Source organism: Rhizobium sp. Root274, assembly GCF_001429245.1.
GTDB lineage: Bacteria > Pseudomonadota > Alphaproteobacteria > Rhizobiales > Rhizobiaceae > Allorhizobium.
Genome location: NZ_LMJE01000001.1, coordinates 1,053,465 through 1,284,150, shown reverse-complemented (window position 1 = coordinate 1,284,150; position 230,686 = coordinate 1,053,465). Strand labels below are relative to the sequence as shown.

Genomic DNA, 230,686 nt, shown 5'->3' with positions numbered 1-230,686 from the left:
GGCGACGAATTCGCCATTGTCGTCATCGGAGAACAGGAGGCGGGCGAAATCGAAGCAATCGGCAATGGTCTGATCAAGACAGTCAGCCGGCCCTATGAAATGCAGCCATTACAGCTTTCCCTGGGAGGCACGATTGGCTTCGCGCAGTTCCCCGCCATGGGAGACAGTACGCGCCAGATCTACGAAAAGGCCGACTTCGCGCTCTACCGCGGCAAGCAGTCTGCCCGAGGGCAAACGGTGATCTTTACATCCGACCAGGACCAGAAGATGCGGGAAGCGCTTTCCCTGGAGCGGGCGCTGCGCGAGGCCAATCTGGAGCAGGAGCTCTACCTGCTGTTCCAGCCTCAATTCGACGTCAAGAAACAGGCGGTCGTCAGCTTCGAGGCTCTGGCCCGCTGGCAAAGCCCGTCCCTTGGACTGGTCCAGCCGGATCGCTTCATCCGAGCTGCGGAGCGGGCTGGGCTCATCCAGAGTGTCACGCAGGTCCTTTTCAGCAAGGCGCTGGACGCGCTCGACCTGTGGCCGGAACACATCACCATTTCCTTCAATCTCTCGGCCCAGGACCTGGCCGACCGTGCCTTTCTCTTTTCGCTCGTGGCTCAGGTAACGAAGCGGGACATCGCGCCGGGACGAGTGGAATTCGAGATCACCGAGACGGCTGTGATGAAGGACATCGCGGCCTCCCGGCTTCTGCTCGAGGATCTTTCCGGCCTCGGCTTCAGGATCGCCCTTGATGATTTCGGCTCCGGCTATTCAAGCTTCGAATACCTGGACCAGCTGCCGCTGAACAAGGTGAAGATCGATAAGACATTCGTGCGCAAGGTGGCACAGAGCGCCACCTCCCGCGAGATCGTCGCCGGCATCATTGTCCTGTGCCGCAATCTGGACCTGAAATGCGTTCTGGAGGGCGTCGAGACGGAGGAAGAGATGCGGATCCTCAGCCCGCTCTCGCCTCAGCTGATCCAGGGCTATCTCTACGGAAAGCCGATGTCACAGCGCGACGTGCTCGGCCTGTTGCTCGCGGCAGAGCATGCGGAGGAAGCCAAGTCCACGGCATAAGATGCGGTCCCTCTGGCTTGCCTTCGCGGTCACCGCACGTTAGGACAGCTGCATCCACTAGGACCCGGTGCAAATCCGGGTGGCTCTTCTGGCCGCCGATCCGCCAGACAACCTCAGCAACGCAATCCTCCCTCAGCCAGGTTCTGCCCGGCTCGTTGTCCTATTCTGTGGTTTTCATGACATCCTTCATCACCTACCGACGCGAGTGGTCCGCCAACCCTCTGCGTGAAATGCTTGCCGGCGCGGTTGCCACCTTCGCGCTGATCCCGGAGGTCATCGCCTTCTCCTTCGTCGCTGGCGTCGACCCGCAGGTCGGCCTCTTCGCCTCCTTCGTGATCGGCATCGTGATTGCATTTACGGGCGGGCGTCCTGCGATGATTTCCGCAGCCGCAGGCTCCGTCGCGCTTGTCGTGGCACCCCTGGTCGCGGCACATGGTCTGCCTTATCTGCTGGCTGCCGGCCTTCTGGCGGGCCTGATCCAGATCGTTTTCGGTCTCCTGCGTCTCGGCGTCCTTATGCGCTTCGTGTCGAAATCCGTGCGCACCGGCTTCGTCAACGCGCTCGCAATCCTCATCTTCGCGGCGCAACTGCCGCATATCCTGCATGGCGGCTGGCTGAACTATGCGATGATCGCGGCCGGCCTCTGCGTCATCTATCTCGTGCCTCGGCTGACGACGGCGATCCCGTCGCCGCTGATCTGCATTCTGGTGCTGACGGTCGGCGCCTCGGTCTTGGATCTGCCAGTCCTGACGGTTGCCGATCTCGGCCACCTGCCAGATTCGCTTCCCACCTTTTCCTGGCTCACCGTCCCGCTCAATCTGGACACGCTCCAGATCATTGCGGGCCCGGCGCTGGCCATTGCCATGGTCGGCCTTCTGGAATCGATGATGACAGCAAGCGTGGTCGATGATCTGACGGACACACCGAGTTCGAAAAACCGGGAAAGCACCGGCCTTGGCCTTGCCAATGTCGTTGCCAGTCTCTTCGGCGGGATCGCGGGTTGCGGCATGATCGGCCAGACGGTCAGCAATGTGAAATATGGCGGCCGCGGCCGCTTATCCACGCTGTTCGCCGGCGCGCTTCTGCTCGTCCTGATGGTTCTGCTGAAGCCGTGGGTGTCCCAGGTTCCGGTCGCCGCACTGGTTGCCATCATGATCATGGTGTCCATCGACACCTTCGACTGGTCGTCGCTCCGGAGCCTCGTCGTGCATCCGAAGATGTCGAGCGTCGTGATGGTCGCGACCGTGATTGTTACCGTGCTGACGGCAAACCTCGCACTGGGTGTCGCCGTCGGCGTGCTGTTGAGCGGTGTCTTCTTCACCTTCAAGGTCGCGCGCCTGCTGAAGGTCGAGACGCTGGCCGACGAGGAGGCGGGACTGCTCCGCTACCAGGTCTCGGGGCAGGTCTTCTTTGCCTCTGCCGATCTCTTCGTCGACGCCTTTGATATCCGTGATGCTGAAGGTCTGCGGGTCATGATCGATCTCACCCAGGCGCATCTGTGGGACATCACGGCCGTCGCTGCCCTCGACCGTGTCGTCCAGCGGTTCCAGGCACACGACATCCCGGTCGAGGTGCTGGGCCTCAATCAGGCAAGCGCAACCTTGATCGATAGCGTCGGGGCGGCAGGAGAAGCGCGCCCGGTCTGACCTTTCCCCCCGGTGGAAAAAAAACAAAGCCGTCGCGTCCCGAGGGAGCGCGGCGGCTTAACATCTTGAAGGCGGTGAACGCTTTTCAGGCCGTCGCGGCAGCTGACCTTTCAGCCAAAGCGGCCTTCACCGCGAGATCCGCCATTGCAAGGATCGCTTCGCGGGTCGCGGCAGCGGCGATGAAGCGACCGTTGTGACAGAAGCTGGCGCCCTTGACGCCGCAAACGGCTTCGAGCTCGCCATTGCTCAAGCCCGCCCAGGTGGCCGGCAAGTCGGCTCGAAGTTCGAAACCTTCGTCCGTTCGGCGGATACCGGTAATGCACCAGTCCTTGTCGCGCGGATGCACCACGAAGAGCAGGTGGTCGGCACCAGCCTTCACTATGGCCGGGCGAAATGGCATGCCAATGGGAAGTTCCAGCACGCGGCCCTCACCGGTTTGCGCGATGGCCTCGGTGACCAGGGACTCCGCCCGGCATTTGGCAGCGCGCTGGGCAATGCCCGCCTCGACAAGGCTGCGGGCGACGGTGAGCGCCGATTGGAACCCCCGCTCCTCCGCCTCGGCGCTCCGGTCGTCAAAGACGGGTTTGAGCGTCTCCAAAAGGCTCGGAAGTGTCAGATCAGCAAGAGGGCCGGCGCTGGCCGGGCTCAGCGCGCCGTTGTCCATCAGGTCGACCGGCAGCACGAACTTCTGGTCGAAGGCCTGATGAATGGGCTCGATATCGGTTTCGGGAATGCCGAGAGCAGCGAGATAGGCCCGTCCGTGATGTTTCCACACCAGGCCGAAGGAGCTGAAGGGCTGACCGTCATCGCGCAACGGCGCGCCGCGCTGGTGGTGATCGAAGATCTGCATGTCGGCGTCATAGCGTCCGCCGACATCATAGATGATCCGGTCTGCTGCGGGCGTGATCCACTCGGGCGCCCGGCTGCGCACGATGCGCGCCTGCGGAAAAAGCCGTGTGAGGACGACGCTGGACAGAAGTTCGTCGGCATGGAAGCCACCATTATGGGTGACGAGGAAGGCTGGGTTCATGCCGGGATACCTTTTGCCAGACGAAACGGATGCCAGCTCTGATAGCGTCCGCCGCAAGCGAACTCAACCCGCTCTAGTTCAGCGTGCGATGCATGCCCGGGCTGTCGAGAGAAAACGCAGGAATATCGACATCGAACGTCTCCCCATCCTCGGTTTCCATGCGGTACGAACCGTACATCATGCCAGAGGGCGTATCGAGCGGGCAGCCCGAGGAATATTCATAGGTTTCGCCAGGATCGAGCCTTGGCTGCTCGCCAACCACGCCTGGGCCGCTCACCTCGTCGACCTGGCCGTTCTGATCGGTGATATGCCAATAGCGGTGAGTCAGCCGCACGGCCGAGCGCGAATGATTGGAGATTACAATCCGATAACCCCAGACATAGCGGCTGTCATCCGGGTCGGACTGTTCCTCGAGATAGTAAGGTTCGACCCGAACCTCGATGTCCCGTGTCAGTGCGCGATACATGCCTGGGCCCTGCGAAATCAGTCTGCGTTCATGACAATATGGAACTTGGCGTTGCGGCGGCAACAACCAAAACGTTATCCCTCATCATTTCATGGGATAACGACGCAACTGTGGGCGTCAAGGGCGATAGACCAGCCGCAGCATGGGCTGCGGCTGAATATTTTTGGATTTCGCTGTGCTTTGCCGCAGAATTATAGAGCTTTCAGGGCCTTGGCGAAGTCTTCCAGCAGGTCAGTAGTATCTTCAATGCCGCAGGACAGACGCACGGTGCCGCCGGAGATCCCGAGTTCTGCACGCGCCTCGTCGGTGAGGTTCTTGTGAGTCGTCGTCGCCGGATGGGTGATCAGGCTCTTGGCATCGCCGAGATTGTTGGAGATCTTGATGATCTCCAGTGCATTCTGCAGCTTGAAGGCTGCTTCCTTGCCGCCCTTCAGTTCGAAGCACACGAGCGTCGAACCACCGGTCATCTGCTTGGCGATGATATCGGCCTGCGGATGGTCTTTGCGGCCCGGGTAGATGACCTTGGCAACAGCCGTCTGCTCGGCGAGGAAGTCAGCGATTGCTGCAGCGTTCGTCGTCTGCTGCTTGACGCGCAGCGGCAGGGTCTCGATGCCCTTCAACAGCGTCCAGGCATTGAACGGCGACATGGCAGGGCCGGTGTGGCGGAAATAGTCGTGCAGGTTTTCGTCAATCCATTCCTTCGATGACAACACCACGCCGCCGAGGCAGCGGCCCTGGCCATCGATATGCTTTGTCGCGGAATAGACGACGACATGGGCGCCGAGGTCCAGCGGCTTCTGGAAGAGCGGGGTCGCAAAGACGTTGTCGACGATCAGCTTGGCGCCAACCTGGTTGGCAAGCTTCGCGACACCGGCAATATCGACCACTTCGAGCGTCGGATTGGTCGGGCTCTCGAGGAACATCACCTTGGTGTTCGGCCGGATGGCGGCTTCCCAATTGGCGAGATCGCGGCCGTCGACCAGCGTGCATTCGACGCCGTAACGCGGCGCGAGCGTCTCGACGACATAGCGGCAGGAGCCGAACAGGGCGCGGGCGGCAACTATGTGATCGCCCGCCTTTACCTGGCACAGAACGGCAGCGGCAACGGCGGCCATGCCGGATGCCATGGCGCGGGCATCCTCGGCACCTTCCAAGAGGCACATGCGCTTTTCGAACATGTCGTTGGTCGGGCTTCCGTAACGGGCGTAGATATAGCCGTCATTCTCGCCCTTGAAGCGGGCTTCGGCCGCTTCCGAGCTGTCATAGACGAAGCCCTGGGTCAGGAAGATCGCTTCCGACGTTTCGCCGAAGGGAGACCGCAGCGTGCCGCCATGGACGAGTTGGGTGGCCGGGCGCCAGTTCTTGCTCATGCACGTGCCTTTCGAACACAAAAAAACCGGTCGCGTGAACGGACCGGTTTCGTAAACCCGGTCTATTTAGCTAGTTGTTTAACGTGGCTGCAAGCCGACCGGCCAAATCACCACGGGATAAGGCTGCCTTACGCCTTCGCGGGCCTTGCGTCAATTGGTGGGCTTTGGTTTTGTCGAGCCCAAACAGGATAGAGACCATGACCAGTAAACCCGGCATTCTGGCGGATCGCGCCATCGGCGCCTTGTTCGGTGAGGGGCAGCTCATCAGCGAAGCCATGCTCGACCACGACCAGATCCAGCCGGCGAGCCTGGACCTGAGGCTGGGCGGCAAGGCGATCCGGGTGCGCGCGAGCTTCATGCCGGGCCGGGGCCATACGGTGGCCGAAAAGCTGGAGCGGCTCACCCTGCACGAGATCGATCTCGAAAACGGCGCGGTGCTGGAAACCGGCTGCGTCTATATCGTGCCGCTGATGGAAAGCCTCGACCTGCCGGCCGAGATCTCCGCCTCGGCCAACCCGAAGAGCTCGACCGGCCGCCTGGACATCTTCACCCGCGTGATGGTCGATTACGCCCAGGAATTCGACAAGGTCCCGGCCGGCTACAAGGGCCAGCTCTACCTCGAAATCTCGCCGCGCACCTTCCCGATCATCGTGCGGCGCGGCTCGCGCCTGTCGCAGATCCGCTTCCGCGTCGGCCACGCGCTGCTGGGCGAAACGGAATTGGTCGATCTGCACAAAGCCGAGACACTGGTCGCAAGTGACATGCCCAACGTCTCCGGCGGCGGCATCGCGCTGTCGATCGACCTCAAGGGCTCCGGCCCGCAGGGCCTGATCGGCTATCGCGGCAAGCACCACACCTCGGTCATCGACGTCGACCTGAAGGGCGCCCACGAGGTTCTGGATTTCTGGGAGCCGCTCTACAGCCGGGGCCGCGACGAATTGATCCTCGATCCGGATGAGTTCTACATCCTGGTCTCGAACGAAGCCGTGCATGTGCCGCCGCTCTACGCTGCCGAGATGACGCCCTATGATCCGCTCGTCGGCGAATTCCGCGTCCATTACGCCGGTTTCTTCGACCCCGGCTTCGGCCATGCCCCGGCCGGCGGCTCCGGCAGCCGTGCGGTTCTGGAAGTCAGAAGTCACGAAGTGCCCTTCATCCTCGAACACGGCCAGGTCATCGGTCGCCTTGTCTATGAGCACATGCAGGAACGCCCGGAGGGCCTGTACGGCACGGGCCTCGGCTCCAACTACCAGGCGCAGGGCCTGAAGCTGTCGAAGCATTTCCGCCTTCCGGAGTGAGGAAGGCGCCGGCAAAGCCAGCCGCCGACGCTTGACACCGGCGGCGAACTGTTGGATTCCTCTCCCCGTCGCGGGTGTAGCTCAATGGTAGAGCAGCAGCTTCCCAAGCTGAATACGAGGGTTCGATTCCCTTCACCCGCTCCAGTCTTTCTCGCTATTTGGCCGCAAACCGCCCAAACCCCGCGAGCAGCTCCCCCAGCCGCTTGGCCGTGGCCTCATCCGTGAGCTTACCCTCCGCATCGAACAGCGTATGCGCTCGTGACACCATCAGCCGCTTCTCCGAAAACACCCGGCAGCCCAGCGTGTGCAAGACGCTTAGCCAGGCATTCTGGCTGAGCAGGGTGCCGAAATTGCCGGGCGAGGCACCAACCAGCGCAAACGCTTTGCCACCGAAGACTTTGGCGATGTCGGAGGAGGGGCGTGACAGCCAGTCGATGGCATTCTTGAAGGGGCCGGGAATGCCGTTGTTGTATTCGGGCGTGAACAGGATCACGCCATCGGCGGCGATGATCTTGTCTTTCAGCGTCGTCACTGCGGCCGGAATGCCCCTGGCCTCTTCAAGGTCTCCGTCATAGAGCGGAATGCCATGGATGGTGGCGGCCTCCAGCGTGTAGCCGTCGCCCTTGATCTCAGCTGTGGCCCTCATAAGCGCCGTGTTGAGCGAGCCCTTGCGCAGGCTTCCCGAAATGCCGAGCAGTGCCACCATGGTCTTTTCCTTGCCTTCATATGTTGTAAGGGAGGGTAGAACAGGGAGATGAGCATGACCAGCGGCCTGCACCACATCACGGCGATCACCCGCAAGATCCAGGCTAATGTCGACTTCTACTGCGGCTTTCTCGGCCTGCGCCTCGTCAAGCGCACCGGCGGCTTCGAGGATGCGGCGCAGCTGCATCTCTTCTACGGGGATGCGGTGGCAAGCCCCGGCTCGCTCGTCTCCTTCCTGGCCTGGGAGGACGGCTCTGCGGGCCGCGTCGGTCATGGTGCGGCAAGCGAGATCGCCTTTGCCATCCGCCCGCAGGCGATCGGTTTCTGGCTCACCCGGGCGCTGCAGTCAGGCATCGGGGCCGAAGGCCCGGCGATGGAGTTCGGCGAGCCGGTGCTGCGGCTGAAGGATCCGGACGGCATCATCGTCAAGTTGGTGGGGACCGAGGCGGTGAAGGGTGGGACGCCCTGGAACTCGCGTGGCATCGAGGCCGACGACGCGATCATCGCTTTGCGCGGGGCGACGCTTCTCTCCGAGCATCCGGCAGAGACGACAGGTTTCCTGGCGCGTCATGGCGGGTTCGTGCCGGCGGAAACGGCCGGCAGCATCACCCGTATGACATCGAAGAGTGGCCAGATCCTCGATATCAGGGATGCGACCGGTTTCTGGCCGGCGGCCCCTGGTACCGGTGCCATCGACCATGTGGCGCTGCGCCTGCCCGATATCGCCGCCGTCGATGCCGAGGTCGCGTCGCTGGCGTCTGAGGGGATCGATGCGGTCAATGTGCATGACCGCAAGTATTTCTATTCGCTTTATGTGCGCGAGCCGGGCGGAGGCCTGATCGAGCTGGCGACCGATGATGGTCCGGGTTTCGCCGTCGATGAACCGCTGGAGACGCTCGGAACGACACTCTTCATCCCCGAGCATTTTCGCCTGCGCCGGGAGGACATCGTGCCCATGCTGCCGCAGTTCGGCCTGCCGGGGGAGCCGCGCATCCTCTATCGCGACCTGCCTTTCGTCCATCGCATCCACGAGGCTGACGCCCCGGATGGTTCAACGCTGATGCTGTTGCACGGCACCGGCGGCAATGAGGCAAGCCTCCTGCCGCTCGGCCGCAAGATCCGGCCGGGGGCGACCTTGATCGGGTTGCGCGGTCGGGCAACGGGGGAGGGCGTCGCACGCTTCTTCCGCCGCTTCGGGCCACTCGATTTCGACCAGGCCGATATAAGGGCAGAAGCGGAGGCATTTGCGGCCTTTGTCGAGCAAGCGGTCGAGACTTATGGCCTGGTGGCAAAAGAGACGGCCTATCTCGGTTATTCAAACGGGGCCAATCTCCTGGCTGCGGCAATGATGCTGCATCCCTGTCTCGTGCGCCGCGCCGTCCTGATCCGCCCGATGCCGGTGCTGGATGTCTGGCCTGAGACGGACCTTCGGGGAAGCGAGATCCTGATCCTGGCTGGAAGCGAAGATCTTCACCATGCTCGGTCAGTGAGCCTTGCGGACGGTCTGCAGGCGCTGGGGGCCAAAGTGACGCTGGAGGATGTCAACGCCGGTCACGAACTCTCTGGCGAGGATACGCTGCGCGCCGCCGCTTTCTTGCGCTGATCCTTTGCCAAGCGGCTGGGGCTGTGGGGTGTCTTGTTCCAGTAGAAGGGGCGCAGACGAAGTTCCACCACGGCCTTCCAGGCGGCCAGAGAGACGGACATCCAGTAAACCGGGATCATCATCCATTTCCACCCCATGCCCTGCTTTTCGCGGTCCGTCATCGGTGTGGCGCCGAGCGCGAAGAAAATCGTATAGCTGCCGACGATATTGACGATGTCGATGCCGAGCATGATCGTTGTGAACAGGCCGGGCTGCGGGGCCGGGATCTTCAAGAGAGACAGGATTGAGAGGGTCACGAAGATCAGCATGCCGGGATGGCTGAGTGCCGCGACCAGCATGCCGCCGACAAGCAGTTGAAAGACGAGAAAGGACAGCCAGCCCATGTCCCGGCCGGTTCGAAGGGGCTGGCGCATCAGCACCAGCCAGGTTTGCAGCCAGCCCTTGTACCAGCGGGTCCGCTGCCCGAGCCAAATTTTAAACGAAATGGGAGCGTCTTCCAGTGTGGGAAAGGTGATGGTCGAGGCGTGATAGCCCATGCGATGAAGCCGCATGCCGAGATCGGCATCCTCCGTCACGTTGAACGGATCCCAGCCGCCGCTGTCGATCAACACCCGCGTGCGAAAATGGTTGGACGTGCCACCGAGCGGCAATGGCATGCGATGAAAGCCGAGCGCCGGCAACAGACGCCGAAACAGGGCGGAATATTCGAGCGCGAAAATGGCGCTGATCCAGCTTTCTCCGGCATTGGCGATCACCAGCGGCGCCTGCAGGCAGGCGAGTTCCGGCGGGCCTAAGCGGAAGGCGTGATAGGCTTCGCGCAATTGCTGCGGATGCGGGCGATCCTCTGCGTCGTAGATGGTGAGGAATTCGCCGCGCGCACCCGCAAGCGCATAGGTGAGCGCCTTGGGTTTCGTCCGCGGGGCGAGTGCCGGCACCTCGACAACCTCGATATGCGGCCCGGGCCTGGCCGCTCGAATGGCGGCCAAGGTCTCTTCATCATCCGCCTCGCAGACGAGCTTAATATCGAGCCGGCTCTTCGGCCAGTCCAGCGTATCAAGGGCTGCCAGCAATTGCGGCACGACAGCCGCTTCGCGGTAGATGGCCACCATCACCGTATAGACCGGAAGGTGACCGGTCTCGGCTTCGAGCAAGGCACGGCGCGGCGGGTTCTTTCGGCCATAGGCTACCACCATCAGCCGGAGGAAGAGCCCACCCAGATGAAAGACGGACAACAGCATGTGAATGATGGCGAGACACAGGAGGGGCGCGAGCATGGCTGCAAGGCTGACGACGCAGAGAAAGAGGCCTGCAAGAAAGCCCTGGTCGCCGGTCACCACCAGCCGGGCGGAATTCGGGCGGGCCGTGTCGAACAGCTGGTGCACCGCCATTCTCGCGCGTCGGTCCTGCCCGACCCGCCATACGGCGCGCCGAAGGGCAGTGGGCGTGGTGATCACCATCTCATCGGCAAGACGGCCGCTTCGCTTGAGACGCGCGCGCAGGTTTTCCATCGACGTGATGGAGGGCAAGATGGCCATGACCGGCGGCCGGTCAGGATAATATAGTCGCAACAGGCGCGGTTCGGTCAGCTGACTGTCGATCGCCCGATGGTCGACGACGAGGTCGGGCGAAATCTCTGCCAGGAACGACAGGCCAAACATGCGCGCCAGGCCTGCAAAATAGGCGTCTTCCTCGACATCGCCGCTGGCCAGCAGCTCTTCCTCGATGGTCGTCCCCGTCTCCAGAGCGCGCTTTATCATGCGTGCGAGAAGAGGTTTGGAAATGCCGAGAGAATGGAGGAGCCTTGCCTCGGCTTCAAGGTTCGATAGGGGACGGTCCAAACCGGCCGATGTGCTTTCGCCCGGCCTGTTTTCATGTGATCCAGAAGCATTGCGCACGGCGACGAGCCGCGGGCCGTATTCCCTCGTCCACACCAAACTGATACACGTCACCGGATTACGACGACGCCCCCACTCACCCGGTTGATGATGATAGAGATGCGCGTAAAAGTTACATCCCTAGATTTCAAGGGGTTGTGCCAAGGGCTGGCGATGCTGTTCCTTGTACCCTTCCTGCCGGTCGGCCCAGCACAGGCACAGGCACAGGCCCAGGCTCAGGCTCAGGCTCAGGCAGCAGACCTGCCCGTGCTCTTCGATGCGCGTGAACGATTGGTGCGTCCGGATGTGAGCGGCATGCTGCGTCTGCGCTTCCTGACAACAACGGATTTTCCGCCCTTCAACTTCACCGACCAGGCCGACCGTCTCTCCGGTTTCCATGTCGATCTCGCCCGCGCCCTTTGCGAAGAGCTGGCGATGCAGGCGCGCTGTCAGATCCAGGCGCTGCCTTACGAACAACTTGCCGATGCGCTCGACGCGGGGCAGGGTGAGGCGGTACTTGCGGGCGTTGCGGTGACGCCTGAATTGCGCAAGCGTTTCCGGTTTACGCGTCCTTACCTGCTTTTGCCTGCGCGCTTTCTCGTCGACCGGAAACAGTATCCCGCCGGCACCGGTGCGCAAGACCTCTTCGGTCGCCCGGTCGGCGTCGTTAAGGACACGGCGCATGCGGCCATGCTGAAGACCTTCTTCCCGGACATCCGCGCTGTTCCGTTCAAGGATCGCGACACGCTGATGGAGGCGCTGAGAGACAAGCGGATCGATGCGGTTTTTGCCGATGCGCTGCAACTGTCCTTCTGGATGCAGAGCCCGGCCGCTGGCAATTGTTGCGCCTTCCTCGACGGCGCCTATCTCTCGGAAAACCATCTGGGCGAAGGCATGACCATCATGGTCGCAGGCAAGGACGACAGCCTTGCTGCAGCGCTGGAAAGTGCCCTGGCCGCCCTGTCGAAAAACGGGCGGCTCGAAGAGATTTACCTGCGATATTTCCCGGCCGGCCTTTATTGAGCTCGGACTTCCGGCAGAGCCCCGTCAGGCGCGGCGATAGCGGGCCGAGGCACTGCGCTCCAAGGCGGCACAAGTGAGCTTGTCGAGTTCGAAGCGGTCGCGCAGCAATTGCAGCAGGCGCAGTTCTTCCGGCTTGACCGACAGATCGACGGCAATGATTTCCACCGCCAGTGCATAGGCCGTTTCCCGCAGAAATTCCGGCAGCGCGTCGCGGATCGTCTCCAGCGCAATATCAAGACCTTCAGGCCCCGAAAGAAGTTTCGCGCAGCGCTGCGAGACCTCGATCAACTGATCCTTCTCGAAATCGTCGAAGACCGGAAGAATGTCGATCAGCTGGCCGATCCGCTTGAGTTCGGTTTCGGCCATGGCATTGTCGACCGCAGACGCCATGACCATGACGAAGATCAGGGCTTCTTGCGGAGAAACGTGGTTGTTCATCTGTCTTTTGTTCCTGTTGGCTGGCGAAAGAGTAGGGAGCATGACGACCCGTTTCAAGCAATGTCGCAGCCTTTCGGCCACTGGACGGGAAAGGCGCGGCTAGGAACGGCCCGGTGCAGTTCGATGGAATGGGGCTGGTGCTAGCGTACGGCATCACCAAAAAGCCCGCGTCTTTCGGCGCGGGCGATTTCGGTGAGGGAGGCAAGAGAAGACGTCGGCTCGGCCTCCGCCCATCCCTGTTTGGCAAGCCAGGCAGAGACGTCCTGCAGGCCGATCCAGCAGCGCGTTCGGATCTCTCCGGTCCACACGGTGCTGGCGGTTTCGCAGGCGAGCGAGCGGTTGCGGATGAAGAGGCGCTGCTGGGTTCGGGCCATCACGCCGCAAGCCCATTCGCTGCCTCCGGCATCCGGACAGCTGCGTTCGAGCGCCGTGGGGGTGACATCGATCAGCCGGACGGTCTGCGCCGCACCGAAGCCGATCAAGCCTGCCTGAAGACTGGTCGGCCGGTGCAGGAGGACCACCGCGGCCTTGGCCCGCTTGGGCGGGTCGGCAAGCGGCGCTCGCGCCTCGACCCGCTCCAGGTTCTCGGCATCGGCAAAAGCCGGTGAGGCGAATTGCTGCGGCTCGATGGCGCGGACCCGACGAGAGGGCTCAAGGGCCGCATCTTGAGACAATGTCCCCGCAGCAGCGGGCGGCGCGGCACTGACATCCGGAAGGTCGAGCTCTGCCGGATCGGGAACGTCGAGGTCCTGCATGTCGTAATCGACGGGATCCTCACGGAAGCTCTGGCCGGCTGTGACGACGAGGAAGCCCCAGACGAGGAGGCCGATCACGCCCGCGATGATGGTGGCGGTCCGTCGCATAGGTTCCAATTCCTACTGGCTGGCCCAGATGATCCGCGCCACCCATTCCACATCGCTCATCTCAAGACTGCGCGGCGGGTGTTCCGGATTGAGCGACTGCAACTCGATCGTCTTGGCGCTCTGGCGGGCAAGGATCTTGGCCATGACCTCGCCTTCGCGGGTCTTGACCACGACGCGATCGCCGCGCCTGACCTGGGCGCCCGGCTCGACGATCAGGATGTCACCGTCCCGATAGAGCGGCTTCATGCTCTCGCCCTGCACTTCGAGCGCATAGACCCCGTTGTTGCGCCCGGGCGCTGCCGGAAACTCGACCAGATCCCAGCCCTGGCCGGCCGGAAATCCACCGTCGTCGAAAAACCCGCCCGCACCCGCCTGGGCCATGCCGAGCAGGGGGATCGAGCTTGCCTGCGGCGGAAAAGATCCCTCCGGCAACTGGCTTGCGCGCAGGCTGTCCGGCGAGACGTAGCGCATGAACTGATCCAAGCTGGCGCCGGTTGCCTCCAGCACCTTGGAGATGGATTCGGTGGAGGGCCAGCGCATGCGGCCGTCGGCGCCGACGCGCTTGGATTTGTTGAACGAAGTGGGGTCGAGCCCAGCACGGCGTGCGAGACCGGAAGGCGTCAGCGCGTGCTGCTCCGCCAGCCTGTCAATCGCGGCCCATATGCTGTCATGCGAAAGCATTTTCGCGCCCCACCGTTAACCGGCAGGTCGGATGGGTCCTGTCCGGCAGTCGGCAGAACCATACTGGAGCGGGGCCGCAGAGTAAAGCGAAAAGGAATAAAATCCTCAACGAGAAAGGTTGATCAGGCCACCATCGCCATGTTGATCTTGCCGAGCTGGATGACCGCCTGGGTCCGGCTGTCGACCTTGAGCTTCAACAGGATCGCCGAGACATGAGCCTTGATCGTTGCCTCCGAGACGCCGAGCTCATAGGCAATCTGCTTGTTGAGCAGGCCTTCGCCCAGCATGCCGAGCACGCGGCTCTGCTGCGGCGTGAGCGTGCGCAGGCGGTTGATCAGGTCGGCGACATCAGGGTCGGTCTCCTGGCCACCGGTATAACTGGCGGGCGTTGCGATATCGCCTTCCAGAACCGACTGGATTCCGGCCCGGATGTCCTCGATGCCGGCCGATTTCGAGATGAAGCCCGAGGCGCCGAGCTCCAGTGCGCGGCGGATGGTGACGGGATCGTCGGTCGCAGATACGATGACCAGCGGCAGGCTGGCGAATTCCGCCCGAAGCGCCATCAGGCCGGAAAAACCGGAAACGCCCGGCATGGCAAGATCGAGCAGCATGAGATCGGCATCGGGATGACTGGCGGCAGCCTTGCGCGCCGCCTCGAAATCGCCCGCCTCAATGATGGTCTGGTTTCCGTCTATGCCCGTGACCGCCTGGCGCAGCGCGCCGCGGAACAGCGGATGATCGTCAGCGATGATGAAGGTCGATGCAGCCATGTCAAAGCCCCCTCCCAAGAGCGATGTCATTTGCGCGTGATCGCGTCTTCTTCTTTTAGCGCCTGCTGCGGCACTAGACAATGGTTGTGCAAAGAATGGCACACGCAGTGCCATAGGCGTCAGGTTCCATCTGGCGAGGGCCTGTCCTCTTCGCCCCGGAATTCTTGCATCAGATTGAAGAAGGCGCGCATGAAGCGTTCCATGATGCCGATTGACCGGTCGATTTCGGCATCGCTCGGCAAGGGCGCGCTGGCGGCCGGGCGTCCACTGGCCAGTTGCTGTTCCAGTGCCTCAACGCGCTTCTCCAGCCGGGCGAGATCGGCATCATAGGCCGCGCGTTCATCGGCGCCCATCCGGCAGGTCAGAGTTCCCTCAGCCTCGGTGCAAAGCGTGACCGCCCCGGTCTGACGGTCGAGCCGGACGAAGCCACTCTCGGATTTTTCCAGAATGTAGCGGTCGGCCACACCGTCCTGAGCCAGGACCGGTGCGGCGAACAGCAATGGAGCGAGACTTGTGACCGTGAGCAGCAGAATTGCGGGTTGGGAAAAACGCATGGTGACCTCCTCTTGATCGGGACCACAGCCTGCGGCGTGGACTTTTGGCGCGGTTTGCGGCAAACCGCAGCCCGACGCCTGATCATCGAGAGAGGAGCCGGACCATGGTGAAAACCATATACAAGATTGTGCCGCAGGAATTGTGGCGACAGGCCCGGCAAGAGGGTGTTTTCCGGGGCGCTCCGATCGACCTGAAGGACGGCTACATCCATTTCTCCACCGGGTCACAGGCCGTTGAGACCGCGCGGTTGCATTTTGCCGGCGAAGCGGACCTGGTGCTGGTGGCGGTAGATGCCACGGTCTTTGGAGATGCCTTGAAATGGGAGCCGTCGCGCGGCGGCGATCTTTTCCCCCATCTGTTTGCCGATCTGCCGCTCGATGCCGTGCTCTGGGAAAAGCCGCTGCCGCTCAGGGCAGACGGCCTCCATGTGTTTCCCGCCGACATGAAGGAGGCTTGACCGATGCCCGATCTTTTCTCGCTCGGCCGTCGCGGCCTCTTCCTCTTCGACGCCGAGACGGCCCATGGCCTGTCGATCGCAGGCCTGAAGACGGGCCTCGTACCTGCCTGCCGGACCGCTGCCGATCCGCGCCTTGCCCAGACCGTTGCCGGCATCCGCTTTCCAAACCCGCTCGGCATGGCCGCCGGATATGACAAGAATGCCGAAGTGCCGGATGCGCTGCTCTCGCTCGGCTTCGGTTTCGCCGAAGTCGGCACGCTGACGCCCAAGGCCCAGTCCGGCAATCCGAAGCCGCGCATCTTCCGGTTGGAGCGCGATCGCGCCGTGATCAATCGCCTCGGCTTCAACAACGAAGGCCACGATGCGGCGCTCGCGCGGCTATCGGCCAGAGGCAACCGCCCCGGAATCGTCGGCGTCAATATCGGTGCCAACAAGGATGCGGCAGACCGCGTGGCCGATTATGTCGCCGGGATCCGCCGCTTCTATTCGGTCGCCGGGTATTTCACCGCCAATATCTCCTCCCCCAACACCCCGGGTCTGCGCGACCTGCAGGCCAAGGAGAGCCTCGATGCGCTCCTCTCGGCCGTGCTGGCCGCCCGCAAAGAGGAGGCGATCCGGGCCGGCAAACGCCTGCCGGTCTTCCTGAAGATCGCGCCGGACCTCACCGAGGAAGGTTTGGACGACATTGCCGAAGTGGCGCTCGCCCATGATCTCGATGGCCTGATCGTTTCCAACACGACGCTGTCACGCGATGACCTCACCGACCGCACCCATGCCGGAGAGGCGGGGGGACTGTCCGGGGCGCCGCTCTTCGACAAGTCGACAGCGGTCTTGGCGCGCATGCGTAAGCGCGTCGGTGCCGCCCTCCCGATCATCGGTGTCGGGGGTGTGTCATCGGCCGAAACAGCACTCGAGAAGATCCGGGCAGGTGCGGATCTTGTCCAGCTCTATTCCTGCATGGTCTATGAAGGCCCGGCGCTTCCCGGCCGTATTATCAAGGGGCTTTCCGCAATCCTCGACCGCGAGGGCGTGTCGAACATCCGCGATTTGCGCGACACGCGGCTCGATCATTGGCTCTCCGCGAAGGTCTGATCGGCCTTCGCCTTGAGCCGTGACAGGAGCAGCAGGCCGCGGAGCGCCAGGAAGACGTTGAGCGCCATCCAGAGCCCGTGATTGCCGAGAAGCGGCACGAGAACGGCGGCGCTCGCGAGGTAGCCGAGAAGCGCGAGGATCATCATGTTGCGCATCTCGGACGACCAGGTGGCGCCGATAAAGACGCCGTCCATCTGGAAGGCAAGCGCGCCGGTGAGCGCGGTCAGCGCCGCATAGGGCAGGTAGGTTTCGGCAAGCGTCCTGACTTCGCCGGCGGTCGTGATGAAGGCGATGATCGCGTCGCCGAAAGCGAGGAAGAAGCCGAGGCTCGCGACAGCCAGACCGAAGGACCACAGCCCGGTGAGGCGCACCGCCCTCAGGAATGCAGGTCGATACCGCGCACCGACGGCCTCGCCGACAATCTGTTCGGCGGCGGTCGCCATGCCGTCGAGGTAGAAGCTCGAGATCATGAAGAAGTTCATCAGCACCGCATTGGCGGCCAGTGTCACCGCGCCGAAGCCGGAGCCGATGCGGGTCATCACGGTGAAAGCCGTGATCAGCGAGAAGGTGCGGATGAGAATGTCACGGTTGAGCCGGAAGAGCGCCATCAGTTTAGCACCGTCGTTCAGCATCGTAAGGCGGGGCATAGCCGCTGCGCCATAACGCCAGAAGATGAAACCGATGCCGGCCAGCATGGCGACGGTTTCGCCGATCACCGTTCCCCAGGCAACCCCGGCAATGCCGTAGCCGAAGGTAAGGCCGAGCAGGATCGACATGACGATGTTGACGCCGTTGAGCAGGATCTGCAGCGCCAGTCCGATGGACCCCAGCCCGCGTCCGAGCACGAAGCCAAGCAGGGTGAAATTGGCAAGCGTGACCGGCGCGGACAGAATGCGGATGCCGATATACGTCGCCGCCGCCGAATGGACCTCTCCGGTGGCGCCCATCAGGGCTGGGCCGCCGCGGACGATCAGAGGCGACGCAATCAGAATCAACAGCCCGAAACCGATCGAGAGCGCGATCGACCGCCAGAAGACAGCGAAAAGCTCGCCCGTTTCACTACGCCCCTGCGCCTGCGCCACAAGTGCCGTCGTTGAGGCGCGCAAGAAGTTTAGGCTGGCGAACAAGAGGTCGAAGAGCGCAGCGGCAATGGCAAGGCCGGCCAAGGCTTCGGCTGAGCCGGAACGTCCGACCACGGCGGTGTCGGTCAGGCCCAAAAGGGGCGTGGTAACGAAGCCGAGCGTCATCGGCACGGCGATCGCAAGAACGGATCGGTTGGTGACGGAGAAGGTCCGGATGGGGGAGGGGGACGAATTCATGCGATGCTCCGGCGGGAACCGGAGCGGAGAATCGCTCAGGCCGACAGCACCATGGCCCAATAAGGCCGGTTACCGGAAGAGGCATCCCAGGCGACGGCGACGCCGAGCCCGTTGAAATTTCCCAGCATGTTGTCGAGGTGGCGCTTCGAATCGATCCAGGCCTGGACGGCGCGCTGCACCGTATCCTGGCCGGCGGCAATGTTCTCGGCGGCCGGCAAGGGTACGCCATGTCCCTTCATGCGCGCGGCAAAGCTGTCGTTGAAACCGATCAGGTGTGACATCTGGCCCGCCCGTGCCATGCGTTTCGCCTGGGCGACGGCGGCGATTTCCGCCTGCGCATTCCGGCTCAGCGAAGAGAGGCCGCGCGATTGCCGCAGCGTGTTGACCATGGGAAGGGCAGCCGTCGTCTCCACCCGGGACTGGCCGTCGTTGGGCGTGAGAACGTCGGTGGTCCGGCAGCCGGCGATGGCGGCGGCAAAGCCGCCTGCGGACAGCAGGAGCAGCCGCCTGCGCGGCAGGGAGGGGAGTGTCATCAGGGATCAGTTCCGGGAGGCGAACAGGCGCAGAATGATGAAGGCCGGGATGACCACCGTCGCGCCGATCAGGAAATACTGCCCGACCCGGCCCAACGCATCGAAACCCGTGTGCCAGAGATCGATGATGAAGTAGCGGACACCGTTGATCAGATCCATCGGTTCAAGCCCGAAGATTGCCATGACGAAGCCGACGATCAGCGAAACGACGATCAGCTTGACCAGCGTCCTGCCGGGTGTGTCGCCGAGAAATCGATTGATACCGTCCGCCATGCCTGTCTCCTGTTGTTGGCGAAGATATGGGCGAACCGCCCTTTCCATGCAAGTCGCCGGCTCTGGTCTTGCCGATAGGACTTGAGTTTTTTCCGCTGATCGGTCAAGACCGCGCGCCTTGGCCGCGTTGGAAAAGGCGTTGAGGACCTTAGCCGATGCATCCCACGCAGTTCTCGTCCGGCGACGTCATCGCCGATCGCCGCGCCGATTATGCCCGCATGCTCGCCGACAATGGCGAACATGAGGCAGCCGTCGAGCTGATGGAGCAGGCGCTGGAACTGGCACCGGATTGGACGGCGGGTCTCGTGCGGCTCGCGGATTATGCGGAAAAGGTCGGCGCCAAGGAGAAGGCCGTTGTCGCCTTGCGCAAGGTGCTGGAGCGGGATGCTGAAGATCTCTTCGGGGCCCGTCTGAAACTGGCGCTGCTCGGCGCTGAGGAAGTCCCCGATGCGCCGCCGAGCGCCTATGTCGAAGCTCTGTTTGATGACTACGCAGACCGTTTCGACAAGGCTCTGGTCGAGCGCCTCGACTATACGGTTCCGGCAAAGCTTGCCGCACTTGTCGCGGAGCATCATCCGGATAGGTTCGAGACGACGGTCGACCTCGGCTGTGGCACGGGCCTCTTCGGTGCCGAGATCCGCGAGCGCACGGACCGGCTTGAGGGTTTCGATCTCTCGGTGAACATGCTGGCCAAGGCCGGTGAGAAGCATCTCTACGATCTTCTTGATAAGGCTGACCTGTCGCTCGAGGCCACGGTATCGGGCCTCTTCGCCGATGGGCTCCGGGCAGCCCGGGCCGACCTCGTTTCAGCGGCAGATGTGCTGATGTATCTGGGTGACCTCGGCAACGCGTTTTCCCTGGCGGCAAGCCTTACAAGATCTGGCGGCCTCTTCGCCTTCTCGGTCGAGGATGCCGGGGAGGGTGACGGCTTTCTCCTCGCTCCGAGCCTGCGTTATGCCCACACCGAGGCCCATGTCCGTGCGGGTCTGGCGGAAGCCGGCTTCGAACTGATCACACTGCGCCGAACCACCATTCGCATGGATGGCGGCAAACCGGTCTCCGGCATCCTGTTTCTTGCGTTGAGAAGGCCCTGAAAAGCAGCTTTGTTGCGATTTCATCGATAGGTCAGCTTTCCTGACCCATCGCTCTTGCGGATCGCCGATTCTCGCGTAGCATTTGTCTCGGGAGGCCACCGGTTTCTGGAGAGATGTGATGGCGCAAATGACGAGCATGCTGGGCATCTGGAATTCCAACCCGACCCGCCACAGCCCGGCGGAAGATCTGCAGGGCCTCGTAGCCGGCAGCCTGATCGCCGCCCTTGGCCTCTATTTCCTCGCCAAGGTCGGGCTCCTGACCGGCGGCATGGCCGGCCTCGCCTTCGTGTTGCATTACTGGAGCGGCTGGAGCTTCGGTCTGCTCTTCTTCCTGCTCAACCTGCCCTTCTACATCCTGTCCTTCCGCCGCGTCGGTCTCGATTTCACCATCAAGACCTTCCTCGCTATCGGGCTCACGTCCTTCCTCGTCGAAATCGAAAGCCGCTTTCTGGTGATCGAAAGCATTGCTCCCGTCTGGGCCGCGGTGCTGGGCGGTTTGTTGCTCGGCTTCGGGCTGCTGGCGCTTTACCGCCATCGCGCCAGCCTCGGCGGTATCGGTATTCTTGCCGTCTACATTCAGGACCGTTTCGGCATCCGCGCCGGCCTCGTGCAGCTTGCCTTCGACCTCTGTGTCATGGTGCTTGCCTTCGCCGTGGTCAGCCCGGGCGTGGTGCTCTATTCTGTCATTGGAGCGGTGGTGTTGAACCTGTTTCTCGCCATCAACCACCGCTCGGATCGGTACATCGCGCTAAGGTAACACTCTTGGTCGCCGCAGATCTCTCGAGACCCGCCTCTCTCCGACGTCGTCTCGCCACCTTTTACGGCGTGACGCTCGGCGTCTCCTGGAGCTGGTGGGGCTGGATGTTTTTCAGCGGTCAGATGGTGGAGCCGGGTTCATCCGCGTCGCATCTTCCGGGACTGGCCGGGCCGCTGGTCGGAGCTGTTGTCTCCACCGCGGTCTTTGAGGGCAGGGCAGGCCTTCGGGATCTGTTTCGCAGAGGTCTGCGCATACCGAGCCGCCCCTGGCTTGCGCTTGGGCTCATCCTATTGCCGCTCGTGCTGCTCGCCGTTACGATCCTCATTGGCCACGCCAAAGGCGAGGGTTGGCCGCCGGTGAACGCGTTTTTCGACTATCCCGGTGTACCGTCGACCACCGGATGGTGGATGTCGATCATTCTAGTCCTACTCCTCAATGGTTTTGGAGAAGAAGTCGGCTGGCGGGGATACGCTTTTGAGCGGCTGCTGGCAGAGCGTTCGGCGCAAAGGGCGACCCTCTGGGTCGCTCTGCTCTGGCTCTTCTGGCATCTCCCCTTGTTCTTCGTTCACCGCAATATGGCGGAGATGATCGGTCCCGCTCTCCTCGGTTGGGCCATAGGGCTCCTGCTCGGCGCTTTCGTTCTATCCTGGCTGTATCTAACCTTTGAGCGCTCCATCCTCGTTTGCGCCCTTTGGCACACCGCCTATAATTTCGCCGTGGCGACCCCAGCCGGCGGCGAGTTGGCGCCTGCAGTCATCTCGACAGTTGTCATGGTCGCAGGTCTCTGGGCCGTATGGGTCCTGCGCGACAGCCAGAAGCGAGAGCCGAGATAGACTGTCGGCTACCTGCCTCTTCTCTTTCCGCTCCCGTCCACTACCTTGGCGCAGTGAACACATCTGATTCCGATCTCTCGCTGCTGCCTGCCCCCTTCCTTCGCTGGTTCGGCGAAAAAGGATGGCGCCCGCGCGCGCATCAGATGGAGCTGCTGGCGCGGGCGAGGGCGGGTGAGAGCCTTCTGCTGATCGCGCCGACAGGTGCGGGCAAGACGCTGGCGGGTTTCCTGCCAGCCTTGACGGACCTCACCGAGCGCGGCGCTAAGAAGCCGGGCGAGGCCTTCACCGGCATCCACACGCTCTACATCTCGCCGCTCAAGGCGCTCGCGGTCGATATCGAGCGCAACCTGATGAAGCCCGTCACAGAGATGGGGCTGCCGATCACCATCGAAAACCGGACCGGCGATACTCCGGCTGGCAAACGCCAGCGGCAGAAGCTGAACCCGCCCGACATCCTGCTGACCACGCCGGAGCAACTGGCGCTGCTTCTGTCCCATTCCGATGCCATCAGGTTCTTCAAGGACCTGCGCTATGTCATCTTCGACGAGCTGCATTCGCTGGTGACCTCGAAGCGCGGGCATCTTCTCTCGCTGGGCCTTGCCCGCCTCAGGCGCCTCGCCCCGGATGTGAAGACCATAGGCCTCTCTGCCACGGTCGCGCAACCGATGGACTTGCGCCGCTGGCTGGTCGGCCAGCGAATGGACGAAGAAGCTGCATCCGGTGTGATTACCGTCGAAGGCGGGGCAAGGCCCAACATCACCATTCTGCAAACCGAGGAGCGCATTCCCTGGTCGGGCCATTCCGCCCGTTATGCCATCCCCGATGTCTACAACGTCCTGAAGGACTTCCAGACCACACTGCTCTTCGTCAACACGCGCTCTCAGGCCGAGATGCTGTTCCAGGAACTTTGGACGGTCAATGACGATAATCTGCCGATCGCGCTCCATCACGGCTCGCTCGACGTCTCGCAGCGACGGAAGGTCGAAGCGGCGATGGCCGAGAACAAATTGCGCGCCGTGGTCGCCACATCGACGCTCGATCTCGGCATCGACTGGGGTGATGTTGATCTTGTCGTCCATGTGGGGGCACCGAAGGGCGCCTCAAGGCTTGCCCAGCGCATCGGTCGTGCCAATCACCGTATGGACGAGCCGTCCCGCGCCATTCTTGTGCCCGCCAACCGCTTCGAGGTCATGGAATGCCAGGCGGCCCTCGACGCTAATTATCTCGGCGCGCAGGACACGCCGCCGGTGGGCGAGGGTTCGCTCGACGTGCTCGCCCAGCATGTGCTCGGCATGGCCTGTGCCGGCCCCTTCGATGAAGACGACCTATACGTCGAGGTGGTGAGCGCGCTGCCTTATTCAGCGCTTCCCCGAGAAACCTTTGCCCGCATCATCGATTTCGTCGCAACCGGCGGCTATGCCCTCCGGACCTATGAGCGCTACGCCCGGATTCGGAAAACGAAGGAGGGCCTCTGGCGTGTCTCCAACCCGCAGGTAGCGCAGCAATATCGTCTCAACCTCGGCACGATCGTCGAAATGCCCATGCTGAACGTGCGGCTGGTGAAGCGCAATCACCTCGGCTCGATCGGCCGGGGCGGCATGACTTTGGGCAAGGTCGAAGAATACTTCTTCGAGCAGTTGACCCAGGGCGATACCTTCCTGTTCTCCGGAAAGGTGCTGCGCTTTGAAGGCATCCGCGACAACGAGTGTCTCGTCTCCAACGCCTTCTCGCAGGATCCGAAGATCCCCGCCTATGCCGGCGGCAAGTTCCCCCTCTCAACCTATCTCGCCGACCAGGTCCGCGCCATGCTCGACGATCCCGCCCGCCGCACCAGCCTGCCGGACCAGGTGCGTGACTGGTTGTCGCTGCAAGAGGAAAAATCCGTGCTGCCGAAGCGCGGCGACCTGCTGATCGAGACCTTCCCGCGCGGCGAGCGCTTCTACATGGTCATCTATGCCTTCGAGGGCAGGCTGGCTCACCAGACGCTGGGCATGCTCCTGACCCGGCGTCTGGAGCGCATGGGGGCAAAGCCGCTGGGCTTCGTCGCCACCGATTATGCGCTGGCCATCTGGGCGCTCGAAGACATGGGCTCGCGCGTTGCCCGTGGTGTCCTCAGTCTCTCCGACCTGTTCGATCAGGATATGCTGGGCGACGATCTCGAAGCCTGGCTCGATGAGAGCTGGATGCTGAAGCGCACCTTCCGCACCTGCGCCGTGATCGCCGGCTTGATCGAAAAGCGCCATCCGGGCAAGGAAAAGTCCGGTCGGCAGGTGACGGTCTCGGCCGATCTTATCTATGACGTGCTGCGCAGCCACGAGCCGGACCACATCCTGATGCAGGCGACGCGACAGGATGCCGCCGCAGGACTTTTGGACATCGCCCGACTTGCCGATATGCTGGAGCGAATCAAGGGCCACATCCTGCACAAGCGGCTGGACCACATCTCGCCGCTTGCCGTGCCGGTTATGCTGGAAATCGGCAAGGAAACGGTGGCGGGTGAGGCGCAGGAACATGTGCTGTCCATGGCGGCCGAGGACCTGATCTCCGAGGCCATGGCCTGATATCGGGGCACCCGAAGGATGAAACGCCGGAAACGGCAGGACTGACGCATGACGAGCATGACTGCACGGCGGCTTTCGCCACCTGACACCACCCTTATCGCGACGGAGATCGCACTCTGCGGCGTTGCCGCTGTGTGCGACCTGACGGGTGCGCTTTACCTGCCGGATCAGGACACCCTCGTCGTCTCCGATCTGCATCTGGAAAAGGGTGCGGCCTTTGCCCGTCGTGGCCAGCTTCTGCCGCCCTACGATACGCTGGCAACCCTGCGAATGCTTGAAGCCGTTGTTGCGCGCTATCAGCCGAAGACAGTGATCAGCCTCGGCGACAATTTCCACGACCGGGTCGGCTCGGCCCTGATGCCTCTGCAGTTCCGCGAAATGATCCTGGCGCTGGCCCATGGCCGCGATCTTATTTGGATCAACGGTAACCACGATCCTGATGGCACGACCGGACTGCCCGGGATTTCGGCCGACGAGATCGCGCTTGCCGGTCTCACCTTTCGTCACGAACCCTCGCTCGCCCACGGCAGGGGCGAGGTGGCCGGTCACCTGCATCCTTCGGCGACCGTTCGGCGCCGGGAAAAATCCGTGCGGCGGCCGTGTTTCGCAACCGATGGCAGTCGTATGGTGATGCCATCCTTCGGGGTAACGACCGGCGGCCTCGACCTGCGCCACAAGGCCTTCACCGGTCTGTTCGCCCGCACCGACCTGATCGCCCACCTGATCGGTCGCGACCGGATCTATTCCGTGCGCTACGGCAATCTGCTGGGCTGAGCCCTTAATCCTTCCGGAAGACCAGACTCGCCAGCCAACCTGTGATCAGCGCGATCAGGACGGCAAACAGGCCGTAGACGAGCGGCTGCTCATGAGCAGCTTCAGTGATCGCTTCTTCCAGACCGGTCTTGATCACGCGAAGCGGCAATTCCTTTTCCGCAATAAACTCGCCTGACTTGAACAGATAGGCATGCACCATGTGCACCCCATCCGGAATGTTGGCAGGCAGGCGCAGCGTCGCCTTGAACAGGCTGGAGGAGACGAAGCGGACGCCGTTCGTGTCGCGCTGGTAGAGGCCCTGGCTCTGCTTCAGGCGACGGAATGCATCGCGAAACTCGGCAAGATTGGCGGCTGTGGTGATGTAGCCGGTCGGTGTGAGTGCCAGATGATCGATGCCGATATTGCGGGAGGTCAGCTCGCGTGCAACCGAAATCTGCTCGACCGGCCGGGTGCTGGCCAAGGAATAGGAGATCGGCATCTGCTCGAAGGTCATAGAGGTCCGGTTGACCCAGATGCCGAACAGCCGCTCTTTCCGGCGCACGGTTGTCCAGTCGCGCGGCCCTTCCAGCGTCACCACCACATCGTATTGACCGATGGCGAGCAGCAACTGGTCGGTATTGGCGAGCGCCCCGAAAATGGTGAGGTCGGCGCCGGAGAAATCCGAGGTGATCGCGATTTCGCTCGTCGAGGTGCCGATGTCGAGGCTTTCTTTGCCCGTGAAATCCAGCGCGAGCGGATCCTGGGCGGCAACCGGCAATGCGGTGAGCAGGGAGATCAGCAGCGCGGATACGAAGGTCGGGAGGCGAATGATCATCTCAGCCCCCGATCACGATCGAATAGATGTCGTCGGGGGGCACGATGAGCTCGATGGCCAGGCGAACGCCGACCGCGAGCACCAGCAGAGCAAGAAGTGCCCGCAATTGTTCGCCGCGCAGCTTTTGCCCCACGCGCACGCCGTATTGCGCCCCGATGACGCTCGCGACCATCAGGACGAAGGCGAGCACGATATCGACCGAATAACTTGTCACCGCCTGCACGATCGTGGTGTAGGCGGTGGTAAAAATGACCTGGAAGAGAGACGTACCTACGACCACGTTGGTCGGGATGCGCAAGAGATAGATCATAGCCGGCACCATGATGAAGCCGCCGCCGATACCCATCGGCGTCAGGATTCCGATCGCAAAGCCCAGCAGCAGGACGGGAATGACGCTGAGATAGACTTTCGACTTCTTGAAACGCATCTTGAACGGGAGACGGTGCACCCAGTTGTGTTCACCGGGGCGCTTTACGGTTGCCGAGGTATTGCCCGCGCTGCGGCGCATCGCCCTGAGGCTTTCCGACAGCATCAAGCTGCCGACTGTGCCGAGGAGGACCACGTAAAGCAGCGAGATGATCAGATCGAGTTGCCCCAGGCGGCGCAGCCAGGAAAAGATCCACACACCGACGGTTGCTCCCGTCAGACCGCCGATCAAAAGCATCGTGCCGAGCTTCATGTCGAGCGAGCCACGTCGGAAATGGGTGATGGCACCGGAGACGGAGGACGCCACGACTTGGTTCGCACCGGTCGCAACCGCAACGACGGGCGGGATGTTGTAGAAGATCAGGAGAGGTGTGATCAGGAAGCCGCCACCGACCCCGAACATGCCCGAGAGGAAGCCGACAGCCGCACCCATGCCGAGGATGATGAAGATATTGACCGACAACTCGGCGATCGGCAGATAGATCGTCACGTCAGGACCTCAAATGCGATTATCCGCGCTTGAGGCGCGGATCTCGTGCGGACCTGTTCGGCCCCTTTTTTGGATCAGTTCAGATGGACCAAGTCCTTGATCGGACTTGATCCCTCGGCATTTCCTTCTTGCGCCCGCATATTCCGCGAGTCAATTCAGCATCCCTGCATAGGCAGGGATTTTAGGCCTTTTGTGACGGCGCGATCACTTGTTGCGGGCAAGCAGTTCCTTCACCAGCTTGTCACTGACCTGACCGTTCGGCTCTTCGCCGATCGAGGTCTGGAAAGCCTTGATCGCAGTCACCGTCTTGGCGCCCATGACACCATCCGGATTGCCTGCATCAAATCCGTTCTTGTTGAGGATCGCCTGGATGTTGCGGATCGCCTTCTTCATGTCGATGCTGGCGGTCTTCAGGCCCTTGCCGGCCCATTCATCCGGCGTATTCGCTGAGTTGGCATCCGGGTCGAGCGGCGTTACCTTCCACAAATCAACCTCGGCGCGGGCGCGCTCCAGCTGATCCGGCTTCATCGCATTGGCCACTTCGTCGCGCTTCTGGGCGGCATCCTTGTCGCCACCCTTGGCGGCGATCGCAAACCACTTGTAGGACTGGGTCAGATCCGGTGCCGCACCATTGCCGCGCGCATAGAGAATGGCGAGGTTGAACTGGCTGTCGGAAACGCCCCGCTCAGCCGCCTTGCCGAACCATTCCACCGCCTTGGCATAATCCTGCGCGCCATCCTTGCCGGAGGCGTAGATGACGGCGAGGTTGTGCATGGCGCTGGCATTGCCGGAGGCTGCTGCCATTTCGTAGTAGCGTTTGGCTTCCTTGATGTCGGGCGCGAGACCGGTGCCCTTCTCCAGGAAGTTTGCCAGACGGTATTGTGCAAGCGCAAAGCCCTTGTCGGCGGAAAGCTTGTACCACTTTGCGGCTTCGGCAAAATTGTTCGCCACGCCACGACCTTCGGTGTAGCGCGCGCCGATTTCGAAGAGCGCCAGCGGATCGCCATTCTTCGCCGCAATCGAAAGCGACGGCGGCGTGATCTCCGCCGGCACGACGATTTCCGCGGCCGGTGCTGCGGGGGTAGGGGCAGTAGCGGCGACGACTGCAGCCGGTTGGCTCGGCGCCGGCGGCTGAGCAGATGCATTTGCCGGGGCAGCACGGTTGTCCAGCGTCTGAGCCGGGCCGGTTTCTGCCGGTGCCATCAGAGCATTGACTGGTGGTGTCGCAGGTGCCGCTGCGGTGATCGTGACGGGTTCGGGTGCCGGGGTCACCGGTGCGACAGCGGGCTCGACAACAGCCGGTGCCGGTGCCTCGGCTGGTGGTTCCGTCAATGCTGCAGTTTCGCTCGCTTCTGGCGCGACGGGTTCGGTGACCGGTGCTGCCTGGCTGACGCTGTCGGAGTTTGTCGCCTCGGCCGGCGTCACAAGCGTGTTTTCTTCGGGGGCAACGTCCTCGATGGCAACAGGCGCATCGCTCTTGGTCAGCGTGTTGACCAGCGGCATGGCCATAGCAGCAAGCAGGATCGCGCCAACGGCCATCAGGATCGGCCGGCGATAGCGTGCGAAGAGCGACGGCTGTCCAGGTTCGGAGGCCATCTTCACCTTTGCATTGGCCTTGCCGGCAGATTTGCCGGCGGTCGCCTTGGCAGCAGGGCTCGCCTTTTGCGTCTTGTTCATTTCCATCGCAGCAGCCTGTGCAGCGCGGCGGGCAGCGGCGATATAGTCGGTGCGGTCACCGGTTTCGGCATCCGAAGCGGATGACTTTGAGGCCTGCTGGCTGGCGCGCACGCGCTCAAGGATCTTGCGCACGTCGGGTGCGCCCGAACCGGGTTCCAGCAGTTCATTGGCTTCGTCAGGCGGCAGGACGTCGACCGGGTCGATGGACGGGGCGGGCTCAATGACCTCGCGGCCTTCCGTCTTCGCGGGCTGGGCCGGCTTCGGAGCCTTCTTGCTCGGCATCAGCTTCTTGCCGAGCCCGGCAAGCAGGCTGGGCTTCGATGCCTTCTTTTCGCGGGCGGCATCGATGACCGGCATGGCCGTCATTGTCTGGGCGAAATCGTCTGCTGCTGCCAGTAGCTCTTCATCCACAGGGTGGCTGGCGGCTGCAGCCGGCATTTCCGGCGGCTTCACGCTTGCCGAGGCTGGCATCGGTTCGGCGGGACGTGACGGCTGTGCCGCGGCAATCGGAGCCTGAGCGAACATCGGTGCCGAATCCTGCCGCTGGGAGGACTCGTGCAATTCGTCCAGCCGGCCGGCAATCTGCACCAGCGTATCGTGAAGGGCTTCGAAGGTGCGGTGGGTCCGCTCCTCGGAATGACGCGAATAGTCTTCGAGCTGCTTCAGGTGCTCGGAAAGAGCGGTGAGTGCCGAGAGGTCGGCTGGCTGCGCCGTGCCGCTCAGGAGATTGCGCTGGCTGAAGTTTGCCATCACCGTTTCAGCTGCCTGGCGAGCTGCCTCGATGATGTATTCGTCGCTGGTCGCAACATAGTCTTCCAGCGCCGAGATGCGGCCCGTCACTTCCGGATCGGTCGAGGGCTGGCTGATCAGGGCCGAGAGATGGGCGATCTGTTCTTCCAGACCGCGCAGGCTGGCGCTTTCGGAGCCCGGCACGCTCGAACTGGTTTCTTCCAGTCGGTCGACCACCGCGTTCAACCGGTCTTCCAGGTTGCGAAGCGCGCTGTCGTCGATCACGGCGGCTGCGTGCGGGGCATCCAGATCTTCGATGCGACGCGCAAGGATCTCCAGTCGGTCGGCCAGGCGATCGTTGACGGCGCCGCTGTCGAGCGCATCGATCTTGCGCGAGATATCGGCGAGATAGCCGGTCAGTTCCGGTGCCGGAACGGACGTCTGGCCCCGCTCCAGCATATAGGATAACTGGTCCAGTCGTTCTTCAAGGCGGACCGCACCCTGTTCGGCGGAGAGCTGCTCGATACGGACGGTCAGCAATTCCAGCCGCTCGGCCAGTTCCTGCGAGACATCTGCTTCGGGTGCGCGGCGCTCGGAAAGCGTCTCGATCTGGCGAGCGAGCCCGACCAGGCGATCTTCTAGTCGGTGGAACGTGGCCGGATCATTCGCTGGTCCGCTGGCCCGACTATTGGCGGCAATGGCACGGGTGATTTCGTCGAGGCGCAGGTCGAGCCCGGCGAACTGCTCCATCACCATGCGCTCGTTCGGATCGACATGCGCGCCGATATGCTCAAGCGCACTGGCGACCGTCATCAGCTTGTCTTCGAGCGCCCTGATGGTGCGGCTGTCGCTCATGCTGCCGAGCTGGGCCTTGATGTCATCAAGACGGTCGGCAAGACGGATGATCTCGTCGCGCATCGCGCCGGTGTCGAGCTCGTCGAGGCGCACCTCGACATCGCTCCAGCGCTGTTCCATGCGCTGCACGGTCTCTTCGCGGGCAAGCCCGTCCATCAGCGAGCGCAGCGCGTCGAAATCCTGGCGCAGGCCGTCGCTGCCCGGTGTGCGGGCGCTGTCCAGCTGCTGAATGCTGTCGGCCAGGCGCGCAAGGTCGGCGCGCAGGTCGTCTTGCGGGCGCTGTTCTTCGGCCATGGCGCGGATCGCGCGCATCTCGCTGCGCAGCCCGGCAATTTCGCGGGAGATCGTTTCGGCCACGTCCTGACGCAAGTCCTGGCGCAGACCGTTAAGCGGCTCGCCCATATCACGCGCTCTTGGAGCGGCAGCGGCGGGAAGGGACACGTTTGTCCGCGCTTCGCTGCGGGTGCTGAAACCCGGACGGGGCTCGGTGAGCGGCGGGGTTCTGACTGGCGCGCGCACGGGCTGATCGCCGCCACGGCTGTAAAGGCTGCCGCCGTCGGTGCCACGAGCACGGCTTTCTTCCAGTGCCTTTTGTCTTTGACGGATCTCGGCGAGCGGATCGACCCGACGCGGCGGCTCTTCGGGCCGGCTGCGCGGCAGCGGGCGAGCGGGCGCTTCTGGCGCTGCAACCCGTGCGCCCGACTGGGTCATCAGGCCTTCGATCCTTGCCTCAAGCCCCTCGATGGTACGGCTCAGCGCATCCAGCGAGGACGAGCTGCCGGGGCGCGGAGAGGGGGATCGAGATCCGTTCATGGTTCTGCTCGCTTCATGATGCGGGAAGGGCGTTATCCCCCCTGATGCGTCCGATGCCGCCGATCCTATGGCTCGTTTCCTGCGTCCTGGCCCCAGTTGCGGCAGGGATGGCGGGAATCGGCTTCGGATCATCGGCTTTCAAACGCAACCTTTCATGAAACATGGTAAACAAGCCGTTAAGTCGGGTTAAGAAATGCGCGAACTCGGTTAAGTTCAGCTCTGCCTGAAATGCCCCGCACAAGCCGGGACGGGCAGCCTGCGCGGGGGAGGGGTGGCCGTCCGCGCCGAGGTGAAAATCGAGCCCGGCATAATTTTGACGTTTACGCGCACGTCAATTATTTGTATAAGCCAGAACAGTCCGATCCGTCGGAACCGAAGTCTTTGGAGGAAGATGACCGATGCCTGTCTACAAGGCCCCCGTAAACGACACGCTTTTCATTCTCAACGACGTCCTTGGTCTCGAGCGGTACAACAACCTGCCGGGCTTTGAAGACGCGACACCCGACATGATCGAGGCGATCGTCGGCGAGGCTGCAAAGCTCGCGGAAGAGCAGCTTTTCCCGCTCAATCTCTCCGGCGACCAGGAGGGCTGCGTTCGCTCAGACGACGGCTCCGTCAAGACGCCGAAAGGCTTCAAGCAGGCTTACGACGCCTATTGTCAAGGCGGCTGGCTCGGCCTCTCCATTCCGGCTGAGTACGGCGGCCAGGGTCTGCCCTACGTGCTGCATTCGGCCGTCGGCGAATACATGTCGTCGGCCAACATGGCGTTGATGATGTATCCGGGCCTGACCCAGGGCGCGATCGCCGCGATCCTCGTCCATGGCTCCGACGAACAGAAGCAGAAATACCTGCCGAAGATGGTCGAGGGCATCTGGACCGGCACCATGAACCTGACCGAGCCTCATTGCGGCACCGACCTCGGCCTGCTGCGCACCAAGGCAGTCCCTAACGGCGACGGCTCCTACAAGATTTCCGGCCAGAAGATCTTCATCTCGGCCGGCGAACACGACATGTCGGATAACATCATTCACCTCGTGCTCGCCCGCATCGAAGGCGCGCCTGAAGGCACCAAGGGCATTTCGCTCTTCATCGTGCCGAAGTACATGGTCGGCGACGACGGCTCGGTTGGCAGCCGCAACACGGTTTCCTGCGGCGCCATCGAGCACAAGATGGGCATCCACGGCAACGCTACCTGCGTGATGAACTATGACGAGGCGACCGGTTACCTGATCGGCGCCGAGAACAAGGGCCTCGCTGCCATGTTCGTCATGATGAACGAAGCCCGCCTCGGCGTTGGCCTGCAGGGTCTGTCGATCTCTGAGATCGCCTATCAGAACGCCGCCAACTATGCGCGCGAGCGTATCCAGGGTCGCTCTCTCTCCGGCGTCAAGGCGCCGGAAAAGAAGGCTGATCCGATCATCGTCCACCCGGACATCCGCCGCGCGCTCCTGACCATCAAGGCATTCAACGAGGCCGGCCGCGCCTTCACGCTCTGGACCGCGCTCAAGTCCGACATCGCGCACCGTTCACACGACGCGGCTGAAAAACAGCTGGCTGACGACGTGCTCGGCCTGATGACGCCGATCCTCAAGGGCGTCCTGACCGACAAGGGCTTCGACCATGCGGTCATGGCCCAGCAGGTCTATGGCGGTCACGGCTATATCGAAGAATGGGGCATGAGCCAGTATGTCCGCGATGCCCGCATAGCGATGATCTACGAAGGTGCCAACGGTATTCAGGCGCTCGACCTCGTCGGCCGCAAGCTTGGCCTCAACGGCGGTCGTGCGGTGATGGCGCTGTTCAAGGAAATTGGTGATTTCTGCGAGGAGAACCGTTCGGACGAGAACCTCTCCGCCTACACCAAGAGCTTGAAGAAGGGCTTGAACGACCTGCAGGCCGCGACCATGTGGTTCATGCAGAACGCCATGGCCAAGCCCGACAACGCCGGTGCCGGCTCGACCGACTACATGCACCTCTTCGGCCTCGTTGTGCTTGGTTACATGTGGGCCAAGATGGCCAAGGCCGCACACGAAAACCTGGCATCCGGTTCTGGTGATGCCGACTACTACAAGAACAAGCTGTTGACCGGCCGTTTCTACATGGAGAAGGTCATGCCGGAGACGGCGCTGCGCAAGGCCCGCATCGAGACTGGCGCGGACAGCCTCATGGAAATGGCCGCCGAGGCGTTTTGATCTTCCCCTTCTCCCCAGCGGGGAGAAGGTGGCCTTATAGGGCCGGATGAGGGGGCGCTTGCGCAATCGGCCCCCTCACCGCCTCGCATTCGCTCGGCACTTCTCCCAGCTGGGGAGAAGAGGGAAAAATTCCGGCGCCCCGTGCGCCCAAGGGAGAGAGACGATGACTGAAGTCTTCATTTACGACCACGTGCGCACGCCCCGCGGGCGCGGCAAGAAGGACGGTTCGCTGCACGAAGTGCCGACCCCGCGTCTGGCCGCCAAGACGCTGGAAGCGCTGCGCGACCGCAACGGCCTTGACACCTCGACCGTCGACGACATCATCTTCGGCTGCGTCGACCCCGTCATGGAGGCCGGCGCCGTCATCCCGAAGGCCGCCGCCTTTGAGGCCGGTTATGACTTCGCCGCCCCCGGCATCCAGATCTCACGCTTCTGCGCCTCTGGCCTCGATGCGATCAACCTCGCGGCCGGCAAGGTCAAGGCAGGCTCCGACGATATCGTCATCGCCGGTGGTGTCGAGAGCATGTCGCGCGTCGGCATGGGCATGTCGGGCGGTGCCTGGTACATGGACCCCTCGGTCAACTTCCCCGGCTATTTCATGCCGCAGGGCGTCTCGGCCGATCTGATTGCCACCAAGTATGGCTTTACCCGTGACGATGTCGACGCCTATGCCGTCGAGAGCCAGAAGCGCTCCGCCGCCTCCTGGGCTGCCGGCAACTTTGCCAAGTCCGTCATCCCGGTGAAGGATGGCAACGGCCTCGTCATTCTCGACCGCGACGAACACATGCGCCCCGGCACCGACATGCAGTCGCTTGCCAGCCTCAACCCCTCCTTCCAGATGCCCGGCGAAATGGGCGGCTTCGAAGCCGTGGCCATCCAGGCCCATCCGGAGATCGAGCGCATCAACTACATCCACCATGCCGGCAACTCCTCCGGTATCGTCGATGGTGCCGCGGCTGTTCTGGTCGGTTCCAAGGCCGGTGGTGAGGCGATGGGTCTGAAGCCCCGCGCCCGCATCCGCGCCTTCACCAATATCGGCTCCGATCCGGCCCTGATGCTCACCGGCCCGGTCGACGTGACCGAAAAGCTCCTGAAGCGCACCGGCATGAAGATCTCCGATTTCGACCTGTTCGAACTGAACGAGGCCTTCGCCGCCGTCGTCTTGCGCTTCATGCAGCATTTCAACGTCGATCATTCGAAGATGAACGTCGCCGGCGGCGCGATCGCCATGGGCCATCCGCTCGGTGCCACCGGCGCGATGATCCTCGGAACGGTGCTGGACGAGCTGGAACGCCGCGATTTGAACACCGCGCTGGTCACGCTCTGCATCGGCGCTGGCATGGGCACGGCGACGGTAATCGAGCGCGTTTGATGAGGTAGCCCCCTCATCCGCCTGCCGGCACCTTCTCCCCGCTGGGGAGAAGAGAAGTCGCCGCAGCGCTGGCCAATCCTCCTCTCCCCTCGGGGAGAGGGTGGCCGAGCGAAGCGGAGGTCGGGTGAGGGGGCGGCTCTTCGCAACATCGAATTTCAGGGAAGAGGAATCCCAACATGACCTACAAGAATTTCACCATCGAGACCGACTCAGACGGCATTGCCCTCGTCACCTGGGACATGCCGGACAAGTCGATGAACGTCTTCACAGTCGAGGTGATGGACGAGATCGAGAAGATCCTCGACGCCGTCGTGACGGATGCCGGCATCGTCGGCGTGGTCTTCACCTCGGGCAAGTGGTCCTTCTCCGGCGGTGCCGATCTCACCATGATCAAGGGCATGTTCTCCATGCTCGAAGAGGAAAAGGCCAAGGACCCGGCCGCAGCCGTTCAGAAGCTGTTTGACGCTGCCGGTCGCATGACATGGCTGTGGCGCAAGATCGAAACCTGCGGCAAGCCGTGGGTTTCCGCCATCAACGGCACCTGCATGGGTGGCGCGACCGAACTGTCGCTTGCCTGCCATGGTCGCGTGGCGTCGAACGCCAAGTCGGTCAAGATCGGCCTGCCGGAAGTCAAGGTCGGCATCTTCCCCGGCGCTGGTGGCACGCAGCGTGTGGCGCGTCTGGCCAACACGCAGGATGCCCTGCAGATGATGACCACCGGTCAGACGCTGTCGGCGGCCCGCGCCAAGGCGATGAACCTCGTGCACCAGGTCGTCGAACCGGGCGAACTGATCAACGCCGCCAAGCAGATGATCAAGGATGGTCTGAAGCCGGTCGCCCCCTGGGACGAGAAGGGCTTCAAGGTTCCCGGTGGCGGCATCTGGACGCCGACGGCAGCCCAGCTTTGGCCGGCTGCTTCGGCTATTCTCCGCCGCGAAACCGCCGGCAACTATCCGGCAGCGCTTGCCATCCTGAAGAGCGTCTATGAAGGCCTGCAGGTTCCCTTCGACACGGGCCTCAGGATCGAGCAGCGTTATTTCACCGAGATCGTCCAGACCACCGAAGCCTATTCGATGATCCGCTCGCTCTTCGTCTCGATGCAGGAACTGAACAAGGGCGCCCGTCGCCCCGCTGGCCAGCCGAAGTCCGAGATCAAGAAGGTTGGCGTTGTCGGCGCCGGTTTTATGGGCGCTTCGATCGCCTATGTCACGGCCGCGGCCGGCATCAATGTCGTGCTGATCGACCGTGACATGGAAGCCGCGGCTAAGGGCAAGACCCATTCGGAAGGTCTCGTTGCCGGCGCTGTCGGTAAGGGCAAGCTCACCAAGGACGAAGGTGATAAGCTGCTCTCGCTGATCACGCCGTCCGACGACTACGGCACGCTCGCTGACGCCGATCTCGTCATCGAAGCCGTCTTCGAAGACCGCGACGTCAAAAAGGCCGTGATCGAGAAGGTCGAGGCCGTGCTACCGGAAGGCGCGATTTTCGCCTCGAACACCTCGACGCTGCCGATCACCGGCTTGGCTAAGAACTCCAAGCGTCCGGTCGATTTCATCGGCATCCACTTCTTCTCGCCGGTCGAGAAAATGATGCTGACCGAAGTCATTCTCGGCAAGGAAACCGGCGACAAGGCGCTCGCCGTGGCCCTCGATTACGTGGCCGCGATCAAGAAGACCCCGATCGTCGTCAACGACACCCGCGGCTTCTTCGTCAACCGCTGCGTCCTGCGCTATATGGCCGAGAGCTACAACATGCTCATCGAAGGCGTACCGCCCGTCATGATCGAAAATGCCGCGAAGTTCGCTGGCATGCCGGTCGGCCCGCTGGCGTTGAACGACGAAGTGGCGATCGACCTTTCCTACAAGATCCTGAAGGCGACCGTCGCCGATCTCGGCGACAAGGCCGTCGATCCGCGCCACATGGAGCTGGTCGCCCGCATGGTCGAGAAGGAAGAACGCTTCGGCCGCAAGAATGGCAAGGGCTTCTACGACTATCCGGCAAAGCCCGCCAAGAAGCACATCTGGCCGGGTCTGAAGGATCTTTATCCGCAGCAGAAGCCGGATGCCGTCAACGTCAAGACGCTCCAGGAACGCTTCCTGGCGACAATCGCACTCGAAGCCGCCCGCACCGTCGAGGAAGGCATCGTCACCGATCCGCGCGAAGCCGATGTCGGCTCGATCCTCGGCTTCGGCTTTGCGCCGTACACCGGTGGTGCGCTGTCTTACATCGACGGCATGGGTGTGAAGACCTTCGTAAGCCTCTGCGAACGCCTCGCGAAGGACTACGGTGCCCACTTCACCCCGACGCCGCTCCTCAAGGACATGGCCGCCAAGGGCGAAACATTCTACGGACGGTTTGACCCTTATGGTGAAGCCGCCAAGGCTGCGTGAGCGTAGTTTAGAGACGGTGCCACTTGCGCGAACTCCATTTCCCCCTTGGCGGGGAGAATGGAATTTCAGCTCTTAGCGCAGCTAAGTACTAGAAATTGCAAGAGAGGGGGCAGAGACGCACGAATGGAGCCCCTCTCTTGTGAAATCTGAGGTTTGGCCCTGATCGGGCCAATTCCTCGATTTCACTTTCTCCCCCGCAAGGGGGAGATGACACCGTCAATTCGTCAGTTCATACGGCTGACGCAGGCCCTGTGCGTCGAGCCAGGCGATGACCGCCTCCGGCTCGTCGGTCTGGATGATCGTCACGCCACGCTCGACGAAGAAGCCCCAGACATCCTCCGGGCGCCCGGTCTTCAAAGCGAGATAATCGCCGCGTCCACCGGCCACCATGCCTTCCGGCCGGTCGGTGATCGGGTAGGTGTTGATCCACAGATGCGTGTTGTTGCGGATCGCCGCAGCCCGTGACAGCGGCGAAAGCAGCGGGCCGCCATCGGGCGTGAGCGGCAGGCTAGCGTCGCGGTGCCAGTGGATCAGTTCGGCAGCCGGTGTGCCAAGCGCCGATTGTGTCCGATCGACAAAGGCGGGCTCGGTTACCGCGTCGTCGGCCAGGATCGGCATGAATGCGATATCGGGACCGATGGCGCGGCGGATGTCGCGGGCAAGCTGCAGCCGCTCCGGGTTCCAGATTGCCATCTTCAGGAGCACGCCATTCGTCATGTCGAGCCGACGCGCAAGGTCGGCGACCTCGACCAGAGCCTCGGGCTCCAGCTTGTTGTCGATGTTGATCATGATCCGGCCGCGCGCATGCAGCATGGCCTCTTCCAGCGTGAAGACATGTTCGTCGGTGACTTCGCGCACACCTTCGACGATCAGGCGACAGGTCCTCAAGTCCGCGAGATCCCGCTCGGCAACCTTGCCCTGGCAGGTTGTCGTGCGATCCAGCGTTTCGTCATGCATGATCACCAGTGCGCCATCGCGGCTGCGGCGAACGTCGAGTTCGACCATTTCGACGCCGATCGCAGAGGCATGGTCGATGGCAGCGAAGGAGTTTTCCGCCCGCATCGGTTTGCCGTTCTGCTTCCAGCCGGCCCGATGCGCCACCACCATCACATGATCGCGGTAGAGGTTGGCATGGGTCAGCCGGTCGTGGATCAAGGCTGCATGCATCGGAGCCGGGATCCGCGCCAGACTCGCGGCGGCTGCAACAAGCGCAAAGAACAGGCTGACGAAAAGCATGGCAAGGCGCATGGCGGGTCTCCCTCGTCCGTGGATCGCGTCCTGCGGCGATAGGTGCTTCGCGTGAAACAGCCATGACGTTTTTCTGAAACCTCTGTGACGGTGCCTGAGGGAACAGGGAACCATGATGGTCCGTTGAATGCTGATATGGGCAGTCGGGCATGAGCGGCAGGAGACAAGCATGACGATATCGCACGCAATTCCGGAAGGTCACCGAACCATCGATGTGGATCTCCCGGTCAATGCCATGCTGCATCTGTGGCTGAAGGCGGTCACACCGGCCGAGCCCGGATCCGTGTCCCTCTACAGCGTCAATGGCAAGTTCGGCGAGGTTCAGGCGGTCAATGCCGAGGAAAACTCCTTCCGCATCTACCATGTCTTCGGCGGCGGCACCGTGACGCTCGCTTACGATACGGCGGTCACCTCTGTCTCAGTGGCCTATTGGTTCACCCCGTCCGACGTCCTGGAAACGGGCATCACCGTCATCCACACAAATCCAGCCAACGAGCCACCCGACTTGCCGAATGGCTATCACTTCCGCCCGCCCTTCGGCTGGATGAATGATCCAAACGGCTTTGGTCGCTTTGGCGGACGCCCGCATCTGTTTTACCAGCATTACTCGCATGGCCGTATCTGGAACAATATGCACTGGGGCCACGCTGTCTCGCCCGACTACCTGCGCTGGCGCCATCTGCCGGTCTTCCTGTTTCCCTCGGAGGAACTGACCGTCCGGCCAGACAAGCGAGGTGGCGCCTTTTCCGGTTCCGCCATCGCTCGACCCGACGGGCCCGGTATCCGTGTCTTCTTTACCGAAAAGATCGCTGACCGGATTCCGGAACAGGAAATCCAGCTGACGGCAACCTCGACCGATCTCTTTAGCGCCGGCGCCGCCGAAGTGCTCCTGCCGCGCAGGCCGGATGGCGAGGGGCTGACCTTCGATTTCCGCGATCCTTATGTCTTTCGTGGTCCCGATGGGCTCTGGAAGATGCTGCTCGGCAGCCAGAGCGCCGAGGGCGGCGTGGTGTTGCTCTACGAGACGGCAGACAACACCGCCGCAGACGGCTGGACCTATCTCGGCAAGCTTTACACCGAGACGCGTTACCAGACCTCGGCACTCGAATGCCCATGCCTTTTGCCAGTCGATGGCGATGCACGGGACCCCGCGACGCGCTGGGCGCTCATCTATGGGCTTATGAATGGCGAGGACAAGGAAACCGGGCGCCGCAACCTGACCATGATCGACATCGGCTGGTTCGATGGCCGGTCGTTCGCCAAGGAGTTCGGTCGCGAACTGGATTTCGGCACGGACAACTATGCCTTCCAGGCTTTTGTCGATGGCGGCACACCGGTCGGTATTGGCTGGCTCGGCAATTGGGCCGACACCGGTCCGACGGTTGATTTCCCCTCGGCCATGAGCCTGCCCCGCACCCTGGTTCTCGACGGCGGCGAACTGCTCACCCCGCCCATTGGTGCGGCGGAAAGCCTGAGAGCCCGGATGATAGACCGCACACGGCTGGTGGCCGGGCAATCGGTGCAATTGCCGCATGGGGCCGCCGAAGTGGTGTTCGAGCTGGGTCAGCCCGGCGCGGAATTCCGCCTGGAATTCGATCATCCGGAGATGCGCCTGGCGCTCGCCCAGCATGCCGAAGGTCTTGAGATTCTGCACGGCTTTCTCGACCGGCCGGAAGAGCCACCGGGGCCGCGTTATATCGCAAGAGCCGCAGGCGTGAGGCGCATCCGCGTCTTCCTCGACTACGGATCGCTCGAAGTCTTCGCCGATGGCGGACGTCTGGCCGGTACGAAACGCATCGCCGGCTTTGAGCCGGTAAGGGCCTTGCGGCTCATCGCCGAACAAGGGGCCGTGACACAGGCGACAGTGTGGTCGCTGCGGCTATAGGAGCATTGGCGCCCCGAGCCCTGTGCGTTTACGCGTGCCCGGCGAGATCGGCTTCGCCCTCTATGATCGAGCTTTGTTTGCCGACCGGAGCGCTCGCGCCGCGAACCCGAACAACGGTAACGGAGCATGGAGCGGAGGCTGCCACTTCACCGGAGACGCTTCCCATCAAGGAGCGCAGCGTCGAATTGGCTCGGGCACCCATGACGACGTGATCGACATTGTTGTCACGGGCGAATGTGAGGATTGCTTGAGCCGGAGAGACGGCCTCCAGCACGTGATAGGTTATATCCGCCTCGTCCGCCCCGAGCGGCGCTGCCCAATGTTTGAGGGCAGCAAGCCGCATAACGTGTTTGCTGTTCCCATCTGCGTCGAGATCGTCATCAAGCGCGATGCGGGCGATTTTCAACACGTTGACGCAGGCGATCCGGGCATGGGGCGTGTTGCGGATAATCCTTTTCGCCGTCTCCCGCAGTGCCTCGGCCAGTTCCTGGCTTGCCGCATTCAGGTCGATGGCGACCATCACGATCGGCGCGGAAGCGAGAATGGCGGCCGCCCCTTTGGGTTTGATCAACTCGATTGGATCGGGGTTCAGCATGCGCTTCACCACCTTGCGCCAGCCATCCCGGCTGGTCTTTTCCGCGCGGGCCGTGAGACGGACATCGTAAAGATTGCCGAGGTCAAGGGCGAGTTGAGCTGCCGACTGGTATCGACGCGCAGGATTGACCTCCAGGCAGCGCAGGATGATCTCCTGGCATGCCTTCGAGACCATCGGGTTGAGCTCGCGCGGCGGGGGCGGATCCCACCACAGCCGCTTCTTCAGACCATTCATACGCTGCGGATCGCCAAAGGGCCGGCGCCCGGTCGAGAAGAAATACATCAACACGCCGAGCGCAAACAGATCTGACCGGAAATCCGAGCGGACGCCCAGGATCTGCTCCGGCGCCATATAGGGCGCGGTGCCATAGGGCAGCCGAAACTCCTCGTCCATCAGATCGGGAAGCTCGAGATGGCGGGCGAGACCATAATCGACAAGCACCGCCTCGCCGGTATCGCGAAAGAGGATGTTGGACGGCTTGATGTCGAGATGGACGACTTTCTGGCGATGAAGGTCGGTAAGTGCTGTCGCGATCTTCGCAGCGGTCTCGACGACCTCTGGCTGTGAACACGGCAGTCGCTCCAGCAGGGGATAGAGCGACTTGCCCGGCAGTCGTTCTACAACGATGTAGGGTTGACGCGAAAAGTCGCCGCGCGCCACAAAGCGGGGCACGTGCGGGCCGCTGATCCGGGGAAGGATCATCAACTCCATTTCAAAGCCGACGATGGTGGCAGGGTCAGTGCCAGAGCCGATGCGCGGTACCTTCATCAGAAGGGGGCCCGCATGGTCCGGATGGGTCACTTCATAGAGCTTCGCCATGCCACCGGTATGGGCGAGCTTGCCGAGCGTGAAGCCGTCGATAACGTCGCCCTCGTCGATCCGTGTGCGTGCCATGCGATCCCCCAATTCCCGAGCCTTGCCCGACCGGCGTCAGCGTCCCCTGTAAAGCCTCAGCGCCAGACCTTCCGGCAATGATGCGGCACGGATGGCGTTTGCCGCGCCGTCTATGTCATAGGCCGTCCAGCGGAAGGAAAGCTCGCAATCCTGCGTGTCGTAAAGCGCCCAGGCTGCTGCCGGATTGCCGTCGCGGGGCTGACCGACTGAACCCATCACGGCAAGCCAGCGTCGCGGGGGACCGACGGGAATGCCGATATTGGACGACGGAACGAAGGTTGTGATCTTGCCGCCCAAGCCCTGGCCGTAAAGTGCCGGCGCATGCACATGGCCGCAGAAGCTGAGCCGCGCACTGCAACCTCTGAAATGGGCCTCGGCGTCGCTGCGGTCATGCACATAGGTAAACCGGCCTGGCGCCGAACCTTCGGCATGCACATAGAGCCGATCCTCCTCGGTGGCGGAGACCGGCAGACGTGCGAGAAATTCTCGATGCGACGGCTCAAGCGTGATGCGCGTCCAGTCGATCGCGATCCCGGCGGAGGCATTCATCGCATAGGAGGGGTCGCTGATCGCCTGGTCATGATTGCCGCGCACGGCAATAGCGCCCTCAGCAACCATGGCCATGCAGGTCTCGACGCACCACTTAGGATCGCCGCCATAGCCGACGATATCGCCGAGGATAACGAAGCGTTCCGCACCTCGAGCCCTTGCATCGGCAAGCACGGTCTCAAAGGCCTGTCGGTTGCCATGGATGTCGGACAAAACAGCGATTTTCATGCCTTCGTCAGCCCTCCCTGCTGCGTCGGGTCACCCCACCATAGTGAGCTTTGCTGCCCTCTGCTATTCTCCGGAAGGCGAAGGTAAGAGGGACGCCAGGTGTGGCGACGCACGGGACCTATGGTTCCTTTTGTCCGCAAAAGCGGCAGCCTATTCCGCCGCCGCCCTGCGTTGCGAGGAGACCTGCGTCATGAAGGCCCGGAGAGCAGCGGGGCGCACCGGCTTGTGCTGCAGCGTGATGGCGTGGCGTTCGGCTTCAGCGCGCACCTCTGCCGATCGATCGGCAGTGATGAGCAGTGCCGGCATGTCCGCCTTGGTCAGCGCGCGCAAACGCAGGATTGCCCCGATCCCGCTGCCATCGCCAAGATGGTAGTCGGCAATGACGAGATCGGGAGAGGGACTCTTCTCCAGCAGCGCATCCATTTCGGCGATCGAGCCTGCGCAACTGACCTCGCAGCCCCAGCCGGAGATCAGCAGCTGCATGCCCTCGAGGATCGTTGGTTCGTTGTCGATGCACAGCACCCGGAAGCCCTGCAGCGAGGGGGTGGCACGGCCCTCGGGCGCCAGTTTCACCACGCCGTCCGAGGCAGGCTTCGCCACGTCCATCGGCATCACCACCTTGAAAGTCGTGCCCTTGCCGGGCTTGGACGCCAGTTCCACTGGATGGTGCAGCACCCGCGCGATGCGGTCGACAATCGAGAGGCCAAGGCCGAGGCCGGACGCGGTGCGCATGCCTTCTTCAAGCCGGGCAAACTCCTTGAAAACGGTCCGGAACTTGGACGAGGGAATACCGATGCCGGAATCGGTCACCTGGATCACCACCTTGTCGCCCTGACGCCGCGCGCCGACCACGATACGACCCGCCGGTGTGTATTTGATCGCGTTCGACACCAGGTTCTGGATCAGCCGGCGCAACAGGGTCGGGTCCGACCTCACGGAGAATTTGGTCGGCATCACCACGAGCTTGAGGTTCTTCTCGCGCGCCATGGGCGCAAAGTCCGTTTCGATTTTCTGCAAAAGACCATTGAGCGGCACGGTGGAAAAACGCGGCTTCATCGCGCCGGTATCGAGCCTGGAGATGTCGAGAACCGCGCCGAGAATGCTTTCGACCGATTCCAGCGCTGAATCGATGTTCTCAACCAGAGCGCTATCTTCCGAATCTCCCAGCCGTTCGACAAGGGAAGACGAATAGAGGCGAGCCGCATTCAGCGGCTGCAGGATGTCGTGGCCGGCGGCGGCAAAGAATCGGGTCTTGCCGATATTGGCTTCATCGGCCGCTGCCCGCGCCTCGGCCAGGGCATGGTTGACCCGGGTAAGCTCTGCGGTGCGCTCACTCACCCGTTGCTCCAGCGTCTCGTTTGCCTGTTTCAGCGCCTGATCGGCCTCGACCCGGGCGGTAATGTCGCTGAACGTCGCGACCAGCCCTTGGTCGGGCATCAGGTTGCAGCGCACTTCGATGATCCTTTGGCCACCGGAAAGCACCATCTGGAACGGATGGTCGAACTGGTGAAATCCATGGATAACGGTCGCGACATCCGATGCCGCCACGTCGCCGCGTTGGGCGAGGATGGCAATCATGTCGGCAAGGGGAAAGCCGACCTGACCAACATGCTCCGGCAGATCCAGGAGAATGCGGAAACGACGGTTCCAGATGGTCAGTCGATCCGATGCGTCGAAGACGGCGATACCCTGTTCCATCTGTGCAAGCGCCGTCTGCAGCATGTCCTGATTATATTGGAGTGCTTCCGATGCCTGATCGAGTAGCCATACCGTGTCGGCAGACGGGTCCTCCGCCTTCTGCAGGATGAGCGACAAAACGAGACGGGCCGAGGACGAGCCGATTGCGCTGCCGAGAAGCTGTTCGGAGAAATGGATGAAGGCCATGTCGGCGGGGCTATCGTCCGCCAGCTTCCGACCCGCCGCCTGTTCGTAAGATCGGAAGGAACGCTCCATTCTCTCATTGCCGAGATAGCGCGCGATTGCGGCCTTCAGATCGCCGACCGCGACGCTGGTCTTCCAACCGCGCGTGGCAAAGTTGGAGCGAGGCTGTCGCTTGATGAAGATCGCCGACTGGATGCGCTCGACCGGGCGCGGATTGCGGCTGAGGGATCCGATGACGAAGGCGAGCGTGTTGACCAGCAGGCTGAAGATCGTCGCATTGACCAGCGGGTCGGCATATTGCGCCTCGAACATCGAGAGACCCGGCAGCAGAAAGCCCAGCATGCTGGACGCGATCCAGGAATGATCGGTGGCACCGAGGCTCGGCAGGAAGAGAAGATAGGCCCAGACGAGAAAACCGGTTGTCAGACCGGCGATTGCCCCTCGCGCATTGGCCCGTCTCCAGATCAAGCCGCCGAACATCGCCGGCGCGATCTGGGCGATGGCGGCGAAGGAGAGAAGGCCGATCTTGGCAAGCCCTGTCGTGTTGTCTGCCGAACGGAAATAGACATAGCCGAGAAAAAGCACGCCGAAGATGGCCGTGCGGCGGATATGCAAAAGCGTCTTGGCAAAATCCTCGCGCTGGCTCGGTCGTCCGAGCAGGCGTTGACGCAGGAAGATCGGCAGCACCATGTCATTGGAAATCATGATGGCAAGCGCGACCGAGGCAACGATGACCATCGCGGTCGCCGCAGAGAAACCGCCGATGAAGGTGATCAGGGTCACCAGCCCATTGCCCGCTTCAAGCGGCAGCGACAGCACGTAAAGATCGGCATCACCTCCGCCCCCGAACGTTAACACCCCGCCGATCGCGGCCGGCAGGACGAAGATGTTGATGGCGATCAGATAGATCGGCATCAGGATGCCGGCGAGCTTCAGCTCGCGCGGCGTGCGGTTCTCGACCACCGTCACATGGAACTGCCGTGGCAGCATGATGATGGCAAAGGCCGAAAGAAGGATCAGCAGGATCCAGCGGCTGGCGGGCGTCTGGTGTGACAGGGCCGCCATGACGGCAGGGCTTTCGGTCGCTTTCTGCCAGAGATCCGCCGGTCCGTCATAGAGCGTGAACACCACGAAAATGCCGAGCGTCCAGAATGCGACCAGCTTGACCACCGACTCCATCGCAATCGCCAGGATCAGGCCGTCCTGATGCTCTGTTGCATCCGTGTGCCGCGTACCGAAGACCACGGCGAAGCAGGCGAGGAGGAAGGCGACGATCAGCGGCAGATCGATGAAATAGAGATTGCCCGTGCCGATTCCATAGGCCGATGGGTCCATGACGGCGGCGACCGAACTGGATACGGCCTTCAGCTGGAGCGCGATATAGGGGATGATCCCGACAAGGTAGATGATCGTGACCAAGAGGCCGACAATAGGGTTCTTGCCGTAACGGGCAGCCACGAAGTCCGCGCCCGAGGTGATCTTTTCGGTCTTGGCGAGATTGATGATGCGCCGAAGGATCGGCATTCCGAGCGTATACATCAGGATGGGCCCGATATAGATCGCCATGAATTCCAGCCCGTGCTCGGCAGCAAGTCCCACGCCGCCAAAATAGGTCCAGGACGTGCAGTAGACGGCAAGGCTCAGCGCATAGACCATCGGCCGGCCACCGGCCGGAACACCGTTGATCTTCGATTTGCGGTCGCCATAGCTCGCCACCGCAAACAGGAACAGCAGATAGCCGAGCGCCGCGACAACGATGATCCAGCCAGGAAGCACGCTTTCCTCCTCATCGCACCCCTGGGGAACTCTAGGGGATGTCTGCGTATTTTGAAATCGCTCGGTGTCTTGATCTTAAGTCGAAGAGAATCCGGCGCGAAGCAAAAATCACCATTTCCGAATGAATTGATTTTCGTTAACGATAACAGGCACTGCCCGGGACGGCGGTGGATAGCATGACAAAGGAGCAGGGGTATGCTGAACGAATTCAAGACATTCATTGCGCGCGGCAACGTCATGGACCTTGCGGTCGGCGTCATCATCGGCGGGGCCTTCGGCCTGATCGTCAATTCGCTCGTTCAGGACATCGTCATGCCGGTGGTCGGCGTGGTCTTCGGTGGCTTCGATTTTTCCAACTACTTCCTGCCCCTGAGCAGCAAGGTTACGGCGACGTCGCTTACCGCCGCCCGCGAACAGGGTGCCGTCTTCGCCTATGGCAACTTCATCACCGTGGTCATTAATTTCCTGATCCTGGCCTGGATTATCTTCCTGATGGTCAAGGGCGTGAACACGATCCGCAAGTCGATGGAAAAGGAAGAGCAGAAGGCAACCGAAGCAGCGCCGCCTCCGGCCGATATCCAGCTGCTGACCGAGATCCGCGACCTTTTGAAAACCCGCTGAAGGCTTTGGCTGCGGTCATCCTTGCATGCCGCCGCAGCCATCCATCAGCCGTATCGATCCCTTCCTCACGGAAAATCATGGGATTTTCTGTGGCGCATCAGCTAGACAGGGCACTCAGAACGAAGGAGAGCCCACCGCATGTCTTTGCTGGAAAGCCTGAGCCCGCGCGCCCTCGCAGCCCCGGAAAGCGGGATTGTCGAAATCATCAATTACGCGCGGGGTCGCGATGGCCTTCTGCCGCTTTGGGCCGGTGAGGGCGATTTGCCGACCCCGGATTTCATCAACCGCGCGGCCAGCGAAGCACTTCTCGGCGGCGAGACCTTCTACACCTGGCAGCGCGGCATTCCGGAAATCCGCCAGGCCCTGTCACGCTATTACCAGCGCCACTTTTCCGTCGATCTTCCAGCCGAGCATTTTTACGCGACCGGCTCAGGCATGCAGGCGATTGCGCTTGCCGTTCAGGCGCTCACCTCGCCCGGCGACGAGATGATCTATCTTTCGCCCTGCTGGCCGAACATCGTTGCCGCCATCGATCTCGCCGGCGGCAAATCGGTCGGCCTGCCGCTGGATTTCGCCGATGGCCGCTGGATGCTCGATCTCGACCGGCTCGAAAAGACGATCACGCCGAAGACCCGGGCTCTCTTCATCAATACTCCGTCGAACCCGACCGGTTGGACTGCTACCCGCGAAGACTTGAAGGCGATCCTGGAGATTGCTAGGCGCCACGGCATCTGGATCCTCGCCGACGAGATCTACGCGCTCTATTATTACGGCGGTGCGACGCGGGCACCTTCTTTCCTTGATGTGATGGAAGAGGGCGACCGAGTGATCTTCGCCAATTCCTTCTCGAAAAACTGGTCGATGACCGGCTGGCGTGTCGGGTGGATCGTGGCTCCGCCGGAACTGGGACAAGTGCTGGAAAATCTCATTCAATATTCGACGTCCGGGGTCGCCCAATTCATGCAGCGCGGCGCTGTGGTCGCGCTCGACGACGGTGACGATTTCGTCCGTGAGAACATCGCCCGCGCGACGAAGTCCCGCGATATCCTCTGCGACACGCTCACTGCCACCAACCGGGTCGAGACTCTGAAGCCGGAAGGTGCGCTCTACGCTTTCCTCAAGATCGACGGCATCACCGACAGCCGCCAGGCAGCCCTCGACATCGTCGACAAGACCGGGGTCGGCCTTGCGCCGGGAACGGCTTTTGGCGAGGGTGGGCTGCCATTTCTGCGTGCCTGCTTCCTGCGCAATCCCGCGCAGATCGAGGACGCGGCGGAGCGACTGGCCGGCTTCATCAGGGCTCTCTAGGCTTTCGCATGGGACGCGGTTGAAATTGCATAAAATGCGAGTGAATCTGTTGACGCGGTCTTCAGCAAAGCTCGTAAAATGCAATGAGTTTCAATCGCTTGACGCCGATTGATAAGCACTCGGAAAGGTCGTTCGTGTTCCTGTCTTCCCAATAAGAAACTGCGGGAAGAAAATCATGGCGATCTTGGTCACGGGCGGAGCCGGTTATATTGGCAGCCACATGGTCTGGGCTTTGCTCGAAGCGGGCGAAGAAGTCGTGGTCGTCGATCGACTCTCGACTGGTTTCCGCTGGGCCGTTGCGCCGCAGGCGCGCTTCTATCTCGGCGACATTGGCAAGCCTTCAGTCCTGAAGCATGTCTTCGCGGAGAACGACATCGAGGCGATCATCCATTTCGCCGGCTCGATCGTCGTGCCGGACTCGATTGCGGATCCTCTCGGCTATTACGAAAACAACACCGGTAATACCCATCGCCTGTTGACCGCTGCCGTGAAGGCTGGGATCGACAAGGTGATCTTTTCCTCGACGGCGGCCGTCTATGGCACACCTGAGAACGCTCAGCCCATCCGCGAAGATGCGCCGCTGCGCCCCGAAACGCCGTATGGCCAGTCGAAGCTGATGAGCGAAATGATGCTCCGGGACACGGCGCGGGCCCATGGCCTGAACTACGTCGCGCTGCGCTATTTCAACGTGGCCGGTGCCGATGTGAAAGGCCGCGCCGGCAATTCGGCTGTCGGCGCCACCCATCTTCTCAAGGTCGCCTGCGAGGCAGCCCTTGGCCGCCGCAAGTCCATGTCGGTCTTCGGCACGGATTACGAGACGCCCGACGGTACCGGTGTACGCGACTACATCCACGTCAACGATCTCGTTGATGCGCATCTGCGGGCGCTTTGCTACCTGCGCAAGGGTGGCGGTCCTTTGGTTGCCAATTGCGGTTATGGCCGTGGCTATTCCGTGCTCGATATCATCGAGGCGGTGCGCCGCGCGACCAACCAGACTTTCGCCGTCGATTACGTCGACCGCCGTCCGGGCGACGCTGGTCTGGTGGTCGCCGATTCAACGCTCGCACGCACTGTCCTCGACTGGCAGCCTCGGCACGACGACCTTGACGTGATCGTCTCAACGGCGCTCGCCTGGGAGCGGCATCTCGAATCGATGGCAGCTCCCGACATCAAGGATCTGCGTCGGCTCGCCATCGGCTTCTGATCCCCGCTCCCCACAGCTTGTGCGCCGAGCAGTCGCTTTTGAAGCCAGCCGCCTGAAACCGCGGCGACTGCTGGCCCTTTCTTGATTTGAATCAAGATCATTGCTGCGCTGCAGTCGTAACACTGCCTGCAGGAACATGGCCGTTTCCGCGGCCATGTCTGCTGGATGGTGCGGAGAGATGACATGGCGAAGCGACAGGGCGGCCTGCTGGCCGCAGTGCTGGTCCTCCTGGTGGCGGGCGGTGCCTATTACGGCTGGAAAACCTATGCGGGTGACGGTCTCCCGGATCATATCGCCAGCGGCAATGGCCGTATCGAGGCTGTCGAAGTCGACATCTCGGCAAAGAGCGGCGGCCGGGTGAAGGAAATCCTGGTCGGCGAAGGGGACTTCGTCACGGCAGGCCAGGTTCTGGCCGAAATGGACACGGATCAATTGCAGGCGGGACTTCGCCAGGCGGAGGCCGAGCGGCGCCGGGCTGAGATCGGCGTCGAAACTGCAAAGAGCCTGGTGGCGCAGCGCGAAGCCGAACGCGCGGCGGCGCTCGCAACCGTCGACCAGCGCAACGCGCAACTCGATGCGGCCACGATCAAGCTCGCACGCGCCGAACGGATGATCGAGAGCAACACCACCAGCCAGCAGACGGTGGATGATGATCGAGCAAACGTTGCAAGCGCGAAGGCGGCACTTGCTGCAGCCAGAGCACAGGTTGCTGCTTCCGATGCCGCGATCGGCGCGGCCAGGGCCCAGATCGTTGATGCCGAAGCGGCGATCGACGTGGCGACGGCCGCGATCGAAAAGGTCAATGCCGATATCGCCGACAGTACACTGCGCGCGCCCCGCGACGGCCGGGTCCAGTACCGCGTGGCGCAGCCGGGTGAGGTTTTGGCCGCCGGTGGCCGCGTCTTGAACATGGTGGACCTTGCCGATGTCTATATGTCCTTCTTTCTCCCCACCCTGCAGGTTGGGCAGATCGCCCTTGGCAGCGAAGCCCGGATCGTTCTCGACGCCGTTCCCAATTACACGATCCCGGCTGAGGTCAGCTTCGTGGCCGATGTTGCCCAGTTCACGCCCAAGACGGTGGAAACCGAGGAGGAGCGCCAGAAGCTGATGTTCAGGGTCAAGGCGGCGATCCCGAAAGAACTTTTGAAAAAATACATCCACCAGGTGAAGACCGGGCTTCCGGGCATGGCCTATGTCAATCTTGATCCCCAGGCTCCCTGGCCCGAAAGCCTGACCAGCACGCTGGTGAAGTGACATGGACGCTTCCGCCCGCGACAATCCATCGCCGGCTTCGGTGGTGCGCATGGAAGGTGTCGGCCTCAGCTATGGCAAGACACGCGCGCTGAAATCGGTGTCACTGGATCTCCCGGCCGGCGTCATGGTCGGCCTGATCGGTCCTGACGGTGTCGGCAAGTCCAGCTTGCTCTCGCTCATCGCCGGAGCGCGCGTCATTCAGGAGGGAGGGGTCGAGGTGCTGGGAGGCGACATGGCCAGTTCCCGCCACCGCCGCCTGAATTGCCCGCGCATCGCCTACATGCCGCAGGGTCTGGGCAAGAACCTTTACCCGACCCTGTCCGTCTACGAGAACATCGAGTTCTTCGGACGCATCTTCGGCCAGGACCGGACGGAACGGGAGCGACGCATCCGCACCCTCCTGCAGGCGACCGGACTTTCGCCTTTCGCGGACCGGCCGGCCGGCAAGCTTTCCGGCGGCATGAAGCAGAAGCTGGGCCTCTGCTGCGCGCTTATTCATGATCCGGACCTGCTGATCCTCGACGAGCCCACGACGGGCGTGGATCCTCTGTCACGGCGTCAGTTCTGGCAGCTCATCGACGAGATCCGCACAAGGCGGCCCGGCATGAGCGTGATCGTCGCCACGGCCTATATGGAAGAGGCAGCGAGCTTCGACTGGCTGGTTGCAATGGATGAAGGCTCGGTACTTGCCTCCGGCTCGCCGACGGACCTGCTCGAGACGACAGCGACCGACAATCTCGACGCTGCCTTTATCGCGCTCCTGCCGGAAGAAAAGCGTCGGCAGCACAGGACGCTGGCGATCCCGGCAAGGATCGACGGAGCGGCAGCGGAAACCGCGATACGGGCCGAAGGGCTCACCATGCGCTTTGGCGATTTTACCGCCGTCGACAGGGTGAGTTTCGACATTCCGAAGGGCGAGATCTTCGGCTTCCTCGGATCGAACGGCTGCGGCAAGACGACGACGATGAAAATGCTGACAGGCCTGCTTGCGGCAAGTGAAGGCAAGGCAGAGGTTTTCGGCCGTGCGGTCGACCCCAAGGATATCGGCATCCGACGACGCGTCGGCTATATGAGCCAAGCCTTCTCGCTTTATGGCGAGCTGACGGTGCGGCAGAACCTCGAACTGCATGGCCGTCTCTTCAGCATGGCGGAAGCCGAGATCGCTCCGCGTATCGAGGAGCTCACCAAGCGTTTCGGCCTGGCGACAGCACTCGATGACCTGCCTGACAGCCTGCCGCTTGGCATGCGCCAGAGATTGTCTCTCGCCGTCGCCCTGATCCACAAGCCGGACATCCTGATTCTCGATGAACCCACTTCCGGCGTCGATCCCATTGCCCGCGATGACTTCTGGCAACTGCTGGCCGACCTGTCTCGGCGCGACAATGTTACGATCTTCGTCTCGACCCATTTCATGAACGAGGCGGAGCTCTGCGACCGGATTTCACTTATGCATGCCGGCCGCGTGCTGGTGACGGATACGCCCAAAGCGATCGTGGCGAGCCGGGCGGCATCGAGCCTGGATGAAGCCTTCATCGGTTATCTGGAAGAGGCGATCGGCGTAAATGCAACTGCGGCCGCTGTTGCAGACGAGCCCGAGGCCCCCGAGCCAGCACCCGCTCCGGTTCCAACCCGACCGCGACAGCGCGGGTTCATCGACCGTCGCCGTCTCCTGGCTTTCAGCCGCCGCGAAGCGCTGGAACTGCGCCGGGACCCGATCCGGGCGACGCTTGCCATGGTGGGAAGCCTCATCCTGATGTTCGTCATCGGCTACGGCATCAACCTCGACGTCGAGAACCTCACTTTTGCCGCCCTCGACCGCGACGACACGGTGTTGAGCCGCGAATACATCGCCGAGATCTCCGGCTCCCGCTATTTCATCGAGCGACCGCCGATTACCGACTATGCCGATCTCGATCGCCGAATGCGCTCCGGCGAGATCAGTCTCGCGATCGAAATTCCCTCGGGCTTCGGACGGAATTTGCAGCGGGGAGGGGAGCCGGTCGAGATCGGCGCCTGGATCGACGGCGCGATGCCGATGCGCGCGGAAACCGTGTCGGGTTACGTGCAGGGCATGCATGCAGGCTGGCTCACCCGCAAGGCGCGGGAGCTCTACGGCGATGCGGCTGCATCGGGTCGCTTCGGTCTGGAACTGCGCTATCGATACAATCCAGGTGTCGAAAGCCTGGTTGCCATGGTGCCCGCGGTCATCCCGCTGCTCCTGATGCTGATCCCCGCCATGCTTTCGGTGCTCAGCGTGGTGCGCGAAAAGGAGCTCGGCTCGATCACCAATTTCTACGTGACACCCGTGACCCGGCTCGAATTTTTGCTCGGCAAGCAGATCCCCTATCTCGCGATCGCCTGCCTCAATTTCCTGATGCTGACGGCCTTCGCCGTTTTCGCCTTCCGGGTGCCGCTGACTGGCAACTTCTGGGCGCTGGCTCTAGGTGCATTCCTGTATGTCTTTGCCTCCACGGCGCTCGGCCTGCTTTTGTCGAGCTTCATGAAGAGCCAGATCGCCGCGATCTTCGGCACCACCTTGCTCACCATCATCCCGGCCGTGCAGTTCTCCGGCATGATGTCGCCGGTCTCGGCACTGCAGGGCGCTGGTGCCTTGATCGGCCAGATCTACCCCGCAAGTCACTTCGTCACGATCTCCCGTGGTGTCTTCTCGAAAGCGCTGGGCTTTGCCGACCTCGGCACGCCGCTTGTCGCGCTCGCGATCGTCGGTCCCGTGCTTCTGACGGCCGGCACCCTTCTCCTCAAGAAGCAGGCGGAGTGAGCGATGCGACTGGCGACAATCTTCCAGCTTGGCATCAAGGAACTGCGGGGCCTTGTCCGCGACCCGGCACTCCTGCTGCTGATCCTCTATGCCTTCACCGTGAACATCTACACCGCCGCAACGGCGGAACCGGAAACGCTGAACAAGGCCGCCATTGCCATTGTCGACGAGGATCGTTCGCCTGCCTCGGAGCGCATCATCGCAGCCTTTTATCCACCCTATTTCCTGCCTCCGAAGCTGATCACCCCGGCTGAGATAGATCCGCGCATGAATTCAGGTCTGGACACCTTCGTGCTGGATATTCCCCCGAGTTTCCAGAGGGATCTGCTGGCGGGGAAAGCTCCACGGATCCAGCTGAACATCGACGCGACGCAGATGACCCAGGCCTTTACCGGCGGCGGTTACATCCAGCAGATCGTCACCACCGAACTGAACGGATTTCTCGATCGTGGCCGCGACGCCACCACGGTGCCGGCCAATCTGGTGCTGCGCTCGCGCTTCAATCCCGAACTCGACAAGAGCTGGTTTGGCTCGATCACTGAGGTCATCTCGGCGGTGACTATGTTGTCGATCATCCTGACGGGGGCTGCCCTTATCCGCGAGCGTGAACACGGCACCATCGAGCATCTTCTGGTCATGCCGGTCAGCCCGTCGGAGATCATGCTGAGCAAGATCTGGTCCATGGGCCTTGTTGTCCTTCTGGCGACGATCTTCTCGCTACTGGTCGTGGTCGAGGGGGCTTTGCAGGTGCCGTTGCATGGGTCGATCCTGCTGTTCATTCTAGGAGCCGCCCTTCAGCTCGTCGCGGCCACCTGCATGGGCATCTTCCTCGCAACCGTCGCCGGCTCCATGCCGCAATTCGGGCTTTTGCTGATGCTGGTGCTCCTGCCGCTGCAGATCCTGTCTGGCGGCATGACGCCAAGGGAAAGCATGCCGGAGGTGATTCAATGGATCATGACGCTGGCGCCCAACACCCATTTCGTCATTCTGGCCCAGGCTGTGCTGTTTCGTGATGCCGGGATCTCGGTGGTCTGGCCGCAGCTCTTGGCCCTTGTTGCCATTTCCAGCGTGTTCTTCGCCCTCTCGCTGCGGCGGTTTCGCGCCTTTTTGCGTTAAGCGTCCAATCGCTCATCCGGAACGCAAAAAGCCGGAGACGCGGCGGCATCTCCGGCTTTCGCAGATGCCGGCACCCCGTAAGGAGTGCCGGCCCATCAAATCGCATCAGGCCTGAAGGTCGAAACGATCGGCGTTCATCACCTTGGTCCAGGCGGCCACGAAGTCCTTCACGAACTTTTCCTGATTGTCGTCCTGAGCATAGACTTCCGCATAGGCGCGAAGGATCGAATTCGAGCCGAACACCAGGTCGACGCGGGTCGCGGTGTACTTGACCGCGCCGGTCTTGCGGTCGCAGATGTCGTAGGAGTTCTTGCCCGTCGGCTTCCAGGTGAAGCCCATATCGGTCAGGTTGACGAAGAAGTCGGTCGTCAGCTGGCCTTCGCGGTCGGTGAAGACGCCGTGCTTGGAGCCGCCGAAATTGGCGCCGAGCACACGCAGACCACCGAGCAGCACGGTCATTTCCGCACCCGTCAGACCCATCAGCTGGGCGCGGTCGAGAAGCATCTCTTCCGGGCTGACGACATAGTCCTTCTTGGCGAAGTTGCGGAAACCATCGGCGAGCGGCTCAAGCGCTGCAAAGCTTGCAGCATCGGTCTGCTCGGCAGTGGCATCACCACGACCGGCAGCGAAGGGCACGTCGACCTTGTAGCCGGCAGCCTTGGCAGCCTTTTCGATGCCGACATTGCCGGCGAGCACGATGACGTCAGCGACGCTCGCGCCGAACTCTGCGGCGATCAGTTCGAGAACCGAGAGCACCTTGCCGAGACGGGCCGGCTCATTGCCTTCCCATTCGCGCTGCGGGGCGAGACGGATACGCGCACCATTGGCACCGCCGCGCATATCGGACTGCCGATAGGTGCGGGCGCTGTCCCAGGCGGTGGCAACCAGTTCGGCGACAGAGAGGCCAGAGGCAGCGATCTTCGCCTTGACGGCACCGACGTCGTAGTTCTTGGGACCGGCCGGGATCGGATCCTGCCAGATCAGATCTTCGGTCGGGGCTTCCGGACCGATATAGCGAACTTTGGGGCCGAGGTCGCGATGGGTCAGCTTGAACCAGGCGCGGGCAAAAGTGTCCTTGAAGTATTCAGGGTCGGCCATGAACTTTTCGCAGATGGCGCGGTAGGCCGGATCGACCTTCATCGCCATGTCGGCATCGGTCATCATTGGCATACGACGGATCGACGGATCCGTCGCATCGACCGGCATATGCTCTTCCTTGATGCCAACCGGCTGGTACTGCTGCGCGCCGGCGGGGCTGTGCGTCAGTTCCCAGTCATAGCCGAACAGCAGCTCAAAATAGCCCATGTCGAAGACGGTCGGGTTGGTCGTCCAGGCGCCTTCGATGCCAGAGGTCACGGCGAGGCTCGCCTTGCCGTTCTGGTTCGGGTTCAGCCAGCCGAGGCCCTGGTTTTCGACTTCGCCGGCTTCCGGCTCGACGCCGAGCGCCTGGGCATTGCCGTTACCATGCGCCTTACCGACGGTATGACCACCGGCAGCGAGCGCTGCGGTTTCTTCGTCGTTCATCGCCATGCGGGCGAAGGTCTCGCGGACCTGTGCGGCGGTCGCCAGCGGATCCGGCTTGCCGTTCACGCCTTCCGGATTGACGTAGATGAGACCCATCTGCACGGCGGCAAGCGGGTTTTCCATCGTATCAGGCTTGGTCACGTCGTCGTAGCGGTTGTCGGACGGGGCAAGCCACTGCTTTTCGGCACCCCAATAGACGTCCTTTTCCGGACCCCAGATGTCGGGACGGCCAAAGGCAAAGCCGAAGGTCTTCAGACCCATGTCTTCATAGGCGACAGTGCCAGCAAAGAGGATGAGGTCGGCCCAGGAGATCTTGTTGCCGTACTTCTTCTTGAGCGGCCACAACAGGCGGCGGGCCTTGTCGAGGCTGGCATTGTCGGGCCAGGAATTGAGCGGAGCAAAGCGGATATTGCCGGTGCCGCCGCCGCCACGGCCATCAGCCAGCCGGTAGGAGCCGGCGGAGTGCCAGGCAAGACGGATCATCAACCCGCCGTAATGGCCCCAGTCGGCCGGCCACCATTCCTGGCTGTCACGGAAGAGGGCCTTCATGTCGGCCTTCAGTGCAGACACGTCGAGGGACTTGACCGCTTCGCGATAGTCGAAGTCCTTGCCCAGCGGATTGGTCTTCGTATCGTGCTGGTGCAGGATATCGAGGTTCAGTGCGTTCGGCCACCAGGCCACGGGCGTTGCGCCGGTTTCCGTGTTCGAACCGTGCATGACCGGACATTTGCCGGCAGCTTTGTTGCTCAGGGTATCCATTATTGCCTCCTAGAAGAACCCGCTTGTGGCTGGCTGCGGCCGCCATTGTTCAATCGAACACGCCAGCGTCACAGCCTGATGAAGTCGCCGGCGAAAGGCGGGGGAGCCATCGCCGACCGCCGGATCGTATCGCCTTCACCCCTAGTGACGGCGCCCATCCGGCAGCTTCTGGAATTGTTCTAGCAAAGCGAGTTCATTAATGTAAGTTAGAAATAATGATGAGTTCCATAGGCTAAGGTTATGATCAATTTTACCCTCCGGCAGCTGCGCTATTTCGATGCTCTGGCTCGTCATGGCCATTTTGGCCGCGCGGCCGAGGCCTGTTCGATTTCCCAGCCGGCGCTCTCAGTACAGATCAAGGAGCTGGAAGACACGCTGGGCGCAGAACTCTTCGAGCGTGCGGCCCGGCAGCTCCGGCTCTCGGCTTTTGGCGAAGAATTCCTGCTTCGGGTGCGCGATATTCTGCGCTCTGTCGATGAACTCGGTGATCTCGCCCGCGCCCATCGCAGCCAGCTCGTCGGACGGCTCCGCATCGGGGTCATCCCCACCGTTGCGCCCTATCTGCTGCCGGCGCTGATCTCTAGTCTGACCAGCGCCAATGCGGATCTCGATATCCATGTCCGCGAAACCGTGACGCCGAAGCTGATCCAGGAGCTGGCGGATGGACGGCTCGATACGGCCATCGTCGCGCTTCCGGTGTCCGAACCGTCGATGGAGGAAATCCCGCTCTTCGAAGAGAGCTTCGTGCTGGTCCGTCCGCTGGAGGATGAGGCAAAGCCGGTGCCGAGCAAGGATAACTTGCGCGAGATGCGCCTGCTTCTGCTTGAAGAGGGACATTGTTTCCGCGAACAGGCGCTCTCCTTCTGCGACATGGGCTCGGTGCGCCCGCGCGAAATCCTCGACGGCAGTTCGCTGACGACCCTGGTTCAGATGGTGGGCGCCGGCATCGGGGTCACGCTCATCCCGGAAATCGCAATGTCGGTTGAGACGCGCTCGGCTGCCGTCTCCATTGCGCGCTTCCAGGAGCCACAGCCGTCTCGCACGATCGGCATGATCTGGCGCAAGACGAGCCCGATTGCGAGACAGCTGACGGACGTCGCCGATGTCGTGCGCGATGCGGCTTCTCAACTGCGAGCGACGGTGGCGGCTTAAGGCTCAAGCCCGGCGCAGCGCGCCGTGTTGCGGATATGGGTTTCCATCTCCAGCTTCACCCTCTGGCCGTCATTGGCCCTGAGCGCCGCAATAATCTTGCGGTGTTCGCCGATCGATTCGCGCATGCGCTCCGGATCGGTGATCGGGATCGGCTGGCGCTGGGTTTCCGTCACCTGATCGCGCACCGTCTGGTAGAGCGCCTTCAGCATCGCGTTCGAACAGGCGGAGACGATCGTCCCGTGAAAATCGAGATCGGCCTCGACATTGGCGAGCAGATCCTGATTGGCCCAGCACTCTTCCATCGTGCGGGTCGCCTGCTCCATCCGGTCGAGCTGCAATTGCGTCAGCCGCCCGGCGGCAAGCCGCGCGATCTCGCCTTCGAGCAGGATACGCGTCTGGAAGACGTCGAAGACGGAATAGCTATCGGAATAGCGCCAGGGTGCCATATGGCCCGGTGTGCCGCTGGCACTTTGGGTAGGCTTGACGACAAAGGTGCCGCGCCCCGCCTCGGTCTTCAGAAGGCCGAGCGTTTCCAGCGTCAGCAGTGCCTCGCGCAATGATGCGCGGCTGATGCCGAACTTTTGCGAAAATTCCCGCTGTGAAGGGATTTTCTCGCCGGCCTTCAACTGGCCGGACTGGATCATGGTCTGGATCTCGCGTGCCACCGACTGTGGAACAAGCGTCTTGTTGAACATGCGATTCCTTTTCCGATCCGTGCCCTCTGGCGCCGGCATTGTATTTTTTCACAAGCCACCTTGCCAAGCGGAAACGAGCATGCTTGTTTGGCCTGACTGGTCTGACCAGTTAGACCAAATGTAGATTGAGTCATGTTCAAAAAACAAGGGGAACTCTCATGACACGTACATCCAGCATCAAGATCACCCTCCTGGCGGGCCTGTTTGGCGTCTTCGCCACGGGAGCGGCCCATTCTGCCGATCTCACCGTCGGCGCCAACATCGGCAACGTGCCCTGGGAATTCGAAGACGCCAGCGGCAAGGTCACCGGTTTCGAGGTCGACCTCGTCAACGAAATCGCCAAGCGCCTCGGCAAGACGGTCGAGTTCGTCAATACGCCGTTTAACGGCCTCTTCCCGGCCGTCCAGTCCGGCCGCATCAACATGGCGATCTCCTCGATCACCATCACCGAAAAGCGCCTCGAATCGGTCACCTTCGCGCAGCCCTATTATGACAGCGACCAGTCGCTGACCGTCACCGCCGCCTCCGGCATCACCGGCCTCAAGGACATGGCCGACAAGGTCGTCGGCGTCGACACCGGCTCGACCGGCGACATGTGGGCCGACGCGCACAAGGGCGACTATAAGCTCGGCGAGATCCGCCGCTTCGAAGGCCTGCAGCCGGCCATGCTCGACCTCGTCGCGGGCCGTGTTGATGGCTACATCTCCGACATCCCGGCGCTTCTTTACTACGTGAAAGACAAGCCGGAACTGAAGGTGGTCGAGCGCATCCCGACCGGCGAGAAATATTCGATCATGTTCAACAAGAACGATCCGCTCGCAACCGAGGTGAATGCCGTCATCACCACGCTGAAGGGCGAGGGCTTCATCGCCAAGCTGCACGAGACCTGGTTCGGCGCCAAGGCTGAAGACACGACCTCGACGGTTGCCGTCCTCGACATGCCCAAGGGCAAGTAACGCTCGAAACGCGACCGGCGGGGCACATCTGTCCCGCCGGCCTGCCACGGGGACCAAGGCGGCATGACACTTCTCAATACCTTCTTCAATCTGCAGGTGATGATCGACAGCCTGCCACAGCTTCTGTGGGGGCTGGTCGTCACGCTGGAGATCGGCATCACCAGCATTCTGGTTGGCCTTGTCGGCGGCCTCTTCCTCGCCGTGACCAGGCTCTATGCGCCGGGCTTCATCAAGCTCGTCATCCGCATCTATATCGACATCTTCCGTTCGATCCCGCTGCTAGTGCTGCTGATCGTCGTCTACTATGCGCTGCCCTTCGTCGGCATTCGCCTCTCGCCGTTCCTCTCAGCCGTCACCGCGCTCTCGCTGGTCTCTGCCGCTTACACCGCCGAAATCTTCCGCGCCGGTATCGAAGCCATCCCGCATGGCCAGTTCGAAGCTTCGGCAGCGCTTGGCCTGTCCAACAAGGACACGATGATCGACGTGATCTTGCCGCAGGCGATCCGCATCGTCATTCCGCCGCTCACCAACAACTGCATCAACGTCATGAAGGATACCGCGCTCGCCTCGGTCGTTGCGATGCCGGATCTGCTCAAGCAGGCCACGCAAGCCCAGGCGCTCGCGGCCAACCCGACGCCGCTGATTGGGGCAGCCCTCATCTACATCGCGCTGCTCTGGCCGATGGTCGCGGTCGTCGCCCGTCTTGAGAAACATTTCAGCCGGGGGAAACGCTGATGGACAAGGCCCCGCTCATCTCTATCCGAGGCCTGAAAAAGGCCTATGGCACCTTCACCGTTCTGCACGGCATCGATCTCGACATCGCCGAAGGCGAGGTGGTCTGCGTCATCGGTCCCTCGGGCTCCGGCAAATCGACGCTGATCCGCTGCATCAATCACCTCGAAGCGTTTGAGCCCGATAGCCGCATCACCGTCGACAGCATCCGGGTCGAACCCGGCCCGGCACTCGCCAAGGTGAGGGCCGAGGTCGGCATGGTCTTCCAGTCCTTCAATCTCTTTCCGCATATGACGGTGTTGAAAAACGTCATGCTGGCGCCGATGCGAGTTCGGGGAACGTCACCTGTCGATGCCGAACGCAAGGCGCGCGAACTGCTTGCCCGCGTCGGCATTGGGGAGCAGGCCGAGAAATTCCCGGGCCAGCTCTCTGGCGGTCAGCAGCAGCGCGTGGCCATCGCCCGGGCTCTCGCCATGGAGCCGCGTGTTCTCCTCTTCGACGAACCGACCTCCTCGCTCGATCCGGAAATGGTCGGGGAGGTGCTGGATGTCATGCGCAAACTCGCCGGTACCGGCGTCACCATGATCGTCGTCACCCACGAAATGGGCTTTGCCCGTCAGGTCGCCGACCGGGTGATCTTCATGGATGGCGGGAGGCTGGTAGAGGCCGGCACCCCGGCTGAAATCTTCGATGCCCCGAGGCATGAACGGACGCGCGGCTTCCTGCGCGCGGTCCTCGAACACTGAACAAGAAGAAAATCCGGAGGACGCCAAGAATGGCCACCGCTTCAACGCTCCATCTCGACTATGTCCGCAGCCAGTTTCCCGGCCTCGACCGCGGCTGGACCTTTTTCGACAATGCTGGCGGATCGCAGATCCTGAAGGGCGCCGTCGAGCGGATCAACACGTTCCTCTACGAGAAGAATGTCCAGATCGGCGGCTCCTACGAGGTGTCCCAGGCCGCAGCGGCTGCCCTTTACGAGGCGCGCACAGCAGCCATGCACCTCGTCAATGCCAGCCGTCCGGAAGAAATCGTCTTCGGCAACTCGACGACCGCGCTTATCCAGAACCTTGCCCGGGCCATGCACAGCCAGCTTTCGGCCGGCGACGAAATCATCATCACCGTGGCGGATCATGAATCGAACATCGGCCCATGGGACCGCCTGCAGGAGCGCGGCGTTGTCTTGAAGATCTGGCCACTCAACAAGGAGACGCTGACGCTCGACCTCGCGGACCTTGCCCCTTTGATGAGTGACCGCACAAAACTCGTCTGCGTCACCCATTGCTCGAACATCCTGGGTTCGATCAACCCGATCCGCGAAATCGCCGATTTCGTCCATGCGCGTGGCGCGAAGATCTGCGTCGATGCTGTCGCCTATGCGCCGCACCGCGCTGTCGATGTGCAGGCCTTCGATGTCGATTATTACGTATTCAGCCTCTACAAGACCTATGGTCCGCATTATGCGCTGATGTATGCCCGTTACGAACTGCTGCTCGAGCTCGACACGCTCTACCACTATTTCTACGGCAAGGACAAAGTCCCGGGCAAACTTGAGCCGGGCAATCCGAACTATGAGCTTGCCTACTCGACCTGCGGGATCGTCGACTACCTGACGACACTCGGCGAGCAGGCCGGCGAAACCGGCAGCACGCGCGCCAAGATCGAGGCCGCTTATGGCGCGATCACTGTGCAGGAAAACGCCCTGACCGAGCGGCTTCTGACCTATCTCCGCTCGCGCAATGACTGCCGCATCATCGGACAGTCCGTCAACCGTGACAGCCAGCGTGTGCCGACCATCGCCTTCCGTTTCGACGGACGCGAGGCAGCCGACCTCTGCAAGGCCATGGATGCCGAGAAGATTGCCATGCGCTTTGGCGATTTCCATTCGCGCCGGCTTGCCGAATATCTCGGCCTGACCGACCATGGCGGCATGCTGCGCGTCTCGATGGTGCATTACAACACGGTCGAGGAAGTGGATCGGTTCACATCAGCCCTCGACCGCATCCTCGCCAGCGAAGCGGGGCTGGCCAAAGCGAGCTGAAGACGTCAACGAGAAGGACAGATGCATGCGCTTCGATACGGTGATCCGCAACGGGACTGTGGTGACGGCAAGTGACACCTTTGTCAGCGACGTCGGCATCAAGGACGGCCGTATCGCAGCGCTGGCGCTTGGCCTGACCGATGCCGACGAGGTCATCGACGCAACCGGTCTATTCGTTCTTCCCGGCGGTATCGACAGCCATGTGCATCTCGACCAGCCCTCCGGCGACGGCATCGTCATGGCGGATGATTTTGCCAGTGGCACACGCTCCGCTGCGATCGGCGGCAACAGCACGGTGCTTGCCTTCTGCATGCAGGAGAAGGGCCAGTCACTGCGCGAGGCACTGAAGGTCTACCACAACAAGGCGGAGGGCAAATGTCATGTCGACGTCTCCTTCCACCTCGTGATCACCGATCCGACGGCCGAGGTGCTCGGCCAGGAACTGCCGGCCCTCGTCGAAGACGGTTATACGTCGCTGAAGGTCTTCATGACCTATGAGGGACTGCGCCTGCGCGACGACGAGATCCTGGCGACGCTCGATACGGCACGGCGCACCGGCGCTCTGGTCATGGTCCACTGCGAGAACGAAGACGCGATCCGCTATCTGATCGGCCGCCATGAGGAAGAGGGCAAGTTCGCCCCGAAATATCACGCGACGACCAGGCCGGTTGCGGCCGAGCGCGAGGCGACCCATCGGGCGCTGTCGCTCGCCGAAATCGTCGATGTGCCGATCGTCATCGTCCATGTCTCCAATCGCGAGGCCATGGAGGAAATCCGCCGTGCCCGAAAGCGCGGCCAGAAGATTGCCGGCGAGACCTGTCCGCAATATCTGATGCTGACGGCCGACGATCTGGATCTTGAAGGCCTGGATGGCGCGAAATTCGTCTGCTCGCCGCCGCCGCGCGATAAGGCAAGCCAGAACGCCTGCTGGGAAGGCATCGAGCAGGGCGTCTTCGACCTTTTCTCCTCCGACCACTGTCCCTTCCGCTTTGACGATCCGGAAGGCAAGCTGAATGAAAAGGGCAAGCGCCACTTCCGCTGGATTCCGAATGGTATCCCGGGTGTCGCGACGCGCCTGCCGATCCTGTTTTCCGAGGGCGTGATGAAGGGCCGTATCGACATCAACCGCTTCGTGGCGATGACGTCGACCAACCACGCCAAGCTCTATGGCATGTATCCGCAAAAGGGCACGATCGCGATCGGCGCCGATGCCGACATCGCACTCTGGGACCCGGACAAGCGGGTCATGCTGACCAATGATCTGCTGCAGCACGGCGCAGATTATACGCCTTACGAAGGGCTGGAGGTGCGCGGCTGGCCGGTGCGCCTGCTGGTGCGAGGCCAGACAATTACCGACGGCCAAGATCTCCTCTCCCCCGTGCCATCTGGCCGCTACCAGGCCCGGCAGCGAAGCAATCTTGTCGAGGCGCATCTGCGGAGCTCAGGGTAAGGACTTTGTCCGCTGATGTGGCCGGAAGCCGTCAAGGGTAAGATCTGGCCTATGGATTAAGCCGTGCAAATAGGCTTCTGTTCGGGCCGCCAGCTCCCGAAAGGCCCGTCTCATGCGCGATAGCACCCGATGTGTTCTGACCCCCGCGGTATCCCAAGAAGGGTTTGATCCGTTGGGTGTCGCCGTCCACCGTGGCTCGACGATCGTCTTCAAGGATGCGGCATCCTATGCGGCACGCGGTGAGCGCGGCCATGAGGGCTACAGCTACGGCCTCTACGGAACGCCGACGACCCGGACGCTCGAAGCCAAGCTGAACGCCCTTGAGCAGGGCGCCTGGACCTTCCTTGCACCGTCTGGTCAGACCGCCAATATCCTTGCGATCCTGCCCTTCCTCTCTGCCGGAGACCATGTCCTGATGGTCGACAGCGTCTATCCGCCAATGCGGGATTTTGCCGAAACGGATCTGCGCCGGCTCGGCGTGGGCGTGGATTACTTCGATCCGCTCGACCCGCAGGACGTCGCCGCAAAGATAAAATCAACCACCCGCATCGTCTGGTGTGAGAGCCCGGGATCAACGACGATGGAGGTAATCGACCTGCCGAAGATCGCAGCGATTGCCCATGCCCATGGCGCGCTGGTTGGCTTGGACAACACCTGGGCGACCCCGCTCAACTACAAGCCGCTTTGCCACGGCGCCGATTTCGTCACCGAAGCGCTGACCAAGTTCGTCTCCGGCCATTCCGACGTGCTGATGGGCTCACTCACGGTGGCCAATGAGCGGCTGATTGCGCCCATCCGATCACAGATGGGCCGCTTCGGCGTCGGCGTCTCGCCCGACGACGCATCCCTGGTCCTGCGTGGCTTCGAGACACTCAGCCTGCGTCTTCGCCATTCGGAGCGGGTGGCTCTGGACTTTGCCCATCGACTGGCTGACCATCCGCTGGTCGATCGCGTGCTGCATCCGGCGCTCAAATCCTCGCCGGGGCATGCGATCTGGCAAAGGGATTTCCTCGGCTCGAGCGGCGTGTTCGGCATTGTCTTCAATCAGGCCGCATCAGCCGGGATTGCCACAGCGCTCGATGCCTTCAGGCTCTTCGCCATCGGAGCATCCTGGGGCGGCACCCGCAGCCTGGTTGCCCCCATGCCGGTCGCAAGGCATCGAAGCGTCACCCCCTGGAAGGGTCCAGACATCGTCCTGCGGCTCAGCATCGGTCTGGAAGAAGAGGCGGAGCTCTGGACCGACATCGAGCAGTTGCTGCAGGCGCTGGAAAAGCATCAGGGATAAGGCCATGATCCGGCGGTTTGACCTGCGCCGTCATCACAACCGCGAGCGATTCTTCGTAACGAATTCATTCTGGGAAAGATGGTGCTGCTAGAGAGATTTGAACTCTCGGCCTCTCCCTTACCAAGGGAGTGCTCTACCCCTGAGCTATAGCAGCATCTGGCGGGCGAAGCGTGGTGTCGCCCGGAACGAGGGGCCTATTGCCATAGACTTTCCGGCAGTGCAAGCCGGAAAGCGAATTGTGCTGAAGTTTTCGAAGGATGTTGCTGGGGGCTTTTGCGCCATCGTGCTTTGCGGTATCAAACCCGGCATGACAGACCCATTGGAAAACAAGGCGAATGATGCGCCATCCAACTCTTCCGGAGTGGAGGAGCCGGGTGTATCCCGCAGTGGAAAACCGAAGCTGAGCGCGGCCGAGGAGCAGCGTCGACTGCGGGTGGCCGTGAAGCTTCGGGAGAATCTTGCGCGCCGCAAGCAGCAGGCACGGGCCCGTCGTGCCGGCGAGGCCGAGGATGGCGAAGGCCTGCCTGCCGCAAATTTGTCCAATCCGGATGCGACTGCGATTGAGGATGGAACCACCGATCGCCAAGCCCCATCGGGCGAATGAACCATGTTCCGCAGGCTCGATTGAACCTGAAATGCTTTTCGTCTAAACAGCCAGCCTCGCCAGACTGGCTGACCCCTTACATCTCATCAGGAAAGGCGGGCCTCTTCGCCCGTATCGCAGGCTCATATGGATCGCATCAGGATAGTCGGTGGCAATGCGTTGAACGGGATCATCCCGATCTCGGGTGCGAAAAACGCAGCGCTCCCCCTGATGATCGCCTCGCTTTTGACGTCAGATACGCTGACGCTCGAAAACGTGCCGCATCTGGCAGACGTCGAAGGCCTCATCCGCATTCTCGGCAATCATGGCGTTGATATCGCGGTCAACGGTCGCCGTGAGCATCAGGACGGCTCCTATTCGCGCACCGTGCATTTCACCTGCCGCACGGTTGCCGATACCACAGCGCCTTACGAACTGGTCTCGAAGATGCGCGCCAGCTTCTGGGTCATCGGCCCGCTGCTTGCCCGCGAAGGTCAATGCCGCGTATCGCTGCCCGGCGGCTGCGCCATCGGCACCCGTCCGGTCGATCTCTTTCTCGAGGGACTGACGGCGCTCGGCGCTGAGCTCGAGATCGATGGCGGCTATGTCAACGCCAAGGCGCTGAAGGGCGGCCTGGTCGGCGCGCGGTACACCTTCCCCAAGGTCTCGGTCGGTGCGACCCATGTGATGATGATGGCCGCTTCCCTGGCAAACGGCACGACGGTGATCGGCAATGCCGCCCGCGAGCCCGAAGTTGTCGATCTCGCGAACTGCCTGATCGCCATGGGTGCCAAGATCTCGGGCGCCGGCACCTCCACCATCACCATCGAGGGCGTGCCAAGCCTTTCGGGTGCCCGCCACCGCGTCTTGCCGGACCGCATTGAGACCGGCACCTATGCCATGGCGGTCGCCATGACGGGCGGTGACGTGACGCTATCCGGCACCGATATCACTCTCCTTGATACCGCGGTCGAGGCGATCCGCCGCGCTGGTGCCGAAGTCTCGGCAGTCGATGGCGGCATCCGTGTGATCGGCCATGGCGATCAGATCCGCCCGGTCGATATCGTCACCGAACCCTTCCCCGGCTTCCCGACCGACCTGCAGGCGCAGTTCATGGGCCTGATGACCCGCGCCAACGGCATTTCGCATGTCACCGAGACGATCTTCGAAAACCGCTTCATGCATGTGCAGGAGCTGGCCCGCCTCGGGGCCAAGATCACGCTCTCCGGCCAGACGGCCCGCATTGAAGGCGTCACCCGCCTGCGCGGCGCCCCTGTGATGGCGACGGACCTGCGCGCCTCTGTGTCGCTGGTCATCGCCGGTCTTGCCGCTGAAGGCGAAACCATGGTCAGCCGCGTCTATCATCTCGACCGCGGTTTCGAGCGTCTGGAAGAAAAGCTCACCCGTTGCGGCGCCATCGTGGAGCGCATCAGCGACTGATCCCCGCCCGCCTTTAACGGTGCGGCACGGCGGCAGCGGGGCGAAAAGTCTTTTTGTCCCGTTGCCACTGGACAAGCGGCAACCTATGTCCAAAACATGAATTCCATCATGCAATGCGATGGAAGTGAAAAAGACAGGGCCGCAAGGCAGGACGGACAGGTGACATGGCAGACGTGAAGCTTCTCGCACTCGACGCGGATGATCTGGCGATCATCTCCGCCCATATGCAGGACGCCGTTTTCAAGGTTGCCGACCTCTCCTTTTCGCCCCGCTCCGGCCTGTTTTCGCTGGTGGCCAACCGCTTCGTCTGGGAAAAGGCCGCACGCGGCGCAAAGAGCTTCGAGCGTTGCCGTGCAGCGCTCAGCTTCAAGCGAGTCCAGGCTGTGCGCTCGATCGGCTTTGACCGCAACAAGACTGAGGAGGTTTTGAGCCTCCTTGCGATCCGCTTCACGGTAAAGGGCGAGGGGCCTGACGGTGTCGTGGAACTGGTGCTGGCAGGCGGCGGCATCATTGCGCTCGACATCGAATGTATTGAAGGGCAACTCGCGGATACCGGCGGCGCCTGGGGAACGATGTCACGACCGGCCCACGAGGCCGACTGAACCAGCCCGGCCCGGGGTCGCGACAGGGCAACTGCAGAGAATGTGAGAAGGAAGACTGGGGACGTGGCAATCTGGCTCAATCAGGCATCGGGAGATTTCGAGGCACGTTTTGCCGCCTTCCTGACGACCAAGCGCGAAGTGTCCGACGACGTCAATGACGCCGTTCGCAAGATCATCGACGATGTGCGCGCCCGCGGCGACGCAGCGCTTGCTGACTATTCGAAACGTTTCGACGGCATTGATTTTGCCGAAGTCTCCATGCGTGTGACGGAGGCGGAGATCGACGCTGCCGTGGCCGCGACTTCATCCGAACTAATGGACGCGCTAAACCTCGCTGCTGAGCGCATCGAGCGCCACCATGCGCGCCAGATGCCGAAGGATGATATCTACGAAGACGCGATTGGCGTCGGCCTTGGCTCGCGCTGGACGGCGATCGACGCCGTCGGTCTCTATGTGCCGGGCGGCACGGCGAGCTATCCGAGTTCGGTGCTGATGAACGCGCTCCCGGCCAAGGTCGCAGGTGTTCCGCGCGTCGTCATGGTCGTTCCGGCAACCGGCGGTGCCATTAATCCGACGGTGCTGGCGGCAGCGAAGATAGCCGGCGTCACCGAGATCTACCGGCTGGGCGGCGCCCAGGCGGTGGCAGCCCTCGCTTATGGCACTGAGACCGTCGCGCCCGTCGCGAAGATTGTCGGCCCGGGAAATGCCTATGTCGCGGCTGCCAAGCGTCAGGTCTTCGGCACTGTGGGCATCGACATGATCGCCGGCCCGTCGGAAGTGCTTGTGATTGCCGACAAGGACAATGATCCAGATTGGCTGGCGGCTGATCTTCTAGCCCAGGCTGAACACGATCCCGGTGCCCAGTCGATTGTGATCACCGACGACGAGACCCTCGGCAAAGCGGTCGAAGCCGCTGTCGAGCGTCAGTTGAAGACCCTGCCGCGTGCTGAAACGGCCTCAGCCAGCTGGCGCGATTACGGCGCCATCATTCTGGTCGACCGGCTGAATGATTCCATCCCGCTTGCCAACCGGATTGCTGCCGAACATCTCGAACTCGCGGTCGACGATCCCGAGCCGCTGATCTCTGGCATCCGCAATGCAGGCGCCATCTTCGTCGGGCGCCATACGCCCGAGGTTATCGGCGATTATGTCGGTGGCTCGAACCACGTGCTTCCAACCGCACGCTCGGCCAGATTCTCCTCGGGACTGGGTGTGCTGGATTATGTCAAGCGCACCTCTATCCTGAGGCTCGGTCCGGACCATTTGCGCGAGCTCGGCCCCGCAGCCATCGCGCTCGCGAAGTCAGAGGGGCTTGAGGCCCATGCCCGCTCCGTCGCCATTCGCCTCAATCTCGGGGACTAGAGAATGGCGGCGGGCGACTTCCGGCTCTCAGATGTCGTGCTGGACGAGACCATCGGGCGCTCGACGCCTGATGTCGAGCACGAACGGGCGGTCGCCATCTTCGATCTGATCGAGGAAAACTCGTTCGAACCCGTCGGCCATGCCGGCGGCCCCTATAAACTGTTCCTGTCCCTGGTCGATCGCAAGCTCGTCTTTTCCATCAAGACGGAGGCGGGCGAGGACGTCGCCGTCCATATCCTGTCGCTCACGCCCCTGCAGAGGATCATCAAGGACTACTTCATGATCTGCGAAAGCTATTATGAAGCGATCCGATCCTCGACCCCCTCGCAGATCGAGGCGATCGACATGGGGCGCCGCGGGATTCACAACGACGGGTCGCAAACCCTGATGGACAGGCTTTCAGGCAAGATCAAGCTCGACTTCGATACCGCCCGCCGTCTCTTCACCCTGGTCTGCGTGCTCTATTGGCGGGGTTAGGCAACGTGCACCAGGGCGGGATCGAAAGCCGCCGGACCTCGCGCATGGGCGCGATCCTCTTCATGTGCGGCCAGAACGTGATCCGAAGCCCTATGGCCGAGGCGATCGCCAGGCAGGCGCTACCGCCCGGCACCTGGGTCGCGTCTGCAGGGGTGAAAAAGGGTGAGCGTGATCCCTTTGTCGACGTCGTGCTGGACGAAATCGGCCTGTCGCTCGGCCGTCGTCTCCCCCAGACATTGGAAGACATGGCGGATGATTACTTCGATCTCGTCATCACCCTGACACCCGAGGCCCATCACGCAGCGCTGGAACTCACCCGCTCCTCTGCCGTCGAAGTGGAATACTGGCCGATGCCGGATCCGACGGTCGAAACCGGCAGCCGGGAGCAGCGGCTTGCCGCCTACCGCGACGTGCGCGATCGCCTGACCCGGCTGATTCAGGAACGGCTGGTACTGACGCCGGAATAGGGGTGTTTTCGCCCCTCTTGAAACAATTTCCGAAAGCCGAATCTACAAGGTTCACAAATGCCGGGCGATTGTGTAGTTTCCGCCCACATTTTGAGGGGCCCTCCGCGCGCCCCGTTTAAAACCCCAGGAAAGACAACCACTCTATGGCTAAAGAAGAAGTCCTCGAATTCCCCGGTGTCGTCACCGAATTGCTGCCCAACGCCACCTTCCGCGTCAAGCTGGAAAACGAACACGAGATCATCGCACACACCGCTGGCCGCATGCGCAAGAACCGCATCCGCGTTCTCGCCGGTGACAAGGTCCTGGTCGAGATGACCCCATACGACCTGACCAAGGGCCGTATCACCTACCGCTTCAAGTAAGCACCGCCGAGCGGCCGCGAGGGGTCATGGAACTGAGACAGAAGCTGATCTTGGCCTCCGGGTCGCCGCGCCGTGTCGATCTGCTCAAGCAGGCTGGCATCGAGCCCGCGCGCCTGATGCCGATGGACCTCGACGAAACGCCGAAGAAATCCGAGCATCCGCGTTCGCTTGCCAGAAGACTTTCCGCCGACAAGGCGAAAGCCGCTTACCAGCAGATCCGGAAGGATCTCGCCTGGAACAACAGCTATGTGCTGGCCGCCGATACGGTCGTTGCCGTCGGTCGTCGCATCCTGCCCAAGGCCGAACTCGTCCAGGAAGCGTCGTCGGCGCTGCATCTCTTGTCCGGCCGCAGCCACTGGGTCTTCACCGGTGTCTGCCTGATCGCCCCTGATGGCACGCTGCGCCAGAAGATCGTCGAAACGAAAGTCCGCTTCAAGCGTCTCTCGGGCTATGACATCGAGTGCTACCTCGCATCAGGTGAATGGCGCGGCAAGGCCGGGGCCTACGGCATCCAGGGCATCGCCGGTAGCTTCGTCCAGAAACTCGTCGGCTCCTACACCAATGTCGTCGGTCTGCCGCTCTTCGAGACGCTGCAGATGCTTCAGGGCGAAGGCTACGACGTCCATACCGGCTGGACGGAGGGCTGACGGATGCATGACGACCAGAACCCGCGGGTGGCCAAGGTGGAGCCGCTGCGTAAAGCGCTGCCTTGCCCTGAGTGCAAACGTCCCTCGACACGGGAAAATTATCCCTTTTGCTCAGACCGCTGCCGCAACCTCGATCTCTCCCGCTGGCTGAACGGCGCTTATGCCATCCCGGTGGCCGACGACGAATCCAAGGCCGACGATGAGGGCTACAACTGAAGGCCCTTGCCGGCTTGGCGACTGCCACGCGATCCTGTTGTTCGGATTGGCTTTTCCGCGATTTTCACATCTTCTTCAAAAAAGTGCCGCAAGCGGCTGGACATGGCCGAACAAGATGTTATAACCCCGCTCGCTCCCGGGGACATACCCCGGCGGTTTCGAAAGAAATCGGCAGGCTTCAAGCTGAAGCCGAGATGCCCGGATAGCTCAGTTGGTAGAGCAGCGGATTGAAAATCCGCGTGTCGGTGGTTCAAATCCGCCTCCGGGCACCATTCTAAGCCCTTATTGCGCCTTGCTTTTTCCATTTTTCCAGCCGTATAAGCGTGTTGCGGTTTGACAGAATTATTTGTCGAGTTTGACAAGTTTGGTTTTCCGTTTGTTCAATTCGACCTCAAAATCAGCAACAGCACTTTGCGTCTGTCGCGAGCGATCGGCCCTTCGTGAATAATGTTTCGCCATCGCTTCGGTAGCGTGCCCGAGAACAAGAGCAATTGTGCCGTTGTCTTTTTCCATCTCGGCAAGGATCGTTCCCACAGTATGACGGAGACCCTTGAGGGTGAGGCCAGGCTGTACAGCGCCGCTTTTTTCTAGCTTCTTTTTCAACTTGTCCCAGTTGGTGCTGAAGCCATTATAGGTCCAAGGCTTCCCGCGGCTGTTTGCGCACAACGTTATCGCATCATGTTTCGGCGCAGTCGCTAACGCTGCTCGTACCGGCTCGAAGAGGGGCAAATAAACAGGTTGGCCCGTTTTGTGACGGCGTGTGTCGATACCGGCCGAGGAAACGGCTGTCCGAGGGAGCTGTAATGCGTCTTGGGGGTCGAGGCCGTAGAACATCATGAGGCTGATTGGTAAAACCATCTGCGGTGGCAGGGAGGCTAAGACTGTTTCACGCTCATGGTCCGTCCAAGGTCGATTCGCATCCGCGAGATTCTTGGGACGTTCTGCGACGCTGACAGCTTCGACGGGGTTCTCTTTTACGTAATCATATTCAAGACCCCAGTTGAAAAGGAGCGACAGAACAGACCGAACGTAGTTGGCGAATCGGAACCCCTTTTTCAGTTCCGCACGATCGCGAATTTTCGCCACGAAGCTTCGCGTAAACTTCTCAAGGGGAGTATCATCGATCGGCTGCAACCAGTCGAACACCCGCTGATAATCGGCTCGGGTACGTTCCGCGCGCTTCTTGAATTTAGGGCTAGCGCGGTATTTTTTTATCAGCATCCCAAGCGTGCCGGGTCTGGTCTCACGCACCTTGTGGAGTTCATTTATTCGATGCACTTCCATATCGAACGCGAGGGAATACGGCTCGAACTTGGTGCAATCGATTTTCTCGCGACTTTGCCGATGGTAGGCACGCCATTCGAAAGGCGGCTTTTTATCCCGGAAGATTTGCCAGCCCTTATACTTGTTTACCCTCTTCTCGCGATCCGCACTCATCCGAGCCGCCCGAGAATGTCCTCATCGTTACCAGGTGCGCCGGATTTCAGGCTGTCCACCCATGCGTCAAGGTCGCGCATATCGTAGAGGTTGGAACCGTCTGGCATCGCCACTGGTTGCACTGAGCAGACGCCAGGGAAGCGCTTCGTCGGAAGCCCGACATATTCGCTGGCCTCTCGTGCCGATAACATGCGGCGGGGCGAAACTTTGATGTTGAGTGTTGCGCTTGCCATCAGTCCGAAACCTCGTTCTGTGTCGCGGGACGCGGGTTCCAACCTTCGATTTGACGGACTTCGTCAGTATCGAGAACCCCGGTATCAATTGCAATCTTGTGGGCATTCCAACGGGTCTCAGGATCACCACGCAGGAAGCCCGAGAGGTCCATTTCAATTTCGTATGCACTGGACGACGGGAAAACCGATCGAGCGAATTCGGCCTCGATCTTTCTCGCCCATGGGGAAAGACAGAACGTTGCGAACCACAGGCCCGCTTGGGCCGCGTTCGTAAAGGTATTGTTCTCGTAGCTCTGCACGATCGGCGGCGGAACCTGGAACAGACGACAAATTTCGATGACGCCGAAACGACGTGTTTCGAGCAATTCGGCATCTTCAGGCGAAATCTGTGCAGCCTTCCACTTCAATCCTTCTTCGAGGATCGGAGTTTTCCCCGCGTTGTTTGCGCCACTGTAGCGATTTGCCCAACTCTCCCCGAGTCGCTTGGCAACCTCCGCTGAAAGTTTCTCGTCTGTTTCCAAAACCCCGCTCGGGCTCGCACCGTTGCGCAAGAAAGCCGCCGCATGCTCGTTAGCTGCGTGAACACTGTTGACCGAATCTGCAGCCCGTGAAAGCCGCGAACGTCCAACCTTGCCGTCATCGGTTCGGTCGCGAAGGTGAATAACCTCCCCCTCAAGATAACGTCGTGTGCCGCGCTGGTCGGAAACGTCATAAGCCAGCCGACCGCTTTGCAGCTCGGAAATAGAAACCATGTTCCAAGGGATGTAGCGAAGGCCGCTCAATTGACCGTTGCTACCGTTTTCGATGACGGCGACACCATTCCCGCTCAACAGAGTTCCGGCAACAAGATGTTCGACAAAATCGGGCCAACTCATCTGATCGTTGGCACCACTACGCACCAGGCGGGCGAGAGGATGTGAAGGAACTTCGGCGCGGTTACCGTTGGTATCACGACGATAGACGATCACTGGCACGTAGGCGAGCGCCGTCGAAATGGCATTCACACAGGCAAGAACGGCAGAGAGATTTTCGGCCGCACGCGGTGACAACGAAGAGAAGCCGCCTCGGATCCCGAACCATTCAGCCAGGTAAGGGTCATCAGACTTAATTGCCTGTGAGGCACCTACACCCGGAGGCAAACCGAGCGAACGTGTCTCACGGCCAAGAATACGCTTAATCAAACCCATGGCGTGCTCCTGCCAAAATCAACATTCTTCGACGGCGCTCGAAATCCGATTCACCACGAGAACGAAGGGCGATTTCTGTATCGGGATATGCCGGCCAAGCACTGACGATTGAAATTTCTTTCAGGTCCACGGTGTGGAGGGTGCGCTTTTCACCCGACCATGTCTCGCCACCTTTGGGGACAACAAACCCGAACGACATGCCGCCGAGGTCACGACGTTCGGCAAGCGCGAGAACGTCACGTCCTGCAGATGTGTCGGGAAGATCGAGGCTAAATGCGAGACCCCGAGAATCTTCCGTCAGGCGCAAGGTGCCAGACTTTGTACGCCCGAGAACCCTACTCGCATCATGATCAAGCAGAGCGAGAACGTCACCAGTCAGGGCGGTGCGAAAAGCGCCGGGGGCAATCACTTCAGTGAACCCACCGATCCGCGCTTCTGTGCCAAACGTTGCGGCGTAACCTTCTAGCCGCCGCCCGTTGGTGCGTAGTTCGGTGAATGTTCGCCGTTCGATGTTGCCCCCGGTCATGATCAGATTTCCGCGTAGGAAAAAGCTTCGGAATGTCTGATGCCCGTATCGGCATCAAGGAAGGCATGAAGGAGTGCACCGCCATTCGAAGCGACGTCGGGATGATACGGGTTCAACAGAAGGTCAACCGCCGACCAGTACCCGATATAGAGCTCGCCCCACTGCCCATACACCAGCGCCGACTTGTTGCCGCCTGTTCCGATGTTGGTCGGAACCTGAGTCGTAACTTCCGCCCGCGTGTTGTGGAACAGTTCGGATACAGGCATGATATGACCATCGCCGTCCTTGAGCTTCCGAACCATCTTCATAACAGTCGGGTTCGTGAGGAATGCCGCCGTGCCGGTGACGTCATCCAGTTCAAGTTCAGAAATCAGGTTAGCCGTAGTGTCCGAGAATGCGGTTTCCGTGGTCACCTTCGACACGTTCGCAGTGTTCAGGATCCCGATCGGCGCGGTTACACCATTGCCGTCGATTGCTGCGGCGTCGAGCTTCTGAGCAAGCAGGAAACCCAAGTCACGACGAAGAATGCTTTCGATAGCAACGCTGCTCTGAATCAGCAGACGGCGCGACATGCGATATTCGCCAGCCACCGTTTTCGGGCTCATCGAAACCCGGCCAAACGTTGCGGCCGACCTGGTGACGTCTTGATTTTCGCCTATCCAATTGGCCGAACCACTGGAAAGCAAATTCGGCAGATCGAGGTCGCCGACAAGACCGCGAAGGACGGTCGCCCCCATGGCTTCAACCTTCAGAGCGGGGCGGAAACGGTCGGCGAGCGGACCAAGGTCGGTCTTGACGGTATAGCCGCCCGACGGGTCGGAAGCGACCATTTGGCCGGCACGCTGTTCGGCCGATCCGAGGAAGATTTCAGACGGCACGGCGAGATGAATGCCAGCACCCGAACGGCTTTCACGGCCCCGCTTCATTTCCTGGTCGATCTCAGCTTCACGACCTTCCAGGCGACCATTCATCGCGCCAAGAATGGCCTTGCCAAGATCGTAGTGACGCACTTCGTCAGAGAACTTCGTGTCACCGCTGAGAGGCCGGCCGACTTCCACACGTTCGAAAGCATCGATCTTCTTCGCACGGTCAATCTGAGCGTCGATCGAACGAAGTTCGGTTTCCGCCGTGTTGAACGCTTCAGAATTGTTGGCTTCGTGTGCGTCGGTCATGGTCTTCAGCGCGGTGTTGCGCTTTTCGATTAGGTCTTTGAGCTTGAGTGTCATGGTAATTGTCCATCTATGGGCCGTTGCCCGGTTACAGAAGAAACGGCAAGAACTTTGTCAGGCGTTGAGATTACGTCGAAACACGGGGAGATAATGGACACCCCGACGCTTCATTTCTTCTTCGGCAAGATCGGCCATGGCGCGTGTCAACTGTGCAAACCAAGCAAGTTGAGCGTGGGACAGTTGGTCCAGCTTGCCGCCCGTGACATGCTCAAGGGCTTCTGATGCTTCGTTCTGGATTGCAGAGGTCATTCGCCGCCTCCTAGTTCTTCAGCAACGCGACGGGCGATCGTTTCGCGAATCTGTTTGATGTCGAAGTGCTGCACGTCTTCGACGGGGTAACCGGCAAACCTGGCCTCTAGGATCTCTTCAGATTTGAAAATGTCCTTGAAAATCCAAACATTTCGATTGCCGGGCATAGCAGTTTCAACGATCGAAATGTACCGCGCATCCGGGTATGAACGCGCCTTCTCGGACACCCAACAGGCAAGTTGACCGGCCATTTTCGCATGAACTTTTCTGTCGAGAAGTTTTCTGAACAGATAAAGCGTTAGCAGATCATGTTCGCTGAACTCTCGCGACCGACCTCTGATCGTTTTCGGAAGACAGGGCATGCGACCGGCAGAGACGTTCTCGTTAAGGCGGTCGGGATCGATCCCAACCACACGGCACGCCTGGTTTGTGTTAAGAATAAGGTTATTCATCGTGGAGCCTCGTTTCGAAGTGAAATTGCCATGCAGTAGAAGAAAACGCAAGAACTTTATGGAGGGGCGATGACCGTGTCAGTGGACGAAATTCGCCAAGCCATGAAAACCCTCGCTAGAGCCATTAAAACCCAACCGTACGGTGAGCAACTTTGGCCCATCTTCGAGAGACTTGAGCGCGAGTTAAAGGCTGCAGAAGACAAAGAAGCACGCTTGAAAACAGCCTTGGAATACGAGCCGAAAAACTGAAGCGCCTTCACAGGAACCTCTCTTTGGTGTCCGTCATCAGCTTCGGCATTTCGCCCTTAACCCGCTCGAACGCACTTTTACTCGCAACGCTGACAATCGTCCCACTAGCAGTCCGAATCCGCTGATCAGCAATTGACGCCATTCGGCCCGAGTCATCGATCAAGACGATTTCGACTTCGTCACGACTTGATTTCTTCGCCATCTCCGAAGCGCTCGGGCTGTTGATCTGGACAGGAACCTTGCCACCGGCCGGAAGCGGAATAACCGCTTCCTGACCGTGCACGACGCCGACCGCCTGCCCGCGCCGACCACCTGTGTTCGGTGTGCCGGATGCGAACCCGAAAATCTTCCCTATGCCACCGAGAATAGCGCTGAAGATGCCTTTTCCGCCACCGCCGCCCATCGCTCCGGCACCAGAACCAAACGAGCCCAAAAGGGCGTTCGTGCCCATATCGAGCAGCTTATCAGCGAGCTTGTTCAAGGCATTCGACAACGCTTCAGCGCCCGACTTCCCTGCCTTCAGATCAGACAGGAAACCCTTGAAAACGTCCTTTTCTAGGTTCGCCCATTCTTCGGCGTTCTTCTGGATATTCTTCTGTTCTTCAGAGAGTCGTTTTGCTTCCGACGAGGCTTCAGCGTAACCGGTCGCCAAAGCCGAAATCTGTTCACGCAACTGCGGTGTGATTTCCATCCCGGCACGTTGCGCGTCAGCAAGTAACTTCTGTTCGGCCTGCGCTTTTTCCATCGCGAAACCGTAATCTTTCACAAGGGGATTGATTGCCGCCTGTGCAGCCGTCGATTCACGAAGCGCGGCAGTCCGTTCCCGGATCCCTGCAACTTCATCCTTGAAGGCATTAGCACCGCGTCCGCCGCCCCCGGTCTTCTTCGGCGTGTAACCATCGGGCAAACCGGTCAGCTCGATCTTGGGGCGTTCTGTCGGTGTCGGTGCGTTGCCGAACGGCTGGAAATCTTCACCGGAATAAAGCTTGCCGCCTTCCGAGAACAGCGGTGACAACGACCCGAGCGGCGGGCCATTCTTGCCCACGGTCAACGCGTTCAGTGACTCTTGGTCAAAAATTCGCGCCTGGGTAATTGCGCCCGCGATGGTCTGAGACAAATTGGCAAAAGCTGCGGCAAAATCGTTCAATGCCGGAATGCCAGAACTACCGATAGCCGCCGCCATTGCATCTTGAATTTCTGTGAAGTCTGCCTGCGTGGCGGTACCGTCGGCGACCTTCGCTCGAAGATTCTGAAACGCCTGATTCAGGTCGTTGATGATTTCTGTTTCTTCACCGGCCGATGCGAGCTGACTTTTCAGATCCGTGAAAGCAACATTGACCGCCTCAATCTCTGCACGGGCCAGCGTCCATTGTTTGTCGGCCAACGTTCTCGACGCCTGCAACAGGTCAGCCGCATTTTTCGCGGTCGCCAGAGCGGCAACATAAGCCTGAAGCGCGGGCACAGCGTCGCCCCACGTCTTCGCGACACTCTCGATAAGTTTCGCCTGTTCCTCAACTACCTTGTTCGCCTCTTCCCCCCCGCTTGTCAGGCTAGAAAAGTATTGAACGGCATAACCACCCGCGCCAATAATGGCGAAGGTCAGCAAAGAAAACGGGTTCAGGACGGACGTCACCGCACCCGCCAAGATCGAACCGAAACCGCGAATTGACGTGCCGGTTTGGTTGAACAATTGCGAAATCTGCGTGCCTTGCTGCAGCATAACCAGAAATGGCGACTGACCACCGGCAAGAGACACCCCGATATCGTTAAACTGGGCGGCTAGATTTGCCGTCGCGAACGACGCATTCCTGACAGCGCCGGTTGCAGCGGTGGCACCCCTGCTCACACCGTTAAATGCCGCTCCCGCCCCTTTGCTGATGTTCTGATTTGCCGCCGCAAAATCATTTTCCATCTTCTGTGCAGACTTCGCGGCGTCCTTCACGAGTTTTGCAAGTTCTCGCTCCATCCGCGCTTGTGTCACGCCGATTTGGACAAGTAGACCGCCGCTATCTGCCGATTCAGCCATTTTTCGTTCTCTCCAAATGCTCGTGGTAGTCCTTCAGCTCGTTCTCCAAGATGTCACGCCACTCTTCTGATCCTTTGAGCAGCGCGATAACGAAAGAAGCACCCGTGAAAACGTCATACCGGCGCAAATCTTCACCCACGAGGGAAGCGCCGGGGCTTTTGTCAAAACCGGCCATCATGGCGCGGAATGACGTTTCCAACGGTGAATAGGTCTGATCGTTGCTCATCAATGCGCCCATACGTCTTGCTGGTCTGCAAAATCCAAAAGTTCGGCTTTAATCGTTTCCGCTAACTCTGGTTTATCGCCGAGAAGGTTCATCGCGACGGCTGCACTAGCGAACCAATTGTATCGCAGGGTGCGGAGCTGTGCGACGGACAAGCTTTCTCCTGCAAACATCGCACAAACGAAGTTTTGAAACTCATTCTCGATCGGGGTGTAGCTGGTATCGGTTTTCATGATCACCTCCGTTGATGTGACACAGTGGTATCACGGTACTAGAAGAAACCGCAACTACTTTTTTCCTCACTTTATCCCCGCATCACTGCATTTTATTCGTTTCGTATCCGAACCGATTTTGTCCCGACGGTGCATCAGTGAAAAAGTGCTTGGGGGGCCGGTCCGCAGCATTCAGGGCTGTAGCGATTCCCCAAGTGGTCAATGACGTTTCAATGACGTTTCAATGACGAGCTCAAGTCGAAATAGATCAACTAAATCAATGACATGACGAGAATGGCGCGTTTTGCCCACATCTCCAGACATAATGAAGCAAACAAACCATTCTTTTTTATTCTCTCTGCATAAGAGTTGGAATAAGTCGTCACACTCGTCATGAATGATAATTAACTGTTTAAATACAAAGGCTTAAGCATGACGATTTGAATTTTAAAGTCGTCATGGGTCGTCATGGGTCGTCATGGATCACTCGAAAATAAACCCGCTACGAGGGCGGGTCATTATAGTTGAATGATGATTGTTCAATCAGACGGGCATTCCGCGAATTGATAGACCGGTTATGACACGCTCATGCATAGTACGTGACCGACCGTAGCCCAACGCCTCAAGCCTGTTCCCGAACTGCAGCAGACCAAGGATGTTTCTGACACCATTCGACTCGGCCCATCCTCGATACACCCCGTAAAGCATCGTTGTGCCGACCGACGCACCCGGCTTCGGCTCGCACCTATCGTCCACGAACTGAGCGACCTGATCCGCTTCGACCTGCCACTTCCTTTTTGCTTCGAGCGAAGAGACAGGCACGGTGAAGCCGTTACGGACGACAACAGCGGCGTATGCCCCAAGGACGTGGTTAAGGATGCCCGGTAGTTCGGCCCGGAGCTTCTGCTTAAGGTTAGGATCCTGTTCGGAAGGTGCAAAGACTCGGTTGAATTTAATCACCAGGGCGCGCCGAAAGAAGGCGTCGGAATAGTCTCGTGTGTGTGGGACGAAGTTAGTTCCAAACCAGCACGTTGCAAAAGGACGCATAACGAAAGGGTCTTTGCCCTTGTGCTCTACCGTCGCCGCTTCACCACTGGTTATGGCCTTCAGTTCGGCGTCCGCGATCGTCTCACCTTGTTTCAATTCGCTGATGATGTTCGCTAGCTTCTGGTCGAGATGGCCTCGCTGAAAACGGTTGTCGAAATTGGACGGCTGGACACCCGCGACATTCTCTTTGCCTAGAAGCGCCTCAAGGGTTGCCAGCAGAACAGATTTACCGTTCGCGCCAGCACCAATCAGCAACGCGAATTTCTCTCGGTTTGCATGGCTCATGAGCGAATAGCCCATCATTTCCAAGACCACTCGAATTTTGTCGTCTCGGTCCTGATCGTCTCGAAAGACATCCATCAAAAACCGCTCGAAGAGGGGTGCACGTGCCGTTGGATCGAAGGCAACAGGGATTTGAGTTGTTCTATACAATTCGCGCCGATGCGGATTCAGCACCCATTGCCCATTTACGAATTCGAGTTCGCCATTTGTGCAATTGACCGTTTCGGAATTGCCAAGATTGAATTCATGATCCGGTCGAAAAATCTCAGTCTTCATCACATCGGTGACGCCACTGATACGAGGTGCGGTGACGGTGAAGCCGTCGGCCGCAAGCGTCGCCTGGACATGCTTCTTTAACTCTCGATCGTCCGCACGCTTCCAGACCCCGTGAGAGAATTTCCAACTGAATTGACCGACATGAATAATGTTCTCGGGGCCAATTTTTGAAATGGCTTTGCGAGCAAATTCCAAATGGTCCGGTTCGCTTTCCTCGGATCCCGCCTGCTTTTTCAGGTCCGCCATTGTCAGGCCGGTGTTTGCCTTGAGCTGTGAAAGCACCGTTGCTTTTTCAACAGCTCCGAGCTTTGCCGCTTCACCACACAGACGCTTGATCGCTTCGACATCGGCGGGCGAAATGTCTCTCGCTTCTGTCATCACCTGATTGAACGTCGTGCCCACAGGGGCGACGGCAGGGTGACGCGAATAGACATTGCGGGTGGACTGCACGGCTTTGCTGATCGTCACCGAACAATAGTCGGCACGTTCCCACTTATCGCGCATCAGACCAGAACGACGAAACAGCCGGTCCATTCGAGCCGGGTTCTTGCCTGTCCAGAAAGCGAGGGCGTTGCAAAGCGCCTGGTCGGCGCTGGAATGATCGAACGGCTTTCCGCTCGTTGACGGATAGACACGCCCCAAGACATCCACACGGGCTTGCCATAGGTCGGTGAACGATGCCGCGTCGCCGAACGCTGCCGCGATGCTACCACGGGCTGACAGCATCAGGGCGATAAGCTCATCATCATCCGTCGGCCCCGACCATGCCGGATCGGCGACGTCAACCAACGGTGTGCTGTCGGTCGGATCGGTCGAGACTGGCACGATCGAAGCAAGCAAAGGCGTCCAATCGAGATCGGGATTCAAGCCATTGTTGTTCGGCCCGAGAGCGATAAAACGCTTATCGGTGTAGACCTCAATTTTAAGACCCGAAGGCAACACGAACTTTTTCCGCCTCGGGCCGAGAGCAAGAATGTCAGCACGGCCCCAAATATGAAAGCCGTTTCCCGACACGCTCAGTTCGGAAAATGCGCCGGGAAACATCGCCAACAAATCTAGAGCTCGTTGATCCCAATTGCCGGCCGTGTCTTTCGCGTCATCGACATCGATGCAAAAAAACGGATCGCCATCGGTGAGAACGAAACCCACGGGAAGGCCGGTCGCCCGAGCTTGGTCGTATGTTAACCAGTTCTTGGGGTCGTGAGGGTCGATCGGAATTCGAGACTTCGGATCGGTCGGAATCTTCGTCGGCTTGCCGCCTGGAACAGGTACGGCTTGCCACGTGATGAACTGTTGAAGACCTATCATTTTCCACCCCAAAGGCTTGCGAAGCAGCGGGGCAATGTGGTATTCAAATACCCGCGATCATGTTTATTCCCCCCGTTTTCCTTTCCCGAGGAAGCGGGGGTTTTTCGTTTTGGCGGTCCATCGCGGTTTGACAACGCACGCCTAACACATTGATTTCCAATCGAGTGTTTGACAGGTTTTCCCGCAGAAGCTATTGAAATCGCCGGTACAAACCCGGATTGAAAATCCGCGTGTCGGTGGTTCAAATCCGCCTCCGGGCACCATTTTCTCCTGAGAAAGATATTCGTTCACGGCGGCCTTTCCCGCTGAATTTACCTGTCCTTCTCCGCTCCGTCTCCACCAAGCCCCTTGGCCGCCTCCATGCCGGGCGTTGAGCGGTCCTCCTTCCGCCTGCGACTAACGGAGAATGTACGACTCTCCGCAGATTGGTTACTCCTAGACAATTGTCTATTCCGCCTTGGGACAAGGATGGGCGGGATCGACCTGGAGGAAGCGTCGTCCGCTTGGGCGACGTCACCGTTGCGCGAGATCTGTTCGTTGGAAACGGAACGGGTCGGGCGTTGGGGCAGAATTCACGGAGGAGGAAATAATGGCAACTACGGAAATGAACGTTGGGGATCGTTCGCGCCCCATGACTGCGGAGGAACGAAAGGTCATCATGGCCTCGTCCGCCGGCACAGTCTTCGAATGGTACGATTTCTATCTCTACGGCTCGCTCGCCGCGATCATCGGCGCGCAGTTCTTCACGGCATTTCCGGAAGCCACGCGCAACGTCTTTGCGCTTCTGGCCTTTGCCGCCGGCTTCATCGTGCGCCCCTTCGGCGCGCTGGTCTTTGGTGCGCTGGGCGATCTGATCGGCCGCAAATATACCTTCCTTATGACGATCTTGATCATGGGCGGTTCGACATTCCTCGTTGGCATGCTTCCGGGCTACAGTTCCTGGGGAGCCGCAGCGCCGATCATCCTGATCGTCCTGCGTATGTTGCAGGGCTTGGCGCTCGGTGGTGAATACGGTGGTGCCGCCGTCTATGTGGCCGAACATGCGCCGGCCAACCAGCGCGGCTATTTTACCGCCTTCATCCAGACGACGGCAACGCTCGGCCTGCTGCTCTCGCTGGTCGTCATCCTGTCGGTCCAGAGCTATGTCAACAGCCACTGGGATCCGACGCCGGTTCTCGACGCAGCCGGTGCGGCGGTCATGAATCCGGATGGAACGGCCAAGATGATCAAGGCTTTCGATCTCTGGGGATGGCGCATCCCGTTCCTCGGCTCGGTCGTCCTGCTGCTGATCTCGCTCTACATCCGCCTGCAGATGAATGAATCGCCCGCCTTCAAGAAGATGAAGGAAGAGGGTGCCGCCTCGAAGGCACCGCTGCGCGAAGCTTTCGGCACCTGGAAGAACGGCAAAATCGCCCTGATCGCGCTCTTCGGCCTCGTCGCCGGCCAGGCCGTCGTCTGGTATTCGGGCCAGTTCTACGCCCTGTTCTTCCTGCAGAACGTCATCAAGGTCGACAGCTTCACCGCCAACGTTCTCGTGGCATGGTCGCTGATCCTCGGCACCGGTGGCTTCCTGTTCTTCGGCTCGCTCTCCGACCGCATTGGTCGCAAGCCGATCATTCTAGCAGGCTGCCTGATTGCGGCTCTCACCTACAACTTCGTCTTCCCGCTGCTGACCAAGACGGCGAACCCGGCCCTTTACGCCGCTCATCAGACCCCGGTCACGGTGACGGCAGCCCCTGGCGACTGCTCGTTCCAGTTCAACCCGACGGGCACAGCCAAGTTCACCTCGTCCTGCGACATCGCCAAGTCGACGCTCGCCAAGACCTCGGTGAACTACGAAACGATCGAAGATCCGGCAGCAACCGCCGCTCAGGTCAAGGTCGGCGACACGGTCATCGCATCCTATGATGCCTCTGCGCTGACCGGCGACGACGTCAAGGCCGTTCCGGCGGCCTTCACCAAGTCGATCAACGATGCGCTGACGGCTGCCGGCTATCCGCTGGTCGCCGACAACAACCCGACGGTCGCCAAGGCGTCGAACTTCTTCGACATCTTCACCGGCCAGAAGATCGGCGTCATCCTGATCTTGACCTATCTCATCATCCTGGTGACCATGGTTTACGGTCCGATTGCCGCCATGCTTGTCGAACTCTACCCGACCCGCATCCGCTATTCCGGCTTGTCGTTGCCCTACCATATCGGCAACGGCTGGTTCGGCGGCCTGCTTCCGGCGACCGCATTCGCGATCTCGGCGCAGACCGGCAACGTCTATGGCGGTCTCTGGTACGCGATCATCATCGCCGGTGCGACCGTCGTCATCGGCGCGCTGCTGGTCCCCGGCAACACGCATAAGAAGGATATCTTCAAGGATTGATCGCCTCGAAGAGAAATGAGTGAGTGGGGACAGGCCGGCTTTGCCGGCCTGTTTCATTTCGGGTTCTGCTCTGCGATCTCCGGACATGCTGCAGACTTGATGCCGGGTGCTAGACGTTCTGACATCCAGACGAACAGTCGGCGCATGCAGGTCTTCAGGGAAGAAAGGGATTCTGATCCCTTTTCAGATAGAGGGCTGTGATTGCGGGAGCCCCGTTCCGACGGCGGGATGAGGCGAGGGACTTGCCTCACCAAATGCATCCTTGTGACGTCTTTCCTGTCAGTGACGTATTTTGCGAGCAATGCTCCAACCCGCGAGCATCACGCCAAGGATCAATCCATTGCTGACGATCCCGAGGCCGATGGCTTCGAAACGGTTGACGGTCGATGCCGCAGCGGTTGTCAGTGGAATGAGGATGGCGATGAAGACCACGCCCATGGCGAGCGGCATCCAGAGGCCCATATTTGCCCTGGTCCGCAATGCGGTCAGCAACAGGAAGAAGATCAACCCGATCCGAAACGGATCCATCAGTTGAGAAAGGACGATGTCCCCCATGGGTGGCCCCTCAGCTATTGTATTCGTTGATCAAGACATACCATTTTCTCGGTCCTGATCCGTGGCAGACTATGGGGTTGGCTGTGATGCGTCTAGACTGGACGGCGGAATAACCTGCCACCGCTTTCAAATACGTAGACGCGACCGCTGTTGTCCTGAAACCCGTTTCCCCGTTCGGTTCAAGCCCGGCCCATCACCTGCACTGTCCGTCCGGCACATCGAGGGTGTAAGATGTCTTGCCCGGTCCATCGGGTAGAACGGGAACGAGGTAAACCTTCAAGTCGCAGTCCTGCGTCCGGATCGTCCATTCTGCGGCACCATCCTTGCGCGTGCCGGTATTGCTGATTGCGCCGATCGGCTGCTGCCGCAGTATGTCCGCCAGTTTCGGATCGCCGAGGATCGTGCCGATCCGCTCAATGCTGTCATAGTAGCCGGATAGCGCTGCCTCGGACGAAGGGCCAAAACCTGTTGCGAAGAGTGCGGCGATCAAGACCAGGCGTTTCATTGGCGTCTCCCGAAATGCGTCAGCAAGGTTCCATGCGTAAGCCCATTTGGCAAGCTGCCTCCTGTCTCTGAAAGACGGCCCGGCTGCGCATTAACCCAGTCCGTAAATATTGGATTCAGCATTTGCACGTAAAGCTTTGTTAGCCATTCCCGGAGTTCCCGGGCGTATCCTCCTGCGCCCGGCCAACCTGCGAGTCACTGTATCATGCGTTTCAAGGCTCTTCCGTCGCTCCTCGCCCTTTCGCTGGTTCTGTCCGGCTGCACGGCGCGGACCAGCCCTGTCGATGCCTTGCGGCTGAAGCCCCAGCCGGCAGCCCAAGTCGCGCAAGCCCCGGCGCCTGTGCCGGCTGTCGCTGTAGACGAGCAGACGGGCGCGATTGCGTCTCCTAGCCCCGAAGCATTGGCCTGGGCCGGTGACACGCCAAGCCAGGCGCATTTCGAAGCGCCGCCCGTGACGGCCGGGATGACGGTTCCCGACCAGCGTCCTGTTGCCATGTTGATGCCGCCGGTTCCGCCGGCTTCCTCCCTGCCGCCCACCCTGGCGCCGGATGAAGAGCAGGCGCCGAGTGCGGGTAGCCGCCATCGGGTCTACAGCCAGCGTTTCCGCGACGCCAAGCCGATGAACTTCGGCAAGTTCAAGCCGAAGCATCACGCCGTGCACGGCGTCGACGTGTCCCGTTGGCAGGGCGATATCGATTGGGTGAAGCTGAGGAGCCAGGGGGCCAACTTCGCCTATATCAAGGCGACGGACGGAGGCGACCACACCGATCCCATGTTCCGCACCAATTGGCGTAAGGCAAAGGAAGCGGGCCTGAAGCGCGGCGCCTATCACTTCTTCTACTGGTGTCGCGTGGCGAGCGAACAGGCTGACTGGTTCATCCGCAACGTCCCGCGCGATCCAGACGCACTCCCGCCGGTGATCGACGTCGAATACAACGGCGAGTCGAGCTGCCGCTTCCGCCTGTCGCCAGAAAAGGCGCGGGAAAAGATGCAGGTCTTCATGGACCGCTTGGAGCGCCATTACGGCAAGCGCCCCGTCATCTATACAGCCCCGGACTTCTACAAGGACAATCTGGACGGCTATTTCCTTGACTATCCCTTCTGGCTGCGCTCGGTCGCCGCCCATCCGTCAAAGACCTATCCGGGCCGCAAATGGGTGTTCTGGCAATACTCCGGTTCAGGCCTGTCCCAGGGGGTGAACGGCAAGATCGACCTGAACGTCTTCCGTGGTTCGGTCGCAGACTGGCAGAATTGGGTGTCCGGCTCGAAGAGTTGGAACAGAGTGGCTGGTCTCCGTTAAGCCACTCTGACGGCTTCGCTTTCCACGGTGCTAAATGCCGACGCCCGGTTCAACCACCGGAGGGTCCGGATTTTCGTCTGGATTGGGGGTTGGCCACTCGTCCGGCAGCAGATCCGGCGCCGGCTCCTCGATCTCCGGTGCCCAGGTCGGTGCGGGCATCGGCGGCTGTTCAGTGGGGGGCGTCTGGCCTGGCGTGATGCCATCGACAATAGACATGACTGGTCTCCTTTCATGCTCTCGCGCAATGCATTTCATCCGCGATGAACAGGACAATCCTTGCGGGTGAGCGAAGGTTCCTTTCCTCTCGCGACCATTGGTTTTGGTCTCATCCGGAACCTTTCCTGCAACCTGCCGTTCGGTGCATTCAACTCGGCACAGAAGGTGGATGCGATGGACGCAATGGAGCAAAGAGGCTCTCGGCACACGGGCAAGGGCGCAGACCGGGAATACCGGGTGTTTCCAAAATCCTGGGGCGCAGAATATACCGCTGCGGGTGAAGTCCGTTTCCGCCTATGGGCGCCGTCGCTGGAAAAGCTGACGCTCCGTCTGGACGGTGAAGATGTCGCCATGTCGCCCGCTGCAGACGGCTGGTTTGAATTCCTGTCAACCAATGTCGCGCCCGGGACGCCTTACGCCTTCGTTCTGCCCGACGGGCTTGTGGTTCCGGATCCGGCAGGTCGGGCCCTGAAATCGGATGTTCACGGCCCCTCACTGATCGTCGACCCCACCGCCTATCGTTGGCGCAACACCGAGTGGAGCGGCCGCCCCTGGAGCGAGGCGGTTATTTACGAGCTGCATGTCGGGACTTTCACCGAAGAAGGCACTTTTGCGGCCGCCGCAGAAAAGCTGGAGGAATTGGCGGCGATTGGCATCACGGTGGTGGAGATGATGCCCATTGCGGCTTTCGGTGGCGAACGCGGTTGGGGCTATGATGGTGTGCTCTTCTATACGCCGCATCCTGCCTATGGTACCCCGGATGACCTGAAGGCTTTCGTCGATCGTGCCCATGATCTGGGCCTCATGGTGATGCTCGACGTCGTCTACAATCACTTCGGCATCGACGGAAATTATCTCTCCGTCTACGCGCCGGAAGTAATGCATACGGAGGGAACGCCTTGGGGCCCGACCATCGATTTTGGCCGCAGGCCCTGCCGAGACTTCGTCATTGAGAACGCGCTTTACTGGCTTGAAGAGTTCAATCTCGACGGCCTGCGTTTTGATGCCGCCGATCAGATCAAGGATGAGACGTCAAAAATCCACATTCTCGAAGAACTCGCCCTTGTCGCGCGCGAGACCTTCATTGGCCGACACGTCCATCTCGTCTTGGAAGACGGGCGTGGCCTGACCCGATTCCATGAGCGCAAGGAAGACAACGCCGTACGCCTCTATGACGGCGTCTGGAACGATGGCTATCACCACCTGGTCCACGCCTGGGCAACGGGTGAGCATGTAGGTCATTTCAAGCCGTTCGCACATGATTTCTGGCGGCGGATCGGCAGGAGCCTCGCAACCGGTTTTGTCCTCCAGGGGGAGACCATCGAAGGGGAAGGCGACAAGATCTTTGGGGAGCCGAGCGGTCATCTGCCGCCTGTGACGTTCGTCAACTTCTTGCAGAACCATGATCAGGTCGGCAACCGCGCTCGCGGTGATCGGCTCTGGACCCAGATCGATGATGATATTCGAAATCGGCTCATGGCCATGCTTCTGCTCTCCCCGCAGATACCGCTGGTGTTCATGGGCGATGAATTCGCCAGCCACTCCCGCTTCTATTTCTTCAGCGACTATCCGAAGGAGCTGCAGCAGAACACCCCGGAGGATCGGCTGAAACAGGCGCGCGATTTTGGCTCCGGTGACGATGTGACCTTGGATGAAGTCACCGATCCCAATGACCCCGAGACCTTCCGGATGTCGAAGATGAACTGGGAGGAGGCGCGGTCTCAGCGGCCACGGGAGGCACGCGATTTTTTTGCCGAGCTGTTGGGAAAACGCCGCGAACATCTGGTGCCGCTGCTGATCGATATCGGTGGGGGTGTCGGTCATGTACTGCAGGCGGAGGACGGGATCCTCGCGATCGACTGGCAGCTGGGAGAAGTTCGCTGGCAGTTTCGTGCCAACTTCACCGATGCCTCCGTCATGGTGCCTCCGGTCAGAGGGAAAACGGTTCATGTGTCTTCCGCCTCCGCCGAAAGCGATATGCGCGACCTTGGAGAACTGGCGGCGCAAAGCCTGATTTTCGTCCAGGGCTGAGGCCTGATCTTTTTTGGGCCTGCTCGGGAACCAAACGCCCTAAGCACCGTTTGGGATGAGATCAGGAGGAGTGCGGCCATGAGTGAGACCTATTGCGACATCATCCCCCATGCTGACGGCTGGGCCTATGTTCTTGAGGGACGGCAGTCCGCCGTCTATCCAAGCTACAGGCTGGCGGCGGAAGCCGCGCGGACCTGCTCGGAGCAGGTAGCCGGCAACAGGCGCAAGTTTGTCCTGCGCCAGCAAGATCTGCGCGGGCGCATGCTTGAAGTTCAGGGACGCTCGGACGTCTGGTCCCCAGCCGGACTTGCGTCATCGATGCAGGTCAGTGGAGCAGGGCAGGCCTAGACCTGCCGCTCCAGAAACTGCCAAGCGCGTGGGATCAGATACCCAAAGTCATTTAGAAGTATATGGGCGGCGGCGCTGGGCGTCGTCGCCTTTGCTCAGGTGCGGCCGCTTAAGGCTCGCCCGGAGACTGCATCTGCACCGTCACCTTCTCCACGCCCGGAACAGCCAGCGCAACTTCGACAGCCCGGTCGATTTCTCCGCGCGATCCGATGTGTCCACCAAGGAAAATTTCGCCCCCTTTCGCCACGACCGTCAATTCGGTGGCGTCGAGCCCGTGCGCAACCGCAATCGCTTCCGCCACTCGCTGCTCAAGTGCTGCGGCTGCAGGAAATTCTTCCGTGATGACCGGATCCTCCTCGTGGAACTGCTGTGGTTTGAAAACCATGTCTTGTCTCCTTTTGTTGCTGGAAGAGGAAACGCCGCAGCTAGCCTTTGGTTCGCCTTGTGTAAGGCGGGCCTATGTCTTCGCCGGAACCTAGCCCGAACATCGGGAACCTGCGGTGCAGCAAGGAGCAGGCCATGAAGCGACTGAGACGCTTCCTGCGCAACCTTTTCCCCACGGCCTCGATCGGGACTTACCTGACGATCATGGTGGCGCTGTCGACCCTGCCGCTGCTGGGCTTTGCCGCCGTCCTCCTGCTCGAGCTTGAGCGGTCGCAATTCCAGGCGCTTAAGGTCAATGCAGGGCGCGATGCCCAGGCCATCGGTAGAAGCATCGAGCGCAAGATTTCCGACATGGAGACCACCCTCACGCTCGTGGCCAATTCCCCTGAATTGCGCGAGGGCAATCTAGAAGCCTTCTACAAACGGGTCGGAGCGAGCCTTGAGGGAAGCTCGATGTATGTCTTGCTGGTCCGACGCGACGGCACGCAGCTTGTCAACACGCGCATGCCGTGGGGCACGCCTCTGCGTCCCATGTCCAACATAGCATCGCTGCAGGAAGCGCTGCGGTCTGGAAAGTCCACCCTGTCGGGCGTGTTCTTTGGCATGACCAGCCAACGCTGGGTCGTGAATATCACGATGCCGGTAAGTGCTGCCAACCCGGCAGGCGTAGCCGCAGTGGTTCTCACCCAGGATGCAGCCAGTCTCGCAAGTCACACCTCCCGGGAAAATTTACCGCCGCGCTGGTCTGCTGCGCTTCTCGACGACAAGGGCAAGGTAATCGTCGCAAGCGGTGTCGAAGACAGGCCGCCGGGACAGGCCTTTCCTGCCTCATGGCTGGAACTGATGTTCGGCGGAAACAACAACACCGTCTTCTACCAGGACGGAGAGCAGTATCTTCTGGGTTATGCCCAGGTAACGGATTGGCCGTGGCGCATTGCGGTATGGGGACCGGTCTCAAGTGCTCAGCAAACCTTTGTGACCGCCTGGAAAAGCCTCCTCCTCGGCAGTCTCGTCATCCTCGCGCTCAGCCTCGCCGTTGCGCTCATCGCTGCACATCAGCTACGCGCCTCGATCCGGACCATCGCCTGCATGGCCGATCGCATCGGACAAGGCGATATCGTTTCGCCCGAACGCACACGGATCCTGGAGGCCAACTATGTGGCGGTGGCCCTGTCGAACGCCTCGTTCGATCGAGCCGAGGCAGAGGAGCGCATTCATTTCATTCTCCAGGAACTGGTTCATCGGACGAAGAACATCCTTTCGCTGGTTCAGGCGATGATGCGGCAACTTGCCCGCGGCGCAGACAGCGTCGAAGACTTTCAGCGAGCAGTGAGCGGCAGATTGGCCGGGCTCGCCCAGTCGATCGAAGCGCTTGCCCGGCAGGAGTGGGGCGGCATTCCGCTGGCAACGCTCGTCGACCTGCAAATGGCGACCGTTGTCGGATCGGACGATCGTGTCGATCGGGGAGGACCTGATCTTCTCGTCAATGCGAGTGCAGTCCAGAACCTCGGTCTCGTCTTCCATGAACTGGCGACCAATTCCGTGAAATACGGTGCATTGTCTGTGCTGGAGGGGCGCATTCGGGTGGAATGGGCAATTGAGGGCGAAGGCAGCGAGGAGCCGAAGCTCCGGCTCACATGGACTGAACTTCATGGTCCGCCGGTCGTGGCTCCAACGCGGCGGGGTTTCGGCTCAACCGTTATCGAGCGCCACGCCGCCAGTTCCTTCTCCGGAGAAGTGACGATGGATTTCATGTCCAGCGGCTTGCGCTGGGTTCTGCTCGCGCCCCTTCATGCCTTCATCGGTGCCAACAAGCCCTGACCCGGAACCTTGCCGTCGTTTCGCCTGTTGTCTTCCCAACAGAATAGGAGAAACGGATATGACGACCGACCGAAACAATGCCCCTGCGACGAGGTCTGAGGGGAAGAAAGCCCAACAGATCGAAAAGGATGCCGCCGGCCAGTTCGTCGGCACCCAGCACGGTGGCAAAAGCGATGGTGTCGCCAGTGCAAAACCGACCGTCATTACCGGTTCCGAGGATGCCACCGCGCATAAATGGAGCCCGGACAAGAAGGATCCGCCGGACGACTGGGACGCCAATTTCGATCTTCGCGACCCAGACAAGTCCTGAGGGACTGAGCCACCCGGGCGCTTGTCACGTCCGGGGTTGCCCCTACGACGCTGCGCCGTCGGCGTTGCCGATGGTGATCCGGCGAAGAGCCTCGGCCCTTTCCTTGGCGGTATCGAGGATTTGGCGGATTTCCTCGCTCTTTTCATTGCCGCGCCCCAAGCCGGCGGAAGGTGTCGCTCCCGGATCTTCCGACCCGTCGCGCAGCAGAACCTCCTGCTCGAGATTCCGTAGCAGATGATTGGAGCCACCCGGTGCCAGCAGTGCCTCAGTCACCAGCGATATCAGGATCTCTCGATGGGCGTTCAAGCGGCCTTCGATCATCTGGCTCTCGATCTGCATGACTTCCTCCATGACGCGCTGTTGCGGCTAGGCAAGGGGAACAATGGAGGGCGGCAAAAGTTTCCCCATTAACCAAACTATCTCCTGAAAGGACAAGGCAATGGTCCAGACAGTCCGCCCTCCTCAGTGGCGCCGCTACCCCGATCCGCGCGACCGGTTGATCATCGCGCTCTTCGCCCAGCTGGAGGCCGAGCGCCAGACGCGTGAAACACTTCGCATGGCCCTGCGCTCAGGGGCGCTGGACCCGGCCGTGCTGGAAGCAATCTCGGAAGATCCAGTCCCTGCAACGAGCGACGATATCGCACAGCTGGAGCGGAGCATCGCACTGCGAGGCGGTCCGGTGAGGACTGAACACAGAGGAGAAGATTGGCGATGAAGATCAGGACATTAATGGTGACCGTGGGGCTGCTGAGCATGTTGGCCGCATGTGGTGACGGCGACGGCACCAGTGGCAGCGTGGGCTCTGGCTCACAGGACACGACGACTTCCGGTACGGTTCCGGCGGGTGAGGTTGATAAGGATCCCACACCTCAAACAGGGACCGGCGGCCCAAGCCAAAGCACCACGGACGGGCAGACCAGCCAGTAAACGATCGGCATAAACATCAAGGACCCGGCATCATGTGATGCCGGGTCCTTTTGTTATGGTGACGGATGAGGTCTCAGTGAGTGGCCTGGAACCGCTGTTCGGTCAGCCTGCCGTAAACTTCCGCATAGCTCTCGGCACTGCGATCCCAGGAATAATCTGCGCGCATGGCCTGCAGCTGCAGCCGTGCCCATTTGCGTTTGTCCTGATAAGCGTCTGCAGCGCGTCGGAGAGCCTGGCGCAGCCCCTCAGGCCGCACAGGATGGAACTGGAACCCGGTCGCCGCTCGTGCCGAAAGGGCGGCATCATTGGCGTCGATAATGGTTTCAGACAACCCGCCTGTGCGAGAAACCACCGGCACACAGCCATAGCGCATCGCGTAGAGCTGGGTGAGGCCGCAGGGCTCAAAGCGCGACGGCTGGATGATCGAATCCGATCCGCCATGGATGAGATGGGCCGTGGGCTCGTTGTAACCGACGCTGACCGCCATCTTGCCGGGGAAGCGCGCGGCGGTTTCCTTCAAGGCGTTCTCGATCGCATGGTCACCCTGACCAAGCACGATCAGCCTGCCGCCACGATAGAAAATCTCGTCGGCGACTTCGGCCAGCATGTCCATGCCCTTCTGCCATGTCACGCGCGTAACCGCGGAGAACAAGGGGCCATCGCCGGGCTGCAGGTTGAACCGCTCCAGCAGCAGGGCCTTGTTGTTCTTCTTGTTGCGAAGCGTCTTCATGTCGAAGCGGAAGGGGAGGTACGGGTCGGTCGACGGGTCCCAGACCTCGTTATCGATGCCGTTGACGATGCCCTGCAGGCGGTCGATCCGGGTGTTCAACACGCCGTCAAGACCCATGCCGAACGTTGGCGATAAGATCTCGCGGGCATAGGTGGGGCTTACCACCGTGATATGATCGGCGGTCATGAGGCCACCCTTGAGGTAGCTGATGTCGCCGAAATATTCCATAGAATCGACCGAATACACCTCGGGTGGGAGGCCGATTAGAGGCAGCAGATCGGACGAATACTGGCCTTGGAAGGCAAGGTTGTGGATCGTCAGCACCACCGGCACCGGCGATCCCATCTGACGCAGATAGACGGAGGTCAGCGCAGACTGCCAGTCATGGGTGTGCACGAGATCCGGACGCCAGCCGGGCAGGGCGCCCGCGGCGATTTCTGCACCGGCAAGTGACAGCACGGCGAACCGCTTCCAGTTGTCGTGGTGGTCGTAGCCGTTCTCATCCACATAGGGACCGCCTGGCCGGTCGTAGAGATTAGGCGCGTCTAGTACGAAGAGGCTGATACCATCGATTTCGAGATGACGCAGGGTCGCCTTTTCTCCCAGTAGATCGTCGAATTCCATGAGCGGCGGATGGAGCCGGGCAAGGGCGAGAATGGAGGGATAGCCAGGGATGAGCGTATGGGTTTCAATCCCGAAAGTCGCCAATGCCTTTGGCAGAGCACCGGTTACATCGGCCAGACCGCCGGTCTTCACGAGCGGATAGATCTCGGAGGTTACCGCAAGCACGTGCAGAGGGACACGGGTCACGGCGCGCCGCCGGTTGGCCACCTCATCCTCTTCACGATGATAGGCTTCCCTGACCCTCTGAATAAACTGTGCCCTGCTGAGGGCGAGTGTGAGATCGACTCCTGCCACTGTCGTTACCCCTTCCGGCTTCTCGCGGACTTGCGTCGCGGTTGAACGGCTTCTTCGGTAATGATCAGGCCTTCCTCCTCGGCCGACACCTGAGCTTGAGCGATACGCCGCTCCGCCTTTTCCGTCGTCTGCGCGGCGGCATCCTGCAGCCTTTCCCAGTCGTTCAGGGCGGTCAGCCAATGTGCCTCGTGCTCGCCGTCCGGGCGGCCGTTCTCTTCCCAAAGCGCGTAGGCGCGGCGGGCTATCCAGTCGTAGTCTCGTTCAGGCATGGCAATTCTCCGTCGTCGCCGCTGGCCTGGCTCCACGGGAATGACCTTCTCGATCGGGCGCGGTCTCGTCGCGCCCACCGCACCGGATTGATCGACCTCGGTACCCCCATACCTCTGGCCGATCCCCGGATTGTCATTCAAGGGGAACTGGCATCAGGAGAACGCAACCGCGGGGAAACGGTTCCCGGCGCAACCACCGATTTGATAGAGGACGGAACTCTTCCGGTAACGCCGCGTTTCCCGGGGCAGGCCCGAGCACAGATGGCGCGCAGGGGAGAGAGTTGGGTGGCACAAAGAGCGTTCTGGAAAGGCTATTTGAAGCTGTCGCTGGTCACCTGCCGAGTGGCCATGACACCGGCCGTCACGGAAAGCAACAAACTGCGCTTCCACAACATGAATCGCAAAACCGGCAACCGCGTCGTCAACCAGTATGTCGATGCGGAAACGGGAAAGCCGGTCGAGGACGAAGATCAGGTCAAGGGTTATGCTCGTGGCGAGGACGATTACGTCCTGTTCGAAGACGAGGAACTCGAAGACGTCGCATTGGAAAGCACCCGCACCATCGATATCGAAAGCTTCGTCCCGCAGAGCTCGATCGGCTGGATCTGGTACGACAGTCCGCATTTCCTCGCGCCCGCAGACAAGGTGAGTGAAGAAGCGTTCGCCGTCATTCGCGAAGCCATGCGCAAGTCTCAGACCGGTGGCATTGCCCGTCTCGTTCTCTATCGGCGGGAGCATTCAGTGCTGCTCGTTCCCCGCGACAACGGCATGGTGGTCTGGACCCTTCGCTATGGCGATGAAGTTCGGGATGCTGATCCCTTTTTCGCAAAGTCCGGTGAGGAAGCTCCGGCGGCTCGCGCCAAGACCATGATGAAAAAGCTGGTCGAAGCGCGTTTGCGCGATTGGTCGCCGAAGCTGGTTCAAGACCCGGTCGAGGAGCGGTTGCACGAGATCATTGCAATGCGCAGCAAGAAATCGAAGCGCAGCAAAGTAAAGGAAGCGCCCGAACCGGAGCGCAAGGATAATGTCATCGACATCATGGAAGCGCTTCGCCGCAGCCTCGCCTCCGAGAAAAAGACCACGTCCCGCAAATGAAAGGCTCTAGCGCTTGCGACGACCCTTGGGGGCAACGGTTGCGATGGGAGCTTCTGCCTTGCGGAAGTCGGCCCACGGATCGCTATCCAGATGCTCAAGCCGGCTCGGCGTGTTCTCTACCGTGAAATAGTTCGGCCCGATGCCTGGTCCCAACTCCTCGAAAGACAGCGGCATGGAGACCGGTGCACCGTCTCGGGCACGTGTCGAATACGGTGCGACCGCCGTATTGCCCCGACCGTTGCGCAGATAGTCGATCAGGATCTTGCCTTGACGTTTCGCCTTGCTGATCGTCGCGACATACTCTTCAGGGCTGTCGGCGGCCATGCCATCGGCAAGCGCCTTCATCGCCGCTTTCACCGCTGGCCACTCCGCCTTCGGCTTCACCGGCGCCACCACATGCAGGCCCTTGCCACCGGATGTCTTGACGAAGCCGGTGAGGCCCATGTCCTCGAACCGCTGCCGAACTTCGAAGGCAGCCTTGATCACCCGCTCCCAACTGACATCCGGGCCGGGGTCAAGGTCGATATTGACCATGTCGGGCCGCTCCAGGTCGCCCCCTCGCGACCCCCACGGATGGATCTCCAGCGCAGCCCCCTGCACGAGAGCCAGAAGCCCGTCGAGATCATGGATGCCGACAAGCGCCTGCTCGTCTTCGTCCTTCGGGTCGCGGATGGTGATGATTTCCTTGCGCATGCCCCGCCAGCCATGTTTCTGGAAGAAGCACGTGCCCGAATGGCCTTCTGGGCATCGCAACAAGGCGAGCGGTCTGTCGACGATGAAGGGCGCAATCCGCGGCCAGACCTGGACATAGTAGTCGGCAAGCCCTTCCTTTGTGACGCCGGCTTCCGGCCAGTAGAGCCTGTCTGGATGGGTCAGAGGAACGCTGCGTTTCGCCGAGACGCCGGCCGGAGCGGGTGCCTTGTTCGTGGGCTTCTCCTCGGTCTTTGCGTCGCTTTCCTGAACGACCTCGCTCGCTTTCTTGTCTTCGCGCAGCCCCCGAAATGACGCATGCCGAAGATGCGCGTCCCCGGTCCAGCCGCGAAATTCGACTTCGGCCACGAGGTCCGGAGCGACGAAAACGGCATCCTTCCGCTCCGGTCCGGTCAGCTTTCCGGCAAAGGGGCTTTTCGCCTGTACCAGGGGCTGAAGCCGCTGGAACAACTGTCTTGCGAGGCTCTGGCTATACCCTGTCCCGACGCGACCGACATGGCGCAACCCGTCCTTGTCGTTCACGCCCATGATCAGGGAACCGATAGCCTTGTCCGAAACGGAGGAGGGGACGTAGCCTCCGATTACCAGTTCCTGACGCGCCGTGCATTTCGACTTGACCCAGTCGCGTCCTCGGCCGGAGCGATAGGGTGCGTCAGCGACTTTGGAGATCACGCCCTCAAGGCTGAGCCGACAGGCATGTTTCAGGACAAGATCACCACTCTCATCGAAATGGGCCGAATACTTGAGCGGCCCATCGACCGCCGAGAGCAGAGGCTCCAGCAGGGACTTGCGATCCGTCAGCGAAACACCGGTGAGATCCTGTCCGTCAAGATGCATCAGATCGAAGATATAGTAGACGAAGCGGTCGCTGCGCCCGTCACTCAGATCGGCCTGTAGCAGAGAGAAATCGCTGCTGCCGTTGCCGGTCTCGACCACGATTTCTCCATCGAGCAGTGCTGTCTGAACGGGCAGGCCTTTCAGTGCTTTATGGATAGCCTCGCCGAAGCGTTCGGTCCAGTCCAGCCCCGTGCGGGTGAGAAGCTTGATCTCGCCATGGTCGATACGGGCTTCCATCCGATAGCCGTCGAGCTTGATCTCATGCAGCCAACGGCCTCCCGTCGGTACGGACTTGACCAGTGTCGCGAGTGCCGGCGGAACGAATTCCGGCAATTGGCCGGGCTTGGCGCCTTTGATCTTCCCAACTGCTTGAGGTTCGACCGAAACCTTCGCGGCAGCAGCTTTGGCGGGTGAGGCTTTGGCAGTCGCATTGCCAGGAGCTTTGGCAGTCGCTTTCGTCTTTGTCTTACGGGAATTCCACACTTTGGCCTTCCCGTCGCCTTTCAGGCTTTCGATCGGGCGCCCGCTTTTCACCGACAGCGGCATTTCCTCGATGATATCAGGGTCATCCTCGGCGCGAGCAAACTCGTCGTCACCTTTGATCAGCAGCCAGTTTTCCCGTGTTTCGCCCTCTCGGCCTGCCATCCGCACCAGATGCCAGTGGCCGTGCAACTTTTCTCCCTCGATCGAGAATTCCAGATGCCCCTTCTTGTAGCCCTTCGCCGGATCATGCAGCGGTTCCCAGCGGCCACGGTCCCAGACGATCACTTCGCCCGATCCATATTGTCCGGGTGGGATGACGCCTTCGAAGTCTCCGTAAGCCAGCGGATGATCCTCGACATGCACCGCGAGCCGTTTCTCGCCGGCAACGAGGCTCGGGCCGCGCGTAACGGCCCAGCTTTTCAGCACCCCATTCATTTCCAGGCGGAAATCGTAATGAAGCCGGCGAGCGGCGTGCTTTTGGATGACGAAGCTGTTGCCTTTGGTTTTCACCGCTGCCGCCTTCGGCTCCGGCGTCGCCTTGAAATCACGCTTGCGCCGATATTCCGACAGCGACATGGTCAGCTCGCCTTCTTCTGCCGCGCTGCGGGCGCGGGTGTCTTGCGGTCTTTTCCGGGTTTTGCCTTCACTTTGGTGTCGCTGGCGGCACCTGCGCTTTTACGCAGTGCGTCCAGAAGACTGGTCACATTCTCCGCCTTGCGTTTCGGCAATTTCTTCGGCTTGCGCCCCGCGATCTTGGCGCGCACCAGTTCAGCCAACGCCTCTTCATAGCGGTCTTCAAAGCCGGCCGGATCGAAGGTGCCCATCTTGGTATCGATGATGTGCCGCGCCAGATCGAGCATTTCAGGATCGATCTTCACCTTCGGAATGTCGCCGAAGCTCTCCGCCGGGTCGCGCACTTCGTAGTCGTAGTTCAGGGTCGTCGCGATAAGGCCCCGCCCCTGCGGTCGGATCAACACGCTTCGAACCCGGCGGAACAGCACGGTCTGCGCCACCGCAGCCACCTTGGCCGCTTCCATGCTGTCGCGGATCAGGTCATAGGCCTCGATGGACTGGGCATCGGCAGGGGCCAGGAAATAGGGGCGTTCGAGGTAAAGCGTATCAATATCCGAACACGGCAGAAATGCGGACATTTCAAGCCGCTTGTCGCTATCGGGCACGGCGTCCCGGATCTCGTCGGCTTCCAGTATCACCGTCTTGCCGTCAGCCTGATCATAGCCTTTGACGAGGTCATCCTTGTCGACTGGCTTGCCGGTGTCCTCGTCGACATATTGCCGCCGCACCCGGTTGCCCGTGTCCCGGTTGATGATGTGAAACGATGTGCGTTCCTGTGCGTCGATCGCGGAATAGAGCGCGACCGCGCATCCCACGTCTCCGATCGACAGATACCCTTTCCAGATCGCCCGTGCGCTCACGTCCAACTCCCGATGTTTCGCATCGAACGAGTGCCGAGACAGCTTTGTTCCACCCTGCTGCTTTACGCAAAAAAGCATGGCCTCAGACGGCCTGAACAAAAATGATCGCTAATATTAGCTACATCGGGACAACGTCGCAGCGTTATTAACCTTCAGGCAAGGAATTAACCATAAACATGAGTGGACACGTCGGAGTGGGACTCACCTCGAGTTTCCTTCGGGCATGACGCCGTCCCGTCGTACCGGTTTTGGTCCGGTTTGAAATGTTCATGGAATTTGTTCGACGAAACACCTGTCCCTGACGCGGATGGCAACGGAGACGTCATGTCTTCGCTCCTTCCAGTCATGTCGAACAGGAAGCTCGCCGAACCGACGGGGAAGCACCGGTCTCGAAAGAGCCGGCGGCGATGCGGTAGGAATGACAAGTCAGGGCATGTCGACGGAACGGGCGGCGGGATCACAGGCGGGAAGCCTGCGCGACCGGCTGCGCTTTGCCGGCCTCGACGAAGCCCAGTGCGACCTGCTGCGCCAGAACCGCCATCTGCTCTCCCCGCAATTGAAGACCGCTCTTCGGGATCTCTTTCAGCGCCTGCAAACATCACCCGATGCGGCGCGCGTCTTCACCAGTGAGCGGCAATACGACCGTCTCCACGATCTTCTGTCGTCCCACTGGGACGTGCTGACCGATGCCCGCTTCGATGCTCTCTATGCCGAGCGGGTCAAGGTGCTCTCCGACAGCGAAAGCCGGATGGGCCTCGATCCGCGCTGGCATATCGCCGGCCATGCCGTGGTGCTGGAGCATCTGGTCACCTCGGTCGTCTCCGAGGCCAACGGCTCCGGACTGCTGCCCTCCAGTCGACGCAAGCAGCGCGAGATAACCGATCTCGTCGGCTCTCTCATCCGGCTGGTCATGGTCGATGTCGAAATCGCCGTCTCGCTGCGCTTCAACGAACTACGCCTGAAGCATCACCGCGACCTCGCCGCCCAGCGGGCCGAGGATCGGGCCGAGTTCGATGCCATTTTCCGCCCTGTCATCGATGGACTGGCGGGCGGCGACCTGACCATCCGTATTGCCGAAGACGCACCGGAGGCCTTTTCCGACCTGTCGACGCGCATGAACGAGGCGCTTGAACAACTGCAGTCTGCCTTCCTCTCATCTGAGGAGAGGCTCGTGCGCGCCCGTTCCACAACCGAGCAGCTGGCCCAGGCGGCCCAGGACTATGCTGGCCGTGTCGAGGCCCAGTCGGAGACCCTGGGAGAAACCGGACGCGCGCTCGAAACCCTGACAGCCGGGGTGCGCGGCAGCGTCTCCCGCACCAGAAAGGCCGAAGGATCTGTCGCTGCCACCCGCCGCTCGGTAGAAGCGAGCGGCCACGTGGTTGGTGAAGCGATTGCGGCCATGGCTGAAATCGAGGCCTCCGCCGAACAGATCGGCCATATCATCGGCGCGATCGATGAGATTGCCTTCCAGACCAATCTTCTCGCCTTGAATGCGGGGATCGAAGCTGCCCGTGCAGGAGACAGCGGCCGTGGCTTTGCTGTCGTCGCTCAGGAAGTCCGGGCTCTGGCGCAGCGCTCGGCTGATGCCGCCCGCGAAATCAAGTCCCTTGTCACGACGACGAAGAACCAGGTTTCGGCCGGCGTTGACATGGTTGCAAGAACACAGGGCGCTATTGCCGATATCGTGGTTCAGGTCGGAGACATCAGCGGCACCGTGTCCGATCTCGCCCGTGAAACCGATCTGCATGCTGGCGAGCTCGGTAGCCTCACCTCAACGGTGGCCGGGATCGGTGTTGACCTTTCCGGCACGGCCGATCTTGCCCGTGGCACCAGCCAGGGCTCGCAGGATCTGCATGCCGTCATTCTTGAACTCGGAGCGACGATCCGCGAATTCCACATCGAGCGCCAGTCGCGTGCTCCCCGAAGCGCCCCGCACATTCAGATATCCGGCGGGCGCAACGGCGCAAGCACGGGCTTGCAGCCGACTGCGGCACACGCGGAGACGCTGGACGAAGACTTTGGAATGTCCTTCCCACTCGCAGGGCTGGGAGGTTGAGAAGATTGTTTACCACCATGCGCTACAACAGGATTCGACGGGCGTGCAATCCGATCAGAGCGGCGGTGAAAAGTTTAACCGCTGAAGGCTGTTCGCATGATTGCGCGGGCACCGTGAGACAAGGAAAGAAATGATGGCAAGTAAGAAAGGTGAACAGAAAGGTCTGAAACTGGCTGCGGTATTGGACCTGAACGAGGCATCCAATCTCAAGGCCAATCTTCTGGCCATGCGCGGTGCGCCTCTCACCATCGACGCCTCGGGCGTCGAGCGGCTGGGCGCCCAATGTGCACAGGTTCTGCTGGCGGCAGCCAAGGCCTGGGAAGTCGACAAGCATCCCTTCTCGTTTGGAAAGGCCTCGGAGGCTTTTCTCAAAACCCTTCAATTGATTGGCGTGAATATCGATCATCTGCTCGCTAAGGAGATCCGGCAGTGAAGAAAAAAGTACTTACAGTGGATGACTCCAGAACCATCAGAAACATGCTTCTGGTCACCTTGAACAACGCAGGTTTCGAAACCATCCAGGCCGAAGACGGCGTTGAGGGTCTGGAAGTTCTCGAAGAATGCAATCCCGACGTTATCGTGACCGATATCAACATGCCGCGTCTCGACGGCTTCGGCTTCATCGAAGGCGTTCGCCGCAACGAGAAGTATCGCGCAGTGCCGATCCTGGTTCTCACCACGGAAAGCGATGCCGAAAAGAAGAACCGGGCTCGCCAGGCTGGCGCTACCGGCTGGATCGTCAAGCCCTTCGATCCGACCAAGCTGATCGATGCCATCGAGCGTGTAACCGCCTAAGCCAGGAATTTTTCCTATGGATATGAACGAAATCAAAGAGATCTTCTTCCAGGAATGCGAGGAGCAGCTCGCAGAACTGGAATCCGGTCTTCTGAAAATGAATGACGGAGATCGCGATCCGGAAACGGTCAATGCCGTGTTCCGGGCCGTTCACTCCATCAAGGGCGGCGCTGGCGCTTTTGGTCTCGATGACCTGGTAGCCTTCGCGCACGTTTTTGAGACGACTCTTGATTGCGTTCGATCCAACAAGCTGGACCCTGGCCCTGAGGTCATGAAGGTCATGCTGAAGTCGGCCGACGTTCTGGCCGACTTGGTGACCGCCTCCCGCGATGGTATCGGTGTCGACCCGGGCCGTTCGAGCGGTCTCGTCAAGGAACTCGAAGCGCTGGCCAATGGCGAGGTGCCGGCTCCTTCGGCAGCTCCTGTCGCAGCTCCTGCTCCGAAACCGGTCGCAGCCGCCCCAGCGCCGTCTGACGACAGCGGCTTCCAGCCCATTCCCTTCACCTTCGATGGCTTCGGCGGCGAAGAAGAGCAGACCGTGGTTGCTTCGACCTTCGAGGTCACCTTCAAGCCGCGTCGTGAGCTCTATTCCAAGGGCAACGAGGCAGCTCTCCTGCTCAGAGATCTGTCGCGCCTCGGCGAGATGAGCATCCACTGCGACACCGATGGCCTGCCGCCGCTCGACGAGATGGATCCGGAAGCTGCCTATTTCAGCTGGAAAATTCAGATCACCGCCGAAAAGGGCGAAGAGGGCATTCGCCAGGTCTTCGAATTTGCCGAGTGGGATTGTGACCTCGACATCAAGGTCATCGAGGCGGAAACGAAGGCACCCGGCGAAGAACTGCCGATGGTTCCGGTTCCCTTTGATCTCTCGGCTCTCGACGAAGGTCCGGAGCCTGATGGAGACAACGGTGCGCAGGAGGCGGTCACCGCCGCTGTTGCCGCTGCAGAAACCGCATCCAACGTCATGAAGATGGCGGCCGGTGCCGCCAAGCCCGAAAAGAAAGAATCGCCGGCAGCTGCTGCCGCCGCTGCTGCCGCTGCCGCAGCTGCACAGGCCAACAGCGCCGCCGGTCAGACCATCCGTGTCGATCTCGACCGCGTCGACCGCCTGATCAACCTGGTGGGCGAGCTCGTCATCAACCAGGCGATGCTCTCGCAGAGCGTCATCGAGAACGATGCGACCGGCACTTCGGCAGTCAACATGGGCCTCGACGAGCTGCAGCAGCTCACCCGCGAGATCCAGGATTCGGTCATGGCGATCCGCGCGCAGCCGGTGAAGCCCGTGTTCCAGCGCATGTCGCGTATTGTCCGCGAAGTGGCCGACATGGTCGGCAAGTCGATCCGCCTGGTCACGGAAGGTGAAAACACCGAAGTCGACAAGACGGTCATCGACAAGCTTGCCGAGCCGCTGACCCACATGATCCGCAATGCCGTCGACCACGGCATCGAGACTCCGGAAAAACGTGCTGCCGCCGGCAAGAACCCGGAAGGCACGGTCAAGCTGACGGCGAAGCATCGTTCGGGCCGTATCGTCATCGAACTGGTCGACGACGGCGCTGGCATCAACCGCGAGCGCGTCCGCCAGAAGGCCATCGACAACGATCTGATCGCAGCCGATTCGAACCTGACAGACGAAGAGATCGACAACCTGATCTTCGCGCCTGGCTTCTCCACGGCAGACAAGATCTCGGACATCTCCGGCCGCGGCGTCGGCATGGACGTCGTCAAGCGCTCGATCCAGGCACTGGGTGGTCGTATCTCCATCACCTCGCGTCCGGGCCAGGGCTCGACCTTCACCATGAGCCTTCCACTGACGCTTGCCGTCCTCGACGGCATGGTGGTCACGGTGGCAGGTCAGACCCTCGTCGTCCCCCTGACCGCGATCGTCGAAACCCTGCAGCCGGAAGCGCAGAATATTCACTCCTTCGGTGCCAATCAGCGCCTGATCTCGATCCGCAACTCCTTCTGCCCATTGGTGGATGTCGGCCGGATCCTGAACTTCCGCGGCACCCAGGCAAACCCGATGGAAGGCGTTGCCCTCCTGGTCGAATCCGAAGGTGGTGGCCAGCGCGCCCTCATGGTGGATGCGATCCAGGGACAGCGTCAGGTCGTCATCAAGTCGCTCGAAGCCAACTACACCCACGTACCGGGTATTGCTGCCGCAACCATCCTCGGTGATGGCCGCGTCGCGCTGATCCTTGATGTGGATGCCGTCGTTGCCGCCTCGCGCGGTCAGTCCCTCAGACAGGAAATGTCACTCGCCGTCGCAGGGTAATCGTATGTCGTATGCGGTCAAAAACTTGATTGAAGGGGCCCGGGAGCTCATCGCCTTCCGGGTCGGCGATCAGGAATTTTGCGTGAACATCATGGCTGTCAGGGAGATCAGAGGCTGGACGCCCGTCACCCCGATGCCTCATGCGCCGCAATACGTCATGGGTGTGATCAACCTGCGCGGTGCGGTCCTGCCGATTGTCGATCTCTCGCTGAGATTGGGCATGAAGTGCGCCGTTCCGACCGCGCGCCACGTCATCATCGTGGCGCAGGTCAAATCGAAGATCATCGGCCTTTTGGTCGATGCCGTCTCGGACATCCTCACGGTGACCGGCGACGACATACAACCGACGCCGGAGATCTCCTCCGACCTCGAAAGACTATACGCTCGCGGCATTCTTGCGATCGACAAGCGGATGATCTGCTTGATCGAGCTTGGTGCTCTGTTCAACGACGCCGAAAGCGAGGCTGCATGACGATCGCAATGAGCACATCCCGTCTATCCGACGACGAAGTCCTGGCCAGCGGCGAATACCCGCTGACCCGTCGGGATCTGAACGAGATTGCATCAATGATCTACTCGGATGCCGGGATCGCGCTCAATGATTCCAAGGCGTCGCTGGTCTATTCGCGCCTGTCGAAGCACATCCGCAATCTGGGCCTGTCGGGCTTCCGCGCCTACTGCCAGCTGGTGTCTTCGCCTGAAGGTGCCGCCGAGCGTCGCGAGATGCTGTCGCACCTGACCACCAACTTCACCCGCTTTTTCCGCGAGAACCACCATTTCGAACACCTGCGGGACGAGGTATTGCCCGGTCTGATCCAGCGCGCCAAGTCGGGTGGTCGTGTCCGCATCTGGTCGGCTGCAAGCTCCGACGGTCAGGAGCCCTATTCGATCGCTCTCACGGTCTTTCAGGCATTTCCGAATGTCCTGGACTACGACTTCAAGATCCTCGCCACCGATATCGATCCGAAGATCCTCGCAATCGCCCGCCAGGGTGCGTATGACGAGCAGGCGCTGGAAACGGTATCGCCCGCCATGCGCAAGCAGTGGTTCAAGGAGGTCGAGATCGCCGGCCGCCGCAAATGGCAGGTCGATGACCGCCTGAAGCGGCTGATCACTTATAACGAGTTGAACCTGATGGCCCAGTGGCCGTTCAAGGGCAAGTTCGACGTCATCTTCTGCCGCAACGTCGTGATCTATTTCGACGAGCCCACCCAGGTGCGCATCTGGAACCGGTTCTGCGAGCTGCTGCCGGTTGGCGGCCATCTCTATATCGGTCACTCGGAGCGCGTCTCCGGCGACGCAAAGAATGATTTCGACAATATCGGCATCACCACCTACCGCTATCTCGGCAAGCAGGGAGGGCGCAAGTAATGGCTTCTCCTGCCCGCGTTCTCGTTGTCGATGACAGCCCGACCATGCGTGGACTGATCACGGCTGTCCTGAACCAGGACCCGGATGTCAGTGTCATCGGCCAGGCCGGTGACGCGATGGAGGCGCGCGCCGCCATCAAGCAGCTCAATCCCGACGTCGTTACACTCGACATCGAGATGCCGAACATGAACGGCCTCGAGTTCCTCGAAAAGATCATGAAGCTTCGGCCGATGCCGGTGATCATGGTCTCGACCATGACCCATCGCGGCGCTGAGGCGACACTCGCAGCGCTCGAAATCGGCGCCTTCGACTGTGTGGCGAAACCGCAACCCGGCGAGCCGCGCCCGTTTGGCGAACTCGCGGACAAGGTCAAGGCAGCCGCCCGGTCTCAACACCGCTACAATCATGCGCCTGTGCAGGCCATGCCGGTTCAGCAGGCCGCGATCGCCGACTTCCGCGTCGGCCGCAAGATCGTTGCCATCGGCTCGTCGACCGGCGGTGTCGAAGCACTGATCGCGGTTCTGCAGAAATTCCCGCGCAATTGCCCGCCGACGGTGATCACGCAGCATATGCCGCCGACCTTCACCAAGAGCTTCGCCGAGCGCCTGAACCGCCTCTGCGCCCCTGTGGTCGAAGAAGCAACGGATGGTGCCCGCCTGGAGATCGGCAAGATCTATCTGGCTCCGGGCGGCGAGCGCCACCTTCAGGTGTCCAACGTCAACGCACCGTGTTGCCGCCTGATCGAGCGTGCACCGGTCAATGGCCATCGTCCTTCGGTGGACGTGCTGTTCGATTCTGTCGCTGAACTCGCTGGACGCAACGCTGTTGGCGTCATCCTCACGGGGATGGGACGCGACGGAGCATCTGGGCTGCTGAAGATGCGCCATGCTGGCGCACGCACGATCGGCCAGAACGAAAAGACCTGTGTGGTCTACGGAATGCCGCGCGTCGCCCATGAATTAGGCGCCGTAGAGCACCAGCTACCCCTGACTTCCATTGGGGAGGAAATCCTCAAACTCACTGCCGCCCGAAAAGAAGGTATCGAATAATGTCCCTAGCCGAAAAAATCAAAGTTCTGATCGTCGACGATCAGGTCACAAGTCGCCTCCTCCTCAGTGACGCGCTGACCCAGCTCGGCTTCAAGCAGATCACTGCCGCCGGTGACGGCGAGCAGGGCATGAAGATCATGGAGCAGCAGCCCCATCATCTGGTCATCTCGGACTTCAACATGCCGAAGATGGATGGATTGGGTCTTCTGCAGGCCGTGCGCACCAATCCTAACACCAAGAAGGCCGCCTTCATCATCCTGACCGCCCAGGGCGACCGGGCCCTGGTGCAGAAGGCCGCACAGTTGGGCGCCAATAACGTTCTCGCCAAGCCCTTCACAATCGAGAAGATGAAGGCGGCGATCGAAGCTGTATTCGGAGCACTGAAATGATCGACGACGGGGCAGCGAAACGCGTCCATATCATTCAAGGGGAATGGAAGGTGGCCAAGGACCCGAATGTGGTTCTATCGACCATCCTGGGGTCGTGTGTTGCTGCCTGTATTCGTGACCCGATTGCAGGTGTGGGCGGCATGAACCACTTCCTCCTGCCGGGATCCGCAGTGCCGGGTGCCGGCGGCGGGGACGCCACCCGATACGGCGTTCACCTGATGGAACTTCTGATCAACGGTCTCTTGAAGCAGGGTGCCCGCAGGGACCGCCTTGAGGCGAAGATCTTCGGGGGTGCCAAGACGATTGCGACATTCTCGAATGTCGGCGAACAGAATGCGGCCTTCGCTCAGCAGTTCCTGCGCGACGAAGGTATCAAGGTTGTGGGTTCGTCAACGGGCGGCGATCACGGCCGGAAACTGGAATTCTGGCCGGTCAGCGGTCGGGCAAGGCAGTATCCGCTCACAGGCGCGGAAACGCAGAAGACGGTCGCTCTGGAACAGCGCCCCGTACCTGTCGCCAAGCCGGTGGAAAGTTCAATCGAGTTCTTCTAGTACTGGAAATCGGATGCAAAACGAAAACAAAGCGGACAATCAGGGTTTCCAAGAGGAGCTGCCGGAAATTCTCATGCGCATCGTCAGCGAGCTGCACGACGTGGCTTATCTGATCGAGCGTGTGGAGCCGCAACTGCTGGAACTTGGCGGTCCGAACGTCCTCGCGTCCGCAGACAGCATCAAGGTTCTCCAGGGGATCGACTTGGCTGTCCAAAAGGCACGCGGGCTGGCGGAGTTCATCGACACCATTACCGGCGCGATTCCGAATGACTGGATGATCGACATGACGACGGCCCTCAGCCTCGTCAAACTTGCCGATATGCAGAAGGCGCTCGGCGCCGGCCTGCGTCACGGCCACTCCCAGCCGCTGGTCAAGGCGGCCGGAGATTTCGACTTTTTCTGATTATTCCCAAGCGGATGGCACGACCCTACGTCCCTGAACAGCCGAAATGAATTCGGCTTTTCCGCCCCGCGAAACGTTCGCACAAGTTTCGCTTCCTATTGTCTCGCCAAGGGCTAAGGCGCCCAGACCTTTCATGTTGATGGTGCGAGACAGAATGAATCTGTTAAATCAAGTACTTCAGATCTCAAAAAACTTTGCGGCGATGGGGCAGGCGAAGCTTTTGGCCATGGCCGGGGTCACCCTTGTTTCCTTCGCAATCATCATTGCCGGCGCTCTTTACGTGAACAAGCCCTCTTTCGAGACGCTTTATGTCGGCCTCGAACCCGTCGATTTGAATCAGATCAGCATTGCGCTCGCCGAATCCGGGATCGATTTTGAAACCGGTAGCGACGGCGCGAGCGTGATGGTGCGCGCCGGCATGACAGGCAAGGCGCGTCTTCTCCTCGCCGAGCGCGGCCTGCCCAACAGCGCCAATGCCGGCTACGAGCTCTTCGACAATGTCGGTTCGCTCGGCCTGACCTCCTTCATGCAGGAAGTGACCCGTGTCCGCGCGCTGGAGGGTGAAGTCGCACGCACCATCCAGCAGATCGCCGGCATCGCGGCTGCCCGCGTGCACATCGTCATGCCGGATGTCGGCAATTTCCGCCGTGGCGAACAGAAGCCCACGGCGTCGGTCATGATCCGGGCGTCTTCGGATGCCGGTCGCAAGGCGGCCGGTTCGATCCGTCAACTGGTCGCCTCATCGGTCCCCGGCCTCAACGTCGAGGACGTGACGATTCTCGATTCCACCGGCCAGCTTCTTGCTGCCGGCGACGAGACCGGCGGAGAAGCTGCAAAGTCGCTCGGCGTCGTCCAGTCGGTCCAGCGCGAGATTGAGACGAACATCGACAAGGCGCTTGCCCCCTTCCTCGGCATGGACAACTTCCGCTCCAGCGTCACCGCCCAGATCAACACCGACAGCCAGCAGATCCAGGAAACGATCTACGATCCGGAATCGCGCGTTGAGCGTTCGGTCCGTGTGACCAAGGAAGCGCAGAAGTCCCTGCAGCGCCAGTCGGATACGGCAGCGACAGTGGAACAGAACATTCCGCAGGCCGCACCTGAAGCCGGCGGCGGTGGGCCTGAATCCTCTGACGAGCAGGACAAGAAGGAAGAGCAGACCAACTACGAGATCAACAGCAAGACGGTCGCGACGGTCAAGAACAGCTACGTCGTCGAAAAGCTCTCTGTTGCCGTGGTCGTCAATCGTGGCCGCATCGCCAAGATGGTCGGCGAGCCTGTAGACCAGGCCAAGATCGACGCCTATCTCGCCGAAATGCAGAAGATCGTCAGCTCCGCATCCGGCCTCGATACGGCGCGTGGCGACGTCGTCACCCTGACCGCCATGGACTTCCTTGAAAACCAGTTGCTCGAAGATTCCGCCACCGGCCCGGGCGTAATGGAAATTCTGAGCCGCAATATTGGTGGCATCATCAACTCGCTGGCCTTCGTCGCCGTCGCCTTCCTGATTGTCTGGATGGGTATCCGTCCGATGATCCGCACGGCGGGTGGTGGTGGCACCGATGTGGCTCTGGCCGGCGGTGTCGGGGAACAGGCAGCCGGTCTCGAACTGCCGGACTTCTCGCCCGCCATCGGTGGCGGCAGTGCCGGCGGTCTCATGGACGGCTTCGGTTCCGACTTCGGCTTCGATTCCACCGACGATCTCCTGTCCATGGACGACGACCCGAATGGCGGCTTCAACCGCCGGGTCAAGGAAGGCCCCGAACGGCGCCTGTCGCGCATGGTGGAGATCTCGGAAGAACGCGCCGCGAAGATCCTCCGCAAATGGGCTGTGGAAAACGCCGCCTGACATTCAAGAAGACAATCAGTACGGACCGCGCCTTCAGGCGCGGTTTTCCGTTATGCTGGGGGATGAGCCGTATTGAATTGGGAACCGCGCTGGCGCATTCTTTAACCAGGCCCGCAATACCGGACCTGCTTGTGACCTTTGCCACTTTATATTTTAGAATGAACATGATTCGTTACGATGAGAGCGGGACTGCCGTTGAGTCGGGACGAAATGATTCGCATAGCTGGCGGCTATTCGAGCGGCAGTGACATCGAGGGGACAGGGCGGATGGATGCCGAGCTGACGACGGGGCAAACGGAAGGGCTGGCGCGTACGGCCGATTCCAGCACGTCTGTGCACGGCTCGACCTCGAAAGACCTCCTGATCCGCAAGCTTGCATCACCCGCACTCGCCGGTGATATCGCCCACTGCCTGCGGCTGCTTTGCCAGTATGTGGGCTCGTCGAATTATCTGCTCGCGCGCTACGATCTGGTCCAGGAAGAAGGACTGGACTTCGTTGTTGCTGCCGATTGGCCCTTCGACATGGTCCGCAGGCTCGAAAGCGAGCTTGCAACGAGTTATTCCCAGTCGACGGAACTCGAAAAGTGCCTGTCGGTCCTTCAGCCGAAATACAATATCCTGCCGGACGACATCTATGTGCCGATCGGTCTCAGCCGTCAGTATTGCTCGATCACGCTGAACGTCGGGCGCACGCGCCTGGCCCTCATGCTGCTTTTCCCGCAGGATTTTGTGCTGTCGCCGGAGCGGTTGCGGGAAGTGGGACTGTTGGCAGGTTATGCCGTCAGTCTCTCCACGACAAAGGGCCAGAAGAGCGAGCGCGACTTCGAGTTGACCGACCGCGAACTGGAATGCCTGTTCTGGATCGCGGAAGGCAAAACCAGCGACGAGATCGCCACGATCCTGGGGATCTCACGCAACACGATCAACAACTACATCACCAGCGTGATGCGCAAGACAGCGACGAAGACACGATCGGAGGCGATTGCCTATGCGGTCCGAAACAATCTCGTCTAGAGGAGGCGGAATGGCCAACAACAGCAGGCCGGGTGGATCCATCCTGGAAGATGCCACTTGGTCTGGCCAGCGGCCGGTCACCTCCCGCTCAGACATATTTCCGAAGCTCGTGTCGCTGCAGCGTTCGCTGAATGCCCGCGGATTTGCCGCCTTCCGCATTGCCGGCGCAAATCTGCCGCACAAGCGTCGCCTCGATCCTGAATTCGAAAACTGGAGCCCGGGCTTGGCCAGCGGCCGCGAGGCATTCGTCGAGGCATATGGCGAAACGCTGCTTACTCACATCGAGACGTCCACGCAGCCGATCCTGTGGAGCGCGGAGGAAAAGACGAGCTTTCTCGACGCGTCCGATTTCACCCCTTTTGTGCATCAACTGGAAGCAAGACTGCTGCCCTATTCCGGCATCGCGTTCCCGGTTCGCCTGGGGGCGGTCGGCAATGGCTACGTCGTCTTTCCAACCATTGGCGGGGCGGATTTGCCGGGGGAGTTGATCCTCGCGGTACACAGCCGCTGCTACAAGGTCATGACTGATATTCTCTCGCTCGACGAGCGCCGTGCCGCACCATCGGAAACTCTGAGCGAACGGGAAATCGCCTGCCTTCAATTGGCCGGCGACGGACGCATCAGCGAAGAGATTGCCGAACGACTGAACCTCTCGGTCCACACGGTCAACGCCTATCTCGGTTCGGCCACGATCAAACTTGATTCGGTTAACCGCATCCAGGCGATCGCCAAGGCAATACGCCTTGGCTACATCACCTGATCCATCCTCATCCGTAGAGCGGGGACGCCTGTCCCTTGACGAAGCGCGCCTCCTTGAGGCGGTCTTCCAGCATGCGCGTGTTCGTATCCGGATCGCCGGACGTATCGTGGAACGCGATGTGCTTGATATCGAGGCCGGCATGCTCTTCCGTGAGCGTCAGCTGCGAGTATATCGTGATGCCGCGCGGCTTGATTTCCAGGTCGAGCACGACTTCCGGCGGGCCGCCCCATTCCAGACGGTAATCCCCGCCGGCACCGAAAACGACGGTGCCAGGATGGAAGTACAATTCCGCTGCCGAAGAAACGAGATCGGCAAGATTTCCATAAAGTTCAAAACGCAGAAGAGAAATAAGGTCGGCAGCATCGAGAAGGCGTAATTCGCTCGCCACGGGGCTGATTGCCTCTGCCACGATGCGTTCACGCTGGTTGGTAAAGGAGCACTTCTTCATCGTGGCTAGCGTATCCGTCTTTTGGGGGCTTTGGACGCGTAAACCCGATGAACGAGTTCGGCGACCGCCTTATAAAATATCGACGGTATGACGCTATCCACCGAGACTTGCGCAAACATGGAGCGCGCAAGCGGCGGATCTTCAAAAATCGGAATGTCGTTCTCGCGAGCGAGTTCGCGGATCTTCAGCGCGACCAGGTCTTGGCCCTTCGCGACCACCACGGGCGCTTCGTTTTCCTCGCGCACATAGCGCAGGGCCACGGCATAGTGGGTCGGGTTGGTGATCACCAGGGTCGCCCGGGGGACGTTGGAAATCATGCGCTTTCGCGCTCGGTCACGGGCAATCGATCTCTGGCGCGCTTTGACCACCGGATCGCCCTGCGCCTGCTTGTACTCGTCCTTGATCTCCTGCTTCGTCATTCGCAGCTGCTCGTACCAATGATGGCGCGTCCAGAAGACATCGATGGCCGACAGCAAAGCCGTTGCAAGCAGGATCACGATCATCATCTTTTGCAGGATCGTGGCAAACTTGACGAAGATGACCTGGGGGTCCGAGAACATCGTATCGATGACGCCGAAATATTCACCCTTCAGGGCGAAGACCATCACTACTGAGACAACGACGATCTTGAAGACGGATTTCGCAAACTCGACCATGCCCTGCGAACTGAACAGGCGGCTCCAGCCCTTGGCGAGCGAAATGCGGCTCGCCTGCGGGGTGATTCGTTCCAGCACGAATTCAGGAAGGTGCTGCGCGACGTTCGACCCGACGCCGAGGACGATGAGCATGATCAGCATCGGGGCAAGCAGGGCGCCGATCTCCCAGCCGAGATGGGTAAAGAGTGACACCACGTCCACGGCCGTGCCGATATGCCACTGATCCGGCTGCGCAAAGATATCTTTCAGCGTCTCGCTGATTCGGATCATGCCACCCGGCAGGAAGAAGACGGCATAGAAGTAGAAGGCGAGGGCGGTGGCAAAGATCGGCAACTCTCGTGAGGAGGGCACGTTGCCCTTCTCACGCGCATCGCGCATCTTTTTTTCGGTCGGGTCTTCTGTTTTGCTGTCGTCGTCTTCATCGGACATGACCGACGCCATCCTTGGAGGCTTGCACTGGCGAAACACTCGCCCTGAAGGATCGAGTCGGCCGCGTCTGCGGCGCGCCGGCTGGCGGTCATCTCAACCGCTTCACCAAACGTAACCGCCCGCCGATCGGGGTTCAATCGGCGGGCGGATGATCGCTGGGGTTTTCAACAGAGCCGGGCGGTCAAGCCGCCTGATTGTCGCCCTCGGTTTCCTTAAGCTGGATCTGACCGGCATTGGCGAGACGAATCGCTTCCTGAGCCACGGCACGGCGCGCGATCGCAATCTCGCGCGGGTTAATGCCTGTGGTCCCCGACTGCAGATCCGATTCGATCATGCGGCGTGAACGCGGGCTGATCGAAGCCAGCACGCATTCCTTGATTTCCGCACTGGCGCCGCGAAGCGCCATGGTGAGGATATCGCCTGAGATGTCGTTGAGCAGAAGCACGCGGCTGCGCTGCGGCATGGCAAGCAGGTCTTCGAAGAGGAAGATCTTGGGCCGCACCTTGTTGACCGACTCCTTGCTGATCGACTCGAGCGACTGCAGCAGCGTGTCGACTTCGGGTTTGTCCAGCTCGTTCATCAGTTCCGCGACCTTGGCCGAACCCGTCGAGTTCTTTTCGGCTTCGATCTCGGCAATCAGGTCATGCACGCGGTTCTCGATGATCTGCGCCGCCTTCGGGCTGACATTCTTCAGATTGACCGTGCGGTTCATGATGTCCGCGCGCCGGCTTTCCGGCAGCTTCAGCAGCACTTTCGCACCGAAGGACGAGGGCAGCATGGAGAGGATATAGGCCACCGTCTGTGGGTGTTCGCGCATCAGGAACTTGGCGATGAAGTCGGGATCAGCGTCCTGCAGCCGGTCCCAAATGGACGCCTCATATGCCTGGAAGGCGGTGCGGCGACCGAGGAGGCCGTCGACTTCCTCCGGCGTCAGGCCTTCCTCGAGAATGCTCTCGATGGCCTTGGCATTGTCCATCAGGCCGGCGCCCTCAGTGAAGAGGTCCTCGAATTCGTTGACGAGTTCGGTCAGTTCATCCGGCGGAATGGTCCGCAGCGTCTGCGCAGACGCAATGATCGTCTGCAGTTCGGCCTGGGTAAAATACTTGAGCAGCTTGCCGGCGACACCCTTTCCCATGGCAAGCAGCACGGCGGCTGCCTTATCGGCCTGGGAGAGGGGTTTTCCGGTTAAGGGGCCGCCAAAATCGTCAAAGTCCATCATGGTCTTGTCCTCTCTGGCCCGTCATGGGTCAGGATGTCTTGGTCGCCATCACTTCAATCAGCTTGACACCAAATCGCGTATCGTCGTTTTCGAGAACCGTGATCTCGCCGCGCGCGATGCGCCGGCCGTTCACCATGATCTCGACAGGCTCGCCGATCTTCTTGTCCAGCGCGATAATGGCGCCTTCCTCGAGATTCATGAGACCTGAAACCTGCATCCGGCTGGACCCCAGAACAATCTGGACATCGATCGGAATGTCCATGATCAGGTCGAGGTTTGCCGTAAGGCCGCTTCCCGGTTCCTGGTGCGCGCTGCCCGTGTTGCCAAAGGACGTGTCGCCGCCGAAGCTGGAACCACCGAGGTCGTCACCGCCACCGAAATCGCCGCCGCCAAAATCACTGCCGCCGATGTCGCTGCCAAGGTCGCCCATGCCGAAACCGGCATCCGGGGTAGCCGACGCACCGCCGAAGTCGGATTCGAAAGCCGCGAGCGGATCCGACTTGTCGTCGCTCAGCCCGCCAAAGTCGCCGAAATCCGAACCGATATCCGGAAGCCCGCCGTCTGCATCTGCTTTGAGGACGCCACGCAGATCATCGACCGCCTGGTCGAAGTCGCTGTCGCTGGCGCCCGGCATCGCGAGCGCGTCTGCATCCGTCTGTGGAGTCTTTTTCGTTGCCATGGACTCATTATTCCTCTTGAAACTTGCCTCAAGCTGCCGTTCGGCGCGGCCTGATAAATGTCTAGCTCATCAAATGTCGTAGGATCTCGTCTTCACTGCTCACATTGTCCTTGACCCGGACTGTGTAGCGGTCACCCGCCCGGCCGAATTCGCAGCGATAGAGATCCTTGCCGTTCGCGCTGACGTCGACCATGACATCCCCCTTGTCGCGGAAGGCGATGACATCGCCTGCCACGAGGCGCGACACGGTCGACAGGGTCAGCGATTCCAGGCGAACCCGCGCCTCAAGCGTGACCTGTGAGCGCCGCACCTGTTCGGCGATCTGCTCCTGCCATTCCTTGCGCGACCGCCCTGCCTGGTTCTTCGACTTCGGCATGGTGACCACGGTCTTGAGGAGGGCTTTTTGCGGGATGACCAGATAGAATTCCGAGGTGACGGGACCGAGGGTAATGCCCAGTTTGATGGTCACGGCATATTCGTCGACGTGATCTTCTTCCGGCTTTGCCCGGTCCTCGGCATTGTGCGCCTTTTCGAGCAACGGCTCGAATCCGCCTGCCGCATTGACGCCGGAGCGCAGCACATTGGCGATCTTGTCGAACACCATGGTCGAAAGATCGAGCTCGATCTGCGACAGGGGGCGCTCGATCGGCTCCTGGATCGTCTCGGGCAGGGCGCCGAGCAGATTTTCCATGAGTGTGATGATGAAGCTGTTGCCGCAGGCGAGCACGAAATTGGGCGACCAATTGCGCAGCTGGCCATCCGAAAAGGCGACATTGTCGCCCAGATCGGCCAGCAGGTCGGTCATCAGCCCGCTTTCGTGGCCATTGTAATGGACCAGCATCGAAAGACCGGTCTCGCTGTGGAAGACGTCCGGAAGAAACTCGGAGTAGAGTTGGCCGAACTCGGTGCAGAGCTTCTGCAGTGTCTTTGCGTCGCCAAGCCCGCCGGTCAGCATGGCAAGGAGCGCCCGGTCCATTTGCGGAGGTGTCTGAGTGCCTGCGTCGCTCATGATCATGCCGCCTTGCTTTCACCGCCGCCGGGGTTCATCATTTCCTGTTCAACGGCGTCGATCGACGGACGTTCGTAGGAAGAGATGGTCTTGCGGCCATATTCGAGAGCCACCTGCGGAACCGATCCGTTCATGTAGGCGAGCAGCGTCTGTTTCACGATGATGTACAGGCGGTGCTGCTTGGTACGGACGGTCTTGATCTGGGCGATCAAGGGGTTGCAGAGGCAATAGGACAGAAAGATGCCAAGCATGGTGCCGACGAGAGCGGCGCCGATCAGACCACCGAGAACTTCCGGCGACTCGTTGATCTTGCTCATCGCCTTGATAACCCCGAGAACGGCCGCGACGATACCGATGGCCGGGAAGCTGTCCCCCATCGCCGTCATCGCATGATAAGGCTTCATCTTGTCGTAGAGGATGGTGTCGATTTCCTCGTCCATCAACGCTTCGATCTCGTGGCTGCGGGCATTGCCGATGATGATCAGGCGGACGTAGTCACAGATGAACGAGGTCAGTTCCTTATTCTTCAGGAGGTTCGGCGCGGCGGTGAAGATCGAGGATTCTTCCGGATTGTCGATATGGGCTTCGATCTCGTTGCGCGACTTGGTGCGCAGGTCGCGCATCAGCGAATAGAGAACGCCCAGTACGTCGAGATAGGCACGCTCCGTCGGCACCGAGTGCTTGAAGGCCTCACCGATGGCCTTGCCCGTGTCCTTGATGACCTTCATCGGGTTGGCCATGATAAAGCCACCCACGCCGGCACCGCCGATGATCATCAACTCGAACGGCTGAATGAGCACGTTGAGGTGTCCACCCATCGCCATGAAGCCGCCGAGGACGCAGCCTACCGTTATTACAAATCCGATGATGAGATTCATTTTGCCCGCACCTGAACGTTACATTTCACGGTAAGCGATACGTCTCGTGCCTTGCGTGAGGCTGAATCACGGCCCCATTTTTGGGCCGCAGCGCCAGCCTCTGATTGCAGCTTCCGCTCAACAGTTTCGCGCAAGGCTTTTGGCTCAGAAGAGCGTGAGCTAGCGTAGCCAGTCTGCGTTAAATAATGATTTACTTATATTCATCGCAACGGAGGCAATGAAGTGCAATCCGGAATCTATGTGTCCCTGTCGTCCCAGATGGCCCTCGAGCGCCGCCTGACGACCATCGCCGACAACATGGCCAACGTGAACACCGTCGGCTTCCGTGCAACCGAGGTCAAGTTCGACGAGATGTTGAGCAAGACGGGCAATGACCAGAACGCCCAGATCGCTTTCGTCAGCCAGGGCAACGACTATCTCTCCACCAAGAACGGCGAACTCGCACAGACCAACAACGCGCTCGATTTCGCCATCAAGGGCGACGCATGGTTTGCCATCGACACGCCCGTTGGTCAGGTTCTGACCCGCGACGGTCGTTTCACGATGACCGATACAGGCGAGCTGGTTTCGGTCAAGGGCTTCCCCGTTCTCGATGCCGGCGGCGCGCCGATCCAGCTGAACCGCAACGGCGGACCGCCGGAAGTCGGCGCCGATGGCAAGATCATGCAGGACGGCCGCCAGGTTGCGACCCTCGGACTGTTTACCGCCGATGTTCGCAACGGCTTCCTGCGTTATGAAAACAGCGGCGTCACCACCGTCGACAATCCGCAGCCGGTGGTCGACGATCCCGAAATCTCCGTGATGCAGGGCTATGTGGAGAATTCCAACGTCAACGGCATCAGCCAGATGACACAGCTCATCCAGGTAAACCGCGCTTTCGAAAGCGTGAGTGCCCTGATCCGCGACAGCGAAAATTCGATGGGCGACGCGATCAAGATCCTCGGTGGAAGCTCCTGAGGCTGAAACGGAATGGTGACGGCTTTGCAGGTGACAGACGATCTCCCCCTTTCTCCGAAGCTCGGCCAGTTGGCCTCGCTTGCGGAGCGCTATGCCAAGCCGGAACATGCTGTGACCCAGGGGGGCCATGTCCGCACGATTGCGGCTGGCCATTATACCGTTACCGGTCTGTCGCGGCATGTGCGCCTCGGCGAATTCGTTGCCCATCGCTCCGCGACCGGGGTGCATCTCGGAGAGGTCATCCGCGTCGAACCCGATGTCTGCTATGTCTGCCCGATCGAACCTGGCGAACCGATCGGCATCCATGATGTCGTGATCCGTAAGGGCGCCTTCCGCATTGCGCCGGATGATAGCTGGTGCGGCCGCACCATCAACGCGCTGGGCGATCCGATCGACAACGGCCTGCCACTTGCACCCGGTTCGGAGCGTCGCCCCATCTCCACCACCGCGCCGCCGTCCATGACCCGCCGTCGTGTCGAGACCGGATTCAAGACCGGTGTGCGCGCGATCGATATCTTCTCGCCGCTTTGCCTTGGCCAGCGCCTGGGCATTTTCGCTGGCTCCGGCGTCGGCAAGTCCACGCTTCTTTCGATGCTGGCGCGTGCCGATGCCTTCGATAAGGTGGTGATCGCGCTGGTCGGCGAACGTGGCCGCGAAGTGCGTGAATTCATCGAAGATACACTCGGCGACAATATGGCGAAATCGATTGCCGTGGTTGCAACCAGTGACGAAAGCCCGATGCTGCGCAAGATGGCGCCCTTGACGGCTATCACCATTGCCGAGCATTTCCGCGACAAGGGCGAGAACGTTCTTTTTATCGTCGACAGCGTCACCCGTTTCGCCCATGCGATCCGTGAAGTCGCGACCGCAGCTGGCGAGCCGCCGATTGCGCGTGGCTATCCGGCGTCGGTCTTCACAGAACTGCCGCGTCTGCTCGAGCGTGCCGGCCCGGGCGCCGAAGGCGCGGGCACCATCACCGCGATCATCTCGATCCTCGTCGATGGCGACAACCACAACGACCCTATTGCCGACTCCACCCGCGGCATTCTCGACGGGCATATCGTGCTTGACCGCGCACTCGCCGACGAAGGACGCTACCCGCCGATCAATCCGCTGACATCCATCTCGCGACTGGCCCGCAAGGCCTGGACTTCGGAGCAGGAAAAGCTGGTCTCCCGCCTCAAGGCACTGATCCACCGCTTCGAGGAGACGCGCGACCTGCGTCTGATCGGTGGCTATCGAAACGGATCAGATCCCGACCTGGATATGGCGATCAAGCAGGTGCCGGTCATCTACGAAATCTTGAAACAGACGCCCGGCGACAAGCCGGCGAGTGACGCCTATGCCGATTTGGCCAACGCTTTGAAAGCGGCGGCCGGCGGTCAGGCAGGCATGAGGCAAAGGGGCTGACCATGACCGACTTCGATGCAGACGAGCCCGTGGCGCCGTTGAAGCAAGGTGTGCTCAAGCGGCGTGTGCCGACAATCGATCGCCTCCTAGCCGTCACCGGCATCGCGCTCGCCTGTGGCGCTGCCTTCTTCCCCTGGTACGTCTTCTTCAACGAAGAGAAATTCGGCATACGGGTTGCCGATTGGACGCGGACGCGCGACTTGCCGGAAGGTCCAGGGCGAAACGTCTTCAGCGTGTCGCCTTTGGCTCTGGTCGACAAGGATGACGAAGGCGGAGATCGCCCCGCCACGCCGCAGGTCGACGAAATCGTGACGGCGACAGTTCCGAACCTCGGCAAGGAGCGTCCGGAAGGGCTTGAGCCCGTGACGGCACAGCCCTTCCCGGGGAAAAGCGGTTTCCGCCTTCTTCATGTTGCCAATGGCCGTGCCCTGATCGAGGACAAGGCCGGCATGTATCTGGTGCGGGTCGGCTCGATTCTCCCGGACAACAGCCGTGTTGCGACGCTCGAACAGCGCGATGGCAAGTGGGTGATCATCACCTCGGCCGGCGATATCTACCAAAACAACTAATGCAGCGTGGGATGAGCAAGTCCCACGCAAGATTACCGGCCTAGGCTCCGAACAGTACAAGACGGAGTAACGCCCATGAATCCCATCCAGTTGTTCGAGCTGGCCTCGCGACAGGCCGAATGGCTCTCGGTGCGCCAACAGGTTGTGGCGACCAACATCGCCAATGCCAATACGCCCAAATATCTGGCCAAGGACATCACCCCCTTCGAGGCGGTCATGGACAAAACCTCCATGGTTCAGAAAATGGCGGTCACGCAGCCGGGACACATGGCGTCGAACGACTTGAGCGACGAGAACATCGCCGTCGAGGAAGCTCCGCTGAACGACGAAATCGGCATTCAGGAATCAGGCAACTCCGTCGCCATTGCAGAAGAACTGACGAAAACTGGCGAAATCAAGCGCCAGCACGAGTTGAACACATCCCTGATGTCTTCCTTCCATCGCATGATGTTGATGACGGTGAAACGCTAATGACCGACCCATTGGGCGCAGCCCTCAAGATTGCAGGCAGTGGCCTGGAAGCCCAGTCCACCCGCATGCGCATAGTCTCCGAAAACATTGCCAACGCGCGGACCACCGGGGATACGCCGGGTGCCGACCCCTATCGCCGCAAGACCATCACCTTCGGCAGCGAGCTCGACCGGGTCTCTGGTGCCGAGACCGTCGAGGTGAAGAAGCTGGGCGTCGATGAATCCGATTTCATCGAGGAATACGACCCAGGCAATCCGGCGGCGAACGAGAAGGGCATCGTCAAGATGCCGAACGTGAACGTCCTGATCGAAATGGGCGACATGCGCGAAACGAACCGAACCTATGAAGCGAACCTGCAAACCATCAAGCAGACCCGCGACATGATTTCCCAGACAATTGCTCTGCTGAAGGCCTCGCAATGATCGAATCAATCACCAAGGCTGGAATGGTATCCGGCACCAGCGGCATCGACTCGCTGTCGAGCATCTTCTCCGCCAAAAGCCAGGCGGCCGATGCGCCCACGCCCCGCATGTCGACCGGCGAGACGTTCCTGTCGGCGCTTACCGATATGGCGACCAAGGCATCAGACAACCTGAAGCAGGCCGAAAAGACCTCCTTCGACGGTCTGACCGGCAAGGCCAATCCTCGCGAAGTCGTCGACGCGGTCATGCAGGCCGAGCAGTCCCTCCAGACGGCAATCGCCTTCCGCGACAAGATCGTCAATGCCTATCTTGAAATCACGAAAATGCAGATTTAGTAGGGGTACCGACACATGAGAGCGCTCGCCATCGCAGCCACGGGTATGGATGCCCAGCAGACCAATCTTGAGGTCATCGCGAACAATATTGCCAATATCAACACCACGGGCTTCAAGCGCGCGCGTGCCGAATTCTCCGACCTGCTCTACCAGACGGAGCGGGCCCAGGGCGTGCCCAACCGGGCCAACCAGGCGATCGTGCCGGAAGGCGCGAATATCGGTCTCGGTGTGCAGACCGCTGCTGTTCGCAACATTCATACCCAGGGCGAACTGACCCAGACCGGCAATGAGCTCGATGTCGCCATGATCGGCCGCGGCTGGTTCCAGATCGAAAGCCCCGATGGTCAGACATTCTACAGCCGTTCCGGCGCCTTCAACATGAATGCGCAGGGCCAGCTTGTGACGATCGACGGCTATCTCGTCACGCCGCAGATCACCATTCCCCAGGATGCGAGTGAAGTCGTCATCAGTCGTAGCGGTCAGGTTTCCGCTCGCCTCGGCAACGATTCCGACTACACCGATATCGGCCAGTTGACGGTTGCAAACTTCGTCAACGAAGCCGGTCTGAAGCCGCTCGGCGACAATCTCTTCGCTGAAACCGCAGCCTCCGGCGAAGCTATTGTCGGCGTGCCTGACGATCCGGGCTTCGGTTACATGAAACAGTCCTACCTGGAAGCATCCAATGTCGATTCCGTGAAGGAGATCACCGACATGATCTCCGCACAGCGCGCCTACGAGATGAATTCCAAGGTGATCAGCACCGCCGACGAAATGGCTCAGATCGTCAGCAAGAACCTCAAGTAACACAACTGGAGGCAAACATGAGGTTTCGCCGAACATTCAAAAACATGCTGCGTCGAGTGGCGGTCATCGCCGCCACGACCGCTGCCATGTGTGTCGGTCAGGGAATGGCATTTGCCCAGGGCACGGCCGTCGTCCCCACCCGGATCATCTATCCCGGCGAAACCGTGTCTGCCGAGCAGGTCAATGTCGTGACGGTCACCAATCCCAACCTCTCCAGCGGTTATGCCCGCACCACGGACGAGGTGGTGGGCATGGTGACCAAGCGCACGCTTCTGCCCGGCCGCACAATCCCGACCAGCGCGCTGCGCGAGGCCTTCGCGGTCAAGCGTGGCGGCAGCGTGCGTCTGACCTTCGCTATCGGCAACATGCTGATCAGTGCGAGCGGCACGCCCTTGGCCGATGCGTCGGTCGGCGAGCTGATCAAGGTTCGCAATCTCGATTCCGGCTCGATCGTTTCCGGGACGGTCATGGCCGACGGTACGGTACAGGTGATGGCAAAATGAGATGGCTTGCTTCCATCAGGATCGCGCTTTGCGCCGCAGCGCTTGTGCTGGCTCCCTTCGAGCCGGCGCTTGCGACCAATTCGCGTATCAAGGATATCGCCTCGCTCCAGTCGGGGCGTGACAACCAGCTCATCGGTTACGGTCTTGTCGTTGGTCTCCAGGGAACCGGCGACAGCTTGCGTTCCTCCCCCTTCACCGACCAGTCGATGCGGGCGATGCTGCAGAACCTCGGCATTTCCACTCAAGGTGGCCAGTCCAATGCCAAGAACGTGGCAGCTGTCATGGTCACGGCCAATCTGCCACCCTTCGCCAGCCCCGGCAGTCGCATTGACGTGACCGCAAGTTCGCTCGGCGATTCGAGCTCCTTGCGCGGCGGCACGCTGGTCATGACGTCGCTTACCGGCGCCGATGGGCAGATCTATGCGGTCGCCCAGGGCTCGGTCATCGTTTCCGGTTTCACCGCACAGGGCAATGCTGCGAGCGTGCAGGAAGGCATCACCACCTCCGGTCGGGTACCGGGCGGCGCGATCATCGAGCGGGAACTGCCGTCGAAGTTCAAGGATTCGGTAAACCTCGTCCTACAATTGCGCAACGCTGACTTCACGACCGCCCTGCGCATCGCCGATACCATCAACGCCTATGCCGCGGCCAATTACGGCGCCCCGATCGCAGAGGCTCGCGACAGCCAGGAAGTGGTGATCCAGAAACCGAGAACAGCGGACCTCGCTCGCCTGATGGCGGACATCGAAAATCTGGTCGTCGCGACCGACTCGCCGGCCAAGGTTGTTATCAACGAACGCACGGGCACCATCGTGATCGGCGCCGACGTCAGGGTGTCCCGTGTCGCGGTTGCCTACGGCACCTTGACCGTCACAGTCACGGAGACGCCGCAGATCGTGCAGCCCGAACCTTTCTCCAAGGGCGTGACGGCTGTTCAGGACCAGACAGACATCATCGCCCAGAAAACCGGCGACAAGATCGCCGTCGTCGACGGGCCCGATCTGCGCACCCTCGTCAGCGGGTTGAACAGCATCGGCGTCAAGCCGGATGGAATCATTGCAATCCTTCAGGGCATCAAGTCAGCCGGTGCGCTGCAAGCGGAGCTCGTGCTGCAATGATCGGGTTCAGAACCTTCACCCCCTCGCGGGCCATCTTGCGAAGCGGAGCAGCGGTGCTCGTGATCGCAACGCTGCCCGCCTTCGCCGGCGTTGCGATCGGGCAGCAGCAGCCGCAATCGCTGGAAAAGGCCTCCGAGGAGGAGATCCAGCAGTTCTGCACCAGCATTGCTGACGCCGCGCGCGACCAGCGCTACCTCTTGCAGAAGCAGGAGCTCGACAAGTTGCAGGCCGATGTCGACAGCCGCATTGCGGTGCTCGAAACCCGCCGAGCCGAATATGAAGACTGGCTCACCCGACGCAACGACTTCATGAAAAAGGCGGATGCGCAACTGGTGGAGATCTACCGGAAGATGGCGCCAGATGCCGCAGCTCCGCAATTGGCGGAGACCGACGTCATGCTGGCGGCCGCCATCATCATGAAGCTCCCGCCGCGCCAGTCGAGCCTGATACTCACCGAGATGAAACCGGACAAGGCGGCGGCAGTCGCCCAGATCATGTCGAGCGCCGGTGACGCCAATACTTCGAAGGATCCATCATGACCAAGCGTTTCCCGGCCTTGCTGGCTATTCTCCTTCTGGCTGGCTGCCAGAGCCAGACCATCAAGGAAATTGGCAATGCCCCGGCAATGAGCCCGATCGGATCCGGTCTCCGTTACAGCCAGACCCCGCAGATGGCGCTTTATCCGAAGCAGCCGATGCAAAGCGCGAGCGGCTACTCGCTGTGGAGCGACAATCAGTCGGCCCTTTTCAAGGATGCCCGCGCTCTCAACGTGGGTGACATTCTGACCGTCAACATCGAGATCGACGACAAGGCGACGTTCAAGAATGCCACGGATCGTAGCCGCACCAACGGCACCTCGCTGACTTGGGGTGCTGAAGTCAAACAATTCCTCGGCTTTGACACGGATACGGGCACATCTGGCGACCTCTCGACGGATTCCAGCACGAGCAGCAAGGGCGACGGCAAGACGGAACGGTCGGAAAAGCTGAACCTGATGATCGCAGCCGTGGTCACGGGTATCCTCGAAAACGGCAACCTCTTGATCAGCGGGTCGCAGGAAGTGCGCGTCAATCACGAGATCCGTATCCTGAATGTGGCCGGTATCGCGCGTCCTCAGGATGTCGACGCCGAAAACACGATTTCCTACGAGAAGATCGCCGAAGCCCGCATTTCTTACGGTGGCCGTGGCCGCCTGACGGAAATGCAGCAGCCGCCGATCGGCCAGCAGGTTGTCGATATCTATTCGCCCTTCTGATCGCGGCAGGAGCGCTAGGGACTGGTTATGGAAGAAAATCCGGAAGGCGAAGGCAAGAAGAAGTCGGGCTTGATGGCGCTCGCCATCCCGCTCGTGGTGCTGACCGTCGTCGGCGGCGGGGGCGGCTGGGCGATCGGCACCATGTTGTCACCGAAGGTCAAACAGGCGCAGGAAGCGGCAGCCGTCGCCGAAGCGCCTGCCGGTCACGGCGAGGCCAAGAAGGAAGAGGGGCTCCCCCACGTCTCGACGGAAGCCAATGGCGTGGTGGCTCTTGAGCCCATCACGACGAACCTTGCCTATCCCTCGGAAAACTGGATCCGCGTCGAGGTGGCGCTGATGTTCAATGGCCCGCCGGATGTCAAGGTCGCCGAAGATGTCCACCAGGACATCCTCGCTTATTTGCGAACCGTGTCTCTCCAGCAGGTGGAGGGGCCAAGAGGGTTCCAATATCTCAAGGATGACCTTCAGGAGCGTGTTGACCTGCGCTCAGAAGGGCGCGTATCGAAGGTGATGTTCAGAACCCTCGTGATCGAATGATTCGGCTTCTCACCCTCGTCGCCATCATGATGATGGCGCCGGAACTGGCTGTGGCCCAGCAGTTCCCGACTGAGATCTTCAACACCCCGATCGACGGATCGGTGGCGGCTTGGATCATCAGGACATTCGGCTTGCTCACGGTGCTATCGATTGCGCCGGGCATCCTGATCATGGTCACCAGCTTCCCGCGCTTTCTGATCGCCTTCTCGATCCTGCGCTCGGGGATGGGACTTGCCACCACGCCCTCCAACATGATCCTGACCAGCATGGCGCTCTTCATGACCTTCTATGTCATGGCGCCGACCATGGACCAGGCCTGGACCAATGGCGCGCAACCCTTGCTCGCCAACCAGATTACGGAAGCGGAAGCCGTGGCGCGCATCGCCGAACCCTTCCGCACTTTCATGACCGCAAACACGCGCGACAAGGACCTGAAGCTCTTTGTCGATATCGCCAACGAGCGTGGGCAGGCGACCATCGTCGACGGCAAGGTCGACTACCGGGTGCTTATCCCGGCCTTCATGCTCTCGGAGATCCGCCGCGGCTTCGAGATCGGCTTCCTGATCATTCTGCCCTTCCTGGTGATCGACATGGTCGTGGCCACAATTACCATGGCCATGGGCATGATGATGCTCCCGCCCACCTCGATCTCCCTGCCGTTCAAGATTCTGTTCTTCGTCCTGATCGACGGTTGGAACCTGCTCGTCGGCAGCCTCGTCCGCTCGTTTGTCTGAACATCAGACGCTGCCGGAACAATCGTTATTTCGCTGTTTACCATAGGCCGCGTGAAGCACGAATGCGCGCGGTCGAATTAAGGTGTTGGCAACAAATGGCTGCGAGTTTGGAACTCGCACGACGGGTCTGGTAGCAACAGAAAAGTACCAAATGGCATGATGCCGAACCGCGCGTGACCGGTAAGTTTTTAGTCCGGTATGTCCCCTCCAGTATCTTGTTTTCAAGGGACAAATCCTATGACCAGCATTCTGACAAACACCAGCGCTATGGGCGCGCTGTCTACCCTCCGCTCGATCTCCGCCAGCATGGAAGATACCCAGTCCCGCATCTCGTCGGGCCTCAAGGTCGGTTCCGCTTCTGACAACGCGGCTTATTGGTCGATTGCCACGACCATGAAGTCCGACAATGCAGCTCTCGGCGCTGTTTCTGACGCTCTCGGCTTGGGCGCTGCCAAGGTTGACACCGCTTACTCCGGTATGGAATCGGCCATCGACGTTGTCCAGCAGATCAAGACCAAGTTGGTCGCCGCTACTGAAGACGGCGTCGACAAGGACAAGATCCAGGAAGAAATCACCCAGCTGCAGGACCAGCTGACGTCGATTGCCGAAGCCGCCTCTTTCTCGGGCGAAAACTGGCTCCAGGCCGACCTTACAGCAGGTACCGACCTCGCCAAGAGCGTCGTTGCTTCCTTCGTTCGTGACGACTCCGGCAACGTATCCGTCAAGAAGGTCGACTACACCCTCTCGACCTCGAACGTCCTGTTCGACACCGGGGGCAACACCGGCATTCTCGATGGCACGACTTCGATCGATGGCAACGGCATTTCCGTCGACGTGAATGTCAACGGTACGGTTTCTGCCTACGACGTTGTCCGTTACACAACGGCTGAAGTCGTTGCAGACGGCGCTACGTTCGACACAGACGGCATCGCTGCATCGGGTGGTACGGTTTCGGATGGTTACGTCAAGGTGGACGACGACACCTGGGTTGCCGCAATCGACCAGACGACGGACACCACGGTCGAGATCTTCACCGAAGATTCCGGTGGTGCACTGTGGGCAATCGACACCGGCAACACGTCTACCGCCACACTGAGCACTTCGGTTTCGGCCTTCACGATCACGAACACCACGACCTCTGCCCAGCTCGACGATCTGATCCAGATGGTCGACGACGCGTTGACCTCGATGACCAGCGCGGCTTCTTCGCTCGGTTCGATCTCTTCGCGCATCGAGACTCAGGAAAGCTTCGTCAGCGACCTGAGCGACTCGATCGAAGCCGGTGTTGGCCGCTTGGTTGATGCCGACATGAACGAAGAATCGACGCGCCTTAAGGCCCTGCAGACCCAGCAGCAGCTGGCTATTCAGGCCCTGTCGATCGCCAACTCGGACTCGCAGAACGTTCTGTCGCTGTTCCGTTAATCGGACCAGGCAACGTCCTTGGGCTGGCGGGCTGAGCCAGTCTAGGAAGAGCAGGTCGCAGTTAACGCTGCGGCCTGTTTTTTTAATAATTGCATTTAAGAATTGTTAACCATGTTTAAGTTAGATGAACCCATCGCAACGACGGGTTAACACTCATTAAGAACAGGTTAGCAGGCATGAAGCTGACCGTCGTTACCGGCCCATCCGGAATGTCCCTGTCTATATCAGCCAATCAAGGGGCAGACTTCAATGACCAGCATATTGACCAATGTCGCGGCGATGTCCGCACTTCAGACCCTTCGCAGCATCGATTCCAGCATGGAAGATACGCAGGCACGTGTCTCGTCCGGCCTTCGTGTCGAAACAGCGTCTGACAATGCGGCCTATTGGTCGATTGCAACCACGATGCGCTCCGACAACATGTCGCTCGCAGCTGTTGAAGACGCGCTTGGTCTTGGCGCTGCAAAGGTGGACACCGCTTATTCCGGCATGGAATCGGCCATCGAAGTCGTGAAGGAAATCAAGGCCAAGATCACGGCCGCGACCGAAGACGGCGTTGATAAAGACAAGATCCAGGAAGAAATCACGCAGTTGCAGGACCAGCTCGTCTCGATTTCGGAAGCTGCCTCATTCTCCGGAGAGAACTGGCTCCAGGCCGACATCACTGCTGCCGGCGGTAGCGAAGTGAAGTCGGTCGTCGCATCATTCGTTCGAGATGCAAACGGCGACGTTTCGGTCAAGAAGGTGAACTATACGCTCGACAGCACGAGCGTATTGTTTGACTCCGGAGGCGACACCGGCATTCTCGATACAATCCAGACCGTTGAAGGAAACGGTGTAACCGTCAACGTCAACATTGCTGGCACAACGACTCCATACAATGTTCTCAGCTACACGACGGCTGAGGTTATTGCCGATGGCGCAACGTTCGACTCCGGAGGTGTGGTCGCGGTTGGTGGTACGGTTTCGGCAGGTTATGTCAAAGTTGACGATGACGTATGGGTCGCCGCCATTGACCAATCTGGCGCAACGGATCACGAGATCTTTGCAACGGACGTCGATACGAGCGGCGTGTGGGCCATCGATGAGACCAACCTGGCCAGCGCTACGGCTTTGACCACCTCTGTCGCGACCCTTTCGATCGACAACTCCACGAGTTCTACCCAGTTGGACGGCCTCCTGCAGATGGTTGATGATGCCCTGGAAGCGATGACAAGTGCAGCATCGGCTTTGGGTTCGATCTCGTCGCGTATCGAAATGCAGCAGGAGTTCGTGGCAAGTCTCACCGACTCCATCGATACGGGTATTGGCCGTCTCGTCGATGCCGACATGAATGAAGAGTCGACCCGCTTGAAGGCGCTGCAGACCCAGCAGCAGCTGGCTATCCAGTCGCTGTCGATCGCGAACTCTGCATCGGAAAGCGTTCTTACGCTCTTCAAGTAAGGTCCGCTGGACCATCAATTATAAGGCTTCTTTGAAAGCCCTTTACCTAAGAAATGCCGCGCCCAGAGGGCGCGGCATTTTTCGTTTTGTCAGCGCTTTTCTGCGTTCTCGTGTGCCGCATTCGCTGAGAGATCAGGTGCATGAACCCAGGCCGCACATGATCGTCGAGCCCCAGGCGCCATTCGTTAAAACCCGCGGTGCTCCCAACACTCCCATTAAAGCTTTGGTCAGACACCTTAATGAAAGGTTACAAAAAACATCCTTTTATTATTGAAAAACATGAGGTTAGTTCATCCTTGGTTAACCACGCGTCGGTAGATTGGCCCCATAGAACGAGACATTAACCCTAACGGGAATTGATGGGCATGAAGCTGACACTCGTTCCCGGTGACTCCGGAATGTCCCTTTCTTAATCAGCCATTCAAGGGGCACTAAATATGACTAGCATTCTGACAAACGTCGCAGCTATGGCTGCGCTCTCCACGTTGCGCTCGATCGATTCGAGCATGGAAGAAACGCAGGGTCGCGTTTCCTCCGGCCTTAAGGTCGGTGCAGCATCTGATAATGCCGCTTACTGGTCGATTGCCACCACCATGCGCTCCGATAACATGGCACTGTCTGCCGTGTCCGACGCGCTCGGCCTCGGCGCTGCCAAGGTCGATACCGCATATTCCGGTATGGACTCCGCCATCGAGGTGGTAAAGGAAATCAAGGCAAAGCTCGTTGCCGCCACTGAAGACGGCGTCGACAAGGACAAAATCCAGGAAGAAATCACCCAGCTGCAGGACCAGCTGACGTCGATTGCCGAAGCCGCATCCTTCTCGGGCGAAAACTGGCTCCAGGCCGACCTCACAGCAGGTACCGACCTCGCCAAGAGCGTCGTTGCTTCCTTCGTTCGTGACGACTCCGGCAACGTTTCCGTCAAGAAGGTCGACTATACCCTCTCGACCACGAACGTCCTGTTCGACACCGGGGGCGACACCGGCATCCTCGATGGCACGACTTCGATCGATGGCAACGGCATTTCCGTCGACGTCAACGTCAACGGCACTATTGCTGCCTACGATGTCGTCCGTTACACGACGGCTGAAGTCGTTGCAGACGGCGCTACGTTCGACACGGACGGTATCGCTGCATCGGGTGGTACGGTTTCGGATGGTTACGTCAAGGTGGACGACGACACCTGGGTTGCCGCAATCGACCAGTCGACGGACACCACGGTCGAAATCTTCACCGAAGATTCCGGTGGCGCAGTCTGGGCAATCGATACCGCCAACACGTCTACCGCCACACTGAGCACTTCGGTTTCGGCTTTCACGATCACGAACACCACGACAACTTCGCAGCTCGACGATCTGATCCAGATGGTCGACGACGCGCTGACCTCGATGACCAGTGCCGCAGCGGCAATCGGCTCGATCTCTTCGCGCATCGAAACCCAGACCGAGTTCGTTGCTTCGCTGAGCGACTCGATCGATTCCGGTGTTGGCCGCTTGGTTGATGCCGACATGAATGAAGAATCGACACGCCTCAAGGCCCTGCAGACCCAGCAGCAGCTGGCAATCTCCTCGCTGTCGATCGCCAACTCTTCGTCGGAAAGCGTCCTCTCGCTCTTCCGTTAAGAGGTTCGCTAATCCAACAGCTCGCAAGATTGATCTCCGCGCTCCGAAAGGAGCGCGGATTTTTCGTTTGTGCCTTGCGCGAAACTTTTGGCCTTTCTCATTCTCGGCACTTTCCCGTTTATGAGCCTTGCTTAACCAAGGTCTCGCTTGTTAGATGGCATCGTTAACGATTTGTTAACGGTGACGGGGACTGTGCCTTGGCGCGGTCTGCATGATGCCCACCCGTCTTTGCCGGCTCTTTCGCCGGATGCGCACTTATGTACGCTTGAGGGCACCAGCATGACCAGCATTATGACCAACGCAGCCGCAATGGCCGCGCTCCAGACGCTTCGTTCGATCGATACCAATCTTGAGACGACCCAAAGACGGGTGTCCTCCGGCTATCGCGTAGAAACCGCGTCGGACAATGCCGGTTACTGGTCGATCGCGACGACCATGCGCTCCGACAATGCGGCCTTGTCCACCGTCGCGGATGCGCTAGGTCTGGGTGCGGCAACCGTTGATACCGCTTACACGGCGCTCGACAATGTCATCGAGGTCATGTCGAGCATCAAGGCGAAGCTGGTGGCTGCCAGCGAGCCGGGCGTCGACAAGAACAAGATCAACGAGGAAATGAAGCAGCTGAAAGACCAGCTGGTGTCGTCTGCCCAATCCGCCTCCTTCTCCGGAGAGAACTGGCTCTACAACACGAACACAAACGCGCTCGGCACCAAACAAGTTGTTTCGTCCTTTATCCGCGGTGCCGATGGCACCGTTCAGGTAACGACCCTCGATTTCGACACGGAAGATTCGCTTCTCATCGACACGGAGGACGCCAGCCGCGCCTTCCTAACCAAAGCAATCGATGCTGATGCTCTGAGCAGTGCGCCCACTGGCACGGCGCGCGATTACTATCTCTTGGACGTCGGCTCCACCATTCCGGTCACCGGCACTGAAATCGCCATCGATTCGGATACGACGACCGAAGAACTGGACGATATGATCAGCGTTGTCGATGACATCCTGGGGCAATTGACCGACGCGGCCGCCACACTCGGTGCGATCACCAGCCGCATCGAGATGCAGGACAACTTCGTGTCCAACCTGATGGACGTGATCGACAAGGGTGTCGGCCGTCTCGTCGACGCCGACATGAACGAGGAATCGACCCGTCTGAAGGCGCTGCAGACGCAGCAGCAGCTCGGCATCCAGGCACTGTCGATTGCAAACACCAGCGCTGAAAAGCTCCTGACCCTCTTCCAGAACTAAGCGTAAGCTCACGGGTGGCTCTCCTCGGCGTGGTCAAGCCGGGGTAGTGGCCGCTGGGCGAGGCGGCATTCATCTTCGCGCAAGATTGACCGCCTAGTTTCTAACATTGTTGTTGGCAGGAACCTGCCGAAACTATGGCCCTGAAGTGAAAGTCGATTTTCGAAGATGCAAGCACGTTCTGGCCGCGTCGACACTGATTTGAGACCCCAGCCGGCCCGCGCCCACGGCCCGCACCCAGTCGCCGATGGAGGCGATCGCCTATGAGCATGCCTTTGGCACGATACTTGAAAGATTTCTCGGCGCCCCCTGCGCCGCCGCAGCCTATTGAGTCCCCCTTCGGCATGGCCGGAGGGGATGATTTCGACATGGAATTTCCAGCGCTTCCTGAGCCTGAACCCGAACCCATCGATCTCGAAGCCGAGCGCCGCGAGGCCTTTGCCGAGGGACATGCTGCCGGCGAGCGTGAAGCGGTTGAGCGTCTCGAAGCGGAACGGCAGGTGCTGGAGACGGCCCATGCCGAAGCCATGGCAGAGCTAGAGCAGCGCCTGCGGGATGGATTTGCTTCAGCCCTGACCACGAAATTGCCTGAGGTCGTCAAGCGTCTGTCGCTGGCGGTCAGCGAGCAGGTGGCGCATGCCTTGGCGCCGCTGATCGAAGAGCACATCGTCGAAAAGGCGGTCGCTGAACTGGCAGACCAGTTGGAAGCGGCCATCCTTGCCGGCGAAGGTGGAACAATCCAGATACGTGGACCGCGGGACCTGTTCGAGAAACTTCAGTCCCAGATGCCTGATCACGGCGAAATGCTTAGGCATGTCGAGGGCGTGGATCTGGATCTCACGGCCGAGTTCGGGGAAACCGCGCTCGTCACCCGTATTTCTGCCTTCAGCGCCAGCCTGAAGAAAGTGCTTTCATGAGCGACGAAAATCATCACCACGGCAAGAACGAGATCATCATCGTCAAGCGTCACAAGGGTGACCATGACGGCGCCCATGGCGGTGCCTGGAAGATCGCCTATGCCGACTTCATGACCGCTATGATGGCCTTCTTCCTCGTGATGTGGCTGGTCAATGCTGCCAATGAGGAAACCAAGGCTTCCGTCGCCAGCTATTTCAATCCGATCCAGCTTTCGGACGAGAAGCCAACCGAGAAAGGCCTGAAGAAGCCCGTCGATCAGGCCGAAGGCGAAGAAAAGAAAGAACGCTCGAAGATCGAGGATGACGAGACGCGCGTCGGCTCGGCTGCGGCAACCGGTGAAGATATGACCGCTTCATCGGGCGAGAATTCCAATTATTCGGAAGCCGATTTCTTCGAGAACCCCTATTCGGTTCTGGCCGAAATCGCCCAGGAAGTGGGACAGCAGGCAAATGTGAGCGCGAAGGGGGAGGGCGGTGCAGCCGACTCCGGGCCTTCGACCGGTGCGCAAGGCGGCGAAGCCTATCGCGACCCCTTCGATCCGGATTTCTGGACGCAGCAGGTTCAGACCGCAAATGGACCAGCCGGCAAGCCGACCGACGCCCAGACGCCCTCAGATCAGCAGCAGCAGACGGCGCTGGAGAAGTCCCAGGATCAGACGCAACCTTCGACCGAACCCGAACAGCAGATCGCCCTGGTCGTACCTGGTCAGAAGCCCACTCCGGCTGAGATGCAGGCGGCTGACAAGCCCGATGACGGCAAGACCGAAAAGACTGAGGATGGCAAGACGGAGCAGGCAAAGTTTGGCGAGTCATCCGAGGATTCGCCTGAAGTGAAGGCGCAACTGGTTGCTGCCGAACAATTGAAGCAGGACATCGAGAAGGCTATCGGCGGAACGGCGGGCAAATTGGCCGAAGGGCTAATCGTCACACCGGCCGAAGGGGGCCTGCTCGTCACGATCAGCGACCAGAGCGACGCAGCCATGTTCAACGTCGGGTCTGCCGTGCCGCAGAAGGAAATGGTCCTCGCGATGGAGCGGATCGGCAAGCTGCTGCAGGACAGACCTGGCCAGATCGTCATTCGGGGCCATACCGACGGTCGGCAGTTCAAGGGAACCGAAAACGACAATTGGCGCCTTTCCATGGCCCGTGCCCACAGCGCCTACTACATGCTGGTTCGTGGTGGATTGAAGGAGGATCGCGTCGAGCAGGTTTCCGGCTTTGCCGACCGTCGCCTCCAGGTGCCCTCGGATCCGCTGGCCGACGCCAACAGGCGCATCGAGATCCTGATCCAGGCGGAGCAGGGGTAATTCATGGCAATTCGGCGGTTCTCCCTCTCTCTGCTCGTTTGTGCTGCGGCCGTCCTGAACGGCGGCCTGTCGGCGCGTGCGCAGAATGTGGATGACACCATCGAACCCTATCGAATGCTGCGCTCGCTGCAATTCGTTCAGGACACTGTCGTTCGCGGCGACCATTCCGCCGCCGAGATGCAGCGTTTCATGCTGGGCGCCATCGACCAGCGGCTCCGGACGGCAGATCCTTCCGTGTTCGAAGACCCGCGTAACGTCGATGCAGCCTTGATCTATGCCATGAGCGGCGGCAATCCGGCCACCCTGGAGTTCCTGGTTGCCCGTGACGTCGACGGCAACTTCGACAACCGAGTTGCCGATGCCCTGCGCAAATATCTGAGCGGCAAGGGCACGCTGATCGCAAAGACACTCGGTGACATGGTCACCGAATACAAGAATGAGGATATTGCCCCTTATCTGGCTCTTGTTGCCGGCAATGTGACCATCGCCAAGGATCCGGTCGGTTCACTCAAGTTCTATGACTGGGCTCGGCTGACGGCCCCCGGAACGATCGTGGAGGAGGCGGCGCTGCGTCGCTCGCTCGCCGTTGCTGTCGATGCAAAGATCGTCGACAAAGCATCCGGTTATGCCAATCGTTATGCCCGCCGTTTTCTCTATTCCCCCTATGCTAGCCAGTTTGCCGATCTGTTCGTGCGTTTCGTCGTCGAGCATTATGACGTCCTGAAGCCGGAAGATATCGAGGCGACGCTGGGCTACATGGATGCCGACCGCCGCCGCGAAGTTTACCTCCGCATTGCTCGCCAGGCAGCGATCGCCGGTCGCCGCGACCTGGCGGTGATGGCGGCGGATCAGGCGAAGGCGCTGTCGGGCAACGGCGCGGAAAACGATGCGCTCGCCAAGCTGTATGGCAGTCTTGCCGGTGTTCCGACCGAAAATGTAGACGACGCCATGGCCGCGCTGATGCAGATCCCCGAGGCTGCATTGTCGCCGAAAGATCGTGCACTGCGCCAAGCGGCCGAAGCGGTCGCCAAGGAAGTGTTGCGGAAGCCCCAAGCTCCGGTCCCGCCACCTGAAGGCACGCTTGCCGACCCTGGTGCCGGTTCGGGGCCTGATGCTGGGGTCGCTGCGGCCGAAACCGATCCGGAGCTCCAGGATCCCCTGGCTGCGCCGCCCACGGCCGCGGCAGATGTTGCGGGCACGGTGGACACACCGGCTGCGACGGTGCAACCCGCCGCCGCTGGCGCAGAGCCCCCCGAGATAGACCCCGAACTGCGAACCTTTGTCGATGCCGGTCGCTCCAAATTGGATGCGATCGATGATCTTCTCAAGAAAGAGGGCCCCTGACATGATGGATGCACTATCGGCTCCCCCGGCACCCACACCCGGTCCGGTGTTGCAGCAAGGCGGCTCCGCTGCCAGCGCAGATCAGACCCAGGACGGCAGCTTTTCGAAGGTCCTTTCGAACTCGGGCAATCATCGGGAGAAGGATGCGAGCCTGCGCGAGGATGGCAGCGAAAGTGCCGCCGAACCGGCGGAGGAACAGGGCAAAACGCCGGTGACGCATGCAAGGCGCCCGGTCATCGATATTTCGTCGACACAGGTGTCGACCCAGAATGAACTCCCGGCCGAACTCGCGGATATGCCAACCGACGACCTTGCCCAGCTTCTGGCCGCCGCGCGGTCGAAGACAAAGGGTGCGAAGCCCGAGACCGAGACGACGAGCAACACGACCACCACCGCCCCCGCCGAGGTCATGACCAAGTCTGAGCTGGCAAAGGCTCTGGCCGGACTTCGGGAAAAGAAGACGACCACGGACGAACAGCCGGCGATAGCTGCGGTTTCAGGTGATGAAACGGCGGCGGAGGAAAAGAAGGGTGCTGACCTCACCGACGTCCTGCGGCTGCTTGCGGGGACCACTGCTGGCGAAGTGAAGCTTGAGGATGACGCGGGAGGCAGCAAGGAGACGCTGAAGCCTGCGGTCGAGCACAAGACCCACGCGGTAGTGTCGGAAGCTCTGGCCTCGACCGCCGCGACTGCCTCGGACCTTTCTCAGGGAGCGGATGAGCAGTCAGAGACTTCTGATCGGACCTTCCGTGTCGTGAGGGCAGACGGTAAGGGCGAGCCGATGATCTTGCAGAGCGATGCGACGGCGGGCGTGGAAGAGACGGGCGAGACCGCTGCAGTCGACACCGTCACGGTCCTTGATGCGCGCAGATTTATCGCACCGGCCTCGACCACGAATGGCGCTTCGATCACCGCCGCCATGCTCGGTGATAGCGAATGGGTGAGCGCTATGACGCCTGGATCGGAGCTCGCCAACGCAGCGACCCAGTCCAGCCAAGGCAAGGTCGTTAATACGCTTAAGCTGCAGATGAGCCCGATTGAACTCGGCAGCGTGACGGCGACACTGCGTCTGTCCGGCGAGGAGCTGAGTGTGCAGCTGACGGTGGATAATCCCGCAGCGCTCCGCCAGCTCTCGAACGACTCCAGCGACATTCTGAAGTCGTTGCGTGCGCAGGGGCTTACCGTTGATCATGTGCAGGTCAATATGCAGGTGACATCGGCAGATCGCAGCGCCGATGCCGGGCAGAATAATCTGGCGAGCCAGCAACAAGGACAGCAGACGTTCCAGTCCGGCGGGCAGGGGAGTGATGGTCGTGCCCGGGGCGAGAGTGCCAGCAACAATGCGAGGACAAGCGATGAGCGTGTGGTGCAGCCGACTGAACTTCCGTCTGGCGACACTCGCAGCGCTCGCCCTGATCAGCTTTACATCTGAGGCGATGGCAAGCGTCGGCAGCTGCGAACGGCAGATCAGTGCAGCGGCCGCGAAATACGGGATCCCGGAAGGTATCCTCTATTCCGTGGGTCTGACGGAAACGGGGCGCAAAGGGAGCCTGCAGCCATACGCGCTCAATGTGGAGGGAAAGGCCTATTACTACGAGGGTCTGGACGAGGCGCTCGATGCCTTCGAGAAGGCGCGAAACGGCGGTGCCAAGCTGATCGATGTCGGCTGCATGCAGATCAACCAATACTTCCACGGAGAGCATTTTACCTCGGTCCAGGCCATGTTTGACCCGCAGCGGAACGTGGAGTATGCAGCCAGCTTCCTGAGCAATCTGCATCAGCGCCATGAAACCTGGACGATGGCCGTGGCCCGGTATCACGCCGGACCAGATAACGACCCCGCCCAGAAGCGCTACGTCTGCCGTGTGATCGCCAATTTGGTCGCCACAGGCTATGGAAACTGGACTCCTCCGGCGCGACAATTTTGCGGTGAATAGCAACCAAAAATTGATTGACAGGCGCCCCAAGGGCGATTTGCAGATTGTGGCAAGACTGCGTCGAAATTGGCTGTTGCAAGAGCTTGCGCGAGGCTTGCGTTAACTTTTCCACTAAAAAATAGTGTGAGTATCTGTCTTGACCTACTATATATAGGTCAAATCGGCACCGAATCCTTAATCAATTATTAATATCTGTCATTAAGTTTACCTAGTTGTCCCTGAATCGCACGATTCGTACCCATTACGTATCGAAACACCACACTGATTCGGAGGCGGCTGAATGATCGTCGTGGTTGATGAGCGTGAGCTCGTGAAAGACGGATACACATCTCTATTTGGGCGCGAGGGGATTCCTTCAACGGGATTCGACCCAAGAGAGTTCGGGGAATGGGTCAATACGGCGGCCGATTCCGACATTGCAGCAGTCGAGGCCTTCCTCATCGGACAGGGCGAAGCGATGCTGGAACTGCCGCGGGCAATCCGCGACAGGACCCAGGCACCTGTGATCGCGGTCAGCGATCAGCCCTCGCTCGAAGCGACCCTGGCGCTCTTCGACTGCGGCGTCGACGACGTCGTGCGCAAGCCGGTTCATCCCCGGGAAATCCTCGCACGGGCTGCGGCCATCCGCCGTCGCCTGCGTGCGATTACCAACTTTACCGAGATCGGCCCGATCAAGGTTTTCTCCGACGGCCGTGATCCCGAGATCGCTGGCGACGTCTTCCCGCTGCCGCGCCGCGAGCGTCGCATCCTGGAATACCTGGTCGCAAACCGCGGTCGTCGTGTTTCCAAGACCCAGATCTTCAACGCGATCTACGGCATCTTCGACGAAGAGGTCGAAGAGAACGTCGTTGAAAGCCACATCTCGAAGCTTCGCAAGAAGCTCCGCAAGAAGCTCGGTTTTGATCCAGTCGATTCCAAGCGCTTCCTCGGCTACTGCATCGATTGGAGCTGATCCGGCGCCCAAGCCGGATCCCACTGCGGCGGCTCTTGAACGATTTTCCGTCGAGAGCCGCAAAGCCAGACAGCTTCACGCAAGGCCCACCTCATACCCTCTGACATGACTACGCAAACGAGGATTTCAATATGAGCCTTTACGGAACTATGCGAACGGGTGTCTCCGGCATGAATGCGCAGGCAAACCGCCTGGGTACGGTCGCAGACAACATCGCCAATTCCAGCACCGTCGGCTACAAGAAGGCCTCGGTGCAATTTTCATCGATGATTTTGCCAACTTCTAACGGCGCTTATAATTCTGGCGGTGTGGAAACGGACGTTCGTTATTCCATCTCCAGCCAAGGCACGTTCAGCTACACGACTTCGACGACGGATCTTGCGATCAATGGCGACGGCTTCTTCATCGTGAAGGGCGCGGACGGCACCCCTTATCTGACCCGCGCCGGGGCCTTCGTCCTACAGGAGGACGGAACGCTCAAAAACACCGCCGGCTACACGCTTCAGGGTTATGAGTACGATTCCAACGCTGATCCGACCATCGTCGTGAATGGCTTCGATGGTTTGCAACCGGTTGATCTCTCTGGCTCCGGCATTTCGGCCGTCGCCTCCACCGCAGGCACGCTGAATGTCAACTTGCCCAATGGAGAAGCGGACGGCTTTGAGCAGAAGACCTCATTGAAGGTCTTCGACAGCCAGGGTTCCAGCCGTCTCATTGAGTTTACCTACACGAAGGTGACCGACAACGAATGGTCGGTGACGGCGACGGGTCCTGGCACGCCGACGACGGTGCTCGCGACCACGACGCTTGAGTTCGATACAGATGGTCAGCTCATCACCCCAGCCAGCGGCGAACTGACGCTAGATGGCTTCACCATCGATGGTGCCGAAGTGCCTGACATCGCGCTGCAGATCGGCGACACGACCCAGCTCGCCTCCTCCTTCTCGGTCGAGGTCGGCCAGGTGGACGGTAATGCCGCGTCGAAGGTCAAGGGCTATGAAATCGATGAAAAGGGCGTGGTCTCCGTCGCATATGAAAATGGCGATCTCGTGCCGAAATTCCGCGTCGCGATGGCCAGTGTCCAAAGCCCGGACAATCTCAATCCTGTAGCGGGCAACCTTTACACCCAGTCAAATAACTCTGGCGTTGTCATCCTTGGCTACGCCGGCTCGAGCGGGTTCGGGTCCATCATCTCGGGTGCCCTTGAAGACTCCAACGTGGACGTCGCAGAGGAGCTGACCGCAATGATCGAATCTCAGCGGAATTACACCGCGAACTCCAAGGTTTTCCAGACAGGCTCCGAATTGATGGAAGTCCTGGTCAACCTGAAGAGATAATCGAAAGAGTAGGTTAGTCCTATGTCGCTTGCATCGTCGCTTAACACTGCCAATTCGATTTTCCGGAACACGTCCCAGCAGACATCGGTGTTGTCGACCAACATCGCCAATGATGGGAACGAGAACTATGTTCGCCGGCAGTCGGTGGTGGTGCAGACGGTCTACGGTGCATCGACGACCCAGAACGAGCGGTCGCAGCAAACGGCCCTGCTGCGACAGCTTTCGTCTTCCACTTCGCAGCAAAGCGCGCAGACAGTGCTGCTGGATGGATTGACTACACTTTCTAACGCACTTGGTGGCAACGACAAGGAACTGTCGACTTCGACGTTCCTGGCCAATCTCCAGAGCAGCCTGCAGTCTTTCGCCGCAGCGCCTGGCGAATACGCTCTGGCATCTACGGTGGTTACCGATGCAATCGACGTTGCAAATTCGCTGAATAATGCGACGACGACCACGCAGCGTGTTCGCGCGGACGCCGATGCGCAGATCTATCAGCAGGTGGATTCGCTGAACAAGCTTCTCGCCGAGTTCAAGACCGTCAACGACACGGTTGTGCGGATGACGGCGACCGGCGATGATCCGAGCAATTACCTGGATCGTCGCGACACGCTTCTCAAAGACATCTCAGCCATTGTCGGTGTCAGCATCAACATGCGCGACAACAGCGACATGGTGCTCTACACCTCAGATGGCACGACGCTCTTTGAGACAGATCCTCGCGAAGTTACGTTCGACCGAACTTACACTTACGACTCTACGGTTACCGGCAATCCCATCTATATCGACGGTACTCCGGTACGGGCAGGCGTAGGCGGCAATACGGATGGGCGGGGTTCGCTTGCTGCGCTGGTTCAGCTCCGCGATGAGATCGCGCCGACTTTTCAAACGCAGCTCGATGAAGTGGCGCGCGGCCTGATCGAAGCTTTTGCCGAGACCGATTCAGGCGGTATCAATGAGCTTCCAGGGCTGTTCACCTGGCCGACCGGCACGGTCCCGACGACCGGCACTGTACAACCTGGTCTCGCCGCTCTGATTAAGGTCAACGATGCTGTGCGCTCTGATGCCGGTGGTGACCCCATGCTGGTTCGCGACGGCGGAATTAACGGCCCAGGCTACGTCAAGAATACCAACAATTCGTCGGGTTACACAGACCTGATCAACGCTTATGTCGACGCACTTTCCGCGGAACGGTCCTTCTCCGCCGACGCGGACCTCAAAACGACCGCGAGCGTGCTGACCTTCTCCAGCAACTCGATTGGCTGGCTCGAAGAGCTTCGCTCCAATGCGACGACCGCAGACGAAAACAAACAGGCGCTCTATGAGCGGACCTTCCAGACCTACTCCTCAAAGACGGCGGTAAGTCTGGACGAGGAACTATCGCTGCTGCTCGATGTAGAGCAGTCATACAAGGCCGCAGCCAAGCTCGTGAGCACCGTTGACGAGATGCTGAAGGCCGTACTCGAAATGGCGGGGTAATCCCTGATGTCGACGTCCAGCGTATCCAATCTCTCAACTCAGACTTCAATGCGCCTGACCATCCGTCAAGCTCAAAACGAGTTGCTCAAGGCGCAGCAGGAGGTCAGCACCGGTTCCTACGCTGATATCGGAGCGGAACTGGGCACCAAAACTTCGACGGTGGTCGATCTCAATCGCGAGAGCTTGCGGCTGACATCGATGATCAACAACAACTCGATTGCCACGCAGCGCTTGTCGGCATCGCAGGAGGCGCTAAAGCAGATCGCAACCGCCGCCGAGGAGATGAACACGTCGCTGATCACCATCTCGGGTGCATCCAACAGCGACACGATCAACACCACCGTGATGACGGTGAAGAATTCGCTGTCGACAATGATCAGCATGGCGAACCAGTCTGCGAACGGAGAATTCCTGTTCGCCGGTATCAACACGGATGTTCAGCCGCTTGCTGAATACACCCCGACGTCAGATGCCAAGCTTGCTTTCGACGCGGCCTTCACCGGCTACTTCGGCTTCCCGCCGACCGACACCGTGGGTACCGCAGGCATCGTTGCCAAAGGCGCCGCGCCTAGCATGGAAGATTTCATCACCTCGACGCTTGAGCCCATGTATTCCGGCACCGACTGGAACACCGATTGGTCAGGTGCCACCGACGCTGTGATGACCAGCCGCATTACACAATCCGAAACCGTCAATTCGTCGGCTTCGGCGAATGAAAACGGCTTCCGATACTTCGCGCTGGCATCTGTCATCACGCAGGAACTGTTACAGATCGGCGCACCCGCCGATGCGGTCTCGACCGCTGTGGATGCGGCGATCGGTTACACAGGAAAAGCCATCACCGGCATCAACTCTACCCGTTCGCAGCTCGGATTGTCCGAGAACCGCATCGAGAAGGCCGATACTTCGCTTCAGATCCAGGTCGACATTATCGAGACCAGTCTCGCGAGCAAAACTGAGGTCGATGCGTACGAAGCATCGACGCGCGTTAACTCTTTGCTGTCCATGGTGGAGACATCTTACACCCTGACCTCGAAGATCCAGGCGCTGAGCCTTGTCAACTACCTTTGATGAGCAAAGGGTGAAATGAAACTGAAGGGCAACTGAATGTACCAGTTCTCATACGCCGAAATCATGGAAGATGGCGTTGCCGACGCGAAAGAGCGCGAACGCCAAGCCCTTGATCGTTGTATCCAGCTTCTGAGCGCCGCCCGCGATAAGAGCGGCTACGGCCGCGAGGCGATCGAAGCAATCTACTACACCCGCCGGGTTTGGGTCCGCTTGATTGAGGACCTGCAGAACCCGGAGAATCAGCTGGCCGATGACCTTCGCGCCAATCTGATCTCCATAGCCATTTGGATTTTGAAAGAGTGCGACCGGATTCGGAAGCGCCAGTCCATGAATTTCCAGGGCATCATCGACGTGACAACCATCATCAGGGATGGACTTAAATGAAGAGCACTTTGCGCATCTCGCTCAAGTCGGGCGAACGTATTTTCATCAACGGAGCGGTTTTGCGCGTCGACCGGAAGGTTGCTCTCGAGTTCCTCAACGATGTGACCTTCCTGCTGGAAAATCACGTCCTTCAGCCTGAGCAGGCCACGACGCCGCTGCGCCAATTGTATTTCATCGCGCAGATGATGCTGATCAACCCCGAAGGTAAGGACCAGTCGCTGGCCATGTTCCGCAAGTCGGTGATCATGCTGCTGACCTGCTTCGAGAACGAGGAAATCCTCGCCGAACTGAAGCGCATCGACGGCATGGTCTCGTCGGGCCGCGCCTTTGACGCCCTGAAGGCAATCCGTTCGCTCTATCCGATCGAGGACCAGATCCTTAACAATCAGGAGATGGCGCCGGCCACGATCGAACAGATTCGCAAGGAGATCGCTCCATGGCGGTAGATGCAGTAACCAGCGCGACGTCCACGACCTCTGCGTCGTCCAGCAGCAGCGCAAGCGCGGCTGCGGCTTCGGCAAGTGCAACTCTGGACTATGACAACTTCCTGCAATTGCTCATCGCGCAGATGAAGAACCAGGATCCGACCGATCCCATGAAGGCCAGCGAGCAGATCGCCCAGCTGGCGACCTTCTCGCAGGTCGAACAGACTATCAAGACGAACTCAAACCTCGAAACGCTGATCAACGGTAACGCCCTGACCAACGCGTCCTCGTATATCGGCAAGACGATCACGAGCGCGGATGAGAAGACGACGGGCGTCGTGTCTTCAGTTCGGGTTTATTCCGATACGATGGTCGCCACGACCACCGACGGAAAGGAAATTCCAATCACTGTCGGTGTTCGCGTCGGCACGCCCGCGACCACCACGACCACCGAGACGACCGAATAGGAACATGCTAGGCCTTTCGGAGTGGAAGGGCATGATTCGCCACTCCGGAAGGAAACACCGATGAACGAAGCTGATGCGCTCGACATCATGCAAGCGGCGATCTGGACCATTCTGGTCGCCTCAGGGCCGGCGGTTGCAGCCGGCATGATCGTGGGTATCGTGATTGCCCTCATTCAGGCGCTAACGCAGGTGCAGGAAATGACCCTCACCTTCGTGCCGAAAATTCTTGCCATCATGATCACCATCGGCATCTCCGCCCCCTTTGTCGGCGGGCAGATCTCGCTCTTTGCCAATCTCGTCTTTTCGAGAGTGCAATCGGGATTCTGACCAGGACGACCTGCCACCCTCGCGCAAGCTTCGACCTTTATGCCTGATCCGCAGACTGCCAGAGGTATGACACTCTGGCTGACTTCTCATGAAGAGATGGAACAGACATGGCGCAACCACCTGCACTCGTGATTCCGAAAGTCAGTCCGAACGGACGCGACATCGGCTTTGCCCTGGGCATCGTCCTCATCCTGTGCATTCTCTTCCTGCCCATTCCGCCCTTCCTGATCGACCTCGGTCTGGCCTTCTCGATCGCCTTTTCGGTCTTGATCCTGATGGTATCGCTGTGGATCCAGCGGCCCCTCGATTTCTCGTCATTCCCGACGATCCTGCTGATCGCAACCATGGTCCGCTTGTCGCTCAACATCGCGACGACGCGCGTGATCCTGTCCCACGGGCATGAGGGACATGGCGCAGCCGGTGGTGTCATCGCCGGCTTCTCTAGCCTCGTCATGGGCGGTGACTTCGTCATCGGTCTGATCGTCTTCATGATCCTGATCACGGTCAACTTCATCGTCATCACCAAGGGTGCGACGCGTATCGCGGAAGTCGGCGCGCGCTTCACCCTCGATGCCATTCCCGGCAAGCAGATGTCGATCGATGCCGACCTGTCGGCCGGCATCATCGATGAGCGCGAAGCCCAGCATCGTCGCCGCGAACTGGAGCAGGAAAGCTCCTTCTTCGGGGCCATGGACGGTGCGTCCAAATTCGTCCGCGGCGATGCGATCGCCGGCCTCATAATTACGGCGATCAACGTCTTCGGCGGCATCATCATCGGCTATTTCCGTCACGGCATGGAAATCGGCCAGGCAGCGGACGTCTTCGTCAAGCTCTCGGTCGGTGACGGTATCGTCTCCCAGGTTCCGGCCCTGATCGTCTCGCTGGCTGCCGGCCTTCTGGTGTCGCGCGGCGGCACCCCCGGCTCGACTGACCAGGCCGTCGTCAATCAGTTGAGCGGCTATCCCCGTGCGCTTTCAGTTGCAGCCGTGCTGATGTGCGCGCTCGCCCTTGTCCCGGGACTGCCGCTAATCCCCTTCATGACGCTTGGAGGTCTCATGGCCTTCGGCGCATGGTTCATCCCGCGCCAGGTCGAAGCCGAAAACAAGCTGAAGCGTGACCAGGAAGAAAAGAAGGTTATGCAAAGCAAGGAGGCCGAGAAGGACTCCGTCAAGTCCGTGCTTAAGACGGCGGAGATCGAGCTTGCGCTTGGCAAGCTCGTCTCGACGCGTCTTCTGGGAGCGCATCAGGAGCTGGCCTTCCGCGTCGGCAAGATGCGCAAGAAGTTCGCCAGCCAGTACGGATTCGTGGTGCCGGAAATCAAGGTCACGGACGACATCGGCATTCCGGAGAAATCCTATCAGATCCGCATCCATGGCACGACGATCGCGTCCAACAATCTGCGCGTGGGCGAGGTTCTCGTCGTCACCGGATCCGGTCGTAAACCGAAGGTTCCAGGCGATGAGATCCGCGAACCCGCCTTCGGCATGCCGGCCGTCTCGGTATTGGAAACCTTCACCGAGGAGCTGAAACGCGAAGGCTTCCACCCGATCGACAACGTATCGGTCGTTCTCACCCATGTGAGCGAAGTCATCCGCAACAACCTGCCGCAGCTTCTGTCCTACAAGGACGTGAAGATCCTCATCGATCGGCTCGACCCTGAATACAAGAAACTGGCCGACGAGATCTGCTCTTCGCATATGTCCTATTCCGGCCTGCAGGCCGTGTTGAAGCTGCTGCTTGCCGAACGTGTCTCGATCCGCAACCTGCATCTGATCCTCGAAGCGGTTGCCGAGCTCGCACCGCATGTGCGCAAGACCGAGCAGATCGTCGAACATGTCCGCGTCCGCATGGCCCAGCAGCTCTGCGGCGACCTCACCGACAACGGCGTCCTGCGCGTGCTGCGTCTGGGGTCCAAGTGGGATCTCGTCTTCCACCAGGCACTGAAGCGTGATGCCAAGGGCGAAATCGTCGAATTCGACATCGACCCGCGCAATCTCGAAGAATTCTCCGAGCAGGCGAGCCGCGTTATCCGTGAATTCATGGACCGGGGTCTGCCCTTCGTTCTTGTAACCTCGCCGGAAACGCGCTCCTATGTGCGCATGATTATCGAACGACTCTTTGCGACCTTGCCGGTCCTCTCCCATGTCGAATTGGCCAAGGGCATCGAGATCAAGATCCTGGGCTCTATTTCATGATTTCCGACCCGCAGGGGACTGTTCTGGTGCTGTTTGCGGTCTTCTGCCGCATCGGCGCCTGCTTCATGACCCTGCCGGGCTTCTCCTCGGCCCGCATTTCCGCCACCACCCGGCTTTTCCTTGCTGTGGCGGTATCGATGGCGATGGCGCCGCTTCTGTTCGACAGCATCTATCCCCGCGTGGCCGGCGGCGGCGCGCCTCTGATCCCGGTTCTGATGGCAGAACTGATGATCGGCCTGATGTATGGTCTCGTACCGCGCTTCTACGTGCTCGGCCTGCAGTTCGCGGGGACGTCCATTTCGATGGCGATCGGTCTCAGCTCACCCGGCGGCGGTGACGCACTTGAAGACACGAGCGAAACCCAGCTGACCAATCTTCTCAGTTTCTCCGGTCTGCTCGTCCTGTTCCTTCTCGACTTCCACCACATCGTTTTCAAGGCGCTGATGGAATCCTACACCGTCATGCCGCTCGGTGGCATGCCGGACAGCCAGAAGATGCTGATCACACTCACCGATACCCTGTCCCAGACCTTCATGCTGATGCTGCGTCTGGCCAGCCCCTTCCTGATCTTCGGGCTGATGTTCAACGTCGCCGTTGGCCTCGTGAACAAGCTCGCGCCGCAGATACCGATTTTCTACATCTCAACGCCCTATCTTCTGATCGGTGGCCTGATCCTGGTCTATTTCACCATTGCCGCATTGGTCATGCAGTTCGGACGCTATTTTCCGATGATCTTCAACTTTTAAGGACGCGCGGTTCCATGGCGCCCCAGAAGAAATCAGACAAATTGAAGCGCCTCGTCGCCGTCCAGCGTCATATGGAACGCATGGCCGAAAGCGATCTCGGGATCACGGCCCAGCGCATCGAGGAAAACGCCCGATCCATGGATCTGGTCATGGAAGCGATCGGCTCCCTCGACCCCGTCCATCGTCTGTTTGCCCAGAATTATGCCGACCGTTTCGACCGGTTGTCCAACACCGACAAGCAGCTTCACGGTCTGCAACAAGTGCAGGAAATGAAGTTGCTGCGCGAGCGTGCCAAGGGCGATCGGCTGGAAGAGAACCGCAAGGATGCTCGCGCCCTTGAAGAACGGGCCGCTGATGATGACGCGATTTACGATCTGATCGACATCCGCTTTGCCACACCAGCCTCCGACAAGCTTGGGGAGTGATAGTCGCCACGAACAAACATCGAGGATGTCATCGTGGCCATATCAACCCCGAGCGATCTCGTGCTGGACGTCGTCCGCGCTGCAGATCCGTCGCAAGTTGCCGCTGCCCAGGAGCAGATGAAGACCAACCGCGCCAACTTTCTCGCCACCAGCCTCGCAGAAGAGGGTGAGGGCTTCGGCGCGACGGTCGATATCCTCAACCGCACGACCAATGCTGCCCGTGTTGAAGCGACAGCCCAGCACAAGGACGAGGACGGTAAGGTTCCCAAGGTCTATCGCAACTTCGAAGCCGTCTATCTCACCAACTTCGTCCAAACCATGCTGCCGAGCGAAAGCGAGGAAGTCTATGGCAAGGGCAATGCCGGTGAGATGTGGAAGAGCATGATGGCCGAACAGATCGGCTCCGTCCTGTCCGAATCCGGTGGCGTCGGCATTGCCGATCAGATGTATCACGAGGCCCTTCAGCGCGCGCGTGGTGACGAGACGGTAAATGCCAAGACGGACGAAACCAATCGCGGCGCGGCCTTGAGCTGGGTGACCGATCTCGAGCGACGGACCCTGGGCCCCAGTGCCGAAAGCCAGAATCCATAAAGATCGAAAACAAGGTATAATTTCATGGAAGTTGTTTCGAGCGAATATCGGGTCAAGACGGTGCTTAGCCGCCTGGAGCGCATCATCGACAATGAAAACGAGCGGATCGGCAAGGATCCGGAGTTCGATTTCAAGGTGTCGAATGCCCATAAGAGCCGTTGCCTCTATGAGCTGACCATGCTGTTCCGCGACACCGATCCGCGCGAATTCGCCGTCAATTATGTCGAGCAACTGCATGCTCTGAAGGAAAAGCTCGCGACCAATGCGCGCCGCGTCGAGGCACATCTCGGTGCCGTACGTGCTGTGGCCGACCTCCTGAAGAATGCCATGCGGGATGCCGATGCTGATGGCACCTACTCTCAGGAACAGTTCCAGTTCAGCGAGTTCTGATGGGCAAGATACTCGGAATCGGTCTGTGGGTTTGCATCGTAACGCTCGGCGCGGTCTACGGCTCTATCTATCTCGCCACGGCGCCTGCCGCACCGAGCGCTGAAGCGGAGAAGCCTGCGCTCGAACTCGTTCGCGGCGAGCCGATCACCATTCCGGTGCTCGCCGGCGGCGATGTACAGGGATACTTCCTGACCCGCATTTCCTTCATGATGGACAAGGAAAAGATCAAGGGGCAGAAGTTGCCCGTCACTGAAATGATGACGGACGAACTCTTCACCCTTCTGGTCGGAAACAAGATGGTCGACATTGCCAATGTCGGTGCCTTCGACGTGATGGCGTTCCGTGACGAGGTCAAGACCGAAATGAATGCCCGCCTCGGTGAAGGCATGGTCGATCAGGTGATGATCGAACAGCTGGACTACGTCTCCAAGGACGCCGCCCGCAAGGCAGCCGATGGTGCTCCTGGCGCGATGGCGAAGACCACGGTCGTCGAAGGCGAGAAGGTCGAAGAAAAGCCAGCCTCCGGTCACTGACCTCCTGCCCCCCACTCATTTGCCCTCTTCACGCCGAGCCTCGCTACTGTCGCGTGGCTCGGCGTTCTCACGTGCGTACCAGCGCGTGCTTCACCCTTGCAAATTGCCGCAATTTGACAGCATAGGACGGGGACAGGCAAACGCGACGTCTGTGATGGCGCTAGCTTGCCGACAGTCTGAGACGAGGAACAAGCACAGTGACGACGGTGATTGATGGGAAGGCGGCGGCTGCCTCGGTGGTCGAAGCGGTAAGTTCTGCGGCAGGAAAACTCGAAGCGAATGGACATCGTCGTCCGGGACTTGCGGTCGTCATTGTCGGTGACGATCCGGCAAGCCATGCCTATGTCGGCGCAAAAAGCCGCATGGCCAAGCAGTGTGGCTTCAACTCGATCCAGCATACGCTGCCAGAGCAGACCTCGCAGGACGACCTGATGGCACTCGTCACCTCGCTGAACGCTGATCCGGAGATCGACGGCATCCTCGTCCAGCTTCCGCTGCCCCGGCACCTGCAGTCCGAGCCGGTCATCCAGTCGATCCTGCCGGAAAAGGATGTCGACGGCCTGCATGTCGTCAACGCCGGCAAGCTTGCGACGGGGGATCTTGAAACCGGCCTCGTCTCCTGTACGCCAGCCGGTGCCATGATCCTGGTGCGCCAGATTCACGGCAAGGATCTCTCGGGTCTCAATGCTTTGGTCATCGGCCGTTCGAACCTTTTCGGCAAGCCGATGGCACAACTGCTGCTCAACGCCAATGCTACTGTGACCATCGGGCATTCGCGCAGCCGCGATCTGCCGGAACTCGCCCGGCAGGCCGACATTCTCGTGGCCGCAGTCGGTCGTCCCGAAATGGTCAAGGCCGACTGGCTGAAACCGGGCGCGACCGTCATCGATGTGGGCATCAACCGGATCGATGCGCCTGAAAAGGGTGAGGGCAAGTTCAAGCTGGTCGGCGACGTGGCCTTTGCCGAATGCAAGCCGGTGGCCAAGGCGATCTCGCCCGTTCCGGGCGGTGTCGGCCCCATGACGATCGCCATGCTGATGGCCAATACCGTGATCGCCGCCTATCGCCGCGCCGGACAGTCTGCCCCGAAGTTCTGAGCACGCAATGTCGTCACACCGGATCAGGCGCCTGCAGGCGCCGGTCCGGTCGAGGCTCTGACCACCAGTTCCACCTTCCACAATTCCTGCTCCGGCAGGGCAGGGGCCATCCCGCTGATCATCCCGATCAGCCGCTCCCCCACGCGTCTGCCGGCTGCCTTCAACGACGAGCGCGTGGTTGTCAGGGGAATGGAAAAATTCTCCGGCTTCAACAACGGCAACTCATCGTCATGGGCGATCAGCGACATGTCGATGCCGAGCTTCAGCCCCGCCTCGTTCATGGCGCGCACGGCCCCGAGCGCGAGCACCGTACTGGCACAGAGCACCGCAGTCGGCCGCTCCGGATGTGCCAGAATTTCCTTCATGCCGCGATAGCCCTGTTCGTCCCCCATGAACGTGTGCCGGACATGCGCGGGATTGAGGCTGAGTTGTGCCTGCGCCAGCGCTTTTTCGGTGCCGAGCTTCCGGCGAAAGGCGAAATCCAGATCGGCCGGTCCATTCAGGAGCGCCACGCGCTTGTGTCCCAACTGCATCAGGAAGCGTGTCGCATCGAAGAACGCGCCTTCATTGTCGACGTCGAGATAGGGGTAATCCAGCTCCATGCCATAAGATCGTCCATGCACGATGAATGGCAGCGACAGGGACTTCGCCATAGCAATCCGCGGGTCCCTCTCTCGCACATAAGCGAGATAATATCCGTCGACGCTACCGCTCGCGACGAGCCACCGGATAGCCTCCTCCTCCTGGTTCGCCTTTGCCGGCATGATGACGAAGTGGAAATCCTGGGTGATCGCAGCTTCTGCCAGACCGCTCTGGAATTCGGCAAAATGCATATCGGAACTATGATCCGGCGAGATCGGCATGATCAGCCCGATCGAGCCAGCCTTGCCGGTTGCCAGCCGCTGGGCCGCACGATTGGGCCGATACCCCGTCTCCTTGGCCGCCAGCAACACGCGCTGGCGCGTATCCTCGCTGACTTCCGGATAACCATTGAGCGCGCGACTGATCGTTGTTTGTGACAGCCCGAGCAGCTGAGACAATTCCTTGAGATTCACTGCTGGCATTCCTCTCCCAAGCTCGTGCGCGACCTCCCGAATTGCGCTCAAAGCGCTTCGACTATGGCTCAGGCCGGACCGGTTTCACAAGCGGAAACTGACTGAAAGCAAGGCATCTGCATGTTGCATTGCGGCATGGTGCGACGTTTTCAAGCAAATGCACAAAAGCCGCTTGACTCGTGATGGAACCCAATGGGATGAAATAGGCGCCAAAGCGCTTTGAAGAAAGTGCGGACCGAAGGACGTTGGCCGTCCGATGTGATGGGAGGTTAATCACATGAAGAAAATGTTTCTGATGACCGTGGCAGCAGCCGCGCTGGTCGCCGGCACTGCCGCCGCAGCAGACCTGAAGTTCAAGCCGGGCGAAGACAGCAAGTTCAACTGGGCAAGCTTTGAACAGTACAAGGCTGCGAACAGCGCCTTGAAGGGTCAATCGATGACCATCTTCGGCCCCTGGCGCGGCGAAGACCAGGTGTTGTTCGAAAGCGTCCTGGCCTATTTCGAAGACGCCACCGGCGTCGACGTTCAGTATTCGTCCTCTGAAAACTACGAGCAGCAGATCGTTATCGACACCCAGGCCGGCAGCCCGCCGAACGTGGCCATCCTGCCGCAGCCGGGTCTAATCGCCGACCTCGCCTCGAAGGGTCATCTGACACCGCTCGGCGACGAAACCAAGTCCTGGCTCCTGGAAAACTATTCGGCTGGCCAGTCATGGGTTGACCTGTCCACCTACAAGGGCAAGGACGGCACGGCCGCCCTCTATGCCTTCCCGTACAAGATCGATGTGAAGTCGCTGGTCTGGTATGTGCCTGAGAATTTCGAGGACGCCGGCTACGAAGTGCCGAAGACCATGGAAGAGCTGAAGGCTCTGACGGAGAAGATCGCGGCCGACGGTGGCACGCCGTGGTGCATCGGTCTGGGTTCGGGCGGTGCGACCGGATGGCCGGCAACCGACTGGGTCGAAGACATGATGCTGCGCACGCAGCCGGCTGATGTTTACGACAAGTGGGTCACCAACGAGGTGAAGTTCACCGATCCGGCCGTTGTTGCTGCGATCGACGAATTCGGCTGGTTTGCCAAGAACGACAAGTTCGTGGATGGCGGGTCGAAGGCCGTCGCCTCGACCGACTTCCGCGACAGCCCGAAGGGCCTCTTCGGCGCACCGCCGAAGTGCTACCTCCACCATCAGGCCTCTTTCATTCCGTCCTTCTTCCCGGAAGGCACGAAGGTCGGGGAAGACGCTGACTTCTTCTACATGCCCCCCTACGCGTCGAAGGCAGACCTCGGCAACCCGGTTCTCGGCGCCGGCACGCTCGCCATGATCGCCAAGGACAGCCCGGCTGCCCGCGCCTTCATCGAGTTCCTCAAGACCCCGATCGCGCATGAAGTCTGGATGGCGCAGTCCAGCTTCCTCACGCCGTTCAAGGGTGCCAACAAGGCAACCTATGCCAACCCGCCGATGGCGAAGCAGGGCGATATTCTCCTGAACGCCACGACCTTCCGCTTTGACGGTTCCGACCTGATGCCTGGCAAGATCGGCGCTGGCGCATTCTGGACCGGTATGGTTGACTACTCCGGTGGCAAGCCTGCCGCGGATGTCGCAGCCGACATTCAGAAGGCCTGGGACGGGCTGAAGTAAGCCCACAACTGACCGCAATTCGCCGGGCCGCATTGAGAAGATGTGGCCCGGTCGTCGATACACAAGAACAAATGCCCCGGGCGCTGATGGGCGACGCGGAGCGATCGACAGGGAGGGGACATCTTGGAACAGTTACTCTTTGCATTGCTGACGATCCTCGTCGGCGTCGCAGCAGCGATCGGCTATTTCTACGGCTCGAACCTGCTGCTGGACCGCATCTTTCCGTCGCGCATCGCAGACACGGCCAAGGCCTCGCGTAATCTGCGCCGGGCCTCCTTGATCCGTCCGTGGCTCTTTCTCGGCCCGGCGTTGATTTCGCTGACAGTTTATCTGGTCTACCCGCTCTTTTCCTCGATTGCCTATTCCTTCATGGACCGGGCCGGGGAGAACTATGTCGGGATGGCCAACTACCGCTGGATGATCCAAGACGCCGAGTTTCGCCAGTCGATCTCCAACAACATCCTCTGGCTGATCGTGGTCCCGGCCGGCTCTACCTTCTTTGGTCTGATCATCGCAGCGCTGACCGACCGGATCTGGTGGGGCAATATCGCCAAGTCGCTGATCTTCATGCCCATGGCCATCTCCTTCGTCGGTGCCTCCGTGATCTGGAAGTTCGTCTACGACTATCGCGATGCCAGCTCCGAACAGATTGGCATCCTGAATGCCATCGTCATGGCGCTGGGCGGCGATCCGCAGATCTGGATCTCGCTGCCCTTCTGGAACAACTTCTTCCTGATGGTGATCCTCATCTGGATCCAGACGGGCTTTGCCATGGTCCTTCTGTCGGCGGCCCTGCGCGGCATTCCGGAAGAAACCATCGAAGCCGCCGTCATCGACGGTGCAAATCCCTGGCAGATCTTCATCAAGATCAAGGTTCCGCAGATTTGGACGACGATCGCCGTCGTCTGGACCACCATCACCATCCTCGTTCTCAAGGTCTTCGACATCGTTCTCGCCATGACAAACGGTCAGTGGCAGAGCCAGGTTCTGGCGAACCTGATGTTCGACTGGATGTTCCGCGGCGGTGGCGACTTCGGCAAGGGTGCCGCAATCGCAGTCGTCATCATGATCATGGTTGTGCCGATCATGATCTGGAACATCCGCAATGCCCGCCGGGAAATGGAAGGACACTGAGATGGTCACGAAGAAGCTTTCGCCCCTGTCGATCGTTGTCAATCTCACCGTCCTTTTCCTGGTCGTGCTCTGGACGTTGCCGACCGCTGGCCTGCTGATATCGTCGCTGCGCGACAAGGACCAGATCGTCGCCTCCGGATGGTGGACCGCGCTGGGCACCTCCAGCCAGAACGCGATCTATCGCGCCCCGCCGCCGAGCGCCCAGGTTCAGGAAAACGGCGCCTACGTGATCTCTGGCAATGTCTTCCAAGGCAATCCCGGCAGCGTCTCTGCCTTCGGTATCAACATCAACGCCCCGGCAGCCTATGAGCCTGGCCAGACCGCCGAGCGTAATGACGGCAGCAAGCTGACGCTCCAGGAAAACGGTGATTTCCGCATCGAATCCGCGACCGCCTTCGAAGGCTCCCGTGGCGATCGCATCTTCTTCACCGCCTCGGTGCCGCCGCGCTTCACGCTGGAGAACTACCAAACGGTTCTAACCGCAGAAGGTCTCGGCAAATCGTTCCTCAATTCGCTGACGGTCGCCATCCCCTCGACCATCATCCCGATCCTGGTTGCCGCTTTCGCCGCCTATGCACTTGCCTGGATGAAATTCCCCGGCCGTTCGATCCTGCTCGCCGTCATCGTTGGCCTGCTTGTCGTTCCCCTGCAGATGTCGCTCATCCCGCTATTGAAGATGTATAACGGGGTCGGCGCCTTCTTTGGCGTGCCGGCCAAGGGTTATGTCGGCATCTGGCTCGCCCATATGGGCTTCGGCTTGCCGCTCGCCATCTATCTCTTGCGCAACTACATCGCCGGCCTGCCACGCGAGATCATGGAATCGGCCCGTGTTGACGGCGCCTCCGATTTCGAGATCTTCACCAAGATCGTACTGCCGCTCTCCTATCCCGCGCTCGCCTCGTTCGCGATCTTCCAGTTCCTCTGGACCTGGAACGACCTGCTGGTCGCCATGGTCTTCCTAGGAACCGGTGACAACGAGCTCGTATTGACCGGACGCCTGGTTAACCTTCTCGGCTCGCGTGGTGGCAATTGGGAAATCCTCACGGCCTCGGCCTTCATCACCATCATCGTGCCGCTTCTCGTCTTCTTCGGCCTGCAGCGATACCTCGTGCGCGGCCTCCTTGCCGGATCCGTGAAGGGCGGCTGACGAGGCCTTTAGACCTATACCAACAGGAATGACTTCATGAGTGCAGTTCAGACTTCCGTCATGACCCCGGACAAGGATTGGTGGCGCGGTGCGGTGATCTACCAGATCTACCCGCGCTCCTATCAGGATTCCAACGGCGACGGTATCGGCGATCTCAAGGGCATCACCGCCCGCCTGCAGCACATCGCCGATCTCGGGGCGGATGCAATCTGGATCTCGCCTTTCTTCACCTCGCCGATGAAGGATTTTGGTTACGACGTCTCGAACTATGTCGATGTCGATCCAATGTTCGGTTCGCTCACGGACTTTGACGGTCTGATCGCCGAAGCCCATCGCCTCGGCATCCGCGTGATGATCGACCTCGTCATGTCCCATTCCTCGGACCAGCATCCCTGGTTTGTCGAAAGCCGCTCCAGCCGCGTCAACCCCAAGGCCGACTGGTATGTCTGGTCCGACCCCAAGCCGGATGGCACGCCGCCCAACAACTGGCTGTCGATCTTCGGCGGCTCGGCGTGGGCCTGGGACCCCACCCGCATGCAGTATTACCTGCACAACTTCCTGACCTCTCAGCCGGACATGAACCTGCACAATCCCGAGGTTCAGGATGCGCTGCTTGCCGCCACCCGCTTCTGGCTGGACCGCGGCGTCGACGGCTTCCGCCTCGATACCATCAACTTTTACTTCCACGACAAGGAACTGCGCGACAATCCGGCGCTCGCCCCGGAACGCCGCAACGCCTCGACGGCGCCAGCGGTCAACCCCTACAATTTCCAGGAGCACATCTACGACAAGAACCGCCCTGAGAACATCGCCTTCCTCAAGCGCTTCCGCGCGCTCTTGGACGAATATCCGGCGATTGCAGCGGTCGGCGAAGTCGGCGACAGTCAGCGTGGTCTAGAGATCGTCGGCGAATACACATCCGGCAACGACAAGATGCAGATGTGCTACGCCTTCGAATTCCTGGCGCCGGAGCCTCTGACGCCGGAAGTCGTGCGCAACACCCAGAACGCCTTTGCGACCGCAGCACCCGAGGGCTGGGCCTGCTGGGCCTTCTCCAACCACGACGTCGTGCGCCACATCAGCCGCTGGGGTGCGGGCGTCCTCGACCGCGAAGCCTATGCCAAGATGATGTCCGCCCTGCTGCTCACTCAGCGCGGCTCGGTCTGCATCTATCAGGGCGAAGAACTCGGCCTCACCGAAGCCGATATCGCGTTTGAAGACCTGCAGGATCCCTACGGCATCCAGTTCTGGCCGGAATTCAAGGGGCGTGACGGCTGCCGCACGCCGATGGTCTGGGACGATCACGCCACCCAGGCCGGTTTCTCCACAGCTGCCAAGGCCTGGCTCCCGATCCCGGTCGAGCACGTCCTGCGCTCGGTCAATACGCAGGTCGGAAAGGACGAATCCGTCCTGGAGCAATACCGCCGTTTCCTCGGCTTCCGTCGCCAGCATCCGGCTTTCGCCAAGGGCGACATCACCTTCCACGAGGCGGGCGAGCATTCGCTGGTCTATACCCGCTCGCTCGGCAACGAGAAATTAGTTTGCCTGTTCAACATGAGCCCGGAACCAGCAACCATGGCCTTGCCCGAAGGCGAATGGCTGGCGCTGGAAGGGCACGGATTCACCGGTGAGACGAAAGATAACAAGGTAGAATTGCCGGCCTGGGGCGCATATTTCGCGCGCCACGCCTGACAGGGGAGGAAGAGAAATGACGGGTCTGGTTCTGAAAGACATCCGCAAGGCCTACGGGCAGGTGAAGGTCCTGCACGGCATCGATCTGGAGATCAAGGAAGGCGAGTTCGTTGTCTTCGTCGGCCCGTCCGGTTGCGGCAAGTCGACCTTGCTGCGCATGATCGCCGGCCTGGAAGACATCACCAGTGGCGAGATGTATATCGATGGCCAGCTCGTCAATGATGTGCCGCCCTCCAAGCGCGGCATCGCCATGGTCTTCCAGTCCTATGCGCTCTACCCTCATATGACCGTCTACGACAACATGGCCTTTGGCATGCGCATCGCCGGCGAGAGCAAGGAAGAGATTGATCGCCGCGTCCGCTCGGCTGCCAACATCCTGCAGCTCGGCCCTTACCTCGACCGTCTGCCCAAGGCTCTGTCCGGCGGCCAGCGCCAGCGCGTCGCCATCGGCCGCGCCATCTGCCGCGACCCCAAGGTCTTCCTGTTCGACGAACCGCTCTCCAACCTCGATGCCGCCCTGCGTGTCGCGACCCGCATCGAGATCGCCAAGCTCAACGAGCAGATGGCCGACACCACGATGATCTACGTCACCCACGACCAGGTTGAGGCGATGACACTGGCGGACCGCATCGTCGTGCTCTCGGCCGGCAAGATCGAACAGGTTGGTCCTCCGCTTGAACTCTATGAGCGTCCGGCCAATCTCTTCGTCGCCGGCTTCATTGGTTCACCCGCCATGAACATCATGCCGTCCACCATCATCGAGACCGGTGCTGTGACCCGCATCAAGCTCAAGGATGGCTCAGAAGTCGCCGTCGATATCGAGACCGCAGCGACCGAAAACGGCAAGGCCGCAAGCTTTGGCGTCCGCCCCGAGGATCTTTCCATCGCGACGGGCGATCAGTTCCTGTTCGAAGGCACGGTGTCGATCGTCGAAGGCCTCGGCGAAGTCACGCTTCTTTATGTCATGGGTCCGGTCGAGGAAGAACCGATCGTGGTGAAGCTGCCGGGCATCGTCGACGTGAAAAAGGGCCAGACTTTGCGCTTCTCTGCCGACCGGACGAAGCTCCATCTGTTCGACGCTGCCGGCCAGACCTACCGACGCTGATCGCCTTCCCATTTTCTGACATGTTAAGCCCTCGTTATCCCTAGCAATAACGGGGGCTTTTCGCAGCCAAGTTTGGCGCTGCGCGACATACCGACTGTTAAGCTGTCACTGCTAGCTTTTACCCATAACAAACGACAAAAAAGACAAGGGTAGAGCGATGAGAACGGCAGGTGGCAATCACTTTCTGAAAAAGGAAGAATCCTTCATGTACGACCGGGAAAACCGGTACCGCATGGAAGACACGATGAATGCCGGGCGTCTCGAATACACCGAGAACGGCATGACACATATGGCGGCGCGGCGCTGCGACGTCATCCGCATTTCCATGAGCGGCGCGGTGATCGCCCTGCTGACCCAGGTCAACCTGCCTAAGCAATTCTATCTCGACATCCCGGATGCGCGCATCAACAAGGTTGGCGCCGTCTTGATGAAGACCTTTCCGAACAACACCGCGGAGATCCGCTTCCTCCGTCTGCTGACGCAGAAGGAGCTCGACCGCATCTTCGTCTTCTCGACGCACCCGGCGCACAAGGACCGCGTTCTCGACGTGCGCAGCTGGTAACCCCGCGACAACAGACCGAAGTTTGAAGGCCGGTGCAGGACAATCCGCACCGGCCTTCAGCTTTTTTGACTGGACTTACCGAGCCGTACCTTTGATCTTGCCTGAAAATCAGGGAGATCACGCATGTCCATCGAAAAAGTAGCGATTGTCACCGCCGGCGGAAGCGGCATGGGAGCTGCCGCAGCGCGCCGACTGGCCGCCGACGGCTTCAAGCTTGCCATTCTCTCCTCCTCCGGCAAGGGCGAGGCGCTGGCGTCCGAACTCGGCGGTTACGGCGTGACCGGCTCCAACCGCTCGGCGGAAGACCTCGCCCGCCTCGTCGACGGCACCATGGAGCGTTTTGGCCGCATCGACGTGCTGGTCAACAGCGCCGGGCACGGTCCGCGCGCCCAGATCCTCGAGATCACCGACGAGCAGTGGTCGACCGGCATGGACGTGTACCTGCTGAACGTCATTCGCCCGACACGCCTCGTCACGCCGATCATGCAGGCGCAAAAGTCTGGCGTAATCATCAACATCTCCACCGCCTGGGCTTTTGAGCCCTCGGCCATGTTCCCGACGTCTGCCGTTTTCCGCGCAGGCCTTGCCTCCTTCACCAAGATCTTTGCCGATACCTATGCGGGCGAAAACATCCGCATGAACAATGTCCTGCCCGGCTGGATCGACAGCCTGCCGGCAACCGAGGAACGGCGCGACGCGGTACCGATGAAACGCTACGGCACGAGCGAGGAGATCGCCGCGACCATCGCCTTTCTCGCATCGGATGGCGCAGCCTATATCACCGGCCAGAACCTGAAGGTTGACGGCGGGCTCACCCGCCATGTCTGAGCTCACCCTCAACAAAGCGGCAGAATGCTGTTTGTGACAACAAATCGCTCCGCGTAAACCACTTGGTTACCAAACTTCTTCATTCTTTAGGGCCAGCGACAGGACAAAAAGTTCGATCCTGTCCCAGTAAAGCCGGCATTGGCTGTCATGTGCCGGTTCCCAAGAGTTTTGGTAAGCGAGTTCACGTATCATGGCGTCCTCGACCTCTCCGGTCTCCGGTGGCACTGTGTCCACCGTAAAGAAGATGCAGTCGCGCAAGGTCAAGCGCGGCTCCAGCCTGCCGACGGTCATGGGCGTTACACTCGCCTGTCTCTTCTGGACGACCGCCAGCCTGGCCGTATTCAAGGGGCTGGCCTCCTCGCCGATCGAGGCGCCGCTCTACAACGGTCACGTCCTGCCAAAGCCAAGCCTCGCCCTGGCACAACCGCTGGCACCTCAAGGCACGAACGCAGCGTCAGGCGATTTCCACGCGCTTGAAACCATGCGGAAGCGATTCGCAGAAGCGGTCGCCGCAACCGACAGTCTCGGCCTCCTGATGCTGCCGGCCGCCATGCGTCTGGCCGAAGTCGAGAAATCCGATCGACTTCTTCTCGCCCGCATCGAGAGCTTCACCGATCCGCAGGCCATGGCCGTGTTGCGCGAAGCACTCGGCAAGTTCGAGGCGGAACGTCAGCAGGCGGCGCTGGCCGTCGCTACCCGCGATCGACGCACAGGCGTCGACGACGTTCTACCCGTCGATCCGATCGTCACGGCATCGCTGGGCCCGGCCTCCACCACTGCCCCGACCGCTCTCGGTTACGCTGCTCCGCCGAAGGCTGACGCTGTGATGGCAGCGTCCGATCCCCGTGAGGAGCCGTTCCAGGAACTGCTCTCCGAGCCGCAGGCGAGTGAGCACGGCGACTTGCCGGACGACGGCCCGCTGCCGCAGGCAAAGCCTCGTGCGACGGCAATCCCAGCGCCGGAGCCACCGGTCGCCACAGCCACCCCGGAACAGCCCAAGAGGAAGACCCTCGCCAGTATGCTGGCCTATGCCAAGCCCGACAATCCGATCACCACGGATGATGGGGCAGGGGGGCTCTTCAGCCGAAAGAATGCACTTCCAGGCCCCGGCAGCCGTGTTGCGGTCTACGTGATTGAGGATGCAACCGTCCACATGCCGAACGGCGAGAAGCTCCGCGCCCATTCGGGTCGCGCCCACATGCGCGACAACCCGAAATTTGTGCACATGAAGAACCAGGGTCCCACCCCGCCAAACGTCTACAAACTGCGCATGCGTGAAGCCCGTTTCCATGGAGTGGAAGCGATCCGCATGACACCGGTCGGCGATGCGAAGATGTACAATCGCGACGGCTTCCTCACGCATACCTATCTGCTGCGCAAACGGGGAGACAGCTCGGGCTGCGTCGTGTTTGAGGACTACAACCGCTTCCTGAATGCTTTTAAGCAGGGGCAGGTCAACACATTGATCGTGGTTCCCTCGCTGCGGGAACTGCCGAAATACACCGCAATGCTCTGAGGCAAGCGGATAGATTGAAGGCCTCCGAAGTTCTGCTTCGGAGGCCTTTTTCGTTGCGTGCTTCGATGCGGAGACCGATGGTCGATCAGGCGATGAGGCTTATAGCCCGGACGGTGAAGGGCCGGCTGATGCAGCCGGCCCCATGCCCGTTGCTTCGCAGGATCAGAATTCCTGCCAGTCTTCTTTCAGGGCGGTATTGCCATGTGTCGGCATTGGTCTGGCCGCGGGTCGACGCTCGCTGTGGGCCGCGGGCGGCGCGTGTCGTACTGGTGCATAGGACTGGCTGGACGTACCCGAATAGTGGTGGCCGAGCGAGAAACGAGCGATGAACTGCCGCAGCCTTTCGGTCTCGTTCGCAAGCGTCGCGCTGGCGGCGTTTGATTCTTCCACCATCGCCGCATTCTGCTGTGTTACCTGATCCATCTGGTTCACCGCGGAGTTCACCTCGGAGAGGCCTGTCGCCTGCTCCCGGGCCGAGCTTGCAATGGCCTGCATATGGTCGTTGACGGCGATGATGTTCTCCTGGATCGTCTTCAGCGCCTCACCGGTTTCGCTGACCAGCTTCACGCCATTCTTCACCTCTTCCGAGGAATTCCGGATCAGTTCCTTGATTTCCTTTGCCGCCTGAGCTGAGCGCTGGGCAAGCTCGCGCACTTCCTGGGCAACGACGGCGAAGCCCTTGCCGGCTTCACCGGCACGAGCGGCTTCGACACCGGCGTTCAAAGCCAGAAGATTCGTCTGGAAGGCAATCTCGTCGATCACCCCGATGATATTCGAGATCTGGTTCGACGACTGTTCGATGCGAGCCATTGCGCCGACGGCTTCAGCCACGATCTGACCGGAGCGGGCAGCGCTGGTGTCGGCCATCTGCGTCGAATTGCGAGCCTCTTCCGCCCTCTTGGAGGCATTGTTGACGTTGACCGTGATCTGGTCGAGGGCCGCTGCCGTCTCTTCGAGCGAAGCCGCCTGCTGCTCCGTCCGCTTGGACAGGTCCTGCGCGCTGTGACTGATCTCACGGGTTCCGCTGTCGATCTGATCGGTCGACTTGGCGACAGCACCGAGTGTTGACCCAAGTTGCGTCAGGGCCTCGTTCAGATTGGTGCGCAGTGCTTCGAAATCAGGCGCGAACGGACGGTCTATGGTGAAGCTGACGTCGCCCTGAGCCATCTTGCCAAGTGCTGTTCCGATCGTGGTGACTGCATGCACGCGGTCGCTGACGTCGGTTGCGAATTTCACGACCTTAACGATATTGCCTCTTTCGTCGGAAATCGGGTTGTAGGAAGCGTTCATGAAAAGCTTGCGGCCGCCCTTACCGTATCGCGTAATATCGCCGATCCGCGGACGATTGGAGCGAAGTTCGGACCAGAGCGTGGCAAATTCCTGATCACCCTCCGCGCCATCCGAAAGAAACATCCGGTGCGACTTGCCCTTGATTTCGGCCAGAGCGTAACCGGTCGCGTTGAGAAAGTTCTCGTTGGCGGCAACGATCTCGCCGCCCGGGGTAAACTCGATAACTGCTTGTGCTCGGCCGATGGCGAGCAATTGACCCTTGTAGTCGAGGTTCTGCAAGCGCTCCTTAGCATTGGCCCACTCGACCACGAAGCCGGTAGTCTTTGCGCCACTCTTCAGCGGGGTCACGATCAGGTCAAAGGCATGATGGCCGACCCAGATCGTGGCTTTGTGCTGCGCTTTCAAGCTGGACAGCATGTTGCGCTGGTGCGAGGGGTTCTTGTGAAATATGTCGATGTTGCTGCCGATCAGCTTGGCATACTCAAAGCGCGGCAATTCTTTCTTCAGGTCGGCTTCGGCTTCCTGAAGCATCTCTTTCACGGCGGCATTCATGTAGCGGATGTTCAGCTTCTCGTCGGCGATCATGATCTTGGCGGTGATCACCTCAAGGGACTCGAGCTGCGCCTTTGTGTTGTATGACTGTCCAAACATTCTGTCCTGGTCCTTCTTGCCAGTTTTGCGAGTGGACCTCCGATCCTTAGGGTCGAAGGTAGACAAAAGACAGAATTTTTCGAAGATTGGATGATCCTGTATATCTTCTTGATTCTGTTCGCTTTTATTTGGACGAAGCGTACATATTAGCCGTTGCGAATGCGTTAATCAGTCTCATGCCTTGATTTCTCGATACATTCTCAAAAACAAAAAAAAGGCCGCGATTGCTCGCGGCCTGGCTGTAGTAAAAACTCGCGTTGGTCTCAGAACAGAACGCTGGCGCCCTGATCCGCAGGACCTGCTAGGCGCCGGAAGCTCGCAAAGAGTTCGCGGCCCATCCCGAATTCATTCGCGTCCAGATCGGTCGTGGCATTGTCGCGGCTTACGAAATCCACTGCGTCGACCAAAACTTCAAGCGTGCCGGCAATGGCATCCAGGCGCACCATGTCGCCGTCCCGGATCTTGGCGATGGGGCCGCCATCCACCGCCTCCGGTGTCACGTGGATCGCCGCCGGCACCTTGCCGGATGCGCCCGACATGCGGCCATCGGTCACCAGCGCGACCTTGAAGCCGCGGTCCTGCAAAACGCCGAGCGGCGGGGTCAAACGGTGCAATTCCGGCATGCCATTGGCTTTCGGCCCCTGGAAGCGCACCACGGCAATGAAATCGCGGTCGAGTTTGCCTGCCTTGAAGGCATCCTGCAGTTCCTGCTGGTCATGAAAGACAATGGCAGGCGCTTCGATGACGTGACGCTCTGGCTTCACGGCAGAGATCTTGATCACGGCCTTGCCGAGATTGCCGGTCAACATCTTCAACCCGCCATTCGACTGGAACGGCTTGTCGATGGTGGTCAGCACCTTCGGATCGGCACTCACGTCGGATGCCGGCTCACGGGAGACCGTGCCGTCCTCGGAGAGCTTCGGGTCGATCGTATAGGCCGCGAGACCCTGCCCATAGACGGTCCGCACGTCGTCATGCAGGTAGCCGGCCTTCAGGAGCTGCTTGATCAGGAAGCCCATGCCCCCGGCCGCATGGAAATGGTTCACGTCGGCAAGCCCGTTTGGATAGACGCGTGCCAGCAGCGGCACGATATCCGAGAGTTCCGAGATATCCTGCCAGGTGAGCTGGATCCCGCCGGCCCGCGCCATGGCGATCAGGTGGATCGTATGATTGGTGGAGCCACCTGTGGCGTGCAGCCCGACGACGCCGTTGACGATCGAGCGCTCGTCGATCATCTCGCCCGCTGGGGTGAATTCGTTGCCAAGCGCCGTGATCGCAAGCGCGCGCTTGGCGGCTTCCTTGGTCAGCGCATCACGCAGCGGCGTGCCCGGATTGATGAACGAGGCGCCGGGCATATGGAAGCCCATGATCTCCATCAGCATCTGGTTCGAATTGGCAGTGCCGTAGAAAGTACAGGTGCCAGGACCGTGATAGGATTTCGATTCCGCTTCCAGGAGTTCCGCGCGTCCAACCTTTCCTTCTGCATAGAGCTGACGGATGCGCGACTTCTCGTCGTTCGGCAGGCCAGTTGTCATCGGACCGGCAGGAACGAAGATCGAGGGCAGGTGACCGAAGGTTAGCGCCGCAATCATCAGGCCCGGCACGATCTTGTCGCAGACGCCGAGATAAACCGCTGCATCGAACATGTTGTGCGACAGGCCGATACCGGCCGCCATGGCGATCGCATCGCGCGAAAAGAGGGAGAGCTCCATACCGGGCTGACCCTGGGTGACCCCGTCGCACATCGCCGGAACCCCGCCAGCAACCTGTGCAACTCCACCCGCTTCGGACGCGGCCTTGCGGATCAGCGCCGGATAGGTCTCGAAGGGCTGATGCGCGGAGAGCATATCATTATAGGCGGTGATGATGCCGAGATTGGGAACCACATCACCGGCCAGTGCCGCCTTGTCGGAGGGGGAACAGACGGCAAAGCCATGGGCAAGGTTGCCGCAGGAGAGGGTGGAGCGGTGCACGCCCTTGGAGATCGCACGGCGCGTCCGGTCAAGATAGGCTTCGCGCGTCGGCTTGGAACGTTCAACGAGCCGCTTGGTGATGGCTTCGATTCGGCTGTCTGCACTCATCGGAATTCGCTCCTCTAAAAGCGCGCATCAGCTCACGCCGCGCGCAGGGCCTCCCGGGCCCGGACATCAGGTTCTTGCGCATCAGACCAGCCGTGATCAGTCACGGCACGGCGAAGGGTCACCGGTTCAGGGTGCCCAGTAGATCTCAGGCGTTGTCGCAGCCCGTTCCAGCACTGCGCGGATCGGCATTTCTGCCTCGTCTGTGCCGGCAATTGCCTTGCCCAGCACGCTCTTCTTTTCCGCGCCCTCGATATGGACGATCAGCAGGCCGGCATCTTGCAGCGCAGAGAAGGAGAGCGTCAATCGCGCTTCCCCGGCGCCCGGTGCCTCCATGGTCATCACGCGGCGCGGCAGGGAGAGGTCCAGTGCGGCTGCGAGGTGATCGCCACCGGGAAAGAAGGAGGCAGTGTGGCCATCCGTCCCCATACCAAGGATCACAACATCGAACGGCCCGGTCATGCCCGGAATAATGCCGGACGCCGTGATCGCCGCCTCTTCAATGGTCGCCTCCGGCCGGTAGAGCGGTACGAACTGTGCCATTGCGGCGGCGTTCTTCAGCAGATGTGTCTTCACCAGCAGATGGTTGGAGCGCGGATTGTCCTCCGGCACGAACCGTTCGTCGACCAGTGTCACCTTGATCTTCGGCCAGTTGATGTCCCGGGTGGAGAGTGCCTCGAAGAAAGCCTTCGGTGTCGATCCGCCGGAAACGGCGAGCGTCGCTTGCCCGCGAGCAGACAAAGCCGCCGAAAGAGCCGTTGCCACGCGATCGGCGAGAGCCTCGGCAAGAGCCGGGGCAGTCTCGAAACTGTGCATCTGATGCCCCATCTTTTCGGCCTCAGTCGTTTTCATGCCAGGTGCGGCCGTCACGCTCGATCAGCGCGATGGCCTGGCTCGGACCCCAGGTGCCGGATGTGTAACCTTGCGCCTTCTGGCCGATTTCTTCCCAGGCTTTCAGGATCGGGTCGCACCACTTCCAAGCCGCTTCCACTTCGTCGCGGCGCATGAAGAGCGTCTGGTTCGAACGGATGACGTCCATCAAGAGGCGCTCATAGGCATCGGGATTGCGCACGTCGAAAGCCTGGGCGAAGCTCATGTCGAGCGAGACATGGCGCAGGCGCATGCCGCCCGGGCCCGGATCCTTGATCATCAGCCACTGCTTGACGCCTTCATCCGGCTGCAGGCGGATGACAAGCTTATTGGCTTCGATCCGGCCGGCGCTCTCGCCGAAGATCGAATGCGGGATCGGCTTGAAGGCGATGACGATCTCCGACATGCGGGCGGCAAGACGCTTGCCCGTGCGCAGGTAGAAGGGAACGCCGGCCCAGCGCCAGTTGTTGATCTCGGCCTTGATGGCGACGAAGGTTTCGGTGTCCGACACGGCGCCCAGCTCTTCCTGGTAGCCGTTAACCGCGCCGCCGGCAGAGGCGCCGGCGCGGTACTGGCCGCGCACCGTCTGCTTCTCCACATTGGCAGGCGTGATCGGCTTCAGCGACCTGAGCACCTTCAGCTTTTCGTCGCGAACAGCTTCGGCGTCCAGCGAGGACGGGGCTTCCATCGCAACAAGGCAGAGCAACTGCAGGATATGGTTCTGCACCATGTCACGCAGCGCGCCGGCCCTGTCGTAGTAAGTGACGCGACCTTCCAGGCCAACGGATTCAGCGACGGTTATCTGTACGTGGTCGATATGGGCGGAGTTCCACAGCGGCTCGTAGAGCGCGTTGGCGAAGCGCAGCGCCATGAGGTTCTGCACCGTCTCCTTGCCGAGATAGTGGTCGATACGAAAGATCTGCTCTTCTTTGAAGACCTTGCCGATCGTGTCATTGAGCGCCTGAGCCGAAGCGAGGTCGCGGCCGATCGGCTTTTCGACGACGATACGGGTCGACTTGGTGATCAGCTTGTGGTCGCGGATCTTGTCGGCGATGTCACCGAAGATCGAGGGAGACACCGCGAGATAGAAGGCACGCACCGTATCCTTGCCGGTATCCAGCAGCTTCTTAAGATCGTCCCAGCCCTGATCGGATTTTGCATCGACCGACACATAGTGCACGCGCGCGAGAAACTTGGCGACCTCAGACTCTTCCAGCTCTTCCGCCTTCAGATGTTCCTTGAGAGCTGCAAGCGTGTAATTGCGGTACTCTTCGTGGGTCATGGCGGTGCGCGAGGCGCCGATGACGCGGGTCGGCTCCGTGAGCTGCCCGGCCAACTGGCGATGATAGAGGGCCGGCAGAAGCTTGCGTTCGGCCAAGTCGCCGGTCCCGCCGAAGACGACGTAGTCAAAGGGTTCCACAGGGATGATCTGGCTGCTCATGCGGCATCTCTCGTTCGCAAATTCGTTGGACAGGTTCTAATCTAATCGATTTAAAAAAGCCACCCTGCGGCCAGGGATTTTGTCGATCCATGCCGTCGAAAGGATGAACAAGGCCTTGTCTGCGACACTCGATCGCGGCTTGGATTTCAGAATCGGTCCCGAAGGGCATACCAGGTGAGCGCCAGGAAGAGCAGGGGTTTTCTCAGCCGGGCGCCGCCGGGGAACGGCGGGATCTTGAGATCCTTGAGCACGTCCAGCTCGCTGGCATTGCCGGCAATCGTGTCCGCATACATCTTGCCTGAATAGTTCGACAGCATCACGCCGTGGCCGGAATAGCCGGCAAGCGAGGTGACACCCGGCAGGACCTCGCGGGCAAACGGCTTGCGCGGCATCGTAATCCCGACGGAGCCGCCCCAGGCATGGGTCATCTCGACAGATGCGAGCGCGGGATAAATCTCCGCGATCTGCCGGCGGATATGGGTGGAGATGTCGCGCGGGCTGTCGGAGGTATAGGCCTCGCGTCCACCGAACAACAGCCGTCCATCCCGTGTCTTGCGGAAATAACGGACCACGAACCGGCTGTCGGCAACCGCTTCCGATCCCGGCAACACTTCTGGGAACTTGTCGAGCGGCACCGTCGCGCCGATGAAGGAGCGGATCGGCATGACATGCGCTGCCGTCACCGGCTCGAGATTGCCGATATAGGCGTTGGTCGCGATCAGCACGCGATCCGCAGTGATCGTTCCCTTCGGCGTGTCGATGAAAGTCTTGCCGCCCATCTGACGAATGGCGCTGGCCGGCGTCATTTCGTGGATCTTTGCACCGGCAGAGGCGGCGACGCGCGCCAATCCCACCAAGAGCTTCAGCGGATGGATGTGGCCGGTGCCGGCGTCGCGCACGCCGTAATGATAGCGCGTCGATCCCAGCCGCGCCTGCGTCTCTTCCCTGTCCATGAAAGAGACATGCGGATAGCCGTAACGCTCCGCCATGATATCAGCATCGTGACGGTAATCCTTCTCCCAGCCACGCTTGTGCGCGACATTCATCTGGCCGGGCATGTATTCGATGTCGATACCGTGCTGTTCTGCGAAATCCAGCAGATAGCGCTTGGCGTTTTCCGCCATGTCGAACAGCGCCTTGGATCGCTCGAAGCCGAGTTCGTCCTCAAGTTCTGCCGGCCAAGCGCGCTGGCCGGTGCCGAGCTGTCCGCCATTGCGGCCGGAGGCACCATCCCCGAAGCGGCTGCCCTCGATCAGAACGACCGAGGCGCCGAGGCGGGATAGGCTGAACGCGGCCTGAAGGCCGGTGAAGCCACCACCGATGATGGCGACGTCGGCGGTAACCGACCCGTCAAGCGCCGGATATTCCGGCCGCTCGCCGACACTGGCCTGATACCAAGAGATCCCCGGGGCAATCGGGCTTTGCCAGGTCATGCTGCGCTCCTCACACGTTCAAGAGGAGGAATTCGCGTTCCCACGGGCTGATCACCTGCATGAAGGTCTCGAACTCGCCGCGTTTCACGCCGGCATAGAGACCTATGAACTCGCGACCGAAGACGTCGTGGAAATCATCCTCGCTTTCCATCAGCGACACCGCTTCCAGAAGGCCCCGCGGCAAATCCACCGATCCCTCGTTCTCCGAACCTTCGGCGGCGGCCGTCGGCTCTATTTCCTTGATGATGCCGAGATAGCCGCAGGCGAGCGATGCCGCGAGTGCAAGATACGGATTGGCATCCGAACTTGGCAGTCGGTTTTCCACGCGACGCGCGGCAGCATCGGACACCGGCACCCGGAACGCCGTGGTGCGGTTGTCATAGCCCCAGGCATTGTTGACAGGGGCCGCCATGTCAGGCGTCAGACGGCGATAGGAGTTGACGTAGGGTGCGAGCATTGCCAGCGCACTCGGTACATATTTCTGCATGCCGCCGATGAAGTGGAAGAACTCCTGCGAGGCCGAACCATCCGGCTTCGAAAAGACGTTCTTTCCGGTCTTGATATCGACCACCGACTGGTGGATGTGCATGGCCGAACCCGGCTGACCCTGCATCGGCTTTGCCATGAAGGTGGCGTAGATGCCGTGCTTCAGCGCCGCCTCACGGATCGTGCGTTTGAACATGAACACCTGGTCGGCAAGCTCGATCGGATTGCCATGGCGCAGGTTGATTTCCAGCTGTGCCGGGCCTTCCTCATGGATGAGGGTATCGATCTCGAGACCCTGCTTTTCCGAGAAATGGTAGATGTCGTCGATCAATTCGTCGAATTCGTTGATACCGGCGATCGAGTAGCCCTGACCGCCCACGATCGAACGGCCCGAGCGCCCCTTGGGGGGATGAAGCGGATAGTCCGGGTCGTCGTTCATCGCGACGAGATAGAATTCGATCTCCGGCGCGACAACCGGCTTCCAGCCCTTCTCCTCATAGAGACGAAGCACGTTTTTCAACACGTTGCGCGGCGTATAAGAGACGTTCTCGCCATCGACATTGACGATGTCGCAGATCACCTGCGCCGTCGGGTCCGTCTCCCACGGCACCACGGAGAGAGTCGAAAGATCGGGCACCAGCTTCAGGTCGCTGTCGCGCGGCTCGTAACGGAAGTTCTCCGTCTCATCAGGATATTCGCCGGAGATCGTGTGGCGATAGAGCGCCGAGGGCAAAGCGAGCGATGTGTTGGACGTAAACTTCGACGACGGCATCATCTTGCCTCGCGGCACGCCGGCCAAGTCAGGCGTGATGCATTCGATGTCCTCGATGCCGCGCGCCCTGAGCCAGTTCGTCGCCTCCTTCCAGTTCGAGACGCCACGCTTCGATCCAGGGTCCGGCGGAATGCTCGCCTTTTTGGAGGTCACGTTGGAGGGTCTCTTCATCGGTTTCTTCGGAGGCATGTCTCACCAGTTGGTTGTTGGTGAGTTCCATCATAGCCAGACTTTCCCCGATGGCGAGGGGGAAGCGTTGACTTTGATCATAAGTTTGACGAGACAGACGGCAATCGGACAGGAGAGGCGGCATGGCCATGACCTATGACACCGTCATCATCGGAGCGGGTGCGGCCGGGATGATGGCCGCCTTTACCGCCGGACGGCGCGGTCGCTCTGTGCTCGTGCTCGACCATGCAAAGGCGCCGGGCGAGAAGATCCGCATTTCCGGGGGCGGACGCTGCAACTTCACCAATGTGCATGCGGGCCCGAAGAATTACCTCTCGCAGAACCCGCATTTCGCCAAGTCCGCGCTTGCGCGCTACACGCCTGCCGATTTCATTGCGCTCGTCGACAAGCACAAGATAGCCTGGCACGAAAAGACGCTCGGTCAGCTCTTCTGCGATGACAGCGCCAAGGACATCATCCGTATGCTGCTCGACGAGATGCGCGCGGCTGGTGTCGAACTGAGACTGTCCTGTGACATCTCCGAGGTGAGCAAAGGGATCGACGGCTTTCGCCTGCAGACGAGCGAAGGTGCGGTGCATGCAAAAAGCCTGGTGGTCGCCTGCGGCGGCAAGTCGATCCCCAAAATGGGTGCCACCGGCTTTGCCTATCGCATTGCCGAACAGTTTGGTCTCTCCGTCACCGAAACAAGGCCAGCACTCGTGCCTCTGACGCTGGAGCCGAACCTGCTCGCCTCCCTGTCCGATCTTTCCGGCGTTGCCGTCGATGCGGACATCGCTCAGGGCAAGACGCATTTCCGCGAAGCCATGCTCTTTACCCATCGCGGCCTCTCGGGTCCCGCCATCCTGCAGATTTCAAGTTACTGGCGCGAGGGCGACGAGATCGTGCTGTCGCTCGAGCCGGAACGGGACTTCGCCGACATCCTGAAGTCGGCCAAGCGCGACAACGGCCGACAGCAGGTGCAGACGGTGTTGGCGCAGCACTTGCCCAAGCGTCTCGCTCAGTATCTGGCAGATACGCACAAGCTGGAGCGTCCGCTTGCCGATCTCCCGGACAAGGCTCTCGTGGCGCTCGCCGACCAGATCCGCGGCTGGCGCCTGAAGCCCGCCGGCTCGGAAGGCTATCGCACGGCGGAAGTAACCCTGGGCGGCATCGACACCCGCCACCTTGATAGCCGAACGCTGCAGACGAAGGACGTGCCCGGCCTTTTCTTCATCGGCGAATGTGTGGACGTCACCGGCTGGCTCGGCGGCTACAATTTCCAATGGGCCTGGGCCTCCGGTCATGCGGCAGGCGAAAGCATCTGAACTTTTCGCCCGTTACGGGCAAGCTTCAGGGCGTAATTCAGAACTTGTTAACATGCGTCGGCCATCCTGACTGAATGCCGGCATGCAGACGAAGCCGCGACATGACGTCAGGCCGGCGAGCCGAAAGGCATGTTCTCGTCACGGACCGTTTCAAGGATTGCATGGATGACCCCTGAGAACCGCAAGCCCCGCGCCATTGCTATCGCCGTCAGCCGCCGGCAGGATGAAGAACGCAACAGCCTTCGCGCATTTCTGATCAGCACCCTGTTTGCCGCAAGCATGCTGGCAACCCTTGCCACCGGTTATCTTCTCGGCTGAATAGCTGAAATCCGCAGCTACTAAGGACGGAGCGCCTGTCTCCGTGCCCGATTTTCCAACGGCGGATTGAGATGGCCGGCCCATCCGCGTGTGTCTGTTTCTGCCATGTGATCTGCCAGATCAGCCGACGTCTGACCTTTAGCTGTCGCTGTTTAACCTGGTCTTGATACTTTTTGCGCAATCCTCGTCATCGGAGTGGAGTAACGTTCATGCGGAGATAACCGCATGGCAATCGAGGGATGTACCGGAGTATACCGGTCTTCCCGTCATGGGGGATGCGTTTTGATCGATCAGATATTGTCCAGATTTTCGATTTCGACCAAGGTCATGGCATTCGTGCTGCCCTTTGTTCTGTCGATCACGGCTGTCGGCCTGATGGGGCTCTATGCCTCCGGTCTGCTGCAGCAGCGCATGGAAATCTCCAATGGCACCATGCGTTCGCTAAACGGTTTCCGCACGGTCAATTCGGCCATGACCCGCTTCCTGAACGAGACATCTGAAGATACCCGCACTGCCGTCGTCTCTCAGCTCGACGCCCAGCAGGCGACGCTGAAGGACAACATCGCCGAGATCGGTGAAGGCGGCATGGGGCGCAACTTCCTTGACGAAGCTATTGCCGGCACTGGCGCGATCAATCAGAAGATCGATGCGCTGTGGCAGCTGCACCAGTCGGAGGTGGAAACCGCTGCCGCCATTCAGGAGCATTTGAAGGGTTTGATGGCCCAGCAGATCCGCGTTGCCGACGAAGCGCAGAAGCTGCAACGCGCCGTGGTCAGCGGCGAAGGTGATGCCAAGGCGGCATTGCGCGAAGCCGACCGCCTAGCCGCAGCCGGCACCCAGCTTGCCGAATTCACCCGTGGTTATTTTGCAGCAGGCCTTCCCGACGCGCAGATCCCCTATCTGCAGAATCAGCTTCCCGAACTGGTCAAGACGCAGCGCAAGATCGCCAATGCCCTGCCGGCCAAACTGAAGCCGATGGGCAAAGAATTCCAGGGCGCCATCAACGATCTGAAAAAGCAGATTGCAATCGGTGACACGAGCCTGGAGACCGGACGCGCGCTCGGCTCTATCGTTGCCCGTTTCCGCGGCTTTGCCGCGACCCTGGAGCAGGGCGCGAAAGAGAAATACGCTCTGTCGGTCGAGAAATTCGCCACCGTCGAGACGGGCGCCGTCCAGGCCGATGACGTCCAGACCGGCAGCCGCATGCTGGTGGCTGACGTCTATGACCTGCGCCTCGTTGCTGCCAATTTCCTCAATGTCAAGGACGACAAGGCCCGCGAGCCGCTCCTGCGCCAGATCAAGCTCGTCGGCGACAACCTCGTCGTGCTCGGCGGCAGCATCGCCGACAAGGCCTTCTACGAGAGCCTGACCGGCGCTATCCAGCCGCTGCTCGCCTCGCTCACGACCGACTCCGAGACGCTGGTAAAAACCAGCAGTGCTCGCGCTGAAAGCTTCGCCGATGCGAGCCGCACCATGGATGCGATCTGGGCCTCGCTCACCTCGTTCGCCGACCTGCAGAAGGATGCCGCCGGCACCGAACGCCAGGAAGCCAACCGCCTGTCGATCGGGACGACCATCGCCGGCGTCATGCTCGCCATCATCGGTGGCTTTGCCTTGGTGCTGACCCTGCAGCGCCCGATCGCCCGCATCACTGCCACGATGCAGCGCCTCGCCGAAGGCGACCTCGAAGCCGGCATTGCCGGGGACAAGCGCGGCGACGAGATCGGCGCGATGGCGCGTGCACTCGGCGTGTTCAAGACCAATGCCCATACCAAGATCGAAATCGAAATGCAGCGCCAGCGCGAGCAGATCGAGGCGGAGGCCGAACGCCGCCGCAACGACGAAGAAAAGCAGGCGCTCGACCGCCAGATCGAACATGCTGTCGGCAAGCTCGCCCAGGCGCTGGAACGGCTCGCCGTCGGCGACATCTCCTTCGAGATCGAGGACCGCTTCCATGGCCGCCTCGAACAACTGCGCACCGACTTCAACCTGTCGCTCGCCCGCCTGCGTGACACCATGCACCAGATCTCCGGCAACGTGGACCAGATCCAGAACAACGGCCGGCAGATGGCGCAGTCGGCGCTCGACCTTGCCCGCCGCACCGAACAGCAGGCAGCCTCGCTTGAGGAAACGGCCGCTGCCGTCGACGAAATCACTGCCGCCGTCCGCTCCTCCTCGGAGCGCGCCGAACAGGTGAACGGCGTCGTACGGGAAGCCAAGAAGAATGCCGACGAATCCGCCGTCGTGGTCGGCAGCGCAATTTCGGCCATGGGCCGGATCGAGGACGCTTCCCGCCAGATCTCCAACATCATCGGCGTCATCGACGAAATCGCCTTCCAGACGAACTTGCTTGCCCTCAACGCCGGCGTCGAGGCCGCCCGCGCGGGTGAAGCCGGCAAGGGTTTCGCGGTCGTTGCCCAGGAAGTCCGGGAACTCGCCCAGCGCTCCGCCAATGCGGCGAAGGAGATCAAGGGCCTGATCAACCGCTCGGCAACCGAAGTGGCCAGCGGTGCGACCCATGTCCAGCAGACCGGCGAGGTCCTGTCGCGCATCGGCTCGCAGATCTCAGCGATCAGCGAGCATATCGAAAAGATCGCGCAGACCAGCCGCGAACAGTCCGGCGCCCTGCAGGAAGTCAACGGCGCCGTCGGGCGCATGGATCAGATGACCCAGCAGAACGCCGCCATGGTGGAGGAAGCCACAGCGGCCACGCAGGATCTGTCGATGCAGACCGATGCGCTGCGCGATCTCCTGCAGCAGTTCCGAATTGAGGCGGAGCGTGGGCAGGGAGCGGTTCGCGCGGCGTGAGCAGAGATCTCCGCAACAGGAATAGAAGAGCCCGGTGACGTCACCGGGCTCTTCTGCCTTTATCTGCAGATATGCGGTTCGGCGGCGGTGTGAGAACATTCGGCTGACCTGGAGGTCGCGGCTCTTACGCTGGAGAGCCAGTCACTTAGATGCAGCCAGTTCCGATGCAGCCGGAAGGACCACGGCTCTGAATACTGCCGGTAAAATTCATCCTCATCCTTGGCGCTGGAAGTCCGCGCCCCTTTTTGCAGAAAAAGAAAGGCCAGGATCATGAAAGGTTCGATCATCAAAAAGCTCCTCATCAACATCACCGATCTTGAGAGGCTATCGATCAAATTTCGCTGTATAAACGGTCCGTTTCGCAGTACGTCTTTCATTCATGAAAGACATCGCCTGGGACGCTTATCAGCTTTTCATTGTGATTGCTCGCCAGGGCGGGTTGACCGCTGCCGCTGATGTCACGGGCTTGAGCCCCGCAACATTGGGTCGGCGCATGGTCGAACTCGAACAGCGACTGGGCCGTGAACTCTTCCTGCGCAGCCAGACCGGTTATCGCCTGACGTCCGACGGCGGCCAGCTGCTGAAGCATTTGTCCGAGCTTGAGGCGGCGTCGCGCAAGGTCGAGGAGTGGCGGCGTGGGACCGGCGGGCAAGCCTTGGTGCGCATCAGCCTCGGTACCTGGATCGCCTGGCTCGTGGCGCAGAACATGCACGCGATCCGCACTGACCGTGATGCTTTCCGGATCGATATGAATGTCGCGGAGCAGCGGGCCCGTCTAGCCCATCGCGAAAGCGATATCGGCATCCGCGCCTTCGAGCCGGAGGAGCCGAACCTAGCGTCCGTCGCCGCAGGTGAGGTAGCGTATGCGACCTATCGCGCCAGCAATCGCGACTGGATCGGCGCCGAGCCATGGCTGGCTGTAGATACGGAAAACGCAGTTTCGAACTATCTGCGCTGGCCGCACGAAAACAAGCCGGACCGCATCGTCGTCACTGTCAATCGTCCGCGCTCGCTGCGCGATCTTGTCAGGGCCGGCGCCGGTATGGCGATCCTGCCATGCTTCGTCGGTGACCTTGATCCAACTCTTGAGCGTGTCGGCGAAGAGATCGCAGCGCTCCGTCACCGCCAGTGGATCGTGATGAACAACGACGATCGCCATCGACGCGAAATCCGCATGGTTGTCGACCGTATGGCAAAACTGCTCGCGGCTCACAAAGACCTTTTGGCAGGGCGTCGCCCCAGCAAGACCGCGTGAAAGTCCCACCTGAGGTACGAGAAACGTTACGTTTCGGCGTCTGTTGTGTGGATATCGGGGAAAAGGAAGAAATGGTACGGTTGGGGGGTCTCGAACCTCCGACCTCAGGTGCCACAAACCTGCGCTCTAACCAACTGAGCTACAACCGCACATGACCGCGTCGCTGACGCCGTCGAGGGGTCACATACGAGCAGTCGGATTTTTTTTCAAGCCCTTTCTGCGGATCATGCAAAATGCGCTTGGATAGACAAAGGGCCAGGCCCGAAAGCCCGGCCCTCTGTTCTAGGAGTATAGGGGTCGGAAAGACCGTATCAGGCGGCCTTGAAGGACGAAGCGACCTTTTCGGCGGCTTCCTTGCCCGGCTTGGCGACGGATTCGGCAACCTTCTTCGCGGTTTCCTGGATCGCCTTGGCCTGTTCGATCGTCACTTCAGCCTGCTTGCGGATGAAGGAGGTCTGCAGTTCGAAGAGTTCAGCAACCGACTTGACGCCCAGCAGGGCTTCGAGATGCGAGAGCGAATGCTCGGTGTTCGTGCGCAGCGCGTCGATCGCCTTGAGGCCGAGCTCGACAGTGCCGGCCTGGGCGGTCTGCACGGTGGCTTCAACGGTCTTGGTCGCTTCTTCGGTCGCAGCCTTCATTTTGGCATAGGCTTCCTTCGACTGAGCAGCGCCCTTTTCGGCGAAATCGCGGAAGCTTTCCTGCATCTTGGAAGGATCGAAGGTCGAAAAAGAGAACATGTCCTTGGTATTCATGGCGTATTTCCTCTTGTCAGGTGGGGCCGTGCGGGCCGCTCGTTCATGTATGAGGACTATATAGCACCGGCAATGGTGCAATGCAACATCATTGTGCGGTGCACAATTAGAAAAAACGCATGTGGGCAACTTTGGCCGGTTAACCTTATCGACCGAAACAAGGGACACTTTCTGGACCCCAAGGCCCTCGCTAGCTATTAAAAATCTGTTAATTTGCCTTTTGAGGCCATGACGTGACAGGTTCAGCAATGCCCGCCCAGTATCCCTTCATCGATGTCGCCGTGCATGATCTGATCCGCCCGAGGCTTGCCCGGGGCGAGGCGCTTGTGCTGTTTTCGCCGTCACTCGATCGGGTTCTGTGGTGCAATGGTGCCGGTGCGCGCTTCTTCGGCCAGGCCTCCATCTACGATTTTCTCGAAGAGGGGCCAGACCGCAGCGACGTCGCCTTCCGTCAAATCGACGCTGCCGCGCGCCAGTTGCTGAGAACCGGCGACAGCCGTAGCCTGATGCTGCGCATCACCTCGGGCTTCCAGAAGCTGCCGGTCACGGCTGCCGTCGAGCGCGTGGAGATCCGCGCCGCCGATCCGGTTGTCCTTCTTGCAGTGCCGTCGCTCTCGAAGGGTCGACCTGGTTTGGCCGAGCGCGCGCAGGACCTAATGAGCGGCTTCGACGATCCCGATACCCATATGGCGGTTCTCGATGCGGAAGGAACCGTCGTCGCCGGTTCCGCCGATTTTGCCCGCCTGGGCGTAACGGCGGCCACGGCGCGCATGCTGATCAATCTTGTCGAGGCCGATGCCGATCGCCTGGTCAAGCGTCCCATCCCGACGGGTCGGGGTTATTTGCCGGCTGCCATCGGCAAGATCTCTGACGATCCGGCGCTGCACCTGTTGTTCGCAGTGGAGACGATTCTGGGCCAGATGGACCCAAGTGATGATTTCGAAGACGATGCCAAAGCCGACACTTCGGAAGATGTCGCTGAGCTTGCAGGCGCAGAGGCCACGGCCGAGCGGGATTTGCCCGTCGCAATTGCCGAGCCCGTTCGGGCAGACGATACGGTTGAATTGGAAGAGACCGAAGAAGTCGGCGAGATGGAGCCGGCCGCTGCCGAGCAGGCATCCGTATCGGAGCCCTTCGACGCCGTGATCGATGCAATCGGCGCGATCGAAGAGATTGAACCGCCCGCCGAAGAGGAAATGGGCGCCGAGGATGTCATCGAGGCGGATCCTGCAAATGAGCCGCAGGCGCCGTCGGCTCTTGAGGTGAGCGATGAGCGCCCGACGCCAGAGGTGGTTGGCCCCGAGGGCGACAATGAGGTCACTGTGGAGCACACGGCTGACCTGTCCTCCGATGAGCCCGACGCCTTCGAACAATACACGCCGGCCGCACCGCAGGCGGCGAGCCCGGCACCGGCCATCGCCGCAGCCGTCGCCGAGACGGTCTCCAATTCCAGTGCTGCACCTTTTGTCTTCGATCGCAGCCGTCGCGCAACGCGCTTTGTCTGGAAGATCGATGCGGAAGGCCGCTTCAGTGACGTCTCGCCGGAATTCGCCCAGGCCGTCGGCCCACATGCGGCCGACATCAATGGCGTCGCCTTTTCCGATCTCGCCGCTCTCTTCAATCTCGATCCGGAAGGCAAGATCGGCGAACTTCTGAAGAAGCGCGACACTTGGTCCGGCAAGACCATCCTCTGGCCGGTCGAGGGCACGACGCTTGTCGTCCCGGTCGATCTGGCTGCCCTGCCGACCTATACCCGCAACCGTGATTTCGATGGCTTCCGGGGGTTCGGCATTGTCCGCGTCGCCGATGCGCAGGAAGATCCTAATGCCACAGGTCTGACCTTCGTGCCCTCCATGACGTCCGCGGCGCCCGCAGCATCTGATGCGATCGACAGCCGCGAGCCGACCCGCGAGGAGGACCTTGAGGAATTCCTGTCCGAACTCAGCGAAGGCGAGAACCATCCGCCGGAGGATTTCGAGGAGGACCAGCTGCATCATCTTGATCTCGATGATGTCGATACCTGGGTGATCGGCGGCAACGACGACGGGGAAGAGTTCGACACCGCATCGGATGTGGTAGAGGAAGATGCCATCGCACCGGTCTCCAGTGACGAAATCGCCAAGGCTCCGTCTGAACCCCAACAGCCGGTCGTGACGCCGCCGAGCTATGAGCCTCCGGTGCTGCGCATCATGCAGCCACCGAAGCCGAGCCTGCCGGAAAAGGTCGTTCAGCTGGAAGAGCACCGCATCCGCAGCCGGGATAACCTGACGCCCGGCGAACAGGCAGCCTTCCGCGAGATTGCCCGCAAGCTCGATCCGCTGGGCCTGAGGGCTCGCGTTGAAGAATCGCTCAACCCGACAGCCTCCGCCCCGCCGGCCCTCAGCACGGCTCCGCCGACCTCACCGTCACAGGCCGCAGCCGAAACCCCCGAAGCGACCGCCCCCTCGGCAGCCGCCGACAAGCCCGCATCCGTCGCGCCCCCGGAGACGGACGCGCCGACCGGGACGGTTACGCCCGCAACACCGCCGGTGGACCTGCCGGTCGCAACGGTCCTTGAGGGCTTGCCGTCCCGCCGCGAGCGCAGCCTGAGCGCCGAGATCGTCGATCTCATGCCCGTCGCCCTGCTGGTGCATGTCGGCGACCGGCTGATCCACGCCAATCCCGAATTCTTTGCGCTGACCGGTTATGCCTCGCTGAACGATCTGCAGGCTGTCGGCGGTCTCGATGCGCTGATCCAGCGCCAGGAGATGGATGAAAATGGCGAGCAGGGCGGCCGTGTGGTTGCCGTCTGTGCCGATGATCGCCTTGTGCCGGTCACCGCCCGCCTGCAATCCGTGCGTTTCGATGACGCAAGCGCCCTGATGCTCGCCCTCATCGCCCAGCCCGGTCATGGTGCCAAGGCGCCGGAACAGAAGGTGGAACCTGCCGAGGCTCCTATCAATCCGGGCGAAGTGGCCCGCCTGAAGGTTGAGGTCGACGAATTGCGGTCGATCCTGGAGACCGCGACCGACGGCGTCGTCATCCTTGATTCCGATGGCGACATCCGCTCGATGAACAGGGCCGCAAGCGCGCTGTTCAATTTCGACGACATGGAAACACGCGGCAAACCCTTCGTCATGCTGTTTGCCCATGAAAGCCAGAAGTCGATCCTCGATTATCTGAACGGCCTTTCCGGCCATGGCGTGGCCAGTGTCTTGAACGACGGCCGCGAAGTCATCGGGCGCGAAGCCTCCGGCGGCTTTTTGCCGCTGTTCATGACAATCGGCCGTCTCAACTCGTCCAATGGCTATTGCGCCGTCATTCGCGACATCACCCAGTGGAAGCGCACGGAAGAAGAACTGCGCAACGCCAAGCGGGCCGCCGAAACCGCAAACGCACACAAGACCGACTTCCTCGCCCGGGTCAGCCACGAGATCCGTACGCCGCTCAACGCCATCATCGGCTTTGCCGACATGATGGCCAATGAGCATTTCGGCCCGGTCGGTCACCCGCGCTACGGCGAATACGCCCATGATATCGTCCGCTCGGGCCGTCATGTGCTGGACATCGTCAACGACCTCCTGGATATCTCGAAGATCGAAGCCGGCGAGATGGAACTCGATTTCGCTTCTGTCGGCCTGAACGACATGGTCCAGGCGGCAGTCTCGATCGTCCAGCCACAGGCCAACAGCCAGCGTGTCATCATCCGCACCGCTTTGTCCCAGGCTGTTCCGAACGTTGTCGCCGATGGCCGCTCGATCAAGCAGATCGCGCTCAATATCCTGGCAAACGCCATCCGCTATACGCCCTCGGGCGGGCAGATCATTGTCTCCACCTCCTATGAGGCAAACGGCAGCGTCACCCTGCGCATCCGCGACACCGGCATCGGCATGTCGCGTAGCGAGCTGGAACAGGCCATGAAGCCCTTCCGACAGGTCTCCACCGGCACGCCGCGCAGCCGTGGCGACGGGACAGGCCTTGGGCTTCCGCTGACCAAAGCCATGGTTGACGCCAACCGCGCGCAATTCGCCATTTCGTCGACACCCAACGAGGGCACGCTGGTGGAAGTGACCTTCCCGTCTCCACGGGTGCTGGCGGACTAAAACCGATGCTGCGGCGATGCTCGCTCAAGTCTTAAGCCTTGAGATGGACGTTCCGCCTCAATAGGCTTCGTGTCAGTGCCCGGGCCAGCTGAGACCCGGTCTACGGAACGATACGAAGTAAAGGCGCAACGACCATGGCCACAATCGGCATCCTCGCAGGCATTCTTTTCGCAGTCGCCATCGGTGCCATGAGCCCCGGGCCAAGCTTCGTTCTCGTATCCCGCGTCTCCATTTCGCATTCACGCCTGCATGGGCTCGCCTCAGCCATCGGCATGGGTCTCGGCGGTGCGCTTTTCGCGACGCTTGCCCTGGTGGGTTTGGTTACTCTGCTGCAGCAGGTCGAATGGCTTTATCTGCTGCTGAAATTTGCTGGCGGCCTCTACCTCGTTTATCTCGCCATCCGGATATGGCAGGGTGCGAAGACGCCGCTGGTTGCCGCCGGGAGCGGCGAGGGAGCCGGAAGGGGCGTTTCGGTCTGGCGAAGCCTCGGCCTTGCCTTTGCCACCCAGGTCAGCAATCCCAAGACCGCCGTCGTCTACGCCAGCATCTTCGCGGCCCTGATGCCGGCCGCCCCGCCGCTTGCCATGCTTCTGGTCCTGCCCCCGGCGATCTTCGCGATCGAGACCTCCTGGTATGCGGTGGTCGCACTCGCTTTTTCAGCGCCGCGTGCCCAGAGGGTTTATCTCCGTTGGAAAACCGGCGTCGATCGTCTGGCGGCTCTCGTCATTGGTGGGCTCGGCCTGCGCCTTGTCGGCGAGACGGTATCGTCTGCGGCACGTCTCACCCTGCGCTGATCCGGACGGTTCCCTTCCGCAGACCTTTGCGCTAGAGGAAACCAGCCTTCCCATCCGCAAGGGCCGACAGCTTGTATTCTAACGCGCGCTCGGGCACAGCCCCATCGACCAGACCTCTTCGCAGCAGCATGGGGCCAGCAACGCGCGCCGCCTTGGTTGTGGCCCTGGTCGTCGTGATGCCGATTGTTGCGATCTTCGTGATCGGCTTTTCGTCCGATCCGGGCAACTGGCAACATATGCTGACCAATGTCATCCCGCGCGCCGGCTTGCGCACGCTCTGGCTCCTGCTTTTCACCGGCCTTGTCACCGCCATCTATGGAATCGGCACCGCCTGGCTTGTGGCGTCCTGCGAGTTCCCGTTGCGCCGCTTCCTTTCACCCGCTCTCGTCCTGCCGCTCGCCATCCCGTCCTATCTCGCAGCCTATGCCTTTGGCGAGTTTCTCGATTTCACCGGCCCGGTTCAGACGCTGTATCGCGCGATCTTCGGCTATACCTCGGCGCGAGACTACAGCTTCTTCGATGTCCGTTCGCTCGGCGGCGCCGTGCTGGTGATGTCGTCGGTCCTCTACCCTTATGTCTATCTCGCCTGCCGCTCGATGTTCCTGATGCAGGGCCGCGCCGCCGCCGATGTCGCCCGCACGCTGGGGGCTAGCCCTTTGCGCGTTTTTGCCCGCATTCAGGTGCCGATGGCCAAGCCGGCGATCATGATTGGCCTCACGTTGGTCATGATGGAAACGCTGAATGATATCGGCGCCGTCGAATATCTCGGCGTCCAGACGCTGACCTTTTCGATCTACGACACCTGGCTCAACCGTGGCAGCCTGGCCGGCGCCGCCCAGATTGCCTGCGTTATGCTGGCCATCGTCGCGTTGCTGCTTTTCGTCGAGCGTCAGGCTCGCAAGCGCCAGCGCTTTACCAGTCACAAGACGACAGCCGTTGTCGCCGATGCCGTGCGGTTGAAGCTACGGGGTCTGAAGGGTGTCCTGGCAACCCTATTCTGCCTTCTGCCGATCCTGCTCGGTTTCGTCATTCCCTTCGTCGTCCTGGGCGGCTTCGCCTTGCGGCGCCTGGACGATTTCCTTGAACCGAGGCTACTTGATGCTCTCTGGCATTCGACGCTGGTGTCGGCCACGGCGGCGGTGATTACGGTCTTCCTTGCCTTCGTGCTTGCCTATGCCGCCCGCACCGAACGCTCCCGGCTTGCGCGCAGTGCCAGCCGCTTCGCCTCCCTCGGCTATGGCATTCCAGGCACGGTGCTCGGCATCGGCGTGCTCATCCCGCTTGCTGCATTCGACAATGCTTTCGATGGTTTCCTGCGCCAGACCTTCGGTATCTCGACCGGCCTTCTTTTGTCCGGAACAGGCTTTGCTATCGTCTATGCCTATACGGTGCGCTTCCTGACCATGGCGGAAGGCACGATCGACGCGGGCTTCCAGAAGCTGTCGCCGCATCTCGACATGGCGGCCCGTACGCTCGGCCGCTCCGGACCGAAGACGCTGCGCCAGGTGCTGTTGCCCAATCTTCGACCCGCTGTTCTGACGGCAGGCCTGCTGGTGTTCATCGAGACGTTGAAGGAACTCTCCGCCACCATCCTGCTCAGGCCGTTCAACTTCAACACGCTCGCTACGCTGGTCTATGAAGACGCCTCGCGCGGCATGGCGCAGGATGCGGCCGTGGCTGCAATCATCATCATTCTGGCGGGACTGGTCCCCGTGCTGCTCGTATCGCGTTCGCTCGACGACTAGCGCTGAGGCAAAAAAAAGGGCGGCCAGAAGCCGCCCGCAGTAGATGCTGTCGAACCGGAGAAGAGGGCAATCGACATCATGTCCAAGGAGCCGGAACCGGCTCTCACCCGCACTTCATCGTGCGTCTCCAAGTTGCCGACAGTCTTGCCAAACGCGCCTTAACAGATCCTTACCGCATCCGCCTTCGGGATACCCTAGAATTGAGGTATGAGGTCTTGCTTCGGCAGGTTTCGATACACAATCGCGTCAACTCTGCAGCTGCGGCAGGTTGGCGAAGAGCTCGAGCGCTTCCGGATTGGCCAGCGCCTCCTTGTTCTTCACCGGACGTCCATGCACCACTTCACGCACGGCAAGTTCGACGATCTTGCCCGACTTCGTGCGAGGGATGTCGCTCACTTGAATTATCTTTGCCGGCACATGACGCGGAGACGCACCCGTACGGATCTTGGCCTTGATCTTCTTCTCGAGCATCTCGTCCAGTGTCAATCCGGGCGTCAGGCGTACGAAAAGGATCACCCGGACATCGTCATCGAAGTCCTGCCCGATGCAGATTGCCTCGATCACCTCGTCCAGCTGCTCGACCTGATTGTAGATTTCCGCCGTGCCGATGCGGACTCCGCCCGGATTGAGCGTGGCATCCGAGCGGCCGTGGATGATGATCCCGTCATGCTCGGTCCATTCGGCAAAATCGCCATGGCACCAGACATTGTCGAACCGATCGAAATAGGCTGCATGGTATTTTGCGCCGTCCGGATCGTTCCAGAACATGATCGGCATGGACGGGAAGGCCTTGGTGCAGACGAGCTCGCCCTTCTCGCCGCGCACGGGTTGCCCGTCGTCGTTCCATACATCCATCGCAAGCCCGAGGCCCGGACCCTGGATCTCGCCACGCCAGACCGGCTTCAAAGGGTTGCCCAGCACGAAACAGGAAACAATATCGGTGCCGCCGGAGATGGAGGCCAACTGGATATCGCCCTTGATACCTTCATACACGAAGGAAAAGCCTTCGGGCGACAGGGGCGATCCGGTCGAGGTCAGCAGCCGCAGGCTCGACAGGTCGTGGGTCGTCTTCGGCGTCAGCCCGCTCTTGCGCACGGCATCAATATATTTCGCCGATGTGCCGAAAATCGCGAACGTCTCTTGCGCCGCATAATCGAACAGCACGTTTCCGTCGGGATAGAAGGGTGAGCCGTCATAAAGGCAGAGCGTTGCCCCGCAGGCTAGCCCTGAGGCCAGCCAGTTCCACATCATCCAGCCGCATGTGGTGAAGTAGAACAGCCGGTCGCCGGCACTGATACCGCAATGGAAACGGTGTTCCTTCAGATGCTGCAACAGCGTGCCGCCGGCCGAGTGCACGATGCACTTTGGCACCCCCGTCGTTCCCGAGGAGAAAAGGATGTAGAGCGGATGCGAGAAAGGCAGTTGCTTGTAAACGATCTCCTGAACGGAGAATGGTGCGACGAACTGGTCGAGGCTGCGGCCATCCGCAAGTCTCTCCACCAGCGCTGCCGTTTCGCCGGCATAGGGGATGACGAGCACCGGCACGCCGAGTTTCTCCGCGACTGCCACCACCTTGTCGGCCACATCCTGGCGCTTGCCATTATACCAATAGCCATCACAAGCGATGAAAAGGCTGGGCTGGATCTGGCCGAAGCGGTCGAGCACGCCTTGCTCGCCGAAGTCCGGGGAGCAGGACGACCAGATGGCGCCAAGCGAGCTGGCGGCCAGCATCAACGCAATGGTCTCCGGCATGTTCGGCATCATGGCGGCGACGCGGTCGCCGGCGCCAATCCCCATGGCCTGCATCGCCTGCTGCAGCCTTGAGACCACGGCCGTCAGACGCTGCCAGCTCCACCGATCTGACACCTTGTTTTCGCCGCGAAAGATCAGCGCATCGCCTTCACCGGCATGTGCCAGCAGGTTCTCTGCAAAGTTCAGTTGAGCCTCGGGAAAGAAACGCGCCTTCAGCATCACATCGCCATCAGCCAGCGCGACGCTTCCCTTGCTGCCCTTCACGCCGCAATAGTCCCACACCGCAGACCAGAAGGCACCGCGGTCGCGGATCGACCAGTCATAGAAGGCCTCGTAATCGGCAAAAGGCGAGCCCAGGGTCGAGCCGCACCACTCGATGAACTGCGTCAGCGGCTGATCAGCCTTGAAAGCGTCCGTAGGAACCCAAAGGGGTGAAATGTCCATGATACTGTCCTCCGCAGATGGGCCAGGCTTATAACATATTGCACTGCGATATACAGCGCCGTTCACGGCGCTTCCAAGGCATTCCTTTGCTGGTTGCGACGAGATTGTGTATCGCGCAGAAAGCTTGCCAGCCGGTCCCTGCACCCGGTAAAGGAGCATGGATGTCAAAAGCCGATCGCCCCTATCGACAGGACGAGAACCCTGCGGCCAAGTTGCATTGGCGCCGCTTGCTGAGACTTGTCCTCGTCTCCACGGTTCTTCTCGTTCTGGGCTCGGTGGCTCTGCGGCTGGCAGCTCCCTATCTGATATCCAGTTCAGTGGTCAGGACAGCGCTGGCGTCTGCCGTTTCGCGTTGGACAGGACATGACGTTTCCATTGCAGATGTCACCGAGATCACGTTCTGGCCCGAGCCGCAGGTCACCTTGACTGGCGTGACGGTCAGCCGGAGTAAGGGGCCCGCGCGCCAGGTCCTGGGTGAGATCGATGCGCTCTCGGCTCGGTTCAGCTTTCTCTCTGCCTTGCGGGGGCAGCCTGAATTTAATGCCTTTGAATTCACCCGACCGAGGATCCGTATCGAGCGCGACGTCGACGGACTGCTCGACTGGAGCAATGAGGGCCTGCTGAGCGAAGCGGTACGTTCCGTTGCGCCGAGTGCCGCTGGCGGCCAGCAGATCGAGGCCGATGCAGATGCTGATGTCGGCAGCGTTGCCGTTCTCGACGGTGAGATCATCCTGATCGACGCCGCGAGCGGACGGGAATTCGAAGCCCGTGAGGTGAACGCTGAGATCGAATGGCCAAAGCTTTCCGCGTCGCTCTCCGGCAAGGCCACATTCGCCTACAACGGCTTGCCTGTTACCCTCACCCTCGACACCCATGCGCCGCTTTTGCTGATCGGTGGCCAAAATGCCGATGTCGATATTTCCGCCGCCTTGCCTGGCATGACCGGCAGGCTGAAGGGGGGCGTCAGTCTCCGCAAGGGTCTGACCGGAACCAGCGATATCGAACTGGCGGTCACAGATATCCCGACCGTCGCCGGCCTCGCCCAGATTAGGATCGCGGGAACGGAAAGCTGGAAGAGCGCGGCGCTGAAGACGCAACTGATCCCGACTGACAACGAGTGGCGCCTGGAAGGATTGGATTTCCAGGTGAACGATAGCCGTGGCAACGGCTTTCTGGCATTCCGGCATGCGCCCGGCACACGCCCCGTGCTCAGCGGCACACTCGCGCTCGCCCACCTTGAACTTGAGGATCTCCTGCAGTCCTTGTCGATCGAGATCGGCGACAGGGCAGACGTTCGTTTGCCAAGCCTCACCCGCTGGCTGGATTTCGACCTGCGGCTGTCGGCAACCACGGCCGCCCTGCCGCCCTTCGAACTGGCTGATGTCGGCGCGAGCGTCATCGGTCGTGGGGACGCGCTGAAACTGGTGATCGCCGACAGCGATTTTCTCGGCGGCTCTCTGAGCGCCCGTATCAGCGGCAGTGGCGACGGCTTCAGCAAAGGAGCCGATCTCGCGGTGACCATCATCGATGCCCGCCTCGGTGAACTCGCCAAGGGCCTCGACGTCGAAGGTCCGGTCGTCACCGCCAAGGGCTCGGTCGACCTGAACGCCAAGCTTGCAGGCGTGGGCTGGCGCAGCAATCTCGAGGCGATGTCGGGCACATTGCGGATCTCCGCCAGTGCGGGACAGCTGGAGGGCTTCAACGCAGAGGGCGTGCGACAGCTGGCTGTCGACCGCTCCTATTTCCAATTGAGCGCGGCTGGCAGCGGTCGTTTTGCCTTTGATCGTTTCGACATGTCCGCACGTTTTGCCGAAGGTTCAGCGGAAGTCGAGAAATGCCTCTTCGTTGGCAACGACCAATCTCTGTCCCTGACGGGGATCGTACCCTATAGCCGCAAGGCCCTGGCACTGATCGGCCAACTGTCGCCGCCAACGTCAAATGTCGGCACCCCGGCAGACCTGCGCTTTTTCATCGGCGGCGGCTTTGCGGATCCCGTGATCTCGCCCATTCCCCATTCCGGCAGCGTCAGCCCATAAAGAACCGTGGCTCACCAGAAGCGAGCCGGTTCATTCGAATCCGTTAAACGCTACAATGGATCGAATCAAAACGTCTGGGGGCGCGGACGGTGCAGGGAATTCTCTCCGGCTTGATCAAGTTGGCGCTGGCCTCGCTGATCGCGGGCACTCTTTTGTCCTTGTTCGGCATAACGCCGCGCGCGGTGATGGACGGCCTCGGCCTGACGCCCGAGGACATTCAGAACGGCTTCGTCACCGCCTTCGCCTGGACGGCTCCGCGTATTTTGATGGGAGCATTGGTGATCATCCCGCTTTGGTTTGTCACCTATATATTGCTGCCGCCCCGCAGTTGACGGGACGGCAGACGGCGGGCCTCTCAGGCCTCAGTCTGGCCTCAGCTCGTCAAACCGCGCGCGGCGACATGCTCGTCGCGCTGCCGCTGCAGTTCACGCTGTTTGGTGCCGATCGAGGCGATGATCACGCCGATCGTCACGATCCCGATCAGGATCGTGCAGACTGCGTTGATCTCGGGCGTTACGCCGAGGCGGACCTGCGAATAGATCTTGATCGGCAGCGTGGTCGCACCGGGCCCGGTGGTGAAGCTCGCAATGACGAGATCGTCGAGCGACAGGGTGAAAGCGAGCATCCAGCCGGAGATGACGGCAGGCAGGATCAGCGGCAGGGTGATCTTGAAGAAAGTCTTGACCGGCGGGCAGCCGAGATCATGGGCCGCTTCTTCGAGACTGGTGTCGAATGTCAGAAGCCGCGACTGCACGACGATTGCCACGTAGCACATGGTGAAGGTCGTGTGCGCAATCACCACCGTCATCAGACCGCGATCGACGCCGACGGCGACGAACAGCAAGAGCATCGACAGGCCGGTGATCACCTCGGGCATGACGAGCGGGGCATAGACCATGCCGGAAAACAGCAAACGACCGGGGAAGCGCCCGTAGCGCACCAGCGCCAGCGCCGTCAGCGTGCCGAGCACGGTGCCGAGGGTCGCGCTCAGCAGGCCGACACGTAGCGTCACCCAGGCAGCACTCATCAGGCCGTCATTGCGCCACATCTCGCCATACCATTTCAACGAGAACCCGCCCCAGACGGTAACGAGCTTTGAATCGTTGAACGAGTAGATCACCAGGATCAGGATCGGGATGTAGAGGAATGCGAAGCCGATCGTCAGGATTGTCGGGTCGAATTTACCGGGTTTCATCGGCCGCTCCTCACGCTTTCTGCTGCTGGTTCTGGAAGATCGCAATCGGAACGACCAGAAGCAGGAGGAGGAGAACGGCGACGGCCGATGCAAGCGGCCAGTCGCGGTTACCGAAGAATTCGGTCCACAGCGTCTTGCCGATCATCAGCGTCTGGGCACCGCCCAGAAGATCCGGAATGACGAACTCGCCGGTGATCGGGATGAAGCAGATCATCGCGCCGGCAATCACGCCCGGAATGGAGAGCGGGAAGGTGATCTTCCAGAACGCCTTCCACGGTGGGCAGCCGAGATCGCTTGCGGCCTCGAGCAGCGTACCGTCCATCTTTTCCAGGGCTGAGTAGAGCGGCAGCACCATGAAGGGCAGGTAGGAATAGACAATGCCGATGAAGACGGCGATTTCCGTGCGGAAGATCTGCACCTGATTGCCTTCGTCCATCAGGCCGAGCGAATGCAGAAGCACCGTCAGCAGCCCCTCCGGCTTCAGGATGCCGATCCAGGCATAGACGCGGATCAGGAACGAGGTCCAGAATGGCAGGATGACCAGCATCACCAGCGTCGGGCGAATGGTCACCGAGGCGCGCGCCATGGCGAGCGCCATGGGATAGCCGATCAGGAGAAGCAAAAGGGTCGAGATCAGTGCGATGCGCAGAGACGAGACATAGGCGTTGAAATAGAGCGGATCTTCCGTGAGGAAGCTGTAGTTTTCGAAATCCAGCTGGCTGAAGAAATTACCGATTGCCGACAGCCCTTCGAACACTGGGGTATAGGGCGGCATGGCGATCGCCGTGTCCGACAGCGAAATCTTCACGATGATCAGGAAGGGCGCCACGAAGAAGAGCACCATCCAGAAATAAGGAATGATCACCACCAGCCAGCGGGCGGGACCGGATTTGGTGGAGGCGGCAACGGGTTCGGCCATGTCGCTCTCCTCAGCGCGTCAAAACAAGGCCGGCATCGGCCGGCCAGGACAGCCAGACGATGTCACCAAAGGTAATCGGCCGGTCGACCAGTCGGGAGACGTTTGCCTGCGCGGCACGGAACATGCGTCCGTCGTCAAGCTTGACGATGAAGATCGAAAAGTCGCCGAGATAGCCGATGTCCCAGACCTCGCCATGCAGGGCATTGGCCGTGGCTTCCTCGGGCTTCGAGGTCGTAATGCGCACCTTTTCCGGCCGGATGGCGAAGGCGACGCTGTCTCCGACTGTAGCGTCGCAGCTCTGGTCGACGGCTATCGTCACGCCGTCGCAGTCAACCTTGACCAACTCACCATTGGTCCCCGCCTCCTTGGCGGCGACCTTGCCTTCGAGAATATTGATGTCGCCGATAAAGTCGGCGACATAGCGCGAATTCGGGGCTTCGTAGATTTCGGCCGGCGTCGCCACCTGCACGAGGATGCCCTTGTCCATCACCGCGATCCGGTCGGAAACGGTCATCGCCTCTTCCTGATCGTGGGTTACGATCAGGAAGGTCAGGCCGAGCTTTGTCTGGATGTCCATCAGTTCGAACTGGGTCTCTTCGCGCAGCTTGCGATCAAGCGCGCCGAGCGGTTCGTCCAGCAGCAGCACCTTCGGTCGCTTGGCGAGCGACCGGGCGAGCGCCACGCGCTGCCGCTGGCCGCCGGACAGCTGGTTCGGCTTGCGCTTGGCGAATGTCTCCAGCTTGACGAGCTTCAGCATTTCCTGAACGCGGGCTTCGATCTCGCCCTTCGGCAGGTTGTCCTGCTCCAGTCCGAAGGCGATGTTCTTTTCGACCGTCATGTGCGGGAAAAGCGCATAGGACTGGAACATCATGTTGGTCGGCCGCTTGTAAGGCGGCGTGCCGGAGAGATCCTTGCCCTGCAGCAGGATGCGACCCGACGTCGGCTGTTCGAAGCCCGCCAGCATGCGCATCAGGGTCGTCTTGCCGCAGCCCGAGGGCCCAAGCAGTGAGAAGAACTCGCGCTCGTAGATGTCGAGCGTCAGATTATCAACGGCGACGAAATCCCCGAACCGCTTTGTCACGTTCTCGAAGCGGATAAAAGGCACCGCGTCCGGATCCATCCAAGGAGAAAATTTGCGTTTAACAGGCCCCAGTGACTTCGCCATTACCCGATCCCAGCCGTAGTGTTTTGATTGACCCCAGACACGAAGAAAACCGCCGGATGCTTGAGACACCCGGCGGTTTCAAATCAGTTATTAGCTACCCGTTTTGATCTGTGTCCAGACCCGGTTCAGAACGCGCTGTTCCTTGGGGCCGTAGGGCGAGATGGTAAAGAGTTTCGACATGACGTCCGCTGGCGGATAGACGGACGGATTGTCCTTGACCGCCGGGTCGAGCAGCGCCTGCGAGGCGAGGTTGCCATTGGCGTATTGAACGTAGTTCGAGGCCTTGGCGATCACGTCGGGCTTCATCAGGAAGTTGATGAACTCATGCGCCTCGGCAACATTCTGGGCATCCGCCGGAATGGCCATGTTGTCGAACCACATGTAAGTCCCTTCCTTCGGGATCACGTAGTTGATCTCGACGCCGTTTTTGGCCTCTTCCGCACGCGCCTTCGCCTGCAGAATGTCACCAGACCAGCCGATCGTCACGCAGATGTCGCCATTGGCCAGATCGTCGATATAGGCCGAGGAATTGAAGGTGCGCACCGAAGGCCGGATCTTCGAATAGACTTCGCCGCCCGCTTCCAGATCGGCGGTTTCCTTGCTGTCCGGATTCTTGCCCGCATAGTTCATCGCAATGGCAAAGGTCTCGTCTGATGCGTCGAGGATGTTGATGCCGCAGCTCTTCAGCTTCTCGGCGTTCTCCGGCTTGAAGATCGCATCCCAGCTGTCGACCTTGAAGTCGGCGCCGAGTGCTTCCTTGACCTTGGCGACATTGTAGCCGATGCCGGTGGTGCCCCACATGTAGTTCACGGCATATTCATTGCCGGGATCATACTTCGCCAGACGCTCGGAGACATCAGACCACATGTTCTTCAGGTTCGGCAGTTTCGACTTGTCGAGTTTCTGGAAGACGCCAGCCTGGATCTGGCGGGCGAGGAAGGGGGCCGTCGGCACGACGACATCGTAGCCGGAGCCACCGGCAAGGAGCTTTGTCTCCAGCAGTTCGTTCGAATCGAACACGTCATAGACGACCTTGATGCCCGTCTCCTTGGTGAACTCTTCAAGCACGGATTCGTCGATGTAGTCCGACCAATTATAAACATGAACGACGCGTTCCTGCGCCTGAACACCGGATGCGATGAAGATCGTGGTGAGGGCCACTGACGCCGTACGAATAAAAAGAGCCTTCATTGTTTTCTCCTGTTCCAGCTCGAAGATCTGCATCTCCGGCTACCGTTCCCGTTGTTTTTTAAGAGACTAGAAAGGAATTGGACGGGCGACAAGCGAAATTCTTCGCAGTCGCGAAGGGGTCTGAAGCCAAGTCGTGGACTCCCTTCATTCATTGAAAATCGAAAGCGGAGAGGCCTGTGACCATTTCGTCCAGCCCCAGCGGTCGTGTGAGCGGTGGCTCTGCACGTGCCAGACAACCCGATCTTTCGCAAAGCCGACAGGCCGCTCCAACGGCGATCGGCGGCACAGCTTTGTCGGGCAGGGCGGCCGCATAGGCCACCTCGTCACGGTGCCCAATATCGCAGCCGATCAGGAGCGCGGTCCGCCGGACCCGCTCCCCGAAGCCGGCCTGCGGACCTTCCAATGTGCGTGATATCGTCAAGAAGCCGGCGCTATCCGGCATTTCCACCTGTTCCACCAGAACCTGCCCCGGCTGAGCGAAGGCGGCGTGGATGTTAAGCTTCGGGCAGGCCCCCCCAAACTTCGCATGCGGAAAGCCTTGCGCACCGGACCGTCGGAAGCGATTGCCGGCATTGTCCACCTCCATCATGAAGAAGGCCAGTCCCGGTGCCCCCGGCCGCTGCAGCATGGTGAGCCGGTTCGCCGCCTGCTCGAACGACACATTGAATCGCGCCCTGAGAATATCGATGTCGTAGCGCGCCCGGATGGCTGCCGAAAGGAAGGCGCCATAGGGCATCATCAGCGCATGGGCGGCGGCGCGGGCAAGCTCGAAACGACCGAGCCGCCGCGCCTCTCCCGAACGCAGCTCCAACGCCTCGAGTTCGGCTTGCAGCGCCTCGCTAAAGGCCAACAGCACCACCTCCATGGCCACTTCACGCAGTTGGTCGAAGGCCGAAAGACGCTCGGAGAGAAACAGCCGCATGGAATGGCGGTCATAGCGCCGCCTGAGCGACGGCATGGTCTGGACCGGCAATGTCCGCACCACGATGCCGTGGGTGCTGCGCAACCAGGACTTCAATGCTACGGCCAGGTCGTCGCCAGCGGCGAGGCCAAGGCTCGCATGGAATGCCTCTGCCGCCTCGTCCAGCCTGCCGAAATAGTTGGGGCGCCGCTCGAAGACCTCACGCAACTCGTCGATCGGCAGCCGCGCGCCGGACAGCGATGTCTCGTGTCCCTCTCGGGCCAGGAGATCGGCGAGATCCGACAGCCGCGCCGCCTGTTCGCGATAGGCGCGGTAAAGCTTTACGATGCCGCTCGCCGCATTCGGGGCGGCTTCCGCCACTTCGATCAGTTCCTGGTCGCCCGGCAGCTCGCCGGAAAGCAGCGGGTCGGCGAAGACCTCGCGCAGCTGGCTCGCCGACCCTCCGGCCTCTCCCTGCAGCTCATCCAGATCCACCTTGTAGACAGAGGCGAGCTTCAGAAGCAGCTGCACCGTGAGCGGGCGCTGGTTGCGTTCGATCAGGTTGAGGTAGGACGGCGATATTTCCAGCGCCTCTGCCATGGCGGTCTGCGTCAGGCCGAGACCGTTGCGGATGCGGCGCACGCGGGGGCCGGCGAAGATCTTGCGCTCTGCCATTTACAGATCCTTACAAGCGAGCCCAATCCATGGCTGGAAAAAAATTGTGACATGATTTACAAATTTACATGCCAGATCTGTCAAAGGCAAGACAGCATAACCTCTTTCATCTCCTTGTTTTACCGAATTTTCTGGCCGTATTTTGCAGTGCGATGTAAATCTAGTCACATCAGAAGCGGTGAAGCAAAGGCACAACGATCGCGTAACCCGCATCCGGAAGTGAACAGGGAGATCTCATATGACTGAATTTTACAATCTCGTTCCGAACGCACCCAAGGGCCGTTACGACGGCATCGATCGTCCCTACACTGCGGAAGACGTCAAGCGGCTGCGCGGCTCGGTCGAGATCAAGCACACGCTGGCCGAAATGGGTGCCAACCGCCTCTGGAAGTTGATCAACGAAGAGCCCTTCATCAACGCGCTGGGCGCACTCTCCGGCAACCAGGCCATGCAGATGGTCCGCGCCGGGCTGAAGGCCATCTATCTCTCCGGCTGGCAGGTCGCGGCTGACGCCAACACGGCATCCGCGATGTATCCGGACCAGTCGCTCTATCCGGCCAATGCCGCACCAGAGCTTGCCAAGCGCATCAACAAGACGCTGCAGCGTGCCGACCAGATCGAGACCCAGGAAGGCAAGGGCCTTTCGGTCGACACATGGTTCGCCCCGATCGTTGCCGACGCGGAAGCAGGCTTCGGCGGACCGCTCAACGCGTTCGAAATCATGAAGGCTTTCATCGAAGCCGGCGCTGCGGGCGTTCACTTCGAAGACCAGCTCGCCTCTGAAAAGAAGTGCGGCCATCTCGGCGGAAAGGTTCTGATCCCGACCCAGGCTCATATCCGCAACCTGACTGCCGCCCGTCTCGCCGCTGACGTCATGGGCGTCCCGACGCTGATCGTTGCCCGCACCGACGCCGAAGCCGCAAAGCTCCTGACCTCGGACATCGACGATCGCGACAAGCCCTTCGTAGACTATGATGCCGGACGCACGGCGGAAGGCTTCTACCAGGTCAAGAACGGCATCGAGCCCTGCATCGCCCGTGCGATCGCTTACGCTCCCTATTGCGACATGATCTGGATGGAGACCGGCAAGCCGGATCTCGAACAGGCCCGCAAGTTTGCCGAAGCCGTGCACAAGGTCTATCCGGGCAAGAAGCTCGCCTATAACTGCTCGCCTTCCTTCAACTGGAAGAAGCATCTCGACGACGCGACGATCGCCAAGTTCCAGAAGGAGCTCGGTGCCATGGGCTACAAGTTCCAGTTCATCACGCTCGCCGGCTTCCACCAGCTGAACTACGGCATGTTCGAACTGGCGCGCGGCTATAAGGATCGCCAGATGGCCGCCTATTCGGAGCTGCAGGAGGCGGAATTCGCAGCCGAGGTCAACGGTTACACCGCGACCAAGCACCAGCGCGAAGTCGGCACCGGCTACTTCGACGCCGTCTCGCTCGCCATCACCGCCGGCCAGTCCTCGACAACAGCAATGAAGGAATCGACCGAAACCGAGCAGTTCAAGCCGGCGGCCGAGTAAGGATCGCACCCTCCCCTTGAGGGGGAGGGTCGGCACGCAGTGCCGGGGTGGGGTGACCACCGCAATCATCAAAGGTTCACCCCCACCCGCAGCTACGCTGCGACCTCCCCCCTCAAGGGGGAGGTGACTTCAAAACCCCAGACACCAAGAGGAGAAATGCGATGACACCCCAGACCCGAGTCAAGGAACGCGCCGAAGAACAGTCCTCGGCCATGAGCACCGATCAGCAGGCGATGATCCGCATGCTGGCCAATGACCTGCACCGTCTCAACCACTCGATCATGAAGGCCGTCGATGCCGGCGTCTCGGTCGAACTCGTCCGCTCGGCCCGTCACCATGGTGGCGACGGCAACTGGGGTGATCTGCTGATCCCCGTCATCGTGACCCAGGGCAGCCACGCGGCCTGATCCTGAGAAACGAGATCCCCTGTCCGGCCCCTGACCTCCGGATTGGTACCGCACAGCGATCACCTCGGGGAGGAGGTGGATTGCTGTGCGGCTTTTTCTTTTGAAGCAATTAGACGCGGGTGACGTCCTTCACCCAGCCGTAAGGGTCGGCCACCGTGCCGCGCTGGATGCCGGTCAGCTGGTTGCGCAGCTTTTCCGTTTCCATGCCGGTGCCTGCATTGCCGATGACGAACTCGCCGTCCGGATGCCGCACCGTTCCGATAGCGGCAACGACGGCAGCCGTGCCGCAGGCAAAGGCCTCACGCAGCTTTCCGCTCTTGGCATCCGCCATCCACTCGTCGAAGGAGTAGGGGCGCTCAATGACCTTCAAACCGTTGTCGCCTGCAAGCTTGATGATCGAGTTGCGGGTAATGCCCGGCAGGATGGTGCCAGACAGCGGCGGGGTGACCACCGTGCCGTCATCCATGACGAAGAAGACGTTCATGCCGCCCAGCTCTTCGATCCATTTGTGTTCGGCAGCGTCCAGGAACACGACCTGGTCGCAACCGCGGCTCGACGCTTCCTTCTGGGCAAGCAGGCTTGCCGCATAATTGCCGCCGCATTTGGCAGCACCCGTGCCGCCAGGGGCAGCGCGCGTATAATGCTCGCTGACCCAAAGCGTGACCGGCTTGCTGCCGCCCTTGAAATAAGGGCCGACCGGGGAGGCGATGACGCTGAAGATATATTCGCGCGAGGGCCGCACACCGAGGAAGGTCTCGCTCGCAAACATGAAGGGGCGCAGATAGAGGCTGCCTTCACCTTCAGGTACCCACTTCGCGTCGATCCTCACCAGCTCTTCGACCGCTTTCAGGAACAGCTCTTCCGGGATCTCCGGCATCGCCATGCGCTCGGCCGACTTGTTGAAGCGGCGGGCGTTTTCTTCCGGGCGGAAGAGGGTGATGCGGCCGTCCGCGCCCTTATAGGCCTTCATGCCCTCAAAAATTTCCTGCGCGTAATGGAGCACGCTCGCCGCAGGATCGAGCTGGAATGGTCCACGCGCCTTCACTTCGGCCGAATGCCAGCCTTTGTCGACATGCCATTGCAGCACCACCATGTGGTCGGTGAAGAGCGTACCGAAACCGAGGTTTTCGAAAGCCTTCAGCCGATCGGCTTCCGGCATGGGGGAGGCATTCGGAGCAATATGGAAGTCGAGTGCTGCGGTATTCGTGGTCATGAGAAGCCTATGCCTGGATGTTCACGGTTTCGCGCGCCGCTGCCGGGACATGTCCGGATCGGCCGATGCCGTCGTTTGTCCGGTTTGAGGCTCGTTTGTCAACTGAAACCGTATGGCCGCAATGCAGCAAAATCCCTGTGTGACAGCGTCTGCAGCAAGAATGCCCAGAGGTGTCAGCTCGTCAGCCATCCGAAAAGGAACCACAGGCCGGCGAGCGCGATGGCGGCACCAAGCGCCTGCACCAGTTTCCCTTGTGCAACCGGCTTGAGCGCGGCCCCGATGCCGATGCCGACCACGTGGATGACGCCCGTCGAGACGACGAAGCCGACGGTGAAGGCCGCCGGGTCGGTTGCGCGCGGTGCCAGCACCCCGTGCGGGATGCCATGCAGGATGGCGAAGGCCGAGATAAGCACCAGCGCAACCCATTCCGGCGCCTTCCAGGCCACAGCGATTGCAGCGCCGAGCGCCAGCACCGAGATCGCGATCCCTGCCTGAACGATGCCGGATGGCAGGATCTCCAGCATGCCGGCAACGCCGCCAATGCACATGACCAGGGGAAAGGTGGCAGGCAGCGTCCAGACCGAGCGCCCGCCCATCTGCGCGCCCCACAGCCCGACCGCCAGCATCGCAAGGAAGTGGTCCGGTCCCGCCAGCGGATGACCGAAACCGGAGCCGAAGCCCCCGAGCGGCCCGTCCATGACATGCGCCTGAGCAAGGGAGGGGATCAGAACAAAGGCGAGGACGAGGCAGGCAGGCGTAAAGCTATGCCGGGTCTTGATCGTCTTGCTGAAAATTCCGCCCATCATACTGCTCCGATATCTTCTACGTCGCCGCCGTCGCGATCTCGTGGTCGCGACCATCATTCCCGTCTACAGTTTCGCACGATTCGGATATAGTCGTGTCGGTGCAGGCGATCCGGTTCTGGGCCCATCGCGATTTTGCCGCAAATCTGGTTTCAGCCTTTCGCCGTTATGTCCGGAGTGTTTCCTATGCCGTCCAACCGCCTCGTTCACCACCTGGCTCTTGTCGCACTCGTCTTCGCCCTCCCGACCGTGGCAGAGGCGCATGTGCTGGCGGGCGAAGGGGGCGGTTTCCTGCACGGCTTCGAACACCCGCTCTCCGGCCTCGATCACATGCTGGCCATGTTCTGCGTCGGTCTCTGGGGTGCCCAGATGGGCGGTCGCTCGGTCTGGAGCCTGCCGATCGCCTTTCCGTTGATCATGGTCGCGGGCGGCATGATGGGCATCGCCGGCATCCCGCTGCCAGCGGTCGAAAGTGGCATTGCGCTCTCGATCATCGTGCTCGGTGCTGCCATCGCCTGCCTCTGGCGTCCGCCGGAATGGCTGGCCCTCGTGGTCATCGGAGTCTTTGCGATTTTCCATGGTTATGCCCACGGCGCCGAGCTCCCGAATGCCGCCGATCCCGCCGACTACGCCTTCGGCTTCGTCGCCGCCACCGGCCTCATCCATCTCGCCGGCATAGGCGTCGGCCTCGGCTTCCAGCGGCTGCATGGCGGCCAGTTCGCCCGCGCCCTCGGCGGCCTGATCGGCCTCGGCGGCGTCTACTTCCTCGTCGCCTGATGGTGAGCGTGCCATCCAGGCTATGGTCGCTGCTTTTTCTCGCTCTCTGGGCGCTGACGGTCGGCATCATCCTGGTGCCGAGCCTGAGGGATGAATCGTCGGCCTTCACGGCTCTGGCAACCGTTGAACTGTTGCTGCCCCTCTTTGGCATCGCCGTGCTGATTGGCCAACTGCCTGTACGCTTCGCGGCCCTTGGCGTGCTCGTCCTGTTCATCGGCGGAGTGGCCGGCCTTGTCTTTCGAGAAACCCTCTATGTCCTCCTCGCGCCGGTGCCCGGTGCGGCTTCGCATCTGTTTCTCGCCGGCCCCATCGCCTGTGCGGTCGCCGGCATTCTTCTCGTCCTGCCTCTGGGCTGGCGTCCCTATGTCGTCCTGCCACTCCTGCCTTTGGCAGGCGCGGTGCTTGCTGTCGCAACCCGCCTCAGCGACCCGACACTCTTTGCCCCCGGCTATCTCGCATCCGCCTTCGCGCTTCAGGCATCGGCGTTTTTCGCCATTGCATGGCCGGTATCGCGCTTTTCACATCCGGTGCTGCAGGTCGGCGCCCGTATCCTCGGCAGCTGGATGCTCGCAGTCGCCCTGCTTTACGGTGGTGCCTATGTTGCAGGACGCGACAAGTCGCTGACACCGCCGCCCTTTCCGCCTCTTGCAGCAGCAGAACATGCGATCGAGGAGAGGGTGGCCGATCTCGACCCTTTAGCGGGGCGTAGCAGCTGATGCGCAAGTGTTCCGCCTTCTTGTTCGCCGCTCTGAGCCTCCTTTCAGCTCCGTCCGCGACCCCAGCCTTCGCCCATCCCGATATGGCCGCATCAGTCCGTCTCTCATTTGAAATGGAGCAGACGCGCCTTACCGGCCTCGCCGAACGACTGGTCTTCGACGCTGCTACCAGCCGCCGGCTCGTGACCCGCTTCGATATCGACGATGACGGTGAGCTGTCAGACGGCGAACGCGGCAATCTAGAGAACGAACTTCTCACGCGGCTTGCCGAGCGGCAGTTCTTCACCGAGCTGTCGCTGGATGGTGAGCAGTTGGTCCTTCCTGATCCCACCGGAGCCGTCGTCCGGCTGGACGCAGGCTATGTCGAGCTGCAACTCCAATTCCGCTTCGCATCCCCAAAAGACCTAACGTTGGCCATGTTCGGCGTCCTGATGCGCGACCGGGATCTCGCGATTGTCTTTGGGATGGATCCGGTGACGCCCGCGATCCTGTCCGGTACCCCGTCAGAGGTTTGCGTCACGGGCATGCAGCAACCACACGACCAAGCCTATTTCGGCGGCCTCGTCATACCAACGATGGTCACGCTCACCTGTCGTTGAAGGCGTGGCGTTGAATTCCTTGCGCAGGCAACGGACGCAGCTTTCATCCGAAGATCCCGCGATCCCGCTCCACGGCCTCCTGCAGGAACTGCACGACGGCCCGGACACGCACGAGTTCCCGTGCGCTTTCGTGAAAGGTCGTCCAATAGGCCCGTCGGATGGTGAGGTCGGGCATGATCCGAACGAGGCTTTTATGCTGGCGGGCGATGTAGCTGTGCAGGATGCCGATCCCCGCACCAGCAAGCACCGCTTCCGTCTGGCCGATCGCCGAGGAGATCTCGAAACCGGCATTCCAATCGCGCATGACTTCACCGGTAAAATTGAGGGACGGCGTGAAAATCAGGTCTTCCACATAGCCGATACGCCGGTGCCGTTTTAGCTCCTCTGCCGTTGCCGGCAATCCATACGTGTCGGCATAGGCACGCGACGCATAGAGCCCGAGCGTATAGTCCACCAGTTTGGACGAGACGAGGCGTCCCTGGTCCGGCCGCTCTAGTGTCACGGCAATATCCGCCTCGCGTTGTGACAGGGAAAACGAGCGTGGCACCGGCACGAGCTGGATCTTCAATTCGGGATGACGCTCGATCAGGGCGCCGAGGCGTGACGCGAGGAAAAAGACGCCGAAACCATCGGGTGCACCGATGCGCACGGTACCGGCGACCTGCGTATCCGTCCGCCCAAGCCGCGCCTGCACCTCCAGCATTTCGGTTTCCATGCGTTCCGCAGAACCGAGAAAAGCCTCGCCCTCGGCGGTTAATTCGCAACCATTGGTGCGTCGGATGAAGAGCCTTGTCGCCAGTGCCGTTTCGAGTGCTGTCAGTCGCCGCGACAGCGTCGCATGGTTGAGGCCCAGGCGGCGGGAAGCCGCGAGGATCTGGCCCGTACGGGCGACAGCCAGAAAGATACGAACGTCATCCCAGTTCATGGCGAGATCTCCGGCGGGCTGGTGGGCGCGGGTGTCATGCGTCGAAACCCGGCAGACCGGCGCCCAACCCCAGCATGGTCAATCGCCTGTCGAAGTCGCCGGCGATATCCGAGAGCTTGAGCGTCGCAAAGCGCGACAGCAGCAAAGCCTCCGCCTCCCGCCGTGCGTCCTCCAATGCCTCGTTGACAGAAATCTCGACAAGGCATCCCGGATGATCGGAGGCATGAACGAGACAGAAGAGTTCCGGCCGATCGAGGGCTTCATAGACGTCAAGGAGACTGATCTCATCCAGCCGCTTGGTCAGCTTCCAGCCGCCGCCATGGCCTTTCTCTGATTGCACATAGCCGCGCTCGCGCAAACCGGCCATCGTTCGGCGAACGACCACTGGATTGGTGTTGAGCATCTTCGCGATCAGCTCCGACGTCGCAGCATCCTTCCGCCGTCCGAGATGGATCAGCACATGCAGCATTCGGGACAGGCGGCTATCCCCGCGCATCTTCATCTCCATATTCGAGTGGATCAGGCGTAGCTCATGCCGGCTTACGCAACAAGTCGAGTTACATCTCTTGACGGGCGCGCATCATGTAACTTATTAAGATACATAACATGAAAAGTTACATGAAAGGCTTGCCCGTATGAAATATGATGCAATCGTAGTCGGCGGCAGCTTTGCCGGCCTTTCCGCCGCCATGCAGCTCGTCCGCACCCGCCGCAACATCCTCCTTATCGACGCCGGGCGCCCCCGCAATCGCTTCGCCGAAGCCTCGCATGGCTTTCTCGGACAGGATGGTGTGGCGCCGGCGGAAATCCGCCGCCGGGTCCTGGCGCAGCTTGCCCGCTATCCGAACTTCACCCTTCTGGAAGGAGAGGCCGACACAGCCGAGCGGTGCCTTGGCCGGTTCAAGGTGGGGATTGGCGGTGGGCGGGTGGACGAAGCCTCGGTGCTCGTGCTCGCCCTCGGCGTCGCGGATACGCTGCCGGAGATCCCCGGCCTTGCCGAACGCTGGGGCCGCACCGTCCTGCATTGCCCCTATTGCCATGGTTATGAAATTGGCGGCAGCCCGATCGGCATTCTCGCCTCGTCGCCACTGGCGGCCCATCAGGGCGGTCTGCTCCCCGATTGGGGCCAGACGACCATGTTCATCGAACCCGGCGTCGTCTTCGAAGAGGAGCATCACGCCATGCTGCTCGCCCGTGGCGTGACCATCGAAACGGGACGGGTCGTCGGCCTGATCGGCGAGGGACAGGCGCTGGAGGGTGTTCGCCTGGCGGATGGGCGTGTTGTGCAGGTGCACGCCCTCTTTGCTCAGTCGAAAGTGGCGATCGCCTCGCCGCTGGCGTCGCAACTCGGCCTCGAACTGGAAGAGGGGCCGCAGGGTATGCATATCAAGGTCCAGATGGGCTCTACCAGCCTGCCGGGTGTCTTTGCCGCTGGCGATGCGGCCAGTCCCATGCACAATGCCACGCTGGCCAGCGCTTCCGGCGTCATGGCCGGCATTTCAGCCCACCGTGCCTTGATTGAAGCCTCTCTTTGGAAATGAGGCCTGCTTTAATCTATGCACAACGGATGCGTAAATCATCGCGTTGATTTGTGCAAATCAAAGCGCATACTGCCTCCACAACACTCCAGGAGGACACCCATGTATCAAGTAGGTCATTTCATTGGCGGCAAGCATGTCGCCGGAACTTCGGGCCGCAAGCAGCCGATCTACAATCCGGCTACGGGCGAGGTCCAGGGCGAGGTTTCGCTCGCCAGCGCCGAAGAGCTGAACGCCGCCGTCGACAATGCCAAGTCGGCTCAGGCCAAGTGGGCCGCCACCAATCCGCAGCGCCGCGCCCGCGTCTTCATGAAGTTCGTGGCACTCCTGAACGACAACATGGATAGCCTCGCCGAGACGCTCTCGCGCGAACACGGCAAGACCATCGAAGACGCCAAGGGCGATATCGTCCGTGGTCTCGAAGTCTGCGAATTCGTCATTGGCATCCCGCATCTGTCAAAGAGCGAGTTCACCGAAGGCGCCGGCCCGAACATCGACATGTATTCGATCCGCCAGGCCGTCGGCATCGGCGCCGGCATCACGCCGTTCAACTTCCCGGCCATGATCCCGATGTGGATGTTTGCGCCGGCGATCGCCTGCGGCAACGCCTTCATCCTGAAGCCCTCGGAGCGCGATCCGTCCGTACCGATCCGCCTCGCCGAACTGATGATCGAGGCAGGTCTCCCGGCCGGCATCCTCAACGTCGTCAACGGCGACAAGTCCGCCGTCGACGGCATCCTGACCCATCCCGACATTTCGGCCGTCTCCTTTGTCGGCTCGACCCCGATCGCCCGTTACGTCTATGGAACGGCGGCGATGAACGGTAAGCGCGCCCAGTGCTTCGGCGGCGCCAAGAACCACATGATCATCATGCCGGATGCCGACCTCGATCAGGCCGCCCAGGCGCTGATGGGGGCTGGTTACGGTTCGGCTGGCGAGCGTTGCATGGCGATCTCGGTTGCCGTTCCGGTCGGTGAAGAAACCGCCAACCGCCTCATCGAAAAGCTCACCCCGATGGTGGAAAGCCTGCGCATCGGCCCCTACACCGATGAGAAGGCCGATCTCGGCCCCGTTGTCACCAAGGAAGCCCAGGTGCGCATCAAGGGCCTGATCGATAGCGGCGTCGAAGCCGGCGCCAAGCTCGTCGTCGATGGTCGCGACTTCAAGCTCCAAGGCTACGAAAACGGTTATTTCGTCGGCGGCTGCCTGTTCGACCACGTCACGCCGGACATGGACATCTACAAGACCGAGATCTTCGGACCGGTCCTCTCGGTCGTCCGCGCCAAAACCTATGAAGAAGCCCTCGACCTGCCGATGAAGCACGAATACGGCAACGGTGTCGCGATCTACACCCGCGACGGTGACGCCGCCCGTGACTTCGCCTCCCGCATCAATATCGGCATGGTCGGCATCAATGTGCCGATTCCGGTTCCGCTCGCCTACCACTCCTTCGGTGGCTGGAAGTCCTCGTCCTTCGGTGACTTGAACCAGCACGGCACGGACTCGATCAAGTTCTGGACCCGCACCAAGACGGTCACCAGCCGCTGGCCGTCGGGCATCAAGGACGGTGCCGAATTCGTCATGCCGACGATGAAGTAAACGACGCATCTTCGATCAATGCAGGGCGCCATCCTCCTTCGCGGGAGGGTGGCGTCGTCGTTTGATGCTGTCGTCAGCGCGGATTTTGCGAAAGGAACGGTGCCGCAGAGTGTCCTCCGGCACTTGAGTGCAGTCCGCTGTCGTGGTCATTGTGGGTTGCGTCGCTGGGGATAGCGACGCTCCATACGTGATCTGACGAGGGACATTTTATGCAAGAGGCAGTTTTTGGCCGGGCATCAAATTTGAAGCGCGGCGAATTTCGCGGCAGCGCCGGCGAGTATTTTGGGATCTGGATCGTCAATATTCTTCTGACGATCATCACGCTCGGGATTTATTCCGCTTGGGCCAAGGTCCGCCGCAACCGCTACTTTTACGGAAATACATTCGTTGACGGCCATTCCTTCGACTATCACGCCCGCGGTCTGCAGATCCTGATCGGCCGGGGGATCGTGTTCGGCTACATCGTCGTCTACAACATCATTCTGTCGATCAGCCCGATCGCCGGCGGCGTGCTGGCACTTCTGATGCTGGTCCTGCTGCCCTGGATCGTCATGCGCAGTCTGCGCTTCAACGCCCGCGTGACCAGCTACCGCAACATCCGCTTCGATTTTACCGGCAAGACATGGGGCGCCGTCGTGGCGATTATCTTCGGTGGCCTCGTCTCGGTCTTTTCGCTTGGCATTCTCGCCCCCTTCGCCAGCCGCTGGCTCTATGGCTATATCTTCAACAACCTGCGCTACGGCGACCGCGCGTTCCAGACGGACCCGAAGATCGGCGCTCTCTACAGAGTATGGCTGCCGGCCTTCCTGCTGATGGTCGTCGGCGTGGCGATTGGCGCCTTCCTTGGCATGATGGCCTATTACGGTTTCGAGGGCATCGACGAAAGCATGGCGGAACCGGAAGTGCAGGTCATCCTCGCCATCTATGGCGCCCTCATTCCGGCCTTTGTCGTCTGGGCCGTTGCGGCGATCTTCTACCGCGTCGGCGTCCGCAATGTCGTGATGAACGCGACCATTTTCGACAACCGTCATCGTTTGTTTTCCGATATTGGCCGGCTGCGCTATTTCTGGATCGTGCTCTCCAACCTCCTGGTCTCGATCGTCACTTTCGGCCTCATGCGGCCCTGGGCGGCTGTCCGAGAGCACCGTTACGTGATCACTCATTCGGGCATAATAGTCGATGGTGAACTGGGCGATGTGGTAGCCTCGATCCAGAATTCCGGCTCGGCCGTCACGGCGGAGTATCTCGATCTCGAAGGGTTCGATTTTGGCTTCTGACGACACCCGCATTGCCCATGGCCGCTGGCATCCGCCGGGCTCCAGTCGCAGTGAACCTGCGGTCCTTCTGGCCCAGGGCAAGACGCTGTTCGTCCGGCTGGAGAACCAGTCGGGCGACCCGGTCTCGGTCAACGACCTGACGCGGGTGGAAATTTCCACCCGCGTCGGCCGTATTCCGCGCCGCATCTCCTTTGTAGATCAGTCCCTGTTCGAAACCGAGGACAATGACGCCGTCGATCTGTGGCTGAAGCGTCACCGGCGCACGGGCGTCGTGCACGAACTTGAGCGATTTCATCCACGTCTCGCGGCCATGGTCATTGCGGTCGCCCTTCTGGCCGTCCTCATTTATCGGTTTGCGGTCCCGGCCCTGGTCGAAATCGCCGTGGTGGTCACACCGCCTGCCGTGACACAGTGGATGGCGAGTGGCACCCTGATCTCTCTCGACAAGGCGGTGTTCAGCGAGACCAAACTGCCGCAGGCGAGACAGGACGAAATCCGGGCAGCCTTTGCCGACATAGCGCGTGTTTCGGTTCGCGGTCCCGACGCCTACAATCTCAACTTCCGAGGAGGGGGCGCCATTGGTCCCAATGCTTTCGCCCTCCCTGACGGTACGCTCGTCATCACCGACGAACTGGTAGAACTGGCGGACAATGACCTCGACATGATCACCGGCGTGCTGGCCCATGAAATTGGCCATGTGGAACGCGATCATTCGCTCCGGCAGCTGTACCGCGCTGCCGGCACCGCGGGCCTGATCATGCTGATCGCTGGCGATGTCGGCTCGGCGGGTGAGGACATCCTGACGAACGGCGCGGCCCTGATGTCGCTCTCTTATTCGAGGGATGCCGAAAGCGAGGCGGACCGGATATCGGTGGAACTGATGTCCAAGGCGGGTCGAGATCCACGCGCGATCGGCCGCTTCTTCGAGAAGATCGAGCAGAAATCCGGGACGAAAGGGGACTCATCCTTCCTTTCGACCCATCCGGGCACGGCGGAGCGCCGAAAGGCAATCGATGATTACGCAGCCAGCATTGGAGCAGACGGCCGCTGATCGGGCTGCCACCGTCCTGTATGAGGCAGCAACATAGGGAGCAAAAAGAAAGGGGCCACCGTCGCCGGCAACCCCTCTTCATCCTGGGAGGATCGAAGTCTTATTGGGTCGGACCATCGTTCAGGCCGACCTTGTCGACCAGCTCCGATGCAATCTTGCGATTGGCAGCGATTTCCGCGAGCGGCAGTGTATCGGGCTTGATCGGCCCAAAGCCGGCAACGATTGCAGACGGCTTGGAGCGAGGGCCGACCGGATATTCGAAGACCTGCTCGGCATAGATCGTCTGGGCTTCGTCAGACGCCAGGAATTCCATGAGCTTGACGGCATTGTCCTTGTTCGGCGCGTTCTTGGCGAGCGCCATGCCGGACACGTTCACATGCGTGCCACGATCGGCAGCATTCGGGAACAGGACCTTCACGGAAGCCGCCCATTCCTTCTCTTCCGGGTCCTTCTCGTTGGTCATCATCAGGCCAAGATAGTAGGTGTTGGCGAGACCGAGATCGCATTCGCCGGAATAGATGGCCTTGGCCTGGGAACGGTCATTGCCGTCAGGCTTCTTGGTCAGATTGTCCTTCAGACCCTTGAGCCAGGTTTCGGTGTATTCGGCGCCATGATGGGCAACCATCGAGGCAAAGAGGCCGATATTGTAGGAGTGCTGGGCATCGCGCATGCAGATGCGACCCTTCCACTTCGGATCGGCGAGTTCCTCATAGGTGATCGCCGTCTCCTTGACGCGCTCCTTCGAAGCATAGACCACACGACCGCGGGTGGTCAGGCCGAACCAGTTGCCCTCGGGGTCGCGATACTGCGCGGGGATCTGGCTGTTGATCTTGTCGTCATTCAGCGACTGCGTCACGCCGCCGTCCTTGGCCTCGGTAAGGCGGGCGATATCCACGGTGAGGATGAGGTCCGCAGGTGAATTTGCACCCTCAGCCGCAATGCGCTCGACCAGACCCTTGTCCAGGAACAGCACATTGGTCTTGATGCCGGTTTCCTCTGTGAACTTGTCCATCAGCGGCTGGATGAGTTCCGGCTGGCGGTAGGAATAGATGTTCACTTCGCCATCGGCGAATGCCGCGCCGGCGGTCAATGCCAGCATTGAGACAGCGCCCAATACAAGCGCGGTGAAAGATCCGGATGTCATGGATTGGCTCCCGTTCTAGAAATGTTGAGGCGCATATTCATGAAATGAAATAAGCTGTCAATGACGTGAGACTCGCTTCACGGACACGTGAGGCCAGAACTTGAGTATTTTGGAATTGTTCAAAACTGCAAAAGGCGCTATATAAGCTCCAAGACAACCAGAGGAATCGTGCATGCGTTTGACAAAGCAGACAAATTACGCCGTGCGCATGCTGATGTACTGCGCCGCCAACAATGAGCAGTTGAGCCGCATTCCCGAAATTGCCAAGGCTTACGGCGTCTCCGAGCTGTTTCTGTTCAAGATTTTGCAGCCGCTGAACAAGGCGGGCCTCGTCGAGACGGTCCGTGGCCGAAACGGTGGTGTGCGTCTTGGTCGCCCCGCTGAGAAGATCACGCTATTCGATGTGGTCAAGGTCACCGAAGACAGCTTTGCCATGGCCGAATGTTTCGAGGACGACGGCGATGTCGATTGCCCACTGATCGACAGCTGTGGGCTGAACTCGGCTCTCCGCAAGGCCCTGAACGCCTTCTTCGACGTCCTGACGGAGTACACGATCGATGATCTGGTCAAGGCACGCCCGCAGATCAACTTCCTGCTCGGCATAGACGATCTCGCTCCGCGCCGGGTAACAGGGGTGGCGGCGCCTGCGGCCTGACAACCGGTTGCACGCCTCAAAGGCTTGAAGATCCCAAGACCCGCCTTGTGCGGGTCTTTTTTTGTCTTCGGCGCCTTCGAGGCGGAGCTTCAGAGGCCACAGGCATCGCCCGCCCCACACGCCCATGACCTGCTTGCGTCGGCCATTGTCTATGCTACGCTTACGTTCACGGCAGAATTGATCGGATGAAACCGACCAGCGGGGACTGGGCAGCCGTATGGGGGATGGCATGGCCGATTACGTGATCGTGGGAGGGGGCTCGGCGGGCGCCGTGATGGCGGCGCGCCTCAGCGAGGATCCATCCGTCACCGTCTGCCTGCTTGAGGCCGGCGGCCGCGGTGACGGGATTTTCGCCCGCGTTCCGATGGCAGCAGCGGCTGTCGTTCCGGGGCATGTCAAAAGCGGCAACTGGCGCTTTTCCACTGTTCCGCAAAAGGCCCTGAACAACCGCATCGGTTACCAGCCTCGCGGCCGCGGTCTCGGCGGCTCGAGCCTCGTCAATGCCATGCTCTATGTCCGTGGCCACCAGCGCGATTACGATGAATGGGCAGCCCTCGGTTGCCATGGCTGGTCCTGGGCAGACGTGCTTCCCTGGTTCCGCAAGTCCGAGGATAACATCCGGGGTGCCGATACCCTGCATGGGCGCGGCGGGCCGCTCCAGGTCTGCGATCAGAACTGGGCCCGGCCGATCAATCTTGCCTTCATCAGGGCTGCGGAGCAGTGCGGCTATCGTCACAACGAAGATTTTAACGGTCCGGACCAGGAGGGCGTCGGTCTCTATCAGGCCACGCAATTCTGGCAGGGGCCGAAACGCGGCGAGCGCTGCTCGGCCGCTGCCGCCTATCTGCATGATGTAATGCATCGGCGCAATCTGACCGTAATCACCGGCGCTCATGTTCTCCGCATCCTTGTCGAGCGGGGCAGGGCGGTCGGTGCCGTTTATCGTGAGGGCGGTGAGGAGCGCACTGTTCGTGCCGCGCGTGAGGTCATCCTCGCGGCTGGTGCGCTGCAATCACCCCACATCCTCATGCTGTCCGGCATCGGGCCAGCGGAGCATTTGCGCCAGCACGGCGTCAACGTGGTGCTCGATCAGCCGGGTGTCGGCGCCAATCTCCAGGATCACCTGGATTACACCATGATCTTCCGCTCGGCGGATACCGACCTCTTCGGCCTGGGGCTGAAGGCGACACGCGATCTGTTGCGCGCAGCAAACGAGTGGCGCACCGAGCGCATGGGGCATTTGCGCTCGACCTGCGCGGAGTCCGGAGGTTTCCTTAAGACCGACGCTGCCCTCGACCGGCCTGACATACAGCTGCATTTCCTGGTCGGCATGGTGGACGACCACGTCCGCAAGATGCATTGGGGCCATGGGTATTCCGCCCATGTCTGCGTGCTGAGACCCCATTCGCGCGGCACGGTTCGCCTGGCCAGCGCCGATCCCTTTGCAAGCCCCTTGATCGACCCGGCCTTCCTCAGCGATCCGAGAGATCTGACGACATTGCGCAAGGGGGCGCGCCGCCTTTCCGACATCATGGCGGCGCCTGCGCTCGCCCGCTATCGTGGGCGCGAACTCTACCCCGCGGGTGAAACCGACGCCGAACTGAATGTCGCTATCCGCGCCCGCGCCGATACGATCTACCATCCGGTCGGCACATGCCGAATGGGCTCGGATCCGGCAGCCGTGGTTACGCCGGATCTCAAGTTCAACGGCATCGAGGGCCTGCGTGTCGTCGACGCCTCGGTCATGCCACGCCTGATCGGCGGCAACACCAATGCTCCCGTCATCATGATGGCGGAAAAGACGGCTGCCGCAATCCGGGCAGAGCGTCAGCCGGTTCGTAAGGTGGAAGCCGGATTGAATTTCGCCTGAAGCCCCTTATTGTCGCGCCTTCCGAAAGACGTGCTCGACAGGAAGACCATGCCAGACGAACAGATCCCATCCGCGCCCCTCGCCATCATCGTCATGGGCGTGAGCGGCTGTGGCAAATCCTCCGTTGGCGCGCTGTTGGCCTCCCGTCTGGGGCTGCCCTTCGTCGAAGGCGATATCCTGCACCCTGAGGCCAATGTCGACAAGATGGCGGCGGGCACGCCTTTGACCGACGAGGATCGCTGGCCCTGGCTGACGATGATCGGAGAGACCATGGCCGATGCTTTGGCCAAGGGGCAGGGGATTGTCGTTTCGTGCTCGGCACTGAAGAAGATTTACCGCGATCACCTGCGCAAGGCGACGTCAGGACATCTGGTCTTCGTCTATTTGGAGGGCTCGCATGCGCTGCTGAGTGCGCGCATGGGCGCCCGCACCGGCCATTTCATGCCGCCCGCTCTGCTCGAAAGTCAGCTTGCCACGCTGGAGGTCCCGACCGGCGAGCCGGGCGTCGCGACCGTCTCCATCGATCAACCTGTCGATGCTATCGTTGCGCAGGCCCTCGAAGCCTTGAGCGAACTCCGCAGAGCCACGTTCTAAACAGGAGGCGAGGGTAATGCCCGGTGGTTAGACGCCGAGCTTGTCGCGAAGACCATACCACAAGGCGCCCATCACGGTGAACGGCACCCGGAACATGCGCCCGCCGGGGAAGGGATAAGCCTGCAACGACGACCAGACGTCGAAACGGCTCATCTGCCCATGCACGGCCTCGCCGAGGATCTTGCCGAGCAGATGTGTCGTAGTCACGCCGTGACCGCTGTCGCCATGCGAGAAATAGACGGTGTCCGAGAGCTTGCCCATGTGCGGAATGCGGGTCAGCGTCAGGGCAAAATTGCCGCTCCAGGCATAGTCGATCTTCGCTTCCTTCAACTGCGGAAACGTCTTGAGCATGTTCGGCCGGATGACGCCTGTCAGGTTCTTCGGATCCTGCCCGCCGTAACCGATGCCGCCGCCATAGAGCAGGCGGTTGTCGGCTGTGCGTCGATAATAGTCGAGCACGTAATTCGCATCCTCGACGCAGTAGTTTGCCGGCAGAAGTTCCTCGATCAGCTTGACGTCCAGCGGCTCTGTCGCCATGACTTGGCTGGACACCGGCATCATCTTCTCGGTGATCTTCGGGGCAAGGCCGGCCATATAGGCATTCCCACAGACCAGGATATGCTTGGCCTTGACGATGCCGCCTTCGGTGCAGACGAAGGGCTGCGGACCGGTATCGAGATGCACCACCTTGGACTTCTCGAAGATCTTGGCGCCGAGGCTTTCCGCCGCCGCCGCTTCGCCGAGCACCAGGTCGAGCGGATGGATATGGCCGCCCTTGGTGTCGATCATGCCGCCGACATAGCGGTCCGCCTTCACGTATTTTCCGACCTCGGCCTTGGAGACCATCTCCAGCCCGTCATGACCGTGCTTCTGCCAGTTGGCGCGAACCTCGGCCATTTCATTCACCTGCTTGTCGGTGAAGGCCGCAAAGAAACCGCCGTCGACGAGGTCGCATTCGATTCCGTATTTCGTCACGCGCTCGCGAATAATCCGGCCGCCTTCCAGCGACATCTCGCCGAGCCGGGCGGCCCGGTCAGGTCCATAACGCTTCGCAATCGTCTCCAGATCGCGGCTGTAGCCGTTGACGATCTGCCCTCCATTGCGGCCGGAGGCGCCGAAGCCAATACGGTCGGCTTCGAGCACGATCACCGAATACCCATTCTCGGCCAGTTGCAATGCCGCCGAAATGCCGGTGAAGCCAGCACCGATCACGCAGACATCGGCCGTGTGCTGACCGTCGAGTGAGGGGCGCACACGCTTGTCGCGGGCAGAGGCCGCATAATAGGTGGCCGCATGGCCGGGATTGGGTCCGATCGACTTTTCCATGGATGTCACCTCACACGGTTCGGATATAGGCGTCGTATTCGACGTCGGTCACGCGCAATGAGAACTCCGAGAGTTCCTGATATTTGCAGGCGCTGTAGAGGCTGCGATATTTCGGCCCGAGCGCCGCATAGGCAAAGCTCGACTTGGCGAAACGCTGCAGCGAATAATCCCAGTTGGTCGGCAACGGTTCGTGGTTGACCGCGTGCTCGTCGCCGGAGATCGCCCCGCCCGGAGACAGTTTCTCCTTCATGCCGGCAAGCGCCGCAGAGAGGATCATGGCGAGCACCAGATAGGGATTGGTGTCGGATCCGGCCACGCGATGCTCGATGCGGGTCGCAGGCTTCGACGCGGTGATCACCCGCACGGCGGCCGACCGATTGTCGATGCCCCAGGAGGCGTAAGTCGGAGCATGTTCGGATGGACGCAGGCGCCGATAGGAGTTCTGGTGCGGGGCAAAGATCGCCATGCTCTCGCCCATGTTTTCCAGGAGCCCGCCGACGGAATGATAGAGCGCCTCGGAAGGTCCGTCCTCGCCGACATAGATGTTGCGGCCATTCTCGTCGAGGACGGAAAAATGCACATGCATGCCGCTGCCGGCCTGCATGCCATAGGGCTTGGCCATGAAGGTGGCGTCGAGGTCGTTCGCCCGCGCCACGCCCTTGACGATGCGCTTCAGCAGCACCGCGTAATCGGCTGCTGCAAGGGCATCCGGCACATGGTTGAGGTTGATTTCATACTGGCCCGGACCGTTTTCCCGCAGCGTCGTGTCGGCCGGCACCTTCTGGGCGCGGGCAGCCGACGAGATGCCGTGGAATACCTCTTCGAAATCCTGTAGCTCTGAAATCGACAGAACCTGCGTCTGGCCGGTGTGCCAACGCCCGTCACGCGTATTGGGCGGACGCACCGGATCGAGCGCCGAGCGCACCGGATCGATCAGGTAGAATTCGAGTTCCGTCGCAACGACCGGTGTGAGCTTGGCCGCCGCATAGCGCGCCATGACATTGGCCAGCACCTGGCGCGGGTCCGCATAAAAGCTTTCGCCTTCGGTCGTCTGCATTTGCAAGAGAACCTGCGCCGTCGGCCGCGAGAGCCAGGTCACGCGGGATAGAGTGCCGGGAACGGGAAAGCAGATGCCGTCCGGGTCGCCGGTACCTTCGGCAAGGCCGGCGGCGTTCACGTCGCGGCCCCAGACGTCGAGCGCATAGACGGAGCGGGGCATCGCCATGCCCTTGGTCAACACGTCGATGGCGCGCTCCCGCGGGATCCACTTGCCACGCGGTACGCCGTTCACGTCGATCACGAAAGCTTCGAGTACTTCAATATCGGGATTTGCCGCGAAGAATTCGCGTGCCTCTTCGGCCATGTCCATGGGTCACCGTAATGGCTGATGTCGATCAGGTTTCAAAAAGCGCACAACAGGGCGCAAGCGGGCTGTCCGCTAACGATAGACGCTTTTCGCGTTATGGATCAAACACCGGCGCATTGCCACTGCCCGCTTTTTTTAGCGATCCCCTTGGCCGGCCGCATGCTGACGGTGCGCATTGATGTCCGGCCTGTTTCCCCATGGAAACAATTTGATCAAATTACGGGGCTGAGTAGCACTTCTGGCCCCGGAAGGCTAGCCCCCGGCAGAAGCTGTCGGCAGGGGGCAGCCGTTTTCAGGCCCGGAACCGCTCCGGGCTCCAGGCTTTCGGATCGAGGAAAGGCTTTTCCCCGGTCATCATTTCGGCGATCAGGCGGCCCGTCGTCGGCCCAAGGGTAAGGCCGTGATGGGCATGGCCGAACGCAAACCAGAGACCGTCGTGGCGCGGCGCCTTGCCGATCACAGGCATCATGTCGGGCGTGCAGGGGCGGGCGCCCATCCACGGCTCGGCATCGAGGCGCTCGCCGAGTGGGAAGATCTCGCGCGCGACCTTTTCGGCGCGACCGAGTTGAACCGGCGACTTCGGCGCATCCCGATTGGCAAATTCTGCACCCGTGGTCAGACGGATGCCCTTGTCCATGGGCGCCAGGAAATAGCCGCGCTCCGCATCCATCGTCCAGCCATTCAGCACCGCATTGCCGGCTGGTGCGTAATGCATGTGATAACCGCGCTTCACGCCGAGCAGGAAGCGATAGCCGAACTTGCGGGTGACCTCTTCCGACCACGGGCCGAGAGCCAGCACCACGTCATCGCCTTCGACCATGCCGTCTTCGGTCTGCACCCGCCAGCCGTGGCCATTCGGCCCCTGTTCGAGGCTCAAGGCATCACCCTTGACGAAACGTCCACCGAGCGACTGGAAATAGGTGAGATAGGCCTTGGTCAATCCATGCGGATCCGTGACAGACCAGGGGTCGTTCCACTTCAGGCCGCCGACGAACTCGCCGCGTATATGCGGTTCTTCCTTTGCCAGATCTTCGCGCGAGAGCGCTCGGTAGCTGACCCCATATTCACGCGACAGACGCTCCGCCTCGGCGAGTTCTGTGTCGCGTTTTCCGGTGGTGCGGAAGATCTCCATCCAGCCGTCCTTGCGGATCAGGTGGCCGGCATTGGCCGCCTCGATCAGGTCCTTGTGTTCGGTAACCGAGCTTTCGATGAGCGGCGCATAGGCCCGAGCAATCGCCTGATGGCGGCTCTTGTTCGAATGCCACCAGTAGCGCGACAGGAAGGGCACGAGCTTGAGCATGGCGCTGGCGTGGTAATGCGCATCGATGCGGTTGTTGAGACCATAGCGGATCAACATGCCCAATTCCTGCGGGAAGCCGTAAGGCACGACGCCCTCGCGCTGGATCAGTCCGGCATTGCCGAACGACGTCTCTTCGCCAGCCCCACGCCGATCCACCAGAATGACTGAACGGCCGCGACGGGCGAGGTGAATGGCAGTGGATACGCCGATAATGCCGGCGCCGAGAACGAGGGTGGTCTTGGACATGAGGCTTGCGAATTCCTGAGGACGAGATTTCCCGGCCAAGGATGCATGTCCCCTGTTGCGGTGCAAACGAAAAATTGCCGCAATTCCTCCGATCCTCAACATCCTTGCCAAGTTGCGAACATGCGGTATCTCTGGCGCAACTTAAAGCTTCGCCGCGAAGGACCCCGCATGCGTCTTCTCACTCTCGCCGCTGCCTGGCTGCTGGTCGCGATCGGCGTGGTGGGCGTCTTCCTGCCGCTTCTGCCGACGACACCCTTCATGATCCTTGCGGCGGCACTCTTCGCCCGTTCTTCGCCGCGCTTCGAACAGTGGTTGCTCGATCATCCGCGTTACGGTCAGCCGCTCATCGACTGGCGGCGCGAAGGAGCGATCTCCAGGAAGGCCAAGATTGCCTCGGTTTCACTGATGTCGGCCAGCTATCTGATCGTCTGGTTTGTCGGGCCGCCGCAACTCTGGCTCAAACTGTTGGTCGGTGCGATCCTCGTCGCCTGTGCAGTCTTCGTGCTGACAAGGCCTGGACCTCGCGCGTCGCAGGCAGTGCCTCCAGACGACCCGAAGGTTTGACGGCGGAGCGAGCCGAAAGTGCTGAGCCGCCGCTCAGGAATATCCGTTGAAGCGGCGATGCCAGGTCCAGGCTGAGCGGATGATGTCATCGATATGGCGTTCAGGCTCCCAGCCGAGGATATCGCGGGCCGTCGCATTGCTCGCAACGAGAAGCGGCGGATCACCGGGGCGCCGCTCTGCTCTCGTCACCGGCAGGGGCCGGCCCGACACGGCTTCGACAGCCGTCACCAGTTCTTGAACACTGGTGCCGGTGCCGGTACCAAGATTGATCGCCACGGTATCCCCACCGTTCAACAGATACTCGACAGCCCGAACATGGGCGTCAGCCAGATCGGAGACATGCACATAGTCGCGGATGCATGTGCCGTCACGCGTGTCATAGTCGTCGCCGAAGATCGAAAAGCCCTGACGTCTTCCGAGCGCCGCCTCGATGAGAAGGGGGATGGCATGCGTCTCAGGGGTGTGCCATTCGCCAATGCGGCCTTCATTATCTGCGCCGGCAGCGTTGAAGTAACGCAGCATCACCGAGCGCATGCGCTCGCATAAGGCGAAGTCCCGCAGCGCCTGCTCGACAATATGCTTCGTGCGACCATAGGGATTGATCGGTGCCTGCGGATGCGCCTCGTCGAGCGGCATGTATTGCGGCTGGCCATAGGTGGCGCAGGTCGAGGAGAACACGAAGGCGCGGATATCGGCTTCCATCATCTCCTGCAGAAGGTTGAGCGACCCGACGACATTGATGTCATAGAAGGCTTCCGGCTCCTTGAAGGATTGCGATACCTCGATCAGGCCGGCAAAATGCAGCACGGCCGCCGGCTTGTGCCGGGTCAGTACCTCGCGCAATCGCGCGCGATCGCGAATGTCCCCCTCTTCGACCGGCCCCCACTTCACGAACTCGCGGTGGCCGCTCGAGAAGTTGTCATAGACGACGGGGATAAACCCCTTCGCCGCAAGCGCAAGGCAGGTGTGGGAGCCGATATAGCCGGCGCCGCCGGTGACGAGGATTTTCGTTTCGGTCATCCAAAGAGGCTTTCAGTAGCGAGTTCCGAACCCATCCGGGTGGCCGGCTGGTCAAACAGGAGAATGCAAGAAGGTCGGCATCACATCTTCCGCAGCCCGTCGGTCGAGGAACAGCCGCGCCGTGTCTAGCGCCTCGCGGATCGTGACATCCATGTCGAGATAGCGGTAGGTGCCGAGCCGCCCGACGAAGGTAATCGCCTTTTCCTCTTCCGCGCGGCGCACATAGGCGGCCAGCTGCTGCTTCTCCTCGACAAGACGGATCGGGTAATAGGGGATGTCGTCGACGCTGCATTCGCGCGAGAATTCGCGGTAGCAGACGGACCCCTGATGTGTCTCCCAGGGCGAAAAGTGCTTGTGCTCGGTGATGCGGGTATAGGGAACCGCGACGTCGCCATAGTTCATCACGGCGCAGCCCTGATAGTCGCCGTCATAGGTGAAACGTTCGAAGTCGAGCGTCCGGTATCCCAGCTGGCCGTTTTCATAGTCGAAATAGCCATCGAGCGGACCGGAATAGAAGACGTGATCGAAGGCATCCTTCTGCGATCGGTGGAAAACCGTGCCGAGATGCAGCGTTACGCCCGGCTGATCGAGGATGCCACGCACCAGTTCCGTATAGCCGTTTTCCGGCATGCCCTGATGCTTGTGGAAGAAATAGTTGTCATCATAGTTGAAGCGCACGGGAAGCCGCTTCAGGATCGAGGCGGGTAGGGCGGTTGGCGAGCAGCCCCACTGCTTCTGCGTATACCCCTTGAAGAAGGCCTCGTAGAGATCGCGCCCGACGAAACGCAGCGCCTGCTCCTCGAAGGTCTGCGGATCGGTAATCGACGTATCGGCCTGCGTCTCGATAAAGGCGCGCGCCTCGTCAGGCCGGAATGTCTTGCCGAAGAACTGGTTGATCGTGTGCAGGTTGACCGGCAGCGAGAAGACCTGCCCCTGGCTCGTCGTCTTCACCCGGTTCTTGTACGGCATGAAGGTGGCGAAGCGGTTGACGTAGTCCCAGACTTCCGTGTCATCGGTGTGGAAGATGTGCGGCCCGTAGACATGCACCATCACACCGGTGTCCGTATCGCGTTCAGTATGGCAATTGCCGGCGATGTGGTTGCGGCTGTCGAATATCTCGACGCTGTAGCCCTCCGTCGCCAGCGCCCGACCGATCACCGCGCCAGAAAGCCCGGCACCGACGATCGCAATTCTTCCCCTCGCACTCATCTGCTCTCCCTGCGTATCACCGGTCTTGCGACCATCCACTTTCTTCACGATGGATGCGATCAGGCGGATGGCTCCGACCAAAGGCGCGAGTCACGGGGAAGCGGCGAGAAATCATTCCACTGGCGGAGCTTCTGGAGGTAGCGCTGGCGATAGGTGTCCTCGTCCAGGAAGTCGGTATTCTCCAGCATCAGCTCGGCACCGATCTCGTAATAGACGTCGAGGTTGGTGAGATCCGGAACCGGCGTCTTGTCCTGCTCGCAATCACCCTGCATCTCCCAGAACAGCTCTTCCAGGCGTCGAACGAGCGCCGGAATATCGCGCAGCACACTCCCCTCTCTCTGGTCTTGCAGCGACTGTTTGACCGCCTTCAGTGCCGCAGGAGTGCGCGCAAAGGCGATCGCCTTGGCAACATAGTCGGCAGGCGTAGCGCAGATCAGCTCTGGAATGCCGGCCGCAGATACGATGCTGCTGCAGAAACGCGACGCGAAGGTCTTGCCCGGCACCGTCAGCACCGGCAGGCCCATGGTAATGGCATCCGCCGCCGTGGAATGGGCGCCGTAGGGGAACGTGTCGAGGAAGAGGTCGGCGAGCGCAATGCGTGCCAGGTGATGCGGGTTTGCCGCCTTCGGCGCAAAAATCAACCGCTCCGGTGCGACGCCCCGTTCTGCGGCAAGCGTGCGCAGGCGCTGGTTGACATTGTCGGCCGCGCCGAGCAGCCACAGCACGCTGTTCGGCGTGGCGAGCAGGATATCCATCCAGCGCGAGAAAACCGGTGCCGTGGTTTTCTGCATGCCGTTGAAGCAGGCAAAGACGAAGGCGTCTTCCGGCAGGCCGGCCTCAGTGCGCGTAGGCGTCTTGGCAATCACGCGCTTACGGTCGATCGGCTGGTTGCAGGGGATGCGCAAGACCTTTTCGCTGTAATAGATCTCGTTTTCCGGCGGAATGATCTGCTCGTCGGCGATGATGTACTGATGATACGGGCTGCCCATCGAGCCGGGATAGCCGCAGAACGCCACGATGACGGGCGCCGGGCGATAGGCGAAGATCTTGGTGCGCGCATGCTTGGTGAAACCGTTGACGTCGACCAGGATGTCGATCTCGTCGGCAACGATCTGGTTTGCCGCCTGCAGGTCGGTGATCGATGCGATATCGCGCCAGCCATCGACGGCGGCCTTGATCCGGTCCTGCGTGGCGTCGTTGACGCGTGCCTCGCCGCAGTAATAGGCAAAAATCTCTACCTGGCTCTTGTCATGCAGTTCGAGCACTTCGCGCAGAGCGAAACCGACGGCATGATCGCGCAGGTCGGAGGATACATAACCGATCCGCAACCGCTTGCCCGTCCCGGTCTTCACTCGCGGTGTCTGCCGTGTGAAGCCTGACGTGTCGGGCCGACCGACGAGGAAATTGTTGTAGCGATAAGCCTTGGCAAGCTGGAACAGCGGATCATCCGAGAAGCAACCAAGCGGCAGCGGCGACATGGCGTCCACGAGCTGGCGCGTTGATACATGTTCGGAAGTGACGATGATCGGCCACTTGCACTGATGCTGGCGCAGCGACAGCCAGTGCTGGCCGGCCTCCGGCTTGTCCGGCCGCAACTCGATTGCCTGCCACAAAACAGTCTCGGCTTCCTCAAGCAATCCGGCGCCTTCCATGACACGACCGATATGCTGCAGGGTCATCAAGCGGTGGCTTGACCTTTCGGCGGTGATGTCCGCTGTCTGATCGGCATAGCTGCGCCACTGCTGAATGGCCTGGAGGTTCAATCCGCTGTCTTCCATAGCACGGCCGAGATTGATGTGGGCCTGACCGAATTGCGGGTTGATCCTGAGACAAGCCTGCAACGCCTGGATGGAACCGGCGAGGTCGTCCATCTGACGCAGGGTGACGGAGTAGTTGAAATAGACAAAGTGCAGGAGCGGATTGCTGTCGTTGTAGGCGATCCACGCCTTATAGAGCTCAGCCGCCAAGACCCGCTGACCGCCGGCACTCAAAGCTTCGGCGACCTGGAACAGCTCTCCGAGCGGAAGTTGTTGGTTGCGCGCGCGCAACAAGAGGGCTGCGAACAGCGAAGCATTGTCTTGGGCTGGTGCATTATCCATGATCTGGACATTCCACGAAGGTTGAGGCCTGGCGGCGCGAATTGACACGGGCGCATTGCGCTCTCGCTCATTAGCAAATCTAGCTTGCTTTGGGCTTGCCACGCTTCGGGTCAAGAGGCACCTGTCAGCCCTTTCTCGTGAATGCTCCTGAGACGGCAGACTTCGTTGACAAACGGTGAGTGGACTCGTTTCAATTGTGAAATTGAATTTACGACTTTACGAATAACCAATTAACCGAATATTAGAATCTAAAATGCAAGGATTCGCGCATGGATCCCACTGCAGCGTGACTCGGCAACGAGACCGTTCAGCTGGATCAGGCCAAAAACCTCTTGTGCAGCAAGAGCCGACATTTTTCAAAGCGCAGGGTTAGGGTTCCGATTGGTTCCCGAATGCATGATGCCTCCCGCGTTCCGGCTTCCACGAAAGCCATGTTACCTCACATTTTCAGTCCGCTAGGACACCTGTTCGATGGAAGCCGCAGCGGCGCTCTTCGACAGGCTGAAACGCCAGCAGGCGCAGGATGCGCTTGAGTTCGCGGTGACAGGGCAATGGGCCTTCTCACAATGCGGCGGCAGGGGAATGACATCAGCAAATCGTAACGTCAAAGGCGCGCCTAAATGACCTCGATCATCACTTCTCTGACCACATCCCAGGTCAAGTCACTCTCCACGGCAACCATTGTCAGTCTCACGACGGAAGACATGGCGGCGCTTTCGTCGGCACAGATCAAGGTCCTTTCGTCCGCGCAGATTGCGGCGCTCGAAACCGAGGATCTGGCGGCACTCAGCTCCAGCCAGCTCAGCGCCCTTTCCTCCACCGGCATGGTTGGCCTCAATGCTGCGCAACTGGCCGTTATCGATTCGGCCAAGATCAGCGCACTTGGCACGACCCAGATCGCAGCCCTCTCGTCGACGCAGGTCGCCGCGCTTTCCTCTGATCAGATCGCCGCGATGACCAGCAGCCAGATCGGCGCTTTGAGCTCAGCGGCGATTGCATCTCTGGCCACTGAAGACTTCGCAACCCTGGATTCCACCGATATCGCGGCGATCAGCTCCAAGGCAATCTCAGGCCTTTCGACCGCAAATATCGCAGCCCTCTCCACAACCCAGTTGGCAGCCCTGTCTAGCGCGCAGGTCGCGGCGCTGACCACGGCCCAGATCGTCGCTCTGACGACCGACAACATCGCAGCTCTTAGCACCACACAGGTCGCCGCCCTCACTTCGTCTCAGGCTGCGGCTCTCGGCGACACCCAGATTCAAAGTCTTTCCAGCGCCCAGGTCACCGCCCTCAGCACGAAGGCCATTGTCGGCTTCAGCACGCACCAGATTGATACCCTGAATGTCAATGTGGAAGGTCTGAGCACCGCCCATTTCGCCGTCCTCAGCTCTGCCCAGATCGGGGCACTGATGTCTGATGACGTCGATGTATTCTCTACCGCCAAGATCGCCGCCATCAGCATCAAGGGCATCACGGGTCTGACCACGGCAGCGCTGGCCTCCTTCGATAGCGACCAGATCGGTGCGCTGACGTCGAAGCAGGTCGCAGCGTTGACCTCGACGCAGGTCGCATCTCTGTCAACAGATCAGGTTGCAGCATTCACCACCACGCAGATCGCAGGTCTGGGAGCTACCCAGGTTGCGGCGCTCAACACAAGCAACATTGCTGTGCTTTCTACGGCCGCCGTCGCGGCCCTGAGCTCCAAGGCGATCGCCGCTCTGACGAGCACCCAGATCGCGGCCCTGACGACCGATCAGGTTGCCGCTCTGACGACCGGTCAGATTGCAGGTCTGGGCTCCGGCGCTCTTGCCGCGCTCGGCACCGACGATATCGCCACCTTCTCCACCTCCGAGATCGCCCTGATCAGCAGCAAGGCCATCGCCGGCCTCAGCACCACTGTCATTGCCGCACTCACCACGGACCAGACAGTGGGTCTGACAGCCGCGCAGGTAGGAGCACTGAGTTCAGCTCAGATCGGCGCGCTGACAAGTGATCAGGCGACGGTGCTGACAACAACCCAGGTTGCAGCGTTGAAATCGACGCAGCTGACGGGTCTCACCACCGCCAACGTCGCCCTCCTCAGCACCGCTCAGGTCGCCGCTCTCAACTCCGCCGCTGTCGCCTCCCTGTCTTCGGCTCAGTTCACGGCCATGACGACCGACCAGATCCAAGCTTTGACGCCGGCACAGGTGGCAGCCCTTGGTTCCGAAGATCTGGCCGCCCTTGGCACCGATGATATTGCCCTGTTCTCCACCCTCGATATCGCTGCAATCTCCAGCAAGGCCATCGCTGGACTGTCGACGGACAATATCGCGGCATTGACCACCAATCAGGTCGCAGCCTTGACCTCGACCCAACTTGGTTCGCTCACGTCTGCACAGTTTGGCGCCATGACGACCGACCAGGTCGGTGCTCTGACGACAACGCAAATCGCCGGCCTTGGTTCGGCAGCGGTCTCGGCTCTCGGAACCGATGACTTGGCAGCATTGTCGACGGCAAAGATAGCGGCCATCAGTGCTAAGGCCATTGTCGGTCTTTCAACCACCAATATCGCCGCTCTTTCCACGGATCAGGCAGCTGCTCTGACATCGGCTCAGTTCGCGGCTCTGACCTCGACCCAGATCGGTGCCCTGACCACGGACCAGATCGCCGGGCTGACAACGACGCAGGTTAGCGGCTTCGGCTCGACCCAGGTCGCCGCGCTCAGCACCGCAAATGTCGCAGCTCTGACAACCGGACAGGTTGCAGTTCTTTCGTCGAAAGCAATTGCAGGCCTGAACTCGGCACAAGTCGGCGCGCTCTCCACGGATCAGGTCGACGCCTTGACCACAACGCAGATTACCGCCCTCGGATCGGCCGCCCTGGCGGCTCTCGGAACGGACGATCTGGCGACGTTCGCCACAGCGGATGTGGCTGCCATCGGCGCGAAGGCGATTGCCGGACTGTCCACGGCGAATGTGGCGGCCCTGAGCACAACTCAGCTGGGCGGACTGACCTCCACGCAGTTGGCTGCTTTGACCTCCGCTCAGGTTGGTGTGATGACAACTGATCAGATCGGAGCGCTGAGCACCGCACAGATTGCGGGCTTCGGTTCGGTCCAACTCGCAGCCCTGAGCACGGACAACGTCGCAGCCCTGACGACCTCGGCTGTCGCGGCTCTGAGCACCAAGGCCATAACATCGCTCAGCAGCACGCAGGTGGGTGCCCTGACCACGGATCAGGTTGCCGCTTTGACGACTAACCAGATCGCCGCGCTCAGCTCCGGCGCCATTGCCGCCCTGGGCACCGATGACATCGCGACCTTCACGGCCTCCGAGATCGGCGTCATCAGCAGCAAGGCCGTCGCCGGTCTGAGCACCACCGTTATAGCCACGCTTTCGAGCACCCAGATGGGAGGGCTTTCAGCTGCCCAGGTTGCAGCGTTGAGCTCCACCCAGATTGGTGCCTTGACGACCGATCAGGCAGCAGGCCTGACCACCACGCAGGTTGCGGCACTCACATCCGCCCAGCTTACGGGTCTCTCCACCGACAATATCGCGGTCCTCACCACAGGTCAGATCGCGGCACTGGGTTCCGCCGCTGTCGCGTCCCTGTCCTCTAGCCAGTTCACCGCTATGACGACCGAACAGGTCGAAGCCTTGACGCCCGCCCAGGTGGCAGCTCTGGGCTCCGAAGATCTGGCCGCCCTCGGCACGGACGACATCGCGCTGTTCTCCAGCCTCGACATTGCAGCGATCTCCACCAAGGCGATCGGCGGCCTTTCGACCGCCAATGTCGCGGTTCTTTCCGCAAGCCAGATCGGTGGTCTGACAGCCACCCAGCTCGGTGCCATGACCTCGGCTCAGATTGGAGCCATGACCACTGATCAGGTCGACGCCCTGTCCACGGCCCAGATCGCAGGCCTTGGTTCGACGGCTCTTGCGGCCCTCGGCACGGATGACCTCGCAACCTTCTCGTCGACAGACATTGCAGCCATAAGCGCCAAAGCTCTGGCATCGCTGTCCACAGCCAACATTGCCGCGCTGTCGACATCTCAGACACCTGGTCTTAGCACGACGCAGATTGCCGCACTGACCACCGCCCAGGTTGCGGCTCTGACGACAGATCAGATCGCGGGTCTGACGACCACGCAGGCCGCAAGCCTCACCTCGACCCAGGTTGGAACTTTGAGCACTGCGAACATCGCAGCGCTCACCACATCTCAGGTTACGGCGCTAACGACGACGCAGCTTGCCGCCTTCAGCTACGATCAGGCCAATGCGCTGACGACGGATCAGGTGACCGTTCTCGGCACCGCTCAGATTGCCGCCTTCAGCTCTGCGGCAATCTCCGGCTTTGGTCCTGATGAGTTTGCCACATTCGACTCAGCCGATCTGGCGGCGATCAGCACAAAGGCCTTGTCCGGGATTACCACTCAAAACATCGCGGCCATGACCACGGATCAGGCCGCCGGTCTGACCTCGCTGCAGATCCCGACGCTGAGCACGTCACAGGTAGCGGTCCTGTCGACCACGGTGATCGCCGGCCTGACGACGACCCAGGTTGCGTCTCTGAAGTCGACGCAGATCGCCGCGTTGAGCACCACAAGCGTCGCCGCTCTGACCACTGGGCAGGTTGCGGCTCTGACATCCACGCAGATCGCTTCGCTCACGTCGGCACAGGTGTCGGCGCTCAGCACCGATCAGGTTGCAGCCCTGACCACTGCCCAGATCGCCGGCCTCGGCTCGGCGGCCTTGGCGGCGCTCGGCACCGATGACCTCGCGACCTTCTCGTCGAGCGAAATCGCGCTGCTCAGCTCCAAGGCGTTGGCAGGTCTCTCCACCGACAACGTGGCAGCACTGACAACGGACCAGACAGCGGGCCTGACGTCGACGCAGATTGCCGCACTGAGCACGACTCAGCTGGGAGCCTTGTCCACCGACAACGTGGCCGCTCTCACCACGGCGCAGATCGCGGCCTTCACTTCGACCCAGGCAGCATCCCTCAGCACGGCCAATATCGCCGCGCTGACCACAGCAGGCATCGCAGCACTCAGCACCTCTGCAATCGCCGCTTTGACCACGGCTCAGATCGATGCTTTGAGCACCGATCAAGCTGAGGCCCTGACCACGACGCAGGTTGCGGCATTGGGTTCTGCAGCGATCACCGCTCTGTCAACGGCAGATCTGCTGCTGTTCTCAACCGCAGATATCGCCGCCATCAGCACGAAAGCGATTGTCGGCCTTGAGACGGGTGACATTGCAGCTCTGGACAGCACCCAGCTCCAGGCCCTCACAAGCACCCAGATCGGTGCGATGACCAACGACCAGGTCACCGCCATTATCGCGGCCTACGCGGCGATCTGATCGCAGGCAATCGCTCATACACTGTGACTGGAAAAGGCGCTTCTTAGGGGGCGCCTTTTTCGTTGTGTGGCGCGTTCGTCGCCAGGCTTGAACCGAAGTTCCCTCTCCAGTCTCAGGCAAGCCCGACCGCTTAACGATGGTGGACATTTATAGTCGCGCGCCCTCGGTTCCGTTGCGGTACCGGAGTTGATTTTGATGACAACATAGCATCACGGATTTTGTAAATGAGCACCACGATCTCGTCTCTCAGCGTCACTCAGATCCGGTCACAATCGACGTCCTCGGTTGCTGCATGGTCGACGGAAGACGTGGCGTCGCTGACGACGCAGCAGATTGCTGCGCTGTCATCTGCGCAGATCGCGGCGCTCGATACGGAAGACGTGGACGTCATGAGCAGCCGTCAGCTCAACGCGATCTCGCAATCCGCAATCGTCGGTCTCACGCTGGATCAGCTGGCAGTGCTTGACCAGGCCGATATCGAGAGCCTGAACAGCACGGCTGTCGGCAAACTCACAACCAAGCAGATCGCGGCCCTTTCCAGCGCGCAGGCGGCCGCCCTGACGGCCGTTCAGGTCGCCAATCTGACGGCTACACAGCTTTCGGCAATGGGCTCCGAGGACATCGCGGGCTTCTCCACGGCCGATATGGCTGCCATCAGCAGCAGCGCGATCACGGGGCTTTCCATCGAGGCCTTGGCCGTGCTGACTTCGCAACAGGTCGCCGCGTTGAGCACCGGCACGATTGGCCAGCTGACGACGAAGCAACTGGCTGCGCTCACCACGGCCCAGACAAACGCCTTGACCACGCAGCAATTGGGAATGCTGACTGGCAAGCAGATCACCGCACTCAAGACGGAAAACCTCTCCGAACTGTCGACGGCTCAGATCGCTGCGCTCAGCACGGCGGCGATCGCCAGCCTGTCCACGGGTCAGCTGGTTTCCCTGTCGACCGCGCAGGTCGAGGCCTTGACCACGAGCCAGATCAAGGTCTTGAACGCCTCGCAGATCGCCGTGTTTGATGAAGACGATTTCGGCACCTTTACCACAGCCGAGATCGCCGCTCTTTCAAACAAGACAGTGCCGGGCATCACCACTGCGGTCTTTGCAAGCTTGAGCACGAGCCAGATTGCTGCTCTGGCGACAGCTTCGGTTGCAAGTCTGACGACAGCCCAGATGACTGCTCTCAGCACCGCCCAGGTGGAAGCATTCACCAGTGACCAGACGAAGGCACTGACGTCTGCACAGGTTGCGGTTCTCTCGGCCGATGCGATTTCGACCTTCTCGACGGCGGACTTCGCAGCCCTCACCAACAAGGCCGTGACAGGTCTGTCGACGGATGTCGTCGCCACGCTTACGGCAAGCCAGATATCCGCGATGAACACCAGCGCCATCGCGGGGCTCTCCACGCGCCAGCTGGCCGTCTTTTCCACGGACCAGGTGGCAGCCCTGACAGAGACGCAGGTCAAGGCCATGAGCTCCCGCCAGATCGGCGGCTTTACCACTGAAAACGTCACGGCCCTGAGCGCAGCGCAGATTGCGGCCATCACCACGGCCGGCATCATCGGGTTGAACAGCACGCTGATCGGCGCACTTTCAACACTGCAGGTCGAGGCTTTGACGTCAGCACAGGTCAAGACCCTGCGTTCAGATCAACTCGCAGCCATGAGCGCAGAGGATATCGCGACCTTCTCGACGGCGGACATCGCAGCGATCGTGAACAAGGCAGTGTCGGGGCTGTCGACGGACGCAATCGCTGCTTTGTCGACCGCTCAAATTGCCGCTTTGTCGACCTCGACAGTGGCAAGCCTGACCACCGACCAGATCAGCGCCCTGTCCACCACACAGGTCGAGGCCTTTGGGACGACACAGGTCAAGGTTCTGACCGCAAAGCAGTTGGGTGCCCTCGGAACCGATGATATCGCGACCTTCTCCACGGGGGACATCGCTTCGCTGACGAGTGCTGCCATCATCGGCTTGAATACCGAGCTTGTGGCTGCGCTCACGACCACGCAAATCGCTGCCCTCAGTACCGCCGCGATCACCAGCCTGACCACCACCCAGATCAGTGCATTGACCACCGAGCAGGTGCAGGCACTAGGGACATCGCAGATCAAGCTTTTGAGCTCCAAGCAGATCGCGGCCCTAAATTCAGCGAACGTCGCCGCGCTGTCCACGGCTCAGATTGCAGCCCTGAGCGTGACCGCTGTCGCCGGCCTGACCACCGAGCACATGGAGACCCTGTCTTCGGCTCAGGTCGAAGCTCTTGCCTCGGGTCAGATCAAGTCGCTGAGTTCGGCACAGATCTCCATGCTCGACAGCGGAGACCTCGCAACCTTCACGACGGCGGAGATCGCTGCGATCACCAACAAGGCCGTCTCCGGCATCGCCACGGAAATCCTCGCGGCACTTCCGACCACCCAGCTCGGCGCCCTTTCAACCTCTGCCATAGCGGCATTGACGACGAGCCAGGTCGAGGCCCTCGGCACCAATCAACTGGCGATCTTGTCCACCAATCAGATCGCAGCGCTGACGGCCGCCCAGGTCGCAGCCATCAGTTCCGGCTCCCTTAGCGTACTGTCGACCGAGCAGGTCGCTTCACTGAGCACGCTCGGCATTGGCGGACTGACGTCGGAGCAGGTTCAGGCCTTGTCGACCGCCCAGGTTCAGGCTTTGACGGAAAAGCAGGTCAAGGCTCTGAAGTCCACGCAGATGGCGGCTCTCGGCACGGACGATCTCGCGACGTTTACGACGGCGGAGATCGCGGCCCTTACCAGTGATGCAATCACCGGCCTGACCGAAGAGGTCGTCCAGTCGCTCTCCACCGCCCAGATCGCCGCCATCAGCACCAGCCCCATCGCCAAACTGCCGATTGATCTCGTTGAAGTTCTGACGTCCGAACAGGTTGCGGCCCTGACCACCAAGCAGATCGCAGCCCTCGGCTCGAAACAGGTCGCGGCCCTCACCACGGCGAATATTGCGTCCCTGACGACGACGCAGGTGCAAGCTTTAAGCGCTGCCGGGATCGCCGGGCTGACAACGGCCCAGATCGTCGCGCTGAGCACGGCTCAAATGCAGGCTCTCACCACGACCCAGGTCGCGGCGCTGGGTTCCCTGCAAATCGAAGCGCTCGGCACCGAGGACCTCGCAGTATTCTCGACCGGTGATATCGCCGCCTTGACTGCCGCTGCCGTCCCCGGCCTCGCTACCTCTCTCATCGCGTCCCTGTCGACAGTTCACATAGCGGCCTTGAACACTGCGGCCTTTGCCACCTTCAGCACTGCTCAGGTGGCGGCTCTTGGGTCGGATCAGATTGGCGCGCTCACCAGCAAGCAGATGTCAGCCCTGACCTCGACGCAGATTGGCGCCCTGACGACGGAGACGATCGGCGGGCTTTCCACGCTCCAGGTTGCGTCACTGAATACCGTGACCCTCGCTGCGTTGACGACGTCGCAGATCGCAGCACTGACGACGGCGCAGGCGGAAGCCTTGACCACGGTTCAGGTCGCCGCTCTGACCGCTTCGCAACTCTCTGTCCTCACGGCCGATCATCTCGCGACTTTTGCGACCAAGGATATTGCGGCGATTGGATCGGTCGCGATTGGCGGTCTAACGACGGACGTCATCGCCACTCTGTCGACCGCCCAGGTGGCGGCTTTGAACGCATCGGCAATCACGGGCCTATCCACCAAACAGATCGACGCTTTCAGTACGGCTCAGGTAGAAGCCCTCGGCACGGCGCAGGTTGCGGCACTCACATCAACCCAGTTGGCGGTATTGGGCTCTGACGACATCGCCACCTTCGCCACCAAGGATGTGGCGGCGATCAGCGCGGCTGCCATTTCTGGCCTCACGACTGAGGCCATCAGTGCATTGTCTTCGGCCCAGATGGCTGCCCTGACTATGGCTGGTGTTGCTGGCATGAGCACCAAGCAGGTGGCGACGCTTTCCTCCGGCCAATTTGCGGCCATGAGCACCACCCAGATTTCAGCGCTCACCTCGGCTCAGATCGGTGCAATTCCCACAACTACGCTTGTGACGCTGTCGACCAATCAGGTTGCGGCCCTGGGCGTAGGCACAGTTCCTGGCCTGACCTCCAGCCAGATCGATGCCTTGAACTCAGCCCAGGTCGAAGCACTGACCGCCAATCAGGTGGCCGCGCTGACTTCGTCCCAATTGGCGATGCTGACCACGGCTGATATCGCGACCTTCTCGACTGCGGATATGGCCGCCATCGGGTCGGCGGCGATTGGTGGTCTCTCGACCGCTGTTATCGCGTCACTCTCAACCGCTCAGGTTGCGGCCCTGAAAACAGCCGGCATCCCCGGCTTGCGCACGCAGCAGGTCGCCGCCTTGACCACGGCGCAGGTTGCCGTTCTCGGCACGCTGCAGATCGCAGCGCTATCTTCCGCGCAGGTCGCGGTCCTCAGCACGGACGAAATTGCATTGCTGTCGACCGCTCAAGTAAGCGCGCTGAGTGCGGACGGCATCAGTGGCCTCGGCACCGCGCAGATCGTCGCCATGAGCACCGCCCAGGTGGAGGCACTGGCGCCGACTCAGGTGGCGGCCCTCAGCTCCAAACAGATCGCGGCCCTCGGCACGGATGATATAGCCGTTTTCTCGACAGCTGATATCGCCTCGATAACATCAAGTGCTGTCGTCGGCATGACCTCTGAGCAGATCGCAGCCCTCTCGGCCGATCAACTTGCAGCCTTGAGTGCCGGCGGGGTCGGCGGCTTGTCGACATTGCAGTTGAACGGGTTAAGCCCGTCTCAGGTGGCGGAACTTACCACTGCCCAGATCGCGGCCCTGAATTCCAGCCAGGTCGCGGCCATCTCGACGGCCAGCATCGCGGCCTTCTCCACCACCCAGATCGCGGCAATCAGTGCCCAGGGGATTGCCGGTCTGTCGACGGCACTGATCAATGTCTTGAGCACCGCTCAGGTGGAGGCGCTCAACACGACCCAGGTCGCTGCCTTGAGTTCGCGCCAGATCGCCGCCCTCGGGACTGACGATCTCGCCACCTTCTCGACGGCGGATGTCGCCGCGATCAACACGGCGGCCGTCGCCGGCCTCGCGACCGGATCGATAGCCGCGCTTTCGGCCGATCAGGTCGCAGCACTCAGCACCGCAGTGGTCGCTGCTTTGTCGACGTCGCAGATCGCTGCCCTGACTGTCGGTCAGCTCGACATCATGAAGACCAGCCAGATCGCGGCCCTCGGCTCCCGTCAGGTTGCCGCTCTCGCGACGGATCGGGTGGCGATCCTCTCCGCAGATCAGATTGCTGCGATCAGCGCCGTCGGCGTGACGGGGCTTACCCAGACACAGATCCAGACGCTTCTTTCCGATCAGGTGGAGGCATTGACCCCCACGCAGGTCGCAGCATTCAGTTCCACACAGATCTCAGCCCTGGGCACGGAAGACTACAACGTCTTCTCCACAGCTGATCTCGCGGCCATCTCCTCGGGCTCGATCGCCGGCATGCCAACGACCGTGTTGGCCGCCTTGACGAAAGACCAAATCGCGGCTCTCAGCGCGACCGGGGTCTCCGGACTGACGACAGGGCAGATCAATGCGCTGAGCACGGCGCAGATGGAAGCCTTCACGACAGCCCAGGTTGCGGCGCTGACCACACGACAGATCGCCGCATTCGGGACCGATGACTTTGCCGCACTCACCACGGCACAGGTAGCGGTCCTGAGCACGGCTGTCGTAAATGCTCTGTCGACAACACAGATCCTCGCCTTCAGCTCGGAGCAGGTCGAGGCGCTGACATCGGTTCAGGTGGGCGCTCTCACCTCCACCCAAATTGGCGTTCTCAGCACCGCCGCCCTCGACATGTTCTCCACGGCTGACATCGCCGCCATCAGTTCGACCGCCATCAAGGGTCTCTCCACCGGCACCATCGCATCCTTGTCGACGGAGCAGATCGCGTCTCTTGGCACAGCTGCGATCAGCGGGCTGACGACGGATCAGATTGCCGCACTCAGCACAGTGCAGGTCGAGGCACTCACATCGCAGCAGATTGCCGCTCTCGGTTCGAGGCAGGTCGCAGCCTTGGGCACAGACGATCTGGCAGTCTTGTCGACTGCCAAGATCGCGGCCCTGACCACCACGTCGATCGCAAACCTGACAACCAGTCAGATCGCGGCACTCAGTGTCGACCAGATTGAAGCCTTCTCGTCGTCGCAGGTGGCAGCCCTGACCTCAGCGCAGGTGGCGGTGCTCACGATCGACGCTATCGAGACCTTCTCGACGGCCGACATTGCCGCGATCAGTTCGAGCGCTATCGCGGGTCTATCGACCGGCATGATTGCGGCGTTTTCGACCAACCAGATTGCTGCGCTCGGCACCAGCGGCATTGCCGGCCTGTCGACCGCCCAGATCAATGCCATGAGCATCGATCAGATCGAATCCCTCACCACCAAGCAGGTGGCGGCACTCACGTCGCGCCAGATCGCGGTTCTCGGAACGGAGGATCTGGACGTCTTCTCTTCGGAGGACATCGCGGCGATCAGTGCAGCCGGCATCGAAGGCCTGTCGACCACCATGATCGCCAGCCTGACGCCGGCGCAGGTAGGCGCTCTCAGCA

At 60.8% G+C, this 230,686-nt stretch carries 204 protein-coding genes, 4 tRNA genes, 1 riboswitch and 1 other annotated feature (2 of these 210 only partly in view); of the genes, 132 read left to right on the top strand and 76 right to left on the bottom strand.

The features are described from left to right. Both ASE36_RS06390 and ASE36_RS06385 read left to right on the top strand, forming a co-directional pair. Positions 1-1,059: the 3' portion of a putative bifunctional diguanylate cyclase/phosphodiesterase gene (locus tag ASE36_RS06390; RefSeq protein WP_200945155.1), read on the top strand. It extends 867 nt beyond the left edge of the window; the window shows 1,059 of its 1,926 coding nt (coding positions 868-1,926); its start codon lies off the left edge, out of view; the stop codon is at positions 1,057-1,059. Positions 1,060-1,116: 57 nt separating this feature from the next. Next, positions 1,117-1,172 (top strand) — a sequence feature (sul1 is cis-regulatory element that is thought to sense ions involved in sulfur or methionine metabolism; They are found in Alphaproteobacteria). 63 nt (positions 1,173-1,235) lie between these two features. Beyond that, positions 1,236-2,705: a SulP family inorganic anion transporter gene (locus ASE36_RS06385; RefSeq protein ID WP_062278143.1), complete on the top strand. Its 1,470-nt coding sequence runs from the start codon at positions 1,236-1,238 to the stop codon at positions 2,703-2,705. An 85-nt stretch (positions 2,706-2,790) separates the two neighbouring features. On the opposite strand, the gene ASE36_RS06380 is transcribed toward ASE36_RS06385, so the two are convergent. From ASE36_RS06380 to ASE36_RS06370, 3 genes are all read right to left on the bottom strand, one after another. After that, the gene (locus ASE36_RS06380) at positions 2,791-3,735 is read right to left on the bottom strand and encodes an MYG1 family protein (protein WP_062276605.1); all 945 of its coding nucleotides are present in this window, start codon (positions 3,733-3,735) and stop codon (positions 2,791-2,793) included. Between the two features lie 73 nt (positions 3,736-3,808). Continuing rightward, a complete protein-coding gene (apaG, locus tag ASE36_RS06375) occupies positions 3,809-4,201 on the bottom strand; it encodes a Co2+/Mg2+ efflux protein ApaG (protein ID WP_062276603.1) in 393 nt (130 codons plus the stop codon). Positions 4,202-4,392: 191 nt separating this feature from the next. Beyond that, positions 4,393-5,571 carry an O-succinylhomoserine sulfhydrylase gene (locus ASE36_RS06370; RefSeq protein WP_062276602.1) on the bottom strand — a complete coding sequence of 393 codons (1,179 nt, stop codon included), beginning with the start codon at positions 5,569-5,571 and terminating at the stop codon, positions 4,393-4,395. 45 nt (positions 5,572-5,616) lie between these two features. After that, a riboswitch (SAM riboswitch) is annotated at positions 5,617-5,695 on the bottom strand. A gap of 73 nt (positions 5,696-5,768) precedes the next feature. Between ASE36_RS06370 and ASE36_RS06365 the strand changes: the two genes are divergently transcribed. After that, a complete protein-coding gene (locus ASE36_RS06365) occupies positions 5,769-6,869 on the top strand; it encodes a 2'-deoxycytidine 5'-triphosphate deaminase (RefSeq protein ID WP_062276600.1) in 1,101 nt (366 codons plus the stop codon). A 70-nt stretch (positions 6,870-6,939) separates the two neighbouring features. Then, positions 6,940-7,013: transfer RNA gene (locus ASE36_RS06360), tRNA-Gly, on the top strand. A gap of 10 nt (positions 7,014-7,023) precedes the next feature. On the opposite strand, the gene ASE36_RS06355 is transcribed toward ASE36_RS06360, so the two are convergent. Then, positions 7,024-7,575 (bottom strand): NADPH-dependent FMN reductase, encoded by a 552-nt coding sequence (locus tag ASE36_RS06355; RefSeq protein ID WP_062276598.1) that lies wholly within the window; start codon positions 7,573-7,575, stop codon positions 7,024-7,026. 54 nt (positions 7,576-7,629) lie between these two features. Here ASE36_RS06355 and ASE36_RS06350 point away from each other — a divergent pair, with 54 nt between their 5' ends. Next, positions 7,630-9,177, top strand: coding sequence for a VOC family protein (locus ASE36_RS06350; RefSeq protein ID WP_062276596.1), 1,548 nt, complete (start codon positions 7,630-7,632; stop codon positions 9,175-9,177). Here the strand turns inward: ASE36_RS06350 and ASE36_RS06345 are convergent. Then, positions 9,126-10,934 (bottom strand): glycosyltransferase family 2 protein, encoded by a 1,809-nt coding sequence (locus ASE36_RS06345; RefSeq protein WP_082510946.1) that lies wholly within the window; start codon positions 10,932-10,934, stop codon positions 9,126-9,128. The two genes, ASE36_RS06350 and ASE36_RS06345, sit on opposite strands and share 52 nt — an antisense overlap. A gap of 291 nt (positions 10,935-11,225) precedes the next feature. On the opposite strand from ASE36_RS06345, the gene ASE36_RS06340 reads away from it, so the two are divergent. Next, positions 11,226-12,074: a transporter substrate-binding domain-containing protein gene (locus ASE36_RS06340; RefSeq protein ID WP_062276592.1), complete on the top strand. Its 849-nt coding sequence runs from the start codon at positions 11,226-11,228 to the stop codon at positions 12,072-12,074. A gap of 24 nt (positions 12,075-12,098) precedes the next feature. On the opposite strand, the gene ASE36_RS06335 is transcribed toward ASE36_RS06340, so the two are convergent. From ASE36_RS06335 to ASE36_RS06315, 5 genes are all read right to left on the bottom strand, one after another. Then, the gene (locus ASE36_RS06335) at positions 12,099-12,512 is read right to left on the bottom strand and encodes a tellurite resistance TerB family protein (protein ID WP_062276591.1); all 414 of its coding nucleotides are present in this window, start codon (positions 12,510-12,512) and stop codon (positions 12,099-12,101) included. A 140-nt stretch (positions 12,513-12,652) separates the two neighbouring features. After that, positions 12,653-13,375: a thermonuclease family protein gene (locus ASE36_RS06330; protein WP_062276589.1), complete on the bottom strand. Its 723-nt coding sequence runs from the start codon at positions 13,373-13,375 to the stop codon at positions 12,653-12,655. Between the two features lie 12 nt (positions 13,376-13,387). Beyond that, on the bottom strand, positions 13,388-14,056 hold the full coding sequence (locus ASE36_RS06325) for a helix-turn-helix transcriptional regulator (RefSeq protein WP_062276588.1): 669 nt from the start codon (positions 14,054-14,056) through the stop codon (positions 13,388-13,390). Positions 14,057-14,178: 122 nt separating this feature from the next. After that, positions 14,179-14,826, bottom strand: a complete 648-nt coding sequence (locus ASE36_RS06320) for a response regulator (RefSeq protein ID WP_062276586.1) — start codon at positions 14,824-14,826, stop codon at positions 14,179-14,181. Positions 14,827-14,945: 119 nt separating this feature from the next. Beyond that, the gene (locus tag ASE36_RS06315; RefSeq protein ID WP_082510858.1) at positions 14,946-15,380 is read right to left on the bottom strand and encodes a hypothetical protein; all 435 of its coding nucleotides are present in this window, start codon (positions 15,378-15,380) and stop codon (positions 14,946-14,948) included. A 104-nt stretch (positions 15,381-15,484) separates the two neighbouring features. Here ASE36_RS06315 and ASE36_RS06310 point away from each other — a divergent pair, with 104 nt between their 5' ends. After that, positions 15,485-15,838, top strand: a complete 354-nt coding sequence (locus ASE36_RS06310; RefSeq protein WP_062276584.1) for a DUF952 domain-containing protein — start codon at positions 15,485-15,487, stop codon at positions 15,836-15,838. 3 nt (positions 15,839-15,841) lie between these two features. Continuing rightward, a complete protein-coding gene (locus ASE36_RS06305) occupies positions 15,842-16,930 on the top strand; it encodes a quinone-dependent dihydroorotate dehydrogenase (protein ID WP_062276582.1) in 1,089 nt (362 codons plus the stop codon). Here ASE36_RS06305 and ASE36_RS06300 read toward each other — a convergent pair. The 3 genes from ASE36_RS06300 to ASE36_RS06290 are packed head-to-tail and all read right to left on the bottom strand — an operon-like array spanning position 16,906 to position 19,055. Further along, positions 16,906-18,249 (bottom strand): MATE family efflux transporter, encoded by a 1,344-nt coding sequence (locus tag ASE36_RS06300; RefSeq protein WP_062276581.1) that lies wholly within the window; start codon positions 18,247-18,249, stop codon positions 16,906-16,908. The two genes, ASE36_RS06305 and ASE36_RS06300, sit on opposite strands and share 25 nt — an antisense overlap. 35 nt (positions 18,250-18,284) lie before the next feature. After that, a complete protein-coding gene (locus ASE36_RS06295) occupies positions 18,285-18,782 on the bottom strand; it encodes a CAP domain-containing protein (RefSeq protein ID WP_062276579.1) in 498 nt (165 codons plus the stop codon). A gap of 6 nt (positions 18,783-18,788) precedes the next feature. Next, complete coding sequence (locus ASE36_RS06290; protein ID WP_062276577.1) at positions 18,789-19,055, bottom strand: DUF6460 domain-containing protein; 267 nt, start codon at positions 19,053-19,055, stop codon at positions 18,789-18,791. A 155-nt stretch (positions 19,056-19,210) separates the two neighbouring features. Between ASE36_RS06290 and ASE36_RS06285 the strand changes: the two genes are divergently transcribed. The 5 genes from ASE36_RS06285 to pdeM all read left to right on the top strand — a co-directional run bounded on the left by ASE36_RS06285 (position 19,211) and on the right by pdeM (position 25,074). Beyond that, on the top strand, positions 19,211-20,149 hold the full coding sequence (locus tag ASE36_RS06285; RefSeq protein ID WP_062276575.1) for a methyltransferase domain-containing protein: 939 nt from the start codon (positions 19,211-19,213) through the stop codon (positions 20,147-20,149). A 118-nt stretch (positions 20,150-20,267) separates the two neighbouring features. Then, positions 20,268-20,906, top strand: coding sequence for a YitT family protein (locus tag ASE36_RS06280; protein WP_062276573.1), 639 nt, complete (start codon positions 20,268-20,270; stop codon positions 20,904-20,906). A 5-nt stretch (positions 20,907-20,911) separates the two neighbouring features. Beyond that, complete coding sequence (locus tag ASE36_RS06275) at positions 20,912-21,739, top strand: CPBP family intramembrane glutamic endopeptidase (protein ID WP_156378578.1); 828 nt, start codon at positions 20,912-20,914, stop codon at positions 21,737-21,739. Positions 21,740-21,792: 53 nt separating this feature from the next. After that, complete coding sequence (locus ASE36_RS06270) at positions 21,793-24,300, top strand: ligase-associated DNA damage response DEXH box helicase (protein WP_062276569.1); 2,508 nt, start codon at positions 21,793-21,795, stop codon at positions 24,298-24,300. 57 nt (positions 24,301-24,357) lie between these two features. Further along, the gene (gene pdeM, locus ASE36_RS06265; protein WP_062278139.1) at positions 24,358-25,074 is read left to right on the top strand and encodes a ligase-associated DNA damage response endonuclease PdeM; all 717 of its coding nucleotides are present in this window, start codon (positions 24,358-24,360) and stop codon (positions 25,072-25,074) included. A 4-nt stretch (positions 25,075-25,078) separates the two neighbouring features. On the opposite strand, the gene ASE36_RS06260 is transcribed toward pdeM, so the two are convergent. The 3 genes from ASE36_RS06260 to ASE36_RS06250 all read right to left on the bottom strand — a co-directional run bounded on the left by ASE36_RS06260 (position 25,079) and on the right by ASE36_RS06250 (position 30,878). Continuing rightward, positions 25,079-25,882 carry a TIGR02186 family protein gene (locus ASE36_RS06260; protein ID WP_082510944.1) on the bottom strand — a complete coding sequence of 268 codons (804 nt, stop codon included), beginning with the start codon at positions 25,880-25,882 and terminating at the stop codon, positions 25,079-25,081. Between the two features lie 7 nt (positions 25,883-25,889). Further along, a complete protein-coding gene (locus tag ASE36_RS06255) occupies positions 25,890-26,804 on the bottom strand; it encodes a sulfite exporter TauE/SafE family protein (RefSeq protein ID WP_062276567.1) in 915 nt (304 codons plus the stop codon). 204 nt (positions 26,805-27,008) lie between these two features. Next, complete coding sequence (locus ASE36_RS06250; protein WP_062276566.1) at positions 27,009-30,878, bottom strand: SEL1-like repeat protein; 3,870 nt, start codon at positions 30,876-30,878, stop codon at positions 27,009-27,011. A 398-nt stretch (positions 30,879-31,276) separates the two neighbouring features. Here ASE36_RS06250 and ASE36_RS06245 point away from each other — a divergent pair, with 398 nt between their 5' ends. From ASE36_RS06245 to ASE36_RS06235, 3 genes are all read left to right on the top strand, one after another. Next, entirely contained in the window at positions 31,277-33,070 is a 1,794-nt protein-coding gene (locus ASE36_RS06245) for an acyl-CoA dehydrogenase C-terminal domain-containing protein (RefSeq protein WP_062276564.1), read from the top strand. A gap of 163 nt (positions 33,071-33,233) precedes the next feature. Then, a complete protein-coding gene (locus ASE36_RS06240) occupies positions 33,234-34,442 on the top strand; it encodes an acetyl-CoA C-acetyltransferase (RefSeq protein WP_062276562.1) in 1,209 nt (402 codons plus the stop codon). Between the two features lie 176 nt (positions 34,443-34,618). Next, a complete protein-coding gene (locus tag ASE36_RS06235; RefSeq protein WP_062276560.1) occupies positions 34,619-36,832 on the top strand; it encodes an FAD-dependent oxidoreductase in 2,214 nt (737 codons plus the stop codon). A gap of 216 nt (positions 36,833-37,048) precedes the next feature. On the opposite strand, the gene ASE36_RS06230 is transcribed toward ASE36_RS06235, so the two are convergent. Further along, the gene (locus tag ASE36_RS06230) at positions 37,049-38,080 is read right to left on the bottom strand and encodes a glycerophosphodiester phosphodiesterase family protein (RefSeq protein WP_062276558.1); all 1,032 of its coding nucleotides are present in this window, start codon (positions 38,078-38,080) and stop codon (positions 37,049-37,051) included. A 169-nt stretch (positions 38,081-38,249) separates the two neighbouring features. Between ASE36_RS06230 and ASE36_RS06225 the strand changes: the two genes are divergently transcribed. Next, positions 38,250-39,965, top strand: coding sequence for a GH32 C-terminal domain-containing protein (locus ASE36_RS06225; protein WP_062276556.1), 1,716 nt, complete (start codon positions 38,250-38,252; stop codon positions 39,963-39,965). 28 nt (positions 39,966-39,993) lie between these two features. Here ASE36_RS06225 and ASE36_RS06220 read toward each other — a convergent pair whose 3' ends face one another. The 3 genes from ASE36_RS06220 to ASE36_RS06210 all read right to left on the bottom strand — a co-directional run bounded on the left by ASE36_RS06220 (position 39,994) and on the right by ASE36_RS06210 (position 45,888). Continuing rightward, the gene (locus ASE36_RS06220; RefSeq protein ID WP_082510856.1) at positions 39,994-41,454 is read right to left on the bottom strand and encodes a serine/threonine protein kinase; all 1,461 of its coding nucleotides are present in this window, start codon (positions 41,452-41,454) and stop codon (positions 39,994-39,996) included. 36 nt (positions 41,455-41,490) lie between these two features. Further along, on the bottom strand, positions 41,491-42,231 hold the full coding sequence (locus tag ASE36_RS06215; protein WP_062276554.1) for a metallophosphoesterase family protein: 741 nt from the start codon (positions 42,229-42,231) through the stop codon (positions 41,491-41,493). A 150-nt stretch (positions 42,232-42,381) separates the two neighbouring features. Continuing rightward, positions 42,382-45,888, bottom strand: a complete 3,507-nt coding sequence (locus ASE36_RS06210; RefSeq protein WP_062276552.1) for a PAS domain-containing hybrid sensor histidine kinase/response regulator — start codon at positions 45,886-45,888, stop codon at positions 42,382-42,384. Positions 45,889-46,083: 195 nt separating this feature from the next. Between ASE36_RS06210 and mscL the strand changes: the two genes are divergently transcribed. From mscL to ASE36_RS06180, 6 genes are all read left to right on the top strand, one after another. After that, positions 46,084-46,509 (top strand): large conductance mechanosensitive channel protein MscL, encoded by a 426-nt coding sequence (mscL, locus tag ASE36_RS06205; RefSeq protein ID WP_062276550.1) that lies wholly within the window; start codon positions 46,084-46,086, stop codon positions 46,507-46,509. Between the two features lie 138 nt (positions 46,510-46,647). Next, positions 46,648-47,817 carry a pyridoxal phosphate-dependent aminotransferase gene (locus ASE36_RS06200; RefSeq protein ID WP_062276548.1) on the top strand — a complete coding sequence of 390 codons (1,170 nt, stop codon included), beginning with the start codon at positions 46,648-46,650 and terminating at the stop codon, positions 47,815-47,817. Between the two features lie 175 nt (positions 47,818-47,992). Beyond that, a complete protein-coding gene (gene galE / locus ASE36_RS06195; RefSeq protein ID WP_062276546.1) occupies positions 47,993-49,021 on the top strand; it encodes a UDP-glucose 4-epimerase GalE in 1,029 nt (342 codons plus the stop codon). 183 nt (positions 49,022-49,204) lie between these two features. Beyond that, a complete protein-coding gene (locus tag ASE36_RS06190; RefSeq protein ID WP_062276544.1) occupies positions 49,205-50,275 on the top strand; it encodes an HlyD family secretion protein in 1,071 nt (356 codons plus the stop codon). Position 50,276: 1 nt separating this feature from the next. Next, positions 50,277-53,054, top strand: a complete 2,778-nt coding sequence (gene rbbA, locus ASE36_RS06185) for a ribosome-associated ATPase/putative transporter RbbA (protein ID WP_062276542.1) — start codon at positions 50,277-50,279, stop codon at positions 53,052-53,054. A gap of 3 nt (positions 53,055-53,057) precedes the next feature. Further along, positions 53,058-54,170, top strand: a complete 1,113-nt coding sequence (locus tag ASE36_RS06180; RefSeq protein ID WP_062276540.1) for an ABC transporter permease — start codon at positions 53,058-53,060, stop codon at positions 54,168-54,170. 105 nt (positions 54,171-54,275) lie between these two features. On the opposite strand, the gene katG is transcribed toward ASE36_RS06180, so the two are convergent. Next, positions 54,276-56,453, bottom strand: a complete 2,178-nt coding sequence (katG, locus tag ASE36_RS06175; protein WP_062276537.1) for a catalase/peroxidase HPI — start codon at positions 56,451-56,453, stop codon at positions 54,276-54,278. Positions 56,454-56,693: 240 nt separating this feature from the next. On the opposite strand from katG, the gene ASE36_RS06170 reads away from it, so the two are divergent. Next, positions 56,694-57,605, top strand: a complete 912-nt coding sequence (locus tag ASE36_RS06170) for a hydrogen peroxide-inducible genes activator (RefSeq protein ID WP_062276536.1) — start codon at positions 56,694-56,696, stop codon at positions 57,603-57,605. On the opposite strand, the gene ASE36_RS06165 is transcribed toward ASE36_RS06170, so the two are convergent. Then, complete coding sequence (locus ASE36_RS06165) at positions 57,602-58,300, bottom strand: FadR/GntR family transcriptional regulator (RefSeq protein ID WP_062276534.1); 699 nt, start codon at positions 58,298-58,300, stop codon at positions 57,602-57,604. The genes ASE36_RS06170 and ASE36_RS06165 overlap by 4 nt on opposite strands. A 158-nt stretch (positions 58,301-58,458) precedes the next feature. On the opposite strand from ASE36_RS06165, the gene ASE36_RS06160 reads away from it, so the two are divergent. From ASE36_RS06160 to ASE36_RS06135, 6 genes are all read left to right on the top strand, one after another. Beyond that, positions 58,459-59,256 carry an ABC transporter substrate-binding protein gene (locus ASE36_RS06160; RefSeq protein WP_062276532.1) on the top strand — a complete coding sequence of 266 codons (798 nt, stop codon included), beginning with the start codon at positions 58,459-58,461 and terminating at the stop codon, positions 59,254-59,256. Between the two features lie 63 nt (positions 59,257-59,319). Continuing rightward, positions 59,320-59,991, top strand: a complete 672-nt coding sequence (locus ASE36_RS06155; RefSeq protein ID WP_062276531.1) for an amino acid ABC transporter permease — start codon at positions 59,320-59,322, stop codon at positions 59,989-59,991. Then, entirely contained in the window at positions 59,991-60,734 is a 744-nt protein-coding gene (locus ASE36_RS06150) for an amino acid ABC transporter ATP-binding protein (protein ID WP_062276529.1), read from the top strand. Before ASE36_RS06155 ends, ASE36_RS06150 begins: the two co-directional genes overlap by 1 nt. A 29-nt stretch (positions 60,735-60,763) precedes the next feature. Next, on the top strand, positions 60,764-62,029 hold the full coding sequence (locus ASE36_RS06145; protein ID WP_062276519.1) for a cysteine desulfurase-like protein: 1,266 nt from the start codon (positions 60,764-60,766) through the stop codon (positions 62,027-62,029). A gap of 25 nt (positions 62,030-62,054) precedes the next feature. Further along, positions 62,055-63,479, top strand: coding sequence for a dihydropyrimidinase (hydA, locus tag ASE36_RS06140; protein ID WP_062276517.1), 1,425 nt, complete (start codon positions 62,055-62,057; stop codon positions 63,477-63,479). A 112-nt stretch (positions 63,480-63,591) separates the two neighbouring features. Further along, on the top strand, positions 63,592-64,764 hold the full coding sequence (locus ASE36_RS06135; RefSeq protein WP_062276515.1) for a trans-sulfuration enzyme family protein: 1,173 nt from the start codon (positions 63,592-63,594) through the stop codon (positions 64,762-64,764). Positions 64,765-64,843: 79 nt separating this feature from the next. On the opposite strand, the gene ASE36_RS06130 is transcribed toward ASE36_RS06135, so the two are convergent. Then, a tRNA-Thr gene (locus ASE36_RS06130) sits at positions 64,844-64,918 on the bottom strand. A 153-nt stretch (positions 64,919-65,071) separates the two neighbouring features. On the opposite strand from ASE36_RS06130, the gene ASE36_RS06125 reads away from it, so the two are divergent. The 10 genes from ASE36_RS06125 (at position 65,072) to ASE36_RS06080 (ending at position 71,192) form a co-directional block, all read left to right on the top strand. Then, entirely contained in the window at positions 65,072-65,368 is a 297-nt protein-coding gene (locus ASE36_RS06125; RefSeq protein ID WP_156378576.1) for a hypothetical protein, read from the top strand. Between the two features lie 126 nt (positions 65,369-65,494). Further along, positions 65,495-66,787, top strand: coding sequence for a UDP-N-acetylglucosamine 1-carboxyvinyltransferase (gene murA, locus ASE36_RS06120; protein WP_062276513.1), 1,293 nt, complete (start codon positions 65,495-65,497; stop codon positions 66,785-66,787). A gap of 164 nt (positions 66,788-66,951) precedes the next feature. Beyond that, complete coding sequence (locus tag ASE36_RS06115) at positions 66,952-67,389, top strand: DUF2948 family protein (RefSeq protein WP_062276511.1); 438 nt, start codon at positions 66,952-66,954, stop codon at positions 67,387-67,389. A 63-nt stretch (positions 67,390-67,452) separates the two neighbouring features. Continuing rightward, complete coding sequence (hisD, locus tag ASE36_RS06110) at positions 67,453-68,751, top strand: histidinol dehydrogenase (RefSeq protein ID WP_062276509.1); 1,299 nt, start codon at positions 67,453-67,455, stop codon at positions 68,749-68,751. Positions 68,752-68,754: 3 nt separating this feature from the next. After that, positions 68,755-69,228 (top strand): UPF0262 family protein, encoded by a 474-nt coding sequence (locus ASE36_RS06105; RefSeq protein ID WP_062276507.1) that lies wholly within the window; start codon positions 68,755-68,757, stop codon positions 69,226-69,228. 44 nt (positions 69,229-69,272) lie between these two features. After that, on the top strand, positions 69,273-69,695 hold the full coding sequence (locus tag ASE36_RS06100; protein WP_062276505.1) for a low molecular weight phosphatase family protein: 423 nt from the start codon (positions 69,273-69,275) through the stop codon (positions 69,693-69,695). Positions 69,696-69,838: 143 nt separating this feature from the next. After that, positions 69,839-70,057: a translation initiation factor IF-1 gene (gene infA / locus ASE36_RS06095; RefSeq protein ID WP_004435948.1), complete on the top strand. Its 219-nt coding sequence runs from the start codon at positions 69,839-69,841 to the stop codon at positions 70,055-70,057. A gap of 26 nt (positions 70,058-70,083) precedes the next feature. Continuing rightward, the gene (locus tag ASE36_RS06090) at positions 70,084-70,704 is read left to right on the top strand and encodes a Maf-like protein (protein WP_062276502.1); all 621 of its coding nucleotides are present in this window, start codon (positions 70,084-70,086) and stop codon (positions 70,702-70,704) included. A gap of 3 nt (positions 70,705-70,707) precedes the next feature. After that, complete coding sequence (yacG, locus tag ASE36_RS06085) at positions 70,708-70,920, top strand: DNA gyrase inhibitor YacG (RefSeq protein WP_062276500.1); 213 nt, start codon at positions 70,708-70,710, stop codon at positions 70,918-70,920. Between the two features lie 196 nt (positions 70,921-71,116). Continuing rightward, positions 71,117-71,192, top strand: a tRNA-Phe gene (locus ASE36_RS06080). A gap of 70 nt (positions 71,193-71,262) precedes the next feature. On the opposite strand, the gene ASE36_RS06075 is transcribed toward ASE36_RS06080, so the two are convergent. Genes ASE36_RS06075 through ASE36_RS06045 form a run of 7 tightly spaced genes read right to left on the bottom strand, consistent with a single transcriptional unit; the run spans position 71,263 to position 76,233 of the window. Next, positions 71,263-72,357 (bottom strand): tyrosine-type recombinase/integrase, encoded by a 1,095-nt coding sequence (locus tag ASE36_RS06075; protein ID WP_062276497.1) that lies wholly within the window; start codon positions 72,355-72,357, stop codon positions 71,263-71,265. Further along, a complete protein-coding gene (locus tag ASE36_RS06070; RefSeq protein ID WP_244474669.1) occupies positions 72,354-72,590 on the bottom strand; it encodes a hypothetical protein in 237 nt (78 codons plus the stop codon). Before ASE36_RS06070 ends, ASE36_RS06075 begins: the two co-directional genes overlap by 4 nt. Then, positions 72,590-73,777 carry a phage portal protein gene (locus ASE36_RS06065; protein ID WP_082510854.1) on the bottom strand — a complete coding sequence of 396 codons (1,188 nt, stop codon included), beginning with the start codon at positions 73,775-73,777 and terminating at the stop codon, positions 72,590-72,592. The genes ASE36_RS06070 and ASE36_RS06065 overlap by 1 nt, the downstream gene beginning before the upstream one ends. Continuing rightward, positions 73,764-74,303 (bottom strand): HK97 family phage prohead protease, encoded by a 540-nt coding sequence (locus tag ASE36_RS06060; protein ID WP_062276488.1) that lies wholly within the window; start codon positions 74,301-74,303, stop codon positions 73,764-73,766. The genes ASE36_RS06065 and ASE36_RS06060 overlap by 14 nt, the downstream gene beginning before the upstream one ends. A gap of 2 nt (positions 74,304-74,305) precedes the next feature. Beyond that, positions 74,306-75,529, bottom strand: coding sequence for a phage major capsid protein (locus ASE36_RS06055; RefSeq protein ID WP_062276486.1), 1,224 nt, complete (start codon positions 75,527-75,529; stop codon positions 74,306-74,308). A 57-nt stretch (positions 75,530-75,586) separates the two neighbouring features. After that, positions 75,587-75,781, bottom strand: a complete 195-nt coding sequence (locus ASE36_RS06050; RefSeq protein ID WP_062276484.1) for a hypothetical protein — start codon at positions 75,779-75,781, stop codon at positions 75,587-75,589. Beyond that, complete coding sequence (locus tag ASE36_RS06045; protein WP_062611275.1) at positions 75,778-76,233, bottom strand: hypothetical protein; 456 nt, start codon at positions 76,231-76,233, stop codon at positions 75,778-75,780. Before ASE36_RS06045 ends, ASE36_RS06050 begins: the two co-directional genes overlap by 4 nt. Positions 76,234-76,302: 69 nt before the next feature. Here ASE36_RS06045 and ASE36_RS06040 point away from each other — a divergent pair, with 69 nt between their 5' ends. Continuing rightward, positions 76,303-76,482 (top strand): hypothetical protein, encoded by a 180-nt coding sequence (locus ASE36_RS06040; RefSeq protein ID WP_062276482.1) that lies wholly within the window; start codon positions 76,303-76,305, stop codon positions 76,480-76,482. A gap of 7 nt (positions 76,483-76,489) precedes the next feature. On the opposite strand, the gene ASE36_RS06035 is transcribed toward ASE36_RS06040, so the two are convergent. From ASE36_RS06035 to ASE36_RS06020, 4 genes are all read right to left on the bottom strand, one after another. Further along, positions 76,490-78,508, bottom strand: a complete 2,019-nt coding sequence (locus tag ASE36_RS06035) for a phage tail length tape measure family protein (protein WP_062276480.1) — start codon at positions 78,506-78,508, stop codon at positions 76,490-76,492. Then, positions 78,501-78,734 (bottom strand): hypothetical protein, encoded by a 234-nt coding sequence (locus tag ASE36_RS06030; protein ID WP_062611272.1) that lies wholly within the window; start codon positions 78,732-78,734, stop codon positions 78,501-78,503. Before ASE36_RS06030 ends, ASE36_RS06035 begins: the two co-directional genes overlap by 8 nt. Further along, positions 78,734-78,964 carry a hypothetical protein gene (locus ASE36_RS06025; RefSeq protein WP_062276477.1) on the bottom strand — a complete coding sequence of 77 codons (231 nt, stop codon included), beginning with the start codon at positions 78,962-78,964 and terminating at the stop codon, positions 78,734-78,736. Before ASE36_RS06025 ends, ASE36_RS06030 begins: the two co-directional genes overlap by 1 nt. Positions 78,965-79,486: 522 nt before the next feature. Further along, entirely contained in the window at positions 79,487-81,856 is a 2,370-nt protein-coding gene (locus ASE36_RS06020; protein ID WP_062276475.1) for a phage/plasmid primase, P4 family, read from the bottom strand. A 631-nt stretch (positions 81,857-82,487) separates the two neighbouring features. On the opposite strand from ASE36_RS06020, the gene ASE36_RS06015 reads away from it, so the two are divergent. Next, positions 82,488-84,230, top strand: coding sequence for an MFS transporter (locus tag ASE36_RS06015; protein ID WP_062278130.1), 1,743 nt, complete (start codon positions 82,488-82,490; stop codon positions 84,228-84,230). Between the two features lie 279 nt (positions 84,231-84,509). Here ASE36_RS06015 and ASE36_RS06010 read toward each other — a convergent pair whose 3' ends face one another. Continuing rightward, a complete protein-coding gene (locus ASE36_RS06010; protein WP_062276473.1) occupies positions 84,510-84,785 on the bottom strand; it encodes a hypothetical protein in 276 nt (91 codons plus the stop codon). 193 nt (positions 84,786-84,978) lie between these two features. Beyond that, positions 84,979-85,290, bottom strand: a complete 312-nt coding sequence (locus tag ASE36_RS06005) for a hypothetical protein (protein ID WP_062276471.1) — start codon at positions 85,288-85,290, stop codon at positions 84,979-84,981. Positions 85,291-85,494: 204 nt separating this feature from the next. Between ASE36_RS06005 and ASE36_RS06000 the strand changes: the two genes are divergently transcribed. Continuing rightward, entirely contained in the window at positions 85,495-86,589 is a 1,095-nt protein-coding gene (locus ASE36_RS06000; RefSeq protein ID WP_062276469.1) for a GH25 family lysozyme, read from the top strand. A gap of 30 nt (positions 86,590-86,619) precedes the next feature. Here the strand turns inward: ASE36_RS06000 and ASE36_RS05995 are convergent, their stop codons facing one another. Then, positions 86,620-86,805 (bottom strand): hypothetical protein, encoded by a 186-nt coding sequence (locus tag ASE36_RS05995; protein ID WP_062276467.1) that lies wholly within the window; start codon positions 86,803-86,805, stop codon positions 86,620-86,622. A gap of 66 nt (positions 86,806-86,871) precedes the next feature. Between ASE36_RS05995 and treZ the strand changes: the two genes are divergently transcribed. Together treZ and ASE36_RS05985 are read left to right on the top strand one after the other, a co-directional pair. Further along, the gene (gene treZ, locus ASE36_RS05990; RefSeq protein WP_062276465.1) at positions 86,872-88,836 is read left to right on the top strand and encodes a malto-oligosyltrehalose trehalohydrolase; all 1,965 of its coding nucleotides are present in this window, start codon (positions 86,872-86,874) and stop codon (positions 88,834-88,836) included. A gap of 78 nt (positions 88,837-88,914) precedes the next feature. Continuing rightward, the gene (locus tag ASE36_RS05985; protein WP_062276463.1) at positions 88,915-89,184 is read left to right on the top strand and encodes a hypothetical protein; all 270 of its coding nucleotides are present in this window, start codon (positions 88,915-88,917) and stop codon (positions 89,182-89,184) included. A 109-nt stretch (positions 89,185-89,293) separates the two neighbouring features. Here ASE36_RS05985 and ASE36_RS05980 read toward each other — a convergent pair whose 3' ends face one another. Beyond that, the gene (locus tag ASE36_RS05980) at positions 89,294-89,569 is read right to left on the bottom strand and encodes a BON domain-containing protein (RefSeq protein WP_062276462.1); all 276 of its coding nucleotides are present in this window, start codon (positions 89,567-89,569) and stop codon (positions 89,294-89,296) included. A gap of 134 nt (positions 89,570-89,703) precedes the next feature. On the opposite strand from ASE36_RS05980, the gene ASE36_RS05975 reads away from it, so the two are divergent. Further along, complete coding sequence (locus ASE36_RS05975) at positions 89,704-91,389, top strand: sensor histidine kinase (protein WP_062276460.1); 1,686 nt, start codon at positions 89,704-89,706, stop codon at positions 91,387-91,389. A 58-nt stretch (positions 91,390-91,447) separates the two neighbouring features. Continuing rightward, a complete protein-coding gene (locus ASE36_RS05970) occupies positions 91,448-91,699 on the top strand; it encodes a hypothetical protein (protein WP_244474668.1) in 252 nt (83 codons plus the stop codon). A 42-nt stretch (positions 91,700-91,741) separates the two neighbouring features. Here the strand turns inward: ASE36_RS05970 and ASE36_RS05965 are convergent, their stop codons facing one another. Continuing rightward, positions 91,742-92,038 carry a hypothetical protein gene (locus ASE36_RS05965; protein ID WP_062276458.1) on the bottom strand — a complete coding sequence of 99 codons (297 nt, stop codon included), beginning with the start codon at positions 92,036-92,038 and terminating at the stop codon, positions 91,742-91,744. A 100-nt stretch (positions 92,039-92,138) separates the two neighbouring features. Between ASE36_RS05965 and ASE36_RS05960 the strand changes: the two genes are divergently transcribed. Further along, the gene (locus ASE36_RS05960; protein ID WP_062276457.1) at positions 92,139-92,414 is read left to right on the top strand and encodes a hypothetical protein; all 276 of its coding nucleotides are present in this window, start codon (positions 92,139-92,141) and stop codon (positions 92,412-92,414) included. 285 nt (positions 92,415-92,699) lie between these two features. Here ASE36_RS05960 and glgA read toward each other — a convergent pair whose 3' ends face one another. Continuing rightward, entirely contained in the window at positions 92,700-94,151 is a 1,452-nt protein-coding gene (gene glgA, locus ASE36_RS05950; RefSeq protein ID WP_062278126.1) for a glycogen synthase GlgA, read from the bottom strand. A gap of 128 nt (positions 94,152-94,279) precedes the next feature. After that, positions 94,280-94,543, bottom strand: a complete 264-nt coding sequence (locus tag ASE36_RS05945; RefSeq protein ID WP_062276453.1) for a DUF2934 domain-containing protein — start codon at positions 94,541-94,543, stop codon at positions 94,280-94,282. Positions 94,544-94,828: 285 nt separating this feature from the next. On the opposite strand from ASE36_RS05945, the gene ASE36_RS05940 reads away from it, so the two are divergent. Continuing rightward, positions 94,829-95,638, top strand: coding sequence for a Ku protein (locus tag ASE36_RS05940; protein WP_062276451.1), 810 nt, complete (start codon positions 94,829-94,831; stop codon positions 95,636-95,638). 6 nt (positions 95,639-95,644) lie between these two features. Here the strand turns inward: ASE36_RS05940 and ligD are convergent, their stop codons facing one another. Beyond that, positions 95,645-98,245 carry a DNA ligase D gene (gene ligD, locus ASE36_RS05935; RefSeq protein WP_062276449.1) on the bottom strand — a complete coding sequence of 867 codons (2,601 nt, stop codon included), beginning with the start codon at positions 98,243-98,245 and terminating at the stop codon, positions 95,645-95,647. Positions 98,246-98,247: 2 nt separating this feature from the next. After that, positions 98,248-99,102, bottom strand: coding sequence for a Ku protein (locus ASE36_RS05930; protein WP_062278124.1), 855 nt, complete (start codon positions 99,100-99,102; stop codon positions 98,248-98,250). A gap of 433 nt (positions 99,103-99,535) precedes the next feature. On the opposite strand from ASE36_RS05930, the gene ASE36_RS05925 reads away from it, so the two are divergent. The 13 genes from ASE36_RS05925 to visR all read left to right on the top strand — a co-directional run bounded on the left by ASE36_RS05925 (position 99,536) and on the right by visR (position 111,617). Next, a complete protein-coding gene (locus ASE36_RS05925) occupies positions 99,536-101,158 on the top strand; it encodes a globin-coupled sensor protein (RefSeq protein WP_062276447.1) in 1,623 nt (540 codons plus the stop codon). Between the two features lie 133 nt (positions 101,159-101,291). Next, positions 101,292-101,591: an STAS domain-containing protein gene (locus ASE36_RS05920; RefSeq protein WP_062276445.1), complete on the top strand. Its 300-nt coding sequence runs from the start codon at positions 101,292-101,294 to the stop codon at positions 101,589-101,591. Beyond that, positions 101,588-101,953: a chemotaxis response regulator CheY1 gene (gene cheY1 / locus ASE36_RS05915; RefSeq protein WP_006726298.1), complete on the top strand. Its 366-nt coding sequence runs from the start codon at positions 101,588-101,590 to the stop codon at positions 101,951-101,953. The genes ASE36_RS05920 and cheY1 overlap by 4 nt, the downstream gene beginning before the upstream one ends. A gap of 16 nt (positions 101,954-101,969) precedes the next feature. Continuing rightward, positions 101,970-104,231 (top strand): chemotaxis protein CheA, encoded by a 2,262-nt coding sequence (locus tag ASE36_RS05910; RefSeq protein WP_062276443.1) that lies wholly within the window; start codon positions 101,970-101,972, stop codon positions 104,229-104,231. 4 nt (positions 104,232-104,235) lie between these two features. Beyond that, a complete protein-coding gene (locus ASE36_RS05905) occupies positions 104,236-104,703 on the top strand; it encodes a chemotaxis protein CheW (protein ID WP_062276441.1) in 468 nt (155 codons plus the stop codon). Next, complete coding sequence (gene cheR, locus ASE36_RS05900) at positions 104,700-105,602, top strand: protein-glutamate O-methyltransferase CheR (protein ID WP_062276439.1); 903 nt, start codon at positions 104,700-104,702, stop codon at positions 105,600-105,602. Before ASE36_RS05905 ends, cheR begins: the two co-directional genes overlap by 4 nt. Beyond that, a complete protein-coding gene (cheB, locus tag ASE36_RS05895; RefSeq protein WP_062276438.1) occupies positions 105,602-106,651 on the top strand; it encodes a protein-glutamate O-methylesterase CheB in 1,050 nt (349 codons plus the stop codon). Before cheR ends, cheB begins: the two co-directional genes overlap by 1 nt. Then, on the top strand, positions 106,651-107,040 hold the full coding sequence (locus ASE36_RS05890) for a response regulator (protein ID WP_006726293.1): 390 nt from the start codon (positions 106,651-106,653) through the stop codon (positions 107,038-107,040). The genes cheB and ASE36_RS05890 overlap by 1 nt, the downstream gene beginning before the upstream one ends. Beyond that, complete coding sequence (gene cheD / locus ASE36_RS05885) at positions 107,037-107,591, top strand: chemoreceptor glutamine deamidase CheD (protein WP_062276436.1); 555 nt, start codon at positions 107,037-107,039, stop codon at positions 107,589-107,591. The genes ASE36_RS05890 and cheD overlap by 4 nt, the downstream gene beginning before the upstream one ends. Before the next feature lie 13 nt (positions 107,592-107,604). Then, on the top strand, positions 107,605-107,994 hold the full coding sequence (gene cheT / locus ASE36_RS05880) for a chemotaxis protein CheT (RefSeq protein WP_062276433.1): 390 nt from the start codon (positions 107,605-107,607) through the stop codon (positions 107,992-107,994). 154 nt (positions 107,995-108,148) lie between these two features. Then, a complete protein-coding gene (gene fliF / locus ASE36_RS05875; protein ID WP_062276431.1) occupies positions 108,149-109,843 on the top strand; it encodes a flagellar basal-body MS-ring/collar protein FliF in 1,695 nt (564 codons plus the stop codon). A 210-nt stretch (positions 109,844-110,053) separates the two neighbouring features. Further along, positions 110,054-110,857: a transcriptional regulator VisN gene (gene visN / locus ASE36_RS05870; protein WP_244474667.1), complete on the top strand. Its 804-nt coding sequence runs from the start codon at positions 110,054-110,056 to the stop codon at positions 110,855-110,857. A 10-nt stretch (positions 110,858-110,867) separates the two neighbouring features. Further along, a complete protein-coding gene (gene visR / locus ASE36_RS05865) occupies positions 110,868-111,617 on the top strand; it encodes a transcriptional regulator VisR (RefSeq protein WP_082510850.1) in 750 nt (249 codons plus the stop codon). Between the two features lie 7 nt (positions 111,618-111,624). On the opposite strand, the gene ASE36_RS05860 is transcribed toward visR, so the two are convergent. The 6 genes from ASE36_RS05860 to motA form a co-directional block, all read right to left on the bottom strand. Beyond that, positions 111,625-112,065, bottom strand: a complete 441-nt coding sequence (locus tag ASE36_RS05860; RefSeq protein ID WP_062276430.1) for a hypothetical protein — start codon at positions 112,063-112,065, stop codon at positions 111,625-111,627. Positions 112,066-112,070: 5 nt separating this feature from the next. Further along, the gene (flhB, locus tag ASE36_RS05855; RefSeq protein ID WP_062276428.1) at positions 112,071-113,150 is read right to left on the bottom strand and encodes a flagellar biosynthesis protein FlhB; all 1,080 of its coding nucleotides are present in this window, start codon (positions 113,148-113,150) and stop codon (positions 112,071-112,073) included. Between the two features lie 181 nt (positions 113,151-113,331). Then, positions 113,332-114,369 (bottom strand): flagellar motor switch protein FliG, encoded by a 1,038-nt coding sequence (gene fliG, locus ASE36_RS05850; protein ID WP_062276426.1) that lies wholly within the window; start codon positions 114,367-114,369, stop codon positions 113,332-113,334. 28 nt (positions 114,370-114,397) lie between these two features. Beyond that, complete coding sequence (gene fliN, locus ASE36_RS05845; protein ID WP_062276425.1) at positions 114,398-115,048, bottom strand: flagellar motor switch protein FliN; 651 nt, start codon at positions 115,046-115,048, stop codon at positions 114,398-114,400. A 61-nt stretch (positions 115,049-115,109) separates the two neighbouring features. Beyond that, positions 115,110-116,063 carry a FliM/FliN family flagellar motor switch protein gene (locus ASE36_RS05840; protein WP_062276422.1) on the bottom strand — a complete coding sequence of 318 codons (954 nt, stop codon included), beginning with the start codon at positions 116,061-116,063 and terminating at the stop codon, positions 115,110-115,112. Next, positions 116,060-116,935: a flagellar motor stator protein MotA gene (gene motA / locus ASE36_RS05835; protein ID WP_062276420.1), complete on the bottom strand. Its 876-nt coding sequence runs from the start codon at positions 116,933-116,935 to the stop codon at positions 116,060-116,062. The genes ASE36_RS05840 and motA overlap by 4 nt, the downstream gene beginning before the upstream one ends. Before the next feature lie 222 nt (positions 116,936-117,157). Here motA and flgF point away from each other — a divergent pair, with 222 nt between their 5' ends. The 37 genes from flgF to folD all read left to right on the top strand — a co-directional run bounded on the left by flgF (position 117,158) and on the right by folD (position 149,703). Further along, positions 117,158-117,892 (top strand): flagellar basal-body rod protein FlgF, encoded by a 735-nt coding sequence (gene flgF / locus ASE36_RS05830; RefSeq protein ID WP_062276418.1) that lies wholly within the window; start codon positions 117,158-117,160, stop codon positions 117,890-117,892. Between the two features lie 12 nt (positions 117,893-117,904). Continuing rightward, positions 117,905-119,302, top strand: a complete 1,398-nt coding sequence (gene fliI, locus ASE36_RS05825) for a flagellar protein export ATPase FliI (RefSeq protein ID WP_062276416.1) — start codon at positions 117,905-117,907, stop codon at positions 119,300-119,302. Between the two features lie 2 nt (positions 119,303-119,304). Continuing rightward, on the top strand, positions 119,305-119,871 hold the full coding sequence (locus tag ASE36_RS05820) for a hypothetical protein (protein ID WP_062276415.1): 567 nt from the start codon (positions 119,305-119,307) through the stop codon (positions 119,869-119,871). Positions 119,872-119,946: 75 nt separating this feature from the next. Beyond that, positions 119,947-120,342, top strand: a complete 396-nt coding sequence (flgB, locus tag ASE36_RS05815; protein ID WP_062276413.1) for a flagellar basal body rod protein FlgB — start codon at positions 119,947-119,949, stop codon at positions 120,340-120,342. Then, entirely contained in the window at positions 120,342-120,764 is a 423-nt protein-coding gene (gene flgC / locus ASE36_RS05810; protein ID WP_062276411.1) for a flagellar basal body rod protein FlgC, read from the top strand. The genes flgB and flgC overlap by 1 nt, the downstream gene beginning before the upstream one ends. Continuing rightward, positions 120,761-121,099 carry a flagellar hook-basal body complex protein FliE gene (locus ASE36_RS05805; RefSeq protein WP_062276409.1) on the top strand — a complete coding sequence of 113 codons (339 nt, stop codon included), beginning with the start codon at positions 120,761-120,763 and terminating at the stop codon, positions 121,097-121,099. Before flgC ends, ASE36_RS05805 begins: the two co-directional genes overlap by 4 nt. Positions 121,100-121,114: 15 nt before the next feature. Beyond that, positions 121,115-121,903, top strand: a complete 789-nt coding sequence (gene flgG / locus ASE36_RS05800; RefSeq protein WP_062276407.1) for a flagellar basal-body rod protein FlgG — start codon at positions 121,115-121,117, stop codon at positions 121,901-121,903. A 17-nt stretch (positions 121,904-121,920) separates the two neighbouring features. Then, positions 121,921-122,406, top strand: coding sequence for a flagellar basal body P-ring formation chaperone FlgA (gene flgA / locus ASE36_RS05795; protein ID WP_062276406.1), 486 nt, complete (start codon positions 121,921-121,923; stop codon positions 122,404-122,406). Continuing rightward, positions 122,403-123,524, top strand: coding sequence for a flagellar basal body P-ring protein FlgI (locus tag ASE36_RS05790; protein WP_062276404.1), 1,122 nt, complete (start codon positions 122,403-122,405; stop codon positions 123,522-123,524). The genes flgA and ASE36_RS05790 overlap by 4 nt, the downstream gene beginning before the upstream one ends. After that, positions 123,521-124,063, top strand: a complete 543-nt coding sequence (locus tag ASE36_RS05785) for a MotE family protein (RefSeq protein ID WP_156378574.1) — start codon at positions 123,521-123,523, stop codon at positions 124,061-124,063. Before ASE36_RS05790 ends, ASE36_RS05785 begins: the two co-directional genes overlap by 4 nt. Beyond that, positions 124,060-124,779 carry a flagellar basal body L-ring protein FlgH gene (flgH, locus tag ASE36_RS05780; RefSeq protein WP_062276402.1) on the top strand — a complete coding sequence of 240 codons (720 nt, stop codon included), beginning with the start codon at positions 124,060-124,062 and terminating at the stop codon, positions 124,777-124,779. Before ASE36_RS05785 ends, flgH begins: the two co-directional genes overlap by 4 nt. Positions 124,780-124,806: 27 nt before the next feature. Continuing rightward, the gene (locus tag ASE36_RS05775; protein WP_062276401.1) at positions 124,807-125,316 is read left to right on the top strand and encodes a flagellar basal body-associated FliL family protein; all 510 of its coding nucleotides are present in this window, start codon (positions 124,807-124,809) and stop codon (positions 125,314-125,316) included. Continuing rightward, positions 125,313-126,050, top strand: a complete 738-nt coding sequence (gene fliP / locus ASE36_RS05770) for a flagellar type III secretion system pore protein FliP (protein WP_062276399.1) — start codon at positions 125,313-125,315, stop codon at positions 126,048-126,050. Before ASE36_RS05775 ends, fliP begins: the two co-directional genes overlap by 4 nt. 237 nt (positions 126,051-126,287) lie before the next feature. After that, positions 126,288-127,472: a flagellin gene (locus ASE36_RS05765; protein WP_062276397.1), complete on the top strand. Its 1,185-nt coding sequence runs from the start codon at positions 126,288-126,290 to the stop codon at positions 127,470-127,472. A 249-nt stretch (positions 127,473-127,721) separates the two neighbouring features. Continuing rightward, positions 127,722-128,915, top strand: a complete 1,194-nt coding sequence (locus ASE36_RS05760; protein ID WP_062276395.1) for a flagellin — start codon at positions 127,722-127,724, stop codon at positions 128,913-128,915. A gap of 437 nt (positions 128,916-129,352) precedes the next feature. Beyond that, positions 129,353-130,537 (top strand): flagellin, encoded by a 1,185-nt coding sequence (locus ASE36_RS05755; protein ID WP_062276393.1) that lies wholly within the window; start codon positions 129,353-129,355, stop codon positions 130,535-130,537. A 279-nt stretch (positions 130,538-130,816) separates the two neighbouring features. Then, positions 130,817-131,785 (top strand): flagellin, encoded by a 969-nt coding sequence (locus ASE36_RS05750; RefSeq protein ID WP_062276391.1) that lies wholly within the window; start codon positions 130,817-130,819, stop codon positions 131,783-131,785. Positions 131,786-132,150: 365 nt separating this feature from the next. Further along, complete coding sequence (locus tag ASE36_RS05745) at positions 132,151-132,699, top strand: GTPase (RefSeq protein WP_244474666.1); 549 nt, start codon at positions 132,151-132,153, stop codon at positions 132,697-132,699. Then, a complete protein-coding gene (locus ASE36_RS05740; RefSeq protein ID WP_062276387.1) occupies positions 132,696-134,006 on the top strand; it encodes a MotB family protein in 1,311 nt (436 codons plus the stop codon). Before ASE36_RS05745 ends, ASE36_RS05740 begins: the two co-directional genes overlap by 4 nt. 3 nt (positions 134,007-134,009) lie before the next feature. Further along, positions 134,010-135,350, top strand: a complete 1,341-nt coding sequence (gene motC, locus ASE36_RS05735) for a chemotaxis protein MotC (RefSeq protein WP_062276385.1) — start codon at positions 134,010-134,012, stop codon at positions 135,348-135,350. Position 135,351: 1 nt separating this feature from the next. Further along, positions 135,352-136,782, top strand: a complete 1,431-nt coding sequence (locus tag ASE36_RS05730; protein WP_062276383.1) for a flagellar hook-length control protein FliK — start codon at positions 135,352-135,354, stop codon at positions 136,780-136,782. After that, a complete protein-coding gene (locus ASE36_RS05725) occupies positions 136,706-137,287 on the top strand; it encodes a transglycosylase SLT domain-containing protein (protein ID WP_062276381.1) in 582 nt (193 codons plus the stop codon). The genes ASE36_RS05730 and ASE36_RS05725 overlap by 77 nt, the downstream gene beginning before the upstream one ends. Positions 137,288-137,567: 280 nt before the next feature. Continuing rightward, positions 137,568-138,239, top strand: a complete 672-nt coding sequence (gene rem / locus ASE36_RS05720) for a transcriptional activator Rem (RefSeq protein WP_062276380.1) — start codon at positions 137,568-137,570, stop codon at positions 138,237-138,239. 131 nt (positions 138,240-138,370) lie between these two features. Beyond that, positions 138,371-139,576 carry a flagellar hook protein FlgE gene (locus ASE36_RS05715; RefSeq protein WP_062276379.1) on the top strand — a complete coding sequence of 402 codons (1,206 nt, stop codon included), beginning with the start codon at positions 138,371-138,373 and terminating at the stop codon, positions 139,574-139,576. A 21-nt stretch (positions 139,577-139,597) separates the two neighbouring features. After that, on the top strand, positions 139,598-141,052 hold the full coding sequence (flgK, locus tag ASE36_RS05710; protein ID WP_062276378.1) for a flagellar hook-associated protein FlgK: 1,455 nt from the start codon (positions 139,598-139,600) through the stop codon (positions 141,050-141,052). A 6-nt stretch (positions 141,053-141,058) separates the two neighbouring features. Continuing rightward, positions 141,059-142,123 carry a flagellar hook-associated family protein gene (locus ASE36_RS05705; protein ID WP_062276377.1) on the top strand — a complete coding sequence of 355 codons (1,065 nt, stop codon included), beginning with the start codon at positions 141,059-141,061 and terminating at the stop codon, positions 142,121-142,123. A 36-nt stretch (positions 142,124-142,159) separates the two neighbouring features. Next, positions 142,160-142,507, top strand: a complete 348-nt coding sequence (gene flaF / locus ASE36_RS05700; protein ID WP_062276376.1) for a flagellar biosynthesis regulator FlaF — start codon at positions 142,160-142,162, stop codon at positions 142,505-142,507. After that, entirely contained in the window at positions 142,504-142,953 is a 450-nt protein-coding gene (flbT, locus tag ASE36_RS05695) for a flagellar biosynthesis repressor FlbT (protein ID WP_062276375.1), read from the top strand. The genes flaF and flbT overlap by 4 nt, the downstream gene beginning before the upstream one ends. Further along, entirely contained in the window at positions 142,944-143,399 is a 456-nt protein-coding gene (gene flgD / locus ASE36_RS05690; RefSeq protein ID WP_062276373.1) for a flagellar hook assembly protein FlgD, read from the top strand. Before flbT ends, flgD begins: the two co-directional genes overlap by 10 nt. 60 nt (positions 143,400-143,459) lie before the next feature. Continuing rightward, entirely contained in the window at positions 143,460-143,726 is a 267-nt protein-coding gene (gene fliQ / locus ASE36_RS05685) for a flagellar biosynthesis protein FliQ (protein WP_062276371.1), read from the top strand. Positions 143,727-143,833: 107 nt separating this feature from the next. After that, complete coding sequence (gene flhA, locus ASE36_RS05680) at positions 143,834-145,921, top strand: flagellar biosynthesis protein FlhA (RefSeq protein WP_062276369.1); 2,088 nt, start codon at positions 143,834-143,836, stop codon at positions 145,919-145,921. Next, positions 145,918-146,667, top strand: a complete 750-nt coding sequence (gene fliR, locus ASE36_RS05675; protein WP_062276367.1) for a flagellar biosynthetic protein FliR — start codon at positions 145,918-145,920, stop codon at positions 146,665-146,667. Before flhA ends, fliR begins: the two co-directional genes overlap by 4 nt. A gap of 14 nt (positions 146,668-146,681) precedes the next feature. Then, a complete protein-coding gene (locus ASE36_RS05670; RefSeq protein ID WP_062276365.1) occupies positions 146,682-147,092 on the top strand; it encodes a hypothetical protein in 411 nt (136 codons plus the stop codon). A 33-nt stretch (positions 147,093-147,125) separates the two neighbouring features. Continuing rightward, positions 147,126-147,683 (top strand): rod-binding protein, encoded by a 558-nt coding sequence (locus ASE36_RS05665; RefSeq protein WP_062276363.1) that lies wholly within the window; start codon positions 147,126-147,128, stop codon positions 147,681-147,683. Positions 147,684-147,707: 24 nt separating this feature from the next. Continuing rightward, complete coding sequence (locus ASE36_RS05660; RefSeq protein ID WP_062276361.1) at positions 147,708-148,073, top strand: hypothetical protein; 366 nt, start codon at positions 147,708-147,710, stop codon at positions 148,071-148,073. Next, positions 148,073-148,606, top strand: coding sequence for a flagellar basal body-associated FliL family protein (locus tag ASE36_RS05655; RefSeq protein ID WP_062276359.1), 534 nt, complete (start codon positions 148,073-148,075; stop codon positions 148,604-148,606). Before ASE36_RS05660 ends, ASE36_RS05655 begins: the two co-directional genes overlap by 1 nt. A gap of 197 nt (positions 148,607-148,803) precedes the next feature. Beyond that, on the top strand, positions 148,804-149,703 hold the full coding sequence (gene folD / locus ASE36_RS05650; protein WP_062276357.1) for a bifunctional methylenetetrahydrofolate dehydrogenase/methenyltetrahydrofolate cyclohydrolase FolD: 900 nt from the start codon (positions 148,804-148,806) through the stop codon (positions 149,701-149,703). Between the two features lie 23 nt (positions 149,704-149,726). Here the strand turns inward: folD and ASE36_RS05645 are convergent, their stop codons facing one another. Further along, a complete protein-coding gene (locus tag ASE36_RS05645) occupies positions 149,727-150,758 on the bottom strand; it encodes a LacI family DNA-binding transcriptional regulator (protein WP_062278116.1) in 1,032 nt (343 codons plus the stop codon). A 277-nt stretch (positions 150,759-151,035) separates the two neighbouring features. Here ASE36_RS05645 and ASE36_RS05640 point away from each other — a divergent pair, with 277 nt between their 5' ends. The 8 genes from ASE36_RS05640 (at position 151,036) to ASE36_RS05605 (ending at position 160,381) form a co-directional block, all read left to right on the top strand. Further along, complete coding sequence (locus ASE36_RS05640; RefSeq protein WP_062276355.1) at positions 151,036-152,397, top strand: ABC transporter substrate-binding protein; 1,362 nt, start codon at positions 151,036-151,038, stop codon at positions 152,395-152,397. Between the two features lie 123 nt (positions 152,398-152,520). Beyond that, positions 152,521-153,531 (top strand): carbohydrate ABC transporter permease, encoded by a 1,011-nt coding sequence (locus ASE36_RS05635; RefSeq protein WP_062276354.1) that lies wholly within the window; start codon positions 152,521-152,523, stop codon positions 153,529-153,531. Position 153,532: 1 nt separating this feature from the next. Beyond that, positions 153,533-154,678: a carbohydrate ABC transporter permease gene (locus ASE36_RS05630; RefSeq protein WP_062276352.1), complete on the top strand. Its 1,146-nt coding sequence runs from the start codon at positions 153,533-153,535 to the stop codon at positions 154,676-154,678. A 36-nt stretch (positions 154,679-154,714) separates the two neighbouring features. Next, the gene (locus ASE36_RS05625; RefSeq protein WP_062276351.1) at positions 154,715-156,370 is read left to right on the top strand and encodes an alpha-amylase family glycosyl hydrolase; all 1,656 of its coding nucleotides are present in this window, start codon (positions 154,715-154,717) and stop codon (positions 156,368-156,370) included. A 16-nt stretch (positions 156,371-156,386) separates the two neighbouring features. After that, on the top strand, positions 156,387-157,475 hold the full coding sequence (locus tag ASE36_RS05620; protein ID WP_062276349.1) for an ABC transporter ATP-binding protein: 1,089 nt from the start codon (positions 156,387-156,389) through the stop codon (positions 157,473-157,475). Positions 157,476-157,632: 157 nt separating this feature from the next. Further along, positions 157,633-158,037: a hypothetical protein gene (locus ASE36_RS05615; protein ID WP_062611267.1), complete on the top strand. Its 405-nt coding sequence runs from the start codon at positions 157,633-157,635 to the stop codon at positions 158,035-158,037. Positions 158,038-158,160: 123 nt separating this feature from the next. After that, the gene (locus tag ASE36_RS05610) at positions 158,161-158,865 is read left to right on the top strand and encodes an SDR family oxidoreductase (RefSeq protein ID WP_062276345.1); all 705 of its coding nucleotides are present in this window, start codon (positions 158,161-158,163) and stop codon (positions 158,863-158,865) included. A 190-nt stretch (positions 158,866-159,055) separates the two neighbouring features. Next, on the top strand, positions 159,056-160,381 hold the full coding sequence (locus ASE36_RS05605; RefSeq protein WP_062276343.1) for a DUF2778 domain-containing protein: 1,326 nt from the start codon (positions 159,056-159,058) through the stop codon (positions 160,379-160,381). A 162-nt stretch (positions 160,382-160,543) separates the two neighbouring features. Here the strand turns inward: ASE36_RS05605 and ASE36_RS05600 are convergent, their stop codons facing one another. From ASE36_RS05600 to ASE36_RS05575, 6 genes are all read right to left on the bottom strand, one after another. Beyond that, complete coding sequence (locus tag ASE36_RS05600; RefSeq protein WP_062276341.1) at positions 160,544-162,322, bottom strand: methyl-accepting chemotaxis protein; 1,779 nt, start codon at positions 162,320-162,322, stop codon at positions 160,544-160,546. A 263-nt stretch (positions 162,323-162,585) separates the two neighbouring features. Beyond that, on the bottom strand, positions 162,586-164,403 hold the full coding sequence (gene edd / locus ASE36_RS05595; RefSeq protein WP_062276339.1) for a phosphogluconate dehydratase: 1,818 nt from the start codon (positions 164,401-164,403) through the stop codon (positions 162,586-162,588). Positions 164,404-164,529: 126 nt separating this feature from the next. Further along, positions 164,530-165,228 carry a 6-phosphogluconolactonase gene (gene pgl / locus ASE36_RS05590; protein WP_062276336.1) on the bottom strand — a complete coding sequence of 233 codons (699 nt, stop codon included), beginning with the start codon at positions 165,226-165,228 and terminating at the stop codon, positions 164,530-164,532. Between the two features lie 10 nt (positions 165,229-165,238). Next, positions 165,239-166,711 (bottom strand): glucose-6-phosphate dehydrogenase, encoded by a 1,473-nt coding sequence (gene zwf, locus ASE36_RS05585; protein ID WP_062276335.1) that lies wholly within the window; start codon positions 166,709-166,711, stop codon positions 165,239-165,241. A gap of 146 nt (positions 166,712-166,857) precedes the next feature. After that, positions 166,858-168,144: an NAD(P)/FAD-dependent oxidoreductase gene (locus ASE36_RS05580; RefSeq protein ID WP_062276332.1), complete on the bottom strand. Its 1,287-nt coding sequence runs from the start codon at positions 168,142-168,144 to the stop codon at positions 166,858-166,860. 10 nt (positions 168,145-168,154) lie between these two features. After that, positions 168,155-169,591, bottom strand: coding sequence for a glutamine synthetase family protein (locus ASE36_RS05575; protein ID WP_062276330.1), 1,437 nt, complete (start codon positions 169,589-169,591; stop codon positions 168,155-168,157). Between the two features lie 122 nt (positions 169,592-169,713). Between ASE36_RS05575 and ASE36_RS05570 the strand changes: the two genes are divergently transcribed. The 3 genes from ASE36_RS05570 to ASE36_RS05565 all read left to right on the top strand — a co-directional run bounded on the left by ASE36_RS05570 (position 169,714) and on the right by ASE36_RS05565 (position 174,021). Further along, positions 169,714-170,895: an NAD(P)/FAD-dependent oxidoreductase gene (locus tag ASE36_RS05570; RefSeq protein ID WP_062276328.1), complete on the top strand. Its 1,182-nt coding sequence runs from the start codon at positions 169,714-169,716 to the stop codon at positions 170,893-170,895. Positions 170,896-171,060: 165 nt separating this feature from the next. Further along, the gene (locus ASE36_RS22525) at positions 171,061-171,213 is read left to right on the top strand and encodes a hypothetical protein (protein ID WP_156378573.1); all 153 of its coding nucleotides are present in this window, start codon (positions 171,061-171,063) and stop codon (positions 171,211-171,213) included. A 225-nt stretch (positions 171,214-171,438) separates the two neighbouring features. After that, entirely contained in the window at positions 171,439-174,021 is a 2,583-nt protein-coding gene (locus tag ASE36_RS05565; protein ID WP_062276326.1) for a methyl-accepting chemotaxis protein, read from the top strand. 59 nt (positions 174,022-174,080) lie between these two features. Here the strand turns inward: ASE36_RS05565 and ASE36_RS05560 are convergent, their stop codons facing one another. Then, positions 174,081-174,308: a hypothetical protein gene (locus tag ASE36_RS05560; protein WP_156378572.1), complete on the bottom strand. Its 228-nt coding sequence runs from the start codon at positions 174,306-174,308 to the stop codon at positions 174,081-174,083. Between the two features lie 92 nt (positions 174,309-174,400). Here ASE36_RS05560 and ASE36_RS05555 point away from each other — a divergent pair, with 92 nt between their 5' ends. Next, on the top strand, positions 174,401-175,276 hold the full coding sequence (locus ASE36_RS05555) for a LysR family transcriptional regulator (RefSeq protein ID WP_062276322.1): 876 nt from the start codon (positions 174,401-174,403) through the stop codon (positions 175,274-175,276). A gap of 72 nt (positions 175,277-175,348) precedes the next feature. Here ASE36_RS05555 and ASE36_RS05550 read toward each other — a convergent pair. Beyond that, positions 175,349-175,425 (bottom strand) — tRNA-His (locus ASE36_RS05550). A gap of 162 nt (positions 175,426-175,587) precedes the next feature. Next, positions 175,588-176,028 (bottom strand): phasin, encoded by a 441-nt coding sequence (locus ASE36_RS05545; RefSeq protein WP_062276320.1) that lies wholly within the window; start codon positions 176,026-176,028, stop codon positions 175,588-175,590. A gap of 248 nt (positions 176,029-176,276) precedes the next feature. On the opposite strand from ASE36_RS05545, the gene ASE36_RS05540 reads away from it, so the two are divergent. The 3 genes from ASE36_RS05540 to ASE36_RS05530 all read left to right on the top strand — a co-directional run bounded on the left by ASE36_RS05540 (position 176,277) and on the right by ASE36_RS05530 (position 182,649). Continuing rightward, positions 176,277-180,110 carry a PAS domain-containing sensor histidine kinase gene (locus ASE36_RS05540; RefSeq protein WP_062276318.1) on the top strand — a complete coding sequence of 1,278 codons (3,834 nt, stop codon included), beginning with the start codon at positions 176,277-176,279 and terminating at the stop codon, positions 180,108-180,110. A 134-nt stretch (positions 180,111-180,244) separates the two neighbouring features. After that, the gene (locus ASE36_RS05535; RefSeq protein WP_062276316.1) at positions 180,245-180,904 is read left to right on the top strand and encodes a LysE family translocator; all 660 of its coding nucleotides are present in this window, start codon (positions 180,245-180,247) and stop codon (positions 180,902-180,904) included. Between the two features lie 128 nt (positions 180,905-181,032). Continuing rightward, positions 181,033-182,649, top strand: coding sequence for an ABC transporter permease (locus ASE36_RS05530; protein WP_062276313.1), 1,617 nt, complete (start codon positions 181,033-181,035; stop codon positions 182,647-182,649). Positions 182,650-182,895: 246 nt separating this feature from the next. Here the strand turns inward: ASE36_RS05530 and ASE36_RS05525 are convergent, their stop codons facing one another. Then, positions 182,896-184,845, bottom strand: a complete 1,950-nt coding sequence (locus ASE36_RS05525) for an acetoacetate--CoA ligase (RefSeq protein WP_082510846.1) — start codon at positions 184,843-184,845, stop codon at positions 182,896-182,898. 161 nt (positions 184,846-185,006) lie between these two features. Here ASE36_RS05525 and ASE36_RS05520 point away from each other — a divergent pair, with 161 nt between their 5' ends. Together ASE36_RS05520 and ASE36_RS05515 are read left to right on the top strand one after the other, a co-directional pair. Beyond that, on the top strand, positions 185,007-186,881 hold the full coding sequence (locus ASE36_RS05520) for an AsmA-like C-terminal region-containing protein (protein WP_062276311.1): 1,875 nt from the start codon (positions 185,007-185,009) through the stop codon (positions 186,879-186,881). Positions 186,882-186,991: 110 nt separating this feature from the next. Further along, on the top strand, positions 186,992-187,213 hold the full coding sequence (locus tag ASE36_RS05515) for a DUF6460 domain-containing protein (protein ID WP_244474665.1): 222 nt from the start codon (positions 186,992-186,994) through the stop codon (positions 187,211-187,213). A 41-nt stretch (positions 187,214-187,254) separates the two neighbouring features. Here the strand turns inward: ASE36_RS05515 and ASE36_RS05510 are convergent, their stop codons facing one another. From ASE36_RS05510 to ASE36_RS05490, 5 genes are all read right to left on the bottom strand, one after another. After that, complete coding sequence (locus tag ASE36_RS05510; protein WP_062276309.1) at positions 187,255-188,076, bottom strand: ABC transporter permease; 822 nt, start codon at positions 188,074-188,076, stop codon at positions 187,255-187,257. Positions 188,077-188,086: 10 nt separating this feature from the next. After that, positions 188,087-188,995 carry an ABC transporter permease subunit gene (locus ASE36_RS05505; protein ID WP_062276307.1) on the bottom strand — a complete coding sequence of 303 codons (909 nt, stop codon included), beginning with the start codon at positions 188,993-188,995 and terminating at the stop codon, positions 188,087-188,089. Positions 188,996-189,005: 10 nt separating this feature from the next. Beyond that, positions 189,006-190,160, bottom strand: a complete 1,155-nt coding sequence (locus ASE36_RS05500) for an ABC transporter ATP-binding protein (RefSeq protein WP_062276305.1) — start codon at positions 190,158-190,160, stop codon at positions 189,006-189,008. A gap of 90 nt (positions 190,161-190,250) precedes the next feature. Further along, a complete protein-coding gene (locus tag ASE36_RS05495) occupies positions 190,251-191,351 on the bottom strand; it encodes a polyamine ABC transporter substrate-binding protein (protein ID WP_062278110.1) in 1,101 nt (366 codons plus the stop codon). Positions 191,352-191,499: 148 nt separating this feature from the next. Further along, positions 191,500-192,927 carry a helix-turn-helix domain-containing protein gene (locus ASE36_RS05490; RefSeq protein WP_062276302.1) on the bottom strand — a complete coding sequence of 476 codons (1,428 nt, stop codon included), beginning with the start codon at positions 192,925-192,927 and terminating at the stop codon, positions 191,500-191,502. A 238-nt stretch (positions 192,928-193,165) separates the two neighbouring features. On the opposite strand from ASE36_RS05490, the gene aceA reads away from it, so the two are divergent. Next, positions 193,166-194,455, top strand: coding sequence for an isocitrate lyase (gene aceA, locus ASE36_RS05485; protein ID WP_062276300.1), 1,290 nt, complete (start codon positions 193,166-193,168; stop codon positions 194,453-194,455). A 161-nt stretch (positions 194,456-194,616) separates the two neighbouring features. After that, the gene (locus tag ASE36_RS05480) at positions 194,617-194,862 is read left to right on the top strand and encodes a hypothetical protein (RefSeq protein WP_062276298.1); all 246 of its coding nucleotides are present in this window, start codon (positions 194,617-194,619) and stop codon (positions 194,860-194,862) included. Between the two features lie 109 nt (positions 194,863-194,971). On the opposite strand, the gene ASE36_RS05475 is transcribed toward ASE36_RS05480, so the two are convergent. Together ASE36_RS05475 and ASE36_RS05470 are read right to left on the bottom strand one after the other, a co-directional pair. Then, a complete protein-coding gene (locus ASE36_RS05475; protein WP_082510842.1) occupies positions 194,972-196,075 on the bottom strand; it encodes a branched-chain amino acid aminotransferase in 1,104 nt (367 codons plus the stop codon). Positions 196,076-196,248: 173 nt separating this feature from the next. Next, complete coding sequence (locus ASE36_RS05470) at positions 196,249-196,881, bottom strand: HupE/UreJ family protein (RefSeq protein WP_320410144.1); 633 nt, start codon at positions 196,879-196,881, stop codon at positions 196,249-196,251. Positions 196,882-197,064: 183 nt separating this feature from the next. On the opposite strand from ASE36_RS05470, the gene ASE36_RS05465 reads away from it, so the two are divergent. From ASE36_RS05465 to ASE36_RS05455, 3 genes are read left to right on the top strand one after another with little or no spacing between them, the layout of a single operon-like run. Next, entirely contained in the window at positions 197,065-197,655 is a 591-nt protein-coding gene (locus ASE36_RS05465) for a HupE/UreJ family protein (RefSeq protein ID WP_062276294.1), read from the top strand. Between the two features lie 8 nt (positions 197,656-197,663). Continuing rightward, positions 197,664-198,371, top strand: a complete 708-nt coding sequence (locus tag ASE36_RS05460; RefSeq protein ID WP_156378571.1) for a hypothetical protein — start codon at positions 197,664-197,666, stop codon at positions 198,369-198,371. Further along, a complete protein-coding gene (locus tag ASE36_RS05455) occupies positions 198,371-198,970 on the top strand; it encodes a DUF1007 family protein (protein WP_062276290.1) in 600 nt (199 codons plus the stop codon). Before ASE36_RS05460 ends, ASE36_RS05455 begins: the two co-directional genes overlap by 1 nt. Before the next feature lie 43 nt (positions 198,971-199,013). Here ASE36_RS05455 and ASE36_RS05450 read toward each other — a convergent pair whose 3' ends face one another. Continuing rightward, on the bottom strand, positions 199,014-199,895 hold the full coding sequence (locus ASE36_RS05450) for a LysR family transcriptional regulator (protein WP_062276288.1): 882 nt from the start codon (positions 199,893-199,895) through the stop codon (positions 199,014-199,016). 34 nt (positions 199,896-199,929) lie between these two features. Then, positions 199,930-200,391, bottom strand: a complete 462-nt coding sequence (locus ASE36_RS05445) for an Rrf2 family transcriptional regulator (RefSeq protein WP_062278106.1) — start codon at positions 200,389-200,391, stop codon at positions 199,930-199,932. A gap of 139 nt (positions 200,392-200,530) precedes the next feature. On the opposite strand from ASE36_RS05445, the gene ASE36_RS05440 reads away from it, so the two are divergent. The 4 genes from ASE36_RS05440 (at position 200,531) to ASE36_RS05425 (ending at position 205,360) form a co-directional block, all read left to right on the top strand. Next, entirely contained in the window at positions 200,531-201,436 is a 906-nt protein-coding gene (locus ASE36_RS05440; RefSeq protein WP_062276286.1) for an NAD(P)/FAD-dependent oxidoreductase, read from the top strand. A 99-nt stretch (positions 201,437-201,535) separates the two neighbouring features. After that, the gene (locus tag ASE36_RS05435; RefSeq protein ID WP_062276284.1) at positions 201,536-203,032 is read left to right on the top strand and encodes a CoA-acylating methylmalonate-semialdehyde dehydrogenase; all 1,497 of its coding nucleotides are present in this window, start codon (positions 201,536-201,538) and stop codon (positions 203,030-203,032) included. Positions 203,033-203,241: 209 nt separating this feature from the next. Beyond that, positions 203,242-204,309, top strand: coding sequence for a YjgN family protein (locus tag ASE36_RS05430; protein WP_062276282.1), 1,068 nt, complete (start codon positions 203,242-203,244; stop codon positions 204,307-204,309). Continuing rightward, positions 204,299-205,360: a M48 family metallopeptidase gene (locus ASE36_RS05425; RefSeq protein ID WP_062276280.1), complete on the top strand. Its 1,062-nt coding sequence runs from the start codon at positions 204,299-204,301 to the stop codon at positions 205,358-205,360. The genes ASE36_RS05430 and ASE36_RS05425 overlap by 11 nt, the downstream gene beginning before the upstream one ends. 100 nt (positions 205,361-205,460) lie before the next feature. Here the strand turns inward: ASE36_RS05425 and ASE36_RS05420 are convergent, their stop codons facing one another. Next, on the bottom strand, positions 205,461-206,504 hold the full coding sequence (locus ASE36_RS05420) for a Fe(3+) ABC transporter substrate-binding protein (protein ID WP_062276278.1): 1,044 nt from the start codon (positions 206,502-206,504) through the stop codon (positions 205,461-205,463). A 172-nt stretch (positions 206,505-206,676) separates the two neighbouring features. Here ASE36_RS05420 and rirA point away from each other — a divergent pair, with 172 nt between their 5' ends. The 3 genes from rirA (at position 206,677) to ASE36_RS05405 (ending at position 209,623) form a co-directional block, all read left to right on the top strand. After that, entirely contained in the window at positions 206,677-207,159 is a 483-nt protein-coding gene (gene rirA / locus ASE36_RS05415; protein ID WP_062276273.1) for an iron-responsive transcriptional regulator RirA, read from the top strand. Positions 207,160-207,388: 229 nt separating this feature from the next. Next, positions 207,389-209,029, top strand: a complete 1,641-nt coding sequence (locus ASE36_RS05410; RefSeq protein WP_062278103.1) for a GMC family oxidoreductase — start codon at positions 207,389-207,391, stop codon at positions 209,027-209,029. Positions 209,030-209,077: 48 nt separating this feature from the next. Further along, complete coding sequence (locus ASE36_RS05405; protein ID WP_062278100.1) at positions 209,078-209,623, top strand: gluconokinase; 546 nt, start codon at positions 209,078-209,080, stop codon at positions 209,621-209,623. 27 nt (positions 209,624-209,650) lie between these two features. Here ASE36_RS05405 and ASE36_RS05400 read toward each other — a convergent pair whose 3' ends face one another. The 3 genes from ASE36_RS05400 to ASE36_RS05390 all read right to left on the bottom strand — a co-directional run bounded on the left by ASE36_RS05400 (position 209,651) and on the right by ASE36_RS05390 (position 213,861). Next, positions 209,651-210,949: an NAD(P)/FAD-dependent oxidoreductase gene (locus tag ASE36_RS05400; RefSeq protein ID WP_062276271.1), complete on the bottom strand. Its 1,299-nt coding sequence runs from the start codon at positions 210,947-210,949 to the stop codon at positions 209,651-209,653. A gap of 10 nt (positions 210,950-210,959) precedes the next feature. After that, on the bottom strand, positions 210,960-212,318 hold the full coding sequence (locus tag ASE36_RS05395) for a glutamine synthetase family protein (RefSeq protein WP_062276269.1): 1,359 nt from the start codon (positions 212,316-212,318) through the stop codon (positions 210,960-210,962). Between the two features lie 289 nt (positions 212,319-212,607). Continuing rightward, positions 212,608-213,861: an NAD(P)/FAD-dependent oxidoreductase gene (locus tag ASE36_RS05390; protein ID WP_062276267.1), complete on the bottom strand. Its 1,254-nt coding sequence runs from the start codon at positions 213,859-213,861 to the stop codon at positions 212,608-212,610. A gap of 168 nt (positions 213,862-214,029) precedes the next feature. Here ASE36_RS05390 and ASE36_RS05385 point away from each other — a divergent pair, with 168 nt between their 5' ends. Next, positions 214,030-214,425 carry a YbaN family protein gene (locus ASE36_RS05385; protein ID WP_062276266.1) on the top strand — a complete coding sequence of 132 codons (396 nt, stop codon included), beginning with the start codon at positions 214,030-214,032 and terminating at the stop codon, positions 214,423-214,425. Between the two features lie 33 nt (positions 214,426-214,458). On the opposite strand, the gene galE (ASE36_RS05380) is transcribed toward ASE36_RS05385, so the two are convergent. Genes galE (ASE36_RS05380) through ASE36_RS05370 form a run of 3 tightly spaced genes read right to left on the bottom strand, consistent with a single transcriptional unit; the run spans position 214,459 to position 218,753 of the window. Further along, complete coding sequence (gene galE, locus ASE36_RS05380; protein ID WP_062276264.1) at positions 214,459-215,445, bottom strand: UDP-glucose 4-epimerase GalE; 987 nt, start codon at positions 215,443-215,445, stop codon at positions 214,459-214,461. Between the two features lie 51 nt (positions 215,446-215,496). Continuing rightward, on the bottom strand, positions 215,497-216,654 hold the full coding sequence (locus ASE36_RS05375) for a UDP-galactopyranose mutase (protein ID WP_062278098.1): 1,158 nt from the start codon (positions 216,652-216,654) through the stop codon (positions 215,497-215,499). 59 nt (positions 216,655-216,713) lie between these two features. Continuing rightward, a complete protein-coding gene (locus ASE36_RS05370) occupies positions 216,714-218,753 on the bottom strand; it encodes a glycosyl transferase (protein ID WP_062276262.1) in 2,040 nt (679 codons plus the stop codon). A gap of 471 nt (positions 218,754-219,224) precedes the next feature. On the opposite strand from ASE36_RS05370, the gene ASE36_RS22520 reads away from it, so the two are divergent. From ASE36_RS22520 to ASE36_RS05360, 3 genes are all read left to right on the top strand, one after another. Then, complete coding sequence (locus ASE36_RS22520; protein WP_156378570.1) at positions 219,225-219,377, top strand: hypothetical protein; 153 nt, start codon at positions 219,225-219,227, stop codon at positions 219,375-219,377. Then, a complete protein-coding gene (locus ASE36_RS05365) occupies positions 219,374-224,098 on the top strand; it encodes a beta strand repeat-containing protein (RefSeq protein WP_062276260.1) in 4,725 nt (1,574 codons plus the stop codon). Before ASE36_RS22520 ends, ASE36_RS05365 begins: the two co-directional genes overlap by 4 nt. A gap of 224 nt (positions 224,099-224,322) precedes the next feature. Beyond that, positions 224,323-230,686 carry the 5' portion of a hypothetical protein gene (locus ASE36_RS05360; protein WP_062276258.1) on the top strand. Its footprint extends 1,124 nt past the window's final position, so the window shows 6,364 of its 7,488 coding nt (coding positions 1-6,364); its start codon is at positions 224,323-224,325; its stop codon lies beyond the right edge, outside the window.

Bases quoted from the DNA above. Each gene is read 5' to 3' on its own strand.
- ASE36_RS06385 (WP_062278143.1), top strand. From the start codon at position 1,236: ATGACATCCTTCATCACCTACCGACGCGAGTGGTCCGCCAACCCTCTG.
- ASE36_RS06380 (WP_062276605.1), bottom strand. From the start codon at position 3,735: ATGAACCCAGCCTTCCTCGTCACCCATAATGGTGGCTTCCATGCCGAC.
- apaG (WP_062276603.1), bottom strand. From the start codon at position 4,201: ATGTATCGCGCACTGACACGGGACATCGAGGTTCGGGTCGAACCTTAC.
- ASE36_RS06370 (WP_062276602.1), bottom strand. From the start codon at position 5,571: ATGAGCAAGAACTGGCGCCCGGCCACCCAACTCGTCCATGGCGGCACG.
- ASE36_RS06365 (WP_062276600.1), top strand. From the start codon at position 5,769: ATGACCAGTAAACCCGGCATTCTGGCGGATCGCGCCATCGGCGCCTTG.
- ASE36_RS06355 (WP_062276598.1), bottom strand. From the start codon at position 7,575: ATGGTGGCACTGCTCGGCATTTCGGGAAGCCTGCGCAAGGGCTCGCTC.
- ASE36_RS06350 (WP_062276596.1), top strand. From the start codon at position 7,630: ATGACCAGCGGCCTGCACCACATCACGGCGATCACCCGCAAGATCCAG.
- ASE36_RS06345 (WP_082510946.1), bottom strand. From the start codon at position 10,934: ATGATAAAGCGCGCTCTGGAGACGGGGACGACCATCGAGGAAGAGCTG.
- ASE36_RS06340 (WP_062276592.1), top strand. From the start codon at position 11,226: ATGCTGTTCCTTGTACCCTTCCTGCCGGTCGGCCCAGCACAGGCACAG.
- ASE36_RS06335 (WP_062276591.1), bottom strand. From the start codon at position 12,512: ATGAACAACCACGTTTCTCCGCAAGAAGCCCTGATCTTCGTCATGGTC.
- ASE36_RS06330 (WP_062276589.1), bottom strand. From the start codon at position 13,375: ATGCGACGGACCGCCACCATCATCGCGGGCGTGATCGGCCTCCTCGTC.
- ASE36_RS06325 (WP_062276588.1), bottom strand. From the start codon at position 14,056: ATGCTTTCGCATGACAGCATATGGGCCGCGATTGACAGGCTGGCGGAG.
- ASE36_RS06320 (WP_062276586.1), bottom strand. From the start codon at position 14,826: ATGGCTGCATCGACCTTCATCATCGCTGACGATCATCCGCTGTTCCGC.
- ASE36_RS06315 (WP_082510858.1), bottom strand. From the start codon at position 15,380: ATGCGTTTTTCCCAACCCGCAATTCTGCTGCTCACGGTCACAAGTCTC.
- ASE36_RS06310 (WP_062276584.1), top strand. From the start codon at position 15,485: ATGGTGAAAACCATATACAAGATTGTGCCGCAGGAATTGTGGCGACAG.
- ASE36_RS06305 (WP_062276582.1), top strand. From the start codon at position 15,842: ATGCCCGATCTTTTCTCGCTCGGCCGTCGCGGCCTCTTCCTCTTCGAC.
- ASE36_RS06300 (WP_062276581.1), bottom strand. From the start codon at position 18,249: ATGAATTCGTCCCCCTCCCCCATCCGGACCTTCTCCGTCACCAACCGA.
- ASE36_RS06295 (WP_062276579.1), bottom strand. From the start codon at position 18,782: ATGACACTCCCCTCCCTGCCGCGCAGGCGGCTGCTCCTGCTGTCCGCA.
- ASE36_RS06290 (WP_062276577.1), bottom strand. From the start codon at position 19,055: ATGGCGGACGGTATCAATCGATTTCTCGGCGACACACCCGGCAGGACG.
- ASE36_RS06285 (WP_062276575.1), top strand. From the start codon at position 19,211: ATGCATCCCACGCAGTTCTCGTCCGGCGACGTCATCGCCGATCGCCGC.
- ASE36_RS06280 (WP_062276573.1), top strand. From the start codon at position 20,268: ATGGCGCAAATGACGAGCATGCTGGGCATCTGGAATTCCAACCCGACC.
- pdeM (WP_062278139.1), top strand. From the start codon at position 24,358: ATGACTGCACGGCGGCTTTCGCCACCTGACACCACCCTTATCGCGACG.
- ASE36_RS06250 (WP_062276566.1), bottom strand. From the start codon at position 30,878: ATGAACGGATCTCGATCCCCCTCTCCGCGCCCCGGCAGCTCGTCCTCG.
- ASE36_RS06245 (WP_062276564.1), top strand. From the start codon at position 31,277: ATGCCTGTCTACAAGGCCCCCGTAAACGACACGCTTTTCATTCTCAAC.
- ASE36_RS06240 (WP_062276562.1), top strand. From the start codon at position 33,234: ATGACTGAAGTCTTCATTTACGACCACGTGCGCACGCCCCGCGGGCGC.
- ASE36_RS06235 (WP_062276560.1), top strand. From the start codon at position 34,619: ATGACCTACAAGAATTTCACCATCGAGACCGACTCAGACGGCATTGCC.
- ASE36_RS06230 (WP_062276558.1), bottom strand. From the start codon at position 38,080: ATGCGCCTTGCCATGCTTTTCGTCAGCCTGTTCTTTGCGCTTGTTGCA.
- ASE36_RS06225 (WP_062276556.1), top strand. From the start codon at position 38,250: ATGACGATATCGCACGCAATTCCGGAAGGTCACCGAACCATCGATGTG.
- ASE36_RS06220 (WP_082510856.1), bottom strand. From the start codon at position 41,454: ATGGCACGCACACGGATCGACGAGGGCGACGTTATCGACGGCTTCACG.
- ASE36_RS06215 (WP_062276554.1), bottom strand. From the start codon at position 42,231: ATGAAAATCGCTGTTTTGTCCGACATCCATGGCAACCGACAGGCCTTT.
- mscL (WP_062276550.1), top strand. From the start codon at position 46,084: ATGCTGAACGAATTCAAGACATTCATTGCGCGCGGCAACGTCATGGAC.
- ASE36_RS06200 (WP_062276548.1), top strand. From the start codon at position 46,648: ATGTCTTTGCTGGAAAGCCTGAGCCCGCGCGCCCTCGCAGCCCCGGAA.
- galE (WP_062276546.1), top strand. From the start codon at position 47,993: ATGGCGATCTTGGTCACGGGCGGAGCCGGTTATATTGGCAGCCACATG.
- ASE36_RS06190 (WP_062276544.1), top strand. From the start codon at position 49,205: ATGGCGAAGCGACAGGGCGGCCTGCTGGCCGCAGTGCTGGTCCTCCTG.
- rbbA (WP_062276542.1), top strand. From the start codon at position 50,277: ATGGACGCTTCCGCCCGCGACAATCCATCGCCGGCTTCGGTGGTGCGC.
- ASE36_RS06180 (WP_062276540.1), top strand. From the start codon at position 53,058: ATGCGACTGGCGACAATCTTCCAGCTTGGCATCAAGGAACTGCGGGGC.
- katG (WP_062276537.1), bottom strand. From the start codon at position 56,453: ATGGATACCCTGAGCAACAAAGCTGCCGGCAAATGTCCGGTCATGCAC.
- ASE36_RS06170 (WP_062276536.1), top strand. From the start codon at position 56,694: ATGATCAATTTTACCCTCCGGCAGCTGCGCTATTTCGATGCTCTGGCT.
- ASE36_RS06165 (WP_062276534.1), bottom strand. From the start codon at position 58,300: ATGTTCAACAAGACGCTTGTTCCACAGTCGGTGGCACGCGAGATCCAG.
- ASE36_RS06160 (WP_062276532.1), top strand. From the start codon at position 58,459: ATGACACGTACATCCAGCATCAAGATCACCCTCCTGGCGGGCCTGTTT.
- ASE36_RS06155 (WP_062276531.1), top strand. From the start codon at position 59,320: ATGACACTTCTCAATACCTTCTTCAATCTGCAGGTGATGATCGACAGC.
- ASE36_RS06150 (WP_062276529.1), top strand. From the start codon at position 59,991: ATGGACAAGGCCCCGCTCATCTCTATCCGAGGCCTGAAAAAGGCCTAT.
- ASE36_RS06145 (WP_062276519.1), top strand. From the start codon at position 60,764: ATGGCCACCGCTTCAACGCTCCATCTCGACTATGTCCGCAGCCAGTTT.
- hydA (WP_062276517.1), top strand. From the start codon at position 62,055: ATGCGCTTCGATACGGTGATCCGCAACGGGACTGTGGTGACGGCAAGT.
- ASE36_RS06135 (WP_062276515.1), top strand. From the start codon at position 63,592: ATGCGCGATAGCACCCGATGTGTTCTGACCCCCGCGGTATCCCAAGAA.
- ASE36_RS06125 (WP_156378576.1), top strand. From the start codon at position 65,072: ATGACAGACCCATTGGAAAACAAGGCGAATGATGCGCCATCCAACTCT.
- murA (WP_062276513.1), top strand. From the start codon at position 65,495: ATGGATCGCATCAGGATAGTCGGTGGCAATGCGTTGAACGGGATCATC.
- ASE36_RS06115 (WP_062276511.1), top strand. From the start codon at position 66,952: ATGGCAGACGTGAAGCTTCTCGCACTCGACGCGGATGATCTGGCGATC.
- ASE36_RS06105 (WP_062276507.1), top strand. From the start codon at position 68,755: ATGGCGGCGGGCGACTTCCGGCTCTCAGATGTCGTGCTGGACGAGACC.
- ASE36_RS06100 (WP_062276505.1), top strand. From the start codon at position 69,273: ATGGGCGCGATCCTCTTCATGTGCGGCCAGAACGTGATCCGAAGCCCT.
- infA (WP_004435948.1), top strand. From the start codon at position 69,839: ATGGCTAAAGAAGAAGTCCTCGAATTCCCCGGTGTCGTCACCGAATTG.
- ASE36_RS06090 (WP_062276502.1), top strand. From the start codon at position 70,084: ATGGAACTGAGACAGAAGCTGATCTTGGCCTCCGGGTCGCCGCGCCGT.
- yacG (WP_062276500.1), top strand. From the start codon at position 70,708: ATGCATGACGACCAGAACCCGCGGGTGGCCAAGGTGGAGCCGCTGCGT.
- ASE36_RS06075 (WP_062276497.1), bottom strand. From the start codon at position 72,357: ATGAGTGCGGATCGCGAGAAGAGGGTAAACAAGTATAAGGGCTGGCAA.
- ASE36_RS06070 (WP_244474669.1), bottom strand. From the start codon at position 72,590: ATGGCAAGCGCAACACTCAACATCAAAGTTTCGCCCCGCCGCATGTTA.
- ASE36_RS06065 (WP_082510854.1), bottom strand. From the start codon at position 73,777: ATGGGTTTGATTAAGCGTATTCTTGGCCGTGAGACACGTTCGCTCGGT.
- ASE36_RS06060 (WP_062276488.1), bottom strand. From the start codon at position 74,303: ATGACCGGGGGCAACATCGAACGGCGAACATTCACCGAACTACGCACC.
- ASE36_RS06055 (WP_062276486.1), bottom strand. From the start codon at position 75,529: ATGACACTCAAGCTCAAAGACCTAATCGAAAAGCGCAACACCGCGCTG.
- ASE36_RS06050 (WP_062276484.1), bottom strand. From the start codon at position 75,781: ATGACCTCTGCAATCCAGAACGAAGCATCAGAAGCCCTTGAGCATGTC.
- ASE36_RS06045 (WP_062611275.1), bottom strand. From the start codon at position 76,233: ATGAATAACCTTATTCTTAACACAAACCAGGCGTGCCGTGTGGTTGGG.
- ASE36_RS06040 (WP_062276482.1), top strand. From the start codon at position 76,303: ATGACCGTGTCAGTGGACGAAATTCGCCAAGCCATGAAAACCCTCGCT.
- ASE36_RS06035 (WP_062276480.1), bottom strand. From the start codon at position 78,508: ATGGCTGAATCGGCAGATAGCGGCGGTCTACTTGTCCAAATCGGCGTG.
- ASE36_RS06030 (WP_062611272.1), bottom strand. From the start codon at position 78,734: ATGAGCAACGATCAGACCTATTCACCGTTGGAAACGTCATTCCGCGCC.
- ASE36_RS06025 (WP_062276477.1), bottom strand. From the start codon at position 78,964: ATGAAAACCGATACCAGCTACACCCCGATCGAGAATGAGTTTCAAAAC.
- ASE36_RS06020 (WP_062276475.1), bottom strand. From the start codon at position 81,856: ATGATAGGTCTTCAACAGTTCATCACGTGGCAAGCCGTACCTGTTCCA.
- ASE36_RS06015 (WP_062278130.1), top strand. From the start codon at position 82,488: ATGACTGCGGAGGAACGAAAGGTCATCATGGCCTCGTCCGCCGGCACA.
- ASE36_RS06010 (WP_062276473.1), bottom strand. From the start codon at position 84,785: ATGGGGGACATCGTCCTTTCTCAACTGATGGATCCGTTTCGGATCGGG.
- ASE36_RS06005 (WP_062276471.1), bottom strand. From the start codon at position 85,290: ATGAAACGCCTGGTCTTGATCGCCGCACTCTTCGCAACAGGTTTTGGC.
- ASE36_RS06000 (WP_062276469.1), top strand. From the start codon at position 85,495: ATGCGTTTCAAGGCTCTTCCGTCGCTCCTCGCCCTTTCGCTGGTTCTG.
- ASE36_RS05995 (WP_062276467.1), bottom strand. From the start codon at position 86,805: ATGTCTATTGTCGATGGCATCACGCCAGGCCAGACGCCCCCCACTGAA.
- ASE36_RS05985 (WP_062276463.1), top strand. From the start codon at position 88,915: ATGAGTGAGACCTATTGCGACATCATCCCCCATGCTGACGGCTGGGCC.
- ASE36_RS05980 (WP_062276462.1), bottom strand. From the start codon at position 89,569: ATGGTTTTCAAACCACAGCAGTTCCACGAGGAGGATCCGGTCATCACG.
- ASE36_RS05975 (WP_062276460.1), top strand. From the start codon at position 89,704: ATGAAGCGACTGAGACGCTTCCTGCGCAACCTTTTCCCCACGGCCTCG.
- ASE36_RS05970 (WP_244474668.1), top strand. From the start codon at position 91,448: ATGACGACCGACCGAAACAATGCCCCTGCGACGAGGTCTGAGGGGAAG.
- ASE36_RS05965 (WP_062276458.1), bottom strand. From the start codon at position 92,038: ATGCAGATCGAGAGCCAGATGATCGAAGGCCGCTTGAACGCCCATCGA.
- ASE36_RS05960 (WP_062276457.1), top strand. From the start codon at position 92,139: ATGGTCCAGACAGTCCGCCCTCCTCAGTGGCGCCGCTACCCCGATCCG.
- ASE36_RS05945 (WP_062276453.1), bottom strand. From the start codon at position 94,543: ATGCCTGAACGAGACTACGACTGGATAGCCCGCCGCGCCTACGCGCTT.
- ligD (WP_062276449.1), bottom strand. From the start codon at position 98,245: ATGTCGCTGTCGGAATATCGGCGCAAGCGTGATTTCAAGGCGACGCCG.
- ASE36_RS05925 (WP_062276447.1), top strand. From the start codon at position 99,536: ATGTCGACGGAACGGGCGGCGGGATCACAGGCGGGAAGCCTGCGCGAC.
- ASE36_RS05920 (WP_062276445.1), top strand. From the start codon at position 101,292: ATGGCAAGTAAGAAAGGTGAACAGAAAGGTCTGAAACTGGCTGCGGTA.
- ASE36_RS05910 (WP_062276443.1), top strand. From the start codon at position 101,970: ATGGATATGAACGAAATCAAAGAGATCTTCTTCCAGGAATGCGAGGAG.
- ASE36_RS05905 (WP_062276441.1), top strand. From the start codon at position 104,236: ATGTCGTATGCGGTCAAAAACTTGATTGAAGGGGCCCGGGAGCTCATC.
- cheR (WP_062276439.1), top strand. From the start codon at position 104,700: ATGACGATCGCAATGAGCACATCCCGTCTATCCGACGACGAAGTCCTG.
- cheB (WP_062276438.1), top strand. From the start codon at position 105,602: ATGGCTTCTCCTGCCCGCGTTCTCGTTGTCGATGACAGCCCGACCATG.
- ASE36_RS05890 (WP_006726293.1), top strand. From the start codon at position 106,651: ATGTCCCTAGCCGAAAAAATCAAAGTTCTGATCGTCGACGATCAGGTC.
- cheD (WP_062276436.1), top strand. From the start codon at position 107,037: ATGATCGACGACGGGGCAGCGAAACGCGTCCATATCATTCAAGGGGAA.
- cheT (WP_062276433.1), top strand. From the start codon at position 107,605: ATGCAAAACGAAAACAAAGCGGACAATCAGGGTTTCCAAGAGGAGCTG.
- fliF (WP_062276431.1), top strand. From the start codon at position 108,149: ATGAATCTGTTAAATCAAGTACTTCAGATCTCAAAAAACTTTGCGGCG.
- visN (WP_244474667.1), top strand. From the start codon at position 110,054: ATGATTCGCATAGCTGGCGGCTATTCGAGCGGCAGTGACATCGAGGGG.
- visR (WP_082510850.1), top strand. From the start codon at position 110,868: ATGGCCAACAACAGCAGGCCGGGTGGATCCATCCTGGAAGATGCCACT.
- ASE36_RS05860 (WP_062276430.1), bottom strand. From the start codon at position 112,065: ATGAAGAAGTGCTCCTTTACCAACCAGCGTGAACGCATCGTGGCAGAG.
- flhB (WP_062276428.1), bottom strand. From the start codon at position 113,150: ATGTCCGATGAAGACGACGACAGCAAAACAGAAGACCCGACCGAAAAA.
- fliG (WP_062276426.1), bottom strand. From the start codon at position 114,369: ATGATGGACTTTGACGATTTTGGCGGCCCCTTAACCGGAAAACCCCTC.
- fliN (WP_062276425.1), bottom strand. From the start codon at position 115,048: ATGGCAACGAAAAAGACTCCACAGACGGATGCAGACGCGCTCGCGATG.
- ASE36_RS05840 (WP_062276422.1), bottom strand. From the start codon at position 116,063: ATGATCATGAGCGACGCAGGCACTCAGACACCTCCGCAAATGGACCGG.
- motA (WP_062276420.1), bottom strand. From the start codon at position 116,935: ATGAATCTCATCATCGGATTTGTAATAACGGTAGGCTGCGTCCTCGGC.
- fliI (WP_062276416.1), top strand. From the start codon at position 117,905: ATGGTGACGGCTTTGCAGGTGACAGACGATCTCCCCCTTTCTCCGAAG.
- ASE36_RS05820 (WP_062276415.1), top strand. From the start codon at position 119,305: ATGACCGACTTCGATGCAGACGAGCCCGTGGCGCCGTTGAAGCAAGGT.
- flgB (WP_062276413.1), top strand. From the start codon at position 119,947: ATGAATCCCATCCAGTTGTTCGAGCTGGCCTCGCGACAGGCCGAATGG.
- flgC (WP_062276411.1), top strand. From the start codon at position 120,342: ATGACCGACCCATTGGGCGCAGCCCTCAAGATTGCAGGCAGTGGCCTG.
- ASE36_RS05805 (WP_062276409.1), top strand. From the start codon at position 120,761: ATGATCGAATCAATCACCAAGGCTGGAATGGTATCCGGCACCAGCGGC.
- flgG (WP_062276407.1), top strand. From the start codon at position 121,115: ATGAGAGCGCTCGCCATCGCAGCCACGGGTATGGATGCCCAGCAGACC.
- flgA (WP_062276406.1), top strand. From the start codon at position 121,921: ATGAGGTTTCGCCGAACATTCAAAAACATGCTGCGTCGAGTGGCGGTC.
- ASE36_RS05790 (WP_062276404.1), top strand. From the start codon at position 122,403: ATGAGATGGCTTGCTTCCATCAGGATCGCGCTTTGCGCCGCAGCGCTT.
- ASE36_RS05785 (WP_156378574.1), top strand. From the start codon at position 123,521: ATGATCGGGTTCAGAACCTTCACCCCCTCGCGGGCCATCTTGCGAAGC.
- flgH (WP_062276402.1), top strand. From the start codon at position 124,060: ATGACCAAGCGTTTCCCGGCCTTGCTGGCTATTCTCCTTCTGGCTGGC.
- ASE36_RS05775 (WP_062276401.1), top strand. From the start codon at position 124,807: ATGGAAGAAAATCCGGAAGGCGAAGGCAAGAAGAAGTCGGGCTTGATG.
- fliP (WP_062276399.1), top strand. From the start codon at position 125,313: ATGATTCGGCTTCTCACCCTCGTCGCCATCATGATGATGGCGCCGGAA.
- ASE36_RS05765 (WP_062276397.1), top strand. From the start codon at position 126,288: ATGACCAGCATTCTGACAAACACCAGCGCTATGGGCGCGCTGTCTACC.
- ASE36_RS05760 (WP_062276395.1), top strand. From the start codon at position 127,722: ATGACCAGCATATTGACCAATGTCGCGGCGATGTCCGCACTTCAGACC.
- ASE36_RS05755 (WP_062276393.1), top strand. From the start codon at position 129,353: ATGACTAGCATTCTGACAAACGTCGCAGCTATGGCTGCGCTCTCCACG.
- ASE36_RS05750 (WP_062276391.1), top strand. From the start codon at position 130,817: ATGACCAGCATTATGACCAACGCAGCCGCAATGGCCGCGCTCCAGACG.
- ASE36_RS05745 (WP_244474666.1), top strand. From the start codon at position 132,151: ATGGAATTTCCAGCGCTTCCTGAGCCTGAACCCGAACCCATCGATCTC.
- ASE36_RS05740 (WP_062276387.1), top strand. From the start codon at position 132,696: ATGAGCGACGAAAATCATCACCACGGCAAGAACGAGATCATCATCGTC.
- motC (WP_062276385.1), top strand. From the start codon at position 134,010: ATGGCAATTCGGCGGTTCTCCCTCTCTCTGCTCGTTTGTGCTGCGGCC.
- ASE36_RS05730 (WP_062276383.1), top strand. From the start codon at position 135,352: ATGATGGATGCACTATCGGCTCCCCCGGCACCCACACCCGGTCCGGTG.
- ASE36_RS05725 (WP_062276381.1), top strand. From the start codon at position 136,706: ATGAGCGTGTGGTGCAGCCGACTGAACTTCCGTCTGGCGACACTCGCA.
- rem (WP_062276380.1), top strand. From the start codon at position 137,568: ATGATCGTCGTGGTTGATGAGCGTGAGCTCGTGAAAGACGGATACACA.
- ASE36_RS05715 (WP_062276379.1), top strand. From the start codon at position 138,371: ATGAGCCTTTACGGAACTATGCGAACGGGTGTCTCCGGCATGAATGCG.
- flgK (WP_062276378.1), top strand. From the start codon at position 139,598: ATGTCGCTTGCATCGTCGCTTAACACTGCCAATTCGATTTTCCGGAAC.
- ASE36_RS05705 (WP_062276377.1), top strand. From the start codon at position 141,059: ATGTCGACGTCCAGCGTATCCAATCTCTCAACTCAGACTTCAATGCGC.
- flaF (WP_062276376.1), top strand. From the start codon at position 142,160: ATGTACCAGTTCTCATACGCCGAAATCATGGAAGATGGCGTTGCCGAC.
- flbT (WP_062276375.1), top strand. From the start codon at position 142,504: ATGAAGAGCACTTTGCGCATCTCGCTCAAGTCGGGCGAACGTATTTTC.
- flgD (WP_062276373.1), top strand. From the start codon at position 142,944: ATGGCGGTAGATGCAGTAACCAGCGCGACGTCCACGACCTCTGCGTCG.
- fliQ (WP_062276371.1), top strand. From the start codon at position 143,460: ATGAACGAAGCTGATGCGCTCGACATCATGCAAGCGGCGATCTGGACC.
- flhA (WP_062276369.1), top strand. From the start codon at position 143,834: ATGGCGCAACCACCTGCACTCGTGATTCCGAAAGTCAGTCCGAACGGA.
- fliR (WP_062276367.1), top strand. From the start codon at position 145,918: ATGATTTCCGACCCGCAGGGGACTGTTCTGGTGCTGTTTGCGGTCTTC.
- ASE36_RS05670 (WP_062276365.1), top strand. From the start codon at position 146,682: ATGGCGCCCCAGAAGAAATCAGACAAATTGAAGCGCCTCGTCGCCGTC.
- ASE36_RS05660 (WP_062276361.1), top strand. From the start codon at position 147,708: ATGGAAGTTGTTTCGAGCGAATATCGGGTCAAGACGGTGCTTAGCCGC.
- ASE36_RS05655 (WP_062276359.1), top strand. From the start codon at position 148,073: ATGGGCAAGATACTCGGAATCGGTCTGTGGGTTTGCATCGTAACGCTC.
- ASE36_RS05640 (WP_062276355.1), top strand. From the start codon at position 151,036: ATGAAGAAAATGTTTCTGATGACCGTGGCAGCAGCCGCGCTGGTCGCC.
- ASE36_RS05630 (WP_062276352.1), top strand. From the start codon at position 153,533: ATGGTCACGAAGAAGCTTTCGCCCCTGTCGATCGTTGTCAATCTCACC.
- ASE36_RS05625 (WP_062276351.1), top strand. From the start codon at position 154,715: ATGAGTGCAGTTCAGACTTCCGTCATGACCCCGGACAAGGATTGGTGG.
- ASE36_RS05620 (WP_062276349.1), top strand. From the start codon at position 156,387: ATGACGGGTCTGGTTCTGAAAGACATCCGCAAGGCCTACGGGCAGGTG.
- ASE36_RS05615 (WP_062611267.1), top strand. From the start codon at position 157,633: ATGAGAACGGCAGGTGGCAATCACTTTCTGAAAAAGGAAGAATCCTTC.
- ASE36_RS05610 (WP_062276345.1), top strand. From the start codon at position 158,161: ATGTCCATCGAAAAAGTAGCGATTGTCACCGCCGGCGGAAGCGGCATG.
- ASE36_RS05605 (WP_062276343.1), top strand. From the start codon at position 159,056: ATGGCGTCCTCGACCTCTCCGGTCTCCGGTGGCACTGTGTCCACCGTA.
- ASE36_RS05600 (WP_062276341.1), bottom strand. From the start codon at position 162,322: ATGTTTGGACAGTCATACAACACAAAGGCGCAGCTCGAGTCCCTTGAG.
- edd (WP_062276339.1), bottom strand. From the start codon at position 164,403: ATGAGTGCAGACAGCCGAATCGAAGCCATCACCAAGCGGCTCGTTGAA.
- pgl (WP_062276336.1), bottom strand. From the start codon at position 165,228: ATGGGGCATCAGATGCACAGTTTCGAGACTGCCCCGGCTCTTGCCGAG.
- zwf (WP_062276335.1), bottom strand. From the start codon at position 166,711: ATGAGCAGCCAGATCATCCCTGTGGAACCCTTTGACTACGTCGTCTTC.
- ASE36_RS05580 (WP_062276332.1), bottom strand. From the start codon at position 168,144: ATGACCTGGCAAAGCCCGATTGCCCCGGGGATCTCTTGGTATCAGGCC.
- ASE36_RS05575 (WP_062276330.1), bottom strand. From the start codon at position 169,591: ATGCCTCCGAAGAAACCGATGAAGAGACCCTCCAACGTGACCTCCAAA.
- ASE36_RS05570 (WP_062276328.1), top strand. From the start codon at position 169,714: ATGGCCATGACCTATGACACCGTCATCATCGGAGCGGGTGCGGCCGGG.
- ASE36_RS22525 (WP_156378573.1), top strand. From the start codon at position 171,061: ATGACCCCTGAGAACCGCAAGCCCCGCGCCATTGCTATCGCCGTCAGC.
- ASE36_RS05565 (WP_062276326.1), top strand. From the start codon at position 171,439: ATGGCAATCGAGGGATGTACCGGAGTATACCGGTCTTCCCGTCATGGG.
- ASE36_RS05560 (WP_156378572.1), bottom strand. From the start codon at position 174,308: ATGATCGAACCTTTCATGATCCTGGCCTTTCTTTTTCTGCAAAAAGGG.
- ASE36_RS05555 (WP_062276322.1), top strand. From the start codon at position 174,401: ATGAAAGACATCGCCTGGGACGCTTATCAGCTTTTCATTGTGATTGCT.
- ASE36_RS05545 (WP_062276320.1), bottom strand. From the start codon at position 176,028: ATGAATACCAAGGACATGTTCTCTTTTTCGACCTTCGATCCTTCCAAG.
- ASE36_RS05540 (WP_062276318.1), top strand. From the start codon at position 176,277: ATGCCCGCCCAGTATCCCTTCATCGATGTCGCCGTGCATGATCTGATC.
- ASE36_RS05535 (WP_062276316.1), top strand. From the start codon at position 180,245: ATGGCCACAATCGGCATCCTCGCAGGCATTCTTTTCGCAGTCGCCATC.
- ASE36_RS05530 (WP_062276313.1), top strand. From the start codon at position 181,033: ATGGGGCCAGCAACGCGCGCCGCCTTGGTTGTGGCCCTGGTCGTCGTG.
- ASE36_RS05525 (WP_082510846.1), bottom strand. From the start codon at position 184,845: ATGGACATTTCACCCCTTTGGGTTCCTACGGACGCTTTCAAGGCTGAT.
- ASE36_RS05520 (WP_062276311.1), top strand. From the start codon at position 185,007: ATGTCAAAAGCCGATCGCCCCTATCGACAGGACGAGAACCCTGCGGCC.
- ASE36_RS05510 (WP_062276309.1), bottom strand. From the start codon at position 188,076: ATGAAACCCGGTAAATTCGACCCGACAATCCTGACGATCGGCTTCGCA.
- ASE36_RS05505 (WP_062276307.1), bottom strand. From the start codon at position 188,995: ATGGCCGAACCCGTTGCCGCCTCCACCAAATCCGGTCCCGCCCGCTGG.
- ASE36_RS05500 (WP_062276305.1), bottom strand. From the start codon at position 190,160: ATGGCGAAGTCACTGGGGCCTGTTAAACGCAAATTTTCTCCTTGGATG.
- ASE36_RS05495 (WP_062278110.1), bottom strand. From the start codon at position 191,351: ATGAAGGCTCTTTTTATTCGTACGGCGTCAGTGGCCCTCACCACGATC.
- ASE36_RS05490 (WP_062276302.1), bottom strand. From the start codon at position 192,927: ATGGCAGAGCGCAAGATCTTCGCCGGCCCCCGCGTGCGCCGCATCCGC.
- aceA (WP_062276300.1), top strand. From the start codon at position 193,166: ATGACTGAATTTTACAATCTCGTTCCGAACGCACCCAAGGGCCGTTAC.
- ASE36_RS05480 (WP_062276298.1), top strand. From the start codon at position 194,617: ATGACACCCCAGACCCGAGTCAAGGAACGCGCCGAAGAACAGTCCTCG.
- ASE36_RS05475 (WP_082510842.1), bottom strand. From the start codon at position 196,075: ATGACCACGAATACCGCAGCACTCGACTTCCATATTGCTCCGAATGCC.
- ASE36_RS05470 (WP_320410144.1), bottom strand. From the start codon at position 196,881: ATGATGGGCGGAATTTTCAGCAAGACGATCAAGACCCGGCATAGCTTT.
- ASE36_RS05465 (WP_062276294.1), top strand. From the start codon at position 197,065: ATGCCGTCCAACCGCCTCGTTCACCACCTGGCTCTTGTCGCACTCGTC.
- ASE36_RS05455 (WP_062276290.1), top strand. From the start codon at position 198,371: ATGCGCAAGTGTTCCGCCTTCTTGTTCGCCGCTCTGAGCCTCCTTTCA.
- ASE36_RS05450 (WP_062276288.1), bottom strand. From the start codon at position 199,895: ATGAACTGGGATGACGTTCGTATCTTTCTGGCTGTCGCCCGTACGGGC.
- ASE36_RS05445 (WP_062278106.1), bottom strand. From the start codon at position 200,391: ATGCGCGGGGATAGCCGCCTGTCCCGAATGCTGCATGTGCTGATCCAT.
- ASE36_RS05440 (WP_062276286.1), top strand. From the start codon at position 200,531: ATGAAATATGATGCAATCGTAGTCGGCGGCAGCTTTGCCGGCCTTTCC.
- ASE36_RS05435 (WP_062276284.1), top strand. From the start codon at position 201,536: ATGTATCAAGTAGGTCATTTCATTGGCGGCAAGCATGTCGCCGGAACT.
- ASE36_RS05430 (WP_062276282.1), top strand. From the start codon at position 203,242: ATGCAAGAGGCAGTTTTTGGCCGGGCATCAAATTTGAAGCGCGGCGAA.
- ASE36_RS05420 (WP_062276278.1), bottom strand. From the start codon at position 206,504: ATGACATCCGGATCTTTCACCGCGCTTGTATTGGGCGCTGTCTCAATG.
- rirA (WP_062276273.1), top strand. From the start codon at position 206,677: ATGCGTTTGACAAAGCAGACAAATTACGCCGTGCGCATGCTGATGTAC.
- ASE36_RS05410 (WP_062278103.1), top strand. From the start codon at position 207,389: ATGGCCGATTACGTGATCGTGGGAGGGGGCTCGGCGGGCGCCGTGATG.
- ASE36_RS05405 (WP_062278100.1), top strand. From the start codon at position 209,078: ATGCCAGACGAACAGATCCCATCCGCGCCCCTCGCCATCATCGTCATG.
- ASE36_RS05400 (WP_062276271.1), bottom strand. From the start codon at position 210,949: ATGGAAAAGTCGATCGGACCCAATCCCGGCCATGCGGCCACCTATTAT.
- ASE36_RS05395 (WP_062276269.1), bottom strand. From the start codon at position 212,318: ATGGACATGGCCGAAGAGGCACGCGAATTCTTCGCGGCAAATCCCGAT.
- ASE36_RS05390 (WP_062276267.1), bottom strand. From the start codon at position 213,861: ATGTCCAAGACCACCCTCGTTCTCGGCGCCGGCATTATCGGCGTATCC.
- ASE36_RS05385 (WP_062276266.1), top strand. From the start codon at position 214,030: ATGCGTCTTCTCACTCTCGCCGCTGCCTGGCTGCTGGTCGCGATCGGC.
- galE (WP_062276264.1), bottom strand. From the start codon at position 215,445: ATGACCGAAACGAAAATCCTCGTCACCGGCGGCGCCGGCTATATCGGC.
- ASE36_RS05375 (WP_062278098.1), bottom strand. From the start codon at position 216,654: ATGAGTGCGAGGGGAAGAATTGCGATCGTCGGTGCCGGGCTTTCTGGC.
- ASE36_RS05370 (WP_062276262.1), bottom strand. From the start codon at position 218,753: ATGGATAATGCACCAGCCCAAGACAATGCTTCGCTGTTCGCAGCCCTC.
- ASE36_RS22520 (WP_156378570.1), top strand. From the start codon at position 219,225: ATGGAAGCCGCAGCGGCGCTCTTCGACAGGCTGAAACGCCAGCAGGCG.
- ASE36_RS05365 (WP_062276260.1), top strand. From the start codon at position 219,374: ATGACCTCGATCATCACTTCTCTGACCACATCCCAGGTCAAGTCACTC.